We start from the raw sequence: 224,610 nt of genomic DNA, 5'->3' as shown, positions 1-224,610 counted from the left end.
GGCCCCCCCCCCCCCCCCCACTCCTGTATTACCCCACCAGAGCCCGGGGCACAGAGCTATTCTTGGGTCGAAAAATGTTCCGAATCATCTTTCTGTGTTTCACAACGTTCTCGCTACTGTGGACGCATGGAGAGTTTAGTGATTTACACGGTCGGACATTCCACGCATTCGATTGATGAATTCATCGCACTATTGAAATCTCACGGTGTGAAGAAGCTGGTGGATGTGCGCACCATCCCTAAATCACGCCACAATCCACAGTTCATGGAAGAAGATCTGGCAGCCAGTCTGCGTGCCGAGGGGATCACGTACCGTCGGGTGAAAGACCTCGGCGGTCTGCGTCATGTGCGCAAGGACAGCCCGAACGGCGGCTGGCGCAATAAATCGTTTCAGGGCTACGCCGACTACATGCAAACACCAGAATTTGCTCGGGCCGTTGATGGGCTGATCGACCGGGCGAAAAATAACGATCTGGCTATCATGTGCGCCGAAGCTGTGCCGTGGCGCTGCCACCGGTCCATGATTGGTGACGCTTTGGTGGTCCGCGGCGTCACGGTACTGGACATCATGAGCGAAAAGAGTGCGACACCTCACGTGCTGCGTTCATTTGCCCGCGTGAAAGATACCAACATCACGTATCCACCTGAGCTATCGCCCACACCATAGGATGTGAACGAACCGAGCGAGGGAAGGTTGGTTGTTCCGCTGTGAAACCTGTACTGCACCGTGTAAAAAAATGGGCGATGTCAACGGCGGCCGGCCAGCGTCTATTGTTGGCGCTCAAGACTTCCCTTGCGGTCGGGATCGCATGGCTTTTGGCCAGATATGCACCCGGGGTGGCACAAAGATATCCCTATTACGCCCCACTAGGCGCGTTGGTGAGTATGTATCCAACGTTTATGGGCTCAATCCGGGCTGGATTGCAGACGCTGACGGGCATTACTCTTGGCATCTTGTTAGCTGCTGGTGTATTGCTCCTGGGAAGCCCGAATATTTTCAGCATTTCCTTAGCGGTTGGGCTGGGCGTTTTGGCGGCAGGACATCCTCGGTTGGGGGCGGGCCGAGAGTACGTGCCTGTTGCCGCTCTGTTTGTTTTGATCGTTGGCGGACAAGACGCTGATTCCTTCTCAGTAGGTTATGCCGTGCAGATGAGTTTGGGGATACTTGTGGGCTTGGCAGTAAACATGCTCATATTCCCTCCTCTTGCTCTAGACGCCGCTCGTCTGGGAGTGTCTCGCGGACGGAACGTCTTGGTCAACCAACTCGAAGATATTGGCTACGCGCTGGTTGAGCATTGGCCGCCTGAGCGCAAGGACTGGGCCGAACGCACGGAAGTCATTAGCGCCACCGTTAGTGATATCCGTGGAGCCGTTTATCACGCGCATGAAAGTCAGAAGGGAAACCCGCGTGCGTATCTGCATTCTCGCCACCGTCTTGCGTCTGAGAATTTTGCCGATCTAGCGGTACTTGAAGCTGTTGCCTTCCATGTTCGGGACGTCACAGAGGTACTCTCCAACGCCGTCTGGGGCAGCAGCATGGACGGCGTATTTGACGCCAAGCTGTGCACACCGATGAGTGAGTGTTTACGATCCGTCGCTCACATACTGAAATTATGGGACGACGCCGCCCTCGATCAGCAGAGCTTCGATCAAGCACTAACTGCGGTTGATAACCTCACGTCTGAGCTGCGGCTCTCAGCCCGGGAGGAACATCACTCGATGGCTCCCGGCGCGGCCGTAGCTTTGGACAGTGAGCGCATCCTAAGAGCCGTGCATCGACGAGTTCTTGCACAAGCCGAAAATGCACTCTAGTGGATTGAATTTAAGCTGATATCGCCATCATGAGCGTGAGCCATGGTTAGATTAGGTATTATCACGATGAATCATGAAAGTCCCGATAACCCGATTGCAGCACCCCCGTTAAACTCGGTGCACATTCAGAGGAGGAGATGTCCATGAAAGCAAAGTTAGCCTTCCTTGCAGGTTTAGCTCTTGGATACGTCGTAGGTACCCGCGTGGGGCGCCGTGGCTATGAGAATTTGAAAAATAATGCGCGTGCGCTCTGGCAGATGGACCCAGTTCAGGACACAGTGCAGAACTTGGAAGATTCAATCAAAGAAGAAACAAAGAATCTGGGAAACAAGCTTGTCAGTAAGATTTCCGGTGAAAACAATGCCGCGCACAGCCCTTTGAACCAGGAGGCGTCCATCCCAACGAATGCAGTTGCGGATGTGGATTCAGACCCTGCATTAAATTCTGAGATAGGTCAGGATTGGGCCGACGAAGGCGGAGCATTACCAGCAGGGCCCGCGAGCTGAGCAGCGCCGCGATTTAGTAAACTCTGCTAAATATCGCCGACGAGCAGATGTCTGTTGTGGACTGGGTAGCTCTCACGACTGGTGCATTCTTCACGTCTGCATTTGCCGCTATTTCAGTTTTCTTCGTCCGGCAGAAGATAACTCAGGGAAGTAGCTCTCCCACACTCGTCTCGTCACCCAAATAAGGGCCTGATGAGTACAGCTGGCGACGGGCCAAGAAAGAAAAAAGTTTCACAGTTACCCTCAAAATGTATAATAGAGGTGCTTTAGTCATCCGGTGAAGTTCATTCATCGGTTATCTGGGAGGAGATGTTTATGGTTTCCAAGAACTCGTCAAAAGCCAAGTACACGGTTCCGGGGCTGTCACTGACAGACGGACACAAGGTAGGCGCACTTCTGCAAGATCGCCTGCATGCACTCAATGATCTCCAACTAACACTCAAGCACGCCCACTGGAATGTGGTCGGCCGGGATTTCATTGGGGTTCACCAGATGCTCGATCCCCAAATCGAACTGGTCAGGGGCATGATCGATGAAACGGCAGAACGAATGGCCACCTTGGGAGTATCACCCAATGGGCTGCCGGGCGCACTGGTGCGTTCCCGTGCATGGGATGACTATCCTCTCGGGCGGGCCAGCACAGCTGAACATTTGGCAGCTCTTGATGCCGTCTACGATGGCGTGATTTCCAGTCACCGAGAGGCGATTGCCGCCGCTGGAGACTTGGATCCGATCACGGAAGACATGCTCATCGGGCACACCGGTAAGCTTGAACTTTTTCAATGGTTCATGCGCGCTCATCTAGAGGACAGCGCCGGGGTGCTTCAGAGCCCGGATGGTTCAGCAAGGCGCAACAAGGCTGGCAAATAGCTTTTCAAAAGGAAGCAATAAGGCTTCTGTCTCAATTTTTCTAGCTCTCATTTTCTAAGGAGTCATTATGGGTTTCATCGGCTGGATTATTCTGGGCCTGATCGTCGGTGCCATCGTCAAGGCTGTCATGCCAGGGCGAGTCGGCGGTGGCTGGGTTACGAGTCTCATTTTGGGCGTTGTCGGCGCGATCGTCGGCGGCTGGATCGGCGACCTACTCTTCAACAAGGGCTCAATGTCATTCTGGAGCCTCGGCTCCTGGATCCTAGCGATCGTCGGCGGCCTAGTAGTTGCCGGAATCTATGGAGCCATCACTGGCAGGAACAAAAGCAACGCGTAACTGATTTGCTGTAGAAACGTAATCTGAGACCACCGGCAGTTGATGCAAAGAACTAGATTGTCCCCACAGGACCCTTTTAGTTCAAAGCCCCAACTGCCGGTGTTTTCGTTTCCAAAAATGTAGTCCAGATGGCCGTCAAGGAATCTCAAGACTCTCGACCACGGCGGATCTAAAATGCTACCCAAATAGAAAACAAAAAGTCCCCGATCCGAAGATCGAGGACTTTTCTATCGTTGCGGGGACAGGATTTGAACCTGTGACCTCCGGGTTATGAGCCCGGCGAGCTACCGAACTGCTCCACCCCGCGATGTAGTATCTACTTTACGCGGAACCGTGCTCATGCCCAAACCGAGCCAGCGTGACGTTTGTCTCCCAGCCGGCTCTGGCCAAGGCGCCGTCCTAGTTAATGACGTAAAGATGCCCCACACCCATACGACTGTGCGGGTGTAGGGCATCTTAGGTTACGGCTTCGGGACTCGAATCTGGACTACGGAGCCGGCGTCGCGCTTGGCGTCGCACTTGGCGTCGCGCTTGGCGTGGGAGCAGCAGCACTGTCAGCGGCAATCGCCGCGTTCAGCGCATCCTGCAAACTCTTCTGCGCTACCCCATAAGCGGCGAAGTCCGACTTCGCCAGGGCCGCCTGCCCATCCTTTATTGCTTGGTTCGCATCGCTGAGCGCCTTAGCCAACGCAGGGTTGGCGCTGGGCGGCGCCTTGGAGCCCTCGGTGGAGCTCCCGGCCGCAGCCGGGTCCTTCACGACGTTCGCATCACCTGCCGCAGCTCCGGAGTCACCATCGAATAATTGGTCAAGTGCGGCATTTAGCGTCGCAGCGTAACCAATCTTGTTTCCGAAGGCCACCAAGACTCGCTGAAGTGTGGGATAGGACGTGGAACCCGTTGATTTTACATAGACGGGTTGCACGTAGAGCATGCCGCCGCCGATAGGCAGCGTGAGCAAGTTCCCGTTGATGACGTCCGATTGACCCAGTTTAAGCACGTTCAGCTGGTCCGAAACTGTGGGATCTGACTGGAAGGTATTTTGCACCTGCCCTGGTCCAGGTACCTGCGTGGCATCCGGAAGCTCCAGTAGCTGAAGTTTTCCGTAGTCGTCGCCCTTAACTCCCTTGACGTTGCCGGCGTCGCCGTTGGCGGAAAGGAACCCGTACAAAATATTTCGGGAGTCCGTGCCCTTCACCTCTTGCGGAATGAAGTCAGTAGTCAGGGAGAATGCAGGCTTGTCGGCGCCGGGTACCTTCAGCGAAAGGTAGTACGGCGGTTGCTTATCAACGGCCGTGGTGGTGGGATCGTCCGGGACGCTCCATGCCAGAGTGTTCTTGAAGAAGTCGCTGGGATCGGTTACATGGTAACGACCCAGAAGCTCGCGCTGGACTTTGAAAAGATCCTCCGGGTACCGCACGTGAGCAAGCACGTCTCCCGACATTTCACTAATTGGCTTCACGGTTGCCGGGAAAATGTTTTCCCACGTCTTCAAGATCGGGTCCTCGGTGTCCCAGGCATACAGCTGAACAGACCCGTCATAGGCATCCACCGTGGCCTTGACCGAGTTGCGGATGTAGTTGACGGAGGCATTGGGTAGAGCCCCGACGCCGTTGGCTGCCGTCAGCGAATCTGTGGTGGCTTCCTGGAGCTGTTGCTGCTGCGAGTAAGGGTATGTGGAACTCGTGGTGTAGCCATCCACAATCCATTTGACCTTGCCATCGACGATGGCGGGGTAAGGGTTACCGTCGATCGTCAAGTATGGCGCCACCTTGGCCACGCGCTCGATCGGCGTGCGGTCATAGAGAATCTGAGATTTATCGTTGACACCGTTGGTCAGCAGCAAGTCCGAAGACTGGAACTTCAACGCATATAGAAGGCGGTTGAACCAATTCCCGATCGACGGGCCGGCATTGCCAGTAAAAGTGGTCAATGATTCGTTCGCGGGAGTATCAGAGGAGGTGGTGGTGCTGCCCTGTGGCCTGTCCAACTCAATGGGCGCCTTGCCATCAGGGGCTCCAACTACGGAATACTCACTCGTTGACTGGCCAAAATAGATACGCGGCTGGTAACTGGTATCAGTACCCAACACGCCGGTCGACGGCACACCGGACTGCATGAACACGGGTTTGCCATCCGCTGTGACGGTGTTGCCGTATGCGGCTACGACCCCGTAGCCGTGCGTGTATACCAAGTGCTGGTTGTACCAACTCTGCTGGTCAGGGTTGATCCCGTTGGGGTTCAACTCACGCACAGCGATTACCGCATCTTGGACTTTTCCATCAATCGTATAGCGATCCACGTTTAGAGTCTTGGGGAACTTATAGTACGGACGGTACTGTTCCAGCTGCGCAAAGGTGGACGAAATCAAGTTCGGGTCCAACAAGCGGATGCTCGCGGCAGTGTCCGCGTCCTTACGCAGCGCGCCTGCCGTCGCCGTCGTCGTCGCATTGTAGGGGACGACGTCGATCTTGGAGAGTCCGTAAGCGTCCCGCGTCGAGTTGATGTTACGACCGATGTAGGGTGCTTCGACGCTGCCCTCAGACGGCGTCACCTGAAGTCCTTGCACGGCCCACGGGTAGATCCCGCCAGCAACAATTGCGGTGACGATCAGCATTCCAGTACCGATCAGCGGCAACTTCCACTTTCCAATGAACGCTGCCACCACGAACAGAATCGCTACCAGAACAGCTGCCACGGCCAAGATGGCCTTGGTGGGTATAACGGCGTGGACATCGGTGAACATAGCACCGGCGCGGTAGCCGCCATTGTTTAGCAGTGTTGCGTACTGATCCAGCCAGAAATTAATTCCGAGCAGGACCAAGAACACGGAGGAAATGACGGCCAGGTGAATCTGGGCCGCACGTGAAGTAAAGATGCCGCGTTCGGTCAGGCTGACGGCACCATAGAGGTAGTGGGTGAGGAGCCCCGCAATGAAGGAGATAACAGCAACACTGATCAGCAGACCAACTAAGAAACCAAGGAACGGCAAGGTGTTGGTGTAGAAGCTGATATCCATACCGAACTGCGGATCGGTCTTGCCAAATGGCACTCTGAAGATAAACAGCAGCACTTTATCCCACTGTGCCATTGCAGCAGTACCAGCAAACAACCCGAAGACCGCGGGAACACCGATCATCACTACACGGCGCACCGGTTCCAACTGCATTTGATAATGGTTGAGGTTGTCATCGCGCTGGCTGTCCGGCGCATAGACGGGCCTCGCCTTGTAGGCTGTGCGGATCGAAAAATAGACTCCGGCGCCCATGACTAAAAACGCGGCTAGGAAGATAAGGAGCTTGGCGAGCTTTTGCCGCCAAAACACCTCCGAGTAGCCGAGCTGGTCAAACCAGAGGAAATCGGTGTACACACCGGCAAAAATCACCAACCCAATGACCAGCGCGACCACAATAATAATGGTCGGCATGAGTGCACCTCGGCGTTTTGGCCTGGCGGAACTACGTGGAGACGGGGCTGGGCGGGATGTCACTCTTACCTCTGTTTGCTTTTGGCGGTTCGTAAGCTAGTGCTGTTCTTGGCCCTGGCGTAGCCAGTGCCTTAACCCTGCCACGAATGGTCCAGGGATCAAGTTCCTAGTGTTGCTCAATCGTTACGTGCAAGTGGGCAACGCGGACGAGTCTTTTCCGGCACCAATAGCGGAGACGGCATCGTACGCTTCCTTTAGAGTAGCCACTTTGATCACTCGAAGCCCGTTCGGGACATGTCCTACCACGTCTGAACAGTTTGCGGCTGGTGCCAAAAAGTACTTGGCACCGTTATTATGCGCACCAACCATTTTCTGTGCAATGCCACCAATCGCGCCAACGTTCCCTTGCGGATCAATGGTTCCGGTGCCGGCAAAGTGCGCTCCGCCAGTCAATTCCCCAGGGGTCAAAGTATCCATGATGCCCAAAGCGAAAATCATGCCAGCGCTGGGCCCACCAATATTGCTGAGGGAAATCTTCACGTCAAAGGGAAACGTGAATTTGTTCGCCAAAGAGATACCCAGCAAGTATTTTCCGTCGGTTCCTGTCTTCGGAGTCACGGATACAGTCTGCGCTTGGCCAGCACGACGGATCTTCACGGAGACGACGGCGCCGCTACTTGCTGCCAGAGCCGACTGGATGTCAGCGAGCTTCGTAATGGGCTTATCCCCTACAGCGACCAAGACGTCGTCGGGCTTAAGAACACCCGCGGAGGCACCATCGGCAGGCACCGAGGCAACGGAGAGAACCGATGCGAAATCGATGCCCAAGGCCGTAAAGGCAGCCGCCGTCGCATTTTCTTGAGAGGACGTCATGGCAGCAGTATTCTCGCTGCTCACCGAATCCGCGCTGACGCCTGGGGCATAAATGAGCTCGGACGGGTAAACAGTGTCCGACGGCGTAAGCCATGCGGAGAAGGCTTGGAAGATATTGATCTGGTCATCCGCCAGGCCTCCGCTCAAGCGCACCGTGGTCAGGTCCAGGCTGCCTCCGGAAGCTGGGAAGCTTTCGTGACCGGAGACGGTGATGACGGGTTGATTGTTCAGCTTCCCTATCGTATTGATAGCTGGCCCCGGTGTTTCAATGACGTAAGGGGCTGGAATTGTAAGTGCCGCCACGGCAAGCACTACGGCTACGACGCCCGAGGCCGCCATGAGCGAACGACGCTTGTCACGGGCAACAGCGGGCGGCTGCGGTGCCGCTTGCTGGTTCACTTCTGTCAATGCACTTACCTTTCCATGGCACAGGATCTTGCAACGGGCAGTCCAGATGCACTCTTCAGCGCAAAGTCCATCCCCTACCCTACTGCGAATCTCCGTGTTCTCGCTGGGAACATCCGAGATCCTCCGGCAGCGCACAAACGAACGTTTTCTCCCCTTTGCCGGTAGCGAACAGAAGGGGTACAAAGGGCGACAACTATGCGCGGCGGCGGTAACGTAAAGTTCAACAGCATCCACTGCGAGGATCGGGACACCATGTCTTCCACACCAGCCAATAACGACGACGACACACCCCAGGACCCGTTGTCTGAAATGCTTGCCAAGCTCATGGGCGAAGGCGGGATGGAAGGCTTTGATCCAAGTGAGCTGGCTAAGGCTGCCGGGTTGCCATCGGACCCCGCTGTGCTGGCCCAAATGTTTTCACAAGTCCAGTCCATGATGACAAACTCCTCGGATACTCCCGTTAACTGGGAATTGGCCCACGATGCAGCCCGAAAAGCTGCCGCTGGCGATGATCCTTCTGTGACTGCAGCTCAATCCCGTGAAGTCGATGAAGCCCTTCGCTTGGCGGAAATGTGGCTGGACCCCTACACGGAGCTGGCTGCCACGGGAATCATGGGACGTGCTTGGTCGCGAGCGGAATGGGTTGAGGAAACGCTGGGCACATGGCAACGGCTCACCGAACCTGTTGCAAATAGCATCGCCTTTGCCATCTCAACAGCCATGAATGAGCAACTGCCCGAAGAAATGAAGTCCATGATGGGAGGTGCCGCGTCCATGATGCAAAACATGGGCGGCGCTCTCTTCGGACTCCAGCTTGGCGCCGCAGTTGGAGAACTCGCCAAGGAAGTTGTGGGCTCTACGGACATCGGGATTCCGCTGGCCGATTTGCAGATGGCCCTACTTCCGGCCAACGTCAAAACGTTCGGGGAGGGTTTGGGTGTACCGGAGCAGGAAATTCTTCTGTTCTTAGCGCTGCGGGAGGCCGCTCATGCGCGCCTTTTTGTCCAGGTCCCGTGGCTTCGCGGACACCTTTTGGGAACTATTGAAACTTATGCCCGAGGCATCCACATCGACATGTCCCGCATCGAAGACTTGGCCCAGAATCTTGACCCGAGCAACCCGGAAGCCATGCAGGCTGCCCTGTCCGAAGGGGTCTTCATGCCGGCCCGGACTCCTGAACAAGACGCCGCCCTCGCCAAACTTGAGACGGCACTGGCCCTTGTGGAGGGCTGGGTGGACGAGGTCACGTTCTCTGCTGCCACAAATCTGCCTTCAGCGCCCGCAATTCGCGAGACCATTCGTCGACGACGGGCCACCGGAGGTCCGGCGGAACACGCATTTGGCTCGTTGGTAGGCCTGGAGCTGCGTCCCCGCCGCCTGCGCGAGGCTGCTGCCTTGTGGTCTTCCTTGCGGGAAGAACGGGGCATCACCGGCCGCGACGCCATCTGGGCGCACCCGGACCTGCTGCCGACCTCCGCCGACCTTGACGATGCTGCGGGCTTTAGCGCCCGGCGGTCCGCGGCCGACGCCTCAGAATCTGACGTTGATGCGGCACTGGCCAAGCTTCTCGACGGGGGCTTCGATGACCTGCCACAGGAAACTGACAATCTCCCGGACGATCAACAAACCCCTGAAGACCCCGACGCGCCGGATCATTCAGAGCCCAAAGATTAAGGCCCCGAAGACGCGGTTACTGGCGGTTGACTAACGCCGCCAGTAACCGCGTCTTCTCTAGATTTACGCTAAAGCCATGGTTCTCGACCAGCTTCATCCATCCGGGCGCTTTCTTCCTCCGTGCCATCACCCATGCCGATGATATTGCGGGAAGAGGCGAACGATGCGCCGTCAAGGAACGCCTTTGCCCGTTCTACATGCGGGTAGCTAGCAAGCTCGGCCCAGAAACCAGCGCCGTGGTTCGGATGGATCAAATGGGCAAGTTCGTGGAGCAAGACATAGTCCAGGACCCACTCCGGCATCCCCTGAACATGATGGGAAATTCGAATGGTCCCGCGTCCATGAGTGCAAGAACCCCAGCGGCCTTTTTGATTTGTCACCCACCGCACTGATTGGGCTACCGCCCTACCCGCCAAATATTGTTCCGAGAGGAAGGTGGCACGGCGCATCAAGGCATCGTCGCTGGCAGGGGTGCGACGCCGGCCAGCAGCGTTAGTGCGCTGATCCACCTCCAGCCGCGAGACCATGTGCGGCACCCAGTACTGTTCGTCTTCCAAACTCAGCCGGGCGGGGACAGCGATGACGGCGCGGCCTCCTTCCCAGAATGCCGCGATCCCCGTCTTGCGCCGACGCGTGCGGCGCACCACCACGGGAGCGCCACTTGCGCCCGTGTGAGCGGAGAGTGAATCTCCTAGCGGACCCGGAGTTCCATACCCGATCGGCTTTCGCCGAGGGTCTTTGCGTCCGGGTCGTTCGTGTGTCGCCATGCATAGACCGTACCGCGGCGAACCAGCGGAATTCGAACCACCCGGAACAATTGTGGACAACTCCTTGCCTGTGGATAACTTCGAGCACAGAACGTTCGCATGTGCCAAGATCACAGCACCGGCCAGCACTGGCCTGGCGTGTGAAGCAGTCAGGAGGACACCATGGCAACTATCAATCCAGGTCTTCGTATGGTCCGCCGCGATTCCCAGGGCATCCAGATCGGCGTTGGCCCAGGGGGCACCATCATCGAAGGGCTTGCGGATCGCGACCTGCTCTTCATCGAGGCGCTTCGCAGGGGCATTCCAGACGCCGAGATTACGAAGGCATCAGCGGCCATGGGACTCTCTGCGGAGCGGGCACAGGAGATCTGCACGAGCTTGAAGGGCTTGCTATTCCACGACGCCGAGATAAGCGCCCACGGTTTCCGGTCCGAACGTCTGCTTCCCGAACGCTCAGCCCTTTTGGGTCTTTACCGGGAGCCGTCAAGTGCCTACATGGCCAGGCGAGAACACGGCGTCGTGCACGTCATCGGCTTAGGTCGCACAGGTGCTGCTCTGGCGCTTGTGCTGGTCAGCGCTGGTCTAGGAACAATCTTACTGGAGGATGACCAGCCAGTGTCGGCAGTGGATGTAGGCCCAGGATCGTTCCGTCTGGTTGACATTGGCCTGCCGCGATCGGCTGCGGTACGCCGGCAAGCACTGGCGGTGGACCCCGGGTGCCGTGCGCACGTGGTCCACGATGGCGGCGTGGGCGGACCAGATACCCGCTGCTTAGACTTAGCCATCGTGATAGCGCATGACGCTGTTGGTGCGCAAACAACCTCGCGTTTCATGAGCGCGGACCGCCCCCACCTGTTCGTCCTGGTACGTGAGCAAGACGGCACAGTTGGTCCGTTGGTGTCGCCAGGGCAGACTGCGTGTGCCGAATGCGTGGAACGGCATCGAAGTGCAAGCGACCCCGCTTGGCTGGCGCTGAGCCAGCAATTGGCCGATGGCAGCAGCACCGACGCCAGCTCCCTCCACGGGTCTGCGCAGAGGCACCGGCCGGAGTTGCTCGAAAGTGCTGCCCTCGCCATGGCCCTGGCTGGCACAGGTGCTGCACAAGCCCTGTTATTCCTTGATGGTGTCAATCGCCCCAGTGCATGGTCATCCGTTATGGCGTTTCATCCCGACAATGGTCGGTGGACCCGGGCAGAATTCAGCACCCATCCGGAGTGCGGCTGCCAGCTTCAACGTCAAGCGCTGGCTACAATCTCCAGCACAGCCTCTCCATAACGTTCCAGTTTGGCCGGGCCCACTCCCGGGAGGTTCGAAAGACCAGCCAAGTCTTGAGGCGCCGCCTCGGCGATGGCAATAAGTGTCGCGTCGGTAAATACCACGAACGCAGGGACATCCGCTGCGGTGGCTTCTTCCAGCCGCCAAGCTCGCAGCTCTTGAAAGACGGCTTCGTCATACCCTGCCGGACAGGAATTGCAGCGGCCGATCTTGCGTTCGGCCCCCGTTGTAAGAACCTTTCCGCATACCCGACATAGCGATGGTGCGGCGGTTTTGCGGCGCTTGCCCGCCGCGGCTAGCCGCGGACCCGTCGGTTCGCCTCCCACGGATCCAGGACGCAGCCCATCCAGAAACCGGGAAGGCTTCCGGTTGGCACGCCCACCAGGCGTGCGGGCTGTGGACCAGGAGAAATTTAGAAATTCCCGGGCACGGGTAATACCCACGTAGAGAAGCCGCCGTTCCTCATCCACTGTTTCCGGCGTGTCAGCAAAAGAAATGGGCATCAGGCCCTCGCTGAGCCCCACCAAGAACACAGCGTCCCACTCCAGCCCCTTGGCCGAATGCAGCGACGCCAATGTCACCCCCTGAACCGTTGGTGCATGCTGGGCAGTGGCACGTTCTTGCAGCTCTGCCACAAAATCCACCAAGTTGAAGGCATGTTCGGGTGTATCCCGGGCCACCACCAATTCGTCAGCAAGTGCCACAAGCGCCGCTAGCGACTCCCACCGTTCGCGGACTGCCCCTCCAGATTTTGGTGCCTCGTTCTGATATCCCAGATTCCCCAAGATATCCCTCACCAACTGTCCCAGAGGCTCTTCAACCGCCGCCCGTGAGGCCGCACGCATCTGCAAGATGGCATCACGCACCTCCTTGCGAGCAAAGAAACGCTCACCTCCTCGGAGTTGATAGCCCACACCGACCCCGGCCAACGCACGTTCATAGGCTTCTGACTGACCATTGGTCCTAAACAAGACGGCAATTTCGCTGGCCTGAGTGCCGTGATCGATGAGAATCTTGATGCGATCCGCTACGGCAGCAGACTCAGCCTCGTCGTCGCTGCATTCTAGGAACTCTGCAGCCGCTCCACTGGGCCGCTGGGCCACCAAGTCCAAAGGCGCAGACCAGAGGGAATCCGCACTCAGCCCACTACTGCGGCGGCTTTTTAGCAGTGTGTTGGCCAAACCGACCACCTGCGGAGTGGAACGGTAATCCCGGACCAGCTTCACTACCTTGGACTCGGGATAGCGCGTACGAAAATCTAGGAGGTGCCGCGGCGTAGCGCCGGTAAAGGAGTAAATGGTCTGGCTGGCGTCGCCGACTACACATAATTCCTCACGCCCACCGAGCCACAGGTCCAGGAGCCTCTGTTGAAGAGGCGAAACATCCTGATACTCGTCCACCACAAAGTGTCGATACTGCTCGCGCACCGTTGCAGCAACCCGTGGATCCTCAGCCAAGATACCCACCGTGATCAGCAGGACATCCTCGAAATCAATGAGGTTCCTGTCTCCCTTGACGTCCTCGTACGCTTGGAACAGACGGCCGACGGCGATCGTGTCCAGGCCACCCGGTTCTCCCCTGTCGTGGGCGTGGGTCAAATACGTCTCGGGAGTCAGCATGGAAACTTTGGCCCATTCGATTTCCGAGGCCAGGTCACGGATGGCCGCTCGGTCAGTAGGCAGCCGCAGACGGCTGGCTGCCGCAGCGATGAGCTGTGCTTTGTGGTCGAGCAAACCCGGCAGCTGACCGCCGACAGCATGCGGCCAAAAATACTGTAGCTGCCGCAGAGCAGCAGCGTGGAAGGTGCGTGCTTGGACAGTGCCGACACCTAAATCCCGCAAGCGAGTACGCATCTCGGCGGCTGCCCTGGCCGTAAAGGTGACCGCCAAGAGTCGGTTGGGGTTGTACACACCAGTGTGAACACCGTAGGCGATGCGGTGTGTGATAGCCCGGGTCTTACCCGTTCCCGCACCGGCTAATACACACAGGGGCCCGGACAGTGTGGTCGCGACAGCGCGCTGTTCCTCATCTAGTCCCGCGAGAATGCGCTCCTCTGCCGTGCTCTCGTCCATGACGGGGACACTCGTCTGCAGGGATTTAGAAGTCACGCCCGCTCGCCATTTTCTACTGCTGTGGCGGATGAATCACTCAGTTCGGTGCTGCTGATTTCGCCGCTCATAAATTGCTCTCCCGACTCGGCTGGCTCAGCGATCAGTCCGCCATACCAGTGCTCGATTAGCGAGCGAGCGATGGACAGCCGCTGGGAAATAATAACCTCGCCGTTGAGCACTGCTCTTTGGAGTTCCGCGCGAGCGAACCAGCGGGCCTGCCTAACTTCTTGATTATCTGGCACGGCGTTCGTGTCGAGAGTATGTGCCATGTAACCAAGCATGAAAGACCGCGGGAAAGGCCACGCCTGAGATCCCACGTAATCGACAGAGTCCAAATGAACGCCTACTTCTTCAGCGATTTCACGCACGGCCGCCTGCTCTCCGCTCTCACCGGCTTCAACGAACCCGGCCACAGTAGAGTAACGGTTTTCCTCCCACGCGAAGTTGTTAGCCAGAAGAATCCGATCGTCGCCCCCCACGATAGCGACGATGACGGCCGGGTCCGTGCGCGGGAAATGCTCGGAACCGTCTGCCGTGCAACGGCGCATCCACCCAGCATTTTTAATTTCGGTCAGGGAACCACAGCGTGGGCAGTACCTGTGAGACTTGTGCCAGTTCGCGACAGCCTGAGCCTCTATAAAAACAGCGGCGTCGGCCGAAGGCAGTATCGACGCTGCGTCCCGGTATCCGGCGAAAACTGCGCCTTCGGGAACCCACTGGGGGTCGGCGTCGTCCTGGGGCAAGATCTGCAAGATCAGGTGCGTTCCGGCAGGCAGGTGTGGATGGTGGCTTGGCAGCGACTGCCCTAAGTAGACCGTCAATGCAGGCCCTAGAAGATGCTCAGGAAAACCTGTTCCTGGTAAGAGTACAAGTTGGTTATCCTGCACCAGCGCTTTGCCGTTCTTCATCAAAACGACGCGATGCCCAGCTTCGGCCTGCACCTGTGCCAAAAATCCATCGGCATTTCGCGATTCACAGTTGCGTTCGAGCACAGCTTCTGGCGACGTTAAGGCATGGATCATGCTTCTACCGTACGCAGTCCAGCGCGGTTTTTACATTCCATCACCACCTTCTGTGGACAGTGCAGGCTCAGCGAGCGCCAGACTACTTCTCGCGACTCGCCGCCGCAAGCGCAGACAGTTGCCACTCCTTCCCTCTACGGTGGAGGTGTGAGACGAATGACTGCAATCGAATTGGCCGCTGTTGCCAGCGCGGCCGTGCCCGGGCTCAACGTCACAGCCTTTGGTCCAGAGCCTGACGATGCCGCCGATTTCAACGCTGCGCTTCTGGTGGATTCAGAAGGTCGACGCTGGCGTGTCCGCTCGCCACGACACGCAGAAGCCAGTGCCCGTCTAGAAACCGAGCGCCAGGTGCTGCGTGCGTTCTCACCGGCCATTCGTGCCGAATTGCCGTTCCTTCTGCCCACTGTGGCAGGGACGGTCCGCCAAGATGAACTCATCACATTTGTCTACTCCCACATTCCCGGCAAGGCCGAATCCGTGGAGGAACTATCCGCCGGCGGCGCCACCCTGGCCCAAGAAATCGGAGCGGCAATTGCCGCTATCCACGACCTGCCACAAAATCTGGTCACGAACGCCGACTTGCCAAGTTACACGGCCAACGAATTCCGTCAGCGAAAACTCAATGAGCTTGACCAAGCCGCCACAACAGGCAAGATCCCCCCGTCCCTGCTCCGCCGGTGGGAGCATGCCATGGAAGACGTGGCTCTGTGGCGATTCAATGCCTCTGTGGTCCACGGAGACCTCCATGAGGACAACATTTTGCTCGAAGGCTCACGCCTGACTGCTGTGATGGGCTGGACTGATCTGCGGGTAGGGGACCCTGCCGATGACTTCGCTTGGCTGGTTGCCATCAATGATCCCGACTTTGTGGACACGGTCATGCTGGCTTACTCGGCTGCGCGCCATGAGTCCCCCGATCCACATTTGCTGCGCAGAGCGGCTCTCAGCGCCGAATTTGCTCTGGCTCAATGGCTTGTCAAAGGCTTTGCCACCGATTCTGCGCGCATGGTGGCGGACGCAGAAAGCATGTTGGCTACCCTCAAGGCGGACATTGACGCTCACGGCGGTCAGCCCATCAGCACCGATCCGGGACCAAAGGCACAAGCTGTCTCCTCCGCTAAGCAAGAAGATGCTAAGCAGGAATCAGCTGGGCAAGTATCGGAGCCTGCCAAAAAATCCGTCACTGTCACCAAGATCGAGCCTACGGAAAATAGCGAATCCCTCGAGGCTGGCGCGGCCCGTAAACCGCTATCTGGGGAACTCCCGGGTGAACCAGGTGAGCCGGTTGAACCAAATAAAGCTGGCACATCCGCATCCGTTGACACTGAATCAGCAGAAAAGTCCGGGCCGACTGCTGATAAGACAACCGTGAATGATAAGGCTTCTGCGAACAGTCCTGCAGAGTCTGCTCAACCCGATATTTCCACGAGCGGTTCAGCCAAAATTTCCAGCGATCCAGCCCATGAGGAACCTGTGAAAACTGCGGAATCTGAGGAACCTGTGAAACCAGGATCGGCGGAGGACGTTGACACGACTGCCTTGAAGGTCATTCGACTGGAAAATTAGCCGTCCGGGATACCCGCTTCCACGGGATTTCACGCCTCATATGCGTTGGTAATGATTGCCTCTAGTTCCGTCTCACCCGCCAAATCAACGGGACGGATCAATTTGTCTTCTCCCACATAGTAAAACGCAGCCCGTACTTGTTCTAGCGGCACGTTCTTTAGCCTTGACCAAGCCAGCCGGTATACGGCTAGCTGCACACCACGTACAGCCAGCTGCGCCTTGGTGGGTACCTTGCCGCTCTTCCAGTCAATCAGCTCCCAACCGCCGTCGTCGTCCCTAAAAATCGCGTCGATGCGTCCACGGACCACAACGCCGGCCACACGGGTTTCAATGGGCACTTCCAGTTCTGCAGGGGTCCGGTGCGCCCAAGACGAGTTCCGGAAGGTCTCTTGCATTTCGGCTAGCCCATAGGCCTCATCCACGTAGGCGTCCGCCCCAACATTTTCCTCGAATTCCAGCTGACCAGTGGTTGCGAAATACTCCTCGATCCAGGTATGGAAAGCGGTACCTTTGCGGGCGGCCATCCCCGGTTTCGTCGGGACAGGCCGACGCATGGCACGGGTAACCTTTTCCGCGTCTTCGCCCAAAGCCACCAGACGGGAAGCGGAAATATGGGGAGGAAGTTCCACACGTAGCTGATCCGAGGTTATCTTTTCCTGCGCAAGTAGCACCGAGACCTCATTTCCCCAGCGTGCGTTCGCAGCCAAGAACTCCGCCGTGCCGATGGTATTCACCGAACCCCGTGAAGCCGAACCGGTGGTTGACCGCTCGGCGCTGGTGGCAGTGGGAATTCCGGTTCTGACAGCAGCTGCGGAAGCCTCCACGTTATCCCGCCGGCCAGTGCGTTGTGCACTTCCGCTGCGCCCCACTATGACCGGTCCATTGAGCGGATCATAGGGCCACAGTGCGCTCTCCTCGCTAGTGCTGACAGGGTTCGCAGTGCCATCTTCGGGATTCGGGGACCACTGCACTAACTGTGCACTATGCGCCGCACCTTCGCTGAGGGGTAAGAGTTCGGAGAGGAATTTGGAGGGCTCCAGTGGAGACTTGGAGCTCCCCCACACCGTGGCACTACACATCAGGTAGTCACGGGCGCGGGTGAATGCCACGTAGGCCAGGCGACGCTCCTCGTCCTCGCCGTGCAGCAAGACGTCTGCGGCAAACAATTTTTCGTTATCCACCAGCATTTTCATGTCGGAAACGTTCGTATCCCAGACGGGGAGGTCATCCCTGTCTCCGCGCAGCGGCCAAGGAAGTGATTTGGCGCCCGTAGTCCAGCGATCAGCTTTGGCACTGGGGAACGCTCCGGCGTTCATGCTGGGCACAAACACCACATCCCATTCCAGTCCTTTGGATGCGTGGACGGTCAAGAGCTGAACCGCGTCTGGGTTTGTCTCCACGGACGCCATTTCCAAGCCACCCTCCTCAGATTGAGCCGTTTCAAGCCAGGCTAGAAATGCCGCCAGGTCTACCCGCTGCGCCGCTTGGACAAAAGTGGCTGCAGCGTCAGCGAACGCGTCGAGATTACGCCTTGCATGATGGATGCTGGAGCCGGGCCGGGCGGCCAGTTCGATGTCCAAGAGCATGGTCCGTTCCACAACGCCCAGCAAGGTCGTGAGATCCTCTCCCACATAGCCGCGCAGCATCCGCAATTCATCGCGCAGCAGCAGCAACCGCTGCCGTGCCGTTTCGCTAAGTGGTCGCGCTGCCTGAGGCCAATAGTCAGCGCTCAGGTAGTCCAGCGCCTCGACGAGGGATGCGGAGTCTACGATATCTGCCTCAACCACCCGTTCTTTGTCCGCCACAAAAGCGCTGCCGGAATCATCTGTAATCCTGCTTTGCGCTTGCGTGCCCGGCTCTGCGCCATCTCCGCTCATGGCGCGATCGGCTTCCCCCGAGCGGGCATCGATCGCCACCGCGTCAAAGCTCACGCCGTTTTTGGCTGCCCAAGCACGACGGCGGGCCAAGTACCGTGACCAGTCGGCAAACGCCATGAGATCGGCTGGACCAATCCGCCAGCGCGCACCCGTGAGCAAACGCATGAGAGCGTCGGACCGGCCGGGATCGGCAATGACACGCAGTGTAGCGACAAGGTCCACTATCTCTGGTGTGGACAGTAACCCACCGAGGCCGATGATTTCATAGGGAATGCCACGGGATTCAAACACCGAGACGAGGATTGCGAACTGAGCTCGACGGCGGCACAAAACGGCCACAGTCATCGCCCCTTGGACTCCGCGACGGGACGTGAAATCACCCTTGCGGGAGAGGATTTCCTTGGCAATAGCCTGCGCCTGCACCAACTCCGTGTCAAAGCGTGCCAGTACTACCTCGCCAGCCGGGGCATTGGGCTTCTGACGCAATGCCGATACGTGTACCCGTGGCCCTGCTGAGTCTCTTTCGGCATCCGTCAGACCGGCCGCAAGTTTGGCGTTGCCGTTGCGAGTCGCCGCTTTCGTCAGCTCAGCTGACATGACGTTCGCGGCGGCCAGGACGTGGGCGGAATTACGCCACGCGATGGTGAGCTCGGCGGTGGCCGCGTACTCACCGCCACCCTTACGAAAGATCTCCGGGAAGCGGAATAGCTGACCAGCTGAGGCTCCGCGGAATCCGTAGATCGATTGGTGCGGATCCCCCACCGCGGTGACGGGGTGTCCGTTGCCAAATAGCTCGGCAAAGAGCGTCAGCTGGGCGTGGGACGTGTCCTGGAACTCATCCAGTAGAACCACTTTGTAGCGACGCCGCTCCATCTCACCAGCGTGTGGGACTTCCTTGGCAATCCGGGCTGCCAGCGCCACGAGGTCACCGTAGTCCAGGACATTGCGACGGCGCTTGGCCTGGGCGTAGCGCTGGACCAGGTCGACAACGCTTCCCCGAGTTCGCAGCACATCCAGGAGCTTGTTGGCTGACGCTGTGCGCGGTTTTGTAGTCTCGGCAACATAGGGCAGCGCCTCAAATTCTCCCACCCACGCATCCAGCTCGGCACGTACGTCGCGTGTATCCGCAAGGTGCTCGGCACATTCACCGGCCAGATCCATCACAGACTGGATGAGCGTGGACTTGGCCGCAGTGAAATGTGCGTGTTCGCCATCGTGAGCTTCGACGACGTCGCTGGCTAACTGCCAAGCCTCCGCAGCACCAAGGACGACGGCGTCGCGCTCTATACCCAGCCGCAGACCGTAGTCCCCGACGATACCGCTGGCGTAGGAATGATACGTGGACACCTTGGGTTCTAGAGCATCACGGGCTCCGGCTGCACGGGATAACTCCGCCTCCCCCGAGCGTGCCAATGCGCCCAGCTTGGCCAGCTGGGTGCGGATGCGTGAAGCCAGCTCGCCGGCGGCCTTGCGTGTGAACGTGACACCGAGGATTTCTTCGGGCAGCACGAACCCGTTGGCTACAAGCCAAACGACTCGGTCAGCCATCGTGGTGGTTTTGCCAGATCCGGCTCCCGCAATCACCAGGAGTGGTTCCAACGGCGAGGCGATGATGGCGCACTGCTCGTCGGTGGGCGGGAATTGGCCTAACATTTCCGCCAGTTCACGAGGGCTGCGAATCGCGCTGCTCAAACCGTTCTGAGTAGGCGCGGCTTGGGCGTCCGCAGTATCTTGGGCTGGCGCGGCTTTGGCTGGCGCAGCCTGGATATCCGCGGCTTTTGTGGGCTTCAAGCTCATTATTCGATGACCTGCTTCCCTTCACGGCACAGCGGGCAGATAGTCGGTAAGGGGCAGCCGCTGCGTTCGCTCCAGTCGGCGCCGTGACGGGCCGGGAACGTGGCTTGGGCCATGAGGAAAGCCGCTTGAAGGACTTCCGGAGTTGCCCAGTCGTCAGCGCCCGCTGTGAGGGGTGCTTGGTCCTGGGTTTTGGCGGCCTTGGTCCCGTCCCCCAGCGGTAACAGTGCAGCCCCTCCGGAACCGGCATTCACAAAGCCAGCTGTAGCGGCGACGCCGTCAAACGCTCCTGCCAACACTGCGGCTTGATAGGCACCAAGTTGGGGATGAAGTTCAATCTCTTTCGCCGTGGGTTTGCTCCTCCCAGTTTTTAGATCGACAATCACTAAGTTCCCGTTGGCGTCAGCTTCTAAACGATCCACTTGGCCCCGCAAGAGCACTGTTCGCTCCATGGCGAAGTCCGCCGGGATCTCAACCTCGAAATCCACCTCAACGTCGATGAGCGTGCGTCCGCTTTGCCGCGCCTCCACCACATATTGGGCAAGCTTGCGCACCATTTCCTGAGCTCGCTCATAGTCTTTCTCGGCCTCCCAGGTATCACCCATGCCGAGTGCTGGCCACCGGCGTTCTAGCTCTTGGAGGTACTCATGACCGGCACCTTCTGGAATATGCTCGGCGATGGAGTGAATGAGCGTACCAAGGCTGCGAGCAAAATCCGTGCTTGCCTCTCCCCCTGCTGCCTTGACAAACCAGTTCAGTGGGGACTTCAACACAGCCTCAATTTTCGACGGCGAAACCGTGACCACGCCCCCCTCTGCCACTATCGGTTCCGCGGAACTTAGCGGGCACAACCCCCACCAATCCGATGGCGCTGCGCCCGGCACCGACTCAGTTGCCAGCACAGCCAGCATGCGAGCAGCCTCTGGCTCTGCGTGCATCTCTGATTCTTGGCGCAGCTCCGCAACCAGTGACCGCAACGTCATGGGCCTGGGAACCTGTTCCACAGGCCGCAGCGGGTATTGGGACTCCCCGCCGGAGTCGCGCTCAGGGACATACGGCGCGGCGAGATCGATGAACTGAGATGGTTGCAGATCATGCCCCGAGGCGCCTGTGAGGATGAGCTGACGGCTCGCCCGGGAAATGGCTGTTGCAAAACTGCGCAATTCGTCGTGCCGCACGTCGCGCAGCAAGGTTGCCGGGTCAAGCTGGCGCGCGGTTTGTGCCCCGTGTTCGAGCACCTCTACGAGGAGCTGGCTACCCAGTAGTTCCCCGCGCAGACGAGTGTTGGGCCACACGCCTTCCTGCAGTCCAGCAACGATCACGACCGGCCATTCCCGTCCGGCTGCACTAGCCGGAGTGAGGATTTCCACGGCGTCGCTGCGTTGGGCACGGGCGGCCAACGTATCCATGGGCAGTTCTTGTCCGAGCAAATAGTCAAGAAACTGTTGGGGCGTGGATCCGGGCAACTGGTCAACATAACGTTCGGCACTTTGGAACAACGCCATGACAGCGTCCAGGTCACGATCCGCACGAATGCCAGTAGGACCTCCACGCAAGGCATGATGCTCCCACGTTGAAGAGCAATCAGAAGCATTCCACAGCGCCCACAGCACCGTTTCCGCGTTGGCCCCAGGCTGCGCTACGGCCAGCGTACCGGCAGCGATCATGGCCGCCACCCGGGACGCATTCAGTCCTTCCCAGCCCAGCAATGCCAACTTTTCCGGGCTGGTGAGGGACTCAACCAGGAGTTCATCACTGGCCCTCCCACCGCCGTCGTTCAGTTCTTGCTGGCGCAGCGCCTGCCGCAGCCGGCGCAGGTGCAACGCAGTAGAACGACCCAACCGCGATGTCAGCAGTGACACCGCCAGCTCGGCGTCCAATTCGTTCGGGTCCAGCGCCACCTTGAACGCGTCGAGTAGCGGCCTAACGGCGGGCTCATCCCGCACAGGGTTCTCCGCAACGGGCACCTTCACCGGGATACCCAGCCCACTCAAATAACGTTGCAGGCTGGCAAGGGCACCGCCTGTTCGCACAATCACTGCAACCTCGGAGAGGCTGTACCCGGCGAGATGTTGGAGGTGCAGAATCCGTTCGGCTACTAGCCTCAGCTCATGGACCTCAGACGCCACCACGTGTGCGCTCACGGACGACGCCCCCTTTTCACGCTCAACTGCTCGCTGCGGGTTATCCGGCGTCAGATCTAGTGCAGCGCCCAGCACAGTTACCGGCCCCGTTTCCGAAACGGGCCATTTCAGGACGCGTGCGCGATGCCCACCCCGGCCATGGGCAATTCTTTCTGCTACTCCGCTCCATGCCCTGCCAAGCTCAGCTGTCATGCGGTGTGAGGCAGAGAGAGAAAACTCGGTGATGGGATCCTGGTCGCCAGCCAACGACTCACGCAATGAGGAGACCAGATCGGGCCTGGCCCCTCGGAAGCCTTGGACAACGGTGTCCGGGGATGCCGTCACAAGGATGTCCTTGCCGCGAGCGATGACGGACAGAAGCTGGTGGACGGAACTGTTAGCTTCCTGAATGTCGTCCACCAGGATGAATTGGAGGCGTCGGCGTTCAACCTCGAGTAATTCGGAGTCGTTGAGCAGCAGCGTGAGAGCGGCCGTAATGATGCCAGCGGGATCGTAGGAACCGGATTTTCCCCATTCCACGACGTCCCTATATTCCTGATAAAGAGAGGCGGCAGCTACCCAGTCCGGCCGGTTGCACGCTCCTCCTAGCTCAGCGAGTCGACCCGGCGTTACGTCGTATTCAATGACGCGATCAAAGAGCTGACGGACCTCTTGGCGGAAACCGCGCGTGTCCAGAGCATCCCTGAGATCAATAGGCCAGTTTGGGTCCGTACCTAAGCCAAGCTTGTGTCCGGCCAACAGGTCCTTGATAATCAGGTCCTGTTCAGGCCCGCTCATCAGCCTGGGTGGACCATCGATGTACGGCATCCGCCCCTCAACCTTGGCCCGACGCAACAGGTCGAAGGCGTAGGAGGACCAGGTTCTGGCCGGAGACGTACTCAGGCTGCGACTCAGGCGGGCGCTAAACGCATTACGCAGCCTCGCAGCAGCGAGTCTGGAGGGTGCCAATAGCAGCACTCCAGCGGGATCTACACCGCTGCGTTCGATTCTCTGCACGGCAGCCTCGATGAGCACTGTGGACTTTCCCGTGCCCGGCGCCCCCCAGACCAGAAGCGGTCCGGATCCCGGCGTCATGTCCAGCACCGCTTGCTGATCCGCAGTGGGTATGTGGGCAACTGTCTGAGAGCTCGCCGGCGCCACCAGCGTCAAGCGCGGAAGCTGGATCTGCTTCGGAGAAGGCTGCCTCGCAATTGAAGGACCGGTGGATGCATTCTGGCGTGAACTCATGATCTCAGTCCACCACGAGGCTCAGACATTTTTTCAGCACTGATGGTCTCAGTGGCATCTTCGACGGCGCAGTGAAGTCGCGCCGCAATAGCATCGATCGCGTCGAAGTCGGTATCCGCTGGATTCCAGCGGGCACTGCTCATGGCCACGCGCCACGACGGATGTTCTCCGCTTGTGTCTCCCCGCAGAGCAGTACCCTCCTCGCGGTAGTGCATCAGTGCCGTTGCATCGTGACACAGAGGTGGTTTGCCGCTCGCCTGAATAACCCGCCACCAAGTCACTGCCGAGCCATGATGGGACATGACCGATCCCACTTGGCGAGGTCCACCGCTTTCGAGCAGTACTGCAATGTCACCATAAGAAACTACGTGCCCTGCTGGGATCAGTTCCACCACGTCCAGGACCGCTTCAACATACTCTGCGCGCATGTCACCAGCCTAGTTCCCGCAATAGGTAACCCCAGCGCCGCTCCCATTCGCTCCGAGTTCGGCCGCTTTCCGCCCACACAGTGGTATCCGGGGTCTGGCCTGCAGGGGAACGGTGGTTGGCGCTAAGCCTTTGCGGTTGGCTTAGGTTGGTGTCATGCCAGTTGAATTTCTCAGTGATGACCAAGTAGCGGTGTATGGCCAGTTCTCCGGACCGGTTTCGCGGGCCGAGTTGGAACGGTTCTTCTTTCTTGATGACCGGGATCTGGAGTTGGTTGGCCGCCGTCGTGGCGAGGGTAGCCGGCTGGGTTTTGGGGTGCAGTTGGGAACATTGCGGTTTCTGGGGACGTTTCTTGATGATCCGGTGGCGGTACCAGAAGAGGTGGTTGATTTCGTGGCAAGGCAGCTCGGAATTGTCGATGGTTCCGTTTTGGGGAGTTACGTGGAGCGGTTAAAGACGCCCTATGAGCACCGTTGGGAGATAGCCCGGGTCTATGGGTACCGGCGGTTATCAGAGCCCGAGACTGCCACCGAATTCAGGAGCTTCCTAACGGCTCGTGCGTGGACGCGGGCCGAGCGTCCGACCCAGCTCTTTGACCAGGGCGTGGCGTGGCTTCGTGCGGAGCGGGTGCTGTTACCGGGTGTGAGCATGTTGGCCAGGCTCGTCGCCGAGGTCAGGGGCGCGGCCGGCGATCGATTGTATTCGGTGTTGGCGGGACGGGTTTCACCGGTGCTTGGTCGTGGTCTTGATGATTTGCTGACGGTACCAGCTGATTCGCGGTCCTCGGGGTTGGAGCGGCTGCGCCGTGCCCCGACCCGGGCATCGGGGCCGGAGATGGTCCGTGCATTGGAACGCGCTGCGGAGATCGCCGGGTTGGGTGCTGGTGGCGTTGATTTGGGCGAGATTCCGGCGGGGCGCGTCCAGGTGTTGGCTCGCTACGGACTGTCATCGGATGCGGCGATGCTGCGGCGCATGCCGGAGCATCGCCGGTGGGCGACGTTGGTTGCTACCGCCGGGGCGTTGCAGGTCTCGGCGGTTGATGATGCCCTTGATTTGTTCTCGGTTCTGATGGTGACCAAGCTCATCGGGCCCGCGGTGCGCGCATCGGCTAAGGACCGGATGCGGTCCCTGCCCCAATTGAGGCGGGCGTCGGTGACGTTGGCGGCGGCGGCAAAGGTGATGCTCGAATGCGCCGAGGAGCAAGACTCGGACCTAGACCCGGCAGAGGCCTGGACCCGATTGCAAGCGGCCATATCGCGGGAGAAGCTTATGGCCGCAGTGGCGACAGTTGAGGAACTGGCCCCGGACGCAGGGGACGACGAGGACCAGGGGCAGGCGGAACTGGTGAAGCGATACGCCACCGTCCGACCCTTTGTGCCGGTACTCGCTGAGGTCTTGCCATTGGCCGCAACGCTAGCGGCCACCCCCTTGTTGACCGCGGTCCGCGGCTTGGGGAGCCTGGTTGGACGCAAGCGGGTGACCCGGGCAGAGATCGTGGATGAGGTGGTGGTCGGGTCGTGGCGACGGCTGGTGTTCCTTGGCCCGGAATCGCCGGATGAAGTGGTCGATCACCGGGCCTACACGCTGTGCGTACTGGAGTCATTGCATCGGGCGTTGCGTCGTCGGGATGTGTATGCGGTGGATTCCGTCCGGTGGGGTGACCCGCGGGCCCGCCTTTTGAACGGTGAAGCGTGGGAACAGGCCCGTCCCGAGGTGCTCACCGCGCTGCGATTACAGGACCCCGTTGATGCCCACCTCAGCGACCTTGCGGCACGGATGGACACGGCCTACACAGCTCTCGCCGCCCGGATCCGACCGCCCGAAGCAACCTCGGGCACTGCCCTTCTTCGTTTGGAAACAGGCCCCGATGGGCGCACACGAGTCCATCAGCCGCGGCTGGAAGCCGTGCCGGAACCGGACACGCTGACCGCGTTGCGGGATACCGTGGAGCGGATGCTGCCCCGGGTGGATCTTCCTGACGTGTTGCTGGAGGTGAACGCTTGGACCGGCTATTTGAACGATTTCACCCACTTGGGCATGGCGGGGCAGGCCTCCGGTTCCCGGCTCGCGGACCTGGCGACTTCGATGGCCGCGGTACTAATCGCTGAAGGCTGCAACCTCGGATTCGCCCCGGTGATCAAACACGGGCATCCGGCCTTGAGCCGTCGCAGGCTCTCACACGTGGCGCAGAACTACCTGCGCAGCGACACCCTGGCCGCCGCCAACGCCCTCTTGATCGATGCCCAGGCCGGTGTTCCGACGGCCAGGGCATGGGGCGGTGGCTTGGTCGCCTCCGTCGACGGGTTGCGGTTCGTTGTCCCGGTCCGCACTCTGGATGCCGGCCCGAATCCACACTATTTCGGTCAGGGCCGCGGCGTGACCTGGCTCAACGCCATCAACGATCAGGTCTCCGGCATCGGGGCCGTGGTGGTGACCGGGACGATGCGTGATTCCTTGCATGTCTTGGATGTGATCCTCAACCGTGATGGCGGGCCCGCCCCGCAGATGATCGCGACGGATACAGCCTCCTACTCCGATATCGTGTTCGGGCTCTTCCGTCTGCTGGGCTACCAGTTCAGCCCGCGTCTGGCCGATATGCCCGACCAGCGTCTGTGGCGCCTCACCGTGCCCGGTGGGCCTGCTGCTGATTATGGTTCCCTGAACGCGGTCGCGACGAACAAGCTCTCCGCCGAGCGCATCCAGGCGCAATGGGCGGATATGCTGCGCGTGGTGGGGTCCCTGCACAGTGGTTCGGTCGCCGGCTATGACCTGTTGCGGATGCTGGGCCGCGACGGCAACCCCACCCCGCTCGGGGCTGCGTTCGCTGACTATGGGCGTGCAGCCAAGACCCTGCATCTGCTGGCCATGTATGACCCGGATGATGAGAGTTACCGCCGCTCGATTCACGTTCAACTCACCGTCCAGGAATCCCGGCACCGCATGGCCCGGAAAATCTTTTATGGCCAGCGCGGGGAACTACGCCAGCGGTATCGTGAGGGCCAGGAGGACCAGCTCGGCGCACTCGGGCTCGTTTTGAACGCGGTTATCTTGTGGAACACCCGCTACATCGATGCAGCCCTGGCTGCCCTGCGGGAGCAGGGGCATGTTGTGGATGACGCTGATGTGGCGAGGCTTTCTCCCCTGGGAGATGCGCACATCAATGTCCACGGACGGTACGCCTTCACCACGCTCTCGGATGGCAACCTCAGGCCTTTGCGTGATCCAGCGAGCTCCACCGACGACGAATAACATGACGTCCACAACTGACCGGCTCTGAGACGGTCCCGGGACCCGGCTGTGGACTTTGGCGCTCGGTGGCAGCTTTTTGTGATCGCTCGATGTCACTGCCCAAGCTTCGCTTTGCCGCACATCCCAGGGGCTTGGACATACTGAAGTGCTAAGAAGCCTCACATATGAGCCGGATTGCATGACTGCCATTTCCAACTCCCACCATAGGGTTCTTGCTTGTGACTGTTTACTTTGTTTGGCGGTTAAATCGCGAATTCATTTGGCGCTCTGAGACAGCGTAAGTGTGCGCGGTGGCGTGCGCCCACCTCACAAGCGTTGTTCGACCAGGATGGTGTCGCGCCATGTTCCGGTGTGAGGGCCGTAGGTCATATGGGCGACGCGTTCGCGGTGTCCTATGCGCCGAAATTCGGCCTTGTCATGCAGGGCCAGGCTGGGAAGGTTCTCGGGAAAGATGGAGGACTGGATCGTCCAATATCCCAGCGTCCTTGCCCGCTCGGTCAAGCCGTTAAGGAGAGTCAGCCCGATACCTCGGCCGCCGGCCTTGGGGTCTACGTAGACGGAGTGCTCAATGACTCCCCGGTAAACCTCACGTCCGGAAGTGGGGGTTGCTGCGACCCATCCGAGCACTGCTCCTGCGTCTCCGGTGGCGACGAGGTTTAGTTCCGGGATTCTGGAGGCGAAGAAGTCCGTCATTGACGGTGGGGCGTCGGCGAAGGTGGCGTTGCCGCTGGCAATCCCTGCGGTGTAGATCCGCTCGACCGCTGGCCAGTCGGCGGGCGTCATGTATCGGAGGTCAGCGCTCACAGGGCTAGGAGGCTTGCGGACGCGGTTTCCAGAGCGCCGGGGACCAGTGAGTAGTAGGCCCAGGTGCCGCGTTTCTCTCGTTCCAAGAGTCCTGCGTCAACCAGGATCTTTAGGTGGTGGGAGACGGTGGGTTGACCTAGGTCCAAGGGTTCAGTGAGGTCACAAACACACGAGCCGCCAGTGTCACCGGCTTTGACGATGGAGAGCAGACGTAGCCTGTTCGGGTCAGAGAGCGCTTTGAGGATCCGTGCCTTGTCTTGAGCATCCACCGCGCTGAGCACAGGACGCCCGCTGGGCTCACAGCAGAGCTCATCAGTGCTTGGTTCGGTCGTTAACGCAGTGTTCATGTATCCATTATGCCCATAGATTGACAATTGTCGATATGGCGGTAAATACTTCTTGTATCGACAATCATCAATCTTATGTTGGATCGGCTAGGAGCCTTGTGAGTACCAAGACTGACACATCTTCCGCACTTGGAGAGGCTGCCGTCGTCGGCAAACTCTCCACCCTAGACCGGTTTCTGCCGGTGTGGATCATCGCCGCCATGGCCATTGGCCTGTTGCTGGGCAAATTCATCCCCGGATTGAACTCAGCACTGGATGCCGTGAAGGTCGGTTCCGTGTCCCTGCCGATCGCTATTGGCTTGCTGGTCATGATGTATCCGGTGCTGGCGAAGGTTCGCTATAACGAAACTGGCAAGGTACTGGCCGACCGGAAGTTGATGATCACCTCGCTGATCATCAACTGGGTGGCCGCTCCGGCGTTCATGTTCGCCCTCGCCTGGATCTTTGTCCCTGACCTGCCCGAGTACCGCACAGGTTTGATCATTGTGGGCCTGGCCCGCTGTATTGCCATGGTCATGATTTGGAATGACCTGGCCTGCGGTGACCGCGAGGCCGCCACGGTACTGGTGCTGATCAACTCCGTGTTTCAGGTCTTCGCCTTTGGTGCCTTGGGCTGGTTCTACCTTCAGGTTCTGCCGGGCTGGTTGGGACTTCCGACGACGTCCGCGGACTTCTCCTTCTGGGCCATCACCGCCTCGGTGCTGATCTTCCTCGGCATCCCACTCCTGGCAGGATTCCTCACCCGAACGATTGGTGAGAAAGCCAAGGGCCGCGACTGGTACGAAGGTAAATTCCTGCCCAAGCTCGGCCCGTGGGCGCTCTACGGCCTGCTGTTCACCATTGTGCTGCTGTTCGCACTCCAGGGTGACTCCATCACCTCCAAGCCGCTGGATGTGGTCAGGATTGCTTTGCCGCTGCTGGTGTACTTCATCGTCGTCTTCGGCGTCAGCATGGTGATCGGGCGAGCCCTGAACCTGGGCTACGCGAAAACCACCACACTTGCGTTCACCGCTTCGGGGAACAACTTCGAGCTCGCCATCGCCGTGGCGATTGGCACCTTCGGTGTGACCTCCGGCCAGGCGCTGGCCGGCGTCGTCGGGCCCCTCATTGAGGTGCCCGTCCTGGTCGCCCTGGTCTATGTCGCACTGTGGGCGCGCAAGCGATTCTTCACCTCTTAGCCACTGCCTGTTTGACTCAAAATCCCATCATTTTCCTCCAGGAGCATGAACTCATGAGCACCACCGAAACCACCAAAAAGCCTTCCGTCCTGTTCGTCTGCGTGCACAACGCCGGACGCTCCCAGATGGCCGCCGCGTACCTGACGACCCTCTCCAACGGGGCTATTGAGGTCCGCTCCGCCGGGTCACAACCCGCAGCATCGGTCAACCCCGCCGCCGTGGAGGCCATGGCTGAAGAGGGCATCGACATGTCCACCGAGATCCCCAAGATCCTCACCACCGAAGCGGTCAAGGAATCCGACGTCGTCATCACCATGGGCTGCGGCGATACCTGCCCCATCTTCCCCGGCAAGCGTTATGAGGACTGGGAACTTGAAGACCCGGCCGGCCAGGGTGTGGACTCCGTCCGACCGATTCGTGATGACATCAAGGCCCGCATTCAGGCACTCATCGCCGATCTCCTCCCCGCTAGCTAGACAAGGATCCTGTCATGACTGAACAGCTCATCATTATTGGCTCCGGCCCTGCCGGTTACACGGCTGCGATCTACGCCGCCCGCGCCGGTTTGTCCCCGCTGGTTATCGCCGGTGCCGTCACCGCAGGCGGCGCACTGATGAACACCACCGAGGTGGAGAACTTCCCCGGCTTCCCTGCTGGCGTTCAAGGCCCGGAGCTCATGGATGGTCTGCAGGAGCAAGCTGAAAAGTTTGGCGCCCGCATCATCTTCGATGACGTCACCTCCACTACTCTCACCGGTCACCTCAAGAGCGTGACGACCGCTGCCGGGGAGAGCTTTGAAGCTCCGGCGATCATTCTGGCTACGGGCTCCGCCTACAAGGAACTGGGATTGGCTGAGGAGAAGAAGTTCTCCGGTCACGGCGTCTCCTGGTGTGCGACCTGCGACGGGTTCTTCTTCCGCGAACAGGACATCATCGTCGTCGGTGGCGGGGATTCCGCCATGGAAGAAGCCACCTTCCTGACCCGCTTCGCGAAGTCCGTGACAGTGATCGTGCGCCGCGGGGAACTCCGGGCTTCGAAGATCATGGCCCAGCGTGCCAAGGACAACCCGAAGATCCGCTTCGCTTACAACACCGCCATCACCGCCATTCATGGCGAAAGCAAGGTTGCCGGCGTGACTGTGGAAGACACCGTCACCGGGGAATCCCGCGAGCTGGCTGCCACGGGCATCTTCGTAGCCATCGGGCATGTGCCGCGCACCGAGCTGGTTCTCGGACAAGTCGATCTGGATGATGAAGGCTACATCCGGGTGGATGCACCGACCACGGTCACGAACCTCACCGGGGTCTTTGCCTGCGGGGACGCCGTGGACCACCGCTACCGCCAAGCCATCACCGCCGCCGGGACCGGGTGCGCCGCAGCCTTGGATGCTGAACGCTACCTTGCTGCGTTGGAAGATGCCGACAGCATCGCCACCGCCTTGGTGGAAGAACCAACCCACGCCTAAAAGCATTGTTTGGAGGGAGGTGAAAGCCATGGATGAGAACTGCTGCACCGAGACCGGTTGCTGTACCAACGGCACAGGCTGCTGCTAACCACCCCCTCCAGTGCCCTGCCGGGACGATTACCCCGGCAGGGCACCAGAAACCCTACGAAACCAATTGTGAATACCTCAAGGAGAACCACGGACATGACGAATGAACGAAACGACCTGCCAGTTGCCATCATCGGCGCCGGCCCGGTAGGTCTGGCCACGGCCGCGAACCTCATCGAACGTGGACTCACCCCCCTCATCTTCGAAAAGGGTGCTGACGTGGGTGCGGCCATTCGCAAGTGGGGACACATCCGCCTCTTCTCCTCGTGGGAACACAACATCGACCCAGCCTCCCGGCGCCTGCTCGAACCCACCGGCTGGACCGAACCCCGCCTGACCTCCCTGCCCTACGGTGCCGAGCTCGTGGAGCAGTACCTGAACCCGCTGGCCGCCATTCCTGCCATCCGTTCTGCCCTGCACACCTCATCCACAGTGATGGCCGTGAGCCGAGTCGGCATGGACAAGACCCACTCCCGGAACCGTGACGATCAGCCCTTCCTGGTACGCGTCGAATCCGCAGACGGGACCGTGACCGACCACCACGTGCGCGCTGTCGTGGACACCTCCGGCACCTGGGCGCAGCCCAACCCCCTCGGCCAAGCAGGTCTGGCTGCACCAGGTGAGGCTGAAGCCATCAAGGCTGGCCTCATCACCGAACCCCTGGCCGATGTCACCGGCACCGATCGCGCCCGATTCGTTGGCAAGCATGTACTGGTCATCGGTGCCGGCCACTCAGCCGCCAACACCCTCATCTCCCTGGGGCAGCTGGCCAAGAACGAGCCCGGCACACGCATCAGCTGGGCGGTTCGCGGTTCGGATGCATCACGTCTCTACGGCGGCGGGGACCTCGATGGTCTGCCAGCCCGTGGCCAGCTCGGCACCCGCCTGCGTGGTCTGGTCGAAGACGGACACATTGAATTGCACACCTCCTTCACCACCACCTCCTTCACCGTTGGCGACGGCTTGGCCGTCACCGGTTCCACCCCGAACGGGGACGTGACCCTGAACGTGGACCTTTTGATCCCCGCCACCGGCTTCCGTCCTGACCTGGACATCCTGCGTGAGATCCGTTTGGAACTTGATCCCATCGTGGAGGCTCCCCGAGACCTGGGGCCGATGATTGATCCCGAATTCCACTCCTGTGGAACGGTCCCGGCCCACGGCGCCAAGGTCCTGGCTCACCCGGACAAGGACTTCTACATTGCCGGTATGAAGTCCTACGGACGGGCTCCCACCTTCTTGCTCGCTACCGGCTACGAGCAGGTCCGCTCCATCGTCGCAGCTCTGGCCGGCGACCAGATTGCGGCCGATCAGGTACACCTCGAACTGCCCGAAACCGGTGTCTGCTCCACCGATCTCGGTGGCAGCTGCGATCTCCCGGTAGCCAACGGCACAGTGCAGGAAGACGCCGGAGATTCCTGCTGCGGTACCCCTGAGCCGGTGCTTCTTGAGCTACCCATCGCTGGCGGGTGCTGCACGCCGGCCGAAGAAGCTACACCTGTGCAGGAAGCACCAGTCTCGTGCTGCTCCACTTCGGAGCCTGTCCTCATTGGAATCCCCACCGGATTGGCCCACGGCCGATCCGCCACCATCACCGACTAAGAGAAAGAAACCCTCATGAGCGAGCACCGCGAAACCGTACTCACCGGCCTCAAAGACGACACTGCCGTCCTGCACCGCATCAGTGAAGACCTGACAAAGAAATTTACCGGCATCTTCGCCGCAGAAACGGTCGAACGCTACGTTTTCGAGTCCTACACGGCACTGGGTAGGACTTCACGAATCCACACCTATCTGGCAGCTACCACGGCCAGATTCGCGGCCGACCGGCTCAAGGCTTTGGCTCAATCCAAAGGCGCCATCGCCCATGACGTACCCGAAGTCCTCTTCGTGTGTGTTCACAACGCTGGCCGCTCCCAAATGGCGGCGGCACTGCTGACCAAGCACTCCCAAGGCACCGTGCATGTCCGCTCTGCCGGATCCGCGCCTGGATCAGAGTTGGAGCCAGCCGTTGTGGCCGCCATGGCCGAATCAGGGATCGACCTGACCGAGGAGTTCCCCAAGCCCCTCACCGACGACGTCGTCCGGGCTGCCGATGTCGTCATCACCATGGGATGCGGGGATTCCTGCCCGGTCTACCCCGGCAAGCGGTACCTTGATTGGAAGATTGAAGATCCAGCAGAGACGGACTTGGCCGGTGCCCGAGAAATCCGCGACGAGATTGACTTGCTGGTCCATGAGCTCTTGACCGAGCTCACAGCCACCAACGAGTAACACTGACGAAGAGGCCATGATGAGCGAGCAACCAAGCAGGGCAGGATTTAGTGGTTCACCGGTCGTTGTCGGGGTCATCCCCGATCAAGGCCCTGTGGTGTGGGAGCGTGCCCTGGAATTGGCGCAGAGCTGGTCTGTCCCACTCATTGCGGCATTCGTGGATCCGGCCAGCTACCTGATCGAATGGGCCCCGGGCAATAAGGTCCTGCCGATCTCCCTGGAACCGGTCCTCGAACCCGACGATGAAACCTCCATCGCCGCAGGCGAGCTCAAACAGTCTCTGGCTGCCGCGGCGGCCGGCTACGAAGTGGACTGGTCCTTGCGCATTATTGGCGGCGACCCGGCCTTGGCCTTGGGCCGCCTGGCCGAAGCGGTCGGCGCCTCCACCATTGTCATTGGTACCCGGCGCCCCGGATTTATGGCCAAAGTCGATGAACTCGTCTCAGGATCCCTGATGCACCGTCTCCTCACCACCCAAGCAGTCCCCGTCTTCGGGATCCCATCCCCGGACGTGCAACACCACTTCCACTCCCACGGCTGAAAGAAGAATCACCCAATGACCAGCAAACCAGGCGTCCTGTTCGTGTGCGTGAAAAACGGTGGGAAATCCCAGATGGCCGGCGGACTCATGCGCCATATCGCAGGCGACGCCGTCACCGTCTACACCGCAGGCACGAAACCCGGACCATCCCTCAATGCCCAGTCGGTGGAATCCCTAACGGAGCTGGGGATCGACATCTCCGGTGAGCACACCAAACCCATCACCGCAGACATGCTCGCCGACGTGGACCTAATCATCACCCTCGGAAGCGAGGCCGTGGTGGACCCGGTTCCCGGGATTGAGATCCGCAACTGGGACACCGATGAACCTTCCAAACGCGGCATCGAAGGAATGGAACGGATGCGCATAGTCCGCGATGACATCCAGGCCCGGGTCCAGGCCTTGGCGGCTGAACTCAGTACAAACAACAACTGATATAGGGGCGACTCACAGGCACACCCCTATTCGGTGTTCATGGCCAGCCACTTGTCAGGGCGCCGTCAGTGACGCTCCTCGAGTGTTGTGGGGGTGTTCCTAAAACGACCGGTTCTGAGACAGTCCCGGGACCCGGCGACGCGCCGACCAAAATTCGTCCATAACCCGTCTCACAACATGTCCGATGAGCAACGATGTTGTGAGACGGTTGTGAGACAGTTGACGCATGGCAACCCAACATTTCAACCTCATCGGCTACACGCGTGTCTCCACTAACGGACAGGACTCCCAGCTCCAACGCGACGCCCTTGAAGCTGCCGGTTGCGGACGGATCTTTGAAGACAAAATATCCAGCCGCGCCACCGCCCGTCCAGGGCTCGTTGAAGCCCTTGACCATCTCAGGCCGACGGACACCTTGTGCGTATGGAAATTGGACCGCCTCGGCCGATCGGTGAAGGAAGTACTCACCATCGCCGACGGCCTCCACGACCAGGGAGTCGGCCTACGTATACTCACCGGAACCTACCGTCCAACGGGAGAAGGGAAATTCTTCTTCGTCATGATGGCCGCGTTCGCCGAACTCGAGCGCGACATGATCCGCGAACGCACCATGGCCGGCCTCGCCGCGGCCCGCGCCCAAGGCCGCACCGGCGGCCGCCCCACCGTCATGAATGCCGATACCCTCGCAGCCGCCCAAGCCAGACGCGCCAGAGGGGAAAGCCCCACCCAGATCGCCAAAGCCCTGGGAGTCTCCCGCGCATCCATCTACCGCCACCTACCCACCAGCAACACCTGAATCACGCCACCCAAACAGATTCCTTAGCGCCAACCACTGTTCCCCTGCAGTTCAGACCCCTATCCCATGGTATTCAGTGCCCAATGGCGCTCGCGCCAGTGATTCATTCTAGCCAGTGATTCGTTCTAGATTGACGGAAAGATCGGATATGATGACTGAAGCGTAGGGGAGTATCCCGTAGCGCTGAATCCGTCAACACGTAGGGCAATGACGCCCTGCCGGGTTCAGTGTACGGCCTGTAATTTGGTCGGTGGAGAGACTTGCGGCGATTATCGCTGCCCTCCTACCGAAAGATAAAAGTCATGACTGTTTCACCCCTGATTTGGGGCATTACCATCCTGGTCATTCTGGGCCTGCTTGCCTTTGACTACTTTTTCCACATCCGCAAGGCGCACATCCCCACCCTAAAAGAAGCGGCCGTCTGGTCCGCGATCTACGTAGGCCTAGCCGTTGTTTTTGGCATCGTATTACTCGTCTTTGGGGACCCCGTGATGGGAAAAGAGTACTTCGCCGGGTATGTCACCGAGAAGGCGCTCAGCGTTGACAACCTCTTCGTCTTCCTAGTCATCATGGCCAGCTTCAAGGTACCCCGCGAAGACCAACAGAAGGTTTTGCTTTTCGGCATCGTCTTCGCCCTTATTGCCCGCACCGGCTTCATCTTCGCTGGTGCCGCACTCATCAACGCATGGTCCTGGATGTTCTACATCTTCGGCATCATTTTGCTCATCACTGCTGGCAACCTGCTCAAAAGCGAAGACAGCGGCGGCGATGACGCGGACAACTTCATCATCAAGCTGGCCAAGCGCTTCTTCAACACCTCCGAGCACTACGACGGCGACAAGCTAGTCACAAAGATCGACGGCAAGAAAGTCCTCACCCCGATGCTGCTGGTCATGGTGGCCATTGGTGGCACCGACTTACTCTTCGCCCTGGATTCCATTCCGGCGATCTTCGGTCTGACCCAGAACGTGTACATTGTCTTCACAGCCACCGCGTTCTCCCTCATGGGCCTGCGCCAGCTGTACTTCCTCCTTGACGGTCTCCTAGACCGGCTGATCTACCTCTCCTACGGTCTGGCCACGATCCTTGCCTTCATTGGTGTCAAGCTGGTGTTGCACGCGCTACACGAGAATAACCTTCCGTTTATCAACGGCGGTGAGCACGTACCCGTCTTCGAGATTTCCACCGAGCTGTCTCTGACAGTGATCATCGGCGTCTTGGTGGTAACCGTGGTGGCTTCACTGGTGAGCAAGTCGGGCAAGGCCCAGACGGTATTCAACAACGCCCGCCGCCACGCCACCAGCTACCTAGAACTCGAATACACAGCCGATGCAGCCGAGCGTGAGCGCGTATACAACCTGCTCATGGACGAGGAAAAGGCCATCAAAATCATGGAAACCAAGTACCGCAACAAGCACCCAGAATCAGAAGAAATCCTGGAACAGATAGCCGAAACACACCGCCAGCACGCAGGGCACCTGCCCGGGTAGGACTGTGCCCGCGCCCTGCCCTACCCGGGCAGGGCGTTCAGGCCGCACGCCAGTGCAATCAGCGCCAGCCCCAGTTCCAGCGCCAGCCCCAGTCCCAGCGCCAGCCCCAGTCCCAGCGCCAGCGCCAGCCCCAGTCCCAGCCCCAGCCCCAGCTCCAGCCCCAGTTCCAGCCCCAGTTCCACTTCCAGCGCCAGCCCCAGTGCCACTTCCAGCGCCAGTTCCAGTTCCAGTTCCAGTTCTAGTTCTAGTTCTAGTGCAGTGAGTGTCAGTGGCAAGCGGTAGCGTTGGGGTATGACTAGCTGGAGCATGTTCCCACGGGCCGCCTTTGACTTGGAGACCACAGGCAAAGACCCGCGTGAAGCGCGAATCGTCACGGCGTCCATCGTCCTTGTTGACGAGTCCGGCAATGTGGCAGAGACCCAGGAGTGGCTGGCGAACCCCGGCATGGAGATCCCGGAGGAAGCCGCCGCCATCCACGGCATCAGTACTGCTCACGCTAGGGAACACGGCCAGCCTGCGGATCAGGTTGCAGCTGAAGTCGGAGCAGTCCTTGAGACCTTGTTTAAGAACAACATCCCGGTCATCGCCTTCAATGCCAGCTACGACTTCACCGTGCTCGCCAACGAGGCCCGCCGCCATGGACTGGGGCAGATCGTAGCAGCCCCCGTGATTGACCCGTTCATCTGCAACAAGCATGTGGACAGGTTCCGTAAAGGATCACGCACCCTAGTAGCGCTCTGTGAGGAATATGGCATTTCGCTCAAGGATGCTCATACGTCAGCTGCAGACGCCGAAGCTACGCTCAGACTGGCGGATGCGCTGGCTGCCAAATACAGTTCCTTGCGCTTAGATGTCATGGAATTGCACGCAGCGCAGGTGGGTTGGGCGCTGGAACAAGCCGCGGATTTCCAGAAATATCTGCGCCGGGCCAAGGACCCTGCCGCCATCATTGAAGGTGACTGGCCAGTACTGCCATAACGTTCTGGAGGAACCTCCGATCGGGCCACGTTTGCTTCGCTGCGCAAATGTGGCCGAAGCATCCTCGCACACATGAGCTAAGTCACACATGAATTTTTCAGTGGTCCGCGCCGCCTTGTCGAAGCAATTCTGCGGCGTATTGACCCTTTCTTTCCCTGCGCGCCCATGCCCAATCCCCGAAGATCAGCAACATATTCTACAAAAGCGAACTCAATGAAGCATTAGTTCACACTCGGCGCATTTAGAGAACGAATGACATACTTTAGTTTCGTGGGTTGAGTAGTGTTGCGAAATTTTCCGGCACATTTTGATTACTCCCTGCGTCCTGCACGACCCAGCCGCTGCGTCATCGGCTTGGGCAGCTCATACGAAAGTGAATGCCTGATGAAAAAATCAGCTCTGAAGTGGATTACTACTGTGCCTGTGGCCGTTGCCCTCGCGCTTTCGCTCGCCGCGTGCGGCGGTGCCACCAGCACCAGCTCGGCGAAGCCAACTGACGCCTTGGCCGGCAGCGACCAGGTCTCCTTGGATAAATACACCACCGCGGATGTCACGGCTGTGGACAAGATCGACACCTCTGCATTGGGCCTGATTGTTCCCGGTACCATCACCGTCGGCACACTCTCGGATGCCCCGCCTAACATCTTCATTGACAAAGACGGAAACTTCACCGGCTACGACAACGAATTGTTACGCGCGATGGCGAAAAAACTTGGTTTGAAGGTTGAGTTCAAGTCCACCGACTTCTCCGCCCTGCTTTCTCAGGTTGCGAATAAAACGTTCGACGTCGGCTCCTCCTCGATCTCCACCACTGACGCACGCCGCAAGAGTGTTGGTTTCAGCAACGGTTACGACTTTGGCTACATGGCAGTTGTCGCCAAGTCCGACTCAACCGTCAAGGGCTTTAAGGACTTGAGTGCCAAAACGCGCGTGGCCGTGGTCCAAGGAACCGTCCAAGATGACTATGTGACTAACACGCTCAAGCTAGAAGCCGTCCGGTTCCCCGATTACAACACCGCCTACGCTAATGTGAAGAACGGACAGGTGGATGCCTGGGTCGCGCCGTCGCAACAGGCCACCGGCCAGGTCAAGGATGGTGACGGGACAGCGATCGTCGAGTCCGTTATCAACACGCAGAACTTCACCGCTTACGCCGTGAGCCCCCAAAACAAGCCGCTGATCGACGCCCTGAACTCTGCCTTGGATGCAGTGATTACGGATGGCACCTGGGCCAAGCTGACCAAGCAGTGGTACCCCGAGCGCCCGATGCCGGAGAACTGGACCCCCGGTTCCAAGGCAGTGAAGCTCCCGTAAGGAGACCTCATTGGATGCACTTGATCAGTTCCTCAAAACGTTCTTTGACTGGCAGGCAATAGGGGAAGTCATCCCCCAGATGCTCACTGTCGGTTTGCCCAATACGCTCATTCTGGCCGTTTCCTCGGCCATTCTAGGCTGCATTCTTGGGCTGGTGCTGGCGGTCATGGGTATTTCTCGCAACCCAGTCCTACGGTGGATCTCGAGGGTCTATACGGATATTTTCCGTGGTCTACCGGCAATCCTGGTAATCGTTGTCATCGGCATCGGCCTGGGCCCGATCCTTCGCCAGCTCACGGGGATCACCAACCCGTTCCCGCTGGCCATCCTCGCGCTGACACTGATGGCCGGCGCCTACATCGGAGAGATCTTTCGTTCGGGCATCCAAAGCGTTGACAAGGGACAGTTGGAGGCTTCACGGGCTCTGGGCTTCGGCTATGGCCAGGCAATGCTTCTGGTGGTCATCCCCCAGGGCATCCGTCGCGTCTTGCCAGCCTTGGTCAACCAGCTCATTGCCTTGATCAAGGACTCTTCGCTGATTTATCTGCTGGGTGTCACAGCGGGGCAACGTGAGCTTTACCGCGTGTCAAATGACTACGCTGCGAACTCCGGTAGCCTCTCCCCGTTGATCGCTGCTGGCCTGCTCTACCTGATCCTGACCGTTCCGCTCACGCACCTTGTGAACTTTATGGACAAGCGTCTGCGCGAAGGCAAGGCGGCCAGAGCCGAACCTGACGAAGCCGCAGCACTTGTCGGAAAGGGCGCCTAGTCCATGAGTGAATTCAAGTCAGGGTCCCTAACTGCCAGCAACATCCATTTGGCTTTCGGAACCAACAAGGTTCTGCGCGGAATCGACATGCACGTACCGCAAGGCACCACAGCCTCTGTGATTGGCCCTTCCGGCTCCGGCAAGTCGACTCTTTTGCGCGTCATGAACCGGCTCATCGAGCCGGACCAAGGCGATATTGCCCTGGATGGCCGCTCCGTACTGCAGGACAACCCGGACGAGCTCCGGCGTCGTATTGGCATGGTTTTTCAGCAGTTCAACTTGTTTCCGCACAAGACAGTGGTGCAGAATGTATCTCTTGCACTGCATAAGATCCGCAAGATGCCCAAGGACCAGGCACATGCCAAGGCGCTGGAGCAGTTGGAACTGGTGGGACTCAAACACAAGGCGGACTCGCGTCCCTTCAATCTCTCGGGCGGCCAGCAACAGCGCGTAGCGATTGCCCGGGCGTTGGCCATGGAGCCGGAAGTCATGTTCTTCGACGAGGCCACTTCTGCTTTGGACCCCGAACTCGTGAAGGGCGTTTTGGCGCTGATGACCGATCTGTCCAAGGGTGGGATGACCATGGTGGTGGTGACGCATGAGATGGGCTTTTGCCGCAACGTCTCAGACACCGTCACCTTCATGGACGACGGCGTGGTGGTGGAAACAGGTTCACCCCTGGAGCTCTTTAGCGAACCAAAAACGCAGAGGCTTCGCGGATTCCTCTCCGATGTTCTCTAACACGTCTGTTCTCTAGCATTTTCGCGGCGCGAAATGTGGATCTGTGCGCGAAATGTGGAGCTGTGCGGGCAGCGCCGAGGTGCCGCCCGCACAGTCAGCTAGGAAGTAGCGGAAGCCGCAGCTTTCGCCGCGGCCGGAAGAGCCTCAAAGATTCGATTCATCGCCGCGTCATCGTGGGCGCCTGACAAGAACCAGGCTTCAAAAACGCTCGGCGGCAGATACACGCCAGAATCCAGCATCGAGTGGAAGAACGGTGCGTAGCGGAACACTTCCTGGGCTTGGGCGTCATCGTAGTTATGGACTCCGTGGGCGCCGGTGCCGAAAGCTACGGAGAACAGATTCCCGGCCCGCTGCACGGAATGGTCCACCCCTTCAGCAGCCAGAGCAGTTGAGAGCGCAGCAGAAAGCTCAAGGGAACGCGCGTCCACAATCTCGTATACAGAGGATGTAGCAGCAGTCAGTGTCGCCACACCTGCGGCCATGGCCACTGGATTGCCGGATAACGTGCCTGCCTGATAGACCGGGCCCAGCGGGGCCAGATAGTCCATCACGTCCAAGCGTCCGCCCAGCGCCGCCGTCGGAAGGCCCCCTCCTATCACTTTGCCAAAGGTGAATAGATCCGGTGTCCAGCCTTCCTCGGCGCCGGTCAGGCCCCAATATCCTGCTGGTCCCGTGCGGAATCCTGTCAGAACCTCATCAAAAATGAGTAAGGCCCCGTGGGCGGTAGTAATACGGGAGAGGCCGGCGTTGAAGCCTTCCCCAGGCGTCACAACACCCATATTGGCGGGGGCAGCTTCGGTAATCACGGCAGCGATCCGTTCCCCGTGTGCGGCGAAGGCAGCTTCCACCGCGGCAAGATCGTTATAGGGCAGCACAAGTGTCTGCGCAGCGGTGGCCGCTGTCACTCCGGCGGAACCGGGCAGCGCCAGTGTGGCAAGTCCGGAGCCTGCTGCTGCCAGCAAGGAGTCCAGGTGTCCGTGATAGCAGCCCGCGAACTTCACAATGAGGTCCCGGCCGGTGTATCCCCTGGCTAGGCGCACGGCTGTCATAGTGGCTTCGGTACCGGTGGAGACCATTCGCAGGTGTTCTACGCCCGGTACGCGGCCCTTGACGAGCATCGCCAGTTCACTTTCGGCCGGGGTTGACGCGCCAAAACTCAAACCATGGTCGACGGCGGCGTGCACGGCTGCCAGGACATCGGGGTGCGAATGTCCCAACAGTGCTGGGCCCCACGAGCAGACTAGGTCTACATACTCGCGGCCATCCGCGTCGGTGATGTACGGGCCTTTCGCGTCGACCATGAAACGAGGTGTGCCACCCACCTGGCCGAAGGCGCGAACAGGCGAGTTCACCCCGCCAGGCATGAGGGTCTTGGCACGGTCAAAAAGTTCCTGCGAACTGGTCATGGAGGAAGGGTTCCTTTGATGGAGAGCGGGAGCGGAAGTTATTTGCTGCGAATCCAGCCGGCCAGTTCGGCCGCCCAGTACGTCAAGATCATGGTGGCGCCAGCACGTTTGATGCTCAGCACCGACTCTTCTATGGCGGCACGTCGGTTGATCCAACCGTTGGCGGCAGCAGCCTCGATCATCGCGTATTCGCCAGAAATTTGGTAGGCGGCCACCGGCACCGGCGACATCGCTGCCACGTCAGCCAAGATATCCAGGTAGCTCATGGCCGGCTTCACCATGACGATGTCAGCGCCCTCGGCTAAGTCGAGTTCCACCTCGTGCAACGCCTCGCGACGGTTGCCTGGATCCATTTGGTAGCTATGCCGGTCTCCATGCAACTGCGAATCCACGGCCTCGCGGAAGGGTCCGTAAAACGCCGACGCGTACTTAGCCGCATAAGCCAGCACCGAAACGTCGGTAAATCCTTCGGCATCCAGTGCTGCACGAATCACGCCCACCTGCCCGTCCATCATTCCGGACGGTGCCACAATGTGGGCGCCCGCACGCGCCTGAGCCACAGCCATTTCTGCATAGATCGCTAACGTGGCGTCATTGTCCACCGTGCCATCAGCGTCGAGTACGCCGCAGTGACCGTGGTCGGTAAACTCGTCCAGGCAGAGATCGCTCATCACCACAAGGTTCTCCCCCACGGCCCCACGGACTTCCCTGATAGCGGCATTCAGCACACCGTCCGGTGTCAGTGACGCCGAACCAGTGGCGTCTCGCTCTGCCGGAATACCGAATATCATGATGCCGCCCAAACCCAGTTCCACGGCCTCCCGCGCCGCCACCAAGAGAGACTCGGTGGTGTGTTGGAAGACACCCGGCATTGACGTGATGGGCTTGGGCTCTCTCAGGCCTTCACGAATAAATACAGGCAAGATCAGATCCGACGCCGCAACAGAGTATTCCGCCACGAGGCGGCGCATGGCCGCCGTAGTGCGGAGTCGGCGGGGGCGATGCTGGGGAAAGCTCATGGATATCTCCTGGATTGCATGGTGTCAGTTCGGGCGCGGGCTTGTGCCAAGGCAGTCACGATTCCGTCTGGTGTGGGGTGAGCCGCCGTGGCAGAAACCTGGATTCCAAGCCTTAGCGCCTCGGTCCGGGTGGGCTGGCCAATGGCGATGACCAAACAGCGTGGCGGGATCGGACCCATCGCGGCCGCTAACCTGCGCGCAGCGCTTCCCGAGGCCAGGACGACGGCGTCCAAGAGTCCAGCTTGGAACTCGGCGCCCGCTTGGGCCGGGGTGAGCTCGGTGTGGTTGCCGGCAGGGTAGGTGGTGGTTGAGTGTGCAAGGAGAGCCGACAGACGTTTGCTCGGACTTGCGGGGTAGTCCACGGTTTTGTACGCTGTCGTGACTTCCGGGGACCATCCTTTGGCGCGAATCCCGTCAACGATGGTGGGAGAGGCGACATCGGATTGTGGCAACAGAACACGGCCACTTTGAGTCTCCTGGGCTATCTCTTGAGTTGTTGCCAGCTCTGGCCACAACGCGACGAGGCCGGCTCCTGATTGCACATTTGTTGGTGCCAGATTGGTCATAATGCCCTCAGCTGCCAATACGGCAACCGACGTGGGTCCGATCGTGGCTACTTTGGTGTTCTGGGGAATCAGCGCAGCAAGTGTCGTCCCAGCGGACTCGCACCACTGTTTTAGCGCCCGTACGGTGGTGATCGAGCTGATGACCAGCCATCGGTATTCACCTGCGCAGAGCCGCGCCAATGCGGCTCCAAGTACGCCTTGATCAGCAGTTTCAAAGTCGATCAGCGGGACTAATACGGGTTCCGCTCCGGCAGCGGCCAAGGCATCAGCAAGCGCTCCTGCCCGATCCGCGCTTCGAGTCACGGCCACACGCAATCCGGTGAGCTGGCCAGCGCCAGGAGCCGATATTTGCGTAGGCGACGTCAGGGAGGCCGAAGGCCGCCCGCGGCTGATGGCCGGAAAGTCGCCGAGGGAATGCCGGTCCTGGCGCGGCCCGCAACTTTCGGTCACTTTGCCGAGCCGGCCAGATCCGCAAAGTCAGCGACACCACCGGCGAGCAGTTCCTCCGCAAGTTCAATCCCCAAAAGGGTTGCCCCAACAGTGGTCAGCCCGTCGGTGGCCCTCTTCAACCGGAGAGAATGAACACCGTCCAGCGAGCACACCACAGATTCCAAATACAGCATGGAGCCTTTACGGAACGCGAACGCGCCTACGGGTGCGCTGCAACCAGCTTCCAAGCGCGCCAGAAGAGCCCGCTCAGCAGTGACGGCGAGGCGGGTGTCATGGTCATCGAGCGCGGCAAGCGCCTGACCCAGGACATTCGTCAATTGTGCATCCTCGCTGCGGCATTCCAGAGCCAAAGCTCCCTGGCCCGGGGCTGGGAGCATGACGTCAGGATCCAAGAATTCACTTACAGCGTCCAAACGGCCGATCCGGCTCAGCCCAGCCGCGGCGAGCACTACGGCGTCGAGGTCTCCGCTTTTGCCTTCCACTACCGGGGCATCAACATTGCCGGCCAGGCCAGGGACACGGCCCAAACGGGTCTCGACGTTGCCGCGAATGTCCACGATTACCAGATCGGGGCGGATAGAGAGCAGTTGGGCTGCCCTCCGCGGCGAACCGGTACCGACACGGGCTCCCGTCGCAAGCTCTGAAAGCACCAGATTTTCCCGCGAGCACAGGGCATCCCGTGCATCTACGCGCACAGGAACTGCCGCAATGACCAATCCCGGAGTGGCCGCCGTCGGCAGGTCTTTGAGCGAGTGCACGGCCACATCTACACCGCCGTCCAGTAGCGTGGCGCGCAATCTTGCGGCAAAAACACCAGTGCCTCCCATCTGAGACAACGGACCCGTCAGCACGTCGCCTTCAGTTTTGACCGGGACGATCTGCGCCGTAAAACCACCTACGGCCGTCAGCTTCTCCGTGATCTGCTGTGTCTGGCTCAGCGCCAGTTTGCTCCCACGGGTCCCAATTTTCACATCATTCACAGCTATCGCTCCAGCCGTCACAGTTCAGCCGGGGCGCACTCGCGTCCCACGCTGCTGCCAATTTCAGAAATGACTGGTTTTTCGCCACGGAAGTTGGCGCAGCAGCCGGGGTTGCAGACGTCGAACCACGGACCCAAGTCCGTCATGGCGGGACGGTCGTCGAGATGGTTCTCCACGGTGCGTTCACAGATCAAATCTACGAGTCCGCTTACGAACTTGTGGTGTGTGGAAGGAGTAGGAGCCCGGTCAAAGGCGAGTCCTAGCTTCTCGGAAGTCTCTTTAGCTTCGGTATCCAAGTCCCAAAGGACTTCCATGTGATCGCTCACAAATCCCAACGGAACCACCACCACACCTTTAATACCTTTATCCGCCAATTCGGCGATCGCATCATTGATATCCGGTTCCAACCACGGGACATGAGGCGCCCCGGAACGGGACTGGTACACGAGAGACCAAGGCTGCTCGGAATCGACGCGGTCCATGATCGCGGCGGCATTGGCCAAATGCTGAGCCACGTAGGCCGAGCCTTCGGCGAATTCGCGCGGTTCGTTGACCGAGTTTCCCGCAGCGTGCGCATCACGGGTAGGGATCGAGTGGGTTGCGAAGAGGACGTGTATCTGGCCTTCTGGGCTACCCGCATCGACTAACTGCGCACGAACGCGGGCCAGTGAAGCAGCTGTACCTTCAATGAATGGCTCTACGAAGCCGGGGTGGTCAAAGTACTGACGTACTTTATCCACGGCGAGCTTGCCGTCCAGCCCGGTTTCCGTCAGAGCCATGCCGATATCCTCGCGATACTGGCGGCAGCTGGAGTAGCAGGAATACGCGCTGGTGGTGACCATCAGCAGGCGTCGATGCCCTGCCTCGTAGGCGCTCGTGAGAACTTCAGGAATGTAGGGATCCCAGTTACGGTTCCCCCACAGCACGGGCAGCCCAATGTTTCGAGACGCTAGTTCTGCTTCCAAAGCGGATTTCAGCGCCCTGTTCTGAGCGTTGATGGGGCTGATGCCGCCGTTGGCGCGGTAGTGATGACTCACTTCTTCCAGGCGTTCGTCCGGAATGCCCCGCCCGCGCGTGACGTTGCGCAGGAAGGGGATGACATCCTCTTGGCCCTCGGGGCCGCCAAAAGAGGCAAGCAGGATCGCGTCGTAGTGTGCGGGGGCAGCAATGGGAGCGCTCATCGGAGGACCTCGGCAACCTCGGCTGCGCTGACCCGGCGTCCTGTGTAGAACGGGATTTCATCACGCACATGCAAGCGGGCGTCGGTGGAGCGAAGGTGGCGCATCATATCCACCAGATCTGTGAGCTCATCTGATTCCAAGCCCAGCATCCACTCCCAGTCGCCCAGCGCGAAGGCGGCGACTGTGTTGGAAAGAACCTGGGGGAAGTCCCGGCCTAGCATGCCGTGCTCGCGCAGCATACGGCTGCGGTCTTCGGCTGGAAGAATGTACCAATCGTACGAGCGCACGAAAGGGTAAACGCAAACCCATCCCTTGGGCTCGTTGTCGCCCATGTAAGCGGGAGCGTGACTCTTGGTGAATTCCGCTTCACGGTGCACGCCCATGGCGGACCAGGCAATTTCTGTTTCTGCGAAAAGCTCGGTCCGGCGGATGTCGCGCACTGCCTGCTGCAAGCTTTCGGCGTTGCGTCCCACGAGCCAGACCATGACGTCGGCATCGCTGCGCAGTGCGGAGACATCGTAGGAACCCCGCAGCGTCACCCCGTTCGCTGCGAAGCCATCCTTCAAGGCGTCGAAGGCGGCAACAGCTCCGCCACCGCCTGCGAAGGAGCCCGTGCGCTTGAACACGGTCCACAAGGTAAATGGCGTGGTAGGTGCTTCGTCAGACTCGGAAGTTTTAGTGACAGATTCGCTCGAAGTGTGGCTCATGGGTTCCAGTCTGCACCTTGTGGACCGCAAATATGAAACCCAACTTCTCTACGCGGTGTAGAAAGTGCCAAACATCACTTTATCGTCATCTCATCCACCACAGCTTTGATCTGACGACGGGTCCCAGCAACCACGGCAGCCAGCCCGTTCCCGGACATCCAACCACCTGTCAGGACCAGCCCAGTCGCACGGTTAGCCAAAGCGTGAATCTGTGCAATCTTGGCCTGATGTCCGACGGCGGCATAGGGCAGCGCGCCCTTCCACCGAATCACGTCTGAGCCCAGCACGTCATCCTCGGTGATGCTCACTCCCAGAAGTTTGGTGGCATCCAGAAGAGCGGTAGTCACCAGATCGGCATCAAGCACTGGGCGGGCAGTCAAGCGAACAGCGTCAGCTGCCGCGACGCCCGCCCGTCCGTAGGAAAGACGCAGCACATGTGTTCCAGGTCCCGTCGAGTCGGCGAGCCACTCCCACTTGGCGGTGGCATGGGTGAGAGCTTTAGCGCTGATACCTTCCGTCTGCGGCGCCACCAAGACACCCGTTCCGCGTGGAGCACCGTCCAGTTCCGGCACGTCAAGAACCAAAGTGACCAGGCGGATGTCAGGACCCGCTGCGGGGGTGAAAGGGAGCAATTCGGGAACGCATTCGGCCAGCAGCTGCACCGCGGTAGGACCGTCGGTGGCGACCACCAATAACTCCACGGATTCGCGGCCTTGATCTCCCCCTGCGCTCCAGTCCACGCTCCAGTGCACGGGCGTACCCTTGGTATCCGGGTCTGCCTGGACCTGATGGATGGCGGTGACTGCATGCCCGGCATGCAGTGCCACACCGGCGTCGCGCAAATGCTCCACCAATGCAGCAACCAGCGTGTGCATTCCGCCGTCAAGCCCCCCCACTGCCGATCCGGGTTTGGCTCCGCCTGCACGCTGGGCGGCCACGGCGGCAGCCAGCGAGCCGTGTTCACGAATTCCGGCCCGGAGTCCTGGCGCCACCATATCCACGTCCAGAAGTTCGGGGTCTGCTGAATGCACGCCGCCAACTACAGGTGCCACGAGCCGTTCTAGTACCCGCTGGCCCATCCGGGCACGGACTAGCCCGGCCACGCTCATCACGGCCTCAGTGGTGCCCACTGTTGCAGGCATCTTGGCATCCAAGGCCGCTCTCAGCACGCCGGTGGTTCCCAGCGCGGTGCGCACCTCAGGTGCCCGCAAATCCGAGGGAATACCCAGCACGCCGGTGCGCGGCAACGGCACCGGGCCATCCGGCAACCACACCCAAGCTCCGGCCGGATTGGGGGTCACCACGTTCTCGCCCAGTCCGAGTTCAGTAGCCAAATCGAGCACGGCCGTGTTGCGTGTGGCGAATGAGTCCGCACCGCTATCCAGCTCTACCCCGGCCACCTCGTGGACTCCCACACAACCACCCCAGGTGGCAGCGGCGTCGTACACCCCCACCTGCCAGCCAGCAGCCTGTAGATCCAAAGCGGACAATAATCCGGAAATACCCCCGCCCACCACAGCAGCTCGGCGCGACGTTGATAGACGGGGCGCGGAACCATGCGATCGTGCCCCGTGCGGGGCCTTAGCCTGCGGTGCGTTCGGCGGTATTGGCTTTGCTGACATGACTCTCCTTAGCGGCGGTGACGGGCCAAAAAAATCGGCGGTGACGGCCCTTTACGGTGCGATCGAGTGAATCAGTTCCACCACGCGGGTCAGAACTTGCGGATCAGTTTCCGGCGGGACACCGTGGCCTAGGTTTACGACGTGTCCTGGTGCAGCGGATCCGGCGGAAAGCACCTCGCGGACGTGCTGCTCCAGCACCGGCCACGGAGCGCTCAGAAGGGCCGGATCAATATTGCCCTGCAGCGGCACCGTTCCGCCCAAACGACGATTAGCTTCGTCCAGGGGCAGCCGGTAATCCACGCCCATGACGTCCACTCCAACGTCTCGCATGGCACCCAAAAGTTCGGATGTTCCGGTGCCGAAATGGATCAAGGGCACACCGAGGTCGCGGACATGATCGAAGGCCCGTGCCGACGCCGGTGCAACGTGTTCGGTGTAATCGGCAAGTCCCAGCGATCCGGCCCATGAGTCAAAGAGCTGGGCTGCGCTGGCGCCGGCCTCGATTTGAGCACGTAGGAACTTCCCGGATGCGTCCGCAGCCCACTCCATCAGGGCCTGCCACACAGCCGGTTGGGCATGCATCATGGTGCGCGGGCCCAAATGATCCCGAGACGGGCGGCCTTCCACCATGTAGGCGGCAACAGTAAACGGAGCACCAGCGAAGCCCACCAACGGAGTACTCCCCAGCTCGCCAACTGCCAACGCTACGGCTTCGCGGATGGGATCCAGCGCGGCGTCACTTAGCTGTGGGAGCCGGGCAACATCTTCGGCGGTTCTTACCGGGTGGTCCAACACGGGGCCCACGCCGGGCACGATATCCACGCCAACACCGGCGAGCTTGAGCGGGATCACAATGTCGGAAAAGAAGATCGCCGCATCCACGTCATGGCGGCGCACAGGCTGAAGAGTGATCTCGGCAGCCATTTGTGGGTTAAGGCAGGATTCAAGCATGGTGGTGCCAACGCGCAATTCACGATATTCGGGCAAGGAGCGCCCGGCTTGGCGCATAAACCAAACCGGTCGCCTGCTTGGAGTTCCGCCTCTGTAGGCAGTGATCAGTGGAGAGTTGGCGGTGCGGCCGTCCATCATGGGGTGGGTTGAGCTCAGTGTCATGGCACCACCCTACAGAGGGAATCCGGGAGACGTTTGTGCACAACTTGTCTTTGCGGCAAGAGCGCATTGCGTGTTGAGAGCGGCAAGACCACCGGTGGTTTGCTGACAAGTTAGGTCAACCTGTCCATAAAATTCGTTCCGGAAGGTCTACGATGGAGGAATTGTGGTCCTCTTTTCTCTTGTCGCCTCGCATTCATCCATTGATCTCGAAACCGTTGCCCGCCTCAGCGCAGGTGCCGCGGCTGTCAGCGCTGACGTCGTCGCCGGCGATAACGCCGTGGCTGGCCTCATCACTTTGGCCACCTGCAACAGATACGAGCTCTATGTCCAAGCCCGAAGCGCAGAAGAAGTCAGCGACGCTCGCCAAAGCATCGTTTCCGCTGTCAGCTTCCATTGCGGATTAGGCGAAGAGTTCGTCTCTGACGCACTGGCCACCCAACACGGCACACACGTCCCCCGCCACCTTTTCGCCGTCAGCACTGGACTGGAATCCGCCGTGGTGGGCGAACGTGAAATTGCCGGCCAGGTCCGGCGAGCCCTCAGCACCGCACAGCAAGCAGGCGTGAGCACTCCGGCTCTGGTGCGCTTGTTCCAGTCAGCGTCCAAAACCGCCAAGGAAGTAGGCGCCCGGACCGCCCTGGGCCAACGCGGCATGTCAATCGTCTCCGTAGCCCTAGATTTGGCCACAGAGCTTGCCGATTCGCCTTCATTGGCAGGAAAAACGGCGGTGCTATTTGGTACGGGCGCCTACGCAGGGGCGGCCATGGCACAGTTGACGCAACGCGGTTGTACCGACATTCGTGTCTATTCCTCATCCGGGCGAGCCGAGACGTTCACGTCTTCTCGCGGCGGCATGGCGCTGGATGAGTCATCAATGCCGGGCGCACTGGCCGCCGCCCACCTGTTGCTGGGCTGTAGCGGTTCGGAACACCAACTGACCGCTCTGGATTTGGCACAGATGCGCCAGGGAGTTTCCACCCAGCTGACAGCTATCGATTTGGCACTATCCCGCGACTTTGCTCCTGAGGTAGCCGATCTCCCCAACGTAGATCTACTGACGTTGGAAACCGTGCGTCAAGCAGCTCCCGAAGAACAGGAATCAACGTTGAGCGAAGCGGCCGCTCTGGTGGAGGATGCTGCGAAAAACTTTGAACAAGCCCAAAATTCCCGCTCCTTGGATCACGCGATTGTAGCTCTGCGCCGGCACACCATGGGAGTCCTGGACGACGAGATCGCAAAGATCCGCCAGCAGCACGGCTGCACGGCAGCCACAGCAGAAGTTGAGTTCGCCATGCGCCGCATGGTCAAACAACTCTTACACGTGCCAACGGTGCGCGCCAAAGAACTGGCCGCGGCCGGCGATTCCGAGAGCTACCTTGCCGCTTTGGATGCCCTCTACGGACTGAAGGTAGAGCCCGCAGCCCGTCCTGCAGCGACAGCATCCCAACGCACAGCTTCAGATCCCGGCACGCAGGGGTCCGACGGCCAAGTAGCCTCAGCTTAAACACGCTGGCTGCTGCTGTTGGGACGAATATAGCGCCGTTTACTGCTGACGTTCGTGACTGTCAGTGCTCGTGACTGTCAATGCTTGTGACTGCACACAATCTTCACTGCACACATTCGTCACTGTCCGCCTTCGTCACTGTCCGCCAAATTCCACGCGTCAATACCCCCGGCAAGGTGAACGACGTCCACAAAACCGGCAGCTTTCAGACTTTCAAGCCCTTGGGCGGACCGGGCACCTGATTTGCAATGCAGCACCAGAGGCACGTCCTGTGGAATCGCAGCCAGCGCCGTCCCATCATTGATTCCCCCCACCGGGATTAACACCGATCCCGGAATGTGGACCAGTTCATGTTCGAGAGGTTCACGGACATCGATCAAAACAAAATTGTCCTTGCCCTGTGCACGCTGTGCAAGACGCAAGGCAAGCGCAGGCACAGAGATGAGTTCGTCGTCGTTCTCGTTCAGCGGGAGAATTCCGCAGAAGAGCTCGTAATCGATGAGTTCCGTGATCGGGGCGGCGGCGGGGTCCTTAGCGATTCGAATTTCACGCCAGCGGGATGTAAGAGCGTCAAAAATCAGTAAGCGGCCCAGCAATGTCTGGCCAATACCGGTAATGAGCTTGACCGCCTCGGTGACCATCATGGCGCCCACGGAGGCACAGAGCATGCCGAAAACTCCGCCTTCAGCGCAGGATGGAACAGTACCTGGCGCCGGGGGTTCGGGGTAGAGGTCCCGGTAGTTAGGGCCGAACTTGTTCCAAAATACGCTGACCTGCCCGTCAAAGCGCAGGATGGAACCCCATACGTACGGCTTTTCCAAGATCGCCGCAGCATCATTGACCAAATAGCGGGTGGAGAAATTATCGGCGCCATCTAAAATGACGTCATAGTCGGCAAAGATATCCAGCACATTTGATGAATCCAACCGAAGCTGGTGAAGCACCACGTTCACGCCGGGATTGATAACGGCAATTGAGTCACGGGCAGATTCAAGTTTCGTGCGCCCAATGTCCGCTACGCCGTGGATGACCTGACGCTGAAGGTTGCTTAGCTCCACGGTGTCGTCATCGACAATCCCCAGTGTGCCCACGCCAGCCGCCGCCAAGTAAAGCAAAGCCGGAGATCCCAACCCGCCTGCACCAATGACCAGCACTCGCGCATTGCGTAGTCGGCGCTGGCCCACCAAGCCGATCTCAGGGATCAGAGCATGACGGGAGTACCTTTGCATTTCCTCAGGCAGCAGAGGAGCTCCCGGTTCCACCAGAGCGGGCAAGGACGCTGTGTTGCTAGGGTTCGGGGACGTAATAAGGGACACCATGAATCAAATCTAGTCTGCGCCTGCGTGATCGCACTATTACTCACGGGTAGAATGAGCGGGAAACTCCGTGCTGGGGAAGTTGGCCGGACGGACAGAAAGGCACACACCATGACGCTCGAAGCCCACCCCGGGGCGAACACCCCGCGCCGCGCCCCGCTCGTCCGCCTCCCCCGCGATGAACGCCGCGCGCAGCTGTTGGAGGCGGCACTGGAAGTGTTTGTCAGCAACGGTTACCACGGCGCCGCCATGGATGAGATCGCAGAGAGCGCCAAGGTCAGCAAACCCGTCCTTTACCAACATTTTCCCAGCAAGCGAGAGCTCTATCTGGCCCTCTTGGATAGCCAATTGGCATCCCTGACGGCCATGCTGCTGACAGCCTTGAATTCCACAACGGATAATAAGTTGCGTGTTCAGGCCACCATGAAGGCATATTTCCATTTTGTGTCCAAGGATGACCAGGCACACCGTCTGGTGTTTGAATCGGATTTGGTCAACGACCCCGATGTCGCAGCCCGTTTGGAGAAATTTAACTCCGAGTACGCCGATGCCATTGCCGGAGTCATTGCCGAGGACACTAAACTGGCCCATCTTGAAGCGACGCTGCTGGGGCGTGCCCTAGCCGGGATGGCCCAGGTCAGCGCCCGGTATTGGCTCGAAGCCAACGGCAATCTTGACATCGATGTGGCCAGCGAGCTTGTCTACCGTTTAGCTTGGCGCGGAATTAGCCGCTTTCCCAAGGAACCGCTAGCTCCGTCAGCATAGAGTTGGTGGGTACTTTCATTTTTGGCACGCTTGCATCGAGGAGAAACCCGTGGAAATCAAGATCGGCATCCAGAACATTGCCCGTGAAATCGTCCTTGAATCCGATCAGGATTCCAATGCGGTCGCGGAGTTGGTTTCCGCCGCGTTGTCAAAGGGCTCCGAGTTGCGTCTGACGGACGAGAAAGGCCGCGTTGTCATTATCCCCGGCGGCGCCTTGGGATACGTTGAGCTGGGCGGCGAAAAAGCTCGCAGCGTAGGGTTCGCTGCACTCTAGACAAGAGCGTTCTGGCATATAAGAAGCTCAGACATATAAGTACTAGAAAAAGGGGAGTCCATGGTTGCCGTGGTCATCATTGCGTTGACGGCCGGTGCTTTTGGCGCCATTGCGTGGGCGGTTGATAAACACCGCGTCCTCTTCGGTGCTTTACTGCCAGCTGGTACCGCCGTGTTTGCGGCGTTGTTGGTGTGGATCATCACCATGGCAGTTGGCCTGGGCGGCTCCGCCGCCACAGCATGGGTACCTTGGATCTTATCTATGGTGGTGGGTGGAGTCACAGCGTGGGCCACCGCTGGCTTCGTGGGTAGGAACCGCTATAAGCACCAGCTCACTCGGACCAATCAAATTCTGCAGATACGCTGACACTTACCTTTTCGGCCCTTGGCTGCACGACTTTCTTGGCCGGTAGCTTGTGGGCGCCCCGTAATTTCAGGGCGACCACAAGCTTGTGGGCGCCCGCGATCCTGAGCACGTAGGGATCTTCAGCACGTAAGGATCTTCAGCACGTAAGGATCTTCAGCACGTAGGGATCTTCAGCGCGCTGCAATACTCCCCCACCCTGCAATACGCCCTTGCGCCGAGACCCTAAGCGTCGCGCCCTTCCTCAGTGCAGATGCACAGTCGGTTGCCCTGCACATCAGTAGCAATGACCCAGCGCGGTGCCGATTCATGATCCAGCGACGCACCAGCATCCTCCACAGCACGTAACGTGTTCGCACTGCGCGCATAAGGAACAGTGATGTCCAAATGGAAGCTGTTCGCGTTTGGAGTCGCGGTCTTCTGGAACCACAGCGCTGGTCCACGCCCAAAAGGATCCACGAGCGCCCCATCTGCATCCTTCTTGTACCCGAGCGCGGCTTGCCACATGGGTGAAACCGCTTCAGGATCGTCGCTGTCAAGGGCGATCTCCACGGTGCGCAACAATTCTGTTCTGGCCTGCGCGCCAGCTACGTCCGCAGCTGCGGAAATGGAACGGGCCAGGGCCACGTCCTTGGCGCTCACCTTGCTCCCGGCGTCGTGCGAGGTCAGAGTGAGGAACAAAGTGTCATAACGCCAGTCCACGTCCGGGTGGTGATTGGCTTCCTGCGCCATATTGCCAATAGCAGCAAATAATTCCAGGGCACCGGCCGACGTCGGGCACGTCAGAACAGTGCGCAAGGCACCCTGGCTAACGCACCAGTGCGGCAGGGTCTCCAGCTCGGCGTCGATCTGCGGGCGGTCCAAAGCATCCTGTGCGCTCATATGTTCCTCCGGGTCCAAGTTTTCTACGTCCGGGCTTTTACAGGTCCGGGCGGCCCTCCATGGCGGAGGATGCCAAGGCATGGGCCCGCTTGGGGATGCGGCCCGCTTGTGCTGCCAGTCTGCCACCAATCACCGCATGTTTGAAGGCCTCAGCCATGCGGACAGGGTCCTGTGCCCGCGTGACTGCTGACGCTAAAAGAACGGCGTCGCATCCCAGTTCCATGGCGAGTGCCGCATCGGAGGCCGTACCGATTCCGGCGTCGAGCACCACAGGAACATTTGCCCGCGAGACTATCAACTCGATGTTGTGCGGGTTCAAGATGCCCAAGCCGGTGCCGATGGGGGCTCCCAGAGGCATCACTGCGGCAGCCCCGAGCTGTTCTAGCCGCAATGCCAACACCGGATCGTCATTCGTGTAGGCGAAGACTTTAAAGCCTCGGTTGACGAGTTGTTCGGTGGCCTCGACAAGCTCCACTGCGTCCGGTAGTAGGGTGTGCTCGTCCGCGATCACTTCCAACTTCACCCAGTCAGTCTCGAGAGCCTCGCGAGCAAGTTCGGCTGTCATGAGCGCTTCACGGGCGGTAAAGCAGCCTGCCGTGTTCGGCAATACGCGGATGTTATTCGCCAATAGCACCGCAAAGAGGTTCGAGCCTGCATTCGCCCCGGAAATCCCCGAGGTACTGCCAGGACCGGCAGAACCTGTTGTGGAGCCAACAGCGTATCGGCGCATTGCCACCGTAGTCAGCGCGGTGCCGGAGGCCACAAGCGCAGCTTCAAGTCCTTCAAGGCTGGGAGCCCCGCCCGTGCCCATAATAAGGCGCGAGCCCAATTCAACACCGGCAATCGAAAAGCCGTCGGTGTCAGTCAAAGTATCAATCATGGTCTCTGCCTCTTCTTACGATGGTGAGCTTCTTGCGTGCATGCGCGCGGGAGTTAGCCGCCCTGGACTGCTGTAACGATTTCGACGTTGTCGTTGGCTTCGACGGCAGTGGATGCCCACTGGCTCCTGGGCACAATATCCGCGTTGCGCGCCACAGCAATCCCCAGACGCTGTCCGTCAGCGGCTTCGCCACTAGGCAGGATGGCTCTGCCCGTCATAGCCGTGACCAGTGCGGCCACCGTGGCACCCTCGTCTAGGAGGTGGGCCGCACCGTTGAGTTGAATGATCGTCATGCTCTCTCCTGGGGTGTTTGAAGGTCCTCGGGTGATTGAAGTGTCTCGGGTACGTGCAGCTTCTGCGCTGCTTGAAGTGCCGGGGAAAATCGGTCGGGGCGGAAGCTTTCCCAAGCCAAGTCCGTGATCCCGTCCAGCAGCTGGCGGGTGATGTGGGCGGCAATAGCGCTGAGCAGCACGCCGTGGCGGAAGAATCCCGTAGCTACAATGAGCCCCGGAATATCCCGACCCTCACTATCTGCCACCCGTCCCAGAAGTGGAGCGTTGTCCGGCGTCCCGGGACGGGCCCGGGCAGTTGTTTCAATCAACTCCAGCTCCGCGACCGCGGGCACCAACGTCTGGGCATCACGCAGTATTCGGTACACTCCCCCGGCATTGACTGCTGCCATTCCGTCCTCGCGCATGGTGGCACCAAGAACTACCGTGTTGTCGTTACGCGGCACAATATAGACCGGAACGCCTCGCACCAAACCGCGGATCGTCGCCGTCGTCAGCGGACGTAAGTGTTCGGGCACAAGGAGGCGAAGAATGTCGCCGTAGACGGCACGCACTGGCAGATTCAGGCCATCAGGCAGCCCCTCCAGGGCGGGTGCGCCCAGACCGTTGGCCACCACCACCTCACGTGCGTTAACCTCCCTGCCATCGTCAAGAACCACTCCGCTAACCCTGGAGTGAGTATCTCCGGCCTCCGCGTGGAGCAAAGCTACAGCCGAGGCGCGGATGAAAGTCTGCTCATCAGCAACCCGCCCGCGTTGTGCAGCCACCACACTGAGCTGGCTCAAAATGGCGTCGGCCACCCCGCGCGGATCCACTTGGTGGTCAGCCGCAATCATGAAGGCACAAGAAATGTGCGGGCCCACCAACGGCTCTGCAGCTCTGGCATCCCGGATAGAGAATTGCTCAACACCTAGTCCATGAGCCAACTGAACTTCCCGCAGTTCAGCCAACGCGGCGCGGTCCGCGGCATCGGCACCCAACACAAGAGTCGGCGTCGCACGGAAGCCTGTTTCCGTGTGACCTGCGGCAACCAGCGGGGCTACAAATTCTGGCCAGCGGGCAGCGGAGGCCAACGTCAATTCCAGCAGACTCTCCTCCTGGTAATGAAGTTCGCTCACAGGTGCCAACATGCCTGCGGCAGCAAACGTGGCGCCGGTGGCGGGCGCTGGGTCAATGACGGTGACAGACCTACCCAAACGTTGAGCTTCCCACGCTATGGCCAAGCCCACGATTCCACCGCCAACCACTGCGAGGTCGCAGTCAACGATGTCTGGCACTGTGTGCGCCATGGAGGTCTCCTTCCCTACGCCGGCATAACCCGGATCAGGTTCTACGCCCTAGCGAGCGTCTTTCGGTCGGCGTGTTTGCACACCCTCTCAGCCAGCTTGCCTGGCTCCCGCGGTACTGAACTAGTCTATGAGACATGCACACTAGTTCACTCACACATGACACCTCGTCTTCACGGTTACCCAATTCCGGCGCAGCCTCTCTCGCCGCGGCGCGCCTATATGTGTGCACCGATTCACGTCACGAGCGCGGGGATTTTGAAGATTTCATACGCGCGGCCTATGCAGGCGGTGTGGACATTATCCAGCTGCGGGACAAGTCCCTCGAAGCAGCCGAGGAACTTGAACTGTTGGCTGTGCTGCGCTCTGTGGCGGAGGAATTTGGAAAGTTGTGGGCTGTCAACGACCGCGCCGACATTGCCATGCTCTCCGGCGCTCCCGTGTTCCATGTTGGGCAAAAGGATCTCCCCTTGGAAGCCGCAAGGTCACTTGTGGGGCCGGAAGTTTCAGTGGGACTTTCCAGCCACGATCCCGCTCAGGCGTTCGCTGCGGCCGAGCATGCCGATTACTTCTGCGTGGGTCCGCTATGGGCCACACCGACCAAACCCGGACGGGCCGCCGTCGGGCTTGAGCTAGTGGAATACGCCGCATCTTTGAAAACATCCACACCGTGGTTCGCCATTGGCGGCGTGGACCTCTCCACCGTCGACGCCGTGGTTGAGGCCGGTGCGTCCCGGATTGTTGTGGTGCGGGCAGTAACCGACGCATCAGATCCGACGGCGGCCGCCCAGGAACTGCTCTCACGCTTGCCGGCACTGGCTAATTGACGCTTCACTGCAAGTGATCGGTCCGTTTTTCTGACGACGGCGTGCCAACGTTGCGAGGGCGTGTGAACTTTGACACGCCCTCGCAACATTTGCACGCCGTGACGGTTACAACTGGGGCTGTTCCGGCTGCAGCTCCATGGCCTGTGCCAACAGTTCAAAGCTACGAATCCACGCCGTCTTTTCACTCACCAAAGTGGCAACGATGAGCTCATCAGCGTCAGCCAGCTTCGCGAAGTCGTCTAGGTAAGTGCGGACGGACGACGGCGTGCCGACGGCAGAGTAACGCATCATGTTCATCACTTGTTGGCCTGCTGGGGATTCCAGCAACAGGTCCATTTCTGCATCCGTGAACGTTTGGCCGCGCCCCACCATGGAGGCCACACGGCGTCGTTTAGCCGTGAGGAGCAAAGAGTCAGCTTCCTCCGCAGTATCAGCGACTATCGCGTTGACGCCGGCGATCACATACGGTTCGGACAGCGCCGACGACGGCTGAAAATCGCGGCGGTAGATCTTGACTGCATCTTCCAACGCTTGGGGGGCAAAATGGGAAGCGAACGAATACGGCAGGCCGAGGGCGGCCGCAAGCCGTGCGCCAAACAAGGACGAACCCAAGATGTACAACGGGACGTTTGTGTCCTTGCCCGGATAGGCATTCACTCCGGAAATACGACTCTGCCCGCTGAAATAGGCTTGCAATTCCTGCACGTCTGCCGGGAACGTGTCCGCCGACGACGGGTCTCGCCGCAGTGCCCGCATAGTATTTTGGTCGCTGCCCGGTGCGCGCCCGAGCCCTAAATCAATACGCCCCGGGTGCAGTGTTTCCAGGGTGCCGAACTGCTCAGCGATCTGAAGAGGGGAGTGGTTCGGGAGCATGATCCCGCCAGAGCCCAGCCGGATGGTCTTTGTGTGGGCGGCGACGTGGGAAATCAATACGCTCGTGGCAGAGGATGCGATCGAGGGCATATTGTGGTGTTCCGCAAACCAGATGCGCTTATAACCCCACTCTTCCGCCTTTTGCGCCAGTTCCACGGATGCCCGAAAGCTCGCGGCAATGCCGTCCTCGCCGATATAGGCCAGGTCAAGGATAGAAACGGGAAGAGTCATGGTTTTACCTTTCAGGTTGTCTCTTCTGGGCCAACTCCGGGTGGCTCCTAGATATTTCCGAAGCGCTCCGCGGAGCGCAGCGTGCCGAGCGAACTGTGAGTGCGTCACCGCCGCTCAAAGGCTTACTGACTCCTGCTTCGGGTCCAGCCAGCTCAGTGCGCAGCGTCGCTCAAAGGCTTACTGACTCCTGCTTCGGGTCCAGCCAGTTCAGTGCGCAGCGCCGCTCCAAGGCTTGCTGACTCCTGCTTCGGGTCCAGCCAGCTCAGTGCGCAGCGCCGCTCAAAGGCTTACTGACTCCTGCTTCGGGTCCAGCCAGTTCAGTGCGCAGCGCCGCTCCAAGGCTTGCTGACTCCTGCTTCGGGTCCAGCCAGCTCAGTGCGCAGCGCCGCTCAAAGGCTTACTGACTCCTACTTCAGGTCCAGCCAGTTCAGTGCGTCACCGCAACATTGATCATTTCAATGGCAGCCAACGCAGCCGCACGTCCAGCCCGGCTGGCGCCCAGTGTGGACGCAGAGGCGCCGTAGCCGACCAAAAGTACGCGTGGTTCCCGGGCCACCTTTACCCCATCCATGACAATGCCGCCGCCGTGCTCACGTAGTTTCAGCGGCGCAAGGTGATCCAGCGCCGCACGGAATCCCGTGGCCCAGAGGATGGTATCCGCGGCGAAGTTGCTCCCATCGCTAAATACGGCACCCGTCTCTGTGAACCGCTGCAGCGGGCCGCGTGAGGATAATATTCCGGCATCAATACCTTTTTGGTACTGCCGTGTTAATGGCAAGCCTGTCACGCCGACCACACTTAGCGGAGGTAGCCCCGCAGCTGTGCGCTCATTGACACGTTGTTCAACATCACGCCCCCAGTCGGGCTTAAACTCACGGTTGGTGAATTCAGGCGGACGCCTCGTAGACCAGGCGGTTTGTGCCCCTGCCTCAGCAAGCTGGAGCAGAAACGAAACTGCGGACGTGCCCGCTCCCACTACCAGAACTCGCTGACCCGCAAACTCTTGTGCCGAGTGGAAATCGTGAGTATGGAGTTCCCGTCCGGTAAAAGTATCCAGACCGCGGTAGTGCGGCCAGTACGGCTTGTCCCAGGTTCCAGTCGCGTTGATGACCAACCGCGCTGAGTAGTCCCCCATGTTTGTCTGCACCAGCAGCGGCGCGTTTCGGTTACCGGGTGAGCTGGGATCGTACGCATCGCTGGCTTGAACCGCTTGTACTTTCACGGGCCGGTGAACTGGGAGCTGAAAAGTTTTCTCATAGCGGCCGTAGTAACGTTCAACGACCGTGGACGCGGCCTCGTGAGAATCGCTTGCGCCAAGCTTCATCCCTGGGAGGTCATGAATGGCATGAGCAGCTCCGAGCGTTAGGGAAGGCCAGCGATGGCGCCATGCCCCTCCGGGCCCGGCATTAGCGTCGAGGAGAACAAAGTCCCGTTCTGCTTCCAAGCCGTGTCGGGCCAGATAATACGCAGCAGAAAGTCCCGCCTGACCGGCGCCAATGACCACTACCTCCAGCATGTGTTTCCTCCCGAAGTCCTGCAGGTGTTAGCCCCCGGGTCGGGCAAACTATTCCGCTTGTGAGCTACCCCATGCCGCGGCACGCGCAGAGATGGCAGTATCAACAGCCAGCGCTGCGACGGCTCCAATGGCGTAGGCCACCAGGTCCAGCGCGGAGAAGGTGGTGCCAAGTACCAGACGGGAGGGCGGGAAGGACTGAGCCAATTGAGCCGGGAGCCCGGAGAGCTGAGAAAGTTCGACGGCGGCACTGAAGGCAAGAGCCACCGCTGCCACCCACACGCGCGGGATCCGAGGGGCCAGAAACCCCACGAAGAGATATACAAGCACCGTATAGAGAGCGTCAGCAACGAGGCCAGCCGCATCTCCGGGTACCAGAAAATGTACGGCAAGGCCTAAGGCAACCGTCCCCATTGCTGCGAGCGCAAACACGATTCGCCGTGTGGCCGTCCGCGTGCGCGCTGACGAATCACTTTTCAAGACCATGCCCATGAGCCTACTGCTTGTTTGATGTGTCACTGAGATCGTTTAGGAAACGAATCACGACTTCACGTTCGTCTGGAGTCAACCGTGCGGCCACGTCGAAGCGACGCGCGTGGCTGCGTCCCACTGTCTCCCGCACTTGTTCATGAGTGCCTTCGGTGATGGTGATCATGACAGCACGGCGATCGGTGGGGTGAACCGATCTCTCGATGTGCCCAGCAGCCGTCAACCGGTCCAGCATCTTCGTGGTGGCAGCCGTGGAAATGTTTAGATGCTCCGCCAGAAGGCCAGGAGTAGCTACCATTTTTTGGTTCTTTGACATCACGAGAAAGCGGAGGGCCTTCATGTCAGTTTCATTGAGTCGCATGTGGTTACGGGATTCAAAGCTAAGAGCGGCTTCGGCCTCACGCCAATGCCGAATCCCCTTAAGAACGTTCACAACCTGCGTGATCTCATCTTCGCTGAGTGAGGAGTGATCCACGAGCTCCAAATGAGGATCGATAACCCTCGGGTCCAGCATCGAGTCCATCGTCGATGCTGGAGGCTTGCGTGAGACGGACATGAGTGTATTATATAGCCAAAGATAATGCTTACCTAGTTACTTATTAGAAAATCTACAGATAAAATATCTCGTAGTAGCCCTAGTAGGTAATTCTCGTCCCGCACTCCCGAAAGGGCTCCACCAGATCATGAGAACTGATACCCGACGCGACTGGAAACCAGCGCGATGGTTGCGCATCCTCTTACCCGCAGTACTGCTCATCATCTGGTTCGCTGCGGCCAGTTTCGGCGGACCAACCTTCGGCAAACTCTCATCTGTCTCCAGCAACGATCAAGCGGCTTTCCTGCCTGCGAGCGCTGAGTCCACCGAGGTCAACACGTGGCAACAGAAGTTCACAGATTCCAAAGAAATTCCGGCCATCGTCGTGATCGCTTCGAAGAGCGCTCTGACACCAACACAGCTGGCTGACTACCAAAAATTGGGCACCAAGCTTGGCTCCGTCCAAGGAGTTCAGACGCCAGTTCCGCCCGCGACCAGCTCAGTTATTGGACCGATTCCGTCCCAAGACTCTAAAGCTGTGCAGTTCATTGTCCCCGTCAGCGATACCGAAAATATCAAGAGCGTGATTGCCGATCTCCGCACCATTGCCGGGAGCGCCAATTCTGCCTCCACGGCAGCGTACGTCACTGGCCCGGCTGGGCTAACGGCAGATCTGGTCAATGCCTTTGGCGGCATTGACGGCATTTTGCTATTGGTCGCCGGCGGAGCCGTGTTCTTGATATTGCTGTTGGTTTACCGCTCAATTGTGCTGCCGTTTCTAGTCCTCTTTACCTCCGTCTTCGCACTGTCCGCGGCTATCTTGCTGGTGTATGCCTTCGCTAGTTGGGGGTGGATCAAACTCAGCGGGCAAAGTCAGGGCATTCTCTCCATCTTGGTCATTGGTGCTGCCACCGATTATTCTTTGCTCCTGGTGGCACGTTTCCGAGAATCTCTGCATCACGTTGACTCTAAATGGGCAGCCATTGCCCGCGCGTGGCGGGCTGCACTTGAGCCGATCGCAGCCTCCGGCGCCACTGTGATCATTGCCCTGCTCTGCCTCCTGTTCTCCGATTTGAACTCCAACAAGAGTTTGGGACCGATTGCCGCGATCGGTATCGTCTTCGCCCTTCTTGCATCCCTAACCCTGTTGCCGGTGCTTCTGGTCGTTTTCGGACGTGTGGCATTTTGGCCGTTCCGTCCTCGTCTTGAAACGGATGCCGAACACTCTCACCGGGCGAACACCACATCTGTACATGGACTCGAAGGCATCACCGGATTGTGGAACAAGGTGGGCACACTCGTCTCCCGACGCCCTAGGGCCACGTGGGCCATCTCGCTCATTGTCTTGCTTGCTTGCGGCAGCGGCCTGCTGCAATTGCAGGCCAACGGTGTCCCACAAAGTGACGTCATCTTGACCAAGTCAGAGGCCGCCGCCGGTCAAAAGGTTTCGGCCGAGCACTTCCCGAGCGGATCCGGCAGCCCCGTGGTGATAGTTGTGGATCAAGCTAAAGCTGAGGCCACCCTGCGGGCCGTTGAGTCCAGCGATGGCATCAATTCAGCGTCTATCTACGCGGGGAATTCTCGTCCCGGGGCCCAAGCTGCGCCACTGGTCAAGGACAGCAAGGTCCTTATCAATGCTGTTCTCAGCTCACAACCGGATTCTCAAGCCGCCGAACAGGTGGTGCGCACACTGCGTGCCGATCTCCCCGCGACCGATCCTGGCGTGCTCGTGGGCGGGGTGAGCGCCATAGCTTTGGATACCAATACGACGGCGCAAAGCGACCTCACAAAGATCATCCCGATCGTGTTGCTGGTCATCTTGATCATCTTGATGCTCCTACTGCGCTCAATCGTGGCTCCGCTGTTGCTGATTGCCAGTGTGGTTGTCTCATACGCTGCCGCACTTGGAGTATCTGCCATTGTGTTCAATCATGTATTCCACTTTCCTGGCGCGGATGCGGCAGTCCCACTCTTTGGCTTCGTCTTCCTTGTTGCCCTGGGTGTGGACTACAACATCTTCTTGATGACACGGGTGAGAGAGGAATCGCTGCGCATCGGTACCCGCCCCGGCATCCTGCGCGGGCTGGGCATGACAGGCAGCGTCATTACCTCTGCTGGCGTGGTGCTGGCCGCAACCTTCGCTGCTCTGGCCGTGATCCCGATTTTGTTCTTAGCTCAGATCGCGTTCATAGTTGCTTTCGGGGTGCTCTTGGACACTGTGATTGTGCGTTCTCTCCTAGTACCAGCCGCCTCTTACGACATCGGCCGGGCAATCTGGTGGCCCTCTAAACTCTCGCGGGAACCAGTGGATGGGCAACTACGATGACGGCCTCACGCCGCCGCTGGGCGGGACTGGTCTTCATCAGCGTTGCTGTAGCGTTGATCATTGTCGATTCCACGATCGTCAACGTAGCAATTCCGTCAATTGTGCGCGATCTAGACATCACATCGACGCAAGTGCAATGGGTCCAAGAAAGCTACACTCTCGTATTTGCTGCACTCCTGCTGGTCTTTGGAACCTTAGCTGACCGCTACGGTCGCCGTCGGATCCTGCTCACGGGTGTGATCATCTTTGCTGCTGCATCCGTCTTTGCCGCAATGGCACCGTCCGGAGAACTGTTGATTCTGGCACGGATTGTCCAAGGCGTCGGCGGAGCAATGGTGTTGCCCACAACGTTGTCTCTCATCAATGCCACCTTCAGAGGGAAGGAACGCGGAATCGCGTTCGCCGTCTGGGGCTCGACTATCGGTGGAATGGTGGCCGTCGGTCCGCTGCTGGGCGGCTGGCTGACCACGTACTATTCATGGCGCTGGGCCTTCGGGATCAACGTACCCTTGGCCGCCATCATCGTGATCGGCATTCTGCTGTGCGTGGCCGAGTCAAAAGACGCAGGCGAGCCACGTCGCATCGACGTCATAGGGGCAGTCCTGTCCGTGGTTGCCAGCGCCTCCTTGGTCTTCGGCCTGATCGAAGGGCGCAGCTACGGCTGGTGGTTGGTCCGCCCCGGGCAGGCTCCGGTCATCGGCACGTGGACGTGGCCGTTCGCACTCTCTCCCATCCCGGTGGCGTTCGCGATCACGCTGGCCTCTGGCGCGGGGTTCATCTGGTGGGGAATACGCCGCCAAAGGGCCGGTGCCACCACACTTCTGGCCTTCGCACTGTTCACCATTCCATCTTTCCGCAATGGCAATATCGCCGCGATGATCGTCTCCCTTGGTGAATTCGGCATCATCCTCTCGCTTCCACTGTGGCTGCAGAATGTGATTGGTTATGACGCATTGCAGACGGGGTTGGTGCTGCTCGCTCTGGCCATTGGATCATTCGCGGCCAGCGGTCTTTCCAGCGTTGTTTTGGACAAAATAACCCCGGTGGCGATCGTACGCGTAGGGATCTTGGCCGAGATCGTAGGTGTTGCCGGATTAGGCCTCGTTATTTCCGCAGACTCCACATGGCTCACAGTGATCCCGTTCCTCTTCGTCTACGGCTTTGGCGTTGGTCTTGCCACCGCCCAACTAACAGGCGTGGTACTCAAAGATGTCCCCGTAGAAAAGAGCGGCCAGGGCTCTGGCACCGCCAGTACGGCCCGGCAGATCGGTTCCGCACTGGGAATTGCGATCCTGGGGACAGTACTGTTCACCTCCTTAGGGTCCTCCTTGGACGCCCGGCTCGCCGAAAGTTCCCCCAATCTGCCAGAATCTGCACGGACCCAGATTCTAGATTCCGTGGTTCTTAGCGCCGGCGGCGCGATCCCCGCACTCGCGGCGAAGGATCCCGACGTGGGTGCGGCCGCCCGCGCAGCATTTAGTGATGGCACCCGTTACTCGGCCTTTGCCGCATCAGGGTTCTTGGTACTGGGGCTCCTGGCAACTCTGAGACTTTCGGGCCAGCCTACTAAAGAGGACGCAGTGCCAGAAACGGAAGACCAGCGGGCAAGTTAGCTTCTGCGAGCGTCAGCTTACTACCCCGCCGAAGTTCTTGTGCTTGGATAAAGCTATGGCCACTCTCGTAGTCTTACGCGGTAATTCAGGCTCCGGTAAGAGCACAGTGGCCCGCGCTCTCCAAAGAGAACTTGGAGCTGTTTGGATTGAGCAAGACCACTTTCGCCGGGTCATCCTTGGCGAACATGGAAATTATTCACCTCTGAGCGTTGTACTCATCGAACAAGCGGCCGCGCAATCCCTTGTCCACGGCCGCACAGTGGTCATGGACGGCATCTTCAACTCCTCGGGGTACAGCGAATCACTGCGACGGCTGCGCGACGGCCATGATGGGCCAAGTCTTTTTTACTCCTACGACCTCACATTTGACGAGACTCTTCGACGCCACCAGAGCCGGCCGGGCAAAGTGGCCGATTTTGGTGAACCGCAAATGCGAGGCTGGTATCACGGCTGGAATCCACTGGATGGGATCACCGAACAGCGCATCACTGCCCAAGAATCACTGGCACAAATTACACGGCGCATCGCGTCTGACATCATGGCCGCAACAACCACAAATCGCCGTGACATTGGGCAAGACGAGATCTAAAATCTCTGGGGTTATGCCGTGAGGCCCAGAGAATTCATACGTCTGGAGTGATTGCGAGTCAGGACAGACAGGATGGCGTGGACATCCGCTGCCGCCTGCTCCTGAGTGCCATCCGGGCGCAATCCCACCAGAAAACTGTGTTTAGCGCCAATGTACTGGGCACGGCTCAATGCCTCTCCCACCAGACGCCTGCCCCACAGTGCCAGCCGTGAAGAAAGCCTGGGGTCGTCATCTAACATGTTTTTCAGCAATCCGGCCAGCAGCGTTGTTTGCTCTTCACTGGTCCGCACTTGCGCGATCACGGATCGGGTTGCAACATCCAAGTTCTCGGCAATCGCCGCATAGAAGTCTTCCGTAATAGCATCCACTACATACGCCTTCATCAGCGACTCATGCCAGTCGGCTGGCCGGGTGCGCTCATGGAACAAATCCACTATCCGCTGGAAGGGGAGCATGGCCAGCTCCGGGTCCATGCCCATACCGTTCAGACGCTCACATACCATCTCAAAGTGACCAAATTCTGCCACGGCCATCTTGCCCAGAACAGCTCTATCCGCCAGCGTTGGAGAATAACGAGCATCAGAAGAGAGGTGCTCAAAGGCGGACAGCTCACCGTAGGCAATACCACCTAGCAGGTCAACCACGAACTTGTCATAACGGGCGCTTAGCTCTCCGGCGGAAACGGCGTCGCCAGGCTCAGACGCTGGAATACTCATACGTCCCAGCGTAGTGCGTGCGGCGCCTACATGGCGTCGGGCCACGAATCGTTTACGCTGAAACCGTGCCGTACTCTCATATTGGTATCAAGCAAAGCGTCGCCCAACACAACCTTGCCCGCGCCCTGAAGGCCCTTTCCACGGAGTTTAAGCTCCCGGACGGCTTTGACGAAGACGTCCTGGCCGAGGTCACACATGTCATCGCAGACCACGATCTTCCGGCGCTGGACCTGACGGAGTTACCGTTCATTACGATTGACCCTCCTGGCTCGCTCGACCTTGACCAGGCCATGTTTCTAGAGCGCGACGGCGATGGCTACGTAGTCCATTACGCTATTGCCGATGTCCCCTCTTTCGTGCCCGCTGGTGGTCCGCTGGACACCGAGACCAGGCGCCGAGGCCAGACCATCTACACACCCGGCAACCGCATCCCGTTGCATCCAATCCCACTAAGTGAAGGAGCGGCAAGCCTCTTTGCCAACGATCCCCGATCGGCGTTCGTCTGGGAAATCAGACTTGCTCCGGACGGCTCCTCGGTCCACGCCATGGTTCGCCGCGCCACCGTCAAAAGCATTGCCAAGCTTGATTACGATCAAGCCCAAGAGATGTATGACGCTAAGAGTGCCCCTCAGTCCTTCGCCGAGACATTGACCCTCTTAGCTGAGATCGGAAGCAAGCGCGTTGCCTTGGAGCGCGCCCGGGGAGGGGCGAGCTTGAATGTGCCCCAGCAGGAAGTAGAGTTCGTCGACGGACGCTATGAGCTAAAGTTTCGGCCCGGGCTACCCATTGAGGATTGGAACGCCCAGATCTCTCTGCTGACTGGAATGGCAGCGGCGCAGGTGATGCTGGCGGGAAAGGTGGGCATCCTGCGCACCATGCCTGCCCCGGATGCCGACGCCATTGCCGCCTACCGCCGACAAACACAGCTGTTGGGAACACCGTGGGAGGAAGGCCTGGAATATGGGGCGTACCTGCGCACCTTGGACATCAGTGAGCCGCGGCAGCTGGCCCTGATGCACGCGGCAACTACCTTATTCAGGGGTGCCAGTTACACGCCGTTCAATGGGAGCGTCCCAGAGCAGGTCCGCCAGGCCGCCGTCGCGGCGCCCTACGCGCATGCCACCGCGCCCCTGCGCCGGCTCGTGGACAGATTTGTCTTGGCTATCTGCGCCGCGCTGTGTTCCGGAGATGAGGCCCCACCGTGGGCGGTGGCCGCCCTCGAAGAACTCCCAGAGATCATGGACGCCTCCAACCAACTCGCCAACAAGGTGGATCGTGCCGCCGTTGACACCGTCGAAGCGGCACTGCTCAGTCACAGGATAGGTGCCGAGTTTGACGCCGTCGTCCTCGCCGGGCCCAAGAAAAATGGCCACACCACCAAGTCTGCGCCCGCGCGTAGCTCAATCCTGATTTTCGAACCCGCAGTGACCGGGTACTGCGAGGGTGACCTTGAACCGGGCACCGTGGTCCGCGTGAAACTCGTCAAGGCTGACATCACCACGCGAACCATAGCGTTTGTGCCCGCGGGCGCGAGTTGACGATCTCCTGTGCGACACTGCGCGATATTGACAAGGCCGAGCGGAATCGGCAGTGGACCGGCTAGACTAAAACCGTAGACATGGATGCCCGGTCGTTGAAAATTGTTTTTTGTTCAACAAGCCCGCCCCTACGCGAGTCTTTTTACGCTCTTACGCAGTCCCGTTTATCCGGCAGCGAGAGGGCATGTATTTGTAAGCCCGCGATCGGCTTCCCTCATTAGTGCTGTCCGTCCAGGTTCCGTTTGGCCCCGCAGAGGGCGTCGGCGTTGAGCCCACGAAATACAGCACCTGTATAGACGAATTGAACGGTAAGCATTTGAGTATTGAAACAGACACACTCCTGCAGGCTGAGGACGGCAAAGAGAACGTTGAGATAGACGGAACTCTTAGCAGCAATGAGCCTCCGCGCCAGGAAGAAAAAGCCACGTTTGCCAGCTACGGTGTTCACGCTGACATTGTGTCCTCGCTCAACGAAGCGGGCATCACACATCCTTTCCCCATCCAGTCGATGACATTGCCTATCGCACTGGCTGGTCATGACATCATCGGTCAGGCCAAGACCGGAACAGGTAAGACCTTGGGCTTTGGCATACCGGCCCTGCAACGCGTTGTGGGCCCGAAGGATTCAGGGTACGACAAACTCCCTGTTCCGGGTGCTCCGCAGGCCCTGGTGATTGTTCCGACCCGCGAACTCGCGGTCCAGGTGGCCGGTGACCTAACCACGGCTTCCAAGCACCGCGGGGTCCGGATTGCCACCATTTATGGCGGACGCGCGTATGAGCCTCAGATTCAGTCACTCCAGCAAGGCGTGGAAGTTGTAGTTGGCACGCCCGGTCGGTTGATCGACATGCTGCGCCAGCACCACCTCGTCCTCAAGAACGTCAAGATTGTGATCTTGGATGAGGCGGATGAAATGTTGGATCTGGGCTTCTTGCCTGACGTCGAGACGCTGATTGCCGGTACACCCGCAGTGCGTCAGACAATGCTCTTTTCCGCCACAATGCCCGGCCCCGTCGTTGCCATGGCCCGGCGTTATATGACTCAACCCACGCATATTCGGGCTGCTGACCCGGACGACGAGGGCCTGACGAAGCGCGATATCCGCCAGCTGATCTACCGCGCTCACAACCTAGACAAGATCGAGGTCCTGGCTCGTATTTTGCAGGCCAATGGACGCGGACGCAGCATTGTATTCACGAAGACCAAACGCACCGCAGCCAAGGTTTCCGAGGAACTCGTCGACCGTGGCTTCGCAGCTGCAGCCATTCACGGCGATCTGGGCCAGGGCGCCCGTGAGCAGGCACTGCGCGCGTTCCGCAACAACAAAGTTGACGTTTTAGTCGCCACCGATGTGGCCGCTCGCGGCATTGACGTGGACGATGTCACCCATGTGGTCAATTACCAGTGTGTGGAAGACGAAAAAATCTACCTGCACAGGGTGGGTCGTACAGGCCGCGCCGGACACAAGGGCACGGCCGTAACGTTTGTGGACTGGGACGACATGCCCCGGTGGGCGCTCATCAACAAGGCTCTTGGCCTGAGCGTTCCCGAGCCCATCGAGACGTACTCATCCTCCCCGCACTTGTACACTGACTTGGACATTCCAGAGGGAACTAAGGGTCGCTTGCCCCGCAATCAGCGCACTCATGCCGGCATTGGCGCAGAAGTCCTGGAAGATCTGGGTGAGACGGGCAAACGGAACGCCCCCAAGTCCGGTGGGCGAGACGACGGACACGACGCCGGCCGGGGTCCCAACCGGGGCGGCAACCGCTCTGGTGCCCGCCATGGTGAGCGCCACACCGGTGAGAAGCACGACGGCGGCCGCAACCGACGCCGTTCTTCTGCTGATGAGCCAACGCCCGAGTCCAAAGCGCCGAGCGCCGCTGCTGCTCCCACTACCGCCGGTGAGAGTGCTGCACCGAGGGCACGCCGCAGCCGTACACGCACTCGCCGCCGCAACGGCGATGTAGTGGGTCAGCCGGAAGCCGCCGGAGAGTAGCGTCAACTCTCCCATGACGAAAACGCCCTGGCAGCCGGACGGGAGCGGGCCAAACTTGGTGGTCCATGCTGATAACGCAGAATTTTTGCCCTCGCTCCCGGACGGCGCCTTCACCATGATCTACGTGGACCCGCCGTTTAATACCGGCCGGGTACAGAGTCGTCAGCAAACCACCATGGTGCACAATGCCGACGGTGCGGGCGATCGCGTGGGTTTTAGTGGACGCAGCTACGACACCATTCGTGGCACTCTGCACAGCTACGACGACGCTTTTAGTGATTATTGGTCATTCTTGGAGCCACGGCTGCAAGAAGCGTGGCGGCTTCTGGCGGAGGACGGCACCTTATATCTACACCTTGATTATCGAGAGGTGCACTATGCCAAGGTGATGCTGGATGTGATCTTTGGCCGGGAATGTTTTTTGAACGAGATCATCTGGGCCTATGACTATGGTGCGCGGGCTAAGCACCGCTGGCCCACCAAGCACGACAACATCTTGGTGTACGTCAAGAACCCGAAGAAGTACCACTTCGATAGCGCCGAAGTGGACAGGGAGCCCTATATGGCTCCGGGGTTGGTCACACCAGAAAAACGTGAGCTGGGTAAGCTGCCCACGGATGTCTGGTGGCACACCATTGTCTCACCCACAGGCAAGGAAAAGACCGGCTACCCAACCCAAAAGCCCGAGGGCTTGCTGCGCCGGGCCGTGGCCGCATCTTCCCGTGAGGGCGACTGGGTGCTGGACTTCTTCGCTGGCTCCGGCACGCTCGGAGCCGTGGCGGCAAAACTGGGCCGGCGCTTTGTGTGCGTGGACCAGAACCCACAGGCCATCGGCGTCATGACGGCAAGACTGGGCCATGTGGCCACGGTGGTGGAGCTCTAAACAAAAGCTCCACCACTTCCACTAGATGAGACTTCTTCCCTCACGCCGGGCTTGGAGTATCTCCTTGATAAAGGCACGCCCAAGGACCCACAGAACGCCGAGGACGACTACCGGCCACACGAGCACATACAGTGTCAGAAATATTTCATTCATGGTTGCTCCTACGCTTGCTTTTTCGTGGTGAGTTCTTCGATTTGTCCATCCGCCGTGTCAGACCTGGTGTCAAAGTCGCCAATTGTGCGTGCGATGCTCGCAAAGTCAAAAGTCGCCTTATTTCGGAAGCACATGAAGTAGCAAACTAGCGTGCTGACGGCATAGGCTACCAATGATCCAGACAGTACCGCGTAATTGTGGAGGAAGCCGATCGAGAACGGGGCTGCAGCCACAATCGCGACGGCGGCCACGATTTTTGCCACTTTGAGCCCGAAGAAGCCAAATGCCATCAAGCCCAGCACCACCCCTATACCAATGACCGAGAGCACATCCACCATTATGCCGACGGTCCCGTCGAAGCGAAGCCACGCGAAACGGACGGGGAGGAACACTACCAAGGCTGCCAGCACGGAAATAGTGAACGCCCGGTTGGTGACCTTCTGCCAGTAGAAGCTGGCAATGACGGGGAACACCAATGCCCCCCACAGCGCACCAACAAATACCAGCAAGTCCAAAATATCCAACTGTTTGCTGGCAAAATAGAGTCCAATACCGGTGGCCAGTACCATGGTGATCCGCCCTATGAACAGCATGGTCTTCGGATTGGCTTCCCCCTTTTTGGCGATATTTTGACCGTAGACATCCGTCATCACAATCGAGGAAAGTGCAGACAGATCTGAGTCGGCTGTTGAGGACAGCGCGCCGATGATCATGATCAAAAAGATACCCAGCAGCACGGGGCTCAGGTAGGTGGCGGCCATCTGCGGGATGAGTTTATTCGTGTCTCCGTCCAGCGGAACGATCCCGGCGTAGAGGGCCATGACACCCATCATGCCGATACCGATGATGGTGGCACCGTAACCCACCGTTGCGGTGATAAATGTCTTCTTGATCAAGTCCTCACGTACAGCAAACAAGCGCTGGGCGATCGTCTGGTTGCCGATGGCGTATGCCAGCACCGCAGCGATGTACGGAGCCCCCTGGTTCAAGAACGCGTCCGAGGAGAAGAAATCGGATTGCTGCGGCGTCAGGTTCGCAGCCCCCGTGACGAACATGTCTGTCCCGCCAGCGGCGAAAAATACCACTGGAATGACGATAACCACAGCTCCCAGCATGGCAAATACCTGTGCAGCATCTGTCAGCACCGACGCCCGGAAGCCGGACCACAAGGAGTACAGCAGAATCCCGCCCCCGATAAAGAGGATGCCCTGATTGAAGCTGAAAGGAGAGAGCAGCGTGATCAACGCACCGCCGGCGATGAAGTTTGACGTAATGCTAATAATCGAGCCGACGATGTTAGACCCGGCAAGCATCAACTGGCTAGATTTTCCGTGCCGAGCATGCATGACCTCGGCCAAAGTGTGGGCCTTGGGTGCCACGGCTCGAATTCGCTTACCGAAAGGGTAGATGAACAAAATCATCAGCGCCCCCCACAATCCGTAGTGGATGGGCCCCGATATCCCGTACGTATATCCGGAGGTGGCTGAGGCATACATGGAAGACGCCCAGATCCAGGTTGCCGTCATGCTGCCAGCAGAAATACCAAAGCCGACGTTATTACCGGCCGTCATATACGAATCGGCGTTCTCATTCTTCTTACTGATGAACAGTGTCATCAAAAGCGTTCCACCGTAGAAGAGGACTAGAAGTCCAATGATGGTCCAGCCACCTAGTTGATAAAGTCCCGCACCGTCAGGCGCCATGAAGTTCCTCTCGCGCGGACGGAACCCACCGGTGTCCCGTCGAATGTGGCGCGCGCCGCCTCTTGAGACACTCTCGTGTTGGGCAAGCCGGTGCCGGGTTCCCTTGGCGCGCTTTCCCGCCCGGGGACGGCCACCCTCGTCTGCAGTTCCATCTGCACAAAGTGGCCCCGCGTGAATCGCGTATCTACGCGATTATTCACTACCGGAAATCTACGGCAGCCAAGGCGCCGGAAACGGAAAATTTGAGAGTTCGCGCAGGCGTAATTTGTTACCTTCGCGAACTGTACTTTCCTTCCCACTGTAACAGCGTCTACGCGAAGAAAAGCCCAAGCGTTTGATTTTTAGCTATATAGAGGACACAACCATTGCTACATTTGTAGCTGGTGGGGAAGATAAGCGCGCGCCCCCGTGGCCAGTGCCAGGATGCTCTCAAGCACCTCCGGCCGAGTAGTATTTTCACCCAACAAGTTCGGCTTTCCAGCGCCGTGATAGTCGGAGGATCCCGTCACTAACAGCCCATTTTTTGATGCCAAGTTCCGCAACCATGCGCGTCCCTCGGGAGGGTTGTCCCGGTGGTCCACCTCCACGCCCAGCAGCCCGGCGTCGATCATGTCATGGAACACTTGGGCATCTACCACTCTCCCCCGCGAGGATGCTACGGGATGAGCGAAGACGGGCACTCCGCCAGCCGCGCGAACCAGTTGCACGGCCAGTACAGGATCCGGAGCGTAGTGGCTCACAAAATAGCGGGAGTGGGAAGTGAGGATGGTAGCAAAGGCCTCATTGCGATCCGAGACTATGCCCGCTGCAACCAAGGCATCGGCTATGTGCGGGCGTCCCACGGTAGCTCCGGGGGCCACATGGGCGCTGACATCGTCCCAGCTCAGCGGATAGTCCTCGGCGAGGCGCAGAACCATACGCTCGGCACGGCTCTGCCGAGCTTCCTTCGCCTTAGTGATTTCCGCCAGCAAACCTTGATGCGTGGGGTCATGGAGATAGCAGAGCAGGTGCACGCTGATTCCGCGATCCGTCGTACAGGAAATTTCCATGCCGGGCACCAAGCCAACACCCAAGGCGCGGGCGGCGACGAGCGCTGCGGCCCAGCCTGCAGTGGAATCATGATCGGTCAGTGCCATCACGTCCACTCCAGCGGCGAGCGCTGCGGCCACAAGCTGCGCAGGGGGCTGCGTCCCGTCGGAAACATTTGAATGTGCGTGCAGATCGATCTTCACCCCATAAGCCTACGTTGCCCACCCAATTCACGCAGCGCTCCAACCTTCTCGCATTGTCCTAGCAGCACCCGCGGTGAGAGACTGGCAGGGTGAACCAGACAGAGAAATCTTCCGTGCACCCCGACCCCTCCGAGCAGCAGCCACTCGAGGAGCGTGTGAATAACCGTTCACACCGCCCCGACTCGGATGCTTTCCGCTCCTTTATGGCCTCCAATTGGGCCCCCGCTTCAACCCAACTTCCTCCCCGGGACGAGGTCGCCGATCATGCCGCGCGACGTCGTCGCACCATTTCCGAACAGTTCAAAGGCGAACGTCTCGTTATCCCGGCAGGTGCCTTGAAAGTCCGCTCCAATGACTGTGACTACCGCTTCCGTCCGCACTCCTCCTTTGCCCACCTGACGGGTCTTGGCGTTGACCACGAGCCCGACGCCGTGCTGGTCATGGAACCTGTAGGCGATGGTGCCGGGGACGACGGCGGCAATCACCACGCGTCCTTGTTTTTCCGTCCGCTGGCTGGCCGGGATACCAAACAGTTCTATGCTGACTCCCGCAGTGGCGAGTTTTGGATTGGCCCCAGGCCAACTCTGGCCGAGTTCAAAGAACAGCTCGGATTGGACACCGTAGACATTTCCGAACTTGAGGTAGCCATCACCAAAAACGTGGGCGAACCCTCCGTCGGCGGCATCTCGATCCGCCTGGTCCGCAAGGTCGATGAGAACATCGACGCTCTTGTCGACACCGCGCGCTACAACACGGCCGCAAACCCCGACGCCATTGATTTCGGCGCACTAGACTCCCTGGATGCCAAGCTGGCTGAGAGCCTCTCCGAGCTTCGACTGCTCAAGGATGATTGGGAAATCGAGCAGATGAAGGTGGCTGTGGCTGCCACGGCTGCAGGGTTCGAGGAGATCATCAAGTCCCTTCCCCGCGCTGTGGCCCACAAGCGTGGTGAGCGTGTTGTGGAGGGCGCATTCTTCGCACGGGCCCGCGAGGAAGGCAACGAGCTAGGCTACGACACCATTGCCGCGTCAGGGAACAATGCCACCATCTTGCACTGGACCCATAACACCGGAGCCGTCACCGCCGGGGAATTGCTTTTGGTCGACGCAGGAGTGGAGGCGGACTCACTCTACACCGCAGACATCACCCGTACGCTTCCGGTCTCCGGAAAGTACTCCCCCGTCCAGCGCAAGATCTACCAGGCTGTTCTGGATGCTGCCGACGCCGCTTTCGCTGTGGCCGTGCCGGGACGAAAGTTCCGCGATGTGCACAACGCCGCTATGGAGGTTCTTGCCGCCCGCCTTGAGGAGTGGGGTTTGCTTCCTGTGACAGCCGCCGTCGCACTTTCCCCTGAGGGCCAGCAACACCGTCGTTGGATGCCGCACGGTACCAGCCATCACCTGGGTCTGGACGTCCACGACTGTGCACAGGCCCGTGCCGAGCTGTATCTGGATGGCACCATCACCGAGGGCATGGTCTTCACGATTGAACCGGGCTTGTATTTCAAGAACGAGGACTTGGGCATCCCGGCCGAGTACCGTGGCAATGGCGTACGCATTGAGGACGACATCCTCATCACTGCCAATGGTCCGCTGAACTTGAGTGCGGCACTTCCGCGTGCTCCAGAGGACGTCGAGGCCTGGATGGCTCGTCTCTGACGGCTAAGACATTCCCTTATACACGACGACGGCGGGCCCAGTATGGGTCCCGCCGTCGTCGTGTATATCTTCGCTTTATGGGCGTCTAACCCTAAAAATCTAGTGGTGTTCGGGGGAATCTTTTGTGGGTTCCTCACCAGCTGGTTCGGCTGGCTTATCCATGCGGATGCCATATTGTGGCCGGCCATCTGGCAGGTCTGGGAACTGGCCGCGGCGTGGCCCGCTGAGCGGTGCCTGGCCCTCGCTCTCCACGGGTGAGCTTCCATCAGCCTGGCCGTTCTGGCCGCCCTGCTCTCCAGTTGGTGTCGGGGCACCGTAGGGATCGTGCCAGCCCTGCGGACGAGCTGGCGGTGTCCCTGCAGCAGGCGGCGCAGCCGGAGGACGGTAGCCCTGGCCCTGCCCCTGGAGGGGCTTGGAAGCCGTGGAATTCATCGGCAGTTGGGCGAGCAGGCGGCGTGCGTCCATCGCGACGTCGGGGGTAACAATGACGTCATAGCTTGAAGCAAGAACCTGGTTCGTCGACGTGAAGTCGCGCTTCCCGCGCTGGGCTGCGTAGCCAATGATGGCAAACAGCATCCAAAATGCAGCACCCATCAGTACCGCCGTGAACACGTTCAGATACGTCCCACCTCCGGATGCGTTGCCGTCAAAGAAGGAGAGCATGACGCCAATGAAGAGCCCAAACCACGCCCCAGTCATAGCGCCGCTAAGCGCTACCCGCGGGTAACTGAGTTTTCCGGTGACGCGCTCGACCATTTTCAGGTCGTTGCCCACAATGGACACGTGCTGGACCGGAAACTTTTCATCCGCTAAATAATCGACCGCCTTCTGGGCGTCCAGATAGGAGGTGTAAGAACCGATTGTCTCACCAGTGGGGACTATGCGGGCCTCATCCATTGGTCGGGTACGTCCAAAGAGGTTTGCCATGTCTTCCATTGTTCACCACAATCGCTCATCGTGGAGAGAGTATCGCTGGCAGTGAACTGATGGCATCCGCCCATGGGTGCAGGGGGGCTTGAAAACAAAAATACGGCGTCGTCAAATACCGGTTAGTTGGGGCAGGGAAGTAGCCTGTAGGAGTGAGTACTCAACCCACGCGCATCTTTGTAGCGCGCCTCCTCGGACTTGACGTGTTTGATCCCCTCGGTGACCGCCTGGGCAAACTGCGCGACGTCGTCGTGCTGGGCCGCGGCGAGCAGCGCACAGGAGCGGCGCGCACGCCTCCCCACGCCGTCGGCATCGTGGTCGAGGTCCCCGGAAAGAAGCGCGTTTTTGTGCCTATGACCCGGCTAACTTCCATGGACCAGTCTCAAATCATCTGCACGGGTTTGGTCAATCTGCGCCGTTTTGAACAACGCGGAGCCGAACAACTCGTCGTGGGTGGCATCTTTGATCGCAAGGTCACGCTCGTTGATGGCAGCGGGGACGCGGTCATCGAGGACATCGCTATTGACCAGCAGCGCAACGGCGATTGGTTGATCACCAAGCTATTTGTCCGCCGCGGCTCCAGCACCTCTCGTCTGCGCGGCTTGCGTCGCGGGCACACCCTGTTGATCGACTGGGCGGAAGCTCACCCCGATGACATCGCCGAACCTCAAGGAGCCTTGCATTTCGTGGCTGCCCATGAGGACCTCAAGCCCGCAGATTTTGCTGACGCCATGCAGGAAATGAGCGACAAACGCCGGATCGAGGTGGCTAGCGAACTTCAAGACGAACGACTTGCCGACGTCATGTCTGAGCTGCCGGAGGAGGACCAGGTCACGCTGCTCTCCGCCCTGGACAATGAGCGCGCCGCCGACGTCCTTGAAGAAATGGACCCGGACGACGCCGCAGACCTGCTCGCTGACTTACCCACTGCCAAAGCCGAGCAACTACTCCAGCTTATGGAACCGGAGGAAGCCAAGGACGTCCGGCGTCTGCTCCAATACGCAGAAGGTACTGCCGGTGCGCTCATGACTCCGGTTCCGGTAATCCTGCCCCCCGAGGCAACTGTGGCCGAGGCTCTGGCGCATGTGCGCAGTGAGGACCTCCCGCCAGCGCTTGCCTCAGCTATTTTCATTTGCCGCCCCCCTTTGGAAACACCCACAGGGCGTTTCTTGGGCGTCGTCCACATCCAGCAACTACTGCGCAGCGCGCCTCCTGAGCAGTTGGGCAAGCTGGTGGACAAAAACATGGAGCCAGTCTCTGACCAAGACGATATCTCCGTGGTCAGCCACACCATGGCTTCCTACAACCTCAACTCACTCCCGGTAGTCAACAAGGAGGGCCGCCTGGTAGGTGCCGTGACTGTCGATGACCTTCTGGACCATCTACTCCCCGATGACTGGCGCACACACGAAGATGGCGCTCCCTTCAGAAAATTAGGAGGCCGCATTGGCTGAACGGCACCATTCCAAAGGCGGCGGTCTGGATACGCCGATGGAGCTCAAGTCCCGGCTGCTGCCGAATCTGGGCAGCGATCCGGACCTGTTCGGCCGCTTCGCCGAGCGTTTTGCGCGGTACATGGGTACCGCGAACTTTTTGGTCTACATGACAATCTTTGTCCTGGTCTGGATTGCCATCAACGTGGTCGGGTTGTTTGGTCTGAAATGGGATCCCTATCCCTTCATTTTGCTCAACTTATTCTTCTCCACCCAGGCTTCCTACGCCGCCCCGTTGATCCTGTTGGCACAGAACCGTCAGGACGATCGCGATCGTGTTCAGATTGAGCAGGACCGCAGTCGCAATGAGCGAAACCTAGCCGACACCGAGTACCTAACGCGCGAAGTTGCCGCACTGCGCATCTCGCTGCGTGAGGTGGCAACGCGAGATTTTGTGCGCTCCGAACTGCGCGGCCTTCTCGAAGACCTGATTGCCTTGCAGGGCGAGGACGGGGATGCTCTCCAACCCACCGAACGTCGAGAAAGTCGCAGCAGTCGTTCCCCCGCAACGTCCGCTATGAAAATAGTTGCACCCAAACGCAGTACCAAACCCTAAGGCAAGCCACGCATGTCTTCTCCATCGAACACCGCTCTCCTAGCCGCCCTCGCCACTGTCATTGATCCGGAATTGCGCCGGCCCATCACCGAACTGGGAATGGTGGAGTCCGTGGAGGCGCTTGGGGACGGCGTGGTAGCTGCCATCATCCGTCTCACCATTGCTGGCTGCCCACTGCGCGGGACCATCACCTCGGATGTCACCGCAGCGCTGCAGAAGGTCGACGGCGTCACGGAGGTGAAGGTTGAGCTGACCGTGATGAGCGCTGACCAGCGGGCAGAACTCAAGGAACGCCTGAAGGGCAGCACGCCAGAGCGCGGCATCCCGTTTAATGCCGCGTCTTCCCTGACAAGGGTGTATGCGGTAGCCAGCGGTAAGGGCGGCGTGGGCAAGTCCTCGGTGACGGTGAACCTGGCCTGTGCCCTGGCGGCCAAAGGATTGCGTGTGGGTATTGTGGATGCCGATATTTACGGCTTTTCAGTCCCAGCCCTGATGGGTATAACTCAAGCACCCACGCGAGTGGATGAGATGATCCTGCCTCCCGTGGCACACGACGTAAAGGTCATCTCCATCGGCATGTTTGTCACCGGCAACCAACCCGTTGCCTGGCGCGGGCCCATGCTCCACCGGGCGCTTGAACAGTTCCTCACTGACGTCTACTTCGGTGATTTAGATGCCTTGTTCCTGGACCTGCCACCTGGCACGGGCGACGTCGCCATCTCAGTTGCCCAGTTGCTCCCCAAGGCCGAGATCCTGGTTGTGACAACCCCGCAAGTGGCTGCGGCTGATGTAGCGGAGAGGGCCGGTGCCATCGCTGTGCAGACGGGCCAGAAAGTTGCCGGCGTGATTGAAAATATGTCCTTTTTGACGCTACCGGACGGCACCACTATGGAGTTGTTTGGTTCCGGCGGAGGCGAGGTTCTAGCTAAAAGATTAAGCCAGACCGTCAATTCTTCCGTCCCGCTGCTCGGGGCGATTCCCTTGGATGTGGCGCTACGCGAGGGCGGAGACATCGGTGCGCCCATTGTCTTGGCTCATCCGAAATCCCCTGCCGCCGTAGCGTTATTGGCTATTGCCGATAAGCTCGCTGTTCGTCCCCGTGGCCTAGCTGGCCTACATTTGGGGATCGCTCCGCGTTAAGCGACGCTCGGTTACTTTCGGGGCACTTTTACCCAACGCTCCTGCAGCATGCTAACCGAGCGTTCACGAAAAGCCCCCCGGTTCTAACCGAGCGTTCCTGGGGTCAGGTGGCCTCAACGTCAAAAGGTGCACGCTGACCTTCAACGAGGCGTTCGATTGGCTGTTCCACTGGAGTCGGCACCGGCTCATTCGAGGTCTCACCCTTGCCCAGCATGCTCGCGATCGCCGCACTGGGCGCAGTCTTCAACGAATTCAGCGCGCTGACGTCATCGTCATCGAGAAGGGCCTCACGAATGATGCGCCGGGGATCGTACTGGCGCGGATCAAGTTTCTTCCAGTCGATGTCATCGAGGTCCAGCCCGGCTTCTTCTTTAATAGTTTCCCGCGCACCGGAAGCCATCCTGCGAACCTCTCGAATCAGGTTCTTTAGTTTCTCCACGTAACCGGGGAGTCGCTTAGGCCCGATCACCAAAACTGCCACGATGACAATGACGATCAGCTCGGGGGTATTGATACCAAACACGTTAGGAAGATTACCCTCTCAACCTTCAAAGCAACGATTCGACGGGGCACCCGCCTGGTGTTAGCCGCGGACATGCACCCGCTGGATAAATCGAATGCTACCGGTATCAGCGGGCGCCAACAATTCGAGGCAATGACAGCCGAGGCTTTTTGGCAGTCTTGGTAACCTTGCGCGGCGCGGGCGCCAAGTCTGCCAACGACTCACGTAACATGGCACGCCCTCGGTGAATTCTGGATCTGACAGTGCCCAACTTAATATTTAGGGCGTGGGCCACCTCGTCATAAGAGAGACCCTCCATGTCACAGAGTACGACGGCGGCGCGAAAGTCCGGCGGCAACGCCTCCAATGCTGCGGCGATCCCAGCGTCGAGGTTGTTGAACTCAAAAACCCGCTCCGGGCCGGGGTCCGCACCAGCAAGCCGTGACTCGGCATCGTCAGCTAGGGGATCAAAACGAATCCGCTGTTTGCGTCGTGCCTGATCCAGAAATAAGTTGGTAGTGATGCGGTGCAGCCAACCGTCAAGTGTGCCCGGTTTGAAGTTCTCGAGGGCACGGAAGGCGCGGACAAACACTTCCTGGGTGAGGTCCTCGGCGTCGTACTTGTTACCGGTGAGCCGGTAAGCAAGTCGGAGGACCTTGGCAGAGTGGTTGGTGACAACTTCATCCCAAGACGGCGTGACCCACTCGGTCTCCATCCCGGTGCCCTGTGTCGGGGCTGCGGAGCTGGTGTAGGAACTCAAAGCTGCACCTCTATCTGTGTACTGCGTGTGCCATTAGTATGCCAAAGAAAGCTGACCTTTTGCTGAGGGAAAAGGAAGAATCAGCCTAATGCACAGGCAGTAGGCTAGAGGAAATCATTGCAACAGTTGAGGAACCCCATTCATGAGCGCCGACAAGTCCACCAGCTGGTCCTATGCAGAGGCTCAGCCTGCGGAAAACGATGTTCTTCGCCGCGCCCGCGAGCGATCGCATGAATTGGGCTTGTTCCCCGTCAGCCAGGGCGTCGCAGCCACCTTGACAGTACTTGCCGCTGCCTCCAAGGCACAAACCGCCGTTGAGGTGGGCACTGGGGCGGGCGTCTCTGGCGTGGCCTTGCTGCGCGGGCTGGGGCCAAAGGCCGTACTGACCACCATTGATCCCGACGTCGACCATCTCAAGGCTGCCCGGGAGGCGTTCCTAGAATCGGGTTCCCCCGCCAACCGCACCCGGACAATCTCAGGCCGCGGTCAAGATGTTCTGCCCCGTCTCACTGACGCTGCCTATGATCTGGTCTTCATTGACGCTGACAAGCCCAGTTTCCCCGATTACGTTCTGCAAGCCGTGCGGTTATTGAAGTCCGGCGGGTTGCTGATCATCAATGATGCGCTGGATAAGGACAGGGTTTCAGACCCTGCCATCCGCGACGCCAGCACCGTGGTGCTGCGAGAGGTGGGGAAGATGATCCGGGAGAACGAGGACCTGTTTTCGGCAATGCTGCCCACTGGCGACGGACTCTTGCTGGCCGTAAAGCGCTAGGGCCTAACGGCCTCCAGAATCACGCGGGAGCAAATGACGCTCCAGTCACACGGGAATACACGACGGCGGGAGAAACACCCCTTGGTGTTTCTCCCGCCGTTGATACATCTAGCTTGCTAGGAAAGCTATTCCGTCACGCCCACCAGGCACTCTTTGAGGCTGGTGGCTTCAGCTACATTCATTTCCACTACGAGCCGTCCGCCGCCTTCAAGAGGCAGCCGCAAGATCAGGCTTCGCCCTTCCTTGGTCACTTCCATTGGACCGTCTCCGGTTCTGGGTTTCATGGCCGCCATCAGGACTTCCCCTTTACGTAGTACGAACCAATATGATTGTCGGGCTGTCCCCGCCAATTAGTTCGTGTTGTTTTCCTCACACTCCATTATTCCGTACTTCAGGCACCGGGTGCTAATCGAGGTGCGATCGATGGATCCGCACGTGGCGCTGTGTTAGGGCGGCCAGGCCATGCCGGTGGTGATCGCAACATACTGCCAGAGCCACACGACCCACACAATTTGTAACAACGTGAACATGACAATCACGCTCCAGCGGTACGCACGGCTCTTGGATATAAAAGCCGCGGCCAGCGCTAAGGGAAAGAGTGGTAGCAGCATTCTGAAAGTACTGGACTGTGGTTGCAGAACGGCCAGCAAATACAGCAGGTACATGGCACACCACACGCGGAGCTCCGGGCCCAACCGCCGCACACTGTGCGAATTCAAAAACAGCCCCGCGAACACCACCAGCAGCACTGGTACCACTGGCCCCCAGAATGGGCCTACCAGATAGACGCCCATCGTAATCCAGGGAATGAACAGCACCAATGGACCCCCACGCCAGGCCAGCTCCGTATCGGTGTAGGCGCTACTATCGCCTGTCACAACAGCGGCCACGACCACCCAGGCAAACGCCATGATGGTGCTCACGGCCAGCAAAGACATTCCAGCCACCGCTTCCCTCACCAAAAAAGGCTTAGTTCGGCGTTGCCACCAACGCATCATCAAATGGACGCCGACGACGGCCGCGAAAGGGACCCCGATTGGCCGGGTAAGGCACAGCAACACCACTACCGGCACTGCGCTCCAATACTTGCGTCGCATCAGTGCAAACAGTGCTGCCGCGAGCAAAAACGTACTCAGTGATTCCGCGTATCCCACCTGCAGGATGGGAGAGATGGGGAAAGTGGCAAAGAATGCCACGCCCCACAATGCCGTGTCTGGTGTGGCAAAGCCCCTGAATAGTTTGTAGATCATCAAGGCTGCAGCAAGTCCAGCGAGGCCTGCGCTCAGGGGCGCCGCTACGTCCCAGGACAGGCCCGTGGCAAGGTGTAAACAGCGCACCAGCGCCGGAAACAAGGGGTAGAACGCCCACTGGTTCGGCGCAGCCGCCCCATCCGCGTTGCGAGGAATTGAGCTCGGATACCCACCGTCAAAAATACGTTCGTACCAGCCGGCATCCCACCTGTCGATGAACGTCAGGTACCCCGGTTGGCGCCCGCCCCACGGTGATGCCTCGGCGTGCCACGCGGCTCCTGACAGAATGGCGAAGGAGACCAGCCGAGCCGCCAAATACAACAGGGTCACTTTCACCCACCATGGTGCACGTCGCAAGGGTGCCACGGCAGCGCGCACCAACCCGTAGAGCTTGTCGTTGAGCGTTGGCGCGGCCCCCTTCGGGGCAGGGTGTGTGACGTTCACGCGGTAGCGGCGGATGTCGGCCGGGAGGGCCCACTCGAAGCCGTGGATGTCCGCGTGCGTACCCAACAGTGGCGTTGGTGGTCATTCACTACGCCAATCGCCTGCATCATCGCGTATGCCGTGGTGGGGCCCACGAAGGAGAAACCGTTTTTCTTCAAGTCTTTAGCCAAAGCGGCGGACTCCGGAGTCGATCCCGGCACCGGGGCATCTGCCGGGCGCAAGGTCAGCGGCGTATGGCAGTGAATCAGTGAAGCCAAGGTGACGCCCTCTGGCAGGGCAAGTAGTGCCCTGGCGTTATTGATCGTGGCATTGATCTTCAATCGATTACGCACAATTTTGGCGTCGGCCATGAGCCGCTCATAGTCAGCCTTATCAAAGTGCGCCACGGCTTCTGGCTCAAAGTTGGAAAAGGCGTCACGGAATGCCTCACGCTTGCGCAGAATCGTCAGCCAACTCAAGCCGGACTGGAACGCCTCAAGGCTTAGCCGTTCAAACAGTTCCCGATCACTCGTGGCACCAACACCCCACTCTTGGTCGTGGTAGCGCTGGTATTGCTCGTCAGTTTCAATTCCTCCCCATGCGCAGCGAGCCAAACCGTCGGCACACACGACAACGTTTTCCATGCTCAGTCCTCTGCCGTCTGCTCGACTGTATCCGCTGGCGTATGCTCAGGCACTGGCACCGCGAAACCGGACTCCAGCTCAGCAATCCGCTCATCCTTCGCGGCCAGTTCATCACGGAGCCGGTCCAAGACCTCATCCACTTGATCCATCCGGTATCCGCGCAAACCAAGAGAAAAGCGCACCCTATCCACGTCGTCCGGGACCGGAGTGTCAGGAAACAACACGCCGGGCAGGGCAGCGACAGGTTCAGCCAGGGCATCCGTAAGGATCGCGTGCTCACTCTGTGAGCGTTTGAGACCCACCACGTAGAGCGCCGCGAGGGCTGCCAGCACAATTGCCAGGAAAATCAAGAAGTAACTCACAGCTCAATGGTGCCAGATCATCCGTCCAAGGCGCTGCACACACCAAACATTCTGCGCTCAGCTGGCCGCCACCCTCTTGCCAGCGCCGCCCGCCATAACCAGTGCCACGGCTTCTTCAGCCGTGTCGGCCAGCTGGAGAATGTCCACATCCCCCGGCGACACCAGGCCCTCAACCACCATGACGTCTTTAATCCAAGCCAATAGCGGTGACCAGAAAATGCTATCCACCAGCACGATCGGGAACTGTGTGACCTTGCTGGTCTGCACTAATACCATGGCTTCAAAGAGTTCATCGAGTGTTCCAAGCCCGCCGGGCAGCACCACAAATCCTTGCGCGTATTTCACAAACATCGTCTTGCGGGCGAAGAAGTATCTAAAATCAACGCCTCTGCCCACCCATTGGTTCATTCCTTGTTCAAAGGGCAGCTCGATCCCCAAACCAATGGATAATCCCCCGGCCTCGGAAGCTCCACGGTTGGCAGCCTCCATGGAGCCGGGTCCGCCTCCCGTGATGACAGCCACGCCGGCCTCCACGAGTAGCCTGCCTACCTCCACCCCCGTCTCGTAATGGCGGCTCCCAGGTTTGGTGCGGGCAGAGCCGAAGACGCTGATGGCAGGACCAATTTCCGCCAGCGCGTCAAAACCTTGAACAAATTCGCTTTGGATCCGCATCACGCGCCACGGATCAGTGTGGGTGAAGTCGCTGCTCGGCTCCGTATCGAGGAGCCGGGAGTCTGCTGTGGAACCTGCAGGCCCTTTTCTCCAACCGCCAAGGAGCGGCTTCCTGCGACGAGATGAGCTGGTTGAACCGGTAGGTGCATTCATGGAACCAAGAGTACGTGAGAGCGTCATCACGGGCCTTACAGGTATCGTTCCAATTACAATCGGTGCCGAAACCTGAAAATCATTTACCGTCCTACGATTTATTAGGTAGATTCGCTTCATGACTAATCCCGAACAGGCAACTGTGCTTGTGGAACTAAAGCACGTCAACAAGCACTACGGCGCGCTCCATGTTCTGCAGGACATTAATCTGCAGGTCGCCAAGGGCGAGGTGGTGGTGGTGATCGGGCCCTCCGGCTCGGGGAAATCGACTCTCTGCCGCGCGATCAACCGACTCGAGACCATCGACGACGGCTCCATCACAATTGAAGGCAAGGAACTGCCCAAAGAGGGGCGGGACCTGGCCACACTGCGCGCCGACGTCGGCATGGTTTTTCAGTCGTTTAACCTATTTGCGCATAAGACCATCCTTGAAAACGTGACGCTTGGCCCCATCAAGGTCAAAGGCGTTTCCAAGGCCGACGCCGAGAAAACAGCACTTGCGCTGTTGGAACGCGTCGGTGTGGGCAAGCAAGCGGCAAAATTGCCGGCTCAACTCTCCGGCGGACAGCAGCAGCGTGTGGCGATTGCCCGTGCGCTGGCCATGAAACCTAAGGTCATGCTCTTTGATGAGCCCACCAGCGCGCTGGACCCGGAAATGATCAATGAGGTTCTAGACGTCATGGTCGAGCTTGCCAAAGAGGGTATGACCATGGTGGTTGTCACCCACGAGATGGGCTTTGCCCGCAAGGCCGCTGACAGGGTCGTCTTCATGGCCGACGGACAGATCGTGGAAGAAGCAACTCCTACTGAGTTCTTCACCAACCCCCAGAGTGCCAGGGCCAAGGACTTCTTGTCCAAAATTCTTACCAACGGATAGCATCCGCTTACTCTTTGCGCATCATCACGCAAAACGCATATCGCACCTGCGGCCCAACTGGGTCGTTTATGAAAGGAATCCCATGAAGAATTTTTTTAGCCGAAAGAGCCTCAATGTTGCGGCTGTTGTGGCTGCAGCCGCACTCGCTCTGACCGCTTGTGGCGGCGGTGGCACCGCCGGAGCAGGATCCTCTGATGGCGCCAACGCTCCCGCATTTGAGGTTGCCAAGGATGTTTCCCTGACGGGCAGCCCCACCTTTGACAAAATCAAGTCTGCTGGCGCCATCCGGATTGGCGTGAAGGAAGACCAGCCCGGTCTGGGTAACCTGGACGCTGCCACCGGCGAACGCAGCGGTTTTGACATCGAGATTGCTACCTGGATGGCGGCCTCGCTAGGCGTAGCCAAGGACAAGATTGAGTTCAAGGCGATCCCGTCAGCAAACCGTGAGTCAGCGCTGGCCAATGGCGACGTTGACCTCTATGTGGGCACGTACTCCATCACCGACAAGCGCAAGAAGATTGTCGATTTTGCCGGCCCGTATTTCATCACCGGCCAGGGCTTGCTGGTAGCCAAGGACAACACCGATATCAAGAGCGAGAAGGACCTGGTAGGCAAGAACGTTTGCTCCGCTACCGGTTCAACTCCCATCCAGAACATCAAAGAGAACTTCCCGGGTGTGAAGACCACCGAATTCGACATCTACTCCAAGTGCGTTGATGCGCTCAAGAGTGGCACCGTTGATGCAGTCACCACCGACCAGGCCATCCTGCTTGGCTTCGCTTCCCAGCAACCCGAAAAGCTGAAGGTTGTTGGGGAACCGTTCACCGTTGAAAAGTACGGAATCGGTCTTGCCTTGGGTGACACCGCCCTGCGTACGTTCTTGAACAAGACGCTTACCGATGGTGGCGCCACGTGGACCAAGATCTACGATTCCACGCTGGGCAAGTCCGGCACGAAGGTTGAACAGCCTAAGGTCGACCAGTACTAAGAACCCCTTTGCGGTGTTGTTGCGTCGGCTTCGGCCGGCGTAACAACACGGCTTCGTCCCCTTCATTTCACTGAAAGCGACACTGCCCTGTGAATGTACTTACTGACAACAGCGAGCTGTTCCTTAACGGATTTAAGACCACATTGGTCTTGTTTGTCATTTCCGCGTTCTTCGCGCTGATTCTTGGCACGATTGTTGCCGGCATGAGAGTCTCTCCGGCCCCAGCTATGCGGGCGGCAGGAACGTTCTACGTCAACGCTGTGCGTAATACGCCTTTGACCCTGATCCTGGCCTTCTTTGCCCTGGGGTACCCCCGGCTGGGACTGCCTTACATTGATTTTATGACAGCCGCAATCATTGGTCTCTCCCTGTACACGGCAACCTATGTTTCTGAGGCCATCCGCTCCGGCATCAATACTGTTTCCGTAGGCCAATCCGAGGCCGCCCGTGCCATTGGACTGCCATTCATGCAGACGCTGACATTAATCGTGTTGCCACAGGCGTTCCGTTCTGTGGTTCCACCGCTCTTTAGTGTCTTCATCGCTTTGTTGAAAAACACAACCGTCGCGGCTGGCTTCTCTGTTGCTGAGGCTGGCGCCATCCGCGCCACCCTCAGTGAGCGCGGCGAGCCGCTGCTGCCGGGTCTGCTGTGGGTTGCCTTGATTTTTGTGGTCCTGGTGCTGGGCATCTTGACCCCCCTCCAACGCTATCTCGAGAAGAAGTGGAAGGTGGCGCGATGAGTTCGGTACTTTTTGACGTTCCCGGCCCCAAAGCCCGCACACGCAACGTTTATTTGAATGTACTCACGGCTGTGGTGGTAGTCGGCATCATCGCGTTCATCCTCTTTAGGTTCTACGAGTCTGGCCAGTTCACCGCCAAAATTTGGGAAATTTTCACATTCCCCCGCGTCCAACAAAAAATCGTGGAAGCCATCGGGGCCACCTTGAGCGCGTTCGCCGTAGCGGCCGTCGGCAGTTTGGTCCTGGGAATTGTGCTCGCCTTTGGCCGGCTGTCGGAGTCGAAATGGGCTAGGGTCCCAAGCTACTGGTTTACGGAAGTTTTCCGCGCTGTGCCCGTGCTTATTTTGATGATGATCATGTACTACGGACTGCCCTCCGCTGGTGTGAAAGGCATCACCCCGTTCATCGCCGTGGCAATCGGTTTGATCCTGTACAACGGCTCTGTCCTCGCCGAAGTATTCCGGACAGGTATTGAATCCCTGCCTAAAGGTCAGCGTGAGGCCGGGCTGGCCATCGGCCTCTCTCATGGCCAAGTGCTGCGCACGATTCTATTGCCCCAGGCGGTCCGTTCCATGTTGCCCGTGATCATCGCGCAACTGGTGGTCATCTTGAAGGACACCGCGTTGGGTTTCTTGATCACCTACAACGAAGTCCTGTACTACGCGAATTTCCTCGGTTCCCAGGGCAAGTACGGCTTCCCCGTGGTGCCGGCGCTCATGGTCACGGCAGTGATTTACGTCGGACTATGCCTGATCCTCTCCGGGATCGCCAAGCTGGTCGAGTCTAAGATGTCCAGCCGTGTCAAGATCGTCAAGACCAAGGTGGGTATGGCTGGCTAACGTACTCGGGAGGAAGCAGGGTCTGCGTTTTTTGTAGTCCGGCCTATTAGGCAGACGTCTAAGGCCGTCAGCGGCCGACGCGTTTTATAGCCGGATGGAAAAATGCGGACCCTGCCTCGCCCTACGACAACCAGCGCACCAAAGCAGCCAGACAATCGCGGACGTCCTGCGCTGCCACATGCTCGTTGTCACTGTGAGCTAGCAAGGCGTCTCCTGGCCCAAAATTGACAGCTGGGATTCCCATCTCGCTCAGCCGGGCCACGTCTGTCCAGCCGTATTTGGGTAGCGGTTCGCGCCCTACAGCAGCAACGAACGACGCTGGCGCAGGGGCATCAAGCCCAGGACGGGCACCCGCTGAGGAATCGGTACATTCCAGGTCAAAGCCAGCAAGGAGCTCGCGCACCACGGCTTCCGCTTGTGCGGGGGTCTTGTCCGGAGCGAAGCGGTAGTTTATCTCCACCATGCAGGCATCGGGAATTACATTCCCTGCCGTTCCCCCATGAATCTTCACTGCGTTCATTGACTCCCTGTAGTCCAGCCCGTCAACGGACACAGTAGCTGGCTGGTAGGCGGCCAGTCGGGCCAGGATGGGAGCAGCGGCGTGGATGGCGTTCTCGCCCATCCACGCACGCGCCGAGTGTGCGGCAAGGCCTCGAGTGTGTGCTTGGAAGCGGATGGTGCCGTTACAGCCACCTTCCACAGTGCCATTAGTGGGTTCGAGAAGTATGCCGAAGTCTGCCTCCAGCAATTCTCGGTTTTCCCGAACGAGTCGGCCCAGTCCGCTCTTTTCCGCGGCCACTTCTTCGTTGTCGTAAAAAACGAACGTAATATCTTTGCTCGGCGCGGGTACTGTGGCTGCGATCGCCAGCTGGACGGCTACGCCACCTTTCATATCCGTCGCTCCGCGCCCGTAAAGCACATCCGAATCCCACGAGCTGGGGACGGTCCCGCGAGATCCTGGCGTGCTTGGCAGCGGCACCGTGTCCAAATGGCCAGCAAGGATAATCCGCTCGGCGCGACCCTGCCTGGTCGCGGCCACGATCGCGTTCCCGTTCCTGGTTACGTGCAGGTGATCCAGCGTGCGGAGAGCGGCCTCTATTGCGTCGGCAAGGGCACTTTCATTCCCAGAGACACTGGAAATATCTATCAGCGCTGCCGTTAGTAGGGCCACGTCCTGCTCTAGATCTAGGTATATTAGGGGCGCTTGTCCGCTGTCTTCGTAAGTCACCGGACCAGCTTATCGGGTCCCTTCAAAAGAATTTTTGTTAGTTTCCAATCCAAGATCTCTCAGACTCCGAAGTACTCTCTGACAGCCCGCACCGCACTGCAGAGATGAAGCCGCGGTAAAGGAAAGCAAGTGGAAAGATCCGCTTTCAAGGTACGGAGAATCATCATGAACACCACCAAGAAGCTTGGCACCCGTAAGAACCTCAGCCTTGGCTTTGGCATCCTTGCAATCGCAGCCATGAGCTTGACCGCCTGCAGTGGCGGCACCACCACCTCTTCCTCTTCAGATTCGGCAATGCCCAGTGCGCCGATGTCATCTTCGGCTCCTGCAAGTGCAGCGGCAGCAGATGGCGGCCTGGTTGGACCCGGCTGTGCCGCTTATGCAGCAGCAGTTCCCAGTGGCGCAGGCTCGGTAGCCGGTATGGCCGCTGATCCGGTAACGACCGCCGCTTCCAACAACCCGCTTCTGAAGACCCTAACGGCCGCGGTCTCGGGTAAGTTGAACCCGGATGTAAATCTGGTAGACACCCTTAACTCCGGAAAGTTCACGGTCTTCGCACCTGTGGATGACGCTTTTGCGAAGATTCCTGCCGCCACAATCGACGGCTTGAAGACTGACTCAGCAGCGTTGACCAACATCCTCACCTACCACGTAGTCCCCGGTGAGCTTTCCCCAAGCCAGGTTGTCGGTGAACATGCAACTGCTCAAGGTGGCATGGTCAACGTCACCGGAAGTGGCGACAACCTCATGGTTGACGGCGCCAAGGTCATCTGTGGCGGGGTCAAGACGGCTAACGCTACCGTTTACCTCATCGACACGGTCCTGACGCCCCCGGCTAAGAAGTAATACTCTTTCCCGGCGAGTCACGGCAGCTTGAATATGTCACTTCGGTGATGAACGTGGCACAGTGGACACCATGCAATTACATTGGTCAAAGTCAGTGGATTCACTGACTCAGTCCACTCACGAAGAGTTGATCCGCCTCGTCGCCCAAGGCGACGAGGCGGCCTTCGAGCAACTCTACGATTCTGTGGCAGCGAGAGTATATGGTCTAGTACTCAAAGTTCTACGCGACCCATCCCAAAGTCAAGAAGTGACACAAGAGATCTTTGTGGACATCTGGACACAGGCGGCTCGATTTGATGCCGACAGAGGAAAGGCAATGTCCTGGATTCTGATGATGGCGCACCGCAGGGCAGTTGATCGGGTCAGAGCAAGTCAAGCTAGCACTGACCGGGATCTGCGCGAAGGTATCAAGGAGTACAAAGAAAGCTACGACGACGTTGCCCAGTCGGTTGAGACCGCCATGGAGGCTCAGAGGGTCAATGAAGCACTGATAACCCTTAGTAGCAACCAACAAGAAGCGATCCGGTTGGCTTACTACGGCGGCTATACGCACCAGGAAGTCGCGGAAATCCTCAAGATTCCCGTTGGGACCGTAAAAACCCGCATACGAGATGGAATGATTAAGCTTAGAGACAGGTTAGGAGTGTCGTGATGGAAGAACAAATGCATTCGCTGACCGGCGCATATGCCCTGGACGCCCTCACAGACTCCGAACGAGAACTTTTTGAGAGCCTGCTCCACAGCGACCCTCAAGTCCAAGAGGAAGTGCGGAGTCTGAGCGAGACCGCCGCGTTGCTCGCTTTTGGGGCTCCGGCTGTAAAGCCACCGGCCGCCATGAAAGCAAATATCATGGCCACCATCGCTAAGACACCTCAGCTGCCTGCAACTGCACCAGCAACAGCAACAGCAACAGTGCATGATATTTCCTCCGCCAGAAGCTCTCGAGCGTCCACACGGAGCAGGCAACAGCACAGCAAATGGTTCCCAGCACTTAGCGTTGCGGCCAGCCTAGCTGTTCTTGCCGGGGTCGGCGTTGGTGGATGGGCCATGGGCCACTCCGCGGGCCAAGAGAATACTGCACAAAATTCGGTTGCCGAGCAATCTGCTCAAAATGAGCTACTGGCCATTATGGGTGCCCCTGACGCCAAAATCGCCACGACTACCGTCGGCGATCACGCCGTGGTGACCATAGCGGCGTCGGCACAAGCCAATAAGGCTTCCATCATGGTCAAGGACATGCCTGCGGCACCCAGCGGCAAATCATATGAGCTGTGGTTCATTTCCGCCAACGGTGCAGTACCTGCCGGGCTGATGACGGAGACACCCTCCGGCAACAGCGTGCAGACGCTCCAAGGCGCCATCGACGGGGCTACGCACATTGGTATCACCGTAGAGCCCCTTGGTGGATCCGCCTCGCCCACGACCACTCCGATTTTGGTCCAAGCTATCTAAATACGCGATCTTCTAGATCCATCCGCATTACCAACAATGGCGGGCCCCGATGGGGCCCGCCATTTCCAATCCATCTATAGTTCGGCTCCGAAGCACCAGTGTGAATAACTGGCGCCAATCGGCTCCAGCAAACGCCCACCAACTTCAGGAGCCTGTCATGGGAAAGCGAAATCGCAGTACCACAGGCCGGCGGGGCAGAGCCATTGCGCCAGCCCTCACCGGCATCATCGCAGCTGGAGCACTGTTCGCAGTAGCAGAGTTGCTCTCGGCATTCTTTGGCACCGTTTCCTCTCCCCTGACGTCCATGGGATCCACCTTCATCGACTTCACCCCGTCGTGGATGAAGAACTTTGCTATTTCCACCTTCGGCACCAATGACAAGACCGTCCTGTTGCTTTCGATGGCAATTGCGACGGTAATTTTGGCCGCCATTGCTGGATTGGCTGCCGCTCGGAAGCTGATCGTCGGAGCGTCCATGGTGGTCGTGTTCGCCGCAGTCATGATCGCGACCATCATTACCCGATCAGGCGCCACGGTTCTGGATCTAGTGCCTGTCGTCATCGGCACCGTCGCAGGACTCTTTGTGTTGAGGTACCTCACCCTCGCAGCACAGCGTGCTTGGGCGAATCAGCCAGACCCGAAGAACCATGAAGACACGGTTCAGAGTCCAAACCGCCGTAGTTTCATCCTGGGTGCCGCCCTGATTGCTGGCGGATCCTTAGTGGTCGGCATTGGTGGGAACCTCCTGTCCACCGCTCGCAATACCGCACGCCAATTCCGCGACGCTCTCAAGCTCCCCGCGGCCAAGACAAAGGCGGCTCCCCTTCCGGACGGAGTGGCAGTCTCTGTGGACGGAGTCGTGCCCTTTGTGACACCCAACGCCGATTTCTACCGTATAGACACAGCCTTGGCCGTTCCTCAGCTGGACCCCAACAGTTGGGAACTACGGGTACACGGCATGGTGGAGAACGAGTTCACGATGAGTTTTTCCGAGCTTCTCGCCTCCGATCTGGTCGAATCCCATGTGACGTTGACCTGCGTATCAAACGTGGTGGGAGGAAACTTGGTCGGCAACGCCAAATGGCTGGGCTATCCGCTCCGCGAAATTATGGCCCGGGCCAAGCCCAAGGGAGGAGCCGATATGGTCCTCTCTACGAGCTCGGACGGTTTCAGCGCTTCTACTCCCCTACCAGCCCTCCAAGACGATCGTGGCGCCATCCTTGCCGTTGGTATGAATGATGAGCCACTTCCGCTGGAACACGGTTTTCCAGTACGCATGGTGGTACCAGGTTTGTACGGTTTCGTCTCAGCTACAAAGTGGGTCGTTGACTTAGAAGTGACCACTTTTGCAGAGAAAGCCGGTTACTGGACTTCACGCGGCTGGTCCTCGCATGGCCCCATCAAAACGTCCTCCCGGGTTGAAGTGCCGAAGGCTTTGGCACGCGTTCCCGCCGGACGGGTAGCAGTCGGGGGTACCGCATGGGCCCAAACACGCGGGATTTCTAAAGTTGAAGTCAAGCTAGATAACGGTCAGTGGCAAGCTGCGGAATTGGGTGCAGAAGCATCTTTGATTACGTGGCGCCAGTGGCAGTTCATCTGGAATGACGCCAAGCCGGGCATCCACAAGGTCCAAGTGCGTGCTTATGATGGCGCCGGAACCTTGCAAGTGGAAGATCAGGCTCCGCCGGAGCCGGACGGCTCCACAGGCTGGCACACCATCACGTTCAACGTTGTGTAGGGACCGTTTTCACCAGAGAGAACGGATCGATAGACTTTGACCATGACGCAGAACCCGGTTTCCCCTTCAGTGGGCCAAACACAGTCCATCCGCACCGCCCACGGTTTTGCCCTTGCCACTGTGGCAGAGAACGGCACCGTCCTGGATGCTTGGTTCCCGGCGCCGTCTCTGGGCATTGGTACGCAGAGCCTGGAAGCGACGCCGGAGCCAGCACAGGAACTCGTTGATCTCGCGGCAGCGGGCACAGACACTGATCGGGCAGTCACCCAGAAAGTCGTTTTTGTTCAAATCGATTTAGACCGTGCTCCCGCTGACGCCGTGGATGCTTATCTGCGTCTGCACCTGCTCTCCCATCGTTTAGTAGCCCCCAATCAAATGAATTTGGAAGGCATCTTCGGTGTGCTCTCCAACGTAGTCTGGACCAACTTCGGCCCAGCTTCTCCGGATGGCTTTGAAGTCACCCGAGCAAGACTGCGCCGGCGTGGTGCCGTCACCGTCTACTCAGTGGATAAGTTCCCCCGGATGGTCGATTACGTGGTGCCATCCGGTGTGCGCATCGGTGACGCGGATCGCGTCCGTCTCGGCGCCTATCTCGCTGATGGCACTACCGTCATGCATGAGGGATTTGTGAACTTTAACGCCGGGACACTTGGCTCGTCGATGGTGGAAGGGCGCATTTCCGCTGGCGTCACCGTAGGAAACGGGACCGACGTTGGCGGCGGAGCCTCCATTATGGGAACACTTTCCGGTGGCGGCAAGGAACGTATCAGCCTCGGCGAGCGGGTGCTGCTGGGCGCCAACTCCGGAGTGGGCATTAGCATTGGCGATGATTCCGTTGTGGAAGCTGGCCTCTACGTCACTGCCGGTACCCGGGTGCGTCTGCTGGGCCCGAAGAACGACGACGGTGAGGACACCACCACCATTGTCAAAGCTAGCCAACTTTCCGGTGTTCCCAATCTTTTGTTCCGTCGCAATTCAAGCTCGGGTGAGGTTGAAGTTCTCCCTCGCAGGGGATCAACGGTGGAACTAAACGACTCGCTGCATAGCAACTAGGACAGATTGCACTTTATTCTTCTTTCAGGCCCGAGGAGCTGTCTGCCATGAGCCATCGACGGGGGGCCGCGTTCCTCACCTTCGTCACTGTCACTGTAGTAGCTGTGGGCCTTCTGGTGGGCGGTGGCTTCTGGCTGGCCAACTACCTTGGTACGGCGTTTGTTCCGGAGCTACGCCCTGGTTGCACAGCTACCGTGGGTGCTAGCTCGTACACGTTGGCGCCAGACCAAACCCAGAATGCCGCGTTGATCTCCGCCGTCTCCCTCCAGCGTGGCATGCCGGCACGTGCAGCCTCCATTGCCCTTGCTACGGCATTGCAGGAGTCCAAGCTACGCAACATCGACTACGGCGATCTAGACTCCGTGGGACTTTTCCAGCAGCGCCCGTCCCAGGATTGGGGCACCGCGGAGCAGATCATGGACCCCGTCTATTCATCCACCGCTTTCTTTAAAGCCTTGGAACAGGTTCCCAACTACGCTAACTTACCGTTGAACGACGCCGCGCAGATCGTGCAACGGTCCGCCTATCCGCATGCCTACGCACAGCACGAACCGACGGCCAAAGCCTTTGCCTCCGCCCTGACCGGACAGTCGCCTGCGGCACTTAGTTGCACCTTGCCACCAGTGTCGGCCACGGACGTTCCGCCGACATCCGCAGCTCTGGAGGAGGCCATTCACGCAGCTTTCGGTCCGTTGCCAGTGACTGCTTCCACGGATCAGGGTTCTTCAAGCCTCCGCGTCCAGATATCAGGCGCGACAGCTTGGGCTATTGCGCAGTGGGCAGTGGCGAATGCCCGCAGCCAAGGCATCACCAGCGTCAGCTTCGAGAACAACATCTGGGATCGGAACGCGAACGACGCCGGTCACAACGTTGGTTGGAAGGCTGCCAGTGCCGCTGGTGCTACGGGGCAAAACGCCCCAAACACAGCGAACGCCCCAAATTCAGAAGGCTTTCTCACTATTTACCTTGCGTCAGCACCCCAATAATCGGGTGTTTAGACGAGCATATCCACCACGGGTTGAACGTAGCTAACAAAAGTTTGCTGGTCCTCCAATAAATGCTGATCCATGATCAGTCGGTTTGGTTCGATAAACCATGCCCGTGGTTCAGCCAAGGGCATTTCCACAATGGTCAGCGTGAAATCTCGCGCACTGCGGCCCAGCTCCATTTCCTTGTTCGCGACCAGATCCGCCAAGATCTTATGCTTACCCAGGGTTTCTCTTTCCGCCGCTAGCCGGGCATATGTCTGGCTCTGCTCTTGGGACCAGCTAAGTGCTGCGCCAAAATGGGCTTGCACCACGCGTTGGAGTGCGGGCGTAGCATTGAGCTCCGGGAAATTCGGTGGTGTCACCGATGGTGCGCGCTGCGGGGCGCTGGCCAAAAGTGCTCGCCACCAGCCTTCCCATTGCCAGCGCAAGGCATCCACGCCGCCAACGTGTGCCGTCAATCTACTGTGGTCTGCCGAGCCCACGGAAGGAGCTACAGGGGACAGCGCCGGACTTCCAGCCCCGTCCAGCCCAGCGACGTCACGAATGTAAAGCGCCACTAGCATAGGTCCACTTGTGTCCATGGTGATACGCCAACCCGGACCGCCCGTATGATGCATAATCTTCGCCTCCAGCAGCCGCAGCTCAAGCTGCCTGGCTCCTGGCTTGAAGTTTACTCTCAAGCCTGTCCGTGTGCACTGTCTGGCGGTCTACACAGCGCCTTACTCGGCGTCATCCACAGCGCGGTGTGGAGTGCAGCGCAGCCCATAGCTCCAGCCAGACCAGTCAGTCAGCCAGTCACGGACCAAGCAGAGACGCTAAATGGCGTCGCAGGGTGGCGCTGCTCTGTTCGGGCGTTGCCCACGCGGGTTGGAGGACCATGCGCAAGCTCAATCCATCCAGTACTGCGATCAGCCGTTCGGCCTCATCCACGGGTTTGCGGCTTCCGATCACCAAGTCGCTGGCCAGCAGTTGCATGAGCACCCGCCCCACTACGGCGCCAGTGGCCCTGTAATCGTCTAGCGCGGCCTGGCCCAGGTGCACTAACGTGCGGGCGGCCAGCATAAACTCCATGCGGACCACAGCATCCCGGCTGGATTCTCCGCCGAGCGGGAGCAGCGCTTCTAAGACACCAGCGCACTTTTCCACCAAGAGTTCCGGTTGCGCAGGTAGCGGCTTGCTTTCGAGTTCTTCAAGACGATCCAGAGCACGCACATGTACACGTTCGGAATTCGTCCGGAACGCAAAGTCCATCAGCTCTGCTTGGTTGTCAAAATAATGGCGCACCGATCCCAGCGCCAAGTTCGCTTGCGCGGCAACGTTTCGCAAAGACGCATGGGCCATGCCGCGTTCGCCGATGAGTTGAAACACGGCTTGCGCAACTAGTTCGCGACGATCAAAAGCATCAACAATTTTGGGCACATCTCTTTTTTAGCACAGATGTTTCAATATTGTTGCTAAGGTCGGCTGTTCGTGTCAGGACCGGTGTTGCCAGGGTCAGCTGTTCGTGTCAGGGCTTACCTTGGCAGCTTCTTTTTTCCTATCCACATACAGCAGTACCAGCAACACCACCATGATGACGGCTGCGGGGATCAAATACGGCAGGAACACCGTTTTGCCCAATAGCACCACTACGAGCAGGACCACCACCACAATAGGGAAGGCTAGAGAAAACGTGTGTAAGAGCAATTTGAGCATGTGATCTTCTTTCAGAACTGAAAAACAAGGCAGAAAGCGGCGAGTGACTTCCCTCAAGAAGTCTCCCGCCGCCGTCGTAGATAGTTCTAGCGCGACGGGTACATGCGCTCTGGTTCCCCAATGTACAGCTGGCGCGGACGGCCAATCTTGGTTTGCGGATCCTTCATCATCTCGCGCCACTGAGCAATCCAACCTGGCAGCCGGCCAATGGCAAAGAGGACGGTGAACATTTTCTCCGGAAAGCCCATGGCCTTGTAGATCAGGCCCGTGTAGAAGTCCACGTTGGGGTAGAGCTTGCGGGAGATGAAGTATTCGTCCGTCAGCGCTACCTCTTCTAGGCGCATGGCGATGTCCAGGAGTTCGTCGTTGCCGCCAAGCTTGGACAGAATCTCGTGGGCTGTCTCTTTGACGATCTTGGCGCGGGGATCGTAGTTCTTGTAGACGCGGTGCCCGAAGCCCATTAGCTTCACGCCGTCTTCTTTGTTCTTGACCCGCTCGACAAACTTTTCCACCGGCTCGCCGCTGGCCTGAATTTGGCGGAGCATGTTCAGCACGGCCTCGTTGGCGCCGCCGTGCAGCGGACCGAAGAGTGCATTGATACCGGCGGAGACGGATGCAAACATATTTGCATTCGCTGACCCAACCAGGCGCACAGTTGAGGTTGAGCAGTTCTGTTCGTGATCCGCGTGCAAGATGAGCAGCAGGTCCAGAGCCTTGACGACCACCGGGTCCATTTCGTACGGCTCAGCCGGCAGGCCAAAGCTCAAGCGCAAGAAGTTATCCACCAGACCCATCGAGTTATCCGGGTACAGCATGGGCTGGCCGATCGATTTCTTGTGGGCGTAAGCGGCGATCACGGGCATCTTGGCCATCAGGCGGATGGTTGCCATCTCGACTTGTTCGTCGTCGAAGGGATCCAGTGAATCCTGGTAAAACGTCGACAAAGCAGATACTGCTGAGGAAAGCACAGGCATCGGGTGAGCGTCGCGCGGGAATCCACCAAAGAAGCCCTTAAGATCCTCATGGAGCATGGTGTGGCGGCGGATCTTCTGGTCGAACGTGTCCAGTTCTACCGGAGTGGGCAGGTTTCCATAAATGAGCAGGTAGGACACTTCCAGGAAGCTGGAGTGCTCAGCGAGTTCCTCAATGGGGTAACCGCGGTAACGCAGGATGCCCTTCTCACCATCGATGAAGGTGATAGCTGAGGAAGTTGCAGCTGTGTTTACGAACCCGGGATCATAAGTGACCGCACCAGTGTCTTTGAGCAGCTTGGAAACGTCGTAGCCGGCATTGCCTTCTACGGCTTCAATGCGGGGAAGTTCAAGTTCTCCGCCGTCGTAGCGCAATGTTGCGCTCGTGGAATCAGTCATGGAGTCCCCTTCATGAGGCAGCCTTCACAAGGCCGTTGGTTGGATCATGCAACGTTTCCGTGCTGGAAAACACCGCGCACGGAAAGACTTTTTTTGGCTGGGCCCAAGAGTTCCGTAAACCCGCTGTAAAAGTGCACGATGGCATAAACTTCTTGATATAAAACTACCGCTTATTGGTCCTTCAACACTAATCCTGCAGCTAAATTCAGGCGGGATTGACCATATCCATTGCGTTGGCACTACCCAACCGTTCAACGGCAGAAGCTATCCGTTCATCGGTTCCCGTCAGGGCTACGCGCACGAACCCTTCCCCGGCCTTCCCGTAAAACACTCCGGGTCCTGCAACAATTCCGCGTTCGGCAAGCCTGCCAATAGTGGTCCAGGTGTCCTCACCAGCAGTGCACCACAAATAGAGTCCGGCCTCAGAGTGGTGGATTCTCAAACCGAATGCCTCCAGCGCTGGTACCAACATGGCACGACGGCGTCGGTAGCGTTCTTTTTGTTCACTGACGTGCCCATCTTCGCCCAAGGCAACACGCATGGCTTCTTGCACCGGATACGGGACGATCATTCCGGCATGTTTGCGGCTGTTGACCAAATTCGTCATGATGGCAGCGTCCCCAGCAATAAAAGCCGCACGGTAACCCGCCAGATTGGACTGCTTGCTCAGAGAGTACAGCGCCAACAAAGACTCATTTGAGCCACCACTGACACGCGGATCCAACACGCTTGGCACGGGCTCACCACCATGTTCGGGGTCCCACGGGCCCCAGCCAAGTTCGCCGTAGCACTCATCGGAAGCGACCACCGCTCCGATGTGGCGCGCCTGCTCGACGAGCCGGCGCAGAGAATCCACGCCACGCACAATCCCTGTGGGGTTCCCGGGGGAATTCACCCACACCAGCCGCACACGGGAGCGAACCTCGGGTTCGAGCTCATCAAGATCATCTGCCGCTACTGCTGTGACGCCAGCAAACATGGCCCCCATGTCATACGTGGGGTAAGCGACGAGGGGCCGCACCACAACGTCTCCTGGCTTAAGGCCTAAAAGTAGCGGCAACCAGGCCACCATTTCCTTTGATCCCACCGTAGGCATAACGTCAGCCGGATCGAGCCCTGGTACCTGACGCCGGCGCTCGTACCAGTCAACTATGGCTTGGCGTAAAGCGAGGGTGCCGTGGGTCGTGGGGTAGCCCGGTGCGTTTGAAGCTGCTGCTAAGGCAGCTTGAAGCACAGCGGGCGTGGGGTCCACGGGAGTGCCAATGGATAAGTTCACGACGCCGTCTGGATGCTTTGCAGCAATTGCCTGGTAGGGGGCCATCGCCTCCCACGGATACTCCGGCAACAGCAAGCCAAATGCTGTACTGGAAGGCTCTTTTGTTCCGTGGCTCACGGGGTTTCTTAGCCCTGGTTCTGCGGCGGAAGTGCAGCGATCAACGGGTGATCCGTGTGGGTGTTACCAATCTTGGCAGCACCACCTGGGGAGCCCAGCACATCAAAGAACTCAACGTTCGCCTTGTAGTATTCCGCCCACTCATCAGGGGTGTCGTCCTCGTAATAGATAGCCTCTACCGGGCAGACAGGTTCACAGGCCCCGCAGTCAACACATTCGTCGGGGTGGATGTAGAGCGAGCGTTCACCTTCATAGATACAGTCAACAGGGCACTCTTCAACACATGCCTTGTCCTTGACATCTACGCACGGCTGCGCAATTACATACGTCACGTCCCGACCTTCCTCACAAAAAATAGCTAGTAGCCGGCTGGGGCCGGAGTTACCTTCATTATCCCTCACTCCGGGCAACGGTGCATCTTGGCACTACCTCAGGTGTCGGGGAACTAGCATAAAGGGGTGAATGAGGCACTGAAAAGACTTTCCACACTCCCCTTCGGCACTCGCGTGGTGGTGCGCTATAGGATCGAGGGCGGCACCACGGATGCGCTTGGCACCTTGAGTGCCCGCGACGCCCTGCACGCCACGGTGACTACCCGCAGCGGCGATGTCCAGATCAAGTTCGAGGATGTCCAACTCGCCAAAGCTGTGCCCCCGCCCCCGGCGCGGCGCGAACGCCGTTTTCCGCTCTAACCCTCAACGGTTCAGGAACTCTCACTTCGACGCTCGCTATTTGCTCCGACGCAGGACCGCGGCGGCCCACCAAGAGAGCAAGGGAGTGATCACGGCGATGCCGTAGAGCCAAACCGTGCCTTGAAGATTGCTAGAAATCATTCCGAATCCGCCCAACTGCAACGACAGCAGGCCCGCAGTCAGGTACGCCGCACCACCGCATAGCACTACCAGCCAGGCGCTCCTGCTCCACAGGCCCACGAAAAGTTCGACGGCGGCCAGCATGAGCAACGCAGCCGCTGCACCCAAGGGAAGCACCGTCTTATCTATGTAGAGTGCATGTCCGTGCAGGGCCGTACCCAACAAGCCAGTGCCCATGCCGGCCCCCACGGCCGCAGCGATCACAGCCCAGCGCCGCGGTTTAGGCAAGCGCGACTCGTTCCCCAAGTCTGCCGCCTCCTTTGGATCTCTCTCTTTCGGAACACTCATCCGCAGATCCTAGGCGATGGCAGTGATACGAATTCTTCAACTCCAGCGATCTCATGCCACTCGTTATCCGAGAGTGCAAACTTGTCCCCTGAGACGCTGATTTGGGTGCGATGTGCACGCATGGCTGCTGTCTTCGCCGCGGTATCCCCAACGACCGCCAGTCTGGGCAGCTCAGGCTCAAGAGGTCGTTGTGGACGATCACTGACGATGGCAAAGACATGCGGGACTGCCCAGCCCGGAACATTGCCATCTTGGCGGACGGCTAATTCCAGTGCACACATGACCAACTGATGAGTGCGGACATGGTCCGGATGCCCATAGCCTCCGTCTGCTGCATAGGTGATAACAGCGTCGGGTCGGGACGCGCGAATGGCTGCGGCGGCGAGAGGAGCCAGCACGTCAAGGGGCGTGCGTGACAGCGAGCCGTCCAGTACAGTAGCGGCAGCCTCGGCCCGCCCATCGGCACCCCACGCCATACCCGAATCTCTGAAGACCACCGGTCCCGACGCGGGGGCAGTGATCCCCTGGCCTAAGAAAAAGTGTTCGCTAACGCCTAGGGCATCCAAGGCGCCAGTAAGTTCGCGTTCGCGTTCTTGTGCCAAACCGCTTCCGTCCGCCTGGTTCGATCCTTGTGGCAACTCGTTACTTTCGGCGGCAGCAGCTCGTGAGGGACCGGCGTCGAGCTTCCCTTCCACAGAGGAGCTTGCCTCTTGCGGAAGGCGCAGCTCACGGCCCACCTCCAGATGACCCAGCTCCGCTGGGATGACCTCACCTAGCTCACCCCGGGTACATGTCAGGAGAATCACCCGCGCTCCGGCGCCAGCGTAGGCCGCCATGGTCGCCCCGGTGACAATGGTTTCATCGTCCGGATGGGCATGGACAAATAGAAGTGTGGCGTTCGGACCGACACCCGGGAGAAGCGCAGGCGCCCGCTGGTCTGACGTTGGTGCGCACATGCTCGAACTCATGCCACCAATCTACCCGTTCCCCACGTCTGGTCGGCACTAGCTCAGCCCAGCACACACAAAAGGCCGGTGTACCCCAGATGAACTAGGGACACCGGCCTTTTGGCGTCAAGCTTATGCAATACGGTCTTCCGTTAGACCAAGAGACTAGCCCCAGGAATAGCATTCAACAGTTCTTGCGTGTAGACCTGCTTGGGGTTGTTGAAGACCTCATCGGTGCTGGAGGTCTCCACAATCCGGCCGTGCTGCATAACGCAGACGTTGTCTGCGATCTGGCGGACCACAGCAAGGTCGTGGGTGATGAACAGGTACGTCAGTCCCAATTCTTCCTGCAACTCATTGAGCAGGTTCAACACCTGCGCCTGTACCAGCACGTCAAGCGCTGACACTGCCTCGTCACAGATGATCACATCGGGATTCAAAGCTAGCGCCCGCGCAATGGCAATGCGCTGGCGCTGGCCGCCGGAGAGCTCATTCGGGTACCGCTGCATGGTGGAGGCAGGCATGGAAACCTGATCCAACAATTCACGAACCTTTTTCTCCCGTGACTTCTTGTCTCCGATCTTGTGGATCTTCAACGGTTCTTCAATGGTCCGGTAGATGTTGAACATCGGATCAAGTGAGCCGTAAGGATCCTGGAAGATCGGCTGGACACGACGTCGGAAGTCAAAAAGAGCCTTCCCCTTGAGCGTGTTCACCTCCACGCCGTCAAAGAGGATGCTTCCCTCAGTTGGCGCCAACAAACTCAATGTCATCTGCGCCACAGTGGACTTGCCCGAACCGGACTCCCCCACAATGGCTGTAGTGCTCCCGCGCGGCACGCTGAAGGAAATATCGTCAACCGCTTTGAAATCGGTGGCCTTACCCAGTGCTCCGCGAAGTTTGAACACCTTGGTGAGGTTTTTAATCTCCAAGATGGTCTCACCCTTGGCCGCATGTCCAGGGATAACGGGGCTCACTGAGGAGGGCACGACCATTGGATCCTTGGCCACAGGTACCGAGTGCCCATCGGCGGAGACGCTCTCCTGCGTCTGCGCCGCAGCAGATGCCAGGGCATCCTTGGCTTTCTGAGACTGTAGCCGTTGAGATGCCATTGACGGAGCTGAGTTCACCAAGCGTTGCGTGTACGGGTGCTGCGGGTTGCGCAAAATCTCCAAGGCAGGCCCGGACTCAACAACTTGGCCCTTGTACATAACAACTAATTTCTCAGCACGTTCCGCCGCGAGGCCGAGGTCGTGGGTGATCAGCAGCACTGCAGTGCCCAGCTCAGTCGTCATTCGATCCAAATGGTCCAAAATCTGCCGCTGCACCGTCACGTCAAGTGCTGACGTGGGCTCATCAGCGATGAGCAAGCGCGGGCGGCATGCAAGACCAATAGCGATCAGTGCCCGCTGGCGCATTCCACCAGAGAACTCGTGTGGGTACTGCTTGGCACGGGCCGCAGCGTCCGGCAATCCTGCCTCAGCAAGCACCTCCGCGACACGTTCTTTGGAGTTAGCGCCAGCCAAGCCATTAGCCTTCAATGTCTCCTTGACCTGGAACCCAATCTTCCAGACCGGATTCAAGTTCGACATAGGATCCTGGGGAACCATGCCGATCGAGCTGCCACGAAGTTCCACGATCCGCTTACTGCTGGCCTTGGTGATATCTTCGCCGTCAAAGAAGATCTGACCACCGGAGACACGGCCGTTGCTCGGCAGCAGGCCGATAGCAGCCAGTGCTGTGGTGGATTTACCCGAACCGGACTCACCTACAATGGCTACCGTCTCCCCGGGCATGATGCTCAGGTGAGCGTTGCGTACGGCGTGTACCGGACCGTTGGACGTATCAAAAGTGATCGCCAAATCCCGAATTTCCAGTAAAGGAGTATCCGCGTCGCGTGCCGTCTTAGAATCCACGGACTTTGCGTTGTTAATGTGACTCACGTGCGTCACCGCTTCCTTGCTTTGGGGTCCAGTGCGTCACGCAAGGCGTCACCGAGCATAATGAAACTCAGTACCGTAATGGACAATGCCACGGCCGGCCAGAGCAGCACACTGGGGTTGTTGCGAACCTGCGTCTGTGCAGCGGAGATGTCGTTGCCCCAGGAGATGACGCTAAATGGCAAACCAATCCCCAAGAAGGACAGCGTTGCCTCGGCCACAATAAAGGTTCCCAGCGAGATGCTGGCAACGACGATGATCGGCGCCAGAGAGTTGGGGACCACGTGCTTCATCAGTGCCCGGAACGGAGAGAGCCCCAGCGCCTTGGCGGCCATCACAAAGTCCGCATTGCGGTTTTCAATGACAGCACCACGGGTGATACGCGCAATTTGCGGCCATCCGAAGGCCACCAGGGCAATTACGACTGTCCAAACGCTCTTGTTGTCACGGAATAGTGGCAACTGGTTGATGATGATGGCGCCTAGGATCAACGGCAAGGCAAAGAAGATATCAGCCAAGCGGGCCAGAATTGTATCTAGCCAACCGCCATAGTAGCCCGCCAGAGCACCCATGATGCCGCCGATGATAAGCACGCCAAGGGTGGTGAAGATACCCACAGTCAAGGATGCACGGGTGCCATAAATCATGCGTGAATACACATCACAGCCCTGCAAGGTGAAGCCCAACGGGTGCCCAGAACGGGGACCCTCTGCAGAATCTGCAAGCGTACAACTGGTGGGGTCAACGTGCGCAAATAGACCTGGCACAATTGCCACCACCACCACGAGGAGGATTAGCAGCGCGGAAATGATGAAGAGCGGCTGCTTACGCAGATTCCGCCACGCATCAGCCCACAGGCTCAGCGAGACAGTGGTCTCGTCAACGTTGTCAACGGCAGCTAGTGGAGTTTCCTCCAGCGGCGCGACAAAATGTTCAATGGTGCGGCTGGAGATCTTTCCTTGCCGCGTCACCGGGGTTACCGGTTCGGTTGTCCCTTTATCGGGTGTCAAGTTCTCAGACATAACGAATCCTTGGGTCGAGCCATGCGTACAAGAGGTCCACAACGAGGTTGGCCAGCACAAAGACAATGACCAACATTCCCACCACAGCAACGACTGTTGGTGTTTCACCGTTCAAAATTGCTTTGTACAACAAATTGCCAATTCCGGGGACGTTGAAGATTCCTTCCGTGACGATTGCTCCACCCATGAGGCCACCTAAGTCAGCACCGAGGAAGGTCACCACAGGGATGAGAGAGTTTCGCAAGATATGGACCACTACTACACGGCGACGACTTAAGCCTTTGGCCGTGGCAGTACGTACATAATCAGCGTTCATGTTCTCGCTGATGGACGCGCGGGTGAGTCGAATGACATAAGCCAAAGAGACCAGCCCCAGGACTAACGCGGGCAGTATCAGTTGGTTCCAAGGCGCGGTACCGCTGACCGTCGGCTTAGCCCAGCCAAGCTGGACACCAATGACGAGCTGGAGGACGAAGCCCAGAACAAAAGTTGGGACAGCGATGACGACCAATGAGGCAACCAAGACCGTGCTATCAAACAGTTTGCCTTTGCGCAGTCCGGCAATAACGCCGAAGAAAACACCAAAGATTGCTTCGAAGGCGAGAGCCATGACGGCAAGGCGGGCTGTGACGGGGTATGCGCGTCCAATGACTGCGGAGACTTCCTGGCCGGAGAAGGTTTGGCCAAGGTTCAGTGTCACCAAATTTTTCAAATACAAGCCGTATTGAACCCAAAAAGGTTGGTCCAGATTGTATTGGGCACGCAGAGCGGCTTCGACGGCGGGAGCCATCGGCTTGCCGCCTGAAAGTGCGGCGATGGGGTCGCCAGGGGTCGCGAAGACCAAGAAATACACCAGCAGCGTTGCCCCAAAAAACACGGGAATCAACTGCAGGAAACGGCGGAAGGTGAACATGACCATTACGGCGTCACCACTCCCCAGGCCCCAGATTGTAGTTCGTTCATGAAATTACCTGTTCAGTAGTTGTCAGTACAGGGACCAGTGGGATCTGTCCACGGAACATTGTACGGAAAAATTACACAAATATGCCTGAATAGCGCAGAAAGGGGGACCCGGCATTAATACCGGCTCCCCCTTACTGCGCCACGGTGCTAAGAAACTTACTTACCGGTAATTTCGTAGTACAGCGGTACGCCGTTCCAGCCGAACTGAACCGGGTTGACGTTGTTGCTCCAAACACCCTGAACTGCCTGGTACCAAAGAGGGATGACCGGCAGGTCCTTGAGTAGGATTTCCTGCGCCTCGTTGAAGAGCTTGTTGCCAGCTTCAACACTGGTTGCGGCCAAGCCCTCCTTCAACTTTGCGTCGAATGCGGGGTTGGTGTAGCTACCATCATTGGAACCTGCACCAGTCGCGTAAAGCGGCCCGAGGAAGTTGTACAGCGACGGGTAGTCGGCCTGCCAGCCGGCGCGTGAGCCACCGGTGAGAGCCTTTTTCCCGACCAAGTTGCGCATTTCCTTGAACGTGGCAACCGGGTTCAGCTCGGCCTTGATCCCCAGGTTAGTGGCGATCTGGTTGGCCATGGCCGTGATGTATTCCTTGTTACCGGCACCATCAATGTTGGAGGTGATGGTGAAGACCTTGTCGGCCGGCCACGGGCTGATCTTATCTGCCTGTGCCCAGAGATCCTTGGCCTTGGCTGCGTCAAACTTCAGAGCATCGTTGCCCTTGAGGCTGTCGCTGTAGCCATCGAGCACCGGCGAGGTGAAGTCAACGGCCGGCTTCTTGTTGCCATAGAAGATCTTGTCGATGATCTGCTGGCGGTCAATCGACATGGAGATGGCCTGGCGACGCAGCATGCCTGCTTCGCCTGAGAACTCAGGAAGGTAGCTCGGGATCACCATGGTCGCGTTACCAGCATACGGCTGGTTGACGAAGCGGTCCTTGAAGTCAGTCTTGAAGTTCTGCAGGCCACTCGGGGGAACCTGATCCAAAACATCCAAGTTATCGGACTGAATATCCGTGTAAGCAGCGTCAGGGCTGTTGTAGAGCTTGAAGGTCACGCCGCCATTCTTGGCTTTGCGAGGACCGGAGTACTTCTCGTTCGGGACCAACTGGATGGAGACGTTGTGCTGCCATCCGTTTGCAGCTAACTTGTACGGGCCGTTGCCGACGGGATCCTGGCCAAAGGCCTTGGGGTCCTTGTAGGCGGACTCAGGAAGCGGGTAGAAAGCCGTGTAGCCAAGACGCAACGGGAAGTCGGACTCTGGCTGGGCCAGCTCGACGGTGAAGGTGGTGTCATCGACGACCTTCAACCCTTCCATGGTCTCTACTGTGGAATCCTTGGCGCTGACTGCGTCGTAGCCCTTGATGGATTCGAAGAAGTAGCTGTTGAGCTGAGCATTCTTGGCCGCTGCACCGAAGTTCCAGGCATCCACGAACGTCTTAGCCGTAATGGCTGAACCATCACTAAAAGTCTGGCCAGACTTGATCTTGATCGTGTAATTCTTCGAGTCTTTGGTCTCGATGGAATCGGCCAGCTCGTTCTGAATTGCACCCTTGACGTCATAGCTCACCAGACCGGTGAAGAGCAGATCCATGACCTTGCCGCCACCAACCTCGTTGGTGTTAGCCGGCAACAGGCCGTTTTGCGGCTCCGTGTTGTTGGCCGTGATGACTTTGGTTGTGTCGCCACTGGCCGCGGTGTCTCCGCCGCCTGAAGTGCCGCCACATGCGGTGATGGACATGGCTAGAACTGCTGCCAGACCCAGTGCTTTGGAAGTGCGCGAGTAACGCATTCCGCCTCCTTGATTATTTATTGGACGCGAGTCGAGACTACTTCTGATGCAAATTCGTCGTTGAAGTCTGCAAAGTGTTCCAACTCATACCCGCCAAGCGTACCTAAGAAGTGTTACTTGGTAGTAATCCAGCGCACATTTTTTGAAGATCTTTACCGAGATGAAACCTTAAACGCCAGCGGCCCGCCCCGGTGTAAACCGGGGCGGGCCGCTGCCTGGGATTTCCCTGTATAGCTGCTTTAAGCGTAGGTCAATTAGGCCTTGGCGCGGCTACGGAAAGCCTTGGCGCGGTCGGAAGCGTCCAGGATGAGCTTGCGGATACGGATCGATTCCGGGGTGACCTCAACGCACTCGTCTTCGCGAGCGAATTCAAGGGACTCTTCCAGAGTCAGGTTGCGCGGCGGTGTCATGTTCTCGAAGGTGTCCGAGGAAGCTGCACGCATGTTGGTGAGCTGCTTCTCCTTCGTGATGTTCACGTCCATGTCGTCGGCGCGAGAGTTCTCGCCAACAATCATGCCTTCGTAGACCTCGGAGGTCGGCTGCACGAAGAAGTTCATGCGTTCTTGGAGCTTGATCATCGCGAACGGGGTGACGACGCCAGAGCGGTCAGCCACGATCGAACCATTGTTGCGGTATTCGATGGGGCCGGCCCACGGCTCGTAGCCCTCGGCGATCGAAGAGGCAATGCCGGCGCCGCGGGTGTCGGTCAAGAAGCGGGTGCGGAAACCGATCAGGCCACGGGCCGGAACGAGGAATTCCATCCGGCACCAACCGGTGCCATGGTTGGCCATGTTGACCATACGGCCCTTGCGGGCTGCCATGAGCTGGGTTACGCCACCCAAGTATTCCTCGGGTACGTCGATGGTCATGTGTTCCATCGGCTCGTGAGTCTTGCCGTTGACCTGCTTGGTCACAACCTGCGGCTTGCCCACGGTTAGCTCGAAACCTTCACGGCGCATCTGCTCCACCAAAATGGCCAGAGCAAGCTCGCCACGTCCCTGAACTTCCCAAGCATCAGGACGCTCGGTTGGCAGAACCTTCAAGGAGACGTTACCGACCAGTTCCTTATCCAAGCGGTCCTTGACCTGGCGGGCAGTGACCTTGTGACCCTTGACGCGGCCAGCAAGTGGCGAGGTGTTAATACCGATCGTCATCGAGATGGCGGGCGGGTCAACCGTGATCAGCGGTAGCGGCTGCGGGTTTTCCAAGTCGGTGAGGGTTTCACCAATGGTGATGTCCTCGATACCGGCAACAGCAACGATTTCACCAGGGCCGGCAGACTCGGCCGGAACACGGGTCAGGGCCTGGGTTGCCAGCAATTCGGTGATCTTGACGGGCTTGACGGTTCCATCCTGGCGGCACCAGGCAACAGTCTGGCCCTTGCGCAAGGTGCCGTTGAAGATGCGCAGCAGAGCCAAACGGCCCAGGAACGGGGAAGCGTCAAGGTTAGTGACGTGTGCCTGCAGGACACCTTCGGGGTTATAACGAGGTGCCGGGATGTGCTCGATGATGGTCTTGAACAGCGGCTCAAGGTCCTCGCTGTCCGGTGCGGTACCGTTTTCGGGCTGCTTGGTTGAGGCACGTCCCAACTTGCCGGATGCGTAAACAACCGGAACGTTCAGGACAGCGTCCAGGTCAAGGTCCGGAACTTCGTCGGCCATGTCCGATGCCAAGCCCAGCAGCAGGTCCATGGACTCGGCCACGACCTCGTCGATGCGAGCGTCGGGACGGTCGGTTTTGTTAACCAGCAAAATTACGGGCAGCTTCGCGGCGAGTGCCTTACGCAACACAAAGCGGGTCTGCGGCAGTGGGCCCTCGGAAGCGTCTACGAGGAGAACAACACCGTCAACCATGGACAGACCGCGCTCCACCTCGCCACCGAAGTCGGCGTGGCCGGGGGTGTCGATGACGTTGATGGTCATGACCTGGCCATCAGCGGACGGACCGTTGTAGGCCACCGTGGTGTTCTTGGCCAAAATGGTGATGCCTTTTTCGCGCTCCAGGTCTCCGGTATCCATGGCGCGTTCGGCAACATTGCTATGTTCGGCAAATGAGTGCGTCTGCTTGAGCATGGCGTCGACCAAAGTGGTCTTGCCATGGTCAACGTGCGCCACAATGGCGACGTTGCGCAGGTCATTGCGCGAAGCAGTGTTGAGGGAAGTATCGCTCATGCGTGAAGACTCGTTTCAGTTGGGCCCGGCTGCAGGCCCCGAAAGGGCGACGGCAGAAAGTCACATTTATGTTTGGCCGCGATTGTTCGGCAGATAACACCATTCTAGACGTAGTGCCAAATACGGCCTAGTCACTGTATCCCATTACGGGCATCTCATGCGCTGCTTGGCACCTGCGCATCAGCGCCAATCCCGGACCACGGGCGGATTTGCGCCCTATTTCCACTGTAGCGCAAGGTGGTAATCGTGATGAAATTCACCAACAGGCGACGTCATTGGGACACAGTTTTAGCTAATGTGGGTCCATTCCCACACGTTCCACCACGCTCCGACGTCCACTGGTGAGAACCGCACCCCACCGACGTGGGCGCTGTGCGCGAGAATCGAATCGCGAGCAAACAGCGGCACACCATAGCCGGCGTCGAACACAAGCTTGTCAATTTGCATCTTCAAAGCGTCCTGTTTGGCATCGTTCGGGTTAGAGGCCAGGTCTTCGGTGAGCTGGTCCACGACCGTGTTGGAGAAGTTATTGACATTGGAGAGTGCTCCAGTGCGGAAAACTTGTGGGACTTGAACCGAACCAGTGGCATTGGCCTTCCAGCCGAATAGGGCGACGTCGAATTCACCGGCTTTCAAAGCTGTCTGCCAGGTAGCAGCCGGCATCCCAGCGTTAGTGACGGCGAATCCGGCCAGCTCCGCGGAGGCAGCAATTAGGGCATACTCTTTGGCTCGCACGGGGTCATCAACGTTGTAGAGAATACGGATGCTCGGTTTTGCCTCGGCCAAGATTATTTTTGCCCCGTCAATGTCAACGTCAGCATAGGAGGTGCTGCCATTGCTGCGGGCCGACTCTTTATAGGGCGTTTGGCTTTGGCGGAACACAAAGGAGTTCAAGGCCACCGCTTTGGAATCAAGCGGAACCGCCAATTCCCGAACGATCTCTTGACGTGGAACGCTCTTCAAAAACGCGGTGCGGAAATCAGCATTGGAAAAGACGCCTTTGAAGTTCAGCGCCACCTGGTCAAACCCCAACCCCTGGCCCTGATCCACAACGATCCCCTTCGACTTCGCAGCGGTCAAAGCCGCAGAAACTTCTGCAGTCGCCGTCGGGGAAATGACGTCAGCACCGCCCTCTTTCAACGCCGCAACTTGTGGGTCGCCGTCTGGCGCGTAGTGCACCGTAAGCGTGTCCAGCTTTGGTTTCGCACCCCACGCATAGTCGGCGTTAGGGGTGAGCACCAAGTCCGTGTCGGCGTTGATGCTCTTAACAAGGAAAGCTCCGTTAGACAAAGCCAACGACGGGTCAGGCATGGACTTAGTGTCGAACCCGGTATTCCAAAAATCAGCCACTTTCCGCAGCGTGGCATTCGGCGCAACGGGGGCATCGGCGTCGCCCCTGGAAACGGATTCAAGCAGCGCGCTCAGCGCATCAGCGTCCTTCAGCCCAGAGCGGACCGCCACAATGTGGGCTGGGATACTCACGGTGGAGCCCAGAGCCGTCTCCCAATCTGAAAAGGGTTTCTTATAGGTCAGCGTGAGCGACATTCCCTCGTCACTGATAACGGGCCGTTCAGTATTAGCGATCCCAGTGGGGTCTCCAGCCGAGTGGAAATACGCCGTACCCTTGATTACTTTGTAATCCGCATCCAAAGTGGCGTCGTTGTAATATCCCGATGCAGCAGCCCACTGCAGGAGCAGGTCCGCTGCGGTGACGGGGGCGCCGTCGGACCACTGCACGCCCTTATTGATGGTGTATTTGATGACCAAAGGATCATCGGAGACCTTTTGATACTTGCCAAATTGTTCGTTCTTTTGGATTACCAAGTTTGGGTCTACATAGTTGAAGCCCGAATGCGTGGCGTAGTCGACACGGAGGTTGGTTCGGGTGGCGCCAGTGACGCTTTCCGGGTTAAAAGAGGAGAAGGCGTCTGTTTCCAGAACAGTGACATTGCCACCGACACTGGCACTGGCCGTCGCTGTGGGCTGCTGCGGACCAGAATCCGTGCCTGTGCAGGCGCTGAGAACCAGGACTGCGGCTAGGGCTACGGCAGATACTTTGGAAATGCGTCCGACGCGCATTCCACCTCCAATTTATTCGTACGAATCCGGCCTGCAGAGTTCAAAAGCCGCGGAGCTATACCGCGAGAAGGCCTGCAAAATAGACTACCGCAGGCTGTGCTGCCACGACTTAGCGAACGACGGCGAAGCCCAGAACCCTGTGATAAAGCTACCGCAGGCTGTGCTGCCACGACTTAGCAAACGACGGCGAAACCCAGGACCCAGGACCCAGTGATAAAACTACCGCAGACGGTGCTGCCACGACTTAGCGAACGACGGCGGCCAGCCGTCGCATTTTTCGCCTACGGCCAGGCGTCCCTTTCGCAGTTGCCCGAGAGGCCCATTTCACGTCTTCGCGAAGGTTGGTGACATTGTGGAATCGTTATTCTCCAACAGTATCTTTGTCCTATGCCTATGTTGTTTTGGATTGCCGCGATTCCCCTGCTCCTCTCGGCGATTGTGATGTTCTATGCAGGGTATCTACACTTTGGGTTCGAGCGGTCGGGGCGGCGGTCGCCTTCGCGTATCAAGACGTGGATTTGGACGACTGTTGCGGTGGCACTCGCTCTTCTCGGAATCACGCTCACTGAGCTCGCTAAATAGAACGCCCCGAAGCTGTCTCGCCTCGATCCGTGGGCGATGCGCGGCAATGTTTTAGGCGTCGCCCCGGGCGGAATCCACTTCGGATTTTGAGTCCGCCCGGTAGCGGACTGGGGTGCCGCGAACTGGAGCCACGCGAGTGGGGTGCCGCGTGTGGGGTGCCGCGTGTGGGGAGAATACCTCAGCCCAGTGGATCCCTCGCGACAAGCTCAATCTCAACATCCGCCCCCAATGGCAGGCATGCCGCCGCGATAGTCGTTCTTGCCGGATACGGTTCGGCGAAGACTTCCCCGTAGATAGCGTTCATTGCGCTGAAGTCATCGAGGCTGGTTAGGTACACATTGACTTTCAGTACGGCGTCGAAGTTCGACTCCGCTGCGGTCAAAACAGACTTCAAGTTGGCAAAAACCTGCCGCGTCTGCGCTTCGATCCCACCAGCCACAATTTCTCCGGTTTCAGGGTCAATCGGAGTCTGACCGGAGAGAAACAGCAGTCCGCCATAGCGAACCGCATGCGAGTAAGGACCGACGGCGGCAGGTGCTTTAGCCGCATGTATAGAATTCCGAGTCGTTTGCATAATGTAAGAACCTACCTTCCTAAGCAAAGTAAACGCAGAAGAATCTCTCTTAAAGTAGAAGCACTACGTGGCATTGGCACGGTCAATATCCGGCATCGGTGACGAAGTTCATTGCAGCGGGACTGCTTTCATAACCATGTTGCCGAACTCAGCTCGACAGCGTACGCGTAGTTATGGTGAATTGCAGCAAAGTCCAGCTATAAAGCTCCAGATCATGAATGGAAATTCGGTTCAACTTCATGCTGTTCTGTGCTGAGTGCGGTGGACCGGGCACTTGTCCCATTTATAAAACGGAGTACACTCATTTTTAGGTACAGTGAGTGAGGAAAACCTTGACATCTTCGGTCAATGCGGGTGGTCGACGCGAACACAACACCAGAGAAAAGCACGCCCGAATTTTCCTGGCTGCCGCCGATCTCTTCGCGCAGCGGGGATTCGATCACGTATCTACCCAGGAAGTCTCGGATCGTGCCAAGGTTGCTACAGGTACGCTTTTTCGCTACGCCGCATCCAAGGGCGAACTGTTGTTGATGGTTTTCAATGAGGACCTAAAGCTGACTATAGAGCAGGGGCGACTGCAGGCGGCGAGCGAGTTCGACGCCACCGCACGCGTGACCGCGCGGGTTATTCCTATCATCGAGCGCGCAGCGGCCGTTCCCGAGAATAGCGCCGCATATCAGCGAGAGCTTCTCTTCGGTCCAGAAGGTGAAAAGTACCGGCGTGAGGGGCTGAGTATCATCGACTCGCTTGAACGAGACATCGCCGACGAGCTACTTAGCGCGGCACACATGCGTGGAATTTCCGCGGATCGTGAGACCGCGCTTCTCGCCGCGGCCAGCATTTTTGCCCTCACCCACCTCGCCATCGGGCGCTTGTCTATAGGCACTCATCCGCAGCGCAACACCGTTGCCAACTTGACCACCCAAATCCACCAGATCGTCACGGGCTTCCTCGCTGTCCCCGCCTCACATCAGCTCGGCCGCGGTACGTCGTCGAAACCACAAGAGAGAATAGGGAAACAACTGTGAGTAACAATATTCAAAAGGTCACTGTTTTAGGCACCGGAGTCCTCGGTTCCCAGATAGCATTCCAGACCGCCTACAGCGGATTCGATGTCACTGCCTATGACATCAGCGACGAGGTACTAGCGAAGGCCAAGGTGCGCTTTGAGGATTTATCGAAGACATATCTGAGGGACGGAGTGGACGGCGCCGCAGACGGACAAGCCGTGGATGCGCTCACCCGACTACAGTATTCCGCCGACTTGGCCGACGCTGTCCGCGACGCCGACCTTGTCATCGAAGCGATCCCTGAGGTACTAAAGCTCAAGCAGGAAACGTATGAGAAGCTCGGTCAGTTCGCGCCTGAAAAGACGATCTTCGCAACTAATTCATCGACCCTGCTGCCGAGTGATCTGAAGGACTTCACCGGCAGGCCGAGCAAGTTCCTTGCGCTTCACTTCGCGAATCAGATATGGAAATTCAATACCGCCGAAGTCATGGGCACCACCGATACCGATCCCGCCGTGTACGACTCGGTAGTCAAATTCGCATCGGAGATCGGGATGGTGCCGATCCCGATCCACAAGGAGAAGGCGGGCTACGTCCTCAACTCCTTGCTGGTCCCGTTCTTGAACTCGGCCGCGGGACTTGCCGCTGGCGGTTACGCCGAGCCGGCAGATGTTGACAAGGTGTGGCGGATCGCGACCGGAGCACCTATCGGACCTTTCCAGATCTACGACATCATCGGGCTCACCACGCCGTACAACATCCTGGCCCACGGCGGGCCCGAAGAAAAGGCAATAGCGGAGTGGTTAAAGGAAAACTACATCGACAAGGGCAAGCTGGGCCTCGCCACTGGCGAGGGCTTCTACACCTACCCAAGCGCATAAGCGACAGCACCACAGGAAATCCGATCTTGTTCCACTACGAAGCAGTTGGTTAAGGAGCCTCCGCATGGTTCGTCGGTGCAGGCAGGCGAGGAACGTCTGCCTGCACCGGTCAATTCAACGCTGCTGAGAATCGTGGCGCGCACCCGGCGATCGGGTGCTCAGATAGCGCGGGGGCAGTGTGGCCTGGGCGAGCATCCACGATTCTTATGCCCGCGCGACGGTACTCGCGCGCCGCTGCGACAACGTACGCGGCGAGCCCCGCTTTCGACGCCGAGCAGGCCGCTAGACCTGCGACGGGTGTCTCGGCTGCGACGCCACTCAGAGTTATGATGAACGGATCTCGGCCATCAAGCGCCGAGGCCGCAAGATAGGGCTCGCTCTGGGTGATGAGCTGGATTGCGCTGGTCGTGTTTACTGCAAATAATTCCTCCTCCGTGGCGGGGGAAAGCTCTGATGCGGCTCCAAATGCAACGACCTCCGACGCGACCACTAGCCCGTCAAGACGTCCGAGCTGTGCAATCGTGGCATCGAGCACCTCACCAACCACGGAGAATTCCCGCAGATCGTGCCCGGTGGACTTTGAGGACCGCACCACGATCGCGCTCTTACTTTCCAGCTGAGTGGCGATCCGCGAGCCAAGCCCGCCGGTCGCGCCAACTACCAGAACAACAGCGCCCTCAAGATTCATCAGGGGTAGATCCTAGAACACGCGCGGCCGGTAGCCACCACGAATCGGTTTGCTGGTGGGAGGGCTGCGATAATCCCACCATGCAGCGAGTCAAGCCTCATGCGGACGGGCAAGGTAGAGCGCCAGAAGTGAACCGTGCTTTACCTGCCTACTCGGCTCTGTTCAGCGCGCGACACGGGCCGGTTCACACCCTCATCACGTGAGTGACTAGGCTGGTTACATGGCGACAGTTATTCTCGTGCGACACGGCCGCACCACAGCAAATGCCACTGGACTGCTGGCTGGGCGGGCGGAGGGCGTCGATCTGGACCAGGTCGGACGCGACCAGGGGGCTCTGACCGGAGAACGGCTCGCAACCGTCCCCGTAGTCGGAGTCGTGTCGAGCCCTCTTGAGCGTTGTCAGCAGACGGCCAAGCTCATCCTCGATCGCCAAGTTGGGACGCCGAAAATGCTGGTCGATCCGGCTCTCATCGAGTGCGATTACGGCCAATGGCAGGGCCGCATGCTCAGTGATCTCGCGGCCGAGGATCTGTGGCCGGTGGTGCAGTCGCAACCGTCCGCCGTCGTATTTCCCGGTGGTGAATCAATGGCCGCAATGCAGGCCCGGTCTGTGGCAGCAATTCGACGCCATAACGCAGCCTTCGAAGCCGAGTACGGGCCGCAGGCGGTATGGGTTGCGGTCAGTCATGGTGACATCATCAAGTCAATCCTTGCCGATGCGTTCGGTATGCACCTTGACTTGTTCCAGCGCATTAACATTGGACCTGCCTCCGTATCGATCGTGCACTACGGTGCTAGTCGGCCCAGCGTCTACGCGACCAACACCACAGCGGGCGATCTGTCGTGGCTTTCGACCAACATCCTCGCTGGTGATGCGCCCGTGGGCGGCGGCGCAGGGCAAAAAGCGCCATGAACCAAATGTGCCTAGAATACAGATATGCCTAGATATATCCACGAGTTTAACTGGCCGGATAGGGCCGTCGTTGGCACCATTGGCCTTCCGGGAACGCGAACCTTCTACCTGCAGGTACGCGCAGGGACGCAGGTTGTCAGTGTTGCCCTCGAGAAGCAGCAGGCAGCTCTGCTCGCGGAGAAGATCGACGAAATTCTCGACCAGCTCATCACGGTGGAAGGCAACCCCTTCAGCGTTCCTGCGAGCACTCCCCTTGAACTTGTCGACAATGACCAGCTCGACGCCGTACAGGAGCAGTTTCGCACGGGGGCCATGAGCTTAGGGTGGGACCCAACCATGGCCCAGGTCGTCATTGAGGCTCACCCCATCACCAATATCGATCCTGATGACAACGACGAATGGCATGAAGACGACGGCGCTAGCGAGACAGAAATGCTGCTGGTACGAATGCCGGTCGGCACCGCCCGCGCCTTCGCCATGCGCACCCGCGAGATCGTGGGTGCTGGGCGTCCGATGTGCCCACTGTGCGGTTACCCCATAGACGCCGACGGACACCTCTGTCCCACTCTCGAGGTCTGATGGCAGCGCCGAACTTAGCGACCTCTGAGCTGACTCTCACCGGCCGTATTACGACGGCTTCAAACGCTTCATTTCTGGGCAGCATCGGTGACGTGGTGGTCGTTTATAAGCCGATAGCAGGCGAAAGTCCGTTGTGGGATTTCCCGGAAGGATGTCTGGCTCATCGGGAGGTGGCCGCCTATCTGGTCTCGCAGGTCTTCGGCGGCGACGTGGTGCCACACACCTGGCTGCGCGATGGTCCGCTGGGCGAAGGCATGGTGCAGCTCTGGCAGGAGCAAGACCCCGCCCAAAACGCTGTGGAGCTAATCGCGACGGACCTTGTGCCGGAGAACGGCTGGAAAGTGGTTCTCGAGGGACGCGACGAGAACGGACGGACGGTCGCACTCGTTCACGAAGACTCGCCAGCGCTGCGACGCATGGCGGTGTTGGACATCATCATCAACAATGCCGACCGCAAAGGCGACCACATACTTTCGATGGCAGACGGGCACCGGCACGGTGTGGACCACGGGCTCACCTTTCACCATGATCACAAGCTGCGTACGGTTTTGTGGGGATGGATCGGGGAGGAGTTAACCGCTGAGGAATGCGACGGCATAGATCGTGTCAGCGAAGGACTACACGGTGAGCTGGGCCGCAACCTGACGGACTTGCTCAGCACCGAAGAAATCACATCGCTCGACGCGCGTTGCGCCCGGTTGCGCCTGACAGGAAAGTTTCCGGCTCCGAGCGGTGAGATGTCCGCCGTGCCTTGGCCCCTTTTCTAAGGGAATTCCGATATTAGCTTCACGGGGAGTGTCCGGATGCGGCAATCTCTTAGACGGCGCCTGGTGGTAAAAAGTGCATGGCCGCTAAGAACACGTGTTCTTAGCGGCCAGTAGTACCAGTTTTACGCAGCTCGGGACTTAGACGTTGAACCTAAACTCCACCACGTCGCCGCAGATACCAACCTTACGTGTGCAGCCTGTGTTTGGCAGTCCAGCATTAGGCCATGAATTCTAGGTGCCCGAGGTGCTGGAAGGACGAGCCTATCGGCAAGATTCAAGGGCGAGCCCAACTGACTTTAGAACGGAAACCTCTGATCGGGTTTGAGCTGCTCGCCGCCCTTACCTATACCCAATCTTACGAGCCAGGGCGAATAGTAGCGCTTCCCGTTCGGGAAGCCAGCCAGGTCGTGTGCTCCCGGCTGATCGCTTCCTCCGCGTCGGCGGCAACAAGTGGCCAATCGTCCTCAGCCACGTCCGAGAGCCTAAATGACTGAAGGCTCAGTTCCTTCGTCGCGACCGAATACGCAGACGCAAGCGGGGAGAACTGCTTGACGGCCACCCATGCGGTACAGGCGGCAATGAGGGCCGCTAGCAGACCCGCGAAGTCCACGGACCAACCCCCGAAAACACGGCCTGCGGCAAGGACAACGGCAATGACTTCAGCCAGGATGAGGATAAATCTCCAGGCAGCGGCCTGGCGGCGATTCGCTCGAGCCTTCCTCGAATACCACTGCTGCTGATCCTGAGTCCGAAATTGGATGTAGGCTGCGCGCCGTTCCTCAAAAGGCCTCGCCCGCAGAGCGTCCATTGGCTCGGTTAGAACTGGCTGCTCTTCATCGAAGATGATTCTCTCGGCCACCTGATCTGCGACCGCCGACATCCGCTCACTGAACTTGCTTGCAGCCTCCGTTCGCGACATGCTCGCTGGAAACGGATCAGCCCCCACTGCGTAGCGCCACGCGAGCGTCTTCGCCGACTCCGCTACTGCACGCCCCTCATACCAGAGACGCTCAGGCTGCGTCACCCATGACACTAGTTCACTGACGAGCGCTGTCAGGAACCCCACAAGAACAATACCGGCCGCGACGTCCACGCTGCCTAAGCTCCAAGACAGCGCTCCACCGAAAGCAGCCAGCACGCCTCCACCGACTTTTAGCCAAGTAAGACGCAACGTCCACGTTTGCCCACGTCGGGATTCCCCATCAGCGTTCTTCCAGACCCCGGGCAAGTCTGTGTCTGTGAGAGCCATCGGGTTCCTCTCAGGCATTCCGCATGCGCAGCGGCCGGATGTTGTTTCGGAGGCCCGACTTCACCGTACGAGCCAAATAGGCGATCTCGATGATGTTGGCCAACCCTGCCGTGGTGGTTGGGTACTTCCACCAGCGGGCGTACCCGTCCTCTCCACTTACGTTGTCATCAACACGCGCTGGCAGTTGCTTTCCAACGTAGTTGGCCGCAGACGGAAGCGTAATTGCCAACAACCCGCTGGCTGAGGCCGTCGCGGTATTGCGCAGCGAAGCGCCGATCTCCCAGTCAACGAACTTACGTCCCCAAGTTTCTTGGCCCACCAAAACAACGGTGACAGTCGTGTCGCGGAGGTATTTTTCTCGTATCTTCGATTTGATGTAGTCGCCGTTGGAGCTGCCGATAATTTCTCCCGACATACTCGCACCAATACCTCGTGCGATGAGTACATCGCCGTCGTGGTCGAAAGTCTGGATGAACTGTTCGACCTCTGCCTCATCAGCGTGGTGATACGAAATGAAACACTTGCGGCGTGTCTCGCTGGCCAACGATGACATCGGCTCCTCCTTCTGGGCCGCGACCATCGCGAGCTTCTACATGAACGATACAAGGATGGACGGACATGTAGCGCCTAGAGTCCGTTTCTTGACTGAGAACTTCCCCCATGACTGACACCGCGCGCCGTGCTGTCCACTAATACGCTGGCATTTCTGACGACTTCCTGAGCAGTGGAATCTTGACCCTGCGCCCGAGACCACTCACGTGCAATGCGATCGCGATGCGGCCTTTTCGGCCGGAACAGCGGCCTGTACATCGGTGATTATCCGTGGCGCACCAACGGTCACATCTCCCGGTCCTGTCGTTACAGCGCTGAACGACCACGACTCGCCGCACTTCAAGACGCCTGGCCCGACGGAGACGACGGCACTGGCACCGATAGCGGGCGACCGAGTCTCGATGCCTCCATGAACGGCGGTGAGTCCGCAAAAGGTTTGGTCGAACTTCACTGTGATGGACCGCCCTCCATCGAGCATCCCGGAGGAGAGGTCGCGCGGGCCAGAGTTGCGGAGCGTCACCGGCACCAGATGCGGCTCGTCCAAGGGTATGTCTCCATATGTCACCTCCAGCAATCCAGGCCGTGCGTTCTTCGGCAGCAGCGGGGTTGCATGAATCTCCATTTCTGGGCATGCACGGCGGTTCCCCCAATACCGTGTGGCCAGGACCGCTGCCGGGATTGCGACGGTCGCTACAACAAATGCAGCGAGACCGAACCAGCTACTCATGTCCAACTTGAGCCTCCACACACTTCATTACCGTGACCCGTCTTCAGCCCCGCCGATACAACTGTGAGAGATGGTTTGCCGTGGAGATAGGCACCGCGCCTGACACCGCTGTGCCACGAGTGACTCCGGAATGGATAAGAACGAACGCCTCCCGATCATGCGCCAAACCGAGGGACTGTCTGGAAATGGGCTACGAGAGGTATATTGCCGACAGACTGTTGAAGAACGCGTTATGTGCAGGCAACGCAAGCTGATCAGGCTGGGGCGCACCATTCCGCAGCCACTGATGACGAGTGCTACTCACTATGACCTGCAGTGGTGTTTCCGCGGCAGAAATCCACCGTAGCGTTTTGCTAGAAAGGAACATCTGCTCTACTCCCAGTGGCACTAAGGGTTATGGTTCGATCCGGCATAAGCAGCCAGACGTCACTCTGTTCTCTCTTTGCCACCGTTTCTGCTGCTTGAATTAGCGGCAAGAGATCCTCGTCACCCAGAGAATCAGTCAGCTTCACCTCGACTCGTCCATCCTTCACTCTGATCGAATCTAAAATAATGTCATTCGGACGCAAGGCACGCTCTAGGAATCGTATTGCCGACTGGTACGACCCAAGGCGAGGATCGCGCCCGGCGATTAGCTCGGGCACACCCTCAAGATGTTTCATCCTGCTATCTAGGCGTCGAACGCTGCGGAGAATCTCACCCATCATTTCAGCGACATCAGCCTCAGGCTTCGCAGGCTCGGACGACGTCTCAGTCATGGCGCCCGATGGCTTGTCAGGAACCTTAATTCCTCGGATTGCTGTCTCGAGCGATGGCCACCATACAGCCACCGCTTCTTTGACTTGATCATCACGAAGGCGACTTCCCGCCGCCTTATTTACCGACATCATAAGAAGCTCGAACTCTTCGACGTCGATCGACGTGAGCTGAAGCTGCGCCATGGGCGGCCTAACTTCATCCTTGGAGACGTTAAACAGCACGGGAGCAACTCGAGAGTCCACAGATTTCGTAATCGCACCGGTTTCGTAATTCAACCACGGTGACAGCAAGTTATCCGGTGCAAGGCAGATGATTCCATACTGCGCGCTCTCCAGTTCCCGAGAGAGCTCAACCGTCCAGTTAGCACCCTTATCAATATCTTTTGCAGAAACGAAAGGTTCTACACCCTGAATCACCTTTGGCAGCCAGCCGCTCAACGCTTCAGCGACTGCTCTACTAGTAACACCGGACCAACTTATGAATATTTTCATTCCAGTCCCTAGTTAAATAGACAGATGACATAACGGTCATAGGCCTGTGTAGTTATACTCATTTCTTCCCGCCAGACTCTAGCACTTAGACGTTAAACCGGAACTCCACCGCGTTCCGTCACGGAATAACCTTAGTACTAAGTGTGTTCCGAGGCGACGGAGCTAAACGCAGACTGTCGCTCTGCCGACGACTAGAAGTCTGATGTCGACGCCCGTAGGGCTACCCGAACCGCGCCAGGGAATGCCTGGCAACCTTTTCCGCTGGCGCATTCCGCCAAAAGCACCGCTCGTCGGTGTTCAGCTACTGGAGCCGTACTTGTTCATGGTCGGCGCCGGCCACGCCTCGCGGGTATTGACAAGAACGCGCGCTTCGAAGTGGTCCTGGATGCCTTCAGCTTGGTCCATCTTCATCGTGTGCGACTCGATCCTGACGGCGTCTCCGACCGCTTCCGTTGTGATCCAAACAACCTGACCGGTGGCCAGGAATGGTCCAATAGGCTTCGTCTCGAACCCGACGATGGGCTCCCCGGGCGTCGGAGTCTCGACGTTAAATACCGGGAGCGGCCACGGTTCGCCGAACAGGACCAGCTCACCAAAAATATCGCCCATAGTAAGGTCTAACAAGCGATCCACCTCGCCGAACGCATCGGCATAGATTCGCGCGGTGCCCGAAAGCGAATCGAGGACCTCGTTCATGGTGTGTGAGCGGAACTCGGCACGTGGTAGAGCGAGATTCGGCTGGTGGTCATCTAGTGCCTCTGCTGACAGGCGCCCTTTAAGTTCGCGCCGAGCCGCTCGCAACGCCTCCTTCGCGTCTTCGTCCAATGTGGGCAGTGCACTGTCAAAGTCGACCCATGCCTGGGACTTCGTCAGCTGCTGACTCATGTGTCGCGCAGCCTGGTCAAGTTGGGAAGCACCCGTCGCGTCAGCGCCGAGCAGGTCCGGCACAGATGGCGGCGCACTCCTTTCGTGCAGGCCTGATGCGAACTCGCCCTTAAACCAAATGTAGCGCGGCGTCATCTCATCCGTCGTCAATGGGGTTCCGGGCGCCAGCTGCGGCGCACGAAGCAGCGGATACCCCGCCAGTGAAGAGCGCAACCAAGCCAAGGTGATCTGGTGCGCGCGCTCCAAATTCGCAGCCCTCTGTAACCACTCGTCCAACATATCTCGGTCGACCTCAGGCATCCCGAACCCATCGATGAGAGGCTGCTCAAGTAGCGCAGAAATTCGACTGCCGTACATCAGAGGTTTCATCATCATGCGTGCGTGGACTTCGAGGTGCTGCAAGAGCGCAGGGATGCCGACCGCCTTGTCTCCGCGTTCATCCAACGGGCGATTCCGGGGCAGCGTTGCCGCGACCTGCTGGACCACTGGGGTTTGCGACCAGGCTTCTGCCAACTCCCAGATGGCGGACCAGAGTTCAGGGGAGGTGTCTTCGCCAGGGTTCATGTGATTCGCCTTTCGGGAGTTGGCTGCTTCACAGCCAGTGATTTCGTGTCAGTTTGGTGACCGCCTCGGCGATCGCCTTTGCAGCTGTGACTTCCGGTGATGTTGAGACCCGGGACACCACGTCGGTCCACGCGGAGTATTCACCGAATGGCTCCACAGGCGGGGGAGAAGAGTCAGGCGCAGCGGCCAAATCGATGGCTTCTGTGTGCCGGTATCTCACCGACCAGCCTTCTGGACCAAAGCCGCCGTCTTGACGTTCGTAGACCACGCCGGTCATGCCGAGTGGGCCGATGGTCTCCTGCAATCGGTTGATTGTGCCGGGTGGTGCGATTTCAACTAAGACTGTTGCCACCGCAGCGATGACCTCACGGCAGTGTTCTCTCAGCTGGTCGCAGGCTTCCTGACGCGACCCTGGGTATCGTGGCCGCAACCGACGGTCGCGACGTAGCCTCTGCCTGAGGATAAGCCGCCACAGTCGCACCGCGACCGCGGTAGGCCCATCACTGTCCTCGGCCACCACCGTCGGACCTGCGAAGACGGCCGGGGCCTGCGCCGAGTCGACCCACGTTGTGGGCCCGGTTCCGGCCTGAGCCATCGTCTTCCCGTTCGCCGTCTGCCACATTGTCACCTCGACGTCCGTGTCGTCGGGAAGGACCGTGTTCAGTAAAGCGGCCACAATCCCGGGCGTCTGCTGGCTAATGTTGTTGTGGTCCGACTCGCTGACGCGCACCAAGGAAAAAGGCAACTGCTTGGCGACTGCCAGTACGTCTGAGCTGTTGAGCATCCGCATCTGGGAGGAAAACCACAAACGGTTCTCGTCATTTTCGAGCAGGATCTCCGGTAGGGAAACCAGCCCGTCTGCGTGTGCACGAGCGGCGAAGTAGTCGGCAAAGGAGTCGTGAACAGGCACTCGGAGCGTTGTGTGCCCAATCCCGGTGATCACGGCGTTGACTAGGCCGCTTCGAGCGACTGCCTCGCGAATGGCGGCGACATCGGTCGCAACGCCGCGCTCCTCAAGGAACACTGCGGCTCCGGCGATCATGCGTTCCCACTCCAGTGGGTTTGCGTACCGCCGTCCCTCATCCAGAAGCTCAGCGAACACGACGCCAAGCACAGCGACCGCCAGGCGCACGTCGCCGCCATTCGCGCGGTCAGACATTCGCGAAACGGTCGACTCGTACACTGAAGCCCGGTCGGTGAACGGGATTCCACCGGCTACCAGTTGCAGCGCTAACTCGAGCAACATCGGATTGCCAGCGGCATCTCCCAACGCATGTTCAACCTGCGCCAACGCCTCGTAACAGCGAGAAGAGAAGTCCTCTATGTCGCCTCCACCAGATCCTGCCAGAGCAGTCGGCTCCCCTCCGTCGACGGCAACGGGCGTAGACGCGTCGCCCTCCGGTTCGCCCAGCACTTTCGCCGTCAACGCGAGCCTCTCCGAACGAGCGAACGCGAGTGGATATAAGCGTTGTACCGTCGCTGACGACGGGAAAAGGGTCGCGCCCACTCCCTCGTCGCGCCCCACCCCGACCACCCGCGATCTGTGGGACCCGGCAAGGTGTGTGCGAAGATCTGCGGCGAGCTCGGACCTGACCTGCTGCGGAAGCTCAGAAACACCATCAAGGATAACGGTCACGTTTGGATCCCCTAGTACCTGGCGGCCCACCCGGCGCGACAGCGTTCGACCCACCGCGGTCCCCACGGCATCGGCAACCAACCGGTCTAACCGTTGCGCTAGGTACGCCTCGGCGTGACATACGACAACGTTCCCACCGGCACATGCAGCGCCTCGACGCCACAAACGCGACAGAGTGGACTTGCCCGAACCGGTCCGTCCCGTCATCAGGAGTGGGCCAGTGACAAGAGCGAGGTCCTCAACCCGAATAGGTGAGCTCTGCCAGCTGGCCGTCAACGTCGGCACGACGAGGTTATCGATCTGCTCCGCCGCCATCGCAGTCAGGTACTCCGCCGCCAGAGAACCAGTCCAGCGGTCGGCTTCTGCAAGTCGAGCGATGTCGCCGACGATGGCGATAATCTCGTCCCTTGAGATGAAGCGATCGTCCAAATCCGGCAGACCCGATCGCGTAGAGATAACCCGGAACAGCTCATTGACCCGGTCTGCAGCGTCCTTCTCGGCGTCTGGATGAGTGGGGCCAGTTTCGAGCAGTGCCCTGACCTCCATCTCAGCCGAGAGGAGCAGCGCCTCGACCGAGCCAGGTTCCGAAACAATTCGCGCACGACCCATGACCGCGCATAAGGGGTCTTCGGCATCGACCCCTAGAAGCTCTGCGACGGCGTCGTACTTACCGTCGCGAGCTTCGTCCAACGCAGCAGCGACCGCGTACCCGGAAGGTCCCAGAGCGCCGTCCGTGAGCAAAGAGAACTCTGAGTTCGCGCTCAGCGGCAGTTCAGTCCACCGTTGAACGATGGCGAGCAGCTCGGCCCGCGCCCACGTGTAAGGCTGCAGACGAGACTTCATCTGCAATCCGCGAACTACGAACGGTCCGGCCCCGGCGGGGGAATCCGCGATGACTTCCAGATCCAGGGCGTCAACGGCCCCCTCGACGCGGATCCCGAGCACCGAGTCGTCAGCTGCTATGTCTAGGCCAATCAGGATCGCTTGGCAGTGCTGGTAGTTGATGCCGCGGACGGTATCGACACCGCTCATAGACAGTAATCCCCCTTGAGGTGCGCGATGCGAACGTATTGATCGTGTCGGTCCACACCAGTATCCCATCACTGGTGGAATAACCTCTCAGCTATCTGCCATTCGCTCGACCTGCGGTCGACGTTGGCATCGACTGACAGATGACCCTTTCAGCCCATTTTGAAGCTGATCTTCAATGACCGGACTGCCCGCCACCTCATATGACGAGGCAACTCACGAGGAGTGAGCGCCATGATGATTCTATGATGCGACCGCCTCCTCACCCACTTGCACTGCCGGATCGACCGGCTACGCGGCAGAAGGCCCGCTCTGAGATTATCGATTTTCTTACAACAAATACCGCCCTCTTACGTTTTCGCAGAGGACGGCATTTCTGTTGTTTCAGGCGGAAAACCTAAACATTAAATCTAAACTCCACCACGTCGCCGTCGTGCATGATGTATTCCTTGCCTTCGATCCGGACCTTGCCCTTAGCCTTTGCCTCGGCCATGGAGCCAGCCTCCATCAGGTCCTCGAAGTGGACCACTTCTGCCTTGATGAAACCGCGTTGGAAGTCTGTGTGGATAACACCAGCGGCCTGAGGCGCCGTGTCACCTTGTCGGATCGTCCAGGCGCGCGTTTCCTTCGGGCCCGCCGTCAGATACGTCTGCAACCCAAGGGTGTGGAATCCGACCCTGGCCAGTTGGTCCAGCCCGGACTCTTCCTGCCCGCTCATCTCCAGCATTTCCCGGGCTTCGTCCTCGTCCAATTCCACGAGGTCAGATTCCAGTTTCGCGTCTAGGAAGATTGCTTCAGCCGGCGCCACCAGTTCGCGCAGCTCAGCCTGGCGCTCGGGGTTGCCCAGCACGGCGTCGTCAACGTTGAAGACGTAGATGAAAGGCTTGGCCGTGAGCAGGCTCAGTTCCTTCAGGTACTCCATCTCCAATTTGTCGCTCTTAACGGAAGCGAAAATGGTGTCTCCACGCTCTAGAACCTTCTGAGCGTTCAGAATGGCGTTGAGCTCGCCCGCTTCACGCTGTTTGAGCTTGACGGCCTTTTCAATCCTGGGAACAGCCTTTTCAATAGTCTGCAGGTCCGCCAGGATCAGCTCAGTGTTGATGGTCTCCATATCGGAGCTAGGATCAACTTTGCCGTCAACGTGAATGACGTCTGGATCGTCAAAGACGCGGATGACCTGGGCAATCGCTTCTGCCTCGCGGATGTTGGCCAGGAATTTATTTCCCAGTCCTTCACCCTCCGACGCGCCCTTAACGATGCCTGCGATGTCCACGAAAGACACCGTGGCTGCCAGGATGCGTGCAGAGCCAAAGACCTCGGCTAGCTTAGCCAGACGAGGATCCGGCAGGCTGACCATGCCAACATTGGGCTCGATCGTAGCGAACGGGTAGTTCGCTGCGAGCACGTTGTTGCGTGTCAGTGCGTTGAAAAGGGTTGATTTGCCGACGTTGGGCAGTCCGACGATGCCAATAGTAAGAGCCACGCGTCAATCGTACCGGCAGGGCACACCGACGCCCCAATTCCACTTTGTCAGACCCTAGTGCGAAAGTGGTTCCATGACTGGATTTGGATGGCTTGTTGCACTGTTGATGCTTCTGTTGGGACTCTTGGCCGGGTCCGCCACTGCGGGTTGGCTGCTGCGGGGTCGATTGCGAACGGCACAGGAAGAAGCCGAGCAGTCCTTGCACCGTGCTTCTTCGCTGATGGCTGATTTCGCGGCGGCCGACGCCGAACGCCGATTACTCTCGACCCAAAATAGGGAACTGTCCGTGCGGCAGTCCTCTGACTCCTCGGTCTTGGCAGCTTTGGGACCGGTGTCGGAGAAACTCAACGCCGTCCAACGCCAGGTGGCCTTGTTGGAGCGGGACAGGGTGGAGCAGTACGGTCAGTTGGCCGAGCAATTGCGCGACGCGAAAGCCTCCGATGCTCGTCTCTTGGCCACCACCACGTCCCTAGAATCGGCACTGCGTTCCAACAACGCCCGAGGCAAGTGGGGCGAGGTTCAGCTGCGCCGCGTGGTGGAAGCCTCCGGAATGTTGGCCCATGTCGACTTCAACGAACAAGTCCATATCGCCACGGAGGATGGCGCCCACCGCCCCGACATGGTGGTCAGGCTCCCCGGCGGCAAAGAGTTGGTCCTTGATGCCAAGGTTCCGTTGTCCTCGTACCTCCAGGCGCACGACGCCGAAAATTCCGCAGGCGCCGGAGCGAACGAACACTTGGCTCGGCATGCCAAGGCGCTCAAAGCCCACGTTGATGCACTCGCGACGAAGAAGTACTGGGAAAGCGCACACAACTCTCCTGAGCTAGTGATTTGCTTCGTACCAGTGGAGTCCATCCTGTCGTCGGCCCTGCTGGCTGACCCCTCACTGTTGGATCATGCCATGGCACGCAATGTCGTTTTGGCTTCACCCATTTCGCTTATGGCCATCCTGAAGACTGTGGCATTTAGTTGGCGTCAGGACGTGCTGACAGAGAGCGCCAAGGAACTCTTTGACCTCTCAGCGGCGTTGTACACGCGCCTTGGTGCCATGGGCGAGGCCGTCAACAACGTGGGTTCCTCACTTAAGACGTCCGTGGAACGCTACAACAAACTGGTGGGGACACTGGAAGCCCGGGTGTTACCGACGGCACGCAAGCTCAACGCTTTCGACCCAAAAACCCTTGCCGCGCCAGCTAACATCGAACTCTCACCGAGGTCGCTGAGTGCGCCGGAGTTTGCCGAGGAAACGCCGTAGCTGCGGGCGATTGTTCAGGCTAGCCGAGCAGGCTCAATTGTTGCTGCGCTTGCCGTGGCCACCAAGCCCGCGAGAAGTATCTCCAGCCGCCTTCAACGTCGCGCGTAGCTCCTTTGGAAGAGAAAAGAGTATGTCTTCCTGGGCCGTAACCACTTCCTCCACGTCGTCGTAACCGTAATCCGCCAGCAGCAGCAGAACGTCTCTGACTAAGACTTCTGGAACCGAGGCGCCGCTAGTTACACCGACGGTTGCGACGCCTTCAAACCAGGTTTCGTCAATCTCGTTGGCAAAGTCCACCCGATGGGACGCCGTGGCACCATATTCCAACGCAACTTCCATCAGACGCACCGAGTTTGAGGAGTTCGCGGAGCCCACCACGATGACCAATTCTGCTTGTGGTGCTATTTTCTTGATGGCCACCTGACGGTTGGTCGTGGCGTAGCAGATATCGTCGCTGGGCGGGTCCTGGAGTGTAGGAAAGCGGTCCCTGAGCAGACGCACAGTTTCCATGGTCTCATCCACGCTCAGCGTGGTTTGGGAAAGCCAGATAACCTTCTGCGGATCACGGACCTGGACCTTGTCCACGTCGTTTGGACCGTTCACAATCTGGATGTGCTGGGGTGCCTCACCGGCTGTTCCTTCAACTTCCTCATGGCCTTCGTGGCCAATAAGCAAGATGTCGTAATCGTCATTGGCAAAACGAACGGCTTCCTTGTGCACCTTTGTGACCAAGGGACACGTGGCATCAATGGTCCGCAGTCCGCGGTCCACCGCGGACTGCTGGACAGCAGGTGAGACACCGTGTGCGGAAAAGACCACCAGCGCACCCGTGGGAACTTCTTCGTTTTCCTCGACAAAAATAGCGCCTTTGGCTTCAAGCGAGGAGACCACGTGAACGTTGTGCACTATTTGTTTGCGCACATACACGGGTGCGCCATAGTGCTCAAGCGCCTTCTCGACCGCAATCACAGCCCGATCAACCCCGGCGCAGTAACCGCGCGGGGCGGCAAGTAGGACCCGTTTGGTCCCGTTGACGGGGGCGGCGGCTGCGACATCCTCAGGGGACCTGCGGCGGCGCGGGACAAGTGGCATAGGAACAGAAACTGCGGAGGCACTCATGCCACCATCTTACGTGGTGCGCCGACGCCCAAGGATGAGAGTTATGACACCTACGGCAATTACTCCACCCGCCAAGGCAAAGCCGACGTTGATCCCCCATTGCCAACTCTCCTGGGCCAGCTGGCCCAGTTCACTGCCGAACTGCTCCGCGATGTCATTTCCGGTCCCGATCCTGGCAAATTGGCTAGCCAGCGCACCGGCTCCGAGCTTCCAGGCCAGCGCGACCAGAGCCAATCCAACTCCGGTCAGTAGTGTAGTCAGCGCACGTTTGCGGGCCACCACCACGGCCAGAACAAAAAGGTCGACGGCGAAGAATGCCAACCAGCCACTCATTCCACCCAATGCGGTCACCACTGGGATCGCCGAGGCAACACTAGGCTGGTCCAGATTGACTAGGACTGCCGGTGGAACGGGCAGTTTCACGCCGATGTCCGTAGAAATTTTTGTGGCCACTAGTCCTACTAGGGGTGCAACATCGAGGGTCAGGTCACCACTGGCTGCTTCGTTGTCCCCTGGGTGGAGGGTGAGCGCATGACTGCGCTGCAAGGTTTGTGTCCAGGCTTGTGCATATCCAGGCTGGGACTGCAGCGATGCTGCTGAGGAGGCAATCATTCCAGCAGCCAAATTCTGCAGCTGACTCGGCAGATTAAGCTGTGCGGCGGCTTCTCTTGCAACTACGGCCGTGAGCCCTTGCTGGAATTCTCGATTGTCCCCTAGAGGTCCGGCCAACTGGACAAAGCCTGACTCGCTGACAACGTTGCGTTCGGCCCAGATTGAGGGGCCAGCCACCGCAGCCAACAACAAAGCGAGAATTACTAACACTGCAGAACCAATAGTGCGCACGGGCCGTCCCCCTGAGGAATGTTGTGAATCTCAATCTTAGGTCATGTGCTTTGTTGAACTGCGAGCATTTCCGCAGGCGAGCATCCCCACCGTTGAGGCGTAAGCATGTCTGAGCCAAAAGCTAGAGTGGTTGCATGATCAGTTGGTCGAGGAAGACGGTGAACACAGCCCATGGATGATGCCTCTGAACTCGTAGGCAGCCAAGATGGCGGCCTCATTGCACAGGAGAACGACCCCGTGCAGCAAGCCCCGGAGCGCAAGGTCGTCGCTCTCACGGCTGCTGAAACCACACCGGAAAACCCCTGGCCGCTAGCCTTACTGAGCCAAAAGCTCAAAGCGCACATCGAAAAGGCTCCCCCAGCGTGGGTTGAGGGACAGATCATTGAATTGAATAAGCGTGCAAATGTTAGCTACCTGACTATCAGGGACGTCGATGCCGAAATCTCACTGAGCGTCACTGTGTGGGGCTCAGTACTTAGCCAACTTGCCGCGCCATTGGAACGCGGCTCCCGAGTCGTCGCCCAGCTCAAACCTGATTTTTGGATGAAGACCGGACGGCTGTCCATGCAAGCCCGAGACATCCGTCCTGTGGGTCTGGGTGATCTTCTGGCAAGAATCGAACAATTGCGCCAAGCCTTAACTGCCGAAGGCCTCTTCGATCCTCGCCGGAAGAAGAAATTACCTCTTCTTCCCCACAGAATAGGGCTTATTACAGGACGCAATTCCGACGCCATGAAGGACGTACTGCGCAACACGGCTCTGCGTTGGCCAGCCGTCGAATTCGAGGTCCGAGAGGTACCCGTCCAAGGTGTCAGTGCCGTTACTGCTGTCATTGCCGCCCTACAGGAGCTCGATTCCGACCCTGTTATCGACGTTATTGTCATAGCGCGTGGCGGCGGATCTCTCGAAGATTTGCTGCCATTTAGCCATGAGGCCCTGATACGCGCTGTCTCAACAGCTACCACTCCAGTCGTCAGTGCCATCGGCCACGAGGCGGACCGTCCTCTCCTAGACGACGTCGCCGACCTGAGAGCGTCAACGCCCACGGATGCCGCCAAACGGATTGTGCCGGATGTGGGCGAGGAACTGCACAAGGTGGAACAGGCCAGAGGCCTACTTAATCGACGTATCAGCCAGTTGCTGGAGCGGGAATCAGACCGGCTGGCACAACTGCGCTCGCGCCCTGTTTTGGCCAACCCGCAGTCAATGCTCACAGTGCGGGCAGAAGAGATCACACGCTTCAGCGGACGGGCGCTGCTCGCCGTGCAGACACAGGTGGGTCGCCATGCTGACCGATTGACGCACCTGCGCGCGCAAGTGCGTGCATTGTCCCCTCAGAAAACGCTCGACCGCGGATACGCCGTCGCGCAATTGGAGGACGGCAGCATTGTCCGTCACCCCTCTCACGCACCCGAAGGAACACCGCTAAGTATCCGGGTTGCTGGCGGCGCTCTCGCCGCAATATCAACTTCTACATCCGACGACTGATGCAAAGGATCACTCATGAGTACCCCCAAAGCAACACCAACTGACCTCCAAGATGTGGCTTCGCTGAGCTATGAGCAAGCCCGTGAACAACTGGTTAGCGTGGTTAATCAGCTGGAGGCGGGTAGTTCCACTCTGGAAGAATCACTAGCGCTGTGGGAGCGCGGGGAGGCGCTTGCCAAGAAGTGTGAAGAATGGCTCGACGGCGCCAAAGCAAGACTTGACGCTGCCCGCGCCGCCAGCGACTGAGCCAGTCTGCGATCCTGCGGCTGAGCCTTCCAGGCTAGCCTGCGGCATTTGAATAAGGGCTGGTCCGCGCTATTTTGGGACAGTCAACTCAGCCGAGCGAATCCGTTGACTGATTGTCATTAGTTTTAGAGATTCTATAGATTATATGTTCTAGAAATCATTGCATATACATAACGACGTATTGTATTATAGAAATATGAACGGGTCAGTAATTCACCCCGGAAACGGGGATTCTCCCGCCACACAGGATGCGGCGGAACTCATCGCGGCACTGACACTTCCCGCAATCGCAGTCTTCTCCGCCGATGATCCATCTCTGGCGGGGCTCCCACCGTACATCTCGTATCTGGGTTCAACTGGAAGTTTTGAATCGCGCACCAATGCCGGATCCACCTCAACTGTGGACACTGTTCGTGACTCGCGCCTACCGGTAGCCAGTGACTCAGGTGCAGACCCCGTCCCCACGTCGCGTGTGCAGGTAGCCCGGGGCGTGGTGGATGCGGGAATTGCTACCCTCGCCGCGTTGAAGGCGCTGGAGGACCGCACCGCAGCCTGCAAGGCGGCCGTGATTGACCGGATTATGGCCGCTAATGCCGTGGAGTCAACTGCGTTGGGATTGGACTCATGGCAGCGCGGAATGGCGGAGACCTCCACCATCGCTGAAATTGCCGTGACGCTGACGATTCCAGAGTGCACCGCAACATCTCTGACTCATCACGCCATGGAGCTTTTTGCCTCCCACCCTGAAACCATCACTGCACTCTTTGCTGGCACAATATCGTGGCGCCATGCGTGCACCATCGTTGACGAAGTCCAGACCCTTTCAAGCACCCCCACCATGACTCTGTCGGACATCACCGCTTTCAAGACACGGCTGCTCACAGCAGCCAGCGGTACCACTGCTTCGAAATTCGCGTCCAAAGCTAGACGCATCCGAGAAGGCACCCATCCGGAAACTCTCGCTACCAGGACCCGTGAAGCGATAGGTAAACGCGCACTGACGCTAGAACCTGGCAACGACGGCATGTCTTGGCTCACTCTGCACATACCAGCAGTCGCAGCGAACGGCATCTATATCAACTGCACTCGGATAGCCCGGAAGCAACAAGTCGCAGGCGAACTCCGCACATTAAGTCAGCTGCGTGCCGATACCGCTTCCGCCCTACTGCTAAGTCAGCACCAACTCGTCACCGGAGTTGGCACCAAACCCACGAATACAGGTAGCGAAGCAAACGGCTCTGATACCAAAAACGGCGGATCGAGCGCCACAACCGCGACTGCTGTCACCGGCGACTGCTTCGGCGACACCAACATCTTCTCCAACCCAGGTGCTGACGAACGAACGCAGAAAGTCCCGGAACGGAAGCACGACGGTTTGGCCGCTCTCACCTTGGTCGACGAGCTCCCTGCATGGGCTCACCGCCCACCTGCGCCCGGAGATATCACTCAGCTTCCCGAGGATGTCCCGCTCGACGGCGTCCTCTGCTCCACTCCCGCATTCGATTCCACTCCCGCAGCAGAACCGGACCAAGAGCTTCCAGAATCCGGCGGCGGATTCTCTGCGTATCCGAGGACAAGGCAGAAACCAGACACGGATTCGGATGAAACAGCCCTGCTTGACGGTCTCGTTGATGGGATCACAGAGGACCCACTGGCTGAGTATCTCGAGCAGTTGACGGCAGTGCGCAACGGAGCAACAATCGCTGAACCTCCGCAACCCGAGGCACAGATCATCATCACCGTCCCGTTTTTGGGCCTGCTTGGTCTCACCAACGAGCCTGCCGAACTAGTCGGGCACGGACCCATCGATGAAGAAACAGCCCGCAAACTCCTGGGCAGCACAGGTTCTTTTCTGCGGATTCTCACGGATCCCGTCACCAATATTCCCTTACCGGACACGCCTCCCAAACGCTACAAACTAAGACGAAGCGAAAAGACTCTCCTGCGGGCCCTCAATGAAAGTTGCTCGTTCCCGAACTGCACCAACCATGCTCTGGATACTGAAACGGACCACGTTGTTGCCTTCCACACGGGCGGGGCAACCACATTGGCCAACGCCAGCCCGGAATGTAAACGACACCATGCGCTCAAACACTTCCGCGATGACAAAGACAGTCACGGACGCTACCGCATGGACCGGGGCCCAGACCGGATCGGCATAAAACTGCGTGGTTGGAAGCCAAGTCTTGCAGCTGACGGCCGCGTCGGCTGGACCTCACCAACAGGTACCTACCATCCGCCACAGCAGCCAGTCAACGGTGGTTGTTCCTATCCTAAAATCCTAAAAAAACAACTAGAGAAAACTCTGCGTGTACCAGCGACAGTAGTCGCCCAAACACCGCGGTTCGATACCATTCACAACACTCTTGAGTTGCTCATCGAAGAACACCTAGAACGGCATTGACGCCAGTCTCACTGGTTCCCACCGCACTTAACTGCGCTAGGCACTTAACTGCGTTAGGCACTGAACTGCGTTAGGCACTTAACTACGCTAGGCACTGACCAGCCCTGAACACTGCTGAACACTGCTGAACATTGCTGAACCCTAAACAGCGTTAGCTCCTTAACGCCTCAACGTCAGAGGACCCGCGATAAATCCGGCTCTGCTTGGGTTTATGCTGCTTGGCCTTTCCTGCTTGGGTCTATGCATCCTTCAGGCGAGCCCGTTCATGCCCTACGTCAAAGTGGGCAGCAGGCCATTGCAAGTTCATCCCGGCAAGAGTCTCGATCAAGATCTCCTGCACAGCCAAGCGGGCATACCACTTCTTATCTGCTGGCACCACGTACCAAGGAGCGGTGGGCGTGCTCGTTTTCTCAAACATCTTTTGGTACGCGTCCATGTAGTCTGACCAATATCCGCGCTCGTCCAAGTCCGTGGGACTGTACTTCCAGTATTTAGTGGGGTCGTGCAGCCTTGCAGTGAGCCGCTCAAGTTGTTCGTCCGGGCTCACATTCAGCATGACCTTTACTACAGTGGTACCAGCTGCGGCCAGTTCGGTTTCAAAGTCGTTGATGGCGGTATAACGCCGCTCCAGCTCATCAGCGTCTGCCCAGCCATGGACTCGGTGAATGAGTACGTCCTCGTAGTGGGAACGGTCAAAGACCCCGAACATTCCCGGAGACGGAACTGCGGGACGAATACGCCAAAGGAAGTCGTGAGCTTTTTCCTCGTCGGTGGGCGCCTTGAAAGCCTTCAACTGCACCCCTTGCGGGTCAACCGAACCCACCACATGACCTACGATCCCACCCTTGCCAGCAGTATCCATAGCCTGCAAAACCAGAAGAATCGAGCGTTTTCCACTGAAACGGCTCTCAGCAAATAACTGCTCCTGTAGTTGAGCCAGAATGGGGGCTCGCACGGCCAGGGCGGCCGCGCCGTCGTGCTTCTTTCCCGAAAACCCGGGCGCAGCATTAGTCGCCACTTCCGATAGGGAGAATCCGGGAGTTGTCCGCAGCAGATCTGCGGGAGACGCTGTGAAACCAAGAGGCAGTGACACGATGAGCCTTTCCTTAGGGTTTGTACGTGCTCAAGAATTCGGCGATCCGGCCGATCGCTTCTTCCAGGTCCTTGACGTTGGGCAAGGTGACTAGGCGGAAATGGTCGGGGCGGATCCAGTTGAAAGCGGTGCCGTGGGAGATGAGAATTTTTTGTTGTTCCAAGAGGTCCAAAGCAAATTTTTCATCACTTTTGATGGGGTACATCTCAGGGTCCAGTTTCGGGAACAGATATAACGCTCCATGAGCCTGATTAGTGGACACCCCAGGAATATCATTGAGCATCCTGTAGGCCAGATCGCGCTGCTCCCGCAACCGTCCCCCGGGCAGAATCAAGTCCTCAATGCTCTGGTGGCCACCCAGCGCGGTCTGGATGGCATGCTGACCTGGCGCATTCGCGCACAAACGCATACTGGCCAAAAGGTTAATTCCTTCAAGATAATTTGCGGCCTGGACTTTAGGACCGGAAATCGCCAGCCAACCCGAGCGGTAGCCGCAGATCCGGTACGCCTTGGACAGGCCGCTGAAAGTCATACACAACACGTCCTCCCCCGTGATGGTGGCCGTATTGATGTGCTCGGCATCGTCGTAAAGGATCTTCTCGTAGATCTCGTCGGAGAAGACCACAAGTCCATACTTACGCGCCAGATCCACCATCCCCTGGACAATATGCCGCGGATAGACTGCACCCGTGGGGTTGTTGGGATTGATAATCACCAGGCCTTTAGTCTTGGGGGTGATCTTCGCTTCCATGTCTTCTAAGTCGGGCCACCAGTTGTTGTCCTCGTCGCAAATGTAATGGATGGGGCGCCCGCCAGCCAGACTCACGGATGCTGTCCACAGCGGATAATCCGGTGTTGGGACGAGGATTTCATCGCCAGTATTCAGCAACGCCATGAGCGAAAGCGTAATGAGTTCACTGACACCGTTGCCAAGGTAAACGTCGTCAACATTGATGTTGTGAATGTTGCGCGTCTGGTAATACTGCACGACGGCGGTCCTCGCCGAGAAGATACCTCGCGAGTCGGTGTACCCCTGGGCGTGCGGCAGGTGACGAATCATATCCACCAAAATGGCGTCTGGCGCTTCAAAGCCGAACGATGCCGGATTTCCGATATTCAGCTTCAGTATCCGGCTGCCCTCGGCCTCCATCTGCTGGGCTCGCTGCAACAGCGGGCCGCGGATGTCGTAGAGGACGTTGTGGAGCTTGGTGGACTGCTTGAATTCTGCCATTTACCAAATATGGCACAACCTTCAACACCCGCGCAGGCTTAACGCGTCTTGATTGCGGACCAATGGCTAAGAATTGGCTTTGAGCAGCCCCTTCTGGACCAGCCAGGCATTCGCTGCTTCAGCCAGGGTGCTGTAGTTATTACCCGCTGCCAACCTGTTGAGGTTGATGAGCCCGTCATTATCCAGAGCGGCGCTCACCTTGTTCAGGACCCCTTCGACGTCGGCCGGGACCTTCTTGGAATACACCAACGGGACCACACTTTGGACCGGGAATATTGCCTTGGTGTCATTGAGGACTACCAAGGCGTTGTTTGAGATCTCCGGTGAGGAACTATGGATATCCGCCACCTGGACGTCATCGCGGATCAACGCCAATAGCAACTCATTTTTGCTTGTACCCAATTCCTCATAGCCCTTGGGTACACAGTTATAGCTAGAACCCAGCGCCGGTACTCCATAAGCACTGACACGAAATGCTGAGGAGCCACCAAACACCAACTTTTCGCAGACCTTCGCCAAGTCTTCGATCGTTTTGAGTTGATACTTTTCCGCCGTCACAGCGGTTACTGCTAGACCATCGTTGTCTTGGGCACTGGCCGCATCCAGCATCGAAACAGATGCAGGCAAAGCTTTCTTCAACGCGGACAACACCCCAGAAGCGCTGGTGGCATCAACCGTGTCCGGCGGACCACTTGGTACAGCCGCATGAAGAAGCAAACTCGAATATCCCGGGAGAACATCCACACCACCTTGCTCCAGCTTGCTCAGTGACGTCGGATCGTTAGCATCCACGGGGCTTACGACGGCCTTTACGCCGGCCGCGTTCAAGGCCGCAGCGTAAACATTGGCCAGCAAGGAACCCTCCAAGGCACTCCCGCCATCGGGAACAGTCGGTGTGCCGACCACCAACGGAACTACACCAGCAGATTCGCTCACACTGGGGATGACCACAATTGGCTCGGGGCTACAAGCTGAGGTACCGCTTACAAGTAAGACAGCAATCCCTAAGGTGAGAACTCTTCGGTGCAAGCGCATGGTCTCCTCGTAACGGCTGGCCTGTCTTCACTGCGGCAGCCCAACGGAAATGAGCAGGCCATCGGAGCAAGTTTACCGGCCCGCCCCGACTCGAATCTCCAGAAAGGGAACCAAGCCTTACTGGTGAGGTCTGCCCTCGGTAATTGACCTAACGAGATGACCCACAGGAACTGAGGTCAGGACAAATCCTCCACGTGGCTCACGCCAACAATGCCTAAATCAGGCTTATTGCGGAGTTGTCCATAAGTTCCGCCGCCTTCGTAGTCCAAAACGGTAACGATGTTCGTTCCCACCACCAGAAGAGGGCTTGGGATGTAGAGCGTAACCTGGGGCCCAATGTCCCAGAATCGGCCAAGTAAGAACCCGTTGATCCACACAACACCCTTGCCGAAACCGGGCAGAGCAAGATGAGTATCGGCTGGCGTAGATACGTGAAACTGGCCATGAAAGAAGCCCGGAACCGCAGCGCTTTGGCCCGGACCGCCAGCGTGTGAACCAACATCGCCAAAACCGCAATTGCCTGTCGCAGCGAGCAATTGTGTAAGTGGCCTCTCCAAGTTCACTACACGCTGTTCCCAGTGAAAAACTAGTCGCTGGTTGACAAAGACACCTTCAAGGATGCCCTTGCCCTGGCCCAAAAATGGTCCGTAGTTGATACGACCCTGATTTTCCACCAGAATTTCCAACGTCTCGAGATTGCCATCCCCTGGCACTGCTATTCCGTCACGGGCATTGCCATCATGAAGCACTCCCACGTAGCGCCCACCGATCCACACATATGCCCGGTCGTGCAGGCCCCCAATCTTGAGAAATCCCCCACCCCGTGGCAGTACAGCGGACGCCTGATAGTGCACCAGCCCGCGGTCCAGTCCTAACTCTTCAAAGCTCAGTGGTTTCACACTCACAACTGCTTCCCCGGCTCGGACAAAATCCAGCAGGGAGACTCCTTGAGCCATCTCAAAACACTGTTCGTCCAGGACCGGTACCTGCTCTTGTAAATGGTCCGGCACAGGCGTCAAATCCCTGCCCTGCGCTTGGAAGAAGATCTCACGCATCGCGTGGTATTTTTCGCCCAGGCTGCCATCTTCGCCGATCGGCGCATCGGAGTCGTAGCTAGTTACCGTGGGTTGAATAACGCCATCGTGGTTGGCGCCGGCCGTGAGACCGAAGTTGGTGCCACCATGGGCCATATACAGGCACACCGACCCTGACAGGTCCAGGATTTTCTTAACCTCGGCGCTAGCATCCTGGGCATCCCGTGTGTGGTGGTCTTCGCCCCAGTGATCAAACCAGCCATTCCAAAATTCCACCGTGAAGAAGGGTTCGCCGGGTCGACGTCGCTTCCAAGTCGCGTCTGCTTCTTCGCCTCGGGAGCCTAACGTTGCCGCGGCCCATACCTCTGGAAGCGAACCCCCGTCCAAAAAGTAATCTGTACCGCCATCAGCGGTAAAGAGCATCTCCGTTATGCCGCGGTCCAGTAAAGCTTTACGGTTCCAGCGCAGGTATCGGGCGTCGTCACCGTAACTGCCGTATTCGTTTTCCACCTGTAGCGCAACAATGGGCCCGCCATGGATCCACTGCAGTGGCGCTAAGACGGGGATCAGCACATCAAACCAAGACTCCACCGCGGCGATAAAAAGGGGATCTGAGGAACGGAGCACCATGCGAGGATCAGCAGTGACCCAGGCAGGGAACCCACCGTTGTCCCATTCCGCACAAATGTAGGGACCTGGCCGCACAATGACGTCCAGACCAGCCTCGCCAGCTAGCCTGATAAAGCGAGTCAGATCTCGAGGTCCATCAAAGTCTGGTGCAATTCCCTTTGCCGGTTGGTGAAAATTCCACGCCACATATGTGTCAAGCGTGTTGACCCCCATGGACACCAATCTCTCGATCCGGTCCTGCCACTGGTCCGGGTGTATCCGGAAATAGTGCATTGCACCGGCAATGATGCGGTGAGGTTTGTCGTGCCTGCGCAGTGTCCGATCTGCATACGACAGTGCCGATTCAGGCAGGCCAGGAACAGGCAGTGCCGATTCACGCAGGACAGGTACAGGCAGTGCCGATTCAGGCAGGCCAGATTCAGGCAGTGCCGCTTCACGCAGGACAGGTACAGGCAGTGCCGATTCAGGCAGGCCACATTCAGGCAGTGCCGCAGTATGCGTGGCAACAAGTTTGCTCAACGCTTCTCCTAAAGGCGTGGGGACAATACAAAAAATCCATATTGTTATCGATAACAATCATTGGATCACTACTGGCGCTTCGAAACAAAGTGTGCCTTAAAACCCCTAGACTTATCCCGGCAAGTATTGTCCGGCCGCCTCGAACAATGCCATCCCTCTTCCCGCTAGGACGTGCACAATGGAGCGCATCTTCACCAGGCGCCCCTCCATGAGAGATGTAGCCGAAGCCTCGGGAGTATCAGCGCAGACCGTATCCAGAGTTCTCAGTGACCACCGCAATGTCAAAGAAACCACCCGAGAAAAAGTACTGGCCGCCGTCGAGAAATTAGGCTACCGCCACAACAATACGGCGCGCGCATTAGTGACAGGCCGGTCCAAAACGCTGGGTGTGCTCACGCTGGCCACCAAAAACTACTCCCGCGCATCCTTGTCCCTAGGCATTGAGTTGGGCGCCCGCGACGCCGGCTACACCGTAAACTCAGTGACTTCAACTATGAGTCTCAAGGGGCTGACAGAGTCGGTTTCCCGCCTATTGCTTCAGGGCGTAGACGGCATTATTCTAGCTTCCCCATTCCGTGAAGCAGCCTCCACCATCCGTCGGCTCACCGCCGGAATTCCCACCATCACGATGGGCGGTTCAGCAGGAACTTGCAACGGTTCTGTGGGGATAGACCAGGATCAGGCAGCCGAGCTGGCCACCAGACATCTCCTGGAGCTTGGGCACAAAACTGTCTGGCATATTGCCGGGCCCCGGGAATGGTCAGATGCATCCCTTCGCGAAGAAAGCTGGCGGCGGACACTCATCGAGGCTGGTTGCCTGCTTCCGCCAGTCCTCTATGGGGACTGGAGCCCGTCCTCGGGGCACCGTAACGGCTTGATCCTAGGAACGAATCCGAAGGTAACGGCCATTTTAGTTGCAAGTGACGAGATGGCTTTTGGTGTGATCCGGGCGCTCACCGAGTTAGGGTTGCACGTTCCTAAAGATGTGTCTGTGGTGGGAATTGACGACATAGATCTAGCCGCCTATTCAACCCCTCCGCTGACCACCATTCGGCAGTCTTTTGAAGAAACCGGACGCAGGGCGGTTCAGCATCTCGTTGGTCTCATCAATAAACCTGGCATGACCAACCTTTCAAGTATGAGCGCGCCTACCTTGATTGTCAGGGGCAGCACAGCACCACCGCCAGCGGATTGGGCCAGTAAAGTCTGTCCCAAACCACATCGTCAGGACTGCGTCTAACGTCCGGCGGCCTGCACCAGGAAGGGAACACCGAAAATAGGGTCTTGGTCCAGGATCCTTACATCTCTTAGGCCAACGGATGCCAAGTGACTCTTGAATGCCTCCTGCAACGCCGGGACGTTGCTGCCCAGTCCACTGCCAAGCACGATAGGTCCGCTCACCCCAACCTGAACAGCCACCTGGTGGGCCATTGTCGCTAGGTCTTTGCCAGCCTGATCCACTAAACGTAAGGCTTCCGTGTTGCCGTTCGCTGCCGCGGAAAAGACCACGGGCGAAGCGGCCGCCCAGTAACGCCGGGTGGTTCCCTGGTGAAAATGGGCAATGAGTTCATGTGGGGAATCCAGCCCACAGTAATCGAGGATCCCTCGAGTCAGCTCGTCGCGCTCCGCCCCCAGATCTAGCTGGTGCAGAGAGTGCCGCACAGCCTCGCGCGCCAGCCAATAACCACTGCCTTCGTCCCCCAGCAAGTAGCCCCATCCCCCGGCTCTAGCTTCGACGCCATCAGGCCCGGCGCCCCAAGCGGCAGACCCAGTTCCCGCAATGACGGCCACCCCGGTTGATGTGCCGCCCGCCGCCAGCAACAGTCGGGTATCGTGAACGACCGTGATTGAGGCGCCCCGAACAAAAGGGGCTATCAGCCCGCTCAACGCATCTGCGTCGTCCTGCGTGTCTACTCCTCCGGCACCCGCGAAGACCACGGGTGTCTTCGGATTTCCCAATAGTTCAAAGAGCTCGGCCAGATTGGCCCGGGCAATCTCAACACTGACGTTTTGAATGTTGGCACTGCCCGCGCTGGCGTCAGCAATGATGGCGCCGTCGTCCCACACGATGCCGCGAGTCTTGGAACCCCCAATATCCAGACCTAGCACCGTGCCAGAGGAGGTTTGTGAGGTTGGGGTCACTGAACGTAATGTATCTTTTCGCACCCACCTAGACTAATGGCATGTTCTCTTCTCCCATCGTTGCCGCTCCCATGGCGGGCGGAACCACCACGACTGCCCTTGCGCTGGCCGCCCAGCAAGCAGGGGCATTTGCTTTCGCCGCTGGCGGCTATAAGACCGCACAGGCGCTGGCCGAGCACATTGCCGCGCTGCGGGAGTCCGGCTCCACATTCGGCGTGAACCTGTTCGTTCCCCGCAACGAGGCGCTCTTGCCCGAAAACGCCGCGGCCCTCGCTTTATACCGGAAAGAGCTTTCCAGCACGGGCGCCCGTTTGGGAACCACCATCCCGGATACCGACTTGGACTTGGCTGACCCCCGGATGCAGGACTATTGGAATGAAAAAATCCAACTCCTTCTCCAGGCCCCGGTCCCAGTAGTCTCCTTCACTTTTGGGCTGCCCCCAACCGCCACCATCAGCGCGCTAAAACGAGTCGGCACGCGAGTCCTGGCCTCAGTCACAAGTGTCTCTGAGGCCGTGGCCGCAGCAAAGGTTGGCGTTGACGCGCTCGTCGTCCAACACAGCAACGCCGGGGGTCATTCTGCTGCCTTTTTGCCGGCACCTGCCAAGGCTCCGCCCACAGTGGTAGAGCTGGTCGCAGCTGTCCGCGGCGCCGTCGAGCTTCCCCTGGTTGGTGCGGGCGGTATTGGTGACGCCGCCACAGCCAAGGCCGTTCTGGCTGCCGGCGCTATGGCCGTCCAGCTAGGCACGGCACTGCTGCGTACCGATGAGAGCGGAGCCAAAGTGCTACACAAGGATGCTCTGGCAGACCCTTTTTACAGCACGACGGCGATCACGCGCGCCTTCACCGGCAAGCCAGCACGGGCCCTCGTTAATGACTTTGTGCGCGTTCACTCCGCAACTGCCCCCCATGCGTATCCGGAAGTTCACTTTCTAACAGCGCCGCTAAGGGCAGGCGCCGCGGCAGCCGGGGATCGCGAATCACTGAACTTATGGGCTGGCACTGCGTGGCGACAGTCCCAAAGTGGACCGGTTGGCAACGTTATTAGAGAGTTTTTGAACTCCCTGTGACCGTCCGCCCCTGCACAGAAACCGCCCGATTAAGATCATTCCATGAACCCTGCGCCATTGGACGCAGGGGGTTGGTAGCCATAACGTTAAACGAGTGAGTATCCCAGAGAATATCGGCGTGAGCCCAGTAGCCACAACCGTTCCTTGGGCCGGACACGTACCCGGAGATAAGGGATACCGGCGAGTACTAGCCGCACTTGCCTGCGCCGGAGTAGCTACTTTTGCCCAACTCTATTCACTCCAGGGTCTTCTTCCAGCTTTGTCCCGTGAATTACAGGTGAGCGCCGCGCAGGCCTCCCTGGCGATCTCCGTGGCAACCATGGGCCTTGCGATTGCCGTACTGCCGTGGTCGTTTGTGGCGGACCGGATAGGTCGAGTGCGCACCATGGGCACCGCGATCATCCTCGCCACGGTGTTGGGTTCACTAGTCCCAGCCGCCCCAAATTTTCAGGTCCTGCTGATACTTAGAGCCCTCGAGGGAGCCGCACTTGGCGGTATTCCGGCTCTTGCCATTGCATATCTGAGCGAGGAAGTCAGTTCTCGCCACGCTGCTGGCGCTGCAGGAGCCTATGTGGCCGGGACTACTCTTGGAGGCCTATTTGGCCGGCTTCTGGCGGGGCCGGTGGCAGACCTCGCCGGGTGGCGGATCGGTACGCTGTCCGTCTCGATCTCTGCTGCCCTTGCCGCCGTCGGATTTCTGCTCCTTGCACCGAAACCGCGCGGCTTCTTTCCAGTGCGCGGCGGCGGCTTCGGCACTGTCTTGGCCCGGTTACTACCACCCCTGCGTAACATCAAGTTATTGGCTCTCTACGCCCAGGCATTCTTATTGATGGGAGCCTTTGTCAGCGTCTACAACTACCTCGGCTTCCGGCTGGAAGCGCCGCCCTACCTCTTGCCAGCATCGGCCGTGGCGCTTCTCTTTCTGGCTTATCTGGCCGGAACCGTCTCCTCACGGGTCGTGGCGGGAATGGCAGCGCGCTTTGGCCGACGTGCCGTCTTACTCGGCTCCACTACCGTGATGGTGGCGGGGCTAGCGATCACCTTGGCACCTGCGTTACCCGTCATTTTGCTGGGGTTGGTCGTGTTCACGGCCGGGTTTTTCGGCGCACACAGCATCGCATCCGGCTGGACCGGAATGTTAGCCTCGTCAGGCCGGGCCCAAGCTGCCTCGCTCTACAATCTCAGCTACTACACGGGTTCCAGCGTTGTCGGTTGGGCTGCGGGTTTTGCATTCCAGGCGTTAGGGTGGAGCGCCCTAGCCGGTGGACTCGCATTCCTGGTGTTGCTCGCTGCGGTGGCCGCCGTCGTACTGTTACCCAGCGGCCACCCAAAAACCTGAACTCCCGCTTAGCAAACCGCTTCGATGGCTTGGATCAAATCTGCCAGGATGTCCGCAGGGTCTTCGAGCCCAATCGACACTCGCAGCATGGTGGCGTGCGGTTTAGCCTCGGCAGCAACCGGGCGATGCGTCAACCCGGCAGGATGCTGGATCAAAGTGTCCACCCCGCCCAGAGAGACCGCATGGGTCATCAACAACACCCGCGCCGGGATTGCCTCCGCGTGCTCGGCGGTATCCACTTCAAAAGAAAGCAGGGAACCCGGCCCCGACATCTGTGTCCCCACTAAACCCAAGGGATCACACTCGGCCAGTCCGGGATAAAGGACGCGCGCTACCGATTCATGACTGGAAAGTGCCATAGCCACCTTGAAAGCGCTCTCTTGCTGGGCTCTAACCCGCACGGGCAACGTTGCTAGCCCGCGATGCAACAAGTAAGCGGGCCAGGGGGTCAATAGTCCACCAGTAACGGCGCGTACCTGACGCAACCGGGAAGCCCACCTTGAATCAGTCGCCACCACACCTCCCATGGCGTCCCCGTGACCCCCGAAGAATTTAGTGGCACTGTGAAGTACCAACGCGGCACCCATTTCAAGTGGGCGCTGCAGCACAGGAGTTGCAAAAGTGTTGTCGATCATGACCGGCACACCGTCAGCTTCTGCCACGAGTGCTTTGATGTCCAAAAGACGCAAATCCGGGTTAGCGGGTGTTTCCGCTATGACCAACCCGGTGTCCGCACGCAATGCCGCACGGACCTCTCCAGGGTGCACAAACGTAACCCGAGTGCCCAACAGTCCTGTCGCCAAGACGTGGTCGGAGCCACCATAGAGTGGGCGCACAGCTACCACGTGTGGCTTCCCACCGGCAACGACGGCCAAGAGCACAGCGGTCAAAGCGGCCATTCCGGTAGCAAAAGAGACCGATTCCTCTGAACCTTCCAGAGTAGAGACGCCGTCCTCAAAGCGAGCCACCGTGGGATTCCACAAACGCTGGTACACGGTGGTTTGGCCGGGGGCTGGGACCCCGCCGGTGGCCATGAGCTCGTAAGCCTCTCCACCGGATTCGACACTACTTAGTGGTGCCGTGGTCGACATATCCAGCGGCACGGCATGCACGCCCAACTCCGCCAAATCCTCGCGTCCGGCATGAACTGCCCGTGAATCCCAACCCAACATGTGGTGCCTTCTTCCCCGGCTTCGTTGCCGGATTGCCGCTACTTGAACCTGCTTGCCTGCTTCTGTTTCTGTTTGTCTGCTCCGGCTAGTTCTGCCTGCGCCGCCCTGCCGCGTTGAAGCGAGCCGTTGAAGTGAATCCATTCAAGAGACGGAACACAGCTAAGAAGATTCGCCGAATGCATGCAAGTATGGCCCATAAATGCAGATATTTGGTAGGATTGCGAACTATTAGCTGAATCAATTGTCAGACTCGCATTTTTATAGCAATCTGGAGGACCTTATGGCTTCATTGGCGAAGAACATTCGGACGCATGTGGCGCCGACTGTGGAATCCCTGGACTCCGTGGACCGCCAGATTATCGATGCCTTGGTGGCTGATGCCCGCATCACCAACCGTGACCTCGCCGATGCTGTGGGGATTGCACCCTCAACGGCCCTGATGCGTACACGCTCCTTAGTGGACCGCGGAGCCATCGAAGGCTTTGAAGCGAAGCTCAATCTAGCGGTGATCGGTCGTGCCGTCCAAGCGCTGATTGCTGTTCGGCTACGCGCTCATGATCGCGACCAGATTGACACTTTCACCTCCCGGGTGCCGAAACTGCCGGAGGTGCTCTCCACCTTCCACACCTCTGGCTCTGTGGACTATTTACTTCACATTGCTGTCCGCGACACCGATGCCCTGCGCGACTGGGTGCTGGACAATCTGACCACAGACCCTGTGGTTGGACACACGGAAACCACACTAGTTTTCAAACATATGCCAGGCCACACCGGCCCTCTCGACTAGCTTCCGGGCCGGCCACGCCGACAAGCAACCAGCGCCAATACAACACATGACACAGCAATCGGCACCGCGAAACCAGTCACCGAAGCTTGCAGGCCCCAGAGACTCACAGCAACTCCGAGTCCCAGAACCGGAATGGCGCTGCCCAAGTACGTCACGATGTACACGGCCGAAATTACTTGTGCGTGATGAACTGGCTCCACCGCGGCTGCAACGTCGTTGAACACCACACGGAACGCGGCTCCTTGGCCCAAGCCAGCACTCACACTCGCCAAAACCAGCAACAACGGCGAATGCCACGTCCCCGCTGCGGCGATGAGGACCACGGAAACACCCAGCAAGAGCAATCCAGCCGGTACCAGGAAGCGCCCACGCAACGATAAGAGCTGAGAGAGTGCCGAGCACCCTAATGTAAGTGCCGCCAGCAGGCCGATCAACGGGCGTGAATCTGCCTGCATAATCTGCGCGAAGTAGCCTGGGGCAAGGGACAAGCAGAAGCCAAAAACGGCGAAGCTGACGAAACCGGTTACGGCAGCTAACCAAAAAGTACCGCGGGCATTTTTGGCCAGGGATGGAACGTGGGGACGCAAATAATTCCGTCCCTCCCCCGCCGGTGCCGGGTTAATCGCCGGGCGAGCGTCCAAGAGAAGAAGTGGCACAAGTAGCACCAGTAAAATTACCGAATGCACCAAAAATGGTGCTTGTGTGTGGCGTGGGAGCAGGGACAGCAGCCCGCCCATCACCGGTCCAGCCGCCACACCACCGGATGAGGAAAGCAAGGTAAAACGGGACGCCCACTCGGGCTTAGTAGGCATCAAGTCACGCAGTGCCGCGGCGCTCGCCCCCGTGCCGATTGCCACGGCCAAACCCTGCAGTGCACGTCCGGCTATCAGCTGCGGTAGTGAAACAGCTGTGCCAAATACCAATCCCCCAGCTAAGCCGACCACTACGGCCAGCACCAAGGCGGCCCGACGACCAATATGATCTGACCAGTGACCAAAGAGTACGAGTCCGCCAATCAACGCGCCGACATAAGCCGTGAACGCGACGGTGACTCCGACGGCATCGAAGCCTATTTCCTGCTGCAAAAGCGGATAGAGGGGCGTGGCGAGATTGGCGCCAACCAACAGTGTGAAGATGACGGTCCCGGCAAGTGCCAGGCGCACTCCAACGGACGGATCCCAACCATGCCGGACCGGCGGCGCGGGACGCATCGCCAATTCCTGCAGAACGCTCACTTAATGCTCACTTTCACGGCGTTGTTGTTACAAATACCTCTATATAGTGATTGAAGAACGCTTTGATGATTGAACGTCTTACGATGAATGAATCAAAATGTTCAATATTTCTACTTGAGCAGACATGGGAGTGAGCCGCATGAGCATTTTGGACCCCTTGGACGTGCGCTTGATTCTTGCCCTGATTGAGGATCCCCGGGCGCAAATCGGTGAACTATCCGAGTCCCTAGGAGTGGCCCGCAACACAGTCCAATCCCACTTACGCCGGCTTACCCGGACCGGAGCACTACGTCAGGGAGGACGCGAGGTGGACCTTGCCGCGATCGGCTACGACGTGGTCGCTTTCATCACGATCGAGGTCACCCACAGAGACCTTGATGGCGTCATTTCCGCCATGCGCGCGGTACCGCAAATCCTGGAAGTGTATGAGATTTCTGGCCGCGGAGATGTCTGGTGCCGTCTGGCGGCTAGGGACATCCACCATCTACAGGGCGCGCTGCGGCAATTGTTGCGTATCAAAGGCGTGATCCGCACTGAAACCTCGCTGGCACTCCACGAGCACATCCCGTACAGGCTCCAACCGCTGCTTGAGCGGATGAGTCATGGCTCCGCTGTGAGCAGCACGCCCTAGCACCACCACAGTAAGTACGACGCAGTATGCATCACCGCAGTAAGCAGCACGCATTAGGCAGTAAGCAGTAGGCAGTAGACAGACCACCGCGTTCATCACTTTGAATAGACTGGCCACTTTCATCACGCATAATAGGCTGATGACCATCATTGACAACGCCGTATATGTTGACGGGCGGCGCTACGCAGACCCCACCAGCTTGGACCAGACGTACGAGCTCATGGACTCTTGCCGCGGCATGGCCTGGATTGGGATGTTCCGTCCCACCGCCGAGGAAATGAAGTCCCTGGCCGCCGAATTTTCCTTGCATGAGCTCGCGGTTGAAGACACAATATCCGCCCACCAGCGTCCCAAAATGGAGCGGTATGACGACGTGCTTTTCACGGTTCTGCGCCCTGCCAGGTATATAGACGCCACAGAGGCCGTGGAATTTGGCGAGTTGCACATCTTCACCGGCCACGACTTCGTAGTGACCATCCGCCATGCGGAGACCCCTGGGCTTTCCTCCACGCGCACACGTCTCGAATCCGATCCAGGGCTGCTGGCGCTGGGACCTGAAGCCGTACTGTACGCCATCTTGGATCAAGTGGTGGATGACTATGCACCCGTGATCAGCGGTTTGGAGAACGACATCGACGAGATCGAAGATCAGCTCTTTGCCGGCGACCCCGCCGTCTCGAGACGCATCTACCAGCTCTCGCGCGAAGTCATCGCCTTCCAACGCGCCATCCATCCACTCAGTGGAATGCTGGCCCAGCTTAAGAGTGGCTTCGATAAATACGGAGTTGACGTGGAACTACGGCGTTACCTGCGCGATGTGGAGGACCACATTGAGTCGGTAAGGGTAAGAGCCGATTCTTTCCGTCAATTGTTGCAAAATGCATTGACCGTGGACGGGACACTGACAGCTAACCGGCAGAACGCGGCGAGCGTGGCGCAGAACGAACAGATGAAAAAGATTTCATCTTGGGCCGCCATCTTGTTTGCGCCCTCGTTCGTAGCGGGCGTATACGGCATGAACTTTCACAATATGCCAGAACTGGCCTGGCCGTGGGGTTATCCATTCGCCATCGGTGTCATGATTTTGCTGTGTAGTTCCATGTACATCATCTTCAAGAAGAAGACCTGGTTGTAGCTGCGAGGGTCTTCGCCCCTGATTTTGCGCTCACGACGCGTGGACTGCCAGCCCGTGAATCCATTGGGGTGCAAGTTGTTGGAAGATTGCGGGCTCTAGTGCTGATGCCCCCGCAGGCAGGGCTCCCAAAAATGGTGTCTCCAGCGACTCGAAGAAGTCGCGGTTGCTCCGCTCAATGATCGACGGCGACTCCGGCCAGGAGCCGATGACCAGACCGTCGGCTGGCAGTCCGCGATGCACCAGAGCCTCAAGTGTCAAAAGGGTGTGGTTCAATGTGCCCAAACCGCTGCGGCACACCACCACCAGAGCAGTTGCTGTTTGCGTCTGTGCCGTGCGGGCCCGCAGGACGGTGGCTAAATCCACCAGCGTGTGCCGCTCTCCATCCAATTCCACCAGCACACCACCGGCACCTTCGACCAGCACGTGGTCGTATTCATCCGCTAACCCCACGATGGCCCCCACATGATCCGCGAGGGATGGCAGTGACCTCTGCTCGCGGGCGGCTGCTGCCACGGGCGCCATGGGATCTCTTAGTCGGATACCTTCATGGCTCGCGTGCACACCACTTAGCCGTGTCACCTCATCCTTGTCTCCGGGTTCTTCAGTTCCCGAGATACCCGTCTGCGTCGGCTTGTAAACCGCGACGGCGCCGCCACGAGCAGCCAGTGTTGCTGCCAGTGCCGCGGTGGCTATGGTTTTTCCCACGTCGGTGTCGGTTCCCGTAACGAACGTGATCGATGCAGCTTTCATAGTGTTCTTCTTTCGGAACTGTTTGGTTCAAGAGAGATTTGGCTCGTCAGAAACATTTCGTTCAACAGAGACGGCGGACTTCACAGAGACAGATAGGGGCGCCTGAAACGAAAGCAGCCGAAGCCACTGAGGCTCAGGGCCGGCCAAGACCACATGAGGAAGTAATCGGGCCGTTTCCTCGACCACCAGAGCTGTTTCAAGTTCGGCCAGTCGCGCACCTAGACACCGGTGCAGCCCATATCCAAACGCCAGGGTGTAGGCAGTTGGACTGGCATCCTTCGGATGCTGACCGCTCAGTTCTAACAGGATCTCGGCACCTGCGGGCAGCACAGCTCCGTCTAGGACGCTCTGCCGCAAAGCCGCTCGCCGCCACGTGTGAACGGATGACTCCGTCGTCAGCACTTGGCGCACGTGTGCGGCTGCGCTGTGTGGATTCGCCAGCGACGCCCAGTCGCCGCCGTCGTGCCCTTTATTTTCGATACCGCGGTACAGAGCCGTATTGATGAGTAACGACGTCGTCTCCTGCCCTGCGATTCCCAAAAAATAGCCCAAAGAGCACACTTCCGCCAGGGACAGACCGGCTTGATCCAGAACGCCAAAAAGTGAATCGGTGCCCCGGGCGGCCACGGCTTGTTCCTGCAGCCATTCATAGAAATCGGCGGCGCTGCGGGCAAGGACCAATTGGCGGTCGGGGTCCGGCCAGCCCCAAAATAGCTCGAGCGAATCCTGACTCCAGCGTTTAAGCAGCCCCAGTTCGGGGATGGGCACGCCCGTAAGTTCGGCCATAATTACCGGTGGAATGTACCGCGCCACTGTGTCCGCCAAATCCACGGCAGTGGCACTAGTACCGGCGAGCGCAGAAGCACTTGTGGCAAGCCGCGCCTGGGTGAGCTCGCGGACTCTTGGTCCAATGGCAGCCACTTTGGCTGGCGTGAAGAAGCGCGCCACCATAGTCCGCACAGCTCGGTGCCGCTCCCCCGTCGCTGAAGCCAGTATTGGTGGCAACGCAAAGCGGGCCTTACTGAGAATGCGAAGCGTGGCTGGTGCAAGCGGCACTACGGATGTAAGTGCATTGCTGGGGGCAAAATCGTCCGTGCGGCGCATGATCTCCCGCACCTGTGCGGGATCGCCAATGACATGCAAACTCATTCTGCCTCCACGCTCACAGCGCACCTGACTTCACAGCGCACGCACCGCAGCCGCTACTAGGGAAGCAGCTTGTTCTAGCTCTTCAGACTTGAGGTTTGCCCTGGCGGTGAGTCTGAGCCTGGACACGCCGTCGGGAACGCTCGGCGGTCTGAAGCAGCCCACGGCGACGCCCGCTTCGCGGAGCCCGGCGGATAGTGCCGCCGCGCTCGCGGAGGAGGCTACCGGAATGGACTGGACAGCGCCAGGCGCCTTCTGGATACCGCAGCGCGCCGCAATTGTGGCCGCGTTATGGTGCATCCTTGTAACCAATTGTGGCTCGGTCATAATTATTCGGGCACCCTGGGCTGCCGCTGCCGCGCAGGCCGGCGCCAACGCGGTGTCAAAGATGAATGTTCGTGCCGTGTTGACCAGATGCTCACGCAAAAGTGCTGGCCCTAAGACTGCGCCACCCTGAGAACCTAGGGCCTTGGAGAGCGTGAGCGTGAGAATCACATGCCCAGCTTCCGCCAAGCCCGCAGCATGCACGGCGCCCCGGCCGTTTCCCGCAACTCCGATGCCGTGGGCCTCATCAACCAACAGCAATGCATCCATTTCTGCGCATAACGCGGCGGCTGTAACCAGATCCGCAGCATCACCCAAAACCGAGTAAATGGATTCCAACACCACGACGGCTCTTGGCTGGGTTCGTTGCGCCAAGGCACACCTGATCGCCTCCAGATCTCCATGTGCCACGGAGATGGCTGGCGAACGGGAAAGACGGATCCCATCATGTATCGAGGCGTGAACGTGAGCGTCGTAGATCATGAGCGTGCCCGGACCACCAAGGGCCGTAATAACACCGAGATTAGCCGCATAACCGCTGGAGAAAGCCAGCGCGGTTTCCTGGCCCGTGAGAGAACATAGCTCGCGTTCCAATTCAAGGTGAGCTTGCGTTGTCCCGCACACCACTCTGGACGCACGGGCACCTGTGCCATAAATAGTGGTTGCCTCCGCCGCAGCCACTGCCAAACGTTGGTCCCCCGCCAGACCCAGGTAATCATTGGAAGCTAGATCGATCATGCTTTCATTCCGCTGCGCGTCGTGGCGAATAATCCCGCGCTGCTCACGGACAGCGACTCGCGAAGCAAGCCAGGACTCCATCGCTGTTCCGGACTCGATGACTGTTCCGGGCTGGATTGCTGCTCCAGACTGGATCGCTGTACCAGACTCCGCAGCTGCTCCAGACTCCGCCGCCATTCCAGACTCCGCTGGTGTTCCGAACTCCACTTCTATTTGGGTGTTCATTAGCCGTGTACCTGTCCAACTGCGCCGGTAATACCGGCTCCTATCGTTGCAATGTCTGCTGCCGTGCTGATGTAGGGAGGCATCGTGTACACCAAGTTGCGGAAGGGCCGTATCCAAACCCCACGCTCCAGAGCGGCACGCGTGACCGCGGGAACATCCACCGGACGGTCCAACTCAACGACGCCCACAGCTCCGAGCACGCGCACATCAGTGACGGATTCCAGTGCCATTGCGGGTGCCAGTGCGCCAGCAAGGCCGCTCTGGATTCGGCTTACCTGCCCTTGCCACCCTTGGGAAACAAGCAGGTCCAACGACGCGCAGGCCACGGCACAGGCCAGCGGATTAGCCATGAATGTGGGCCCGTGCATCAAAGCGCGTAGCGGCGAGCGCGTGATGACATCCGCCACCCGAGACGTGCAAAGCATCGCGGCCAGCGTAAGGTACCCGCCCGTGAGTGCTTTGCCCACACAGAAAATATCCGGAACCACGCCAGCCCATTCGCAGGCAAACATCTTCCCGGTCCGGCCAAAGCCCGTCGCGATCTCGTCAACAATGAGCAGTACACCGTGCTCAGTGGCGACGCGCCTAGCTGCGGCGAGACATTCCGGGGCATAGGTGTACATGCCACCGGCTCCTTGGAGCACCGGTTCAACAACGATTGCTGCGAGCTCGCTCGCGTGGCGCGCCACCGTCTCTTCCAGGGTGGCAACCCAAGCTGCAACCTCTCCCGGATCCGCTATGAGCTCCTGGCTCAACACTTCTCCCACGGTCCCGCCAGCAATCTCGGAGCGCCGAGCGGCTGGCGGACGGGGCAGAAAGAGCTGTCCGGCCACCAGGGAGGAAAAATCGGAATGCATGCCATCCACAGGGTCACACACTCCCATGGCCCCAGAGGTGTCCCCGTGGTAGCCGCCGCGCAAGGCCAAAAACTTTGTCTTCTGACCATGCCCGCCAGCGCGTTGGTATTGGACTGCCAGCTTCAGAGCTACCTCAACGGACACCGAACCAGAGTCAGCAAGAAATACGTGTTCTAAGCCCTCAGGTGTCAGTGCAACTAGTTTTTCGGCCAGTCTCACCGCCGGTTCATGAGTCAGTCCACCAAACATCACATGGCAAAAATGGCCCGCCTGTTCCAGTAGTGCCCGGTCAAGGGTGGGGTTTTGGTAGCCATGCACAGCCGACCACCAAGAACTCATGGCGTCCACTGCCTCAAAACGGGATCCTTGGGCGTCTCCCAGGTCCAACCTCACACCAGAGGCTCCAAGGACCGCATAAGGCGCATCCCCGTCCAAGGGTGCATAGGGGTGCCAGAGCAGGCCGCGGTCTCGGCCGATGAGTTCGCTGGCGGTCATGCTAGGCATTGGGAGAGATTTCCGTCCCTGCCCCCCGACGGCGGATGGTGAGGTGAGAGCCCGACGGCGTGGCGTCGTCGTCCTTCTCTCCGAGGTCTGCGCAGGCCTTCTGGCCCAAGACCGTAAACCCGTTGTCCGCAATCATGTCCAGATCCGCTTGACCGGCCTGTCCTTCACTCGTGAGATAGTCACCAAGAAAGAGTGAGTTGGCCACGTGCAGGGCTAGCGGCTGGAGGGTGCGCAGGTGCATTTCACGCCCGCCCGCCATACGTAGCTCGGTACTGGGGCAGGCAAATCGGACCATGGCCAGGATACGCATGCATTGGGAGGGAGTGAGCAACCACGTCCCCTCCAGCGGCGTGCCGTCGAAGGGCATGAGGAAATTCACGGGAATTGATTCACTGCCCAGGGCGCGCAGTGTAAAGACTGCATCGATAAGGTCCTCGTTACTTTCGCCCATGCCGACGATCACTCCGGAACAAGGCGACAAGCCAGCCCCCTTGGCCCGTTCAACGGTCTCTACCCTCTGCGTGAAAGTGTGGGTGGAGCAAATGTCCGCGTACATGGACTCGCTGGTGTTCAGGTTGTGGTTATACGCATCGACGCCGCTGACTTTCAGACGCTCAGCCTGATTTTCTTTCAGGATGCCTAAGCAGGCGCACACCTCCACGTCCGGATGCTCGCCTTTGAGCTCGCTGACCATGCCGGCAACACGATCCACATCACGATCCGTGGGACCTTTCCCACTCGCTACCAGGCAGACACGGGACGCCCCGGCGCGGATGCCAGTCGCTGCTTGAGCCACGGCGTCGGCGGGTTTTAGCCACGTGTATTTCAGGATCTGCGCCGCGGAACCTAAGCGTTGAGAGCAGTAGGTGCAATCCTCCGGGCACAGTCCCGACTTCAGATTGACTAAGTAGTTCACTTTGACTGTGTTCGCGAAGTGAGCCCGCCGCAGTCGTGCGGCTGCGCTAACCACGTCGAGCAATTCTTCGTCAGTGGACTCGAGGATTGAAAGTGCCTCCGCACGAGTCAGCTCGGCACCTGTAAGCTGGCGGTTGGCAAGCTCAGAGAAATTATTGAACACTGTTTTATTGAACACTGTTCAAGTGTGTGTTCTCACCGGCATGTTGTCAATTCCAATGCCTGCGAATGCGTCAAGATGGAAGGGCGCCGCGATGGCGCAGCTCATATTTTTTGAACGACTCCGGAAAGGACTCCCCACCTTGGCACTCACACGAACTCAGATCGTTGATACAGCCATGGGGATCTTGCGCGATTACGGCCTCGCCGATCTCTCCATGCGCCGTCTGGCGCGGGATCTTGGCGTTCAGCCCGGTGCCCTCTATTGGCATGTAAAGAACAAACAAGAACTGTTTACAGTGCTTGCCGGACTTATTCTGGCACCAGCAGACAGTGCACCAACAGACAGTGCACCAACAGACAGTGCACCAACAGCTGACCTTCGGCTGCTGTCGCTTCGAATCCGCAGCGCCCTTTTGGAAGTGCGCGACGGCGCAGAGGTCGTGGGGCTGGCCCATGCACTTACGCCGGACACACCCTCACCGCTGTTACATTTCACCACGTTACTAGCCGAACGCGGGTTACCACCTACCCATGCAGTTTGGGCGGGCAGGGCGCTGGTGCACTACATTCTGGGCTTCACCACACAAGAGCAGACCCGCGCCGGACTAATCCGGGCGGGCCTGCTCACAGAAGACGAAACCGATTGCTACGCGGACCAGGCTTTCTGCTATGGATTGGATTTGTTTCTGGCGGGGCTACCCTCACCAGACGGCGGTTCGGTCGAATATTAGACTGGCACTCGGGCCTCACCCAGATGCCCACGCAGGGTGTCGGTAGTATATTTCGTCCGGAACAGTCCGCGACTTTGCAACACCGGAACCACCTGTTCCACAAAGTCCGTCAGCGACTCGGGCAGCAGCGGGGCCATCAGGTTGAAGCCGTCAGCGCCGCCCTGTTCAAACCAGAGCTGCATTTGATCCGCCACCTGTTCTGGCGTGCCCACCATGGTCGCATGCCCACCGCCGGCCGCCAGACGCCCTAGCAGCTGGCGCACTGTTGGTTGTTCCACCTCAATGATGCGCAGAATGGTTGCATAGCGTCCGGCCGGGCCGGTGAAGTCCGACGCCGGCACCAAGGGTGGGACGGGGCCATCAAGTTCCCAGTCGCTGGCATCGCGCAAAATAAAGCGGCTTAACCCTGCCAACGACGTTTCCACGGGCAGAACGGCATCAACGCGAGCCTGTTTAGCAAGTGCCTCCTGACGTGTTGGCGCAACATAGGTAACCAGCCCCGGCATGATCACCACCGATCCTGGGTCCCGCCCCGCCTGCGCTGCCCGACGCTTGATGTCGCCGTAGTACTCCTGCGCGCTCGCTAGATCGTAGGCCACCGCGTACACCCCCTCGGCGTAGCTTGCTGCCAGTTCACGTCCGGGCGCAGAGGCGCCAGCTTGAAATAGCACCGGGTGACCCTGCGGGGAGCGTGGCACATTGAGCGGGCCTTCCACACTGAAATAGCTGCCTTTGTGAGATACCGGGCGAACCCGCGATGCGTCAACGTAACCGCCAGCCCGGTCCGCAGTCACAGCATCCTCATGCCAGGAATCCCAGAGGTCAAGGACAACGTCAATGAACTCCGCTGCCCGAGCGTAACGCTCGGCATGGGGAGGCAGGGCGAGCATCCCATGATTGCGGGCCTCCGAGTCGGTCATCGACGTTACGATGTTTACCCCTACCCGACCACCGCTGATATGGTCCAAGGAGGCGAGTAGCCGGGCTGCGTGAAAGGGCTCATAGAACGTAGACGAGACAGTGGATACCAGCCCGATCCTCTCCGTAGCCCGGGCAATCGCCGCCAGCATAGTGAGTGGTTCCAAATGCCACAGCGGCCCTGCCGCAGGATCTCCGACGGACTGACCATCCGCAAAGAACACAGCGTCAAAGAGACCTCGTTCGGCAATTTGGGCGAGTCTTTCGTAAAAGCTGATCTCACCGAGTTGGGCCAGTGGGGATCCCGGCAGCCGCCACGCCGCGCCGTGGTGACCGCAGCCATGTAGGAATGCGTTGAGATGGAGCATTCGCCCGGTCGTGGAGTCGGCCATCAGTTCATCACCAAGCCGCCGTCGACCATCAGGTTTTGGCCTGTGACCGCCCTGGCCCATGGGGAGGCAAAGAAAAGTACGGCGTCTGCCAACTCTGCAGGCGTTGTGACTTTACGCAAGGGGGTTGCGGCAGCAATGTAATCAAAAACAGCATCGGGTGTTCCGGCACTGGCGTCTGTGGTGCGAAGCAGTCCACCGGAGACCATATTCACGCTAATATTCTCCGGCCCCAGGTCCGCCGCCATGGTGCGCGTTAGAGACAACAAAGCAGCCTTGGCCGCGGTGTAGTCGTGATACGGAACCACAGGATTGAGAAACAGATTGGTGCCAATGTTCACGACGCGGCCAAATCCAGTGGACCGCATACCGGCCAAAGCGCATTGAGTTGTGTTGAGCGCCCCACGGACACTTCCGGAAAATTGGGCGTCGAAATCTTCCCAAGCTATTGTCTCTGCCGTGGCGCGGGCATCCCCGTTGAAGGAAAAGTCCGCCAACGCATTGTTGATCACAGTGGTTACAGGTGAGCCAAAGTGCTGCTGTGCCGCTGCGAACATCGCAGCGACTTCCTCGGGACGGGTGACGTCAGCTTGCAGGGCGACCGCCTTTGTAGGGCCAGCGGTCTCAGCCAACGTCTGGGCACCCGTCGCACTCTTGCGATAGTTGATCACTACACGAGATCCTGCCGCCAGAAACGAAGCGGCGATCCCCTGGCCCAAACCGCGGCCGGCCCCGGTGACAAGTACTGTTTGCTCTGAAAGTTCCATGATGTTCCACCTTGAAAATAAGGCGAAAAGATGGCACAGATTCACGCGCGTCCACTAACGGCGGCACTGAATCAGGGCGGACATCCCTTCGCTAGTGCTAACTAGATCAGGTTCAACGGGTTTGATTCTCAGCCTTAAAAGGGCACCCCGTGTCACTGCAGCCGAGTCTAGCCGAACCCCGGTGCGTAGCCTGCGTGAGAGAACTCACGGCCTGCGTTGAAACAAAACTGGCGGATCCGGTTGTTGATGATTATGGACTTGTACTTAAAATCTGAAAGCAGGGAACATGAGCGTCGACGTCGCAGCAGAAATCAACTTCCAAGACCAACTGGTCGTGGATCAGAACGCAGCTGCGGCTCTGTTCATGGAAGCCCGCACAGCTAACAGCTGGACCGCTGAGGAGATCAGCGACGAGACCCTCAAGGCAGTGTATTCACTGACAAGAATGGGCCCGACGGCCATGAACATTCAGCCGTTGCGTATCACGTGGGTCCGCTCTGCTGAAGCCCGCGAGCGCCTGGTTTCCCACATGGCCCAGGGGAACAAGGGAAAGACTCTGACTGCGCCCGTAGTGGCCATCCTGAGCTACGATACGCAATGGCACGAGATGCTTTCCACTACTGCACCGCATGCCGCAAGTAAGGCGAGTACATTTGCAGACAACGACGCTTTGCGTCACAGCATGGCCGAGAAAAATGCCCACATCCAGGCGGGCTACTTCATTCTGGCTGCTCGTGCCGCAGGCCTGGCTGCAGGTCCCATGACGGGCTTTGACACAGCAGGCGTTGACGCCGAGTTCAATGCTGACAAGCAGTGCAAAGCATTTATGGTGGTGAATCTGGGCCGCCCCAACGGTGTGATTGATCGTGAGCGTCTGCACCGCCTTGATTCCGACGTTGCCACGGCAACCGTCTAGCCCATTCCGCGCCAAGGGTCGAGCTCACGGAAGCGTTCCGCAATTGGACGTTGCGGGAAGCCCAGCAATCCGGTCCTTGGTCCAGGAGAGTAGTTCTCCAATGAGCGGCGAATCTGGAGCAACCACGCTCAGGTGGTCTTTTCCGGCATATTTTCTGTAGTCGAGTTTCTGACCAGACGCGCATCTGGCGGCAACGTAGGCATCCTGGACCGCCGGTATGACGAGAGCATCGGCTGCGCCCTGAGCTATCAACAGGGGTTCGGGGATTACCAGCTCAGGTATATTTTCTCGCAGCCTTTCGCCTAAGGCACCTGTCGTGGGGTCCTTGGCAAAGATGGTTCTATCCTTATCGATGGCAAGCGCGTTCACCACTGAGACTAGCGCGCCGGGCTCGGAGAGGCAGCGGGTGGACATTTTGTGTACGAGCGTCCTCGCCGCGGGCGTGATGTACTCGTTAAAATTCACGTCCGGGTAGGTATCTGAATAAGCTGCGGCCACGTAGGAGGCGAATACGCTTCCTACTGAAACGGAGGGCAGATTTTTCACCAACCCGATGGCATCACTGGCCGGGGCCATTGCAGCCACCCCACTTATTTTCACGTCGGGAGCATAGGAAGGGGCGAGTCCCCCAGTCCAAAGTGCAGCTTGCCCGCCTTGCGAATGGCCCCAAACTACGGTGGAGTCCGCCATGGATAGCTCAGTTTCGCGTGCATCGAGTGCTCTGGCAGCCCGAACTCCGTCAAGCACCGACCGCGCTTGGCCTTGACCGATCAAGTAGGGTTGGGGGCCCTTGGTGCCCAACCCGGTGTAGTCCGGCGCTACCAGAACCCAACCATTCTCGACTATTGAATCAAGTGCGGGCAGAGCACCTGAGGCAAATGAAGCAGCCACGATGGATGGCGCACAGTTGGATGTATAGCCGGTAGTTCCATGGGCCCACGTGATGACGGGGCGGGGCTCCGAGGCTGCTTTGGTAGACGTCAAGACGACTGCACTGGCGACTGTCGCTGAACCATCGGTGCTGGTTGTCGTGTAAAGGATGCGCCATGCCCTGGCTCCAAGTGGAACCGAAGTGGTAAACGGTTCCGACTTTAACAACATACCGGGAGAGCTCGGCACCGTGGGCGGCGCATCGTAGAAAGCTGAGACCTCCGGAGAATCATGGTCTAGCTTCGCTCCAAGTGCGCCCGCCGCACCGGCCAAGACAAGCGAGAGGAGCGCTCCAGTTACACGCATCCATCGCCGGAACGGGCCGTGGGCTGATCTTGCCCGTGACGTAAGCCCTGTTCTGACCACGAATAATGCATACCAGACCCTACCCAGTCCAAAAAGGACCATTCGCGCGCCAAATAAGACGGCAACTATCAACAAAGTGACATCTGGCCAGGCAAGCGCGACGACGCCCAAAAGGAGATCGGTCCCGGCGAGCAACATTGTTGCGGCACGCTCGTCGGGGGAACCCAGGTTCGCGCGCACAGTCCGGACAACCATCAGCCCACGGCCAAGTCCTGAGGCGATCAGAGCCACGGCCACAAAGGCAGGCAGCACTGTGAATACGCCACCCACCCAAACCAAGACAAGAACACCAGCCACAACCCAGCCCCACCCCAGTAAAAGACGGGTGGCACTCCGGGCACGGTTTTCGCTACTTTCATCAACAGAAAGCAGATCTAAAAGACCGGAAAGGATACAGCTGACACCTACATAGAAGGTCAGCACCTCTAAAGAAGAGAGCGGTTTAAGTAAAAGAGAGAGGCCCAACCACACGCAAGCGGCACCAACCGCAAAGGTGACCCATCGTGGCGCACGCGCCAGAAGCCGAGGCAAAGCCCTGGTTCTCCGGTGCGCACCAGGAGAAGACTCAGTAAATGAAACAGGCGACTGTTTGTGCATGTCCATCCCCCAGGATGCTTAGTTCGCGCTCGGTCAGTGTTTCTTGGGCGTCTGAGCTCGGGTCGGATCGGATTCGCTCTCAGCGCGCCGCTCTAATGCACGCCCACGTGAGGCACCCATCATAAAAGCGATGATAGCAAGGACGACCAGAATCCAAACCACCACGATGATGGTGATCAGCAGCCACACTGGCATCCGTACATCTCCTTGCGGGACTACAACGCGGGACATCCCCGAATTTTTCAAGCATACAGTTCGCACAGGAAAGCCCAAGGTAAAAACACGATCGTAGTTAGAAGTATTCGCCATGGCATGAAACTGGCATGATTAGGGCCCCGGCGTCCGGTGCCACCGGATCGATCCCCCGACCACTTCAGCACACCGGTCAGTCAAGCGTGGCCATGGCAGTGGCGTCACCGATGACTGCCGTGAACGCGGCGGGGTCATTCAGTGCACGTGCTAGAACGATTCCGCCTTGGATCAATGCGATACACCTGAAAGCGGTGGACTTGGGATCGGCTGTGCCCGCAGCGATCAACGCCGCAGTCAACACGTCGATCCAGTCGGTGAAGTAGCAGCCAACCGTGTGAGCGAAACGATCGCGCTGGTGGCTGATGGCAAAAGCGCCGAGGAGGCATATTCGAGAACCCGAGCGGAAGTACATGTCGACTTCTGCGAACATAGTTCTCACAGCAACACGGGCGTCCGCAGCATCTCCTACGGCCGCTACCCGCAAGGGAGTGAAGATGTGCGCTTGAAACCACCCATCGATGTCGTCGAGCACAGCTTGTGCCATCTCTTCTTTTCCCTTCGGGAAAAAATTGTAGAGACTACCACGCCCAAGTCCAGATGCCTCTTGAAGCACTGCCATGCTGGCGCCCTCGTAACCATGCTCACGGAAAGCGTTCCCGAGCGCCGGTATGACTGCCCCGCGGCTCGTCGTCGTTCTAGGCACGGCTTCAAATTCCCAGTTCGGTAAGTCCGGGGTGGTCGGCCGGGCGCGGGCCTAGCGGCCAGTGGAAGAGGCGCTCGCTCTCCTGGATCGCGACGTCGTTGATCGCCGCCAGTCTGCGACTCATCAAACCGTTCTCGTCGAACTCCCAGTTCTCATTGCCGTAGGACCGGAACCACTGCCCGGTCGAGTCATGGCTTTCATAGACGAACCGAACGGAGATGTGGTTGCCTTCATATGCCCACATCTCCTTGATCAGCCGGTAGTCCAGCTCGCGGTCCCATTTTTCCCTAAGAAGCGCTACGATCTGGCTTCTGCCGTCGACGAATCGGTCACGGTTACGCCAGCGGCTCTCGAGGGTATAGGCCAGTGAGACTTGTTGCGGATCACGTGCATTCCACGCACCCTCAGCACCACGCACTTTCTGAGTAGCGGTCTCGGCGGTGAACGGAGGAAATGGCGGACGAACGTTCATAAAGGATTCTCCTGAGACAGAACACCGACACTATTGTACCGATCGATACAATTCATCCTCTTGTACCGATCGGTAAAAAGCAAGTTCAGCCAGAGGTAAAGTTGGGCAACCATCCCGCCGCGTTCGCTTCCCTAGAGCTTATTTTTGCTGCCATTTTCTGAACTTGCTACCTGTTCAAAAACCCACGGTAGTGATTCCATATACAGCCTGTTGCGCGCGCCTGTCGGGCCAGCCCCAACCCCTGGATAGTCCGCGTCTCCTGCCCACACAACCGTTCCACCACCCATCGCTTTTGAGTCACTTATTACTCGCGAAAGTTCCTCTCCCAGGACATAGGTCGTGTAGTCAAAAGGCATCTCGCTCTGCGCACGGCTAAGAGCCTGCGCAACGGATGAGGCATGAGTAAGGAAGTAGAGACTGATCCACGTTGGCGGAAGAAGGTGCATTTCTCCGGCCGCATGTTTGGCTAAGACTGCAGCAGGCTTCATCCACGCGAAAGCAACATGTTCACCTTCGCTGAGCACAACATTGCCAGACGCGGCCCGAGCGAGAAAGAACCAGGTACGAAAGCGGCGTGGGAGGGGCCGCATGGGCGTCCAATTCGAAATGTGAATCAAAGAATCCGCCGCTAATACTTGCGCCGTTTCCTCGCCCACCTCGCGCACAGCCGCGCTTCGAGCGGCCCCCAGCTCGTCAAGCCCTGATTCACGGTCCTCGGGGTCCACCTTGCCACCGGGAAAAACCCAGGCACCGGCAAACGACCCAGCTCGGCCTGGACGCTCAAGCATCAATACCTGCGGGCCAGTTGGTGAGTCCTGCAATAAAATCACCGTAGCGGCATCCTCGAGCGGAGCGAGGGCAAGAGTTAGGTCCATAGCGCAACCATAGTACGTGAAGACAAAATGGTGCTGGATGATTGAACGGGCGAACCTGTTCAATCATCCAGCACGCGACTCAAGTACAACGGTCAGGACATGGCTGCAGGTACACTCTCCAATCCGGCGCGTCCACCCATTTCTTGGGTGGACTTGGCGCTGGGCGTCCAGCGAAGATGAACGGTCAAATCCGCGGCTTCCTCTTCCTTGAGCAGAGCCAACCGCGGACGCACAGCGTCCGTCCGTGCGGCCGGCGGTTTCCGACTCCCCGCCCGGAACGGGAGCACCCAGGCTGCCGAATCTGACGCAAATCCCTGTTCGGCAGCAGCATGCAGCGTCCATTGCGGATCGTAAAGGTGCGCACGGCCCAGGGCGCAAAGATCAGCACGCCCGGCCAGCAGAATCGAGTTGACGTCGTCATAGGAGGAAATGATCCCCACGGCGATGACGGCTACCCCCTTCGGCGCTGCCACCTCATGACGGATTCGATCAGCAAATGGTGTTTGATAGCTGCGTCCAAACGCCGGTTTTTCTTCCTTGCTGACCTGTCCCGTGGAGACATCAATCGCCGCTGCGCCGTGGTCGATGAATGCTCGAGCAATTTCAACGCCCTCTTCAGCTGTGTTGCCACCGTCACACCAGTCCGTGGCAGAGATGCGTACAGTGAGAGGTTTCTCGGCTGGCCAGACTTCGCGCACCGCGTCAAACACTTCCAAGGGGAAGCGCATCCGGTTTTCCAAGCTCCCCCCATATTCATCCGTGCGGGTATTGGACACCGGCGAAATGAACGATGACAGCAAGTACCCGTGTGCTGCGTGAACTTCCAGAAGGTCAAATCCCGCAGCAGCGCCTCGCCTAGTCGCTGCGACAAACTCCTCGCGGACAACGTCCATCTGCGCACGCGTGAGCTCTCGAGGAACTTGGTTATTCACGCTGTACGGAAGCGCCGAAGGTCCGCACACCTCCCAGTTCCCCTCGTCCAGCGGCTCATCTATGCCGTCCCACATGAGCTTCGTGGAACCTTTGCGGCCAGAATGGCCGATCTGGACGCCCATCTTGGCAGTGGATTGAGTGTGCACAAACTCTACAACCTCCCGCCAGCTTTCACCCTGAGCGTCCGTGTACAGTCCGCTGCACCCCGGAGTGATCCTTCCTTGTGCGCTGACGCATACCATTTCGGTCATTACCAGCCCTGCCCCGCCCATGGCCTTACTACCCAAATGGACCAGGTGAAAGTTCCCCGGGACACCGCTTTTTGCCGAGTACATATCCATCGGAGAGACAACAATTCTGTTTTTCAGCTCCAACTCACCGATCTTAAATGGTTGGAACATTGCAGGAGCCACCTGTTCAAGCCCCTGAGAGGCCGCAAAATTTGCATCCACCTGCTCCGCAAACTCCGGATCACGCAATTTCAGATTCTCATAAGTGATTCGTCGGCTGCGCGTCAACAGATTGAAGCAAAACGAGGTGGGGTCCTGATCCTTATACTGACCGATGTTCTCAAACCATTCCAGCGATGCTTGTGCAGCACGCTGAGTTGATTCGACGACGGGGCGCCGTTCTGTTTCGTAGGCGTCCAAGGCCGAGGCCAGGTCCGGGTGTTCGTGCAGGCAGGCGGCTAGGGCCAGTGCGTCCTCCATCGCCAATTTGGTTCCCGAACCAACGGAAAAGTGGGCGGTATGGGCAGCGTCACCTAAGAGGACTACATTGCCTCGGTGCCAATGCTCGTTGCGTACAGTGGTGAAGTTTAGCCACTTGGAATTGTTGGTAAGTACTTCATCCCCATCCAGTTCCGTTCTAAAGATGTCTCGTATTTTTGCAACGGCTTTCTCATCGGAAGCGCCGGGGGGAAACGATTCCCCCACCGTTTCATCAAAGCCTGCTCGACGCCAGACATCGGGTGACATTTCAACAATGAAGGTGGATCCTTCATCGGAGTAAGGGTAGCCATGGATCTGCATGGTGCCCCATCGGGTCTCTTTGATGTAGAACTTGAAAGCCTCGAAGACTTGATCAGTACCAAGCCACATAAATTTGTTGTTCCGTACATCCAAGGTGGGAACAAACGAATCAGCGTATTTGCTGCGGATTCCAGAGTTCACACCATCCGCAGCCAGCACTAGGTCATAGTCTTTTTCCAGTTCCGCAACATCCGGAGCCAGAGTGCTAAACCGGACATCGACCCCGAGTTCCAGGGTGCGCCGATGCAAGAGTTCCAGTAATTCCTTCCGACTCATGGCCGCAAATCCTTGGCCACCAACGGTGTGCATTTCATCCCTGAAATGGATGTCGATGTCGCTCCAACGGGCAAACCGCCGACTCATATACTCTGCCACCACAGGATCCGCGTTGCCGATGCCACCTAGGGTTTCATCCGAGAAGACGACTCCAAATCCGAAAGTGTCGCTAGCAGCGTTGCGCTCCCATAGCGTGACTTGGTGGTTGGAATCTAGTTGCTTCATAAGTGCAGCGAAGTACAATCCGCCGGGGCCGCCTCCAACAATTGCGATTTTCATAGGACTTTTCCTTCTTCTCTCTCGGCGGGGGCGGAGGCTGCCAAGATCGCCTCTTGAAGGCGGAAGTGCTGCAGTTTTCCGCTCGGATTCTTCGGTAGCTCATCAACAAAACGAACGTCACGGGGGTATTTGTACGGTGCGATCGTGGCCTTGACGAAGTCCTGGATTTCTTTGCGCTTCGCCTCGTCCCCGACTGCTCCATCGTTGAGCACCACGAAGGCGCACACCACTTGGCCGCGTTCCGTATCTGGGCGGGCAACAACGGCGCACTCAACCACGTCTTTGTGTTCATTGATAGCCGCTTCAACTTCGGGAGCACCAATGTTATAGCCGGAGGAAACAATCATGTTGTCGCTTCTGGCTTGATAGATGAAATAGCCTTCATCATCTTGGATAAACGTGTCCCCGGTAACGTTCCAGCCGTTACACACATAGTTGTTTTGCCGAGGGTCTTGAAGGTATCGACAACCTGTCGGACCGATAACCCCCAGCCTCCCTGGGGTATTTCGTTCCACCTCGTTACCGTCCATGTCCAAGATGACGGCGCGGTATCCGGGGACGGGAATGCCGGTGGCCCCCGGATGAATGTCATCCCCCGCAGCAGAAATAAAGACGTGCAGCATCTCCGTAGAGCCGATCCCATCGATCAGTTTGATCCCGGTCTCCTGGTAGACGTGCTCCCACGTTGCTTGGGGCAGGTGCTCTCCAGCAGAGACGCCAAGTCGTAACCGGCTCAAAAGCTCGCCACGGCCGGCTTTCAAAATTGCCCGATACGCAGTAGGTGCCGTGAACAAGACACTGGCACCGGCGTTTGCGGCCGCCTCCGCCAATTCAACGGGAGTTGTGCGTTCTGTTAACAGTGCCGCAGCCCCAAAACGTAGTGGGAAAACCACCAAACCACCCAGCCCAAAAGTAAAAGCTAGTGGCGGCGACCCGGCAAAGACATCATCCGGCGTCGGCTTGAGAATATGGCGGGCGAATGTATCAGCATTCGCAAGAATGTCGCGGTGAAAGTGCATAGTGATCTTCGGCGTGCCAGTGGTACCGGACGTTGGCCCAAGAAGTGCAACGTCGTCTGCGGACGTCTCAACATTGGCAAAGACACCATCTTTGGCGCCACAACGCTGAATGAAATCGTCGGGGTCCGTCACGTTGCCATACGTAATCACAGGAATAGAACCATCGGGGGCCGCCTGTTGCATTTCGTGCGCAAAGCGGTGATCTGTAATGGCCACAGAAGGCTGAGTCAGCTTCAACAATCCGGCTACTTCGGCCGAACGCAGCATCGGCATCGTCGTGACAACCACACCACCAGCTTTGAGCACCCCTAGCCACAGGGCGACCAACCAAGGATTGTTGGGGCCACGCAAAAGCACACGGTTACCCGGTACGATTCCGAAGTCTTCACTCAGAACTTGGGCCGCCTGGTTGGCACGGGTCAATAATTCCCCATACGTCCACACTCCGCCGTCGGGGGTATGAAGCGCCGGGCGCTCGGCACCAAAGTTGGCAACGCCGTCGTCAATGAGCACAGTTGCAGCATTCAACCGCTGCGCATACTGCAATTCGGGTAGCGTGAATTCCAGTACCGGCCACGATTTTTTAGGTGGAAGGTGGTCTCGGGCAAAAGTATCCACATGGGCCGAAGTCATCATCGTCATGGCCATTCCTTTCATTTTCTGGTCTAGGGCAGAGTGGCGGAGCGCCTAACCCCGGACCATTCCTTCTTGGGCAACGGTGGCCAAGAGCTCGCCACTGCGGGAAAACATTCGACCGATGGCTAAACCACGGCTATTTTGTCCTGATACGGCTTCTTGGACATACAACACCCATTCATCTGCGCGGCCTTCCCGGTGGAACCACATGGAGTGGTCAAGGCTGGCGGTCGCCAACCCTGCAGAGGACCAATTAAGTCCATTGACCCGAAGCAGTGGCTCCAAAATGGTGTAATCGCAGACATACGCGAGGGCTAGTCGATGCAAGTTGGCGTCATCGTCTAGCCGCTGAAAAGCCTTGATCCATACCGCTTGTACGGGCGTACGAGCGCCGTCCGATTCCAGGTAGAGCGGCCCGGGGATGTGCCGGATGTCAAAGCTGCGTCCATGGGACCAGTAGTCCGCGGCGGTACCCGCTACTTCGTCAAGAACTTCTGCAGCACTTTGCAGGGAGTCTGGATCAATAACGGCCGGACTGAATGCCTCTGGGATACCTGGCTGGAAGTTGGGTCCAAGCTCAGGAACGTGAAAGGACGCCATCGCCACGAATACAGCTTTTTCGTTTTGATACCCTCGCACGGTCCTGGTGGAATAGCCCCGTCCATCACGTAAGGTTTCCACTTCGTACCGCACCACGGCACCGATATCCACCGGCCGCATAAAGTAGCTGTGCATGGAGTGCAAAGTTCGATCTGCTTCTACTGAGCGCATCATTGACGCGGCGGCTTGTGCCACCATGTCACCCCCATAGGACTTGGGCCAAGGGACGTATTGTGTGTTCGCTTCGAACGCCAGATCGCCCAGCCGTGCATCAACGTGAGTCAGCTCAATGGCTTTCAGGAACGCCCCGGATGTTCCCGCACTCGCGATCATCAATTCACCGCTCATGAGTTTGCGCGGCGGTAGTCGGCAAGAATTGCATCTTCCACGTCGGGAAGGTTGATCACCAGGTTCTCGGGCGTCCTCGCTGTAAGCCACACCAGCTCTTCCGTGATGGACATATTGGCTTCAACGTGTGGCATGAAGGGTGGAACGAAAACCCAATCGCCAGCAGTCATATCAAGAAACTGTGAGAAATTTTCCCCGAAGTAGATGCGGCCATGACCGCGAAGAACATAGCCACCGGTCTCAGCTTCGCCATGATGGTGCGGCAGCGACCGGTACCCTGGCGTGTTGGACACTTGGCCAAACCAAATCTTGGTGGCCGGCGTGTGCTGGATGGACACACCTGATACCCGCACAGCATCTCCGGACTGGGCGGTGTCCACGCTTTCCTGGCCCGCTCGGGTTACAACCGGAAGTACGACTCCGTCCGCGTTGGCATAGATCGAGTTGTCGCCTTCGGTGAGGTAAGTGTGAGTCTCTTTCATTTTGGCTTCTCCTTGCCGATTCATGTTCTGTGGGGATGGTCGTTGATAAGCAATTCTTTAGAAAATCCGTAACATAGGTCAGTGTGCTTTTAGACTTGTTTACTGTTTGCTCCACAAAAGCGGATGGTGTTTTCTAGGCGACCTATTCCGGCGATCTCGGTGGCGAGAACATCGCCATCGTTGAGGTACCGTGGCGGCGTCATACCCATCCCGACTCCGCCGGGGGTCCCCGTTAGCACCAGGTCTCCTGCTCGAAGCGTGGTGAACTGTGAAATATACGATAGAAGTCGGGCGGGACTAAAAACCAGCGATGAGGTATTGCCGCTTTGGACAACCTCCCCGTTGACGAATCCGCGGACGTCGAAGCCGTGGCCTTGCGGGAATTCATCGGCCGTGACCATGACCGGGCCCACGGGAGTCGTGGCGTCAAACGCTTTTCCTTGGAACCACTGCAAGGTGCGGTTCTGCCAGTCACGCATTGAAACATCGTTAGCCACGGTGTAGCCGGCAATAGCGCGCGAAGCTTCTTCTTCATCTGCCCGTATCAGCGTCTCGCCCACAACAACAGCCAGCTCAGCTTCCCAATCAACACGTTGGCTTCCATAAACATGGATAGGGTCAATGGCGCCCGTCAACGTATCCGCATATTTGACAAAAAGTGTGGGATATTCCGGAAGTTCCCGGCCCATTTCCAAAATATGGTCTGCATAATTGAGCCCGCAGCAGATCACTTTGGCTGCCGTTGGAAGTAGGGGCGCCAGCTCGGCACGATCTATTGGTGTGAATTTCTCGCAGTCACGGCTCTGCGCATCCGCGACTATGGTTCTCCACTGCGGATCGGCCAGCAGATCTCCTACGTTCGCGGCAGGAAGCAACATGAAGCCTTCGGCTCCCACTGCGAGTCCCGCAGAAGTTGCGCCTGGTCCTGTTCGTAGTGTCGCCAGCTTCATTGATGCCGTTCCTTTCGGAGCCTAAGTTCGTGACTGTCGTTCGTGAATCAATCGTTCGTATGTCGATCACGCGTATGTCGACATATTTACGGTCGTCACATAGACTCAATGTAACACTAATCACAGTTCCACAAAAGGCTCAGGTCGCACGAAATTAATAGACCAGGGTTGGAGCGCTAAGCGTGGAGGTTCGCTTTGCCGAAAAAGACCGTCAATCCATCGTCCCTGGCCAAACCGTCGGGGTATGCGCACGGCATCCTCGCGGCAGGCACCGTATATTTGGGGGGTCAAACGGCCCTCGATAAGGACATGAACATTGTTCCCGGGGGGATAGTGGAACAATTCAAACAGGCCTTCGGGAATGTCCTCACCACACTTATCGAAGCCGGCGGGCAACCACAGGACTTGGTCAGTGTCACCATCTACCTCACCGACGTTGACGACTACATGGCCAACGGCCGGGAGATAGGTCGGCTATGGCGCTCCATGGCGGGCACCGAGTACCCGGCCATGGCAGGAATAGGCGTCAGCCGTCTCTGGCAAAAGGAGGCGCTGATCGAAATTCAAGGAGTTGCAGTCATTGAGTGACTTGGGAGATTCCATGAGCACCCCCATAGACCCCATACGCCGATACGCAATGAAATCAGCGCGCTTTATGCCAAAGTCAGCAGTGTCTTAGCGTGGGCGTCTGCCAATGGTGCAATGAGTTTGTGGACCGCTAAAAAGGTCTCCCGGGCCGCAGCACCCTTCCAGCCTTCCGGTAGCAGTTCACTTCGAAGGTTCGGATCCTTATAGGGGAAGCGACGCCAGAGGGTCAGCATGGGTATGTAGTACTTGAACGCTTCGAGTCGCAGCTCCGGCGTTGACTCCTCCAGCGCTAGGCCCGGGTCCGAGCCCACCAACGCCGTCCAGTGGTTCACGGCGTCGCCATAGAATTCTAGAAATTCTCCAAATTGTTCGTCCAGGTGAGTCAGGTCCCACCATTGGGCAACTTTTTCACGCATCGACCCATCAGCCACGTAGTCTCCGCTGAAAAAGTCCACAAACTGGTCAAGTTTGAGGGCAACGAGCCGGCTACGAACCCTGTCCAAGACAGAAACGGGAGCAATCCAGACTCCAGAGGAAATGAACCCGAAGCCGAAATTCAACAATTCGGTTCGCAGCGTATGCCGCCTGCTCCGCAATGACTCGGGAACTGAAAAGATGGCCAGTATCCATCCATCGCCGAGGTTTGCACCTACCGGGGAAAAAATGCGGTCGTCCCCTTCCCTGAATACATCGGCCAGCCCTTCCTCAAGTGTGTATTGGGCCACGTTGTTGCTCTTGACGCTTCGCAGTACACCCTTTGCTTTCAGGCGTGAAACGGAGGATCTGACACCCGGAGCGTCGTATCCGAGCGAACCAAGCATTTCAATAAGAACCGAAACGGGGACGGCCCTACCCGGGTCACGGCTATAAAGTCCAAAGAGCGTAATAATCAGTTGCTGGTGTCGCACCGATGGTTGCGGATGCCCCGTCATTGTTCAGCTTTGATCGTTGTGAGAAAGCTTGCGGGCCAGGGCATTGAACCAGAGGACCCCAAAGGAACATGCGCCGTAATCAACGTTCCTGAAGCAGCCAGACCGCCCGCATTCTTGGGCATCGAATGGCCCTGAACCTCAAAGGAAAACGTCATTGACGTTGTGCCGATCTTCTTCACCCACAAAGTGGTGCTAACCCGTTGACCAAACCAAAGTTTCCCCAAGAAGTTGATTGATTGATGAACGCGTGGCGCAGTGGGGAAATACTCTGGTAGCCGCAATTGGCGAAAAAGCTCCGCCTCCGCAGATTCAACCCACCGCATGATCGCAGAGTTATGCTGATGCCCGGCAGCATCGGTGTCGACCCATTCAACCGTGTGCTCAACGCAGACTCCGGACGCACCAGAGAGCAGCAGCCGTTCAGCAGTGCTCAAAACTCCTGCTCCCCCGCCATTTTCACTCATGGATCCATTCTAATTCGATGTACAACGCTCTTTCACAACGGACACCGCAGCTGTGTGTTGCGCAGCAACGTGTAAAACACGGCAACTCACCACGCACGGATGATTTCATTGCCAGCGGCTACGCGCGCGAGTAGCGTGCAGAACAAGGACGCAGCAAACCCAGAGGTAACGGGCTCAGCAGGGTTTTTCGGCCACTATTGAAGGGAAAGACCATGTCCACCACCGTTGCGGCAATTGAAGTTTCTAGTCTCCGCAAACGGTTCGCGCGGACATTGGCTCTGGATGGTCTGAACCTCAGCGTAGACCAAGGTCAAGTCACAGGCTTCCTTGGGCCTAACGGCTCCGGCAAATCCACCACCATCCGTATTTTGTTGGGCCTTTTGCGAGCCGACGGCGGCAACGCCAGGCTCCTTGGCGGTGACCCCTGGCACGACGCCGTTGCACTTCACCGGCGCATCGCCTATGTCCCCGGCGATGTCAGCCTGTGGCCAAACCTCACCGGCGGTCAGGCCATCGATATCATCGCCAGGCTGCACGGCGGCGCCGACAAGGTCAAGAGGGAGGAGTTGCTGGAACGTTTTCAGCTGGACCCTACCAAGAAGGCGCGCAGCTATTCCAAAGGAAACCGCCAGAAGGTGGCGTTGGTTTCGGCGTTGGCGACTAACGCGGAACTGCTGATTCTAGATGAGCCAACGTCCGGGTTGGACCCCCTGATGGAGGAGGTATTCACCGAGTGCATTCAGGAAATCAAGGCCCAGGGGCGCAGTGTACTGCTCTCTAGCCACATCTTCACCGAAGTAGAGAAACTCTGCGACACCATCACTATCATCCGTGATGGGCGGACCGTGGAGGCCGGCCGGCTCAACGAACTCCGGCATCTGCAGCGCTCTGTTGTTGCTGTATCACTTGATCGTGACGCTTCCGTTCTCGTAGGGACACCCGGAGTCAATGACCTCGTGGTGGACGGTAAACACGCCACTTTCACCGTGTCGGAAGCGGAGCTCGGCGCCGTTCTGGCCGCACTTTCCGCATATTCTCCGCATTCGCTGGTATCCAAACCTCCATCTTTGGAGGCGATATTCCTTCGCCACTATAGCGACCCTCTCCAACGTCCGGTTTCGACCCGGACTGCGGGTATCTGATGAGCGCTAGCCCAGCAGCTGGCGATACCGCGTCAATACCGGCCACGAACGGCGTGCTCACCGGGTTCGGACTGTGCGTGCGCTTGCTTCTGCGGCGCAACTGGCTGCGTTTGCTGATTTGGGCCGTCCTCTTGCCTCTGATGATTCCCGTGGTCTATAGCTCCCAACAAGCTGCATTCCCCACACAGACGGCCAGGGATTCCTACTCCCAAGTAGCCAATACCCCAGCTGTCGCCGCCATGACCGGCCTGCCATATTCGTCTGGAAGTCTGGGCGGGATATTGGTCATCAAGATTTGGATGACGCTGGCGATTTCATTGGCTTTTGCTTCCATTTTTCTGCTGACACGCAACGGGCGCGCTGACGAAGAGGCCGGACGCACTGAACTGCTGCGCGCCCAGGCCCTAGGCCGCTATGCGTACAGCCTGGCCAACTACGCGGTGGTGGGTTCCCTGAGCGTGGTCACGGGCCTGCTTATTGCACTATTTTCGCTGGGCGAGAAGCTCCCCACTGCGGGATCATTCGTTATGGGTGGCTCCGTTGCAGGCGTCGGACTTGTGTTCGTGGGAATCGGCGCGCTATGCGGCCAGCTGAGCTCCACGAGCCGGGGAGCCAACTCCCTGGGCGTTGGTTTTTTAGCAGTTTTTTACGTCATTCGAGCCGTCGCTGACGTCCGCGCCGATGGCAGCCGTTCTTCGGGTCTCAGCTGGTTATCGCCGATCGGTTGGGCACAAAATATGCGGGCCTTTGGCGACAATAACTGGTGGCCGTTTCTGGCGCTACTGGCGTTCACTGTTATCAGCTGCGCTGTAGCCCTGAGAGTTGAAACCCATCGTGACCTTGGGATGGGTCTGCTGGCCGAGAGACCCGGACCGGCGCGTGCCTCAGCTTTCTTGACGACGCACGTGGGCTTGGTATTACGCCTGCAACGCACGCCCTTGGCCGCGTGGATCGTGGGTGCGGTGGTAGCTGGCCTGTTCTTCGGCGGGGTGGCTACGGCCATGGCAGGTCTCTTGGACCCATCCACTCCGTGGGCAAAAGCATTTGTGGGTGATTCCCAAAACATGCTTAATAGTGTTCTGGGAATTTTCGGCTTGTTCAATGCCCTCTTAGCCGCTGCCTTCGCAGTTCAGATCCTCACTACTGCCCGAAGTCAGGAAGCCGGCGGACCCCTCGAATTGGAGCTGGCTGGTTCCGTGTCTCGACTGCGGTGGTTTGGCGGGCATGTGCTGGTCGCTGCGGCGGGATCTGCTGCAATGCTGCTCCTGGGCGGTTGGCTCACAGGCGCGAGCTCCGGCGGCGTCATATCCGGTTTAACCACGGCGGGCGCCAGTTTCGCTTACTGGCCAGCGGTGCTGCTAATGATGGGGGTATTCACGTTCTTGTACGGCTTCGCCCCACGTCACAGCGTCAGCATCGCCTGGGCCATTTACGGAGCCTTCCTCATTCTGGCACTATTTGGCAGACTCTTTTCACTCTCTGAAGACGCTATTCGCGCCACCCCGTTCGGCGCAGTCCCGCGTATGCCAGCTGAGAAATTCTCCCTCACACCGATGCTGGCGCTCACAGTCGTAGCATTGGTCTTGGGCGCGCTTGGTATCTGGCGCTTTAGCACACGAGACATTGAATCGGAGTAGGAAACCATGGACCAGGGAACGTTAGGCGGGGCATTAGAAACTGAGCACCGCCAGATCGACGGCGGCATTGAGGCATACCTGACAGCGTTGGCAGGACTGGACTCACCCGCCGACCTTGCCGATCCTGCACCGCTGCAAAGTGCCATCGAGGGCCTGCGTCGCCACATCTATCTGGAGGAAGAGTTCTTGTTCCCCCCTTTGAAAGCGGCCGGGCTCATGGGCCCCATCTTCGTCATGCTGCGCGAACACGGGCAGTTATGGACCGCCATGGACCACCTTGATATTCTCCTGGCCGACGCACCAGCTACCGGCGCCTCCGCTACGGCCTCACTCCGAGAGGCCTGCACGGCTCTGCTAGCACTTCTCGATGCCCACAATTCCAAGGAGGAACCCATCATCTACACGCAGGCGGATGCCATCTTGGACGCAGCTGCCAGCGATGACTTGCTAAAATTCTTAGCCCAAGGCACGACGCCGGATGGCTGGGTTGCGGCGGCACTCTCCCGGTAGCTGAACTTCAGGTAGCTGCAGGCTGCCACTCACCGCCCTGTCGTGGTAGAGCTGCCTAACGCTAGCAGCAGTCTCCCGTTTGCCTCGGCTGTCCTGCGGCTTCGTTCCTTGAACCAGTTAACTTGAACCAGTTAATAGGACCGGGGGCTACGTCCGTGCTCATAGTCCGTCAGCGTCGCGGAGAGTTTATCCAGGAAGTCATCCACCTGGTCTTGATCGTAACCTTTGCGGAAGTTAGTGGGCGAAAACCTAACCTCGGCCACGGCCACTGCTTGAAGTTCCGCGGCCCTCCCCGCTTCCCACTGCGCTAAGGCGGCGCGAGATCGCTCAAGGAAAGCATCGACGTCGGCCATCGCATAGCCTTCGCGGAATTTGGTGAGCGTGAACATAATCGTCGCCACCTCTGAACTGTGCATGCTCACTCCTCCTACTTTTAGCTACTGTAAATTTACGCTACTTACCCGCGGCTGCCGCCAACATGGCCTTGGCAATCGGCCCGGCTGTCACCGCCCCCAAATCACCGTCTTCAACGAAGACGGCCACAGCAATATCTCCTTGAGCCGCAATGACCCAGGAGTGCGTGTGCGGAGGGTTTTCGGTGCCAAATTCTGCCGTTCCGGTCTTGCCTATGGCAGGGGCACCGGGCAAATCAGCTAACAGATCCAAGTAGCCGTCAGTTACCGAAGCACGCATCATAGACTGCAGGGCCAGCGCTTCAGGCGCAGTCAAGGCAGGGCTGCTAGCAGGCTTCGCTTTACCATCGTGAGCATCTATCAACACGGGAGCGGATACCGAACCCTTGACAACAGTGGACATCAGCGCCGCTAGCGCCAGAGGTGAGGCTTGGACCTTGCCTTGACCGATCATGGAGGCCGCGTGTTCGGTGCCGGCGGAATCGCGAGGCACAGAACCCATGAACGCATCCAAGCCCAAATCATTGCTCATTCCGATGCCGAGGGCTGCCGCTGCATCAGCGAGCTTGTCCTGGGGAAGCTTGTCGAATTGGGATACAAACGCCGTATTGCAGGAATGGGCTATGGCCACCGTCATGGAAATTTCACCGAGAGCACTGGCGGCATATCCTGGGGCGTTGAGGAAATTCTTCCCGTCAGCGGTGAACTTCGGGGTACAACTAAGCTTTGAGTCAGGAGTCAGCCCCTGACGCAACAGTCCCAATGCTGTAGCTATTTTGAAGGTCGATCCGGGGGCGTACTGGCCAAGAAATGCCGTGTTGTAGCCGTTACTGGCAGGACCATTTGCCGACGCCAAGATGGCCCCAGTCGAAGCCCGCATGACTACGACCGAACTTGGTGTGCTCAAGTGTGCAAGCGCACCCTCGGCGTCATTTTGGATCGCTGTCACCAGCGTCGTCTTCACATCCTTGCCCTCCACGGGCGGTACCGAAAACAGCTGCCGCGGCGGCTGGTCCGTGGCAGCAGCCGGGGTGGGAGAAGCCGTGGCGGGAGCAGCCGTGGACGGTTTTTCCGTGGATTGCTCGCTAGATGTTTCGCCGGGTACTGCAAGGACCGTGATCCCCGGAGTGCCAGCGAGCTGGCTATCAAAGGCAGCCTGCAAGCCGCTGGCTCCTACTACCTGTCCAGCCACCACCTCACCTTTGGACTTCTCAATATCTTCTGCCGTAGCGTCCCGAACGGTGCCGAGGATGGCTTGGGCGAAGGTGCGAGACGGAGCTAAAGGCATTGTTCCGACCGTGGCGAGGAACCCTGGGATACTCTTAAGCCGCACTTGGTCAAGGGCGGCGAAGGCATCATCGCGTAAGGTAATTGCGTCAACAAATGCCACAGGTCCATATGCTTTGACCTTGGCAATGAAATTTGTCGGATCAATTTCGAGAACTGCGGCCAGCGCACTGGCGCCTGCCTCGGCGTCGGCTTCACTGAGTCCATTTTTGTTGATACCCACGATCCGCACGGGCCGGTCTTTCACAATCGCGTCCCCGCTGGCATCCAGGATTCCGGCACGCTGCGTGTAAAGGCTGTCGATTTTCAGTCGTTCACCGGCTTTCAGACTGGGCTCTATCATCGCCGGCGCCCAGGCGATTTTCCAGCCATCGCCGTCGCGCTGCATACTCGCCTCAGTTTTGTACGCCCACGCGGTGGTAGTTTTGGGCAGCTTCCACGAGTAGTCCAAGGCCACCTTGGCGCTGCCGTCCTTATTCACTACGACGTTTTCGACACTCACTGCTGGCCAGACCGGGTCAACTCCCTTAGCCAGCGCATCAAGCTCCTTTTGGATGGTTGCTCCTGGCTGGTCGAAGGGCAACTCACCTACAGTGTGCTTGGTCAAAGCTTGCGCCAGAGCCTTCGCCGTTGTGGTTCCATCATCTTTGGCGGGTGCGCAGGCGCTCATCCCCCCACCTACCAAAGCCAGACCTAGCAACAACGACGTGAAACGGCGAATCATGAGCTCCCTAACGGTGGTATTTCTTTAGCCTAGTCAACCATTCTTTCTAGGGGCCACGCGCCTCGCCATGCCTTAACGAATGCTGATCTCTCCTTGCACCTCAGGATTAAAAACAAGTCGGCGGTTGGCGATCTTATCCGTAAAGAAGCGGTCGTGGCTAACAACGAGAACCGCGCCGGGGAAATGCAGCAATGCGCGCTCCATGACCTGGGTACTGGCCATATCCAAGTGGTTGGTGGGCTCATCGAGTACCAATACTGACGCTCCGGAAAGCAGGCACTGCGCCATGGCCACTCGTGCGCGCTGACCACCGGAGAGGTTACCGATCCGCTGTTTTAGATCAGCTTCGGAGAACTGGAACATGGCCAGGAACCGGTTGACTGATTTTTTCGTCGCAGTCAAAGCCAAGCTGTCCGGCATCGCGTTAACGGCGTGCGTGAGGGTATCCTCGGGGTCCAGTTCGGCGAGGACCTGGTTGTAGGAAATGAGGCCGCCTCCTTTGGCCCACGTCACGTATCCGGAGTCCGCTGGCTCCTCCCCCGTCAGGGCGCGTAGCAGCGTCGACTTACCAGAGCCATTGGCCCCCAGCACTACCATTTTGTTGCCCCTGCGGATTTCAAAGCTGACGTTGCTAAACAATGTCCGGTCTCCGTAGGCCTTGGTCAGCGACTCAACACGGCACAGCACATCCTTCACATGCAGGCCCCGATAAATTTCTGTGATGATCTGGTCTACCGGCCGCGGTGCGCGAGCCTTTTTGATCTTGGACAGCTTTGAGTCAAGCCCCTTTGACCCGGCCTTGGCAGCTTCTCGACGATCTGAGATGCCCTCCGCTTCAAACGCCAACAATTCCGATTCGTGGGCAAACTGGCTTTCTAGGGATTTCAGCCGAAACTGCTTGGCAATCACATAGTTGGCAAAGTTACCTGGGTATTCGTGTAGGTGATAGTTCTCCACCTCAATGATGCGAGTGACCACGGAGTCCAAGAATTTACGATCGTGGGAAACGATGATCGCCGCACCTTGGAAGTTCTTAAACCAGCCTTCCAGCCATTCCACCCCGGCCACGTCTAAATAGTTGGTGGGCTCATCAAGCAGCAATACGTCCGGGGCCTCGAGCAGAATTTTGGCCAGAGCAGCGCGGTTACGCCAGCCGCCTGACAAATCGTCGATGGGGCAACTGCGATGCGCGTCGCTGAAACCCAGGGTAGTCAGCACCTTTTCGATGCTGCGCGGATAGTCCCAGCCGTCCAGCCTGTCCATGTCGGAAAATAGTTCTGATTGCCGGTGTATCAGCCGGTCCAGCTCAGCTTCCGGTGTCTCCACAGCAAGCGCCGCGTCAATCTCAGCCAGCTCCGTTTCAATATCCATTACGTGGGCGAAGACGTCTTGGAGCACTTCCACGATGGTGGCCGCGCCATTAAGTTCGGAGAATTGAGAGAAGTAGCCAAGCTTGGTGCCCAGTTCCACGGCCACTGTGCCGGAGTCGGGTGCCACCTGGTCCAAGACCAGTTTGAGCAGTGTGGACTTACCAGAGCCATTGCGTCCGATCAGCCCTACCCGGTCCCCGGCCTCCAACTTGAAGAAGGCCTCACGCAGCACTTGGACTTTATCAAAGTTCACGCTGACGTCGTTCAGCCGGATCAAGCTCATGGGTGTGGTCCTTCAATGGCAGGTGGAGGTGTGGGAAAACACCAGACACCACTTTAGCGGCAGGTACCGTGCAGCCCTAAGACGCTCGGTTACTTTCGGGGCTTTAAGCCCAAACGCTCCCTCACTTTAGTGAGGGAGCGTTTGGGAAAACCGCCCCGAAAGTAACCGAGCGTCGGGGTTAGGGGGTTCCTAACATTCGACGACGTTGACTGCTAGCCCGCCCATGGCTGTTTCCTTATACTTTGAACTCATATCCCGGCCGGTCTCGCGCATGGTGATGATGACCTCGTCGAGGGAGACCCGGTGTTCACCGTCGCCCCACAGCGCCATTTTGGCGGCGTTGATAGCTTTCGCTGCGGCAATGGCGTTGCGTTCGATGCACGGGATCTGCACTAGCCCGCCGATGGGATCGCACGTGAGGCCAAGATTGTGTTCCATCGCGATCTCTGCGGCGTTTTCCACCTGCTCCGGAGTCCCGCCCATTATTTCTGCCAAACCAGCAGCAGCCATCGACGAAGCAGAACCAACTTCTCCCTGGCAGCCAACTTCAGCACCAGAAATCGAGGCCTGTTCTTTGTAAAGGACTCCGACGGCGGCGGAGGCCAGCAGGAACTTCACCACTACATCATCTACCTGCTCGGGCGTGGCATCTTGCATACCTGGCGCGTAATGGGTTGCGTAAAACATGACAGCCGGAATGATTCCTGCAGCGCCATTCGTGGGGGCGGTAACAACGCGCCCTCCCGATGCGTTTTCCTCATTGACAGCCAACGCCACCAAGTTCACCCATTCCTGCCAGAATTTGGGATCACGATCAGGATCTTCAGCCCGGAGCCGGGCGTGCCAGCCTGGCGCCCTCCGCCGGACCTTTAATCCGCCGGGCAGCAGACCATCCCGTGTCAGAGCGGAATTTTTGCACTCTTCCATGACGTCGCGGATGTGCAGCAAACCTGCACGTACTTCCTCGACAGTGCGCTCGGTAAGTTCATTGGCGAGCATGACGTCGCTGAAGTTCCCGCCAGCGGTTGTGCAGTGGCGTAGTAGCTCTACGGCCGTGCGGAAAGGATAGGGCAGCTTATTCTTGGAGGATTCCAGCTCCTCCATTGCCATGGCTTCTTCGTCTTCGCGAATAATGAAACCCCCGCCCACGGAAAAGTACGTCGCCTCACGCAACACCACGCCGCCGGCATCCAGGACAGCAAACTTCATCCCGTTGGTATGCCGGGGCAAAATGGTTAGCGGATGCAAGGTAATGTCCTCCGGACCATAGGCCAGAGGCACGCTACCTGCGACTAGCAAGGGGTTGCCGGCCGCAAAAGCTGCCAGCCGTTCCTCAACCTCTGCGGGCAAGATCAGCTCAGGTTCCCGGCCCTCCAAGCCGAGCAGAACCGCCGTCATAGTCCCGTGCCCACGCCCTGTTGCAGCCAATGAACCATACAAATCCACCGTAATGGAGGCGATCTTCCCCAAGACCGATGCTCCCTGGAGTTCATTAGCAAAAGCGGCCGCTGCTCGCATGGGACCTACGGTGTGTGAACTGGACGGGCCAATCCCCACTGTGAATAGATCAAAAACTCCAACGGACATGTGTGTTCCTTTACTTCAGAGAACTTTGGGCGTGCATGATTCCGGCAGTGAAAACTGGCGGGCGGACTAGTTGACCGGCGGTACTGGTTGGAACGTGACGCTAGGAAAGTGCCGCTACTGACGCGTACAACGGGTGGGCGCCAGCGAGCTCGTGTACCCGCTGGTGCAGTCCCGAAAGGTCAGCGTCGTCGTCCGCCATCAAAGCCTCCGCAATGATGTCAGCCACCTCGACAAATGCCGCTTCACCAAAACCACGCGTGGCCAAGGCCGGCGTACCAATACGCAGCCCGGAAGTGACCATCGGTGGGCGGGGGTCAAAGGGGACAGCGTTGCGGTTGACAGTGATGTCGATCGTGGCGAGACGGTCCTCGGCCTGCTGGCCGTTGAGCACACAATTGCGCAAATCCACCAATACCAAGTGCACGTCGGTGCCGCCGGAAATCACGGAGATCCCCTTGGCCGCGACATCAGGCTGGATCAGGCGTTCGGCCAGCAGACGCGCGCCAAGGAGCACTCGTTCCTGGCGTTCTGCAAATTCAGGGGACGCTGCAATCTTGAACGCCACGGCTTTGCTGGCAATGACGTGTTCTAGCGGCCCGCCCTGCTGGCCGGGGAAGACAGCAGAATTGATCTTCTTCGCGATTGCCGCATCATTGCAAAGGATAATCCCACCACGGGGACCGGCCAGTGTCTTATGCGTCGTGGAGGTCGTGACGTGGGCATGCGGAACGGGTGAAGGGTGTAATCCGGCGGCAACTAGCCCGGCGAAGTGCGCCATATCCACCATGAGGTACGCGCCCACAAGGTCGGCAATACGACGGAACTGGGCAAAGTCGAGCTGCCTCGCGTAGGCTGACCAACCCGCGACGATCAAGGCTGGCTTGTGCTCAAGTGCCAGCCTCTCAACTTCCGCCATATCCACTTGGTGCGTGTCCTCGCGGACCTGATATGGGACAACGTTGTAAAGCCGTCCGGAGAAGTTGATCTTCATCCCGTGTGTGAGGTGACCGCCGTGCGCAAGGTTCAACCCCATGATGGTGTCCCCTGGCTTGATCAGCGCGTGCATCACTGACGCATTGGCCTGTGCACCAGAGTGCGGCTGGACGTTCGCATATTCGGCGCCAAATAGGGCTTTGACGCGATCAATAGCCAGCTGCTCTATGACGTCAACGTGCTCGCAACCGCCGTAGTAACGCCGGCCAGGGTAGCCTTCGGCATACTTGTTGGTCAGCACCGAACCCTGGGCCTGCATAACGGAGAACGCCGTGTGGTTCTCCGAGGCGATCATTTCTAAGCCGGAGCGCTGACGAGCCAGTTCGGCATCGATCACCACGGCAACTTCTGGATCCGCAACCGCTATGGGTGCGTCAAGGCTTGGCGAAATAACTTGCTGAAATTTCACAGGACTCCACCGTTAATTTCTGCGTACTCCGTGGCACTGAGCAGTGGACCGTATGACTCCACAACCACTTTGAACAGCCAGCCAGCCCCGTAAGGGTCCGAGTTGATGAGGGCCGGATCGGCGATGGCATCCGCATTTACTTCAGTGACTTCCCCGGTGACAGGGGCGTACAGGTCCGAGACAGATTTAGTGGATTCGATCTCGCCACAGGTCTGTCCGGCCGTAACCGTGGAGCCGACCTCTGGAAGATCGACGTAGACGATGTCGCCCAAGGCGTCAGCGGCTACGGCAGAAACGCCGATCGTTGCGGGGCCGGCTTCATGGCTTGCGAGCCACTCATGCTCGGCGGAGTACTTCAGTTCGGCAGCTACCTTGCTCATGCGGGTCCTTATCTAAGTGTCGTGAAAAAGCGGGCTATTTTTGACGCTTGTAAAACGGCAGGGTAACAACCTCGAAAGGTTCAGCTTTCCCGCGAAGATCGACATCCAACAACGTTCCGGGGGTAGCGAGTTCCACGTCCACGTAGGCCAGCGCCACAGGGTACCCCAGAGTGGGGCTCGGCTGGCCGGAAGTTACCTCGCCTACCACAATTCCGTCTTTCAAAATTTGGTAGTGGCCGCGAGCCGAGCGACGGCCCTGTCCCTTCAACCCAACCAGCTTCCTGCCAGTTGTGGTGCCCTGTCCCGATTCCTTGATGGCGGCAAGCGCCGTCTTACCGACAAAGTCACTTTCCTTGGCCAGGGACACTACAGGGCCTAAACCGGCCGAGTAGGCGTGACCGGTCAGAGTGAGCTCGTTGCCGTACAACGGCATGCCTGCTTCGAGCCGCAGGGAGTCCCGAGCTGCCAGGCCAGCTGGTATCAAACCCAGAGCCGTCCCGTTCTCAAGCAGCTTGTCCCACAGCGCCTCGGCTTCTGCGTTGGGGACGTAGATCTCAAAACCGTCTTCACCTGTGTAACCGGTCCTAGCCAGAAGCAGTTCCTGTCCGTTGATGGTGACTTCGACGGAGGCGTAGTACTTTAGCTCCGTGACGGCTAAGTGCTGCGCTTCTGGCACCAATGTCAGCAGAATCTCCTCGGAAACCGGCCCCTGCACGGCAATGAGTGAGGTCGCTTGGGAAACATCCTCAACCACCACGTCGAAGCCCGCTGCGCGTTCGGCCAGCAGGGCGGCGACCGTTTCCGCGTTGCCAGCGTTGGGGACCACCAAGTATTTCTCGTCAGTGCGGCGGTAAGAGATAAGATCGTCCACAATGCCGCCGTCGGCCTGGCAGATAAGCGAATACTTGGCCTTGCCCACGGCGACGGCAGAGAGTTTGCCCACCAACGCATAGTCCAAGAAGGCTCCGGCGTCTGGCCCGCTGACCCAAATCTCACCCATGTGTGAGAGGTCAAAAAGGCCTGCGGCGTTGCGTACGCCGTGATGCTCGGCCAGCTCAGAGGAATACTTCAGCGGCATTGACCAGCCACCAAAGTCGGTAAAGGACGCGCCGGCGCGCTGGTGTGCTTCGTAGAGTGCCGTGTATTTTTCGCTCATGAATGGTCCTTAGTTTTCGAATGACTCTGTAGGGTCCTCGAACGCTTCGAGGGGCGGGCAAGAGCACACTAGATTTCGGTCGCCGGTTGCTCCGTCAATACGTCCTACGGGCGGGAAGTACTTGTCTTGACGAAGCGCATCCAGGGGGAAGGCAGCTTGTTCGCGAGTGTAGCCGCGGTCCCAAGCTGAGTTGATTACCGCAGCAGCCGTATGGGGTGCGTTGTGCAGCGGGCTATCAGCCAAGGTGAACTCCCCTGCTGCGATTTGATCAATCTCATGGCGGATGGAAATCATGGCGGTGATGAAACGGTCAATTTCCCCCAGATCTTCGGATTCTGTGGGCTCCACCATAAGCGTGCCCACCACAGGGAAGGACAGAGTTGGTGCGTGGAAACCATAGTCGATCAAGCGTTTGGCTACGTCCTCGGCGCTGACGCCAGTGCGCGACGTCAGCTCGCGCAGATCAAGGATGCACTCGTGTGCTACCAAGTCCCCGGCACCGGTGTACAGGACCGGGAAGTAGTCGTTCAAACGGGAGGCAATGTAGTTGGCAGCCAGCAGAGCTGATTTTGTTGCCTCCGTCAGGCCTTTACCGCCCATGAGCTTAACGTAGGCCCAGGAGATGGGAAGTACCCCTGCGGAGCCAAAGCGCGATCCGGAGATCGGAACGCCGGTCGACGCCGCAGGTTCGCCCGCGCCGTTCCCTACCGTTGCGTTGGCGTCACCGGGCATGAACGGTGCCAGGTGCGATTTGGCTGCTACCGGGCCAACGCCGGGGCCGCCGCCACCGTGCGGGATGCAGAAGGTCTTGTGCAAGTTCAGGTGGCTAACATCCCCGCCGAACTTTCCTGGCTGGGCCAGTCCCACCAGAGCGTTGAGGTTGGCGCCGTCAACATAGACTTGCCCGCCAGCGGCATGGACAGCATCGCAGACTTCGGTGACGTCGGCATCAAAAACACCGTGCGTAGAGGGGTAGGTGATCATGATCGCGGAGAGTTGACTCTTATGAGTTTCAATCTTCGCGTCCAGATCGGCTCGGTCAATAGATCCGTCGGCGGCGGTACCCACCACCACAACCTTCATCCCTGCCAGCACGGCGGAGGCTGCGTTGGTGCCGTGTGCAGATCCGGGAATCAGACACACAGTGCGCTGGGCATCACCGCGGGAGAGGTGGTAGCCACGGATAGCCAGCAGGCCCGCCAACTCACCCTGTGAGCCGGCATTGGGTTGGGTGGAGACCTGGTCATAACCGGTGATCTCGCACAGGTCTGCTTCCAGATCTGCTATCAACAGACGCCAGCCCTCTGTCTGGGAGTCCGGGGCGAATGGGTGGATGGAGGCGAATTCGGGCCAGGAAATGGCTTCCATTTCCGCGGTTGCGTTCAATTTCATGGTGCACGAGCCCAGTGGAATCATGGTCCGGTCCAGAGCAAGATCGCGGTCACTGAGCTTGCGGATGTACCGCAGTATTTGGGTTTCAGAACGGTGGCTGTTGAAGACAGGGTGCGTCAAGAAATCTGAGGTGCGCACAGTATCCGTAGCCAGAGCGAAGCTAGCTCCGGCGTGGTCGTCACCGTCACCTGCCGGTGCGGCGCCAAACACGTCGGCAACGCGTGCCACAATGTCCGCCGTTGTGGTCTCATCCAAGGAGATTCCCACATGGTCAGCGTCGATCACGCGAAGGTTGATGCCACGAGATTCGGCAACACCAATCAACGCCTTCGCGCGGCCCGGGACGCGAACGGTCACGGTGTCAAAGAAGGAAGCATGAAGGACCTCCACCCCCGAGGCCGCCAGTGCGCCAGCTAGGGTGCGGGCGTGATGGTGGACGGTCTCGGCAATCGCTTTGAGTCCGGCCGGCCCGTGGAAAACTGCGTACATGGATGCGACGATGGCTAACAGAGCCTGAGCCGTGCAAATGTTGGAGGTCGCCTTTTCACGGCGGATGTGCTGCTCCCTAGTCTGTAGAGCGAGGCGGTACGCAGGCAGGCCAGTGTTATCCACCGAGACTCCCACAATGCGCCCAGGCAAGGAACGCTCCAACCCTGGACGGACCGCCATGTACGCGGCATGCGGACCACCGAAAAAGAGCGGAACGCCAAAGCGCTGGGCGGAACCCACCGCGATGTCTGCGCCCTGTTCACCGGGAGGGGTGATCAACGTCAGCGCTAGCAGGTCTGCGGCGACAGTGACGAGCGCACCCTTTTCCTTGGCCGCGGCAATGACCTGGGCATGGTTGAAAACGCGTCCGGAAACACCGGGCTGCTGGAGCACGATGCCGTTGATGTCGCCTTCTGGCAGGCCAAGAGAAAGGTCCGCGATCTCCACTTCAAAACCAAGTGCCTCGGCGCGGCCCATCACTACAGCGATGGTTTGCGGCAAGAGGTCAGAGTCTAGGACTGTCTTGGCGTTGACGGCCGTCTTGGATTTGTTAGCGCGGCGCATAAGCAGCACGGCTTCGGCAACGGCAGTGGCTTCATCGAGGAGGGAAGCGTTAGCGATGGGCAGTGCTGTTAAGTCGCTGACCATCGTCTGGAAGTTCAGCAGCGCTTCCAGACGACCTTGGGAGATTTCAGGCTGGTACGGGGTGTAAGCGGTGTACCAGGCTGGCGCTTCCAGGACATTGCGGCGAATCACAGCTGGAGTCACCGCGCTGTAGTAACCCTGACCAATCAGCTGCACGGCCGGGATGTTCTTTTTGGACAGTACGCGCAGTGCGTCCAGGACTTCCACTTCGCCCAGTGCAGCTTGTAGCTGTAATGGCGAGGACTGGCGGATACTCGCCGGCACTGCGGTGTCTACGAGGGAGTCCACGCTGTCGTAGCCAACGGCCTTGAGCATGGTGTCAATATCGGCTTGGCGGCGGGCACCAATGTGCCTGTCGGCGAAAACTGACGGTGTGGATTCAATGGTCACAAGGAACTCCAAGATCTGGCCTGCCCTGACGGACTCGGCGTGGGTTTGGGTTCCTCCCCGCTCTGTTCGTGGACCTGAGAGATTCCGCGGACTTTCATCCGCTTGCACCGTCGGTGAGCCAGGTTTTTACACCTGGCTACTTTCCAGAGTTGCCTCGCCATAGCGGTACAGGGGCCTGAGAGATTCCTGGGGAGGATTTGCTCCTACGGCGCCGCCACACTGGGTGGGAGGACTCTCCCGCCACGGTTCAAAAGGCATATTAAGCTGTGGGTAATTCGGATCACACGGTACACGAAGAAGGCGTGGGAGGCAACGCGTTACGCCGCGTCAATTCAACGCACTCACCCGAAAACTATCCCGTGTGAACTCAACAATACCGCTCTGGTAGGCCCACACCACAGCTTGGAGCCTGGACCCGACGCCGATTTTGGCCATGATTCGGCCCAGATGCGACTTGACGGTGGAGACTTCCAGGAACAATCGCACTGCAATCTCGGCATTTGATAGTCCTTCCGCGAGCAGTTGGACGATCTGCAGTTCCCTCCCGCTCAAGAGTCCGTGGGATCCGGAAACCACCACCGGCTGCAGGGCCCTGCGAAGTGAAAACTCACGCAGGACCCTGCCCGTCAGTGCTTGGTCTATGACGCCCTCCCCCGCAGCCACATGGCGGAGGGCCTCAACGATGATTCGGGGCTCGGCACTTTTGAGCAGAAAACCTGAAGCCCCTGCCTCCAACGCACTAAATACATGTTCGTCCACATCAAATGTTGAGAGTACCAACACGGGCACACTGCCTGAAGTGTCTTGAGCTGAAAGCTCCGCCACAATGCTCATAGGATCCCGGCCAGGCAAAGTAATGTCCATGCAAACAACGTCCGGGTGAACCGCCCGCGCCAACGGCACCACCTCGCCCCCATGCTCCGCAGATCCCACCACATCAATACCGGGTTCAAGGCTAAGAATTGCACCCAACCCGGCGCGTGCCAACGGATTGTCATCTGCAATGAGTACACGGATCATAGTTTCACTCCCACAAAATTCATGAACAAGGACATAGTCTTACTCCCGCGAACCGATCTCGGCAATCGGCGACGCCCGCAGGGCCAGCGTGGTGGCGAAACCGATCGCTACTACGGCAAGGGAGCTCATGACACCAATAACCACCAAGGTTCCAGAGGACAGATTTGGCCATGGCTGCCCTGAGACGGCGAAGCTAATCCCGGCAAGCGCCGGGAAAGCGACGGCAACCCCGAGGACTGCGGCCAAAATAGCAATCATGACTGCCTCAATGGCCATCATGGAGTAGATCTGGCGCACATTGCTTCCGATCAGTCGCAGCAGGGCAAATTCCCGGCGGCGTTCGAGTGTCGCAACCACCAACGTATTCACGACTGCCAATCCCACATAACCTAAGATGATGAACAGTGCCAGTGAGCTGGCGAACGAATCCGCTGAGCGAGTTTTCGCTCCCTGCGCCGCAGCTGTATGCGGATCTCCCACAACGAATCCGGCATTGCTCAAGCCTGCGGCCACCTGGTCAGACTTAGAGGGGTCGACATTGATCAGCACCTGCGTATCCAACCCGGTGTTCGTATGGGCACGCACTAGATCATTGGATACTGTGACAGCACCAAAGCCCAGACCCCGCCCGTAGGTGGCGACCAATTTGGCTTTGATGGGCGTTCCATCACCTAGACGAACGTTTACGGTATCGCCGAGCTTGGCACCGGCATCCTGGGCAACATCAGTGCTCAGCGCAACCGTCAAGGGGTTCTGGAGATCTGCAAGTGACCCCATTTTCACCGCAAGGTCCATGGTGGCAGGAGCAGTAAGAGGATCAATTCCCTGGAGGGCATATTGTTCGGCACTCGGGTCACCGAACTGGATGGACTCGATGGTCGCGCCGCTGACGGCCACAGCATTGAGCACGGTGACGCCGCTGGTGGCTTTAATGCTTTCCACTGCCTTCGCGGAAAAACCAAATCCGGGGTTCGTCACCAGCAAGTTAGCTGTGATGCCGTCCTGTACCTGCACCTGAGCTTCGTTCGCAACGATCGCGGACGTACCCAGTTGCACGAGTCCTAAACCTATCCCCAGCGCCAATGGCACGACTGCCGCTGCCAGGCGGCGCGCGTTTCCGGTAGAATTCGCGTGCGCCAATACGACGCCGGGCGTACGCGAGGTGCGCAGCAATCGTCCGAACATACTCACTCCCGCGCCTGCGATCTTGGGACCTAAGAGTCCCACCGCAACGATGAGCAGCAGGCCAGCCGCAGCAGGGGCAGCGATAGCCGCCGTGCCATGGAGTAGAAGCGGTGATGCGCTTGCAAGCAGACCAGCCCCGGTCAAGACGATGCCAGTGATCAAACGCCCCGTACCTAGTTTGGCAGGCGTCGTTGAGGACTCAGTAAGCGCCTGAATTGGGCTGACCTTGCTGAAGCGAGCCGCGACAATGTTGGCGACTACCAAGACTGTGAGCACCACGAGGACGACTGCACTAATTCCCGGCCAGGGACTGAAGGTGAAGGCGAATCCCGGCGGGATCAGCCCGTTGCTACTAAAGACATTTTTGAGGATTTGTGCCAATAAGTATCCAGGCCCGACCCCGATCACGCCAGCCGCTGCGGATACGACGAAAACCTCCCCGAGAATAAGACTGCGCAGTTGCCCTGGAGTTGAGCCGATGGTGCGCAATAATGCGAAGTCCCGCTGCCTCTGGTGCAAGGAGAGAGACAGTGCGGCCGCGACGAGGAAAAGCGCAATCAACAACGCTGTTCCCCCGAACGAGGAGCCGAAGGCGACCAGCGTTCCACGGCCAGCGCCAGCATCCAAGAACTCGGCCGTTCCACGGTCTTTGCCGGTGTAGGTGTCCACACCCGGTGCTTGAGTTTGGATATTCGCGGCCAAAGTCTGTGCCGAGACACCGTCCTTGGCAAAGACGGCCAAGGTCTTCGCGTCGTGATCGCCCCCGGTCAGCGCGGCAGCGGCTTCATCGGACAGGAATACTTGACGTTCTGGCGCGGAGCCGGAACTACTCGGGGGTTCCGATGCAGTCCCCACGACTGTGTAGGTGGCTGGAGCCCCACCATGAGAGAGAACAAGTGAGTCACCCAAGTGGGCGTGCGGGTCTGAAGCACCAACTACCACGTCCCCTGCTTGCTGTGGCATTTTCCCCGAGAGCAGATTCTGGTTGGTGATTGACGTGGACGCCCAATTGTGTGCGGTGACCGCTGCTCCATTGTCGGAGAGTTGGATAGTGAAGTCCGGGATAACTTTCGCCACGTTGTTCAATGCGGAGATGCTGTCAGCGGCTCCTTGTGGAAGAGCTGCCTGTTCGGGAAAGACAACTGCCAGATCCTCCGGAAGTGCAGAAGATTGTTGCCCGCCGACAATGACGTCGGCCGCGCTATAGCGGACCGGATCGTAGCCGCCTCTAAGCCCAGATTCCAGCACCACACCAAGGCCAGTCAGCAGAATAACTGCGGCTAGCGTGGAAACGAAAATACCGGCAAAACTTCCCAGGTGTTGACGGATTCCTGATTTTATGATCATCTTTCGGCCATCTGTGCTGATGCTTGCACTTTGATCTTTCATGCTTCCAGCCCCGTCATGAAGTCACTGATTTCTGCTGCGGTGCCGCCATCCCGGTAGCCCGCCAGCTGACCGTCGGCTAAGAATATTACTCGTTGGGACGCAGCTGCCACGACTGGATCGTGGGTGACCATGACGATCGTCTGATTCAGCTCCCGGGCCAAATGCCACAACAGGTCAAGGACCGCCCTAGCACTGCGTGAATCAAGGGCGCCGGTGGGCTCATCGGCAAAAACTACTTCCGGGTGGCTGATGAGCGCACGCGCGATCGCGACCCGCTGTTGCTGTCCACCGGAAAGTTCTGCCGGCCTGCGATTCAAAAGAGCTCCGATACCTACGGCATTTGTCAGGTATTCAAGCCACGCGTTGTCAGCGGACTTTCCTCCGAGAATTAGGGGCAAAGTGATGTTCTGCTCAACAGAAAGCGTCGGCAGCAGATTGTAGGCCTGGAAGATGAATCCAACATGGTCACGGCGAAATTGGGTGAGTCTGTCACCGGAGAGCTGCGAGATGTCGGTGGACCCAACGTGCACGCTCCCACGCGTAGGCTTATCCAGCCCAGAGGCCAAGTGGAGAAGCGTGCTTTTCCCGGAGCCGGACGGCCCCATAATGGCGGTGAAAGATCCTTGATAAAGTGCCAGCGACACATTGTTCAAGGCAGTGAGCGTTGCCGGGCCGCTGCCATATTGTTTTTGGACCGAATCCAACCTTAATGCGATGCCTGAATTGGCGGGAACGCCGGTTACTCCGGCGGGCTGATGCTCTGCTTTTCTCATAGTTTCAACGCTACGGATTGGTGCTGCGTACCAACACACTGCCTACTGCCGTCTTTGGGGTATAGCCAGCTATACCCACCAAGTCCCGCCTTTAAGGAAAGATGGAGAAGTGATAAAAGAACGATTTAGCTCGTGGCTTCTAACCCTGCGGTACTTGTCTATTGAGTCCTTTACTGCTGCCCTGTCATTGTGTTTTCTCTTAGTTGGCGCAATGCTTGTGCCGCTGGGGCTCATCACAGGGTTGCCGTTTGCTACGACCGCCGTCGCCATGCTTCGCGAGTGGGCGGATTTGGCTAGGAAACGCACCACTGAATTTTCCGGCCGGCGCCTTAGCACTTCGTATCCTGACATCACAGCCCAAAGTTATAAGGGACGATTTGAACTGCTGTGGTCCCGGACTACCCGCAAAGATGCACTATGGCTGCTTATTCACGGGGTACCTCTACTCGCCATCGGATTTTTCACGATCGCGCTCCCTTTCGCCGCCCTCAATTCCCTGTTGATTCCGCTGTACTGGGAGCCTGTCTCTCACTTCACCGAAATTGCGAACCCCTATCCCGTGACCTCTTGGGCTGCGGCCGCCACTATGCCCTTGGTTGCCGCAGTTTATGCTGCATTGGCTTGGTGGCTCATCCCTGTCACCGGAAGAATGTTCAGCCGGTCCCAAGCTAGGCTTTTGGACATTGGCCGGGCTACGTTGTTGGCCGAACGTGTCACGGCCCTGACGGCTAGCAAGGCCGCAGCCTTAGAGGCTCATTCCTCTGAACTGCGCAGAATTGAACGAGACTTGCACGACGGTGCACAAAACAAGCTGGTCGGTGTGGTCATGATGCTTGGCATGACCATGAGGTCCTTGGAAACCGGCGGTTCTAACACCCTGGAGCATCTGCGTCGAGCCCAGGACGCTGCCACCGATGCGCTGTCCACCTTGCGCACCATGGTCCACGACATTTATCCACCGGTTCTCGACGAGCTAGGTCTAGACGGAGCTCTTTCCGCCGTCGCCGTCCGTAGCGCCTGCCCGTGCACTCTTCACATTTCGCAGCTCCAGCGCTCACCCGCCGCCATCGAGGCCGCCGCATATTTCGTTGTCGCCGAGGCAGTAACAAATACGAACAAGTATGGTTCGGCGACACGTTTAGACGTCAGCTTGGAACGGGAAATCGTGGACAACGTTGACTGCCTAGTGCTCACTGTGGAGGACGACGGCGTTGGCGGTGCGGTGGAGAGGCCTGCCGGTGGACTGGCCGGCATCCGACGCCGGGTTGAAACGTTCGAAGGTACCATGACACTGACCAGTCCTCGTGGGGGTCCAACAACTATCAAGGCGGTTTTGCCATGCGGGTGGTGATAGCAGAGGACGATGTTCTCCTGCGTCAGGGTTTGTCCCTTCTACTGGAAAGTGAGGGTTTCGATGTGGTGGCCGCGGTCGGTGACGGCGAGGCATTTCTAGAAGAATTCCACAACGCCGATGTGGGCGTGGTCGATGTCCGGATGCCGCCATCATTCACTAACGAGGGCCTCAAGGCTGCTGCGGAGGCACGGGCTAGACGGCCAAACTTTCCCATCCTTGTTCTCTCCGCCTACGTCGAGGACCGCTACGCCGGCCAGTTGCTGGCGGCCGGTTCCGTGGGCCTGGGTTATCTTCTCAAGGAGCGTGTTGGTCAGGTCGGGGATTTCGTCGACGCACTAAGAAGAGTGGCCAGCGGCGGTACAGTCATGGACCCGGAAGTCATCTCACAGTTGATGACCCGCCGCCGGGCAGATGACCCCATTCGTTCGCTGACCCCCCGTGAATCCGAAGTCCTGGCGCTTATGGCGGCAGGCCTGGACAACGCATCCATCGCTGGACGCCTGGTGGTATCCGAAACAGCTGTCAGCAAACATATTGGCAACATCTTTGCCAAACTGGGGCTCTCTGCCGGCGACAGCGGTCACCGACGAGTCAGGGCAGTTCTGGCGTATCTACATTCGTAGCCACGCCGTTGCCTTAGTCATTGGCATCCACCATGTTATTGCTCGTGCTCGTCTTTCCTGAGGTCGCCGGCAAGGGTCCCGGATAGCCCAGTTTCCCCTTGGTCGCAACAATGATCGCAACCGCTGCGATTACGGCACCGCTCGCAGATGCCGTCAAAACCATGCCCTCTGCGATGCCCGGAAATATATCTGAGAACAGCAAGGAGCCAACGGTGTTCACACCAACATGTCCAAGGATCAGCAACGGCAGGCTCTGACCGGTCCGGTTAAATAGCCAAACAACAACGACGTTGAACCCGACGCAGAAGATCGTGAAAGCAACCGGACGAGTCCAGTCGGCGTCCGGATACCCACCCCAGTCAGAGAGGAACAGCGGGAAGTGCCACACCGCCCAAATCGGGCCTAGGATCATCGCTGATTTCATGGGGCTGAACTTCGCCTGGAGCCGGGGTAGAGCGAAGTCGCGCCATCCTGGCTCTTCCGCAAGCCCGGTCGTGACGATTTGAACTAGGAGAAGGGGAATATAGAGACTCAGAACCGTAAGGGAAGGTGCTTGGATGACGCCACCAGAAAACGCAACTCCTGTGAGCAGTAAACCTGCGGGAATTCCCAGCAACGCCACGGCGTACCATTTCCAATTGACCCGCCAGCGCCAGAGTCGTCCCAGCCATAAGCGAAGCCCGACGCGGCCGTCACTAATTGCCGTTACGAATAGAGCGCCGCCAAGAGGGCCCAGGTATGCCCCGGGCAAGACGCCCAGAAGCTGGCCGGTCCCTAAAACATCCGGGAATTTGTAATCCCATAGGCCCAGTCCGTTCATGGACAAGATGTAGGGCACCCACGCCACCCAACTCAAACCCATAGCAAGTACAAAGAAGCTGAGCAGGGGGGACCTGCGGATCAGTCCAAGCGGCCCTCCCTTCCCAGCTTCCTGCACAGAATTTGCTGCGTTCATTGGATATTTCCTCCCTCGTCATTTGTGACGAATGCGCCACAAATTAAGCCTAGGAAGAAACAAGAACTGGTTGTAGCGGCAAAGGGAGCAACTTTGGACAGTGCTACCAAAGTTGCAAGCCGCAGGGATGCCGTGCTGGCATTTGCACCTTGGGAAGGGCAACGAATGCACACTGCACGCACGGCGCCCAGCGGCAACAATCAGGCTGCGAGCGCCTTCACTTCGTGTTCGAACAGGGCATCGGCGTCAATGTGCATCGCCGAATAGGCGCCGCCGATTTCCAAGCTCACCAATCCGTGAAGGCGTGACCATAGCCGAAGAGCCAGCTCATAGTCCTCGCTTCCAGCGCCACGGGCGGTCAAGACCTCATCATTGGCAAGGTGCGCAGGGGCTTTTTGTCCACTACGGCGTCCGGCAAGGACGCCCAAGATCACTCCCATGAGTGATCTAGCCGCCTCCGCCAGGGGAGCACTGTGGGCATCATATCCAGGCAAGGGGGGTTTGAAGAGCAGCTCGTACCTGTGCGGTTGTTGACGGGCCCAGTCGCGATAAGCTCGCGCCAGACTTCGCACTCGGTCGATCAATTCTTGGCCAGTTTCATTTGAGGCTGCATCCGCGGCCAGAGCATCCCGCAGATCCGTGTACGCATCGATCACGAGTGCGCCGAGCAGTTCATCCCGATTGGAATAATAGCGGTAGAGAGCCGAGCCTGAAACGGCTAGCCTTTTCGCAATCGCGTTCAGAGAGATCCCTTGAGGGCCTCCCTCGAGCAACTGTTCCGAAGCTATCTCTTTGACCTCTTCACGCATTTGTTCGCGAAAGCGTTCCCTCGTGGAAATCGGGTGTTCCTGTGTTGACATGCTAAACACCTTTCCCAGAATCCATTTTCCTCCCAGTGACGCTAGCACGCCGCGGCTGTTTGGGAAGGCAGCGCCATATCTGCATCGACACCCCGTCTATCATCGTTGCCCTGCAAGCTCTGGGTCAGGAGTAGGCGCCTGACTTGAGGTTGCCGGACTTTTCGGCGACTGATTTGTCGACACGCGGCGCCGGCGGCGAAGTGCCGGCGCTGTGATTCTTTGGACGAAGAAGTATTCCGCGATGACGACGTTGATGAAGATCGCCGCCCACACGCTAGCTGAGTAGACCTCGGCGAATTCGATTCCGAGAACAGGTCGGAGCGCAAGTCCGCTAACAAGGAAAATGCGCAGCGTGACTGCTGAGAACGTGAGGGCGTAATTGCGGACCATCCAGACCCGGTGAAGCTGGACTTCCCCACGTCGGATGGTGCGGTACCCCTGTACGACTGTGTAGAGCCAGGCGACTCCAAGGAGAGCAAAGGCTACCTGCGCCGAGAATCCGTCAACGGAGAGACCCGTTGCTACGATCGCAGCAATAGCGGCAAAGACGACACTGATCATATAGATGCGACCGGTGATCCGGTGGGCGCGCGGAAAACGTGTCCGGAGCGGTGTGATGAATTGGATTGGTCCAAGTACCAGCGCCAGTCCCGCTGGTACTGCGTGAATAGCCAGCGTCAGGTAGTGAAGGGCAACGTCCGTGTTGAGGGGGATCACGCTGTCGTTCGGATTTCCGGTGAGGTATCGCGGCACAGCGTAGATCGCGGTGGCCAGCGCCAGCAAAGCCATGACGATGAGCCCTATGCGAGTACGTCGTGAGGTGCGACGCCGAGGGCCGGATTGTTTGGTGGATATCTGGTCCATAATTTTGGCTTTCCTTTTTATCGTAAAAATCGTGAAATACGGCTACGCTTTAAATGTGAACAGTGATCTAAAAGAAGAGATCATGACGCAATACTACACAACTTCCAAGTTTTGTGAGAGGATATTTCTATGAGCCAATCAACAAGCCCCAAGACCCCGTCCACCTCAACAGCCACATCCGCGGATCCCACCAGGCGCCGCCGTCGAAACATTTACATCGGTGCAGCCGCCGCACTTGCCCTCGCAGTTGGTGGGGTAACCGCCTACTTCGTGACACCTCGCGATATTGCAGTCGTCGACTCTGGCCCCGCACGAGTGGCCGTAGGCACTGTCGAAGGCATCGGTGACATCTTGGTAGACGGTCAGGGGCGCACCCTGTACCTCTTTGAGCCCGATGAGGCCGCAAACGTCACGTGCACTGGCGGATGCGCCAAAAAATGGCCTCCGCTAGAAAAGAACGGCGCCACGGAGCCTGATGTAGCAAAGGGCGTTGACGCATCGGCTGTCTCCACCAAGACAGATCAGGGCGGCGCGGAAGTTCTGACCTTCAACAACTGGCCCCTCTACCGCTATGTTTCGGACGAGGTCGGTCAGGTAACAGGGAACGGTAAAGACCAAAATGGTGGCAAATGGTGGGCATTGACCCCCACCGGAGAGCGCGTGAAGGCGAACTAATCATGCAGCCAGTCCCAGAAGAACAAGAAGGACGCGATCCAGCCGCCGTACCCCATAAGGCCCGGGGCCTGAGTCGTCGGTCGCTGATGGGAATCTTCGGCATAACCGGCGCCACTGCTACCCTCGGCGTCGCCGGTTACGCCGGCGTTTCTCAACTGACAAAGCCTGCTCCAACACCGACTGTGGAGACGGAACAGGTGCAGGCCTCCGACGTCGTCGCATTTGACGGGATTCATCAGGCGGGCATCGCCACTCCCGCGCAGTCAAATGTGGTTCTCACGGCCTACGACGTCGCAGGAACCGCGGGCAAGGCGGAAATCGCCGCCGTCATGAAAGCCTGGACACTTGCGGGGCGGGCGCTGACCACGGGATCGTCGATGGAAGGTGACCCTGACATCAGTACCGGAAGTAGCACAGCGAGTCTGAGCATCACTGTCGGTGTGGGAGCTACTCTCGTGGAGAAAATCAAGGCTCAACGCCCCGGCGCACTCGTCGATCTTCCTGCATTTGCAGGGGACCAAATTGATCCCCTGCGCAGCGGCGGGGACCTAGTGGTGCAATTGTGTGCAGATGATCCGCTTGTCCTGGCACAGGCAGATCGTGTTCTCACCCGCCTTGCTAGGGGAATTTTACGCGTGCGCTGGCAGGAGCAGGGCTTTGGCAGCACGGGCGCGCGGAAGGACGGGCGTACTGGCCGGAATCTAATGGGCCAGCTTGACGGGACGAACAACGTCACAACCAGCGCGCTCGCCAAAGCTGGCCCGATCTGGGTCAGTGACGACGGACCAGCCTGGCTGGCTGGTGGTAGTTATTTAGTGGTACGCCGCATCCGCATGCTCACCGAGCAGTGGGATCAAACGAACAAAGGGCAGCAAGAGCGGGTGATAGGACGCACGAAGGATACTGGCGCCCCGCTCGGCTCAAAGCTTGAAAGCGATTTCGTTGACCTGGAGGCGAAAAATCCCGATGGCAGTCTCACCATCCCGGCAGACAGTCACGTTCGCCTCGCGAAGCCTGCCTCCAGTGCTGAAAATATGATGCGGCGCGGCTACTCCTACCGTGGCGCCGTACTGCCCGACGGCTCCGTGGATCAAGGTTTACTCTTCCTTGCCTTTCAAAAAGATCCGAGCACTAGTTTCATCCCGGTTCAGCAGCGACTGGCAGCCCATGACGCACTTGAGCGCTTCACCTTGACGACGTCCAGCGGTGTATTCGCGATCCTGCCCGGGGTCAGCGCAGAATCCGACTGGTTGGGGTCCGCCCTATTCTCCTGACCCGTTCGCTGTGTTGTAGGCGTTCAGAGCACACTCTTGGGTAACCGATGTGTTGTCACCGCGCCGACGGGCGTCATGGGATGCAAAGGATCAGGGTCCTTTGAACCTGTGGGGCCACCAAGACGTGAATGGCCGACGGCGCTCATCACCGCGTATGCGTCGCCGCCGTCCCAACCGTGGTCCTGAACCAAGAAGCTGAACATGTCTTCATAGCCACGCTTGATACTCTCTTGCACCGGGGTACCCAACCCGACAAAGATCCACTCCTGAGCGGTTTCCACCCGTGGAGCGCGCAGGTTCATACCCTTCACCAGATCCACACTGACAACTGCAATACCTTCGGCCTCGATCGCTACAAACGACGATTCACCTTCCGCCATGATGGCGTGAATGTCACCAATTGATAAGTAAGCACCGTCCACCATGACCGGCAGGTACACGGTGGATCCGGGGCGGCACTCCGTGAGATCCATGTTTCCGCCCTGTCCGTAGCTGGGCATGATGGTGGAATTGGATCCGGTAGCTGGAGCTGTGCCGATGCATCCGATCATCGGCCGTGGCTCAAACGTGTGCCTCTGCGTCACGTGCACTCCGGCGTCGTCAATGGGGATGCGGCGGGCGAAGACTTCTTCTCCCATCACGTCCGCCAATGCCCCGGTGCCGGGGAGGCTGACGGACCAGCCACAATCCTTGAGGCGAATCTCATGGATGGTGACCGCCAGGCCATCGCCTGGTTCAGCGCCCTGCACATACACCGGTCCAGTGACTGGGTTGATCCCCACAGTGAGCTTGTCCATGTCACCGTGAAGATGCAATTGGCGATAAACCTCGTCGCTCGTTTCGAAGCCGATCAGCTCACCAGTACCGGGCTGGATGCGAAGAGCAGGGTTAGCAACGCAGGAAAAACCGAATTTGCCGTGTGTTTTGTCCAGGAAATGTTCCATAAGTTAGAGCCCTTCTCGCATACCAGTGGCAGGAATGTTTTCTGAGTTCAATTCTCCTTCACCGGAGAGGTCAGTCTTGCGCCCACTCTTCCGGTAGTAGGCGAAGACCACAGCGCCGATGATCAGCCAGGCAATGCCGCCAACCTTCGCGTCGATGTTGGCGTTGAGCAGCACGTAGCCGATGATCAAAAAACCGATAATCGGCACCACAAGGTGCAGCAGGAAATTACGGGACTTCTTACGCCACATGTAATGCACAATCACCGCTAAGTGCAACAACATGAAACCAAAGAGTGCGCCGAAGTTCACCAAGGAGGAGATCAGATCAATTTGGCCCACAAAAAACAGCACCAGAACTGCTGAAACAACAGACACCAGGAGAATGGCGTTCTGCGGCACTTGGCCATGATTGAGACGGCTGAGGAACTTGGGCAACTGCCTGTCACGGCTCATTGAGAACAGCAGCCGGGAAGTGGCGGCTTGTGCAGCCATGGCGTTGGCGATGCCCACGGCGAGCACATTCACCGCGAAGAACGCCGTCGTCCAGCCACTGTTGGAGGCAGCCTGGACGATCGTGAAGAATGCATTGCCTACTTCATCCTCTCCGAACGCCTCGCGGCCACCGGCAAGTGCGCTGGCGAGCCAGGTCTGCAAAATGAAGAGGAACGCCACGATGCACAATGCCAGCACCATGGCACGTCCCGCCGATTTACGTCCCCCGGATGCCTCCTCGGACAGGGTTGCGATTCCGTCGAATCCGAGAAAGCTAAGCACCGCAATGGAGAGCGCGGAGGCGATCAACGGTCCGGTGACTTTGCTCGAGTCCCATAACTGATCAATAGAAAATACGGCCCCGGGAACTGTCCCACCCGTCAGAGCAGTGACGGCAATGATCACGAAGATCACCACGAAAATCAGTTCGATTGCGAGAAAGACCCGATTGATCAGTTTCATCGAACTAACGCCCATGAGGTTAATTCCCGTGTTGATGGCCACGAAAACCAGGGCCCATACCCATCGTGGCGAATCCGGAAAAATGCCCACCATCGATTCTGCGGCGAAGACGTAGAGAAGCGTGGGCACCAGCAAATAATCAAGCAGGATGGCCCAACCGGCGAAGAATCCGGCGTTGGGATGAATCCCGCGACCCACGTAAGAGAATACGGAGCCGGCCAGTGGGATGGACTTTGCCATCTGTTGGTATGCCAGCGCCGTAAAGATCATGGCGATCAGCCCAATCAAATAGACCAGGGGCACCATCCCACCGGCGGCGTTGTACACCACCCCGAAAATAGCCCAGGGCGCAATGGGGACCATGAAAATCAGACCATAGACGAGCAGGTCTGCGGTGGACAATGAACGCTTGAGTTCTTGTTTATAACCGTATGCCTCCAGCTGTTGCTGGGGACTCAATTCTTTCGAATCATCTGCAGTTCTCATGGACGACGGCTTCCTCTGGGAGTGGTTGGACGGTTCAGGGCAGCGCCCTGCTTTAATGAAATTGCACAGCTCTAATGAAATTGCACAGCTCTAGTGATCTTGCTCAGCCAGAAAATCTGCGACAACCTTCCGGAAATTAGCTGGCTGTTCCAGATGAACGCAATGGCTCGCATCGGCGAAGACGTGGCTTAGCACGTTGGGGATCCCGTCGATGAACGGCTGCCAAGTGGCAGGAGTGGCTTCATCGTGCTCACCCGCCACCACCAGGGTTGGGACCTCTACTGCCGGGAGTTTGTCAATGATGCTCCAGTTGCGCAGTGTTCCCACCACATGGAACTCATTAGGTCCGTTCATGGTGTGGTAGACGGTCGGATCGGCCCCCATCTGATCTTCGCTCTCTTGAAAGTCCACTGGAGTGGGAACTGTTCGGCAGACGTGACGCCGGTAAAATTCTTCGGTGGCGCGCAGGTATGCGGGATCAGTAATGGTCCCGTTTTCTTCGTGCACGGTCAAGGTCTGTTGAACTTCGGCGGGCAGCTGCGACCTGAGCTCACTTGCGGCTTGCGTCCACAGCTCCATGGACGCCGGAGAGTTGGCGATCACCAGGCTTTTGAGGCCAACAGGTTGGCGGGTTGCGATTTCGGCTCCGAGCATTCCGCCCCACGATTGGCCCAGTAAATGGAAGGAAGAGAGCCCAAGCTGACTCACCAGATTCGTAAATTCGTCAACAAACAGCTGCGGGGTCCAAAAATCGGCCGGAGACTGCCGTAGATGGGTACTATTACCGCACCCAAGTTGGTCGTAGTGGATTACTGTGCGCCCGGTACTTGCCAGCTCTCCGAGGTTACGCAAATAGTTGTGAGCCATGCCGGGACCACCATGGAGCACTACTAACGGCAACGCCTCTGGGCGGGCAGCGTCTGGCTGCTCCATCCGAACCCACGTCTTGTAGTTGCCGAAGGGGACTAGTCTCGTAGTAACCGTAGACACTTGCACTCCTTTGTGTAGTCGTCACATCCGCAAGCGGGCCAGCCGCTGCTTGTGAACAGCATGACTGATAAATGGTCTCGAAGATAGACCATTTCGGTATTTGATTTGGATGGATAAAACGATGACACCGCGAAATCTGCCCACACAGCAGGCACAAACCGCTCAATCGCTCCCAGCGGGCACTCTCCCAAGTGCTCTTCCCGGCACCTTGAATTCGGTGCAAACGGTCACTACCGCTGTGGACCAGGTAACCGACCGGCTGATCACAGCAATGGCCATCGGAGAGTACCTCCCGGGATCCAGGCTGCCCGCCGAGCGAGAACTTGCAACCATGTTGCAAGTTGGGCGGATGACCGTGCGCGCGGCGATCTCACGGCTTGTAGACGGCGGCCTCCTCGAAACGACGCGGGGGCGCGGCGGCGGTTCTTTTGTTCGGCAGCAAGCCGGTTCAGACTCACACGCTTCGGTCCACCGGACACTGACGGCTAGATGGGACGCACTCCGCGATACGTGCGAGGCCGTGAGCCTGCTCCATGGCACCATTGCCCGAGCCGCAGCAAACAATAGAACTGACGCAGATGCCTCAATTTTGCGAGATCGACTGGAAGAATTCCGCGCCGCAGCCTCCGGTCAACCATCTCAAAAAGCCGATGAACGCCTGCATCTTTCCATCGCTGAAGCCGCTCACAACACCACCTTGCAGATAACGCTATTCGAGGTGGAATCAAGGGTGAGTATCGCCGCGCCGTCGCACCTCTGGGGCCTGCCTAACGGCATGCGGGAAATGGAAGCACGCGCGCTGGAAGACCATGAGAACTTAGTGGCGGCAATCTGCGAGGGCGACGTAGAACGAGCCGGAACTATTGGTACCGAACACGCCCAGATTGACTTCGAACTACTCCAGGCAGCACTCCGGGAAGCGAACGGGCCAACGATTTAACATGGTTCCTTAGAGAAACAGAATCTAAACATGGCTCATCCGCCTCCAGGAGGCGCAGGTACAGCGGTATCTAGCCAGCCAAAGTGCTGATCTTTTCTCCCGCAGGGCTCACTACCCACCAGACACCCTTGACTCCTTGACCTTTGATTTCCTTCGGTCCAGAGTCCTTGGAGAAGAGGTACAGCGGCAATCCATTGAGCGTAAGTTGCTGAGTTCCAGCCTCCGTGGCAATGCTCCCCGTCGTCCCGCTCACTCCGTCTAGAACGGGCGCACCGGAGCCTGCAGGAACCGCTGGCCACAGTGCCGGGCAATTACCCGTGCAGGCACTCTTGCCGGAATCCTTGACATCCGAGTCGAAAACGTAGACGGACAAGCCCTCGCCGTTGACCACGATGTCTCCAACTGTCGTGGCAGCCGTCTTCAGTTTCACCGGCGAACTAGTGCTAGAAGAGGTACTTGCACTCGCGGCACTAGATGACGTGCCGGCGTCCGGAGTGGCGCTTGAGGTGCTACAACCCGTCAGCACGAAGGCTGCCAGCGAAATCGCGGCCACGGTGGTGCTCACTCGTTTGTTCATGAAATCTCGTTTCTCTCTTGTCGACGACCCAGAGATATGTGGGTGGCTCACTAAAATTGCTTTGTCCGACGCGACTACGCCGATACGTCCTAAGACGCTGCCGCACCACTGCTTGGTTCATTCGTAGAGAAGATTCCAACAATTGAACTTTCCGCGGCCACTGTGCGTCTTACAAAGACAAGTTGTATTTGTAATCGACGACGACGTCAGGGTCTGCAATGCCATTGGATGAACAAACAGTGGAAGAGATATACCGGGATCATGCCCCGGCGCTGCGACGCTTCGCCGTGGGGTTCACAGCCAGCCGCGCCCAAGCCGAGGACGTCGTGCAGGAGACGATCCTGCGCACCTGGCAGCAAGCTCCAAAGATCACCACCAGCATGCGCAGCTACCTTTTCCGGACAGCCAGGAACGTCATCATTGACAATTTTCGTCGGCAGCAGCGCCGCCCACACCAGGTCCATTCAGCGGACGTGGAGCAGGTGAGCGTGGCCGTAGAGAATGTTGATAGGTTACTCACCAAGGTCTTGATGGAAGAAGCACTGGCACGGCTTAGCGTCGATCACCGAAACGTCATTATCGCTCTTCATTATCGCCGTTACACTGCCGTTGAAGCGGCCGTACAGCTCAGCGTCCCAGTAGGAACCGTAAAGTCCCGGGCCTTCTACGCCCTTAAGGCGCTGCGCAGCGTTTTAGACGAGATGGGAGTGGAAGCATGAGCGAAGAACCAACAGAGCACGCCAGACTGCACCACCTCGTGGGCGCCTATGTTCTCGGCGGCATCGAGCTGAACGAGCGGCACTTATTCGAACAACATCTGGACACGTGTACGCAATGCTTGGAAGAACTATCCTCGCTGCAGAATCTTCCCAAGCTCCTTGACGCCGTTTCCTTGGAGGACACCCTCGCACTAGTTTCGCCCGGCAACGCGGGCGTTCCTGCCTTTGGCAACCCGGGCGATGAGACAGGGACGGGGCCACTGATGAGAAAACTGAGTAAGCGCCGCCGTAACTCCCGCCGTCGCTCTGCAGCCTTCGTTTCTGGCGCCGCGGCGCTCTTTTTAGCTGTTGGTTATCTCACGGGATCGGCAGCGCAAGTGCCAGTAAAACCCGAGCTAAATTTTACGATCAGTACGGCCTCCGGCCCTCAGATCCAGCTTGGACTGATTAGAAAAGCGTGGGGAACGGAGCTTGCACTCGAAGGAAATGGCCTACCAGAACAGGGCGTTCTGTCCCTGTGGATCAAGGACAGATCGGGGCGCTATGACCGGGCCGCAAGCTGGAACGCCACGGCCCTGGGCCGGGCCGATGTGGTGGGGGCAACTCCGATGGCCATCCAAGAGATGCTCGACATCGAAATCCGTGACGGCGGCGGAAAGACTATAGCGATCATGTCTCCAGGTACCCAAAACCAAGCTTCGTAAATGCCGGCCGGGACGCCCTACCGGCGGCGTCCCACCCACAGTCCATTCAGCAGTGGAATTACGGAGGCGATCATCAGCACATTGCCTAGGACCAAGTCGTTGGATCGGACCATGGCTCCTGCAACGAGCACGACCCCGAAAATTACTGCCGATGTCAATCGTTGAGCCATGCGGTTTAGCTGGGCCACCGTCCGTTCCAACCGCGGACTGGACACTGCCAAGGAACCCTCGTCCAGGCGCGTGAGAAGCCCATCCACTCTTCTAGGCAGACGCCCTAACATTCCAGCAGTCTCAAGCGCCGACTTTGACACGTCCCGGATAATGTTGCCGCGTTCATCGCGTAGTAGCACGGCTGCAAAGGGCTCCACGGAATCCCACAGATTAAACTCGGGGTCCAGCGAACTACACACCCCAGAGGTCAGCGACATGGCACGGATGATGAGAAGAAAGTTCTCGGGCAGCTGGAACGGCAATGAGCGCACTACCTCGCCAAACTCCACACCAAAATCCGCAAATTCCCGCGGATCCACGTCACGAAGCTGCGAGAAACCCATCCCGCCAAACCGCGCGAAAAGCTCTGTCATGGCCCGCTCCAGCTCAGCTGTGTCTGCCGATGGAACCAGCACACCCATGCCGCGGATGGCCTCCACTAAACCTTTACCGTCACGCGAGGCGGCGGCAATCAACAGTTTACGCAACCCACTACGCGTCGTGGGCACAACCTCGCCCATCATGCCGAAATCGATGAATGTGAGCTTCCACGGATGCTCAGCGCCGGCATCATTGACCGGTGTGATAAAAATATTGCCTGGGTGTGGATCCGCATGGAAAAAGCCGTTGGTGAACAACTGCTCAAACATCACAGAGGCAAAAACGGGGGCAACTTGAACCGGATCGATGCCCGCCGCAAGCAGTGCCTTGGCATCAGTAATCTTAATCGCTGTGACATCTTCTAAGGTGAGCACCCGGCGAGTACACCGCTCCCAGACCACGCCCGGGACGCTCACTCTAGCGTCGTTGGCGAAATCGTCGGCAAAGCGTTCGGCATTGGCAGCCTCGTGCAGGTAGTCGATCTCCTCGAGGCTGGTCAGCGCAAACTCCTCTATCAAGGCAGGCACGTCCGCGCGATCAGAGACGACACGTATGCGGCGCAACCAGCCTCCCACTTTACGCAGGGCCGCGAGATCGACATCGACAATCGCGTCGATGCCCGGCCGCTGCACTTTCAACACCACACTCTGCAGGCCAGTGTCGGCGGCGTCTTGGGGAAGAAGCTGCGCTCGATGCGCCTGCCCCAGCGACGCAGCGGCGATAGCCGTTTCGTCGACAGAGGCGAAAACCCGAGTTAGAGGTGCACCCAACTCTGCCTCGGCAAGAGCCCGGATTGCGGGGAACGGGACCGCCGGGACCTCGTCCTGAAGTCCTTCCAATTCGGCGGTAATTTCCGGTGGAAGTACGTCAAGCCTGGAGGACATAAACTGACCGACTTTGATCATCAGCCCACCGAGGTCCACCGCAAGCACATGGAACCGCTGAGCGAATCGGCGCATCCTTTTGGGTCGGGATCGTTGCGAAATTTTACCCAGCCAAATACGGGGTAGAAAAAGCTCAAACCACCATGTAACCGCCAGATACCACGCCGCAAATCGAAGGATTCGTCGGTAGCGGGCACGCGTGTCCGCACCACCGGGGCGCGAATCTGCCCGACCGCGTTGAACCGACGTCACCCAGTCAGTCCTGGGCGAGGATTGAGTACAGTCGACGGCGTGCTTCGTCGAGGACTTTCACAGCCTCCTGAACTTGCTTTGCAGTACCGGTGCGGCCCACCTGAGCCGCGGCCTGTGCCAGTTCGACGCCGGCCTTGGGTAAAGCAGCAAACCCGCCACCCGTCGTCGACTCTGCTGACTCCCACGGAACTGAAGCTTCACTGCCAGCAACTTCCTCGCGGCCGGCGTCGGTCAGAGAATAGATTTTTCGGCCATTGGATTCTTCAGCACTGATCAGTCCTTCGTCGGCCAGCAACTGCAATGTGGGGTACACGGAGCCGGCACTTGGCTTCCAATTACCCCCACTGCGTTCCTCGATCTCGTGAATAATCTGGTAGCCGTGCATCGGTGACTCGGCGAGGAGCGCCAAAACGGACGAGCGCAATTCACCGCGAGCAGCTCGAGTGCCCGAGCGCTTTTCAAACCTTGATTTGAGGTCTTCAACGGCCTGCCACATGCCGTCCATATTGGTGGGGCCAAATCCGCTTGCCGGGAATGAATTACGCATCATGTTCTCCTTATGTCGGTTCGGGACAGTTCGTGACAAGCGGTCAGCTGGGCCGCCAGCCTGTCACGAACGATATACAACGATAGTTAACGATACATCTAGACTCCGGCGAAATCCATGGCTTGGGGCTGTGGGAAAGAATATTCAGCCGACGGCGAAAACATTGTGTTTCCCTGTATGGAAGAACCAAGACGAGTGCGCCAGGCGTCGGAATCGGACAAATTCACTACGACAGCACTGGCGGCCTCTTCAACCTCGCGATAGCGCCAACGATGGCAACAACAAGCAAGTTGCGATGCTGCCTCGCTACTACTCTGCTTGGCCAGGGGCGGGAAGATCAGTGGCTGGCAGGAGCTCTTCGATGAGAGTCATGACGCGCAATTTTATGCCATCTCGGATGGCCCTCACAGCATCGATCTCCTGTCCCGCGGGGTCCACGAATTCCCAATCCTCGTAGCGTTTGCCAGGGAAAATGGGGCACGTGTCCCCGCAGCCCATGGTGATCACTACATCGGATTCCTGCACCGCATGGGATGTGAGGACCTTCGGGATTTCCTTCGTCAAGTCGATCCCTTCCTCAGCCATAACAGCTACTGCCGCCGGGTTGACTGACGCCGAGGGTTGGGAACCAGCCGAGCGCACCTCAAGGTTTCCTGAGGACATAACACTCAGATAGGCGGCAGCCATCTGGGAACGTCCGGCGTTATGGACACAAACAAACAGGACAGAGGGCAACTTGGCATCAGGGGTGAGGGGCATGTTTCTATTCTCCTGAGAAATTATGAGCAGTCCGGCAGCCTGCCGCTGGCTAAGACGTGAAGTACCTTTTCCGCGTCCACAGGGCAACGTAGACGAGGGCAACCAGGACGGGGACTTCAATGAGCGGACCGACTACTCCGGCCAGAGCTTGGCCGGAGGTGACCCCGAACGTACCGATCGCGACGGCAATGGCCAGTTCAAAGTTGTTACCGGAGGCCGTAAACGCCAAGGTGGTGGTTTTGGCGTAGCCCAGTCCTAGTGCGCGCCCAATGACCATACTCACTCCGAAAACCACCACGAAGTAGACCAACAGCGGAACGGCTATCCGAACGACGTCCAGCGGTGCGGACGTAATGCTCTTGCCCTGTAAAGCAAATAGCAACGTGATGGTGAACAGCAAACCGTAGAGCGCCCACGGTCCAACTTTAGGCAGGAAGGAACCTTCATACCATTGCCTGCCTTTGGCCTTCTCACCAATGGTTCGGGATAGGAAACCAGCAAGTAGGGGGATACCAAGAAAGACAACAACTGAGAGCATGATCGCTCCGAAGGAGAAATCCGCACTGCTGACAGGCAGGCCTAGCAGGGCGGGTAATACCTGAAGGTAAATCCAGCCCAAGGCGCCAAAGGCAAGCACTTGGAAAACAGAATTGATCAAAACCAGTACAGCGGCAGCTTCCCGATCTCCGCACGCCAGATCATTCCAAATCATGACCATGGCGATGCACCGCGCCAGTCCAACAATGATCAGGCCGGTCCGGTACTCCGGAAGGTCAGGAACGAAGATCCAGGCCAGGGCGAACATGAATGCCGGCGCCAGGACCCAGTTCAGGACTAGCGAGGTGATCATGAGCTTGCGGTCCGCCACGACACGGCCAGTCTCGCTATAGCGAACTTTCGCCAGGACCGGGTACATCATGACGAGCAGTCCCACTGCGATCGGAAGGGACACCGAGCCGATTTTCACCGCATCCAGGGCCGTGTTCAGTCCTGGAATAAAGCTGCCAAGTAGCAGCCCGACCACCATCGCGAAAATGATCCACACCGGCAAGAACCGGTCCAAGGTAGAGAGCTTGCCCAGAACCGCAGCCTCTGCTTTCGGGGACGGGTCGGTGGTCCTGGTATTCAAAAGTCTCCTTGCGGCTGAACATAAAATTGATCGTTGTCGATACAAAGAGTATTGCCGCATATATCGACAACTGTCAATATATTGACATAATAGGCACATGGACACTGCCTTAGCGTTCCCGGCTGGCGAGGATCAGCTCTGTTGTGCACCGAGCGAACGCCCGGCTATCGACGCCGCCCACGCAACGAGTGCGGCACAAGTTTTGAAGGCATTCGCCGACCCGAACCGAATTAGGCTGCTCTCGATCGTCAAGGCGGGCGACGGCGGTGAAGCCTGTGTCTGCGATCTCACCGAGCCTCTCGATTTGGGTCAGCCCACTGTTTCCCATCACCTAAAGATCCTGGTCGACGCCGGACTATTGAAGCGTGAGAAACGTGGTACTTGGGCCTACTACTCTGTGGTGCCCGGCGCCCTCGAGCGCGCCGCGGCCCTCATCACGAACCTTTAGGCCTAGTACCGCGCCTGTTCGTCTTGGGACCACGTACACCCCACGCCGTGAATCGAGTTCTGGCACCGCATGAGGGAAGCCCTGTGTAAGAGAAGCCCTGCGCGAGGGACTTTCGACTCTGTTTTGATGTCGGCGTCAGTGATCAAATCGTTGGTGTGGCAAGGGATGCCTTGCCACACCCGATTGAGAGCATCCGCAGGTGCTTCTACGTGAACGAGGACGATTGATGGATTTTATCCGAGCGATTCTTACTGCTCAACCCTTGATAGTCCTGTTCCTCACCCTCACCTTGGGGTACCTTCTGGGGAAAATCAGAATTGGCACCTTCGTCCTCGGCGGAATTGCCGGAACATTGATCGTCGGTGTCATTATTGGGCAGATCGGCATCCCCATCGACCCGGGGATCAAGGGCATCTTCTTTGCCCTATTTATCTACGCCGTCGGTTTTCAGGGTGGCCCCCAATTCTTCCACGCCCTTAACCGCCGTTCCTTGAACCAACTCGTTTCAGCGTTCGTCATGTGTTTTTTGGGATTGTTGACCGTATTGGCGGGTGCTTGGATATTTGGTCTGGATCGGGGAATGGCGGCAGGGCTTGCCAGTGGCGGGCTAACACAATCGGCGATCATCGGCACGGCCGGTGACGCCATTGCGAAACTTGGCCTGTCATCAGATATCACCAAGACTATGCAGACGAATGTCGCCGTAGGCTACGCCGTGGCGTATATTTTCGGATCCCTAGGTCCCATCATTCTGGTCACCTGGCTCTTGCCTTCACTCAAACGCTGGGATATCAGGAAGGAAGCGCTCAAACTTGCAGCGTCCTTAGCTGGTGGACATCCAGAACTCGAACCTGGCCAGTTCAATGCAGTCCGTCCCATAATCACACGGTTTTTTCCCGTAACTTCCGGCGGCAAAGCGGAAGGCCGAAGTTCAATCGAGATTGACGCTGCGTTATCCGATGCCTCGATTGAAGCGATCATCCGCGGCGGGCTCACACAGACGCTCACTGATACAACAACCTTGATCAGTGGGGATGTCGTCGCCGTGACCGGAACCTCCGAGACCATGGAGAGCGCCCGCACCTACTTCGGGAGCGAATCCCAGGCACCTGCTGATTTTCAATTGGTGGAGGAGAGCAGGGAAATTATCTTAACAAACAAGGCGCTGGCGTCGCGGGAAATATCCGAAATACACGACCACGTGAATGTTGATACTCGTCACGGAGTTTTCCTGACCCAGGCCAAACGTATGGGCCGCGACCTTCCGCTGCTGGGCAAGCTACGGCTTAACCGAGGCGACGAACTCCATTTCATCGGACGTCCCAGTGATTTGGACCGAGTTGAGTCAAAGATCGGCTACAAGATCACTGCGGCGAACATTACGGACTTTATTTTCTTCGGTATCGGGATGGCAATTGGCTTGTTGTTTGGCCTGGTCAGCTTCAAGTTGTTTGGCATTCCGGTCTCAATTGGAAGCGGCGGCGGCTGCCTGATTTCTGGACTGATGTTTGGCTGGCTACGCAGCGTTCACCCCAGGTTCGCGGCCCTTCCGCTGGGTGCCTCCAACTTCCTGCGGGACTTCGGCCTTGCCGTGTTTGTAGGAATCGTTGGCATCACAGCCGGCCCTCAGGCTTTGACCGCCATCAGGGAATATGGGCTAACTCTCTTGTTCCTCGGTTTTGGCGTAACTCTCATCCCCCCACTCATTACCTTCTTTTTCTCCTACTACGTCTTGCGCATTCGTAATCCCATCGAAGCATTGGCGTGCGTAGCGGGCGGCCGCAGCGCTAACCCTGCCTTCGCCGCGCTGTTAGTCAAAGCAGGCAACGCCACCCCAGTGGTCTCCTTCACCGTCACTTATGCAGTGGCCAACGTGTTCCTGACCTTATGGGGTCCGATCATCGTAGGCATCATCACGAAAAACGCCTCCTAACTTGTTCCGAAAGGTTTTCTCATGTCAGAGCAGAACTTCAACAGCCTTGCCAATCTGAGCCCCTTCGAGCTCAAGGACAAACTCATTGCGGCCGCGTCCTCGGATACTGAACGGCTCATGCTTAATGCTGGCCGTGGGAATCCGAACTTTCTTGCCACCTTGCCCCGACGCGCTTTCTTGACCTTGGGTGAATTTGCTATCCGGGAATCCGAGCGCTCCTACTCTTTTCTCGACAGCGGATTCGGCGGATTACCCGAGCGGGACGGCATTGTCCAGCGATTCGAAGCTTTTGCCGCGCACCAGGACCACGGTGAGGGCGTCACCTTTTTGCGCTCTACTATCTCCTATGTCAAGGACAGGCTGGGGCTAGACCGGGATGCATTTCTCTATGAGATGGTGGGAGCGTTTTTAGGGTGCACGTACCCGACGCCGCCACGAATGCTCTCCCATACCGAAGAGATCGTGAAGGCATACCTGATTCAAGAAATGTTTGGGCCGTTGAAGTCCGACGGCGAATTTTCCATCTTCGCCACGGAGGGTGGAACGGCAGCAATGACCTATATCTTCCAAAGTTTGGCCGTCAATGCTCTGATTCAACCCGGGGATAAGATTGCAATGGCCACGCCCATCTTCTCTCCTTACCTCGAAATTCCTGTCCTGGCCGAGTATGGACTGGATATAGTGGACATCCGGATGGACCGCACTGCGGACTGGCAGTTGCCGGACGAGGAGATCGCTAAGCTCCTCGATCCAGCCATCAAGGTTTTTTGTCTCGTGAACCCGAGTAATCCACCATCGTCCAAGTTGTCCGATGCGGTCTTGGACAAACTGGCGGAACTGGTCAGTGCTCAACGTCCCGATCTAATCATTGTCACTGACGACGTGTACGGGACTTTCGCCGACGACTTCGTCTCGCTTTTCGCCAAGTGTCCCCGGAACACCTTGTGCGTTTACTCCTTCTCGAAATTTTTCGGGGCAACAGGGTGGCGACTCGGTGCCATCGCGCTGCACCACGAGAACATTATCGACGAACTTATTGCTGCCCAAACAGAGACCGAGAAGTCAGCCACGGATGCCCGCTACGTCACGCTGACAAGTGAGCCCCGCAAACTTGCGTTCATTGACCGTCTGGTTGCGGACAGCCGGGCCGTAGCGTTGAACCATACAGCCGGGTTATCGGGGCCTCAGCAATTGCAAATGGCCCTTTTTGCGCTCAACGCGCTGATGGACAGACTGGACCGATACAAGGACGCTGCGAAGCAACTCATTCGCCGGCGCTATCAAACGCTGTACCGAAACATCGGCGTCACCGCCGACTACCAACCAAACGACGTCAATTATTACAGTCTTATTGATCTGCAAGAGATCAGTAAGGAACTCTATGGCGCGCAATTCCAAGCCTGGTTTATAGAACAAGACATCGGTACGGCGTTCCTCTTTCGCTTGGCGGAAGAAACAGGGGTAGTCCTACTCCCGGGCAAAGGATTCGAAGTCGTCGATACTTCGGCCCGGGTCTCGCTGGCCAACCTGACCGGATTCCAATACGAAGCCATCGGGAAGGCAACCCGACGTGTCATCGACGAATACTATGAATCGTTCACGGCCACGCAACGCTGAATTAAATTGTCCACCATCAAGTTGTGCACAATCTACTTTTATGCGAGGATTTATAGATGAGTCACGGTGAGAGTTTTGCAGGAGAAGGCGCGGACCCTCTTCACCAGATAATTTGTTTGGCCTATCCGTAGTCTTTCCAGCTCACCTGGCCCAAATGCCAATCTAACGAAAGGTCCAACTAATGGGTCCCCTCTACACCGCTGAAGCCCTCTCAACCGGGGCGGGCCGAAATGGTCACGTACGAACCACGTCCGGAACAGTTGACCTTGATCTGGCAATCCCGAAAGAAATGGGCGGATCAGGCAACGGAGCAAACCCAGAGGAACTATTCGCAGCCGGATACGCCGCTTGTTTCCACTCCGCTCTACAGCTGGTTGCGCGCGAGCAGAAAGTCACCATCTCGGGTACCTCAGTTGGAAGCCGCGTGCATATCCTTCCCAATGATCAAGGCGGCTTCGTTCTCGCGGTAGCCCTTGAGGTTGTTATCCCAGAAATCCCTCGCGACCAAGCTCAGGCGTTGGCAGATGCCGCACACCAGGTGTGCCCGTACTCGAATGCCACTCGCGGCAATATTGAAGTCACCGTCAACGTCGTAGAAGACTAAGCCTCAAAGCAAGGAATCTCATGCACGGTTTCATCAACCTTCTTCGGACCATCAGCAGGCTCGCTCTCGGTGGGGTTCTACTGAGTGCCGGACGAGGGCATCTAGGTAAAAAACGCCAAGAATTCCAGGCCCAGGTTCCGGGCTGGTTTCCAGCATCGAAAGACGCCGTCGTCCTCGTATCCGGGGGCATTGAATTGACACTTGGCACGGCTCTTATCGCATGGCCCCAGCAAAAATCAGGTGTTGGACGGGCAGCAGCGGTGTTCTTCGCTTTGGTATTTCCCGGAAATATCTCCCAGCTCGTCACCAAGACCTCGGCTTTCGGACTAGATACAGACCGCAAGCGTGCCGTCCGTCTGCTCTTTCAACCATTACTCATCGCGTGGGCCCTTTGGTCCACACAGTCAGCTCGGCACACCAAATCTTAGAGTAGATGCGGTCAGTTACACACCCCCCGCGGACTGTTTTGGGTCCGCCCATAATCAAGGATTGAGAGCATCATGCGAGCTTTAGTGCATCACGATTTTGGAGATCCCTCCGAGGTTCTCACCGTCGAAGACATTCCTGTCCCTGACCCAGGTTCGGGTGAAGTTCGTGTTCGGCTACTGCTCTCCCCCATCCATAACCACGATCTCTGGACCATCCGCGGCACTTATGGGTTCAAACCCGAATTACCAGCTCGCGCGGGCTCCGAAGCCGTTGGTATCGTCGATGCCATCGGTGATGGTGTCACTGGCCTTAATGTGGGTCAACGGGTTGCCACGGGCGGCACTTTTGGGGTCTGGGCGGAATACTTCATTGCCAAGGCGGGTGCTTTGATTCCAGTAGACGATTCTATTTCTGACGAGGTAGCTGGCCAGCTGATTTCCATGCCATTTAGCGCTATCAGTCTCTTGGACTCGTTGAACCTGTCTTCGGGCGACTGGTTTGTTCAAAACGCCGCCAACGGTACAGTGGGGCGCCTCTTGGCTCAACTCGCTGCGGCGCGAGGGCTCAACGTTATTGGCTTAGTCAGGCGTGGCGATGGAGTGGGTGAGCTCTCCGAACAGGGCATCAAGAACATTGTTTCCACTGATTCCACTGGATGGGTCAATGAGGTAAGAGCGATCGTAGGCGACGCGCCTATTATTGCTGGCATCGACTCTGTAGGAGGCAGTGCAAGCGGGGAGGTACTTTCACTTCTTGCTGACGCTGGCACTCTGGTAGTTTTCGGTGCTATGCAATCCCCTGTGATGCAAATCGGATCTGGAGACATTATCTTCAAACAACTAAGCGTCCGCGGTTTTTGGGGAAGCAAGGTCAGCGCATCTATGCCCTGCCAAAAGCGTGGTGCACTGCTTGGCGAACTAGTTGACTACATTGGCAGCGCAGTAATAACGCTTCCGGTGGAAGCCAGCTACTCGTTCGACGAAGCAAGGACTGCGGCAAAGGAGAACTTAACTCCCGGCCGCGTAGGGAAGATTGTGCTACATCCGTAGTCCTACGCTTGCCTAGTTCCGGGCACGCGCGATCAAATACGCCTGGGGAGTGTGCTCGTCTTTATCGGCTTCCCGGACCAGCCGAGCCTCGATGGCAAAGCCAGCCGATTCTAAGAGAATTTCGATTCTCTGTGGATCCATCAAGAAAGCGTCCAGATTGATCGCGTGTCCATAGGCGTGCTCAATGTGCCGTTGAGTGTCACCTACTTGGAAAGCGAGAAGAAGGAATCCTCCCGGTATTAGGGCCCTGGCGAAGCCGTCGAAAACATCACGACGGCGTTGGGGTGGAGTGTGGATGAGCGAATACCAGGCGAGGATCCCACCCAACTCCCCCGGAGCGGCGTCTAGCGCTTCCACAGTTCCGACGGCAAAATTGATCGATGGATAGGACCTTCTCGCAACCTCAACCATGCCAGGCGAAAGGTCAATTCCGCGCACACTCACCCCGCACGAGTCCAGATAGCCCGCAACTCTTCCAGGGCCACAACCGGCGTCCAGCACTGTTAGATTACCCGTGCCGCGGACCCGTTCAGCAAAGATAGAAAGAACACCCCTGTCATAAGGTTTCTCCGCCATAAGGCCGCGCAATAGTTGTTCGTAGCTCACTGCTACGGCGTCATACGCGGCCCGAGTCCGTGTGATATCACGAGGTTCATTCATAGCTCCGATCATAAGTGCGGCATGACAGTGAGGTGACTCAGTCCGCGAACGGGTTTAGCCCAGTCGCCTTTACGGAAAGAGCGAACAGGCGATCTGCGGCGTCCATGTCGATAGCCCATTTTTTAACGCCTCCCGTTGCCAGTGACCCTTGCGCTTGCGCAGCGAGACCCAAAATGGAGCAGTCTTCGCAATACACCCCGCCGCGGTCTACCAGCTGGGGGGCGGTTGCAGCCCACAAGGCTGTCGCAGCTCCCTGAGCCGGGGTCTTGAACATTTCGTTCGGTTTGCCGTCTGCGTCAACCCACTGCCGTTTGATGAGTTCTTCACGAGACATGTGCCGCTGAAGCTCCGTCATGATCCCGCCCGGGTGTACGGAGAATGCGTGGACGCCATGCGAGGCGGCGCGGGCGTCGAGGGCAACGGCAAATAGCGCGTCGGCCGTCTTGGACTGGCCGTAGGCGATCCATGGATCGTACGGCGTGTGTTCGAAGTTAATGTCATCAAAGTTGACCGGCGAAAGGTAGTGCCCCGTTGACGAGTAGGACACCACGCGGGCGCCGTCACTTAGCAGTTCAGCTACCCCCGCAACGAGGGCAAAATGACCTAGGTAGTTCACTCCGAACTGCGATTCCCATCCCTGGGGTGTGAGCGAGTACGGCGAGGCCATCACCCCTGCGACGTTGATCATGATATCGATCGCGGTGCCATCTTCTCGAACAGATTGGGAGAATGCGGCGACCGAATCAAGATCACCAAGATCCATCGCCGTGACGGTCACCCCGGCTAAACCGGCAAGGGCAGCCCTGGCGGCGTCCGGTCGTCTAGCGGGGACTATAACAGCAGCCCCCGCGACGGTTAACGCCTTCACCGTCTCGATCCCGAGACCTGAATAGCCGCCCGTGACAATGGCGGTCTTTGACGCCAGGTCCGAAGAGGAGAGGACTTCGGTGGCTGTGGTGCGATACCCGAACGCGGTGGCAAGAGGCTGCTGGCGGACGATCATGTCTTCTGTTGTAGTCATACCCAACAGGCTACGATTTAGAGTGCACTCTAGGTCAAGGGGATGGTTTCATGGCGAACAATGCGGCTTTAAGCAAGCGAGACAACACGATCGGAGAAATGGCCGATCTTTCCGGCTTGAGTGTGCACACCCTGCGCTGGTACGAAGCTCAGGGCTTGTTCCCTCGGGACATTCGAAGAACCCCAGGTGGTCAGCGGATATTCGATACGGACGCTGCGCTCTGGCTAATGTTGCTGACACGGCTCCGCGAGTCTGGCATGCCGGTAGCCGACATGGCTAAATACTCCGACCTGGTCCGTGCAGGCGATGGAAACGAGTCCGAACGGATTGAGTTGATGGAAGCCCACGCCAGTTCTCTCGACACGAAGATCGAAGAACTGATCGCCTACCGTCAGGTCATCCGCGACAAGATCGTGTTCTACCGCCAGGCGCTAGTGGAAAAACCGCTCTAGAAATTCTAGCCTTTCAGCAAAAAACCCAAACGGTTCATGCTCCCCGTCGTGTCTGAGCTAACCATGCCGGAGCAGTATGTCCTATGGTGAGAGAGATTGCTCCCGAGTGAGGTGAGCAGGTCAAAGACGACCAGGCCGACCACGCTTCACGCAAACGGGCTGGCTACTTTCCTCTCGGGACTTTAGCTTGTTTCAAGTGAAGGAGTCTCCGTATGAGTGCATTAGAGCCGGTCAACGACGATATTTCCCCGATCAGCCTCGCCGATATTGAACGTGCCAGAAGGTTGCTCAACGGGGTGACAGCTTACACGCCAATAGAGACCAGCTCATCACTGAGCGCAGTTGCGGGGACATCGGTTTTTCTCAAGTGTGAGAACCTACAGCGGACGGGCTCGTTTAAATTGCGTGGCGCGTTCACGCGGCTCTCTGCACTTAGCGAGACGGATCGCAAAAAAGGAGTGATAGCAGCAAGCGCTGGCAACCACGCCCAAGGTGTGGCCGTTGCCGCCCGAGAGCTCGGGATTGATTGCATCGTCTTTATGCCCAATGGTGCGGCACTTCCAAAAGTGACTGCTACCCGCACCTATGGCGCCGAGGTACGCCTGGCCGGGGAAGATCTAGCAGAATCCATCGAGTTGGCACAAATCGAGGCAGCCGAAAGTGGACGTGTTTTCATCCCACCGTTCGATCACGTTGATATCGTTACCGGCCAGGCCACCTTGGGTCTAGAAGTCCTTGAGCAGGTCCCACAAGTAGGCACGATCCTTGTCCCTACGGGAGGCGGCGGGTTGCTCGCAGGGGTTGCCATAGCAGTGCATCTTTCCGGCTCCCGAGCACAAGTCGTCGGGGTACAAGCTGAGGGTGCAGCCGCATTTCCGGCGTCGTTGTCCAAGGGAGCGCCGGTGCGTCTGACTCAGATGGCGACCATCGCCGACGGGATCGCGGTGCCTGAACCTAGTGAGTTGACTTTAGGAATTGTGCGCAAGCACGTCGCTGAAATTCGCACGGTGACCGAAGAGCAGATCGGCGAGGCCATGCTGTTCCTGAGTGAGCGAGCCAAGCTGGTTGTGGAGCCTGCCGGTGCCGTTGGTGTTGCCGCTCTCCTCGCCGGATCGATTGGTTTGGAGGGGCCAATCGTCGTCGTCCTGTCAGGCGGAAATGTCGATACCTTGTTGCTGAATCGGGTGCTGCTGCACGGACTCGTAGTGGCCGGGCGATTTATGGAGATGATAGTCCGTGTGTCCGATCGGCCCGGTTCACTCGTCAAGCTCCTCACCGCCCTGGCGCAAACGGAATGCAACGTGGTGAGCGTTGAGCACGACCGAACGAGCACCGGGCTCGCGGCAACCGATGTGCAGATCGCCGTCAAGGTCGAGACCAAAGGTCAGGACCACAAAGCGGAGATCATCGCAACGCTTAAACGACTCCAGTACGACGTCGCGTTTCCGGCAGTTGAAAAAGCTTGACGGCTATTTCAGGGACGCCGCAGGCAAACTGTGGCGGCACTGTCCGACGGAGCCGACACTAGTTTTGGGCGAGCACTCACCTCTGCCCTAAGCCCCGTGCAGATGGAACGTGTTGGAGCCAGGTGAGCACCGCGAGTACACGTCTGCGCGTCGAGCCCGAGTCGTCGGGTCCCCCAAACTCCCTCACTCTCGGGGTGCGGGGGAAAAGGGCTGCGGCACCAATACCATGAGTTGTACAAGTGTCCGCCTGCCGGAGGCACTATACGGGTGTCGTTGTGAGCGTTTGGAGTCCGGTGACGCGCAGGAGATCAAGTTTGGCCTCATCCGCGCTGTTCGGCGCGACTGTGTAGACGACGATCCGCAGATCGCTCCCTGGCGCGAGCAGTACATCACAATCGACGGTGATGGGCCCCGCCGGGGTGTCGGTCACCGTCTTTCGACTTGATCGGTGCTCCGCAATCCTAGCCTCCGCCCATCGGCGCTCGAATTCGGAGGACTCAGCCCGCAAATGCCTCACAAGCCGTGCGAGAGCGCGATCGCGGGGGTAACGGCCGACCGCTGAGCGGAGATCGGCCGCGAGATCGCTGGCGAAGTCTTCCTCGTGCTGGTTGTCGAAATCAGTTCCATCATGACCGATCATGAAATGCCGCCACACAAGGTTTCGTTCCATTCCGACATACCGCGACGGATCGCCGTTCAGTGCGGCCCACAGGGGATTCCATAAGACGATGTCGTGAGTGGCTGTAAATACGGCCATGGGCACGTCGCGCAGCCGGTCGACGATGCGTTGCACCCCTGGGCTGATGTGTTGCGGTACGACGTCGGCGGACGGTGGGGCAGCCCCGGCGACCCTATAGAGGTGGTCGCGCTCGTGATCACTGAGGCGCAGTGCGACGGCAAGAGCTCGAAGCAACTGTGCCGATGGGTGCAGTGCCCTGCCTTGTTCGAGGCGCACGATGTAATCCACGCTGATTCCTGCAAGTGCGGCTAGCTCCTCACGTCGCAGGCCGACGCTCCGCCGTCCAGAACCTGCCGGGAGACCAACGTCCGCCGGGCTGACCCTGTCGCGCCAGGATCTTAGTACGCTGGCAAATTCGTTCATGCCCCCATCATCCCTCACAACCGTCTCTGCAGGGTGGTACTCCCAGTCCTCCTGTTACAGAGGGCCTGTGCAAAATAATCGTACAGATGCACTATTGACTCATGACAACAACTTTCATCACCGGAGCCAACAAGAGCCTTGGTCTCGAAACCGCCCGTCGACTGCTCGAAGCCGGCCATACCGTCTATGCTGGCATGCGAGATTCAGCGAACGGCGACGCGGTTCGCGCACTAGGCGCCCACGTCGTTCAACTCGACGTCACCGATCAAACCAGTGTCAACACAGCACTCGGTTCCCTGCCCGAACTAGACATACTCGTCAACAACGCAGGCATCCTCGGCACGTCGTTCGGTGTCGAGGATCTTACCCCGGAAGCAATGCAAAGCGTCCTCGACACCAATGTGCTCGGCATCGTCCGGGTAACCCAGGCTGCGCTGCCTCTCTTGCGCCGATCGGCCCGCCCGGTCATTGTCAATGTCTCTTCGGGTGTCGGCTGGCCACGATTCTTGAGCACCGAAGGGCATGACGAATTTCCCGTTCCCGCCATCCCATACGCGGCATCGAAAGCTGCCGTCATTGCACTCACTGTGCAATACGCGAAGAACCTGCCATCTTTCCGCATCAACGCGAGCGATCCCGGATATACCGCCACGGATTTCAACGGTCATGGTGGCCACCAAACAGTGACCGAGGGCACGGATGCAACGGTTAGGCTTGCCTGCGTGGATGCAGACGGCCCAACTGGGGAATTCCACAACCGGAACGGACGAATCGACTACTGACCGGTGCCGTTCAGCAGGTCTTGCTGTTTGACCAGCTTCTACTCGTTTGAAACGCGGGTCTAGGAGACACCAACCCCTGACGCTGAACAAATAAGGGCTCCAAAAAACCAAGGGCTCTCCGACCCAACGTTTCCGTGGATTGGAGAGCCCTTCAACAGGTGGAGCTAAGGAGATTCGAACTCCTGACCTCTTCGATGCGAACGAAGCGCGCTACCAACTGCGCCATAGCCCCGTGACGCCAGCATGGCCGTCAGCGCTTCTAGGTTATGCCTATCAACACCAAGATTCCAAACCGACATACCAGAAACTGACGTGCCGTTTGCCCTACTTGCGCCAATACTTGTTAGCCGCGGCAACGGTCGCGAACTCAATCGCGACCACATGGGCTGCACCCGTGAGCGAGTCTGCACTTGTGGAATACTCGGGACGCAAAGACTTGCGGACCTCGGCGTCGGGCTGGATAGCACCGATACTCTTGCGAGCCATGAGCATCGCCAGCGCACGTCCCTCTTCAGGAGTTGCCGTGATCAATGTTCCGCCGGGAATGAGTTCCACCGTTTCGCCTTTGTTCGCGCCGTAAGCAGCCATGAGTGACTTGAACCTCAGGGTACTCTATTTATTCAGCAAATAAAGTGAAAAACAGATGCCCGCCGTTGGCACCGTGACGCCCGTGGTGGCAGGATGCGACTATGACCATCTCGACGAATTCCATCAATCACATCCGTCTAACAGTCACGGACATCGATCGCTCCCGGGCATTCTACGAAGCGCTCTTCGCCTGGCCGGTTGCTATTGAAATGCCAGCGGATACGCCCGCCGCGGAGCAAGGCCGCTTCGACTTCCTCTACGGTGGAGTCATCTACAACATTGGTCATTCACTGCTGGGACTGCGTCCCGTCGCAAAGGACGCCTTTAGCGAAGACCGCACCGGTCTGGACCATCTCAGTCTCACTGTGGACTCACTCGATGAACTTACGGCGGCGGTCGTTCTGCTGGAGAAAGCTGGAGTTGCCCATAGTGGCATCAAAGACATCGGCGAAGCCAACATTCTCGAGTTTCGGGACCCCGACAACATCGCGTTGGAGCTTTTCGCAGCTAAAACGCAGTAGCTAAGCGGGCAGGCAGCAGCGCCACCTTGATGCAGTAAAAGTTTCCCGTTGGCTCGGCTCAGCCTGAGGGACGAAAAACACAGTCACAGTGCCCTGGTGACATTCATTTGGCAGCAGATGCGGGTTTCGCCCCGATTCATCCGCATCAGCTGCCAAATGAAAATATCGAATCGTCTCCAACCGACGTGTAGGTTCTCACGCTGGCTGTCAGTGTTCTCAGACTCATGTCACCAGCCGTTACCTGGTTGTAGTCGTCACCAGAGCTAAGACTCCCGTGTGGCCGATGCTCCGGGTCTTACTCAAGGGAACCTTGTGCGGGACAATCTGAGGGCAGTCACTCCGCCGGGTCCTGGTGGGAGTGTGTTGTCCGCCTGAGCATAAGCCTTCTGAACAGCCAGAGCATCTAGACTGATCCTCGCGTCGGTCCGTCGATCGATGCCCGATGCGAAGAGAACTGCGGTGTGTAGGCTGACACGGTCGTGAGGTAGGAAGCAATTTGAAGGATATAGGGCGTCGTATAGTTTTGGGGCTGGCGGGACTGGTCGTGTTGGTTGGCGCGTCTGGCCTGATGGCGGGGTGCGCTTCGCCGATTTCGCCGTCGACCTCATCCGCTGGCTCAAGCGCCGCTTCGCCGTCAAGTTCCGCCCAGCCCGGTGCCCTGTTCCTGTTGAGTTCGCAAGAAGCCGCAGCCCTCAGGGGTGAGGAGAGCCGCTTTGGGTCGGTGATCCAGCGCTGTGACAGGCAGGCTTCCCAGTCGCCACACCCGATCGCAACGCTGGCTTTGGACCCGCATTACACCGCATCGGGTGTCGACGCCAGCTCACATCAAAGCGACCCACTGGCTCCTGACGCTCAGATGGCTTATCGGGATGGACTGTGCTTTTTGGTGACAGGCGAGGCCCGGTATGCCACGCACGCCCAGTCGATCATCGATGCCTGGACGAAGACTCTGACAAGTGCGCCGACCCTTCAGGGTAAAGACGCGATCAATTTCGATATGCCGTATATGATCGGTGCCGCAACCTGGGTGCGTGGAGCCAACAACTGGAATCCGTCGGCGTTCGCATCGTTCTTGCAGGGGGTGGTGTTGCCGAATGCGGAACTGACCGATCCGAACAATCATGGGATGTGGGCTGTCTTGATGGAAGCGAGTGCAGCAACATTCACTGGCAATCATGCTCTCATGGGCTCGGCGCAGAACCGTTGGGCGCAGATTCTCCAGGGCGAGGTCACCTCTGATGGGTCGATGCCGCGTGAGGCCGCACGCAGCGACACCAACAATTATCGGGGCGGCCCGGACGAGGGCATTAAGGGAATCGACTACACGCATTTCACGCTGGAGCCAGCCAGCATGTCGGCGAAACTGTTCGCCGATGCAGGTCTATCCGTGTGGCAATCAAGCGGTGGTCAACTGCTTCAGAGAGCGTTTGCGACCGCTGCCGGGTGGACGCTAGACCCGGCATCGTTCCAGTATTTTAGGGGCGAGAAGAGCAAGCTTATCGGGGTCGAAAACGCCTCATACTTTCCGCTGCTCCTTAAGTACTACACCAACGCCGATGCCGCCCGGGTAGTCTCCGACGGGAGAATCAACGCCGACGGGTTCGAACTCGCCGCGTTGTTCGCGAACTGAACCATTACCGGTCAGCGAACCTCTATAAGGACGTGACGTTTTGTGGGTGGCGAATCATAGCTTTGCGGCTGTCCGGCAACAGCAGATGGGTAGCGATGGCGAATATGATTCCCAATGAACAAACTAGGCTTGTGACGGCGAGCAGCGTGATGCCCAGCCCGCCCACGATGCCGATGTAATAGCCTCTAGTTACATCATTACCGGCATAACCACCGGCTGCTTCATACAAGACGACGGCACTACTCTTCTCCAAGGATTGCCAAATAACCGGAACAAGACCGCCAGACACGAGCAGGATATTCACCCCGAGCGCAGCGATGCGGGCAACCGACGCGATAGGCATCTAGTCCCTGTCGCTTAGCGAACCACAAACTTTTCCTTTGTCTCCAGAAGCTCTCATGATTCATCCAAACACGGCAACGCTTGTCTCTTCACCCGCCCGGAGGCGAAACGGCTACTGGGACGGTCGGGCATATGATCAGGGGCAGGTCTTGCCGATTGGGATGTTGATGGTCTGGTTCGTTTGGTCCGTCGTCACCTCAAGGGGAACGCATCCAGGTTCCTTGAGCCAAAACCCGCCGGGGTAGACAAGCCAGTTTGCGTTGGCTTGCGCGGATGTACAACCGGCGATTACTAATTCGTCGGCAAGTGTATACCCGGAATTTGACCAGCCGATCTTCATCCTGCCGCGCATCTCTGCGGGCACGCTCAACATGAAAGCGGTGCCCGCCTTCATGACGAGGCCCATCTTTTGGAATTGGAACCCATCGGAGGTAACTCCGGCGCTCCACTGGTTTGGGTCGATTCCGGTAGAGGCCGTGTTGATGGAGAGGACTTCCGGTACTCTTGGTTTTTCCGCCCCCGCACCAAGATCGGCTGCTGTTTGCCCGATACCGATGGGGTTGTCGCATTCGAATTGAAATGCGGTTCCGTCGGCATGCGGACTAATTTCAGAATCCCGTGACGATGCGGACACGCTTGATGAAGGTTCGGGGATGGGGAGAGTGGACTCGCTCGTTTGCTGTGGGGCCCCGGTGCACGCGGACAGTGCGAACAAAGGAGCAGTCGTACAGGCAAGAATTGTAAAACATCTATGACCACGCCATTTGATCCCCATTCAAGAAACATAGGGCAGAAGCTAAGCGCTGACAAGGGGCTCTTCGTAATTAGGCATGGTTGGTGGGTTTGATCCGGTACG

At 58.5% G+C, this 224,610-nt stretch carries 207 protein-coding genes, 2 tRNA genes, 1 pseudogene and 3 riboswitches; of the genes and pseudogenes, 88 read left to right on the top strand and 122 right to left on the bottom strand.

What is annotated here, in order from left to right; all coding sequences use genetic code 11:
- Positions 1 to 126 precede the first annotated feature (126 nt).
- From LOH53_RS08515 to LOH53_RS08495, 5 genes are all read left to right on the top strand, one after another.
- Positions 127 to 666, top strand: coding sequence for a DUF488 domain-containing protein (locus LOH53_RS08515; RefSeq protein ID WP_230067305.1), 540 nt, complete (start codon positions 127 to 129; stop codon positions 664 to 666).
- A gap of 77 nt (positions 667 to 743) precedes the next feature.
- Entirely contained in the window at positions 744 to 1,811 is a 1,068-nt protein-coding gene (locus tag LOH53_RS08510; protein ID WP_230067304.1) for an FUSC family protein, read from the top strand.
- A gap of 143 nt (positions 1,812 to 1,954) precedes the next feature.
- Positions 1,955 to 2,317, top strand: coding sequence for a hypothetical protein (locus tag LOH53_RS08505; protein WP_230067303.1), 363 nt, complete (start codon positions 1,955 to 1,957; stop codon positions 2,315 to 2,317).
- 315 nt (positions 2,318 to 2,632) lie between these two features.
- A complete protein-coding gene (locus LOH53_RS08500; protein WP_230067302.1) occupies positions 2,633 to 3,187 on the top strand; it encodes a Dps family protein in 555 nt (184 codons plus the stop codon).
- A 67-nt stretch (positions 3,188 to 3,254) separates the two neighbouring features.
- A complete protein-coding gene (locus tag LOH53_RS08495) occupies positions 3,255 to 3,524 on the top strand; it encodes a GlsB/YeaQ/YmgE family stress response membrane protein (RefSeq protein ID WP_230067301.1) in 270 nt (89 codons plus the stop codon).
- Between the two features lie 233 nt (positions 3,525 to 3,757).
- On the opposite strand, the gene LOH53_RS08490 is transcribed toward LOH53_RS08495, so the two are convergent.
- The 3 genes from LOH53_RS08490 to LOH53_RS08480 all read right to left on the bottom strand — a co-directional run bounded on the left by LOH53_RS08490 (position 3,758) and on the right by LOH53_RS08480 (position 8,220).
- A tRNA-Met gene (locus tag LOH53_RS08490) sits at positions 3,758 to 3,831 on the bottom strand.
- A gap of 180 nt (positions 3,832 to 4,011) precedes the next feature.
- A complete protein-coding gene (locus tag LOH53_RS08485; RefSeq protein ID WP_230067300.1) occupies positions 4,012 to 6,948 on the bottom strand; it encodes a UPF0182 family membrane protein in 2,937 nt (978 codons plus the stop codon).
- A 183-nt stretch (positions 6,949 to 7,131) separates the two neighbouring features.
- The gene (locus tag LOH53_RS08480) at positions 7,132 to 8,220 is read right to left on the bottom strand and encodes a YlbL family protein (protein ID WP_230067317.1); all 1,089 of its coding nucleotides are present in this window, start codon (positions 8,218 to 8,220) and stop codon (positions 7,132 to 7,134) included.
- A 261-nt stretch (positions 8,221 to 8,481) separates the two neighbouring features.
- Between LOH53_RS08480 and LOH53_RS08475 the strand changes: the two genes are divergently transcribed.
- The gene (locus tag LOH53_RS08475) at positions 8,482 to 9,903 is read left to right on the top strand and encodes a zinc-dependent metalloprotease (RefSeq protein WP_230067299.1); all 1,422 of its coding nucleotides are present in this window, start codon (positions 8,482 to 8,484) and stop codon (positions 9,901 to 9,903) included.
- Positions 9,904 to 9,971: 68 nt separating this feature from the next.
- Here the strand turns inward: LOH53_RS08475 and LOH53_RS08470 are convergent, their stop codons facing one another.
- Complete coding sequence (locus tag LOH53_RS08470; RefSeq protein ID WP_230067298.1) at positions 9,972 to 10,670, bottom strand: M48 metallopeptidase family protein; 699 nt, start codon at positions 10,668 to 10,670, stop codon at positions 9,972 to 9,974.
- 162 nt (positions 10,671 to 10,832) lie between these two features.
- Here LOH53_RS08470 and LOH53_RS08465 point away from each other — a divergent pair, with 162 nt between their 5' ends.
- Positions 10,833 to 11,945 carry a TOMM precursor leader peptide-binding protein gene (locus tag LOH53_RS08465; protein WP_230067297.1) on the top strand — a complete coding sequence of 371 codons (1,113 nt, stop codon included), beginning with the start codon at positions 10,833 to 10,835 and terminating at the stop codon, positions 11,943 to 11,945.
- Here the strand turns inward: LOH53_RS08465 and LOH53_RS08460 are convergent.
- Together LOH53_RS08460 and nudC are read right to left on the bottom strand one after the other, a co-directional pair.
- Positions 11,906 to 14,017 (bottom strand): ATP-dependent DNA helicase UvrD2, encoded by a 2,112-nt coding sequence (locus tag LOH53_RS08460; RefSeq protein WP_230067316.1) that lies wholly within the window; start codon positions 14,015 to 14,017, stop codon positions 11,906 to 11,908. The genes LOH53_RS08465 and LOH53_RS08460 overlap by 40 nt on opposite strands.
- Before the next feature lie 32 nt (positions 14,018 to 14,049).
- Entirely contained in the window at positions 14,050 to 15,078 is a 1,029-nt protein-coding gene (gene nudC, locus LOH53_RS08455; RefSeq protein ID WP_230067296.1) for an NAD(+) diphosphatase, read from the bottom strand.
- 156 nt (positions 15,079 to 15,234) lie between these two features.
- Here nudC and LOH53_RS08450 point away from each other — a divergent pair, with 156 nt between their 5' ends.
- Complete coding sequence (locus tag LOH53_RS08450) at positions 15,235 to 16,644, top strand: macrolide 2'-phosphotransferase (protein ID WP_230067295.1); 1,410 nt, start codon at positions 15,235 to 15,237, stop codon at positions 16,642 to 16,644.
- Between the two features lie 29 nt (positions 16,645 to 16,673).
- Here the strand turns inward: LOH53_RS08450 and LOH53_RS08445 are convergent, their stop codons facing one another.
- The 3 genes from LOH53_RS08445 to LOH53_RS08435 are packed head-to-tail and all read right to left on the bottom strand — an operon-like array spanning position 16,674 to position 24,114.
- Positions 16,674 to 20,318, bottom strand: coding sequence for an ATP-dependent helicase (locus LOH53_RS08445; RefSeq protein ID WP_230067294.1), 3,645 nt, complete (start codon positions 20,316 to 20,318; stop codon positions 16,674 to 16,676).
- Positions 20,318 to 23,686 (bottom strand): ATP-dependent helicase, encoded by a 3,369-nt coding sequence (locus tag LOH53_RS08440; protein ID WP_230067293.1) that lies wholly within the window; start codon positions 23,684 to 23,686, stop codon positions 20,318 to 20,320. The genes LOH53_RS08445 and LOH53_RS08440 overlap by 1 nt, the downstream gene beginning before the upstream one ends.
- The gene (locus LOH53_RS08435) at positions 23,683 to 24,114 is read right to left on the bottom strand and encodes an MGMT family protein (protein WP_230067292.1); all 432 of its coding nucleotides are present in this window, start codon (positions 24,112 to 24,114) and stop codon (positions 23,683 to 23,685) included. Before LOH53_RS08435 ends, LOH53_RS08440 begins: the two co-directional genes overlap by 4 nt.
- 154 nt (positions 24,115 to 24,268) lie before the next feature.
- On the opposite strand from LOH53_RS08435, the gene LOH53_RS08430 reads away from it, so the two are divergent.
- On the top strand, positions 24,269 to 27,361 hold the full coding sequence (locus LOH53_RS08430) for a Tn3 family transposase (protein ID WP_230067291.1): 3,093 nt from the start codon (positions 24,269 to 24,271) through the stop codon (positions 27,359 to 27,361).
- 306 nt (positions 27,362 to 27,667) lie between these two features.
- On the opposite strand, the gene LOH53_RS08425 is transcribed toward LOH53_RS08430, so the two are convergent.
- Together LOH53_RS08425 and LOH53_RS08420 are read right to left on the bottom strand one after the other, a co-directional pair.
- The gene (locus LOH53_RS08425) at positions 27,668 to 28,144 is read right to left on the bottom strand and encodes a GNAT family N-acetyltransferase (protein WP_230067315.1); all 477 of its coding nucleotides are present in this window, start codon (positions 28,142 to 28,144) and stop codon (positions 27,668 to 27,670) included.
- A gap of 17 nt (positions 28,145 to 28,161) precedes the next feature.
- A complete protein-coding gene (locus tag LOH53_RS08420; RefSeq protein WP_230067290.1) occupies positions 28,162 to 28,512 on the bottom strand; it encodes an ArsR/SmtB family transcription factor in 351 nt (116 codons plus the stop codon).
- 98 nt (positions 28,513 to 28,610) lie between these two features.
- Here LOH53_RS08420 and arsB (LOH53_RS08415) point away from each other — a divergent pair, with 98 nt between their 5' ends.
- The 9 genes from arsB (LOH53_RS08415) to LOH53_RS08375 all read left to right on the top strand — a co-directional run bounded on the left by arsB (LOH53_RS08415) (position 28,611) and on the right by LOH53_RS08375 (position 36,778).
- The gene (arsB, locus tag LOH53_RS08415; RefSeq protein WP_326832755.1) at positions 28,611 to 29,690 is read left to right on the top strand and encodes an ACR3 family arsenite efflux transporter; all 1,080 of its coding nucleotides are present in this window, start codon (positions 28,611 to 28,613) and stop codon (positions 29,688 to 29,690) included.
- 53 nt (positions 29,691 to 29,743) lie between these two features.
- Positions 29,744 to 30,166 carry an arsenate reductase ArsC gene (locus tag LOH53_RS08410; protein ID WP_230067289.1) on the top strand — a complete coding sequence of 141 codons (423 nt, stop codon included), beginning with the start codon at positions 29,744 to 29,746 and terminating at the stop codon, positions 30,164 to 30,166.
- Between the two features lie 14 nt (positions 30,167 to 30,180).
- Complete coding sequence (trxB, locus tag LOH53_RS08405) at positions 30,181 to 31,155, top strand: thioredoxin-disulfide reductase (RefSeq protein WP_230067288.1); 975 nt, start codon at positions 30,181 to 30,183, stop codon at positions 31,153 to 31,155.
- 183 nt (positions 31,156 to 31,338) lie between these two features.
- A complete protein-coding gene (locus LOH53_RS08400; protein WP_230067287.1) occupies positions 31,339 to 32,844 on the top strand; it encodes an NAD(P)-binding protein in 1,506 nt (501 codons plus the stop codon).
- A 15-nt stretch (positions 32,845 to 32,859) separates the two neighbouring features.
- Positions 32,860 to 33,516, top strand: a complete 657-nt coding sequence (locus tag LOH53_RS08395; RefSeq protein WP_230067286.1) for an arsenate reductase ArsC — start codon at positions 32,860 to 32,862, stop codon at positions 33,514 to 33,516.
- A 19-nt stretch (positions 33,517 to 33,535) separates the two neighbouring features.
- Positions 33,536 to 34,057 (top strand): universal stress protein, encoded by a 522-nt coding sequence (locus LOH53_RS08390; protein ID WP_230067285.1) that lies wholly within the window; start codon positions 33,536 to 33,538, stop codon positions 34,055 to 34,057.
- 15 nt (positions 34,058 to 34,072) lie between these two features.
- Positions 34,073 to 34,492: an arsenate-mycothiol transferase ArsC gene (locus tag LOH53_RS08385; protein ID WP_230067284.1), complete on the top strand. Its 420-nt coding sequence runs from the start codon at positions 34,073 to 34,075 to the stop codon at positions 34,490 to 34,492.
- 226 nt (positions 34,493 to 34,718) lie between these two features.
- A complete protein-coding gene (locus LOH53_RS08380; RefSeq protein WP_230067283.1) occupies positions 34,719 to 35,288 on the top strand; it encodes a recombinase family protein in 570 nt (189 codons plus the stop codon).
- A gap of 302 nt (positions 35,289 to 35,590) precedes the next feature.
- Entirely contained in the window at positions 35,591 to 36,778 is a 1,188-nt protein-coding gene (locus LOH53_RS08375) for a TerC family protein (RefSeq protein ID WP_230067282.1), read from the top strand.
- A 20-nt stretch (positions 36,779 to 36,798) separates the two neighbouring features.
- Here the strand turns inward: LOH53_RS08375 and LOH53_RS08370 are convergent, their stop codons facing one another.
- Positions 36,799 to 37,086 carry a hypothetical protein gene (locus tag LOH53_RS08370; RefSeq protein ID WP_230067281.1) on the bottom strand — a complete coding sequence of 96 codons (288 nt, stop codon included), beginning with the start codon at positions 37,084 to 37,086 and terminating at the stop codon, positions 36,799 to 36,801.
- Between LOH53_RS08370 and LOH53_RS08365 the strand changes: the two genes are divergently transcribed.
- The 4 genes from LOH53_RS08365 (at position 37,070) to LOH53_RS08350 (ending at position 40,580) form a co-directional block, all read left to right on the top strand.
- Positions 37,070 to 37,756 carry a 3'-5' exonuclease gene (locus tag LOH53_RS08365; RefSeq protein WP_230067280.1) on the top strand — a complete coding sequence of 229 codons (687 nt, stop codon included), beginning with the start codon at positions 37,070 to 37,072 and terminating at the stop codon, positions 37,754 to 37,756. The two genes, LOH53_RS08370 and LOH53_RS08365, sit on opposite strands and share 17 nt — an antisense overlap.
- Before the next feature lie 384 nt (positions 37,757 to 38,140).
- Positions 38,141 to 39,070 carry an ABC transporter substrate-binding protein gene (locus tag LOH53_RS08360; protein ID WP_230067279.1) on the top strand — a complete coding sequence of 310 codons (930 nt, stop codon included), beginning with the start codon at positions 38,141 to 38,143 and terminating at the stop codon, positions 39,068 to 39,070.
- A gap of 10 nt (positions 39,071 to 39,080) precedes the next feature.
- On the top strand, positions 39,081 to 39,839 hold the full coding sequence (locus tag LOH53_RS08355; protein WP_230067278.1) for an amino acid ABC transporter permease: 759 nt from the start codon (positions 39,081 to 39,083) through the stop codon (positions 39,837 to 39,839).
- A 3-nt stretch (positions 39,840 to 39,842) separates the two neighbouring features.
- A complete protein-coding gene (locus tag LOH53_RS08350; protein WP_230067277.1) occupies positions 39,843 to 40,580 on the top strand; it encodes an amino acid ABC transporter ATP-binding protein in 738 nt (245 codons plus the stop codon).
- Positions 40,581 to 40,678: 98 nt separating this feature from the next.
- Here LOH53_RS08350 and hemL read toward each other — a convergent pair whose 3' ends face one another.
- The 8 genes from hemL to hemE form a co-directional block, all read right to left on the bottom strand.
- Positions 40,679 to 41,986 (bottom strand): glutamate-1-semialdehyde 2,1-aminomutase, encoded by a 1,308-nt coding sequence (gene hemL / locus LOH53_RS08345; protein WP_230067276.1) that lies wholly within the window; start codon positions 41,984 to 41,986, stop codon positions 40,679 to 40,681.
- A gap of 38 nt (positions 41,987 to 42,024) precedes the next feature.
- Positions 42,025 to 43,005 (bottom strand): porphobilinogen synthase, encoded by a 981-nt coding sequence (hemB, locus tag LOH53_RS08340; RefSeq protein WP_230067275.1) that lies wholly within the window; start codon positions 43,003 to 43,005, stop codon positions 42,025 to 42,027.
- The gene (locus tag LOH53_RS08335) at positions 43,002 to 44,021 is read right to left on the bottom strand and encodes a uroporphyrinogen-III synthase (RefSeq protein WP_230067274.1); all 1,020 of its coding nucleotides are present in this window, start codon (positions 44,019 to 44,021) and stop codon (positions 43,002 to 43,004) included. The genes hemB and LOH53_RS08335 overlap by 4 nt, the downstream gene beginning before the upstream one ends.
- Complete coding sequence (hemC, locus tag LOH53_RS08330; protein ID WP_230067273.1) at positions 44,018 to 45,001, bottom strand: hydroxymethylbilane synthase; 984 nt, start codon at positions 44,999 to 45,001, stop codon at positions 44,018 to 44,020. The genes LOH53_RS08335 and hemC overlap by 4 nt, the downstream gene beginning before the upstream one ends.
- 17 nt (positions 45,002 to 45,018) lie before the next feature.
- Complete coding sequence (locus LOH53_RS08325) at positions 45,019 to 46,182, bottom strand: ferrochelatase (protein WP_230067272.1); 1,164 nt, start codon at positions 46,180 to 46,182, stop codon at positions 45,019 to 45,021.
- Complete coding sequence (gene hemQ / locus LOH53_RS08320; RefSeq protein ID WP_230067271.1) at positions 46,179 to 46,889, bottom strand: hydrogen peroxide-dependent heme synthase; 711 nt, start codon at positions 46,887 to 46,889, stop codon at positions 46,179 to 46,181. The genes LOH53_RS08325 and hemQ overlap by 4 nt, the downstream gene beginning before the upstream one ends.
- A gap of 74 nt (positions 46,890 to 46,963) precedes the next feature.
- Positions 46,964 to 48,511, bottom strand: a complete 1,548-nt coding sequence (gene hemG / locus LOH53_RS08315; RefSeq protein ID WP_230067270.1) for a protoporphyrinogen oxidase — start codon at positions 48,509 to 48,511, stop codon at positions 46,964 to 46,966.
- Between the two features lie 51 nt (positions 48,512 to 48,562).
- Positions 48,563 to 49,624: a uroporphyrinogen decarboxylase gene (hemE, locus tag LOH53_RS08310; protein ID WP_230067269.1), complete on the bottom strand. Its 1,062-nt coding sequence runs from the start codon at positions 49,622 to 49,624 to the stop codon at positions 48,563 to 48,565.
- A 163-nt stretch (positions 49,625 to 49,787) separates the two neighbouring features.
- Here hemE and LOH53_RS08305 point away from each other — a divergent pair, with 163 nt between their 5' ends.
- Positions 49,788 to 51,128 carry a glutamyl-tRNA reductase gene (locus LOH53_RS08305; protein WP_230067268.1) on the top strand — a complete coding sequence of 447 codons (1,341 nt, stop codon included), beginning with the start codon at positions 49,788 to 49,790 and terminating at the stop codon, positions 51,126 to 51,128.
- 119 nt (positions 51,129 to 51,247) lie between these two features.
- Here LOH53_RS08305 and moeB read toward each other — a convergent pair whose 3' ends face one another.
- Positions 51,248 to 52,447 carry a molybdopterin-synthase adenylyltransferase MoeB gene (gene moeB, locus LOH53_RS08300; protein WP_230067267.1) on the bottom strand — a complete coding sequence of 400 codons (1,200 nt, stop codon included), beginning with the start codon at positions 52,445 to 52,447 and terminating at the stop codon, positions 51,248 to 51,250.
- A 108-nt stretch (positions 52,448 to 52,555) separates the two neighbouring features.
- Here moeB and LOH53_RS08295 point away from each other — a divergent pair, with 108 nt between their 5' ends.
- The 3 genes from LOH53_RS08295 to LOH53_RS08285 are packed head-to-tail and all read left to right on the top strand — an operon-like array spanning position 52,556 to position 53,849.
- Positions 52,556 to 53,209: a TetR/AcrR family transcriptional regulator gene (locus tag LOH53_RS08295; protein WP_230067266.1), complete on the top strand. Its 654-nt coding sequence runs from the start codon at positions 52,556 to 52,558 to the stop codon at positions 53,207 to 53,209.
- A 49-nt stretch (positions 53,210 to 53,258) separates the two neighbouring features.
- The gene (locus LOH53_RS08290) at positions 53,259 to 53,483 is read left to right on the top strand and encodes a DUF3107 domain-containing protein (RefSeq protein WP_230067265.1); all 225 of its coding nucleotides are present in this window, start codon (positions 53,259 to 53,261) and stop codon (positions 53,481 to 53,483) included.
- 60 nt (positions 53,484 to 53,543) lie between these two features.
- Positions 53,544 to 53,849 carry a hypothetical protein gene (locus LOH53_RS08285; RefSeq protein ID WP_230067264.1) on the top strand — a complete coding sequence of 102 codons (306 nt, stop codon included), beginning with the start codon at positions 53,544 to 53,546 and terminating at the stop codon, positions 53,847 to 53,849.
- Between the two features lie 222 nt (positions 53,850 to 54,071).
- Here LOH53_RS08285 and LOH53_RS08280 read toward each other — a convergent pair whose 3' ends face one another.
- The 4 genes from LOH53_RS08280 to thiO are packed head-to-tail and all read right to left on the bottom strand — an operon-like array spanning position 54,072 to position 57,187.
- On the bottom strand, positions 54,072 to 54,728 hold the full coding sequence (locus LOH53_RS08280; protein ID WP_230067263.1) for a 4a-hydroxytetrahydrobiopterin dehydratase: 657 nt from the start codon (positions 54,726 to 54,728) through the stop codon (positions 54,072 to 54,074).
- A 37-nt stretch (positions 54,729 to 54,765) separates the two neighbouring features.
- Positions 54,766 to 55,608, bottom strand: coding sequence for a thiazole synthase (locus tag LOH53_RS08275; RefSeq protein ID WP_230067262.1), 843 nt, complete (start codon positions 55,606 to 55,608; stop codon positions 54,766 to 54,768).
- A gap of 53 nt (positions 55,609 to 55,661) precedes the next feature.
- Positions 55,662 to 55,901 carry a sulfur carrier protein ThiS gene (gene thiS / locus LOH53_RS08270; protein WP_230067261.1) on the bottom strand — a complete coding sequence of 80 codons (240 nt, stop codon included), beginning with the start codon at positions 55,899 to 55,901 and terminating at the stop codon, positions 55,662 to 55,664.
- Complete coding sequence (gene thiO / locus LOH53_RS08265; protein ID WP_230067260.1) at positions 55,898 to 57,187, bottom strand: glycine oxidase ThiO; 1,290 nt, start codon at positions 57,185 to 57,187, stop codon at positions 55,898 to 55,900. Before thiO ends, thiS begins: the two co-directional genes overlap by 4 nt.
- A 134-nt stretch (positions 57,188 to 57,321) precedes the next feature.
- Between thiO and thiE the strand changes: the two genes are divergently transcribed.
- On the top strand, positions 57,322 to 58,011 hold the full coding sequence (gene thiE / locus LOH53_RS08260) for a thiamine phosphate synthase (protein WP_230067259.1): 690 nt from the start codon (positions 57,322 to 57,324) through the stop codon (positions 58,009 to 58,011).
- Positions 58,012 to 58,116: 105 nt separating this feature from the next.
- Here the strand turns inward: thiE and LOH53_RS08255 are convergent, their stop codons facing one another.
- The 4 genes from LOH53_RS08255 to LOH53_RS08240 form a co-directional block, all read right to left on the bottom strand.
- A complete protein-coding gene (locus tag LOH53_RS08255; protein ID WP_230067258.1) occupies positions 58,117 to 59,115 on the bottom strand; it encodes an LLM class flavin-dependent oxidoreductase in 999 nt (332 codons plus the stop codon).
- A 427-nt stretch (positions 59,116 to 59,542) separates the two neighbouring features.
- A complete protein-coding gene (locus tag LOH53_RS08250) occupies positions 59,543 to 60,631 on the bottom strand; it encodes an FAD-dependent oxidoreductase (protein ID WP_230067257.1) in 1,089 nt (362 codons plus the stop codon).
- A gap of 48 nt (positions 60,632 to 60,679) precedes the next feature.
- Positions 60,680 to 61,114: a ribosomal maturation YjgA family protein gene (locus tag LOH53_RS08245; protein ID WP_230067256.1), complete on the bottom strand. Its 435-nt coding sequence runs from the start codon at positions 61,112 to 61,114 to the stop codon at positions 60,680 to 60,682.
- A gap of 10 nt (positions 61,115 to 61,124) precedes the next feature.
- Positions 61,125 to 61,673 (bottom strand): MarR family winged helix-turn-helix transcriptional regulator, encoded by a 549-nt coding sequence (locus tag LOH53_RS08240; protein WP_230067255.1) that lies wholly within the window; start codon positions 61,671 to 61,673, stop codon positions 61,125 to 61,127.
- Positions 61,674 to 61,800: 127 nt separating this feature from the next.
- Here LOH53_RS08240 and LOH53_RS08235 point away from each other — a divergent pair, with 127 nt between their 5' ends.
- The 3 genes from LOH53_RS08235 to LOH53_RS08225 are packed head-to-tail and all read left to right on the top strand — an operon-like array spanning position 61,801 to position 66,180.
- Entirely contained in the window at positions 61,801 to 63,978 is a 2,178-nt protein-coding gene (locus LOH53_RS08235; RefSeq protein ID WP_230067254.1) for an MMPL family transporter, read from the top strand.
- Entirely contained in the window at positions 63,975 to 65,591 is a 1,617-nt protein-coding gene (locus LOH53_RS08230; RefSeq protein ID WP_230067253.1) for an MFS transporter, read from the top strand. Before LOH53_RS08235 ends, LOH53_RS08230 begins: the two co-directional genes overlap by 4 nt.
- Positions 65,592 to 65,646: 55 nt before the next feature.
- Complete coding sequence (locus LOH53_RS08225) at positions 65,647 to 66,180, top strand: AAA family ATPase (RefSeq protein ID WP_230067252.1); 534 nt, start codon at positions 65,647 to 65,649, stop codon at positions 66,178 to 66,180.
- 11 nt (positions 66,181 to 66,191) lie between these two features.
- On the opposite strand, the gene LOH53_RS08220 is transcribed toward LOH53_RS08225, so the two are convergent.
- The gene (locus LOH53_RS08220) at positions 66,192 to 66,896 is read right to left on the bottom strand and encodes a ferritin-like fold-containing protein (RefSeq protein ID WP_230067251.1); all 705 of its coding nucleotides are present in this window, start codon (positions 66,894 to 66,896) and stop codon (positions 66,192 to 66,194) included.
- Positions 66,897 to 66,961: 65 nt separating this feature from the next.
- Between LOH53_RS08220 and LOH53_RS08215 the strand changes: the two genes are divergently transcribed.
- The 3 genes from LOH53_RS08215 (at position 66,962) to LOH53_RS08205 (ending at position 71,316) form a co-directional block, all read left to right on the top strand.
- Positions 66,962 to 68,434, top strand: a complete 1,473-nt coding sequence (locus LOH53_RS08215) for an RNB domain-containing ribonuclease (protein ID WP_230067250.1) — start codon at positions 66,962 to 66,964, stop codon at positions 68,432 to 68,434.
- 316 nt (positions 68,435 to 68,750) lie between these two features.
- On the top strand, positions 68,751 to 70,433 hold the full coding sequence (locus tag LOH53_RS08210) for a DEAD/DEAH box helicase (RefSeq protein WP_230067249.1): 1,683 nt from the start codon (positions 68,751 to 68,753) through the stop codon (positions 70,431 to 70,433).
- A gap of 13 nt (positions 70,434 to 70,446) precedes the next feature.
- Positions 70,447 to 71,316, top strand: coding sequence for a DNA-methyltransferase (locus LOH53_RS08205; RefSeq protein ID WP_230067248.1), 870 nt, complete (start codon positions 70,447 to 70,449; stop codon positions 71,314 to 71,316).
- A gap of 21 nt (positions 71,317 to 71,337) precedes the next feature.
- Here the strand turns inward: LOH53_RS08205 and LOH53_RS08200 are convergent, their stop codons facing one another.
- The 3 genes from LOH53_RS08200 to LOH53_RS08190 form a co-directional block, all read right to left on the bottom strand.
- Complete coding sequence (locus LOH53_RS08200) at positions 71,338 to 71,469, bottom strand: putative transporter small subunit (protein ID WP_230067247.1); 132 nt, start codon at positions 71,467 to 71,469, stop codon at positions 71,338 to 71,340.
- Positions 71,470 to 71,477: 8 nt separating this feature from the next.
- Complete coding sequence (locus tag LOH53_RS08195) at positions 71,478 to 73,172, bottom strand: sodium:solute symporter family protein (protein WP_230067246.1); 1,695 nt, start codon at positions 73,170 to 73,172, stop codon at positions 71,478 to 71,480.
- Between the two features lie 368 nt (positions 73,173 to 73,540).
- The gene (locus LOH53_RS08190) at positions 73,541 to 74,404 is read right to left on the bottom strand and encodes a PHP domain-containing protein (RefSeq protein ID WP_230067245.1); all 864 of its coding nucleotides are present in this window, start codon (positions 74,402 to 74,404) and stop codon (positions 73,541 to 73,543) included.
- A gap of 89 nt (positions 74,405 to 74,493) precedes the next feature.
- On the opposite strand from LOH53_RS08190, the gene LOH53_RS08185 reads away from it, so the two are divergent.
- Positions 74,494 to 76,062 carry an aminopeptidase P family protein gene (locus LOH53_RS08185; protein WP_230067244.1) on the top strand — a complete coding sequence of 523 codons (1,569 nt, stop codon included), beginning with the start codon at positions 74,494 to 74,496 and terminating at the stop codon, positions 76,060 to 76,062.
- Positions 76,063 to 76,161: 99 nt separating this feature from the next.
- Here LOH53_RS08185 and LOH53_RS08180 read toward each other — a convergent pair whose 3' ends face one another.
- Positions 76,162 to 76,989: a general stress protein gene (locus LOH53_RS08180; protein WP_230067243.1), complete on the bottom strand. Its 828-nt coding sequence runs from the start codon at positions 76,987 to 76,989 to the stop codon at positions 76,162 to 76,164.
- 152 nt (positions 76,990 to 77,141) lie between these two features.
- Between LOH53_RS08180 and LOH53_RS08175 the strand changes: the two genes are divergently transcribed.
- Genes LOH53_RS08175 through LOH53_RS08165 form a run of 3 tightly spaced genes read left to right on the top strand, consistent with a single transcriptional unit; the run spans position 77,142 to position 80,178 of the window.
- On the top strand, positions 77,142 to 78,443 hold the full coding sequence (locus LOH53_RS08175; RefSeq protein WP_230067242.1) for a magnesium transporter MgtE N-terminal domain-containing protein: 1,302 nt from the start codon (positions 77,142 to 77,144) through the stop codon (positions 78,441 to 78,443).
- A 37-nt stretch (positions 78,444 to 78,480) separates the two neighbouring features.
- On the top strand, positions 78,481 to 79,038 hold the full coding sequence (locus LOH53_RS08170; RefSeq protein WP_230067313.1) for a DUF1003 domain-containing protein: 558 nt from the start codon (positions 78,481 to 78,483) through the stop codon (positions 79,036 to 79,038).
- A gap of 12 nt (positions 79,039 to 79,050) precedes the next feature.
- Entirely contained in the window at positions 79,051 to 80,178 is a 1,128-nt protein-coding gene (locus tag LOH53_RS08165) for an Mrp/NBP35 family ATP-binding protein (protein WP_230067241.1), read from the top strand.
- Positions 80,179 to 80,281: 103 nt separating this feature from the next.
- Here LOH53_RS08165 and LOH53_RS08160 read toward each other — a convergent pair whose 3' ends face one another.
- Entirely contained in the window at positions 80,282 to 80,701 is a 420-nt protein-coding gene (locus LOH53_RS08160) for a twin-arginine translocase TatA/TatE family subunit (protein ID WP_230067240.1), read from the bottom strand.
- Positions 80,702 to 80,807: 106 nt separating this feature from the next.
- Positions 80,808 to 81,395, bottom strand: coding sequence for an RNA polymerase sigma factor SigE (sigE, locus tag LOH53_RS08155; RefSeq protein WP_230067312.1), 588 nt, complete (start codon positions 81,393 to 81,395; stop codon positions 80,808 to 80,810).
- 187 nt (positions 81,396 to 81,582) lie between these two features.
- Between sigE and LOH53_RS08150 the strand changes: the two genes are divergently transcribed.
- Positions 81,583 to 82,215, top strand: a complete 633-nt coding sequence (locus LOH53_RS08150) for an O-methyltransferase (RefSeq protein ID WP_230067239.1) — start codon at positions 81,583 to 81,585, stop codon at positions 82,213 to 82,215.
- A 125-nt stretch (positions 82,216 to 82,340) separates the two neighbouring features.
- Here LOH53_RS08150 and LOH53_RS08145 read toward each other — a convergent pair whose 3' ends face one another.
- From LOH53_RS08145 to LOH53_RS08125, 5 genes are all read right to left on the bottom strand, one after another.
- The gene (locus LOH53_RS08145; RefSeq protein WP_230067238.1) at positions 82,341 to 82,508 is read right to left on the bottom strand and encodes a DUF3117 domain-containing protein; all 168 of its coding nucleotides are present in this window, start codon (positions 82,506 to 82,508) and stop codon (positions 82,341 to 82,343) included.
- Positions 82,509 to 82,661: 153 nt separating this feature from the next.
- Entirely contained in the window at positions 82,662 to 83,975 is a 1,314-nt protein-coding gene (locus tag LOH53_RS08140) for a hypothetical protein (RefSeq protein ID WP_230067237.1), read from the bottom strand.
- The gene (locus tag LOH53_RS08135) at positions 83,906 to 84,532 is read right to left on the bottom strand and encodes a DNA-3-methyladenine glycosylase I (RefSeq protein ID WP_230067236.1); all 627 of its coding nucleotides are present in this window, start codon (positions 84,530 to 84,532) and stop codon (positions 83,906 to 83,908) included. Before LOH53_RS08135 ends, LOH53_RS08140 begins: the two co-directional genes overlap by 70 nt.
- A 2-nt stretch (positions 84,533 to 84,534) precedes the next feature.
- On the bottom strand, positions 84,535 to 84,894 hold the full coding sequence (locus LOH53_RS08130) for a DivIVA domain-containing protein (RefSeq protein ID WP_230067235.1): 360 nt from the start codon (positions 84,892 to 84,894) through the stop codon (positions 84,535 to 84,537).
- Positions 84,895 to 84,951: 57 nt separating this feature from the next.
- Positions 84,952 to 85,719, bottom strand: a complete 768-nt coding sequence (locus LOH53_RS08125; RefSeq protein ID WP_230067234.1) for an LOG family protein — start codon at positions 85,717 to 85,719, stop codon at positions 84,952 to 84,954.
- Between the two features lie 118 nt (positions 85,720 to 85,837).
- On the opposite strand from LOH53_RS08125, the gene LOH53_RS08120 reads away from it, so the two are divergent.
- The 4 genes from LOH53_RS08120 (at position 85,838) to LOH53_RS08105 (ending at position 89,163) form a co-directional block, all read left to right on the top strand.
- On the top strand, positions 85,838 to 86,596 hold the full coding sequence (locus tag LOH53_RS08120) for an amino acid ABC transporter ATP-binding protein (RefSeq protein ID WP_230067233.1): 759 nt from the start codon (positions 85,838 to 85,840) through the stop codon (positions 86,594 to 86,596).
- Positions 86,597 to 86,678: 82 nt separating this feature from the next.
- On the top strand, positions 86,679 to 87,584 hold the full coding sequence (locus tag LOH53_RS08115) for a glutamate ABC transporter substrate-binding protein (RefSeq protein WP_230067232.1): 906 nt from the start codon (positions 86,679 to 86,681) through the stop codon (positions 87,582 to 87,584).
- Positions 87,585 to 87,673: 89 nt separating this feature from the next.
- Positions 87,674 to 88,324, top strand: a complete 651-nt coding sequence (locus LOH53_RS08110) for an amino acid ABC transporter permease (RefSeq protein WP_230067231.1) — start codon at positions 87,674 to 87,676, stop codon at positions 88,322 to 88,324.
- On the top strand, positions 88,321 to 89,163 hold the full coding sequence (locus LOH53_RS08105; protein ID WP_230067230.1) for an amino acid ABC transporter permease: 843 nt from the start codon (positions 88,321 to 88,323) through the stop codon (positions 89,161 to 89,163). The genes LOH53_RS08110 and LOH53_RS08105 overlap by 4 nt, the downstream gene beginning before the upstream one ends.
- A 121-nt stretch (positions 89,164 to 89,284) precedes the next feature.
- Here LOH53_RS08105 and dapE read toward each other — a convergent pair whose 3' ends face one another.
- A complete protein-coding gene (gene dapE, locus LOH53_RS08100; RefSeq protein ID WP_230067229.1) occupies positions 89,285 to 90,391 on the bottom strand; it encodes a succinyl-diaminopimelate desuccinylase in 1,107 nt (368 codons plus the stop codon).
- 165 nt (positions 90,392 to 90,556) lie between these two features.
- On the opposite strand from dapE, the gene LOH53_RS08095 reads away from it, so the two are divergent.
- From LOH53_RS08095 to LOH53_RS08070, 6 genes are all read left to right on the top strand, one after another.
- Complete coding sequence (locus LOH53_RS08095) at positions 90,557 to 91,237, top strand: fasciclin domain-containing protein (RefSeq protein ID WP_376991565.1); 681 nt, start codon at positions 90,557 to 90,559, stop codon at positions 91,235 to 91,237.
- A gap of 70 nt (positions 91,238 to 91,307) precedes the next feature.
- Positions 91,308 to 91,889: an ECF RNA polymerase sigma factor SigK gene (gene sigK / locus LOH53_RS08090; RefSeq protein ID WP_230067228.1), complete on the top strand. Its 582-nt coding sequence runs from the start codon at positions 91,308 to 91,310 to the stop codon at positions 91,887 to 91,889.
- Positions 91,889 to 92,689, top strand: a complete 801-nt coding sequence (locus tag LOH53_RS08085; protein WP_230067227.1) for an anti-sigma factor — start codon at positions 91,889 to 91,891, stop codon at positions 92,687 to 92,689. The genes sigK and LOH53_RS08085 overlap by 1 nt, the downstream gene beginning before the upstream one ends.
- Positions 92,690 to 92,846: 157 nt before the next feature.
- Positions 92,847 to 94,427 carry a molybdopterin-dependent oxidoreductase gene (locus LOH53_RS08080; protein ID WP_230067226.1) on the top strand — a complete coding sequence of 527 codons (1,581 nt, stop codon included), beginning with the start codon at positions 92,847 to 92,849 and terminating at the stop codon, positions 94,425 to 94,427.
- A 42-nt stretch (positions 94,428 to 94,469) separates the two neighbouring features.
- Complete coding sequence (dapD, locus tag LOH53_RS08075) at positions 94,470 to 95,480, top strand: 2,3,4,5-tetrahydropyridine-2,6-dicarboxylate N-succinyltransferase (protein ID WP_230067225.1); 1,011 nt, start codon at positions 94,470 to 94,472, stop codon at positions 95,478 to 95,480.
- Between the two features lie 47 nt (positions 95,481 to 95,527).
- The gene (locus LOH53_RS08070; RefSeq protein ID WP_230067224.1) at positions 95,528 to 96,466 is read left to right on the top strand and encodes a hypothetical protein; all 939 of its coding nucleotides are present in this window, start codon (positions 95,528 to 95,530) and stop codon (positions 96,464 to 96,466) included.
- Positions 96,467 to 96,474: 8 nt separating this feature from the next.
- On the opposite strand, the gene LOH53_RS08065 is transcribed toward LOH53_RS08070, so the two are convergent.
- The 6 genes from LOH53_RS08065 to fdxA form a co-directional block, all read right to left on the bottom strand.
- Positions 96,475 to 97,086, bottom strand: a complete 612-nt coding sequence (locus LOH53_RS08065) for a hypothetical protein (protein WP_230067310.1) — start codon at positions 97,084 to 97,086, stop codon at positions 96,475 to 96,477.
- A 178-nt stretch (positions 97,087 to 97,264) separates the two neighbouring features.
- Positions 97,265 to 97,888 carry a TetR/AcrR family transcriptional regulator gene (locus tag LOH53_RS08060; RefSeq protein WP_230067223.1) on the bottom strand — a complete coding sequence of 208 codons (624 nt, stop codon included), beginning with the start codon at positions 97,886 to 97,888 and terminating at the stop codon, positions 97,265 to 97,267.
- A 75-nt stretch (positions 97,889 to 97,963) separates the two neighbouring features.
- Positions 97,964 to 98,164: a hypothetical protein gene (locus LOH53_RS08055; RefSeq protein WP_230067222.1), complete on the bottom strand. Its 201-nt coding sequence runs from the start codon at positions 98,162 to 98,164 to the stop codon at positions 97,964 to 97,966.
- A gap of 86 nt (positions 98,165 to 98,250) precedes the next feature.
- A complete protein-coding gene (locus tag LOH53_RS08050; protein WP_230067221.1) occupies positions 98,251 to 99,534 on the bottom strand; it encodes a citrate synthase in 1,284 nt (427 codons plus the stop codon).
- Positions 99,535 to 99,739: 205 nt separating this feature from the next.
- Positions 99,740 to 100,927: a succinyldiaminopimelate transaminase gene (dapC, locus tag LOH53_RS08045; RefSeq protein ID WP_326832754.1), complete on the bottom strand. Its 1,188-nt coding sequence runs from the start codon at positions 100,925 to 100,927 to the stop codon at positions 99,740 to 99,742.
- A gap of 8 nt (positions 100,928 to 100,935) precedes the next feature.
- Positions 100,936 to 101,259, bottom strand: a complete 324-nt coding sequence (gene fdxA, locus LOH53_RS08040) for a ferredoxin (RefSeq protein ID WP_176636557.1) — start codon at positions 101,257 to 101,259, stop codon at positions 100,936 to 100,938.
- A 126-nt stretch (positions 101,260 to 101,385) separates the two neighbouring features.
- Here fdxA and LOH53_RS08035 point away from each other — a divergent pair, with 126 nt between their 5' ends.
- Entirely contained in the window at positions 101,386 to 101,619 is a 234-nt protein-coding gene (locus LOH53_RS08035) for a putative acetyltransferase (RefSeq protein WP_230067220.1), read from the top strand.
- A 36-nt stretch (positions 101,620 to 101,655) separates the two neighbouring features.
- Here LOH53_RS08035 and LOH53_RS08030 read toward each other — a convergent pair whose 3' ends face one another.
- From LOH53_RS08030 to LOH53_RS07990, 9 genes are all read right to left on the bottom strand, one after another.
- Positions 101,656 to 102,087, bottom strand: a complete 432-nt coding sequence (locus LOH53_RS08030; RefSeq protein WP_230067219.1) for a hypothetical protein — start codon at positions 102,085 to 102,087, stop codon at positions 101,656 to 101,658.
- Positions 102,084 to 103,055 (bottom strand): PIG-L family deacetylase, encoded by a 972-nt coding sequence (locus LOH53_RS08025; RefSeq protein ID WP_230067218.1) that lies wholly within the window; start codon positions 103,053 to 103,055, stop codon positions 102,084 to 102,086. The genes LOH53_RS08030 and LOH53_RS08025 overlap by 4 nt, the downstream gene beginning before the upstream one ends.
- A gap of 131 nt (positions 103,056 to 103,186) precedes the next feature.
- Positions 103,187 to 104,977, bottom strand: a complete 1,791-nt coding sequence (locus LOH53_RS08020; RefSeq protein WP_230067217.1) for an ABC transporter ATP-binding protein — start codon at positions 104,975 to 104,977, stop codon at positions 103,187 to 103,189.
- Positions 104,978 to 104,982: 5 nt separating this feature from the next.
- Complete coding sequence (locus tag LOH53_RS08015) at positions 104,983 to 105,996, bottom strand: ABC transporter permease (RefSeq protein ID WP_230067216.1); 1,014 nt, start codon at positions 105,994 to 105,996, stop codon at positions 104,983 to 104,985.
- Positions 105,989 to 106,915, bottom strand: coding sequence for an ABC transporter permease (locus LOH53_RS08010; protein WP_230067215.1), 927 nt, complete (start codon positions 106,913 to 106,915; stop codon positions 105,989 to 105,991). Before LOH53_RS08010 ends, LOH53_RS08015 begins: the two co-directional genes overlap by 8 nt.
- 200 nt (positions 106,916 to 107,115) lie before the next feature.
- On the bottom strand, positions 107,116 to 108,753 hold the full coding sequence (locus tag LOH53_RS08005; protein WP_230067214.1) for a peptide ABC transporter substrate-binding protein: 1,638 nt from the start codon (positions 108,751 to 108,753) through the stop codon (positions 107,116 to 107,118).
- A gap of 254 nt (positions 108,754 to 109,007) precedes the next feature.
- Positions 109,008 to 110,924, bottom strand: a complete 1,917-nt coding sequence (gene typA / locus LOH53_RS08000) for a translational GTPase TypA (RefSeq protein WP_230067213.1) — start codon at positions 110,922 to 110,924, stop codon at positions 109,008 to 109,010.
- Between the two features lie 288 nt (positions 110,925 to 111,212).
- Positions 111,213 to 113,003 (bottom strand): ABC transporter substrate-binding protein, encoded by a 1,791-nt coding sequence (locus tag LOH53_RS07995; protein WP_230067212.1) that lies wholly within the window; start codon positions 113,001 to 113,003, stop codon positions 111,213 to 111,215.
- Between the two features lie 760 nt (positions 113,004 to 113,763).
- Positions 113,764 to 114,159, bottom strand: a complete 396-nt coding sequence (locus LOH53_RS07990) for a RidA family protein (protein WP_230067211.1) — start codon at positions 114,157 to 114,159, stop codon at positions 113,764 to 113,766.
- A gap of 332 nt (positions 114,160 to 114,491) precedes the next feature.
- Here LOH53_RS07990 and LOH53_RS07985 point away from each other — a divergent pair, with 332 nt between their 5' ends.
- Positions 114,492 to 115,187 (top strand): TetR/AcrR family transcriptional regulator, encoded by a 696-nt coding sequence (locus LOH53_RS07985; RefSeq protein WP_230067210.1) that lies wholly within the window; start codon positions 114,492 to 114,494, stop codon positions 115,185 to 115,187.
- Positions 115,184 to 116,050, top strand: a complete 867-nt coding sequence (locus LOH53_RS07980; protein WP_230067209.1) for a 3-hydroxyacyl-CoA dehydrogenase — start codon at positions 115,184 to 115,186, stop codon at positions 116,048 to 116,050. Before LOH53_RS07985 ends, LOH53_RS07980 begins: the two co-directional genes overlap by 4 nt.
- A gap of 109 nt (positions 116,051 to 116,159) precedes the next feature.
- Here LOH53_RS07980 and LOH53_RS07975 read toward each other — a convergent pair whose 3' ends face one another.
- Positions 116,160 to 116,738: an SDR family NAD(P)-dependent oxidoreductase gene (locus tag LOH53_RS07975; protein ID WP_230067208.1), complete on the bottom strand. Its 579-nt coding sequence runs from the start codon at positions 116,736 to 116,738 to the stop codon at positions 116,160 to 116,162.
- A gap of 220 nt (positions 116,739 to 116,958) precedes the next feature.
- Here LOH53_RS07975 and LOH53_RS07970 point away from each other — a divergent pair, with 220 nt between their 5' ends.
- From LOH53_RS07970 to LOH53_RS07960, 3 genes are read left to right on the top strand one after another with little or no spacing between them, the layout of a single operon-like run.
- The gene (locus LOH53_RS07970; protein ID WP_230067207.1) at positions 116,959 to 117,651 is read left to right on the top strand and encodes a histidine phosphatase family protein; all 693 of its coding nucleotides are present in this window, start codon (positions 116,959 to 116,961) and stop codon (positions 117,649 to 117,651) included.
- 24 nt (positions 117,652 to 117,675) lie between these two features.
- The gene (locus LOH53_RS07965) at positions 117,676 to 118,230 is read left to right on the top strand and encodes a DUF3090 domain-containing protein (RefSeq protein WP_230067206.1); all 555 of its coding nucleotides are present in this window, start codon (positions 117,676 to 117,678) and stop codon (positions 118,228 to 118,230) included.
- Positions 118,230 to 118,997 (top strand): SCO1664 family protein, encoded by a 768-nt coding sequence (locus LOH53_RS07960; RefSeq protein ID WP_230067205.1) that lies wholly within the window; start codon positions 118,230 to 118,232, stop codon positions 118,995 to 118,997. The genes LOH53_RS07965 and LOH53_RS07960 overlap by 1 nt, the downstream gene beginning before the upstream one ends.
- Before the next feature lie 355 nt (positions 118,998 to 119,352).
- On the opposite strand, the gene LOH53_RS07955 is transcribed toward LOH53_RS07960, so the two are convergent.
- From LOH53_RS07955 to ychF, 7 genes are all read right to left on the bottom strand, one after another.
- Positions 119,353 to 120,246 (bottom strand): DUF4231 domain-containing protein, encoded by an 894-nt coding sequence (locus LOH53_RS07955; protein WP_230067204.1) that lies wholly within the window; start codon positions 120,244 to 120,246, stop codon positions 119,353 to 119,355.
- Positions 120,247 to 120,256: 10 nt separating this feature from the next.
- Complete coding sequence (locus LOH53_RS07950; protein ID WP_230067203.1) at positions 120,257 to 120,799, bottom strand: TIR domain-containing protein; 543 nt, start codon at positions 120,797 to 120,799, stop codon at positions 120,257 to 120,259.
- A gap of 201 nt (positions 120,800 to 121,000) precedes the next feature.
- Positions 121,001 to 121,525: a hypothetical protein gene (locus LOH53_RS07945; RefSeq protein WP_230067202.1), complete on the bottom strand. Its 525-nt coding sequence runs from the start codon at positions 121,523 to 121,525 to the stop codon at positions 121,001 to 121,003.
- Positions 121,526 to 121,878: 353 nt separating this feature from the next.
- On the bottom strand, positions 121,879 to 122,775 hold the full coding sequence (locus tag LOH53_RS07940; protein ID WP_230067201.1) for a toll/interleukin-1 receptor domain-containing protein: 897 nt from the start codon (positions 122,773 to 122,775) through the stop codon (positions 121,879 to 121,881).
- Between the two features lie 297 nt (positions 122,776 to 123,072).
- Positions 123,073 to 124,224, bottom strand: a complete 1,152-nt coding sequence (locus LOH53_RS07935; protein ID WP_230067200.1) for a hypothetical protein — start codon at positions 124,222 to 124,224, stop codon at positions 123,073 to 123,075.
- Between the two features lie 28 nt (positions 124,225 to 124,252).
- A complete protein-coding gene (locus tag LOH53_RS07930) occupies positions 124,253 to 126,892 on the bottom strand; it encodes an NACHT domain-containing protein (RefSeq protein WP_230067199.1) in 2,640 nt (879 codons plus the stop codon).
- Between the two features lie 394 nt (positions 126,893 to 127,286).
- Complete coding sequence (gene ychF / locus LOH53_RS07925) at positions 127,287 to 128,372, bottom strand: redox-regulated ATPase YchF (RefSeq protein WP_230067198.1); 1,086 nt, start codon at positions 128,370 to 128,372, stop codon at positions 127,287 to 127,289.
- Between the two features lie 73 nt (positions 128,373 to 128,445).
- Here ychF and LOH53_RS07920 point away from each other — a divergent pair, with 73 nt between their 5' ends.
- Positions 128,446 to 129,627 carry a DNA recombination protein RmuC gene (locus tag LOH53_RS07920; protein ID WP_230067197.1) on the top strand — a complete coding sequence of 394 codons (1,182 nt, stop codon included), beginning with the start codon at positions 128,446 to 128,448 and terminating at the stop codon, positions 129,625 to 129,627.
- A 33-nt stretch (positions 129,628 to 129,660) separates the two neighbouring features.
- On the opposite strand, the gene LOH53_RS07915 is transcribed toward LOH53_RS07920, so the two are convergent.
- Positions 129,661 to 130,746 (bottom strand): 4-hydroxy-3-methylbut-2-enyl diphosphate reductase, encoded by a 1,086-nt coding sequence (locus LOH53_RS07915; RefSeq protein ID WP_230067196.1) that lies wholly within the window; start codon positions 130,744 to 130,746, stop codon positions 129,661 to 129,663.
- Positions 130,747 to 130,755: 9 nt separating this feature from the next.
- Positions 130,756 to 131,589 carry a hypothetical protein gene (locus LOH53_RS07910; protein ID WP_230067195.1) on the bottom strand — a complete coding sequence of 278 codons (834 nt, stop codon included), beginning with the start codon at positions 131,587 to 131,589 and terminating at the stop codon, positions 130,756 to 130,758.
- A 171-nt stretch (positions 131,590 to 131,760) separates the two neighbouring features.
- On the opposite strand from LOH53_RS07910, the gene xseA reads away from it, so the two are divergent.
- The 3 genes from xseA (at position 131,761) to LOH53_RS07895 (ending at position 135,727) form a co-directional block, all read left to right on the top strand.
- The gene (xseA, locus tag LOH53_RS07905; RefSeq protein ID WP_230067194.1) at positions 131,761 to 133,077 is read left to right on the top strand and encodes an exodeoxyribonuclease VII large subunit; all 1,317 of its coding nucleotides are present in this window, start codon (positions 131,761 to 131,763) and stop codon (positions 133,075 to 133,077) included.
- A 15-nt stretch (positions 133,078 to 133,092) separates the two neighbouring features.
- On the top strand, positions 133,093 to 133,323 hold the full coding sequence (locus LOH53_RS07900; protein ID WP_230067193.1) for an exodeoxyribonuclease VII small subunit: 231 nt from the start codon (positions 133,093 to 133,095) through the stop codon (positions 133,321 to 133,323).
- A 196-nt stretch (positions 133,324 to 133,519) separates the two neighbouring features.
- A complete protein-coding gene (locus tag LOH53_RS07895) occupies positions 133,520 to 135,727 on the top strand; it encodes an HNH endonuclease signature motif containing protein (protein WP_230067192.1) in 2,208 nt (735 codons plus the stop codon).
- Between the two features lie 238 nt (positions 135,728 to 135,965).
- On the opposite strand, the gene LOH53_RS07890 is transcribed toward LOH53_RS07895, so the two are convergent.
- From LOH53_RS07890 to LOH53_RS07875, 4 genes are all read right to left on the bottom strand, one after another.
- A complete protein-coding gene (locus tag LOH53_RS07890) occupies positions 135,966 to 136,820 on the bottom strand; it encodes a polyphosphate kinase 2 family protein (RefSeq protein WP_230067191.1) in 855 nt (284 codons plus the stop codon).
- Positions 136,821 to 136,833: 13 nt separating this feature from the next.
- Positions 136,834 to 138,051: a pyridoxal phosphate-dependent aminotransferase gene (locus LOH53_RS07885; RefSeq protein WP_230067190.1), complete on the bottom strand. Its 1,218-nt coding sequence runs from the start codon at positions 138,049 to 138,051 to the stop codon at positions 136,834 to 136,836.
- A gap of 66 nt (positions 138,052 to 138,117) precedes the next feature.
- Complete coding sequence (locus LOH53_RS07880) at positions 138,118 to 139,086, bottom strand: ABC transporter substrate-binding protein (protein ID WP_230067189.1); 969 nt, start codon at positions 139,084 to 139,086, stop codon at positions 138,118 to 138,120.
- Between the two features lie 176 nt (positions 139,087 to 139,262).
- Complete coding sequence (locus tag LOH53_RS07875) at positions 139,263 to 141,269, bottom strand: glycoside hydrolase family 35 protein (RefSeq protein ID WP_230067188.1); 2,007 nt, start codon at positions 141,267 to 141,269, stop codon at positions 139,263 to 139,265.
- A gap of 208 nt (positions 141,270 to 141,477) precedes the next feature.
- Between LOH53_RS07875 and LOH53_RS07870 the strand changes: the two genes are divergently transcribed.
- The gene (locus tag LOH53_RS07870; RefSeq protein WP_230067187.1) at positions 141,478 to 142,509 is read left to right on the top strand and encodes a LacI family DNA-binding transcriptional regulator; all 1,032 of its coding nucleotides are present in this window, start codon (positions 141,478 to 141,480) and stop codon (positions 142,507 to 142,509) included.
- Here LOH53_RS07870 and LOH53_RS07865 read toward each other — a convergent pair.
- Positions 142,506 to 143,411: an N-acetylglucosamine kinase gene (locus tag LOH53_RS07865; RefSeq protein WP_230067186.1), complete on the bottom strand. Its 906-nt coding sequence runs from the start codon at positions 143,409 to 143,411 to the stop codon at positions 142,506 to 142,508. The genes LOH53_RS07870 and LOH53_RS07865 overlap by 4 nt on opposite strands.
- A gap of 41 nt (positions 143,412 to 143,452) precedes the next feature.
- Between LOH53_RS07865 and LOH53_RS07860 the strand changes: the two genes are divergently transcribed.
- Positions 143,453 to 144,481: a nitronate monooxygenase gene (locus LOH53_RS07860; RefSeq protein WP_230067185.1), complete on the top strand. Its 1,029-nt coding sequence runs from the start codon at positions 143,453 to 143,455 to the stop codon at positions 144,479 to 144,481.
- 100 nt (positions 144,482 to 144,581) lie between these two features.
- Entirely contained in the window at positions 144,582 to 145,820 is a 1,239-nt protein-coding gene (locus LOH53_RS07855; RefSeq protein ID WP_376991559.1) for an MFS transporter, read from the top strand.
- Between the two features lie 8 nt (positions 145,821 to 145,828).
- Here the strand turns inward: LOH53_RS07855 and LOH53_RS07850 are convergent, their stop codons facing one another.
- Positions 145,829 to 146,992 carry a trans-sulfuration enzyme family protein gene (locus LOH53_RS07850; RefSeq protein ID WP_230067183.1) on the bottom strand — a complete coding sequence of 388 codons (1,164 nt, stop codon included), beginning with the start codon at positions 146,990 to 146,992 and terminating at the stop codon, positions 145,829 to 145,831.
- Between the two features lie 280 nt (positions 146,993 to 147,272).
- On the opposite strand from LOH53_RS07850, the gene LOH53_RS07845 reads away from it, so the two are divergent.
- Complete coding sequence (locus LOH53_RS07845; RefSeq protein ID WP_230067182.1) at positions 147,273 to 147,779, top strand: Lrp/AsnC family transcriptional regulator; 507 nt, start codon at positions 147,273 to 147,275, stop codon at positions 147,777 to 147,779.
- Here the strand turns inward: LOH53_RS07845 and LOH53_RS07840 are convergent.
- A complete protein-coding gene (locus LOH53_RS07840) occupies positions 147,776 to 149,014 on the bottom strand; it encodes an MFS transporter (protein ID WP_230067181.1) in 1,239 nt (412 codons plus the stop codon). The genes LOH53_RS07845 and LOH53_RS07840 overlap by 4 nt on opposite strands.
- A gap of 139 nt (positions 149,015 to 149,153) precedes the next feature.
- Between LOH53_RS07840 and LOH53_RS07835 the strand changes: the two genes are divergently transcribed.
- Positions 149,154 to 149,645 carry an Lrp/AsnC family transcriptional regulator gene (locus tag LOH53_RS07835; protein WP_230067180.1) on the top strand — a complete coding sequence of 164 codons (492 nt, stop codon included), beginning with the start codon at positions 149,154 to 149,156 and terminating at the stop codon, positions 149,643 to 149,645.
- 139 nt (positions 149,646 to 149,784) lie between these two features.
- Complete coding sequence (gene corA, locus LOH53_RS07830) at positions 149,785 to 150,780, top strand: magnesium/cobalt transporter CorA (protein ID WP_230067179.1); 996 nt, start codon at positions 149,785 to 149,787, stop codon at positions 150,778 to 150,780.
- 30 nt (positions 150,781 to 150,810) lie between these two features.
- Here corA and bioD read toward each other — a convergent pair whose 3' ends face one another.
- Genes bioD through bioB form a run of 5 tightly spaced genes read right to left on the bottom strand, consistent with a single transcriptional unit; the run spans position 150,811 to position 156,417 of the window.
- Entirely contained in the window at positions 150,811 to 151,530 is a 720-nt protein-coding gene (gene bioD, locus LOH53_RS07825; protein ID WP_230067178.1) for a dethiobiotin synthase, read from the bottom strand.
- Between the two features lie 27 nt (positions 151,531 to 151,557).
- A complete protein-coding gene (locus LOH53_RS07820) occupies positions 151,558 to 152,679 on the bottom strand; it encodes a cytochrome P450 (protein ID WP_230067177.1) in 1,122 nt (373 codons plus the stop codon).
- A gap of 30 nt (positions 152,680 to 152,709) precedes the next feature.
- Complete coding sequence (locus tag LOH53_RS07815) at positions 152,710 to 153,963, bottom strand: 8-amino-7-oxononanoate synthase (RefSeq protein ID WP_326832753.1); 1,254 nt, start codon at positions 153,961 to 153,963, stop codon at positions 152,710 to 152,712.
- Positions 153,963 to 155,324 (bottom strand): adenosylmethionine--8-amino-7-oxononanoate transaminase, encoded by a 1,362-nt coding sequence (locus LOH53_RS07810; protein ID WP_230067176.1) that lies wholly within the window; start codon positions 155,322 to 155,324, stop codon positions 153,963 to 153,965. Before LOH53_RS07810 ends, LOH53_RS07815 begins: the two co-directional genes overlap by 1 nt.
- Complete coding sequence (gene bioB, locus LOH53_RS07805) at positions 155,317 to 156,417, bottom strand: biotin synthase BioB (RefSeq protein WP_230067175.1); 1,101 nt, start codon at positions 156,415 to 156,417, stop codon at positions 155,317 to 155,319. The genes LOH53_RS07810 and bioB overlap by 8 nt, the downstream gene beginning before the upstream one ends.
- A gap of 124 nt (positions 156,418 to 156,541) precedes the next feature.
- Between bioB and LOH53_RS07800 the strand changes: the two genes are divergently transcribed.
- Entirely contained in the window at positions 156,542 to 157,132 is a 591-nt protein-coding gene (locus LOH53_RS07800; protein WP_230067174.1) for a TetR family transcriptional regulator, read from the top strand.
- On the opposite strand, the gene LOH53_RS07795 is transcribed toward LOH53_RS07800, so the two are convergent.
- Both LOH53_RS07795 and LOH53_RS07790 read right to left on the bottom strand, forming a co-directional pair.
- A complete protein-coding gene (locus LOH53_RS07795; RefSeq protein ID WP_230067173.1) occupies positions 157,129 to 158,442 on the bottom strand; it encodes an LLM class flavin-dependent oxidoreductase in 1,314 nt (437 codons plus the stop codon). The two genes, LOH53_RS07800 and LOH53_RS07795, sit on opposite strands and share 4 nt — an antisense overlap.
- On the bottom strand, positions 158,442 to 159,206 hold the full coding sequence (locus LOH53_RS07790) for a 3-oxoacyl-ACP reductase (RefSeq protein WP_230067172.1): 765 nt from the start codon (positions 159,204 to 159,206) through the stop codon (positions 158,442 to 158,444). The genes LOH53_RS07795 and LOH53_RS07790 overlap by 1 nt, the downstream gene beginning before the upstream one ends.
- Before the next feature lie 66 nt (positions 159,207 to 159,272).
- A riboswitch (TPP riboswitch) is annotated at positions 159,273 to 159,366 on the bottom strand.
- A gap of 126 nt (positions 159,367 to 159,492) precedes the next feature.
- Between LOH53_RS07790 and LOH53_RS07785 the strand changes: the two genes are divergently transcribed.
- Positions 159,493 to 160,122 carry a malonic semialdehyde reductase gene (locus LOH53_RS07785; RefSeq protein ID WP_230067171.1) on the top strand — a complete coding sequence of 210 codons (630 nt, stop codon included), beginning with the start codon at positions 159,493 to 159,495 and terminating at the stop codon, positions 160,120 to 160,122.
- 24 nt (positions 160,123 to 160,146) lie between these two features.
- Here LOH53_RS07785 and LOH53_RS07780 read toward each other — a convergent pair whose 3' ends face one another.
- The 10 genes from LOH53_RS07780 to LOH53_RS07735 form a co-directional block, all read right to left on the bottom strand.
- Positions 160,147 to 161,949, bottom strand: a complete 1,803-nt coding sequence (locus LOH53_RS07780) for a lipase family protein (RefSeq protein WP_230067170.1) — start codon at positions 161,947 to 161,949, stop codon at positions 160,147 to 160,149.
- Positions 161,950 to 162,048: 99 nt separating this feature from the next.
- On the bottom strand, positions 162,049 to 162,246 hold the full coding sequence (locus LOH53_RS07775) for a hypothetical protein (RefSeq protein ID WP_230067169.1): 198 nt from the start codon (positions 162,244 to 162,246) through the stop codon (positions 162,049 to 162,051).
- Between the two features lie 154 nt (positions 162,247 to 162,400).
- A complete protein-coding gene (locus LOH53_RS07770) occupies positions 162,401 to 162,970 on the bottom strand; it encodes a TetR/AcrR family transcriptional regulator (protein WP_230067168.1) in 570 nt (189 codons plus the stop codon).
- A gap of 4 nt (positions 162,971 to 162,974) precedes the next feature.
- Positions 162,975 to 163,442: a nuclear transport factor 2 family protein gene (locus tag LOH53_RS07765; protein ID WP_230067167.1), complete on the bottom strand. Its 468-nt coding sequence runs from the start codon at positions 163,440 to 163,442 to the stop codon at positions 162,975 to 162,977.
- 131 nt (positions 163,443 to 163,573) lie between these two features.
- Positions 163,574 to 164,317, bottom strand: coding sequence for an NUDIX hydrolase (locus LOH53_RS07760; protein ID WP_230067166.1), 744 nt, complete (start codon positions 164,315 to 164,317; stop codon positions 163,574 to 163,576).
- Positions 164,318 to 164,409: 92 nt separating this feature from the next.
- Positions 164,410 to 166,836 (bottom strand): bifunctional salicylyl-CoA 5-hydroxylase/oxidoreductase, encoded by a 2,427-nt coding sequence (locus tag LOH53_RS07755; RefSeq protein WP_230067165.1) that lies wholly within the window; start codon positions 166,834 to 166,836, stop codon positions 164,410 to 164,412.
- Positions 166,833 to 168,497 (bottom strand): AMP-binding protein, encoded by a 1,665-nt coding sequence (locus LOH53_RS07750; RefSeq protein WP_230067164.1) that lies wholly within the window; start codon positions 168,495 to 168,497, stop codon positions 166,833 to 166,835. The genes LOH53_RS07755 and LOH53_RS07750 overlap by 4 nt, the downstream gene beginning before the upstream one ends.
- Before the next feature lie 45 nt (positions 168,498 to 168,542).
- Positions 168,543 to 169,424 (bottom strand): acyl-CoA thioesterase, encoded by an 882-nt coding sequence (locus LOH53_RS07745; protein ID WP_376991557.1) that lies wholly within the window; start codon positions 169,422 to 169,424, stop codon positions 168,543 to 168,545.
- A gap of 11 nt (positions 169,425 to 169,435) precedes the next feature.
- Positions 169,436 to 169,921, bottom strand: coding sequence for a cupin domain-containing protein (locus LOH53_RS07740; protein ID WP_230067162.1), 486 nt, complete (start codon positions 169,919 to 169,921; stop codon positions 169,436 to 169,438).
- A gap of 89 nt (positions 169,922 to 170,010) precedes the next feature.
- Entirely contained in the window at positions 170,011 to 170,871 is an 861-nt protein-coding gene (locus LOH53_RS07735) for a fumarylacetoacetate hydrolase family protein (protein ID WP_230067161.1), read from the bottom strand.
- A gap of 195 nt (positions 170,872 to 171,066) precedes the next feature.
- On the opposite strand from LOH53_RS07735, the gene LOH53_RS07730 reads away from it, so the two are divergent.
- Complete coding sequence (locus tag LOH53_RS07730; RefSeq protein ID WP_230067160.1) at positions 171,067 to 171,459, top strand: RidA family protein; 393 nt, start codon at positions 171,067 to 171,069, stop codon at positions 171,457 to 171,459.
- A 65-nt stretch (positions 171,460 to 171,524) separates the two neighbouring features.
- On the opposite strand, the gene LOH53_RS07725 is transcribed toward LOH53_RS07730, so the two are convergent.
- Both LOH53_RS07725 and LOH53_RS07720 read right to left on the bottom strand, forming a co-directional pair.
- Positions 171,525 to 172,391 (bottom strand): PaaX family transcriptional regulator, encoded by an 867-nt coding sequence (locus LOH53_RS07725; RefSeq protein ID WP_230067159.1) that lies wholly within the window; start codon positions 172,389 to 172,391, stop codon positions 171,525 to 171,527.
- Positions 172,388 to 172,855 (bottom strand): acyl-CoA thioesterase, encoded by a 468-nt coding sequence (locus LOH53_RS07720; RefSeq protein ID WP_230067158.1) that lies wholly within the window; start codon positions 172,853 to 172,855, stop codon positions 172,388 to 172,390. Before LOH53_RS07720 ends, LOH53_RS07725 begins: the two co-directional genes overlap by 4 nt.
- 212 nt (positions 172,856 to 173,067) lie before the next feature.
- Between LOH53_RS07720 and LOH53_RS07715 the strand changes: the two genes are divergently transcribed.
- From LOH53_RS07715 to LOH53_RS07705, 3 genes are read left to right on the top strand one after another with little or no spacing between them, the layout of a single operon-like run.
- Entirely contained in the window at positions 173,068 to 173,997 is a 930-nt protein-coding gene (locus tag LOH53_RS07715; protein WP_230067157.1) for an ABC transporter ATP-binding protein, read from the top strand.
- The gene (locus tag LOH53_RS07710; RefSeq protein WP_230067156.1) at positions 173,997 to 175,634 is read left to right on the top strand and encodes an ABC transporter permease; all 1,638 of its coding nucleotides are present in this window, start codon (positions 173,997 to 173,999) and stop codon (positions 175,632 to 175,634) included. Before LOH53_RS07715 ends, LOH53_RS07710 begins: the two co-directional genes overlap by 1 nt.
- A 6-nt stretch (positions 175,635 to 175,640) precedes the next feature.
- Positions 175,641 to 176,144, top strand: coding sequence for a hemerythrin domain-containing protein (locus LOH53_RS07705; protein ID WP_230067155.1), 504 nt, complete (start codon positions 175,641 to 175,643; stop codon positions 176,142 to 176,144).
- A gap of 170 nt (positions 176,145 to 176,314) precedes the next feature.
- Here the strand turns inward: LOH53_RS07705 and LOH53_RS17005 are convergent.
- The 11 genes and pseudogenes from LOH53_RS17005 to LOH53_RS07650 form a co-directional block, all read right to left on the bottom strand.
- Positions 176,315 to 176,413, bottom strand: a pseudogene (locus LOH53_RS17005) (DivIVA domain-containing protein); the annotation flags it as partial.
- Positions 176,414 to 176,597: 184 nt separating this feature from the next.
- Positions 176,598 to 178,568 carry a penicillin-binding transpeptidase domain-containing protein gene (locus LOH53_RS07695; protein WP_230067153.1) on the bottom strand — a complete coding sequence of 657 codons (1,971 nt, stop codon included), beginning with the start codon at positions 178,566 to 178,568 and terminating at the stop codon, positions 176,598 to 176,600.
- Positions 178,569 to 178,640: 72 nt separating this feature from the next.
- Positions 178,641 to 180,221, bottom strand: a complete 1,581-nt coding sequence (locus LOH53_RS07690) for an ABC-F family ATP-binding cassette domain-containing protein (RefSeq protein ID WP_230067152.1) — start codon at positions 180,219 to 180,221, stop codon at positions 178,641 to 178,643.
- Positions 180,222 to 180,410: 189 nt separating this feature from the next.
- Entirely contained in the window at positions 180,411 to 181,808 is a 1,398-nt protein-coding gene (locus LOH53_RS07685) for an L-serine ammonia-lyase (protein ID WP_230067151.1), read from the bottom strand.
- Positions 181,809 to 181,908: 100 nt separating this feature from the next.
- Positions 181,909 to 183,210 (bottom strand): serine hydroxymethyltransferase, encoded by a 1,302-nt coding sequence (glyA, locus tag LOH53_RS07680; protein ID WP_230067150.1) that lies wholly within the window; start codon positions 183,208 to 183,210, stop codon positions 181,909 to 181,911.
- Positions 183,207 to 183,590 carry a glycine cleavage system protein GcvH gene (gcvH, locus tag LOH53_RS07675; protein WP_230067149.1) on the bottom strand — a complete coding sequence of 128 codons (384 nt, stop codon included), beginning with the start codon at positions 183,588 to 183,590 and terminating at the stop codon, positions 183,207 to 183,209. The genes glyA and gcvH overlap by 4 nt, the downstream gene beginning before the upstream one ends.
- A 34-nt stretch (positions 183,591 to 183,624) precedes the next feature.
- Positions 183,625 to 184,746 carry a glycine cleavage system aminomethyltransferase GcvT gene (gene gcvT, locus LOH53_RS07670; protein WP_230067148.1) on the bottom strand — a complete coding sequence of 374 codons (1,122 nt, stop codon included), beginning with the start codon at positions 184,744 to 184,746 and terminating at the stop codon, positions 183,625 to 183,627.
- Positions 184,747 to 184,755: 9 nt separating this feature from the next.
- The gene (gene gcvP, locus LOH53_RS07665) at positions 184,756 to 187,674 is read right to left on the bottom strand and encodes an aminomethyl-transferring glycine dehydrogenase (protein ID WP_268251037.1); all 2,919 of its coding nucleotides are present in this window, start codon (positions 187,672 to 187,674) and stop codon (positions 184,756 to 184,758) included.
- A 40-nt stretch (positions 187,675 to 187,714) separates the two neighbouring features.
- A riboswitch (glycine riboswitch) is annotated at positions 187,715 to 187,815 on the bottom strand.
- A riboswitch (glycine riboswitch) is annotated at positions 187,816 to 187,912 on the bottom strand.
- Between the two features lie 77 nt (positions 187,913 to 187,989).
- Entirely contained in the window at positions 187,990 to 188,682 is a 693-nt protein-coding gene (locus LOH53_RS07660; protein WP_230067146.1) for a response regulator, read from the bottom strand.
- A gap of 39 nt (positions 188,683 to 188,721) precedes the next feature.
- Positions 188,722 to 191,214 (bottom strand): FtsX-like permease family protein, encoded by a 2,493-nt coding sequence (locus LOH53_RS07655; RefSeq protein WP_230067145.1) that lies wholly within the window; start codon positions 191,212 to 191,214, stop codon positions 188,722 to 188,724.
- Between the two features lie 38 nt (positions 191,215 to 191,252).
- Positions 191,253 to 192,029, bottom strand: a complete 777-nt coding sequence (locus LOH53_RS07650) for an ABC transporter ATP-binding protein (protein ID WP_230067144.1) — start codon at positions 192,027 to 192,029, stop codon at positions 191,253 to 191,255.
- A gap of 109 nt (positions 192,030 to 192,138) precedes the next feature.
- On the opposite strand from LOH53_RS07650, the gene LOH53_RS07645 reads away from it, so the two are divergent.
- Positions 192,139 to 193,380, top strand: coding sequence for a sensor histidine kinase (locus LOH53_RS07645; RefSeq protein ID WP_230067143.1), 1,242 nt, complete (start codon positions 192,139 to 192,141; stop codon positions 193,378 to 193,380).
- On the top strand, positions 193,368 to 194,006 hold the full coding sequence (locus tag LOH53_RS07640) for a response regulator (protein ID WP_230067142.1): 639 nt from the start codon (positions 193,368 to 193,370) through the stop codon (positions 194,004 to 194,006). The genes LOH53_RS07645 and LOH53_RS07640 overlap by 13 nt, the downstream gene beginning before the upstream one ends.
- Positions 194,007 to 194,019: 13 nt before the next feature.
- On the opposite strand, the gene LOH53_RS07635 is transcribed toward LOH53_RS07640, so the two are convergent.
- From LOH53_RS07635 to LOH53_RS07625, 3 genes are all read right to left on the bottom strand, one after another.
- Positions 194,020 to 194,961: a CPBP family intramembrane glutamic endopeptidase gene (locus LOH53_RS07635; protein ID WP_230067141.1), complete on the bottom strand. Its 942-nt coding sequence runs from the start codon at positions 194,959 to 194,961 to the stop codon at positions 194,020 to 194,022.
- 200 nt (positions 194,962 to 195,161) lie between these two features.
- On the bottom strand, positions 195,162 to 195,821 hold the full coding sequence (locus tag LOH53_RS07630) for a TetR/AcrR family transcriptional regulator (protein ID WP_230067140.1): 660 nt from the start codon (positions 195,819 to 195,821) through the stop codon (positions 195,162 to 195,164).
- Between the two features lie 99 nt (positions 195,822 to 195,920).
- Positions 195,921 to 196,685, bottom strand: coding sequence for a DUF2306 domain-containing protein (locus tag LOH53_RS07625; protein WP_230067139.1), 765 nt, complete (start codon positions 196,683 to 196,685; stop codon positions 195,921 to 195,923).
- Positions 196,686 to 196,814: 129 nt separating this feature from the next.
- On the opposite strand from LOH53_RS07625, the gene LOH53_RS07620 reads away from it, so the two are divergent.
- Together LOH53_RS07620 and LOH53_RS07615 are read left to right on the top strand one after the other, a co-directional pair.
- Positions 196,815 to 197,360, top strand: a complete 546-nt coding sequence (locus tag LOH53_RS07620) for a COG4315 family predicted lipoprotein (protein WP_230067138.1) — start codon at positions 196,815 to 196,817, stop codon at positions 197,358 to 197,360.
- Between the two features lie 2 nt (positions 197,361 to 197,362).
- Positions 197,363 to 198,634 carry a Dyp-type peroxidase gene (locus LOH53_RS07615; RefSeq protein WP_230067137.1) on the top strand — a complete coding sequence of 424 codons (1,272 nt, stop codon included), beginning with the start codon at positions 197,363 to 197,365 and terminating at the stop codon, positions 198,632 to 198,634.
- Between the two features lie 23 nt (positions 198,635 to 198,657).
- On the opposite strand, the gene LOH53_RS07610 is transcribed toward LOH53_RS07615, so the two are convergent.
- From LOH53_RS07610 to LOH53_RS07600, 3 genes are all read right to left on the bottom strand, one after another.
- Positions 198,658 to 199,578, bottom strand: a complete 921-nt coding sequence (locus LOH53_RS07610) for an acetamidase/formamidase family protein (RefSeq protein ID WP_230067136.1) — start codon at positions 199,576 to 199,578, stop codon at positions 198,658 to 198,660.
- A gap of 3 nt (positions 199,579 to 199,581) precedes the next feature.
- Entirely contained in the window at positions 199,582 to 201,018 is a 1,437-nt protein-coding gene (locus LOH53_RS07605) for an APC family permease (RefSeq protein WP_230067135.1), read from the bottom strand.
- A 90-nt stretch (positions 201,019 to 201,108) separates the two neighbouring features.
- A complete protein-coding gene (locus LOH53_RS07600; protein ID WP_230067134.1) occupies positions 201,109 to 202,008 on the bottom strand; it encodes a proline iminopeptidase-family hydrolase in 900 nt (299 codons plus the stop codon).
- 121 nt (positions 202,009 to 202,129) lie between these two features.
- On the opposite strand from LOH53_RS07600, the gene LOH53_RS07595 reads away from it, so the two are divergent.
- Positions 202,130 to 202,948: a FadR/GntR family transcriptional regulator gene (locus tag LOH53_RS07595; RefSeq protein ID WP_230067133.1), complete on the top strand. Its 819-nt coding sequence runs from the start codon at positions 202,130 to 202,132 to the stop codon at positions 202,946 to 202,948.
- A 70-nt stretch (positions 202,949 to 203,018) separates the two neighbouring features.
- Here LOH53_RS07595 and LOH53_RS07590 read toward each other — a convergent pair whose 3' ends face one another.
- Positions 203,019 to 203,525: a COG4315 family predicted lipoprotein gene (locus LOH53_RS07590; RefSeq protein WP_230067132.1), complete on the bottom strand. Its 507-nt coding sequence runs from the start codon at positions 203,523 to 203,525 to the stop codon at positions 203,019 to 203,021.
- A gap of 218 nt (positions 203,526 to 203,743) precedes the next feature.
- On the opposite strand from LOH53_RS07590, the gene LOH53_RS07585 reads away from it, so the two are divergent.
- Both LOH53_RS07585 and LOH53_RS07580 read left to right on the top strand, forming a co-directional pair.
- On the top strand, positions 203,744 to 204,244 hold the full coding sequence (locus LOH53_RS07585; protein WP_230067131.1) for a sigma-70 family RNA polymerase sigma factor: 501 nt from the start codon (positions 203,744 to 203,746) through the stop codon (positions 204,242 to 204,244).
- The gene (locus LOH53_RS07580) at positions 204,241 to 204,948 is read left to right on the top strand and encodes a zf-HC2 domain-containing protein (RefSeq protein WP_230067130.1); all 708 of its coding nucleotides are present in this window, start codon (positions 204,241 to 204,243) and stop codon (positions 204,946 to 204,948) included. Before LOH53_RS07585 ends, LOH53_RS07580 begins: the two co-directional genes overlap by 4 nt.
- Positions 204,949 to 204,965: 17 nt before the next feature.
- Here LOH53_RS07580 and LOH53_RS07575 read toward each other — a convergent pair whose 3' ends face one another.
- From LOH53_RS07575 to arsB (LOH53_RS07560), 4 genes are all read right to left on the bottom strand, one after another.
- Positions 204,966 to 206,675, bottom strand: coding sequence for an ABC1 kinase family protein (locus LOH53_RS07575; RefSeq protein WP_230067129.1), 1,710 nt, complete (start codon positions 206,673 to 206,675; stop codon positions 204,966 to 204,968).
- A gap of 4 nt (positions 206,676 to 206,679) precedes the next feature.
- Positions 206,680 to 207,222: a PadR family transcriptional regulator gene (locus LOH53_RS07570; protein ID WP_230067307.1), complete on the bottom strand. Its 543-nt coding sequence runs from the start codon at positions 207,220 to 207,222 to the stop codon at positions 206,680 to 206,682.
- Between the two features lie 309 nt (positions 207,223 to 207,531).
- Entirely contained in the window at positions 207,532 to 207,981 is a 450-nt protein-coding gene (locus LOH53_RS07565; protein ID WP_230067128.1) for an arsenate reductase ArsC, read from the bottom strand.
- A gap of 49 nt (positions 207,982 to 208,030) precedes the next feature.
- Entirely contained in the window at positions 208,031 to 209,110 is a 1,080-nt protein-coding gene (arsB, locus tag LOH53_RS07560; protein ID WP_326832752.1) for an ACR3 family arsenite efflux transporter, read from the bottom strand.
- A gap of 97 nt (positions 209,111 to 209,207) precedes the next feature.
- On the opposite strand from arsB (LOH53_RS07560), the gene LOH53_RS07555 reads away from it, so the two are divergent.
- The 6 genes from LOH53_RS07555 (at position 209,208) to LOH53_RS07530 (ending at position 215,190) form a co-directional block, all read left to right on the top strand.
- Positions 209,208 to 209,558: an ArsR/SmtB family transcription factor gene (locus LOH53_RS07555; protein WP_230067127.1), complete on the top strand. Its 351-nt coding sequence runs from the start codon at positions 209,208 to 209,210 to the stop codon at positions 209,556 to 209,558.
- A gap of 226 nt (positions 209,559 to 209,784) precedes the next feature.
- On the top strand, positions 209,785 to 211,491 hold the full coding sequence (gene aspT, locus LOH53_RS07550) for an aspartate-alanine antiporter (protein ID WP_230067126.1): 1,707 nt from the start codon (positions 209,785 to 209,787) through the stop codon (positions 211,489 to 211,491).
- Positions 211,492 to 211,512: 21 nt separating this feature from the next.
- Complete coding sequence (locus LOH53_RS07545) at positions 211,513 to 213,108, top strand: bifunctional aspartate transaminase/aspartate 4-decarboxylase (RefSeq protein ID WP_230067125.1); 1,596 nt, start codon at positions 211,513 to 211,515, stop codon at positions 213,106 to 213,108.
- Positions 213,109 to 213,289: 181 nt separating this feature from the next.
- Positions 213,290 to 213,712, top strand: coding sequence for an organic hydroperoxide resistance protein (locus LOH53_RS07540; protein WP_230067124.1), 423 nt, complete (start codon positions 213,290 to 213,292; stop codon positions 213,710 to 213,712).
- 20 nt (positions 213,713 to 213,732) lie between these two features.
- The gene (locus LOH53_RS07535) at positions 213,733 to 214,140 is read left to right on the top strand and encodes a DoxX family protein (RefSeq protein ID WP_230067123.1); all 408 of its coding nucleotides are present in this window, start codon (positions 213,733 to 213,735) and stop codon (positions 214,138 to 214,140) included.
- 72 nt (positions 214,141 to 214,212) lie between these two features.
- Entirely contained in the window at positions 214,213 to 215,190 is a 978-nt protein-coding gene (locus LOH53_RS07530; protein WP_230067122.1) for a zinc-binding dehydrogenase, read from the top strand.
- A 12-nt stretch (positions 215,191 to 215,202) separates the two neighbouring features.
- Here LOH53_RS07530 and LOH53_RS07525 read toward each other — a convergent pair whose 3' ends face one another.
- Both LOH53_RS07525 and LOH53_RS07520 read right to left on the bottom strand, forming a co-directional pair.
- Positions 215,203 to 215,850: a class I SAM-dependent DNA methyltransferase gene (locus LOH53_RS07525; protein WP_230067121.1), complete on the bottom strand. Its 648-nt coding sequence runs from the start codon at positions 215,848 to 215,850 to the stop codon at positions 215,203 to 215,205.
- A 37-nt stretch (positions 215,851 to 215,887) separates the two neighbouring features.
- Entirely contained in the window at positions 215,888 to 216,871 is a 984-nt protein-coding gene (locus tag LOH53_RS07520) for an oxidoreductase (protein ID WP_230067120.1), read from the bottom strand.
- Between the two features lie 50 nt (positions 216,872 to 216,921).
- On the opposite strand from LOH53_RS07520, the gene LOH53_RS07515 reads away from it, so the two are divergent.
- A complete protein-coding gene (locus LOH53_RS07515) occupies positions 216,922 to 217,323 on the top strand; it encodes a MerR family transcriptional regulator (protein ID WP_230067119.1) in 402 nt (133 codons plus the stop codon).
- A gap of 212 nt (positions 217,324 to 217,535) precedes the next feature.
- A complete protein-coding gene (ilvA, locus tag LOH53_RS07510) occupies positions 217,536 to 218,789 on the top strand; it encodes a threonine ammonia-lyase (protein WP_230067118.1) in 1,254 nt (417 codons plus the stop codon).
- A gap of 259 nt (positions 218,790 to 219,048) precedes the next feature.
- Here the strand turns inward: ilvA and LOH53_RS07505 are convergent, their stop codons facing one another.
- On the bottom strand, positions 219,049 to 219,891 hold the full coding sequence (locus LOH53_RS07505) for a helix-turn-helix transcriptional regulator (protein ID WP_230067117.1): 843 nt from the start codon (positions 219,889 to 219,891) through the stop codon (positions 219,049 to 219,051).
- Positions 219,892 to 219,992: 101 nt separating this feature from the next.
- Between LOH53_RS07505 and LOH53_RS07500 the strand changes: the two genes are divergently transcribed.
- Entirely contained in the window at positions 219,993 to 220,673 is a 681-nt protein-coding gene (locus LOH53_RS07500) for an SDR family NAD(P)-dependent oxidoreductase (protein ID WP_230067116.1), read from the top strand.
- A 159-nt stretch (positions 220,674 to 220,832) separates the two neighbouring features.
- Here LOH53_RS07500 and LOH53_RS07495 read toward each other — a convergent pair.
- A tRNA-Ala gene (locus tag LOH53_RS07495) sits at positions 220,833 to 220,905 on the bottom strand.
- Positions 220,906 to 220,997: 92 nt separating this feature from the next.
- On the bottom strand, positions 220,998 to 221,261 hold the full coding sequence (locus LOH53_RS07490; RefSeq protein WP_230067115.1) for a hexameric tyrosine-coordinated heme protein: 264 nt from the start codon (positions 221,259 to 221,261) through the stop codon (positions 220,998 to 221,000).
- Between the two features lie 101 nt (positions 221,262 to 221,362).
- Between LOH53_RS07490 and LOH53_RS07485 the strand changes: the two genes are divergently transcribed.
- Both LOH53_RS07485 and LOH53_RS07480 read left to right on the top strand, forming a co-directional pair.
- Positions 221,363 to 221,782, top strand: coding sequence for a VOC family protein (locus tag LOH53_RS07485; RefSeq protein WP_230067114.1), 420 nt, complete (start codon positions 221,363 to 221,365; stop codon positions 221,780 to 221,782).
- 496 nt (positions 221,783 to 222,278) lie between these two features.
- Entirely contained in the window at positions 222,279 to 223,412 is a 1,134-nt protein-coding gene (locus LOH53_RS07480; protein ID WP_230067113.1) for an alginate lyase family protein, read from the top strand.
- A 22-nt stretch (positions 223,413 to 223,434) separates the two neighbouring features.
- On the opposite strand, the gene LOH53_RS07475 is transcribed toward LOH53_RS07480, so the two are convergent.
- Positions 223,435 to 223,755: a hypothetical protein gene (locus LOH53_RS07475; RefSeq protein ID WP_230067112.1), complete on the bottom strand. Its 321-nt coding sequence runs from the start codon at positions 223,753 to 223,755 to the stop codon at positions 223,435 to 223,437.
- A gap of 135 nt (positions 223,756 to 223,890) precedes the next feature.
- Positions 223,891 to 224,388: a hypothetical protein gene (locus tag LOH53_RS07470; protein WP_230067111.1), complete on the bottom strand. Its 498-nt coding sequence runs from the start codon at positions 224,386 to 224,388 to the stop codon at positions 223,891 to 223,893.
- Between the last annotated feature and the right edge of the window lie 222 nt (positions 224,389 to 224,610).

The sequence above is a fragment of the Arthrobacter cryoconiti genome (assembly GCF_020905375.1).
In the GTDB taxonomy this organism is placed as follows: Bacteria; Actinomycetota; Actinomycetes; order Actinomycetales; family Micrococcaceae; genus Specibacter; species Specibacter cryoconiti.
Note: the sequence above shows the minus strand (reverse complement) of the source record. Positions and strands in the feature narration are given on the sequence as shown.

What these genes read in the sequence shown, in the direction of transcription:
- LOH53_RS07685 (WP_230067151.1), bottom strand. Translation starts at nt 181,808, where the DNA reads ATGTCCGTTGGAGTTTTTGATCTATTCACAGTGGGGATTGGCCCGTCC.
- LOH53_RS07655 (WP_230067145.1), bottom strand. Translation starts at nt 191,214, where the DNA reads ATGATCATAAAATCAGGAATCCGTCAACACCTGGGAAGTTTTGCCGGT.
- LOH53_RS07870 (WP_230067187.1), top strand. Translation starts at nt 141,478, where the DNA reads ATGAGAGATGTAGCCGAAGCCTCGGGAGTATCAGCGCAGACCGTATCC.
- LOH53_RS07900 (WP_230067193.1), top strand. Translation starts at nt 133,093, where the DNA reads ATGAGTACCCCCAAAGCAACACCAACTGACCTCCAAGATGTGGCTTCG.
- LOH53_RS07955 (WP_230067204.1), bottom strand. Translation starts at nt 120,246, where the DNA reads ATGGCTCTCACAGACACAGACTTGCCCGGGGTCTGGAAGAACGCTGAT.
- LOH53_RS07580 (WP_230067130.1), top strand. Translation starts at nt 204,241, where the DNA reads ATGAGCGAAGAACCAACAGAGCACGCCAGACTGCACCACCTCGTGGGC.
- LOH53_RS07775 (WP_230067169.1), bottom strand. Translation starts at nt 162,246, where the DNA reads ATGTCCCGCGTTGTAGTCCCGCAAGGAGATGTACGGATGCCAGTGTGG.
- LOH53_RS08445 (WP_230067294.1), bottom strand. Translation starts at nt 20,318, where the DNA reads ATGAGCTTGAAGCCCACAAAAGCCGCGGATATCCAGGCTGCGCCAGCC.
- LOH53_RS07755 (WP_230067165.1), bottom strand. Translation starts at nt 166,836, where the DNA reads ATGAAAATCGCAATTGTTGGAGGCGGCCCCGGCGGATTGTACTTCGCT.
- LOH53_RS07545 (WP_230067125.1), top strand. Translation starts at nt 211,513, where the DNA reads ATGTCAGAGCAGAACTTCAACAGCCTTGCCAATCTGAGCCCCTTCGAG.
- LOH53_RS08070 (WP_230067224.1), top strand. Translation starts at nt 95,528, where the DNA reads ATGAGCCATCGACGGGGGGCCGCGTTCCTCACCTTCGTCACTGTCACT.
- LOH53_RS08370 (WP_230067281.1), bottom strand. Translation starts at nt 37,086, where the DNA reads ATGCTCCAGCTAGTCATACCCCAACGCTACCGCTTGCCACTGACACTC.
- LOH53_RS07915 (WP_230067196.1), bottom strand. Translation starts at nt 130,746, where the DNA reads ATGAGTGCCTCCGCAGTTTCTGTTCCTATGCCACTTGTCCCGCGCCGC.
- LOH53_RS07605 (WP_230067135.1), bottom strand. Translation starts at nt 201,018, where the DNA reads ATGAGAACTGCAGATGATTCGAAAGAATTGAGTCCCCAGCAACAGCTG.
- LOH53_RS08235 (WP_230067254.1), top strand. Translation starts at nt 61,801, where the DNA reads ATGAGAACTGATACCCGACGCGACTGGAAACCAGCGCGATGGTTGCGC.
- LOH53_RS08470 (WP_230067298.1), bottom strand. Translation starts at nt 10,670, where the DNA reads ATGGCGACACACGAACGACCCGGACGCAAAGACCCTCGGCGAAAGCCG.
- LOH53_RS08165 (WP_230067241.1), top strand. Translation starts at nt 79,051, where the DNA reads ATGTCTTCTCCATCGAACACCGCTCTCCTAGCCGCCCTCGCCACTGTC.
- LOH53_RS08150 (WP_230067239.1), top strand. Translation starts at nt 81,583, where the DNA reads ATGAGCGCCGACAAGTCCACCAGCTGGTCCTATGCAGAGGCTCAGCCT.
- LOH53_RS08390 (WP_230067285.1), top strand. Translation starts at nt 33,536, where the DNA reads ATGAGCGAGCAACCAAGCAGGGCAGGATTTAGTGGTTCACCGGTCGTT.
- aspT (WP_230067126.1), top strand. Translation starts at nt 209,785, where the DNA reads ATGGATTTTATCCGAGCGATTCTTACTGCTCAACCCTTGATAGTCCTG.
- LOH53_RS08380 (WP_230067283.1), top strand. Translation starts at nt 34,719, where the DNA reads ATGGCAACCCAACATTTCAACCTCATCGGCTACACGCGTGTCTCCACT.
- LOH53_RS07610 (WP_230067136.1), bottom strand. Translation starts at nt 199,578, where the DNA reads ATGGAACATTTCCTGGACAAAACACACGGCAAATTCGGTTTTTCCTGC.
- LOH53_RS07990 (WP_230067211.1), bottom strand. Translation starts at nt 114,159, where the DNA reads ATGCAAACGACTCGGAATTCTATACATGCGGCTAAAGCACCTGCCGCC.
- LOH53_RS07650 (WP_230067144.1), bottom strand. Translation starts at nt 192,029, where the DNA reads ATGAGAAAAGCAGAGCATCAGCCCGCCGGAGTAACCGGCGTTCCCGCC.
- LOH53_RS07625 (WP_230067139.1), bottom strand. Translation starts at nt 196,685, where the DNA reads ATGGACCAGATATCCACCAAACAATCCGGCCCTCGGCGTCGCACCTCA.
- LOH53_RS08275 (WP_230067262.1), bottom strand. Translation starts at nt 55,608, where the DNA reads ATGATTGATACTTTGACTGACACCGACGGCTTTTCGATTGCCGGTGTT.
- LOH53_RS08485 (WP_230067300.1), bottom strand. Translation starts at nt 6,948, where the DNA reads ATGCCGACCATTATTATTGTGGTCGCGCTGGTCATTGGGTTGGTGATT.
- LOH53_RS07860 (WP_230067185.1), top strand. Translation starts at nt 143,453, where the DNA reads ATGTTCTCTTCTCCCATCGTTGCCGCTCCCATGGCGGGCGGAACCACC.
- LOH53_RS07945 (WP_230067202.1), bottom strand. Translation starts at nt 121,525, where the DNA reads ATGAGTAGCTGGTTCGGTCTCGCTGCATTTGTTGTAGCGACCGTCGCA.
- LOH53_RS08095 (WP_376991565.1), top strand. Translation starts at nt 90,557, where the DNA reads ATGAACACCACCAAGAAGCTTGGCACCCGTAAGAACCTCAGCCTTGGC.
- LOH53_RS07965 (WP_230067206.1), top strand. Translation starts at nt 117,676, where the DNA reads ATGCCTAGATATATCCACGAGTTTAACTGGCCGGATAGGGCCGTCGTT.
- thiE (WP_230067259.1), top strand. Translation starts at nt 57,322, where the DNA reads ATGCACACTAGTTCACTCACACATGACACCTCGTCTTCACGGTTACCC.
- LOH53_RS08325 (WP_230067272.1), bottom strand. Translation starts at nt 46,182, where the DNA reads ATGAGCGCTCCCATTGCTGCCCCCGCACACTACGACGCGATCCTGCTT.
- LOH53_RS07515 (WP_230067119.1), top strand. Translation starts at nt 216,922, where the DNA reads ATGGCGAACAATGCGGCTTTAAGCAAGCGAGACAACACGATCGGAGAA.
- LOH53_RS07930 (WP_230067199.1), bottom strand. Translation starts at nt 126,892, where the DNA reads ATGAGCGGTGTCGATACCGTCCGCGGCATCAACTACCAGCACTGCCAA.
- LOH53_RS08460 (WP_230067316.1), bottom strand. Translation starts at nt 14,017, where the DNA reads ATGGACGAGAGCACGGCAGAGGAGCGCATTCTCGCGGGACTAGATGAG.
- LOH53_RS07995 (WP_230067212.1), bottom strand. Translation starts at nt 113,003, where the DNA reads ATGCGCGTCGGACGCATTTCCAAAGTATCTGCCGTAGCCCTAGCCGCA.
- LOH53_RS08375 (WP_230067282.1), top strand. Translation starts at nt 35,591, where the DNA reads ATGACTGTTTCACCCCTGATTTGGGGCATTACCATCCTGGTCATTCTG.
- LOH53_RS07485 (WP_230067114.1), top strand. Translation starts at nt 221,363, where the DNA reads ATGACCATCTCGACGAATTCCATCAATCACATCCGTCTAACAGTCACG.
- LOH53_RS07795 (WP_230067173.1), bottom strand. Translation starts at nt 158,442, where the DNA reads ATGGCCGACTCCACGACCGGGCGAATGCTCCATCTCAACGCATTCCTA.
- LOH53_RS08295 (WP_230067266.1), top strand. Translation starts at nt 52,556, where the DNA reads ATGACGCTCGAAGCCCACCCCGGGGCGAACACCCCGCGCCGCGCCCCG.
- LOH53_RS08245 (WP_230067256.1), bottom strand. Translation starts at nt 61,114, where the DNA reads ATGGTCTTGAAAAGTGATTCGTCAGCGCGCACGCGGACGGCCACACGG.
- LOH53_RS08350 (WP_230067277.1), top strand. Translation starts at nt 39,843, where the DNA reads ATGAGTGAATTCAAGTCAGGGTCCCTAACTGCCAGCAACATCCATTTG.
- LOH53_RS07710 (WP_230067156.1), top strand. Translation starts at nt 173,997, where the DNA reads ATGAGCGCTAGCCCAGCAGCTGGCGATACCGCGTCAATACCGGCCACG.
- sigK (WP_230067228.1), top strand. Translation starts at nt 91,308, where the DNA reads ATGCAATTACATTGGTCAAAGTCAGTGGATTCACTGACTCAGTCCACT.
- LOH53_RS08360 (WP_230067279.1), top strand. Translation starts at nt 38,141, where the DNA reads ATGAAAAAATCAGCTCTGAAGTGGATTACTACTGTGCCTGTGGCCGTT.
- LOH53_RS07810 (WP_230067176.1), bottom strand. Translation starts at nt 155,324, where the DNA reads ATGCCTAGCATGACCGCCAGCGAACTCATCGGCCGAGACCGCGGCCTG.
- LOH53_RS08115 (WP_230067232.1), top strand. Translation starts at nt 86,679, where the DNA reads ATGAAGAATTTTTTTAGCCGAAAGAGCCTCAATGTTGCGGCTGTTGTG.
- LOH53_RS07715 (WP_230067157.1), top strand. Translation starts at nt 173,068, where the DNA reads ATGTCCACCACCGTTGCGGCAATTGAAGTTTCTAGTCTCCGCAAACGG.
- LOH53_RS07475 (WP_230067112.1), bottom strand. Translation starts at nt 223,755, where the DNA reads ATGCCTATCGCGTCGGTTGCCCGCATCGCTGCGCTCGGGGTGAATATC.
- LOH53_RS08200 (WP_230067247.1), bottom strand. Translation starts at nt 71,469, where the DNA reads ATGAATGAAATATTTCTGACACTGTATGTGCTCGTGTGGCCGGTAGTC.
- LOH53_RS08255 (WP_230067258.1), bottom strand. Translation starts at nt 59,115, where the DNA reads ATGACTCTTCCCGTTTCTATCCTTGACCTGGCCTATATCGGCGAGGAC.
- dapD (WP_230067225.1), top strand. Translation starts at nt 94,470, where the DNA reads ATGACGCAGAACCCGGTTTCCCCTTCAGTGGGCCAAACACAGTCCATC.
- LOH53_RS08170 (WP_230067313.1), top strand. Translation starts at nt 78,481, where the DNA reads ATGGAGCTCAAGTCCCGGCTGCTGCCGAATCTGGGCAGCGATCCGGAC.
- LOH53_RS08430 (WP_230067291.1), top strand. Translation starts at nt 24,269, where the DNA reads ATGCCAGTTGAATTTCTCAGTGATGACCAAGTAGCGGTGTATGGCCAG.
- LOH53_RS08145 (WP_230067238.1), bottom strand. Translation starts at nt 82,508, where the DNA reads ATGGCGGCCATGAAACCCAGAACCGGAGACGGTCCAATGGAAGTGACC.
- LOH53_RS07585 (WP_230067131.1), top strand. Translation starts at nt 203,744, where the DNA reads ATGCCATTGGATGAACAAACAGTGGAAGAGATATACCGGGATCATGCC.
- LOH53_RS08025 (WP_230067218.1), bottom strand. Translation starts at nt 103,055, where the DNA reads ATGAGTTCGAGCATGTGCGCACCAACGTCAGACCAGCGGGCGCCTGCG.
- LOH53_RS07760 (WP_230067166.1), bottom strand. Translation starts at nt 164,317, where the DNA reads ATGGACCTAACTCTTGCCCTCGCTCCGCTCGAGGATGCCGCTACGGTG.
- thiO (WP_230067260.1), bottom strand. Translation starts at nt 57,187, where the DNA reads ATGGCGCACACAGTGCCAGACATCGTTGACTGCGACCTCGCAGTGGTT.
- LOH53_RS07500 (WP_230067116.1), top strand. Translation starts at nt 219,993, where the DNA reads ATGACAACAACTTTCATCACCGGAGCCAACAAGAGCCTTGGTCTCGAA.
- LOH53_RS07935 (WP_230067200.1), bottom strand. Translation starts at nt 124,224, where the DNA reads ATGAACCCTGGCGAAGACACCTCCCCTGAACTCTGGTCCGCCATCTGG.
- LOH53_RS07570 (WP_230067307.1), bottom strand. Translation starts at nt 207,222, where the DNA reads ATGCGTAATTCATTCCCGGCAAGCGGATTTGGCCCCACCAATATGGAC.
- LOH53_RS07940 (WP_230067201.1), bottom strand. Translation starts at nt 122,775, where the DNA reads ATGAAAATATTCATAAGTTGGTCCGGTGTTACTAGTAGAGCAGTCGCT.
- LOH53_RS08240 (WP_230067255.1), bottom strand. Translation starts at nt 61,673, where the DNA reads ATGTCCGTCTCACGCAAGCCTCCAGCATCGACGATGGACTCGATGCTG.
- hemE (WP_230067269.1), bottom strand. Translation starts at nt 49,624, where the DNA reads ATGACACTGAGCTCAACCCACCCCATGATGGACGGCCGCACCGCCAAC.
- LOH53_RS08450 (WP_230067295.1), top strand. Translation starts at nt 15,235, where the DNA reads ATGACTGCAATCGAATTGGCCGCTGTTGCCAGCGCGGCCGTGCCCGGG.
- LOH53_RS07790 (WP_230067172.1), bottom strand. Translation starts at nt 159,206, where the DNA reads ATGGAACTTTCAGAGCAAACAGTACTTGTCACCGGGGCCGGCCGCGGT.
- LOH53_RS08475 (WP_230067299.1), top strand. Translation starts at nt 8,482, where the DNA reads ATGTCTTCCACACCAGCCAATAACGACGACGACACACCCCAGGACCCG.
- LOH53_RS08120 (WP_230067233.1), top strand. Translation starts at nt 85,838, where the DNA reads ATGACTAATCCCGAACAGGCAACTGTGCTTGTGGAACTAAAGCACGTC.
- LOH53_RS08285 (WP_230067264.1), top strand. Translation starts at nt 53,544, where the DNA reads ATGGTTGCCGTGGTCATCATTGCGTTGACGGCCGGTGCTTTTGGCGCC.
- LOH53_RS08135 (WP_230067236.1), bottom strand. Translation starts at nt 84,532, where the DNA reads ATGGAAAACGTTGTCGTGTGTGCCGACGGTTTGGCTCGCTGCGCATGG.
- LOH53_RS08250 (WP_230067257.1), bottom strand. Translation starts at nt 60,631, where the DNA reads ATGCTGGAGGTAGTGGTCATTGGCGCCGGTCAGGCGGGACTTTCTGCT.
- hemL (WP_230067276.1), bottom strand. Translation starts at nt 41,986, where the DNA reads ATGACCAGTTCGCAGGAACTTTTTGACCGTGCCAAGACCCTCATGCCT.
- LOH53_RS07735 (WP_230067161.1), bottom strand. Translation starts at nt 170,871, where the DNA reads ATGAAGCTGGCGACACTACGAACAGGACCAGGCGCAACTTCTGCGGGA.
- LOH53_RS07895 (WP_230067192.1), top strand. Translation starts at nt 133,520, where the DNA reads ATGAACGGGTCAGTAATTCACCCCGGAAACGGGGATTCTCCCGCCACA.
- LOH53_RS08420 (WP_230067290.1), bottom strand. Translation starts at nt 28,512, where the DNA reads ATGAACACTGCGTTAACGACCGAACCAAGCACTGATGAGCTCTGCTGT.
- LOH53_RS07720 (WP_230067158.1), bottom strand. Translation starts at nt 172,855, where the DNA reads ATGAGTGAAAATGGCGGGGGAGCAGGAGTTTTGAGCACTGCTGAACGG.
- LOH53_RS07850 (WP_230067183.1), bottom strand. Translation starts at nt 146,992, where the DNA reads ATGTTGGGTTGGGATTCACGGGCAGTTCATGCCGGACGCGAGGATTTG.
- LOH53_RS07590 (WP_230067132.1), bottom strand. Translation starts at nt 203,525, where the DNA reads ATGAACAAACGAGTGAGCACCACCGTGGCCGCGATTTCGCTGGCAGCC.
- LOH53_RS07615 (WP_230067137.1), top strand. Translation starts at nt 197,363, where the DNA reads ATGCAGCCAGTCCCAGAAGAACAAGAAGGACGCGATCCAGCCGCCGTA.
- typA (WP_230067213.1), bottom strand. Translation starts at nt 110,924, where the DNA reads ATGAGCGATACTTCCCTCAACACTGCTTCGCGCAATGACCTGCGCAAC.
- LOH53_RS07920 (WP_230067197.1), top strand. Translation starts at nt 128,446, where the DNA reads ATGACTGGATTTGGATGGCTTGTTGCACTGTTGATGCTTCTGTTGGGA.
- LOH53_RS08080 (WP_230067226.1), top strand. Translation starts at nt 92,847, where the DNA reads ATGGGAAAGCGAAATCGCAGTACCACAGGCCGGCGGGGCAGAGCCATT.
- LOH53_RS07960 (WP_230067205.1), top strand. Translation starts at nt 118,230, where the DNA reads ATGGCAGCGCCGAACTTAGCGACCTCTGAGCTGACTCTCACCGGCCGT.
- LOH53_RS07555 (WP_230067127.1), top strand. Translation starts at nt 209,208, where the DNA reads ATGGACACTGCCTTAGCGTTCCCGGCTGGCGAGGATCAGCTCTGTTGT.
- LOH53_RS08425 (WP_230067315.1), bottom strand. Translation starts at nt 28,144, where the DNA reads ATGACGCCCGCCGACTGGCCAGCGGTCGAGCGGATCTACACCGCAGGG.
- LOH53_RS08065 (WP_230067310.1), bottom strand. Translation starts at nt 97,086, where the DNA reads ATGCATCATACGGGCGGTCCGGGTTGGCGTATCACCATGGACACAAGT.
- LOH53_RS08400 (WP_230067287.1), top strand. Translation starts at nt 31,339, where the DNA reads ATGACGAATGAACGAAACGACCTGCCAGTTGCCATCATCGGCGCCGGC.
- sigE (WP_230067312.1), bottom strand. Translation starts at nt 81,395, where the DNA reads ATGGAGACCGAGTGGGTCACGCCGTCTTGGGATGAAGTTGTCACCAAC.
- LOH53_RS08435 (WP_230067292.1), bottom strand. Translation starts at nt 24,114, where the DNA reads ATGCGCGCAGAGTATGTTGAAGCGGTCCTGGACGTGGTGGAACTGATC.
- LOH53_RS08515 (WP_230067305.1), top strand. Translation starts at nt 127, where the DNA reads ATGGAGAGTTTAGTGATTTACACGGTCGGACATTCCACGCATTCGATT.
- LOH53_RS07530 (WP_230067122.1), top strand. Translation starts at nt 214,213, where the DNA reads ATGCGAGCTTTAGTGCATCACGATTTTGGAGATCCCTCCGAGGTTCTC.
- nudC (WP_230067296.1), bottom strand. Translation starts at nt 15,078, where the DNA reads ATGATCCATGCCTTAACGTCGCCAGAAGCTGTGCTCGAACGCAACTGT.
- LOH53_RS07745 (WP_376991557.1), bottom strand. Translation starts at nt 169,424, where the DNA reads ATGATCGCGAGTGCGGGAACATCCGGGGCGTTCCTGAAAGCCATTGAG.
- LOH53_RS07835 (WP_230067180.1), top strand. Translation starts at nt 149,154, where the DNA reads ATGAGCATTTTGGACCCCTTGGACGTGCGCTTGATTCTTGCCCTGATT.
- LOH53_RS07640 (WP_230067142.1), top strand. Translation starts at nt 193,368, where the DNA reads ATGCGGGTGGTGATAGCAGAGGACGATGTTCTCCTGCGTCAGGGTTTG.
- LOH53_RS07885 (WP_230067190.1), bottom strand. Translation starts at nt 138,051, where the DNA reads ATGGCAGAATTCAAGCAGTCCACCAAGCTCCACAACGTCCTCTACGAC.
- thiS (WP_230067261.1), bottom strand. Translation starts at nt 55,901, where the DNA reads ATGACGATCATTCAACTCAACGGTGCGGCCCACCTCCTAGACGAGGGT.
- LOH53_RS08410 (WP_230067289.1), top strand. Translation starts at nt 29,744, where the DNA reads ATGAGCACCACCGAAACCACCAAAAAGCCTTCCGTCCTGTTCGTCTGC.
- LOH53_RS07565 (WP_230067128.1), bottom strand. Translation starts at nt 207,981, where the DNA reads ATGCCCCTCACCCCTGATGCCAAGTTGCCCTCTGTCCTGTTTGTTTGT.
- LOH53_RS08230 (WP_230067253.1), top strand. Translation starts at nt 63,975, where the DNA reads ATGACGGCCTCACGCCGCCGCTGGGCGGGACTGGTCTTCATCAGCGTT.
- ilvA (WP_230067118.1), top strand. Translation starts at nt 217,536, where the DNA reads ATGAGTGCATTAGAGCCGGTCAACGACGATATTTCCCCGATCAGCCTC.
- LOH53_RS07740 (WP_230067162.1), bottom strand. Translation starts at nt 169,921, where the DNA reads ATGAAAGAGACTCACACTTACCTCACCGAAGGCGACAACTCGATCTAT.
- LOH53_RS07695 (WP_230067153.1), bottom strand. Translation starts at nt 178,568, where the DNA reads ATGATTCGCCGTTTCACGTCGTTGTTGCTAGGTCTGGCTTTGGTAGGT.
- LOH53_RS08510 (WP_230067304.1), top strand. Translation starts at nt 744, where the DNA reads ATGTCAACGGCGGCCGGCCAGCGTCTATTGTTGGCGCTCAAGACTTCC.
- LOH53_RS07975 (WP_230067208.1), bottom strand. Translation starts at nt 116,738, where the DNA reads ATGAATCTTGAGGGCGCTGTTGTTCTGGTAGTTGGCGCGACCGGCGGG.
- LOH53_RS08050 (WP_230067221.1), bottom strand. Translation starts at nt 99,534, where the DNA reads ATGACTGATTCCACGAGCGCAACATTGCGCTACGACGGCGGAGAACTT.
- LOH53_RS08180 (WP_230067243.1), bottom strand. Translation starts at nt 76,989, where the DNA reads ATGGCAAACCTCTTTGGACGTACCCGACCAATGGATGAGGCCCGCATA.
- LOH53_RS07950 (WP_230067203.1), bottom strand. Translation starts at nt 120,799, where the DNA reads ATGTCATCGTTGGCCAGCGAGACACGCCGCAAGTGTTTCATTTCGTAT.
- hemG (WP_230067270.1), bottom strand. Translation starts at nt 48,511, where the DNA reads ATGTCAGCAAAGCCAATACCGCCGAACGCACCGCAGGCTAAGGCCCCG.
- xseA (WP_230067194.1), top strand. Translation starts at nt 131,761, where the DNA reads ATGGATGATGCCTCTGAACTCGTAGGCAGCCAAGATGGCGGCCTCATT.
- gcvT (WP_230067148.1), bottom strand. Translation starts at nt 184,746, where the DNA reads ATGAGCGAAAAATACACGGCACTCTACGAAGCACACCAGCGCGCCGGC.
- gcvH (WP_230067149.1), bottom strand. Translation starts at nt 183,590, where the DNA reads ATGAGCAAGGTAGCTGCCGAACTGAAGTACTCCGCCGAGCATGAGTGG.
- LOH53_RS08195 (WP_230067246.1), bottom strand. Translation starts at nt 73,172, where the DNA reads ATGGCGCCTGACGGTGCGGGACTTTATCAACTAGGTGGCTGGACCATC.
- trxB (WP_230067288.1), top strand. Translation starts at nt 30,181, where the DNA reads ATGACTGAACAGCTCATCATTATTGGCTCCGGCCCTGCCGGTTACACG.
- LOH53_RS07620 (WP_230067138.1), top strand. Translation starts at nt 196,815, where the DNA reads ATGAGCCAATCAACAAGCCCCAAGACCCCGTCCACCTCAACAGCCACA.
- LOH53_RS08010 (WP_230067215.1), bottom strand. Translation starts at nt 106,915, where the DNA reads ATGGTCATGTTCACCTTCCGCCGTTTCCTGCAGTTGATTCCCGTGTTT.
- LOH53_RS07595 (WP_230067133.1), top strand. Translation starts at nt 202,130, where the DNA reads ATGACACCGCGAAATCTGCCCACACAGCAGGCACAAACCGCTCAATCG.
- LOH53_RS07535 (WP_230067123.1), top strand. Translation starts at nt 213,733, where the DNA reads ATGCACGGTTTCATCAACCTTCTTCGGACCATCAGCAGGCTCGCTCTC.
- LOH53_RS07635 (WP_230067141.1), bottom strand. Translation starts at nt 194,961, where the DNA reads ATGAACGCAGCAAATTCTGTGCAGGAAGCTGGGAAGGGAGGGCCGCTT.
- LOH53_RS07525 (WP_230067121.1), bottom strand. Translation starts at nt 215,850, where the DNA reads ATGAATGAACCTCGTGATATCACACGGACTCGGGCCGCGTATGACGCC.
- LOH53_RS07750 (WP_230067164.1), bottom strand. Translation starts at nt 168,497, where the DNA reads ATGACGATGATGACTTCGGCCCATGTGGATACTTTTGCCCGAGACCAC.
- moeB (WP_230067267.1), bottom strand. Translation starts at nt 52,447, where the DNA reads ATGGTGTCCCTTATTACGTCCCCGAACCCTAGCAACACAGCGTCCTTG.
- LOH53_RS08085 (WP_230067227.1), top strand. Translation starts at nt 91,889, where the DNA reads ATGGAAGAACAAATGCATTCGCTGACCGGCGCATATGCCCTGGACGCC.
- LOH53_RS07505 (WP_230067117.1), bottom strand. Translation starts at nt 219,891, where the DNA reads ATGAACGAATTTGCCAGCGTACTAAGATCCTGGCGCGACAGGGTCAGC.
- LOH53_RS07660 (WP_230067146.1), bottom strand. Translation starts at nt 188,682, where the DNA reads ATGATCCGTGTACTCATTGCAGATGACAATCCGTTGGCACGCGCCGGG.
- LOH53_RS07540 (WP_230067124.1), top strand. Translation starts at nt 213,290, where the DNA reads ATGGGTCCCCTCTACACCGCTGAAGCCCTCTCAACCGGGGCGGGCCGA.
- LOH53_RS08055 (WP_230067222.1), bottom strand. Translation starts at nt 98,164, where the DNA reads ATGCTCAAATTGCTCTTACACACGTTTTCTCTAGCCTTCCCTATTGTG.
- LOH53_RS07490 (WP_230067115.1), bottom strand. Translation starts at nt 221,261, where the DNA reads ATGGCTGCTTACGGCGCGAACAAAGGCGAAACGGTGGAACTCATTCCC.
- LOH53_RS08495 (WP_230067301.1), top strand. Translation starts at nt 3,255, where the DNA reads ATGGGTTTCATCGGCTGGATTATTCTGGGCCTGATCGTCGGTGCCATC.
- corA (WP_230067179.1), top strand. Translation starts at nt 149,785, where the DNA reads ATGACCATCATTGACAACGCCGTATATGTTGACGGGCGGCGCTACGCA.
- LOH53_RS08105 (WP_230067230.1), top strand. Translation starts at nt 88,321, where the DNA reads ATGAGTTCGGTACTTTTTGACGTTCCCGGCCCCAAAGCCCGCACACGC.
- LOH53_RS07815 (WP_326832753.1), bottom strand. Translation starts at nt 153,963, where the DNA reads ATGAACACCCAAATAGAAGTGGAGTTCGGAACACCAGCGGAGTCTGGA.
- LOH53_RS08015 (WP_230067216.1), bottom strand. Translation starts at nt 105,996, where the DNA reads ATGTCTGAGAACTTGACACCCGATAAAGGGACAACCGAACCGGTAACC.
- LOH53_RS07690 (WP_230067152.1), bottom strand. Translation starts at nt 180,221, where the DNA reads ATGAGCTTGATCCGGCTGAACGACGTCAGCGTGAACTTTGATAAAGTC.
- LOH53_RS08220 (WP_230067251.1), bottom strand. Translation starts at nt 66,896, where the DNA reads ATGAGTATTCCAGCGTCTGAGCCTGGCGACGCCGTTTCCGCCGGAGAG.
- LOH53_RS08205 (WP_230067248.1), top strand. Translation starts at nt 70,447, where the DNA reads ATGACGAAAACGCCCTGGCAGCCGGACGGGAGCGGGCCAAACTTGGTG.
- bioD (WP_230067178.1), bottom strand. Translation starts at nt 151,530, where the DNA reads ATGAAAGCTGCATCGATCACGTTCGTTACGGGAACCGACACCGACGTG.
- LOH53_RS07820 (WP_230067177.1), bottom strand. Translation starts at nt 152,679, where the DNA reads ATGAGTTTGCATGTCATTGGCGATCCCGCACAGGTGCGGGAGATCATG.
- LOH53_RS07765 (WP_230067167.1), bottom strand. Translation starts at nt 163,442, where the DNA reads ATGAACGTTCGTCCGCCATTTCCTCCGTTCACCGCCGAGACCGCTACT.
- LOH53_RS07705 (WP_230067155.1), top strand. Translation starts at nt 175,641, where the DNA reads ATGGACCAGGGAACGTTAGGCGGGGCATTAGAAACTGAGCACCGCCAG.
- hemQ (WP_230067271.1), bottom strand. Translation starts at nt 46,889, where the DNA reads ATGAGCCACACTTCGAGCGAATCTGTCACTAAAACTTCCGAGTCTGAC.
- LOH53_RS08505 (WP_230067303.1), top strand. Translation starts at nt 1,955, where the DNA reads ATGAAAGCAAAGTTAGCCTTCCTTGCAGGTTTAGCTCTTGGATACGTC.
- LOH53_RS08465 (WP_230067297.1), top strand. Translation starts at nt 10,833, where the DNA reads ATGGCAACTATCAATCCAGGTCTTCGTATGGTCCGCCGCGATTCCCAG.
- LOH53_RS08030 (WP_230067219.1), bottom strand. Translation starts at nt 102,087, where the DNA reads ATGAGTGTTCCGAAAGAGAGAGATCCAAAGGAGGCGGCAGACTTGGGG.
- LOH53_RS07970 (WP_230067207.1), top strand. Translation starts at nt 116,959, where the DNA reads ATGGCGACAGTTATTCTCGTGCGACACGGCCGCACCACAGCAAATGCC.
- LOH53_RS07880 (WP_230067189.1), bottom strand. Translation starts at nt 139,086, where the DNA reads ATGCGCTTGCACCGAAGAGTTCTCACCTTAGGGATTGCTGTCTTACTT.
- LOH53_RS07520 (WP_230067120.1), bottom strand. Translation starts at nt 216,871, where the DNA reads ATGACTACAACAGAAGACATGATCGTCCGCCAGCAGCCTCTTGCCACC.
- LOH53_RS08395 (WP_230067286.1), top strand. Translation starts at nt 32,860, where the DNA reads ATGAGCGAGCACCGCGAAACCGTACTCACCGGCCTCAAAGACGACACT.
- LOH53_RS08005 (WP_230067214.1), bottom strand. Translation starts at nt 108,753, where the DNA reads ATGCGTTACTCGCGCACTTCCAAAGCACTGGGTCTGGCAGCAGTTCTA.
- LOH53_RS08280 (WP_230067263.1), bottom strand. Translation starts at nt 54,728, where the DNA reads ATGAGCGCACAGGATGCTTTGGACCGCCCGCAGATCGACGCCGAGCTG.
- LOH53_RS07845 (WP_230067182.1), top strand. Translation starts at nt 147,273, where the DNA reads ATGGCTTCATTGGCGAAGAACATTCGGACGCATGTGGCGCCGACTGTG.
- LOH53_RS08365 (WP_230067280.1), top strand. Translation starts at nt 37,070, where the DNA reads ATGACTAGCTGGAGCATGTTCCCACGGGCCGCCTTTGACTTGGAGACC.
- LOH53_RS08500 (WP_230067302.1), top strand. Translation starts at nt 2,633, where the DNA reads ATGGTTTCCAAGAACTCGTCAAAAGCCAAGTACACGGTTCCGGGGCTG.
- LOH53_RS07725 (WP_230067159.1), bottom strand. Translation starts at nt 172,391, where the DNA reads ATGACGGGGCATCCGCAACCATCGGTGCGACACCAGCAACTGATTATT.
- LOH53_RS08385 (WP_230067284.1), top strand. Translation starts at nt 34,073, where the DNA reads ATGACCAGCAAACCAGGCGTCCTGTTCGTGTGCGTGAAAAACGGTGGG.
- hemB (WP_230067275.1), bottom strand. Translation starts at nt 43,005, where the DNA reads ATGAGCTTTCCCCAGCATCGCCCCCGCCGACTCCGCACTACGGCGGCC.
- LOH53_RS07785 (WP_230067171.1), top strand. Translation starts at nt 159,493, where the DNA reads ATGAGCGTCGACGTCGCAGCAGAAATCAACTTCCAAGACCAACTGGTC.
- LOH53_RS08125 (WP_230067234.1), bottom strand. Translation starts at nt 85,719, where the DNA reads ATGAATGCACCTACCGGTTCAACCAGCTCATCTCGTCGCAGGAAGCCG.
- LOH53_RS08225 (WP_230067252.1), top strand. Translation starts at nt 65,647, where the DNA reads ATGGCCACTCTCGTAGTCTTACGCGGTAATTCAGGCTCCGGTAAGAGC.
- LOH53_RS08440 (WP_230067293.1), bottom strand. Translation starts at nt 23,686, where the DNA reads ATGAGTTCACGCCAGAATGCATCCACCGGTCCTTCAATTGCGAGGCAG.
- LOH53_RS07630 (WP_230067140.1), bottom strand. Translation starts at nt 195,821, where the DNA reads ATGTCAACACAGGAACACCCGATTTCCACGAGGGAACGCTTTCGCGAA.